Consider the following 230,686-nt stretch of genomic DNA (forward strand, 5'->3'; position numbering starts at 1 on the left):
GTACTCCCTCCCGTATGTGAAGGAACAGAACAGCAAAAAAATATAAACTTAGGCCAGTTACTTGCATAAGAAAGCTCATTGTGGAGAGAAATGAATAAATTTGGCGGATACTCAGTTGATGTATATATTTTATTATGCAGTTTAGTTCTTGGAGAGTTTCCTCCTACGTAATCCAGGCCATTCCCGGGGAAACTTGAAGTACACTCCTCCAAAGAAATTTCATTATCAACATCAAATCCTCTAAACAAAATTGCTCCATTGGTATGAGTCAATTTTATTATGACATCCATTTCTTCTTTAATAATTTCCTGAAGACTTCTTTTATCATCTTCTTTTTTACACCATATAAATGGCATATTCTCTTCTTTCTCTGACAACATTTAATATATTTATTTAGTTAAAAAACAACAATTTACTCCTGTCTCGATATACCTTTTTTCTTAATTCTTTTTCAAGAGCTCCTTAAGTATTATTCCTTCCTTAGATCTGTAATTTAAAAGAGAAAAAAAAGCATATTTTATTTTAAAGAAAAAACGTAAGAATTAACATTCTATAACTCAAATATAAAAGAATAATCTACATTAAAGAATAATCCTGCAAAATATTCACTCGTTACTTTCTTAAGCACACAGCTCTTCGGAGAACAAAAAAGCAATACAGTATTAATTATCAGTATTTTACAAAATAAAAAAAATCATCCTTAAAAACTAAAAAATAGCTCAAAGCACCATACATACATTCATTAAAACAATACCTCATCAAAACAATGTCCATTTTTAACCAAATACTATCTTCTACAATAATTTTAGATATCTTTGAATATTGAACGCCTTAGCAGACTCAAAACATATCAACCAAATTAATACGTTGAATAAGAGAACTTAGAGATACGAAACTTATCATAGCAAGAGAAATAAAACCAATTCTGCGATGAAACAAAACAATGATCGATGAAAAATAGCTTTTTAAAACTCCCTTACAAGCAATAAGCCCAATCATTTTCCGTTCGACAATCTAATGAAATCCTACTTTTCGCTACTTCTTACTTTTGTTCTCCCGTATTTTTGCATTGCGCAGATCGACACGACGTACATCAAGCCTTTTGAAAACAAAGCTTCCATAAGGACCTATTTGTCAATGAAATTCATTTCGTTACAACAGGAAACGGATGGAGACATTAAAAAATTCATGCCCAATACCCCCATGAGTTTGGGATTTGGTGTCTCTGTAAAAAACACCATAATCGATTTTAGTTACGGACAAGGTCTAAGCTTCCTGAAAGAAAAGGAAAAAGGAAAAACCAAAGCACTCGATTTTCAAATCCATAATTACGGACGAAAGTTCATTATTGATCTTTTCATTCAAAAATATCATGGTTTCTACACTGCCGACGATGCCGACAAAAACATACAATTATACCCTGATCTAAAAATCCAACAATATGGGGCCTTTGGACAGTATGTCTTTAATAACAAAAAATTCTCCTACAAAGCTGCTTTTGTACAAAACGAAAGGCAATTAAAATCTACAGGAAGCTTTCTGCTTGGCGGAGGCGTTTATTTTTCGAAAATAGGTTCCGACAGTTCTTTTGTATACAAATCTAGAAACTCATTGCGTAATTTTCAATTTGGTGTCAGCGGAGGTTATGCTTATACCTGGGCGATCAGCAAAAGATGGTTTACGAGCGGATCGGCAACAATAGGCGTCAATGTTGGTAGTGAAAGAATAAACGATTTTGGAAAACAAAAAATAGAAGTTTACCCAACATTTTTTCCCAGAGTTGCTTTTGGATACAACAAAGAGAAGTGGTCGCTTGGCTTATCCTATATCAACAATGCCATATTCTCTTCTTTCTCCGATAACAATAAAAGCAACATCGGCTTGTCTTCGGGGAATTTCCAGATTGGCGCAATCTGGCGGTTAAACACCAATCCTTTTTCAAGCAGGGAAAAATCAGAATAAAACAACCAGCGTTCTTCGTCTAAAGATGAAAAATGAACTCCAACCTGAAACTCCTACTTCTCCAAAAAGACCTTGCGTCTATTTACGATTTATCAAAAATTCTGCTACAGCCTCATAAGCCGGTAAAGAATATGGATCATTTGCAGCGTTACCCGCAACTGGATTTGATGCAAAACGTACAATAACCATATCGGCTTTCGGATCGATGTAAATGACTTGTCCATGTACACCACGCGCACAAAACGCTCCATGTGCATTATGAGTAATCCACCACATATTTCGATAACTCCATCCTTTTAAGAGAAAATATCCAGCTTTAGTAAACGCTTGTTTATTACCGCCTTTTTTAATGTCGTCGATCGCCGCTTTAGGAATAATCTGTTGCTTGCCTACTTTACCATTGTTTAAAATTAACTGACCAAAACGCGCCATGTCTCTCAAACCAAGATTAAAACCACCTCCGGCAAAAGGTGTCCCAATCGCATCGACAGAAAAATAACCATCTTGCTCCGCTCCTATTTTTCTCCATATTTTTTCAGAGAGCACCTCTGCCACTGTTTTTCCGGTAACTCTGGAAATTATCCATCCTAAAACATCCGAATTAACGGTTTTATACCCAAAGCCCTCTCCGTGAACTCCTTTTTTCTTAACTGTTGGCAAATATTCGTAATATGTTTTTGGCCCCATATAATCCTTAGGTTTTGGCAATGGGTTTCCGGCTGCCGAAAACCTCCATATTTCGGCATTAGGATCTGCATAGTCTTCGCTAAACTGTAGAGCAGTTGTCATGTCCATAATTTCTCTCACAGAAGCATCACCAAAGGCCGATTCTTTAAGTTCAGGAATGTAATAGGAAACCGTTTTTGTCGTGTCGATCAAACCTTCTTTTGCCAATATAATACCAAGTGTACCGGTAAACGATTTTGTAACAGACATCGCTGCATGCTGTCCGTCTACCGCTAAGGCTCCGAAGTACTTTTCGTATACAACTTTCCCATGATGCATCACAATCACACCATCGGCATAAACTTTTTGCAAAGATGCTTCCCAAGTCATCGCTTTTGTTTCCCCCAAAGGAAAAAACTTAATTTTATCAATATCTTTATTGCTGTTTTCTACTAATGGTATTGCTGCACCAAGTCCACGCGAAACATTTACTGTTGGCATAAACTGACGCATATGAGCCACGCTCCATCGAAGAGCCGGAAACTGAAAAAAGCTTCCATCCTCAAATCGCGGAATCTTATTATCCGGCGGCGGAGAACCTTTCATCCATCCCATCATTATTGGATCACTCTGTGCAGCATCCAAATACATTGTTTTTTCCTGGGCAGCGGTGGTGTTACTCCAAAAAAACATCAAACTAAATAAAAACGGAGGCAAAAAAAAGACTTGTTTCATATTATTCTACATTAATTAAGGAGCAGTAAAAAAATAGGATGTCATTACACTTTCCATTCAATTTAACGATAGAAAAAACATAACGACATATGCTAAGTTAAGAACTTAATTTCAAACACCTTATGAATCCTATCAAATTTCTACCCCTAACGAGTGTATAAAACCTCTAGATTTAGCCAAAAAAATAATGAATATTTCATAAACGAACTTCTCTTACAAAACAAAAACTTCACTAAATTCGTTTCCGAATTATTAACCTACTAACCTAATCCCAAATTGGTTTATGAAAAAATTTCTATTATTATCATTTCTTATGATCACTTGCTCTACCTGGGCACAATCCGCAACCGGCTATTTTGACAAAGCCATAAAAAAGGCCGAAGCCGGTAATACTAAAGGAGCAATTGCCGATTACACGAAAGCCATCAGTATGAATTCAAAATTTGTCGAAGCTTATCAAAATCGTGGTGTTGCAAAACTAAAGCTCAACGACCTCAAAGGAGCTCTGGCTGATTTTAGCAAAACCATCGATCTGGATAGTATGAATGCCGATGCTTTTACCGGAAGAGCCAACGTAAACTATAAATTAATGAATTTCAAAGAGGCTGTTGCAGACTGTACCTCATCTCTAGGGTTGAACCCAAAAGATTATATCGCTTACAATCTGAGAGCTTTGGCTTATAACAAGATGGGCGACCAAAAAAATGCCTGCAAAGATTTCACAAAAGCAATCGAATTAGGCAGCCAAAGCGCTATCAAAAACAAAGCAACTTTTTGTAAATAGAGAGTAATCTTAAAACAATAAACACCAAAGCAATCTGTAGAAATTATATTTACAGATTGCTTTTTCTTTACAGCCCATTTTCTGGTCTGAAAGATATTTTTACTTTTGTTACTTAAACCAAACAGCAATGGCACTTCTCAAAAAAATAAACCAAAAAGCACAAACCGACATCAATTCTGGTTTTGGGTCGAATGCAAACAGCTACGGAGGTCGTTTTGTAAACAAAAATGAAACTCCAAATGTCGAAAAAAGGGGGATGCACCTGCTTCGTCGTATTAGCTGGTACCATACCATGATCGACATGCCAAACTGGAAATTCATGTTTATTTTGTTTGCTTTTTACATTGGAATCAATTTTCTTTTTGCGATTGCCTATTATGCGATCGGAATTGAACATCTTGACGGAATCAAACAGTCTGAAAGTGTACTGACTCAGTTTGGACAAGCTTACTTTTTTAGCGCGCAGACTTTTACTACTGTGGGTTACGGACACATTAGCCCTACCGGATTTTTAACGAGTGCTCTTTCTTCCGCCGAAGCCCTGATTGGGTTACTGAGCTTCGCAATAGCAACGGGTTTATTCTTTGGAAGATTTAGTAAACCAACCGCTTTTTTAAAATTTGCCGACCATGCCTTAATTTCTCCTTATGGCGACAAAAAAGGTCTAATGATACGCCTTGTCCCTTTTAAAAACACCAATTTTACAGATGCAAAAGCCAAAATGACTCTAGGATTAAACCTGGAAGAAAACGGTATAAAAACCAACAAATTTTATAGCTTAGATCTGGAACTTGAACACATAAATGCACTTTCATTAAGCTGGACTCTAGTGCATCCCATAACCGAAAACAGTCCTTTATACAATTTTACTAAGGAAGATTTTGAAAAAACACATGGTGAAATATTGGTTTTCATTACCACTTTTGACGATATGTACAGTAATACTGTTGCCGCAAGAACTTCCTATACTTTTGATGAACTAATTTATGGGGCCAAATTTGAAACCATGTACAACAGAAGTAAAGATGGTTCCAGAACCATCCTTCATTTAGACAAATTAAACGATTACCAATCGGTAAACCTCTAGCAATCTATGATTTCACTCAAGTTATAAAGGTAATTTGAGATTTTATTCTATTTTTGTTCAATAAATAGCCAATAATGATAAACAACATTAAAACTGTTTTCAGCATAAAAGATCTTGAAAACTTATCCGGGATAAAAGCGCATACCATTCGTATCTGGGAAAAAAGATACAATATCTTAGAACCGATGCGTACTGACACCAATATCAGGCTTTATAATTTACAAAATCTGCAAAAACTCTTAAACATAACATTATTACACGAATACGGCTATAAAATATCCAAAATAGCGACCTATCCAGAAGAAAAAATCCCTCAACTGGTTCGCGAAATTATCTCGAAGAAAAACTCACAGAATTATGCCATTACTTCTTTTAAGATGGCAATGATGAATTTTGATCAGGAAATCTTCTTCAATACTTTTGACTGGCTTATTTCCGAAAAATCATTTCGGGAAGTTTTCAAAGATCACTTTCTTCCTCTACTAAAAGAATTGGGATTATTATGGCAATCCGAAACCATAACTCCGGCCAATGAGCATTTCATGAGTCACCTCATCAAGCAGAAAATCTTAATTTATACCGAGAGTCTTCAAATTCTAAAGCCAACTAAAACCAACAGGATTTTTGTACTCTCGCTGCCTCTAAATGAAATTCACAAAATAGGGTTGCTTTATCTGCAATACGAAATTTTACTAAATGGATACAAAACCATCTATTTGGGCGAAAGTATGCCTATCGAAAACCTGCAGGATTTAACCAAACATTTTGAAAACATCACGTTTGTCTCTTTTATGACTATTCAGCCCGATCGCAACGTAATCAATCAGTATGTAAAATCGATGGGACAAAAACTACTTCAAAAAAACAATGAAATCTGGCTTATGGGTAATATGGTCGAACATATCGATCAGAAAGTTTTATCCGAAAGAATACGAGTTTTCGATTCAATGGAAGAAACTATCAGCATGCTGTAATATTTTTGTTTAGAGTTTTTGTATATTTGTTAAACAAATGAAAAAAACAATAGCAATAATAGGATCAGGCTTCTCTTCTCTAGCTGCTTCGTGTTACCTCGCGCAACAAGGTAATACAGTAACTATTTATGAAAAAAATGAGACTATTGGAGGTAGAGCCAGACAATATAAAAAAGACGGCTTTACTTTCGACATGGGACCAAGCTGGTATTGGATGCCGGATGTTTTTGAACGTTTCTTTCTGGATTTCAATAAAAAAACGTCCGATTATTACGAGCTCATAAAACTCAATCCAGCTTACAGAGTCTATTTTGGTTTAAATGATTTCATTAGCATCTCTGATAATTTAGACGAAATAAAAAACACCTTCGAGCAAATCGAAACCGGAAGCGGTAAAAAACTAGAAAATTTCATTCGTAAGGCACAGAACAATTATGATATTGCCATTAAGAATTTAGTGTATCGTCCCGGAGTTTCAGCACTCGAATTAATTACACTCGAGACTACTTTAAAACTAAATCAGTTTTTAAGTACTGTTAGTGCCGACATCCGAAAGCAATTCAAGAATGAAAAACTAATACAAATTCTGGAATTTCCTGTTTTGTTTTTAGGTGCGAAGCCTACAAAAACACCTTCTTTTTACAATTTTATGAATTATGCCGATTTTGGTTTAGGAACTTGGCATCCAAAAACCGGAATGCACGATGTCGTACGCGGAATTGAAAAACTGGCCCTGGAATTAGGAGTCACCATTAAAACCAACGCCGCGATTGAAAAGATTGTCGTAAAAGACAAAACAGCAACGGCACTTTTAATTGATGGAAAAACGATAGAAGCGGATGTTATTTTAAGCGGTGCCGACTATCACCATACCGAAACTTTACTGGATACTGAACATCGCGCTTATTCGGAAAAATATTGGGAGAGTCGCACTTTTGCTCCCTCTTCGCTTTTATTTTTTGTGGGATTCAATAAAAAAATAGAAAACGTCACACATCACTCTTTATTTTTTGATGTTGACTTTAACCAACATGCCATTGATATCTACGACGAGCCTAAATGGCCTGACGAACCTCTATTTTATGCTAATTTCCCCTCTAAAACAGATCCATCTGTCGCGCCGCTAGGAATGGAAAGCGGTTTTTTCCTCATTCCGTTAGCACCTGGAATACAAGATAATGGAGCACTTCGTGAAAAGTATTTTGAAAAAATAATTTCCAGATTTGAACAATTGACCAATCAACAAATAAAAAATAGCATTATATTTAAGAGATCTTTTTGTAAGAATGATTTTGTTGAAGATTACAATGCCTATAAAGGAAATGCCTACGGAATGGCTAATACATTATTACAAACCGCTTTTCTAAGGCCAAAACTAAAAAGTAAAAAAGTTCGTAATTTATATTTCACCGGACAGCTAACTGTTCCCGGACCAGGTGTTCCGCCTGCTTTAATTTCAGGAAAACTAGTAGCTGACCTAATTCAAAAATCTTTTAGATCTTAACCATGAAATCACTATTCGACACTGTTTCTTTCAAATGCAGCAAACTGGTTACCCAAAGTTACAGCACCTCATTTTCACTGGCAGTCAAAATGTTGTCGCCGGGTATTCGCGATGCGATTTACAGCATTTATGGATTTGTACGTTTTGCTGATGAAATTGTCGATTCTTTTCATGGCTTTGAAAAAGAAAATCTCATCTCTGATTTCGAAAAAGAATATTACAAAGCGATGCAAACAGGGATCAGTCTTAACCCTATTCTCAACTCTTTTCAGCATACCGTAAAACAGTACAATATCACTGACGATCTAATTCAGGCATTTTTAAAAAGCATGAAACTAGATCTTATCAAATCAAGTTATCCTACTCAAACCGAATATGAAGAATATATTTATGGCTCGGCTGATGTGGTAGGCTTAATGTGCCTGAAAGTTTTTGTAAAAGGGAATGAACAAAAATACGAGCAACTCAAAAATGAAGCGACACGACTGGGATCAGCCTTTCAGAAAGTGAATTTCCTGCGAGATTTAAAAGATGATAATTTGATTTTAAACCGAAATTATTTTCCAGGTGTAGATTTAAATTCTTTTGATGAAGAAGCTAAAACCACCATCATCGCCGAAATTGAAGAAGATTTCAGAATCGCATATCAAGGTATCATAAAACTGCCTATCGAAGCCAAATTCGGTGTTTATACTGCCTATATTTACTATAGGAAACTGCTTCAAAAGCTCAAAAATACCCCTTATTATGAGATTGGAAATTCGAGAATCAGAGTATCTAACTATACGAAAGCCGGCCTTTTAGCACAATCGTTTGTAACGTATAAATTAAAATTAGTTTAAAAACAATTTCGAACACATAGAAACTATACAAAATGATTTCTTTTCTGATCTTTTTAGGTGTCTTTTTATTCATGGAATGTGTGACCTGGCTTACGCATAAATTCGTCATGCATGGATTTATGTGGTATTTTCACGCCGATCATCATCAGCCTAAATACGAACACCTCTTTGAACGCAATGATATCTTTTTTGTCATCTTTGCTATTCCGAGTATCGTCTTGTTTTATTTTGGTGTTCAGGGCGGATTCAACTATTTATTTTTCATTGCCTGCGGAGTAACACTCTATGGTGCCTGTTATTTTTTAATTCACGATGTTCTTATCCACCAGCGTTTTAAATGGTTTAAAAACACCAAAAACAAATACTTGATTGGCTTGCGAAAAGCACATAAAATACACCACAAGCACTTAGGCAAAGAGGACGGGGAATGTTTCGGAATGTTGTTTGTTCCTTTTAAATATTATAAAATTTAAATTGATTTTATGAAAGTATACAAAATAGAAACCGTACAGCATGTAAACGCTACTGTTGAAGAATGTTGGGATTTTTTTTCAAGTCCGAAAAATCTCCAAACGATAACACTGGATAATATGAGTTTCGAAATTCAGGATTTTGACAACAAACGCATGTATCCCGGGCAAATTATCACCTATACTTTAAAACCTCTTTTGGGCATTAAAATTAACTGGATGACAATCATCACTGTTTCAAAAGAAAACCAATATTTTGTCGACGAACAGCGATTTGGCCCTTACGCTTTATGGCATCACAAACACTTTTTCGAGCCCACAACAACCGGAACAAAAATGATTGATGTGGTGCATTACGCTTTACCATTAGGGTATCTGGGTAGGGTCATGAACAGTCTTATTGTTAAAAATAAACTCAAAACTATTTTTGATTATCGCTATAACAAAATCGAAGAGCTTTTTAATTCAAAAGCCTAAATCATCAATACTCTTTTATCGCAGACCAAAAGGATTTTAAAATGCTCTTAACTGTGACAAAAAATTCAAGTAGCAAACAACACAATGACAAAACAAAAAATTTCCTTTTTCTGGTTCCGACGCGATTTGCGTTTAGAAGACAATACGGGCTTATTTCATGCCCTGCAATCGGGATTTCCGGTAATTCCGTTGTTTATTTTTGACGATGAAATTCTGGAAAACCTTCCGAAAAAGGATGCGCGCGTTCATTTCATTTTTGATTCGCTTCAAAAAATAAACGAACAACTAAAAGCAATTGATTCTTCTGTTTTAATTAAAAAAGGAACTACGATCAATGTCTGGAATGCCCTTATAACCGAATTTGACATTCAGCATATTTTCTTCAATAAGGACTACGAACCTTTTGCTATCAAACGTGACAACTCTATTCAGCAATTATTAGCACAAAATAATGTCGCAGCTCACTCCTTTAAAGATCATGTGATTTTTGAAGAGAAAGAAATCACAAAGGCCGACGGACTTCCGTACACCATTTATACGCCTTATAAAAACAAGTGGCTTGAAAAATACCATCTTTTAGGACAAGCGCCTGAGTTTGACACAAAACCCTGGTACGGGAGCTTCAGCAAAAATCAGTTTACCTTTCCGGAACTAGCTGAAATTGGTTTTGAAAAAAGTGACATAAAAGTACTTCTTCCAGATTTAAGCCAAATTTCCAATTATAAAGAAACACGTGATTTCCCTGCTTTAGACAGTACTTCCTACCTTTCACCGCATTTGCGTTTTGGAACAGTTAGTACACGCAAACTCGTCAATTGGGCCAATCGAAAGAACCAAACCTTTTTGAGCGAGTTGATTTGGAGAGAATTTTTCATCCAAATTTTATTCAGTTTCCCGAATGTTGTGAACCACAACTTCAAGTCGGCTTATGATGGTATTCAGTGGCGTAATAACGAAGAAGATTTTAAACGCTGGTGCTCCGGGACTACAGGTTACCCAATGGTCGATGCCGGAATGCGTCAGCTAAATGAAACGGGTTATATGCACAACAGGGTGCGTATGGTGGTCGCCAGTTTTTTATGCAAACATTTACTCATTAACTGGCAATGGGGCGAAGCTTACTTTGCCGAAAAATTACTGGATTTTGAACTGGCTTCCAATGTCGGGAACTGGCAGTGGGCAGCGGGAACAGGCTGTGATGCCGCTCCTTATTTTAGAGTTTTCAATCCCGAAATTCAACAAAAAAAGTTTGACGAAAAAGGAATCTACATCCGTAAATGGATTCCGGAATTTGATTTAGGGTACAATGAACCTATGGTAGATCATGCTTTTGCCCGGGATCGGGCGATCGAAACTTATAAAAAGGGAATTTTGAGATAGTTTTTTTGTTTCAGGTTTCAAGTTTCTGGTTACAAAAAACTTGAAACTTGAAACCTGAAACATTTTTTTAATACTTCACATAATTCTCTACTACAATCTTTGCTTTCAAATCAAACATCAGATTGTACAAACCGAAGAAGGTTCTGTTCATATAAATAAAATGTTTGGATCCTCGGTTCCCGTTCATTTTTTTAAGATTGGTATCGTTGGTAAATCGCTCCCCTAATTTGGCAATATTTTCAAAGAAAGTCTCATCGGCAAAATCAAAAGTCTCGTCCTGAAAAGGTTTGGTAAAAAGGGATAATAGATCATGAAACATTTCTGTAAAATATTCGATCTCTGAAGCCGAATCATCTGGACGAAGGATTTCCAGTTCGAATAATTTTTGATTGAAAAGCGTTTCGTCGGTGATTACGTTTTTATTGATTAGTTCAAAGTAGGGCACATAAAAATCATCCGGAATTTGCTTCATACAGCCAAAATCAAGCGCAATCAGCTGATTATTTTCATCTACAAGAAAATTTCCCGGATGCGGATCGGCATGCACTTTTCTTAAAACATGAATTTGATACATATAAAAATCCCACAGTGCCTGACCTATTTTGTCTCCCACTTCCCGATCTGTATTTTTAGCGGTGAACTCCGAAAGATGAATTCCACTCATCCAATCCATCGTTATGATTTTCTCTGAAGAGAACTCAGGGTAATAATTAGGAAAAAGTATGTTTTCGATTTTACTGCAGGCTTGTACTACTTCCTGACTTTGTTGAAGTTCCAGTAAATAATTGGTTTCTTCAATCAGTTTGTCTTCAACTTCTTTAAAATATTTATCAGAATCTTTTCCCTTTAAATTAAACATTCTAATCGCGATAGGCTTTACCAAAGCCAAATCAGAAGAAATGCTATTGGCAACACCCGGATACTGAATTTTAACTGCGAGTTTTTTACCATCTTTAACCGCCAAATGCACCTGACCAATACTGGCAGCATTGACAGAATTGGCATTAAATTCATCAAAAATCTCGTAGGGTGTTTTCCCAAAATTGGTTTTAAACGTTTTCAAAACCAAAGGGGCTGATAACGGCGGAACAGAAAATTGCGATAACGAAAATTTCTCCACATAAGCCTGAGGCAAAAAGTTTTTATCCATGCTCAGCATTTGAGCGACTTTAAGCGCGCTTCCTTTCAGGCTTTTGAGCCCGTCATAAATATCTTCTGCATTATTTTCGTTCAATTTATCACGGGTCAAATCTGAGTTTACCATTTTCTCAGCATAATGCTTGATATAGTTTACTCCAATCTTTGCACCGGTTTGCACTAATTTACTGGCTCGTTCTATTTTTGAGGTAGGGATATAATCGATCGTTTTCATTACTTGCTGTATATTTTCTCTTTAAACAGAAATTTTCCAAAATCTATCAAATGATTCATTGGGGCGACATTCATCAGTTCGAAGGATGCATTGACCGATTTCTCGATAAAAATATCTGTTTTTTCAAATGCCGCAGACGAATCTTCTATCCAAAATTTTATTGTCATCATCAATTGCAACCAAGCTGATTCCTGAAGGGCTTTTTCCTGAAATTTTTGAAATTTTTCCTGTTCCAGTCGGTAATCATCAGTAAGTATTTCCGACACATATTCTTTAAACGCCTCACGAAGCGAAGTCAGTTGTACTAAATTTTTAAGCGGATTCCTGTCAATTTTCAGAGCTTGCAGCACATAGCTTCTGTTGGCCGTTAAAATCTCAAAAAAAGTAAAGTAAAAACTCAGCATTTTATTTTTCATGTCATACTCCTGATAATCTGCATTTTTATGCAACAAATCAATCGTATTCGCAAAAAACAATCTGAATATTTCTTTTTCTAAACCTTCCAATGTTCCAAAAAAAGCATAAAACTCAGCTTCAGTAAAATCATTTTCTTTTGCAAAATGATATACCGATTTTGGTTTTTGCCCCTTTTCTAAAACTTCATCCATATATTTTGAAACGATATCTTCTCTTGTAATAGTCTTATTTTTAGTCGCCATTTCATTAAAATTTAGAATTTGCCTTAAAGGTAAGGAATGTTTAAGTACCTTTACTTTGCCTTAAACAAAATGCACTGTTAAATATATTATAAACTATCATGGCAAAGAATGTTTTACTAACCGGAGGCACTGGATTTGTTGGAAAACAACTAACCGATCTACTCATTGACAGTGGTTTTACCGTATCGATTTTGAGTCGTACTGCCCGAGAAAACACCTCATTAATCACCTATTATAAATGGAATTTAAAAAGTGATTATATTAACGAAGAAGCTATTCTTCAGGCTGATTACATCATTCATTTAGCAGGTGAAGGAATCGTTGAAAAAAGATGGACCAAAAGACGTAAAAAAGTCATTTTAGAGAGTCGTGTACAACCCATCGATCTGATTTTTTCAATCTTAAAGAAAAACAATAAAGTACTGGATGCTTTTATCTCTGCTTCGGCGGTTGGAATTTACGGAGCCATTACTAGTTCTACTATTTGTACAGAGGATAGCCCTCCCGCAAATGATTTCTTAGGCCTAACCTGTGTTAAATGGGAACAGGCAGTAGATAAAATTAATGCTTTAGGTATCCGAACTGCTAAACTAAGAACCGGAATTGTTTTGGGAAGAAATGAAGGATTTCTAAAAAAACTTGGGCCTAATTTTAAAAATGGTTTTGGTGTAGTGCTGGGCACAGGAAAACAATACCTCCCCTGGATTCATATTGAAGACTTATGTCAGATTTACTTAAAAGCGCTTACAGACGAAAATATAAAAGGTCCGTATAATGCCTGCATCACAGACAATACTACGAACCTTAGTTTTTCAAAATCACTTGCCAATTTATACGGTTATAAAATCTGGCTCCCAAAAGTACCTGCCTTTATTCTTAAAATTATTTTAGGCGAAATGAGCGAAGCTGTCCTGAAAGGACAACGGGTTTCATCTGAAAAAATACAAAAGACAGGATTGGAATTTCAGTTTACCGATTTAGAAAGCGCGCTGGTTAGCTGCTCGAATTAGGCTTTACTTTAAAGTTAAATACATTGGATCTCCACCTCTGACCACTCCGATTAATTCGGTATTCACTGTTTTAGAAATCTTAGCCGCTATTCTGTTCGGGATTTCTATATTAAAATCTGAAATTAAAATAGGGAAATCTGAAACAATCTGGATTCCGTCTCCTACTTTTTTGATTAAGGCATTTACGATAATCATTTTCGATTTTCCCCGTAGTACCAGCTTGCCTTTGATTTGATATTCTTTTTCGATTTCGTCTATATCTTTTAAATCAAATTTTTCAATTTTCCCTTTAAAAACAGCTTTTGGGTAACGATGACTCTCCATATAGTTTTCGTTAAAATGTTCCTGCATCAGGTCTAATTTAAATCGAAAATCTTTAACAACAACGGTACAAATAAATGTACTTGTTCGAGGCTCCACAACAATTGTGACCTGTCTGTTTACCGCTTTTACATCTTCAAAAAAGGGCACCGAAGCTTCAAAATTTATGCTTGCGGTACTGGTAAAAAGTTTATCCTGGGCAATAACGGAATAAGCAATAAACAGTAAAACTAATAATGTAATTTTTTTCATAATCGTTAAGAATTAAACAATTATGTCATTCGATTTTTTCTTATTTTAAGAAGAGAAATAACTGGACTTAATATGAGCTTAAAAAAAATAGAATGGCAGTACTCCGTGAAAAAACAGTAACCCAATCATTTATACTTAAAGTTACGATTTTTTCAGCAGTACGGTTGCCGATTTTTGCTAAATATTTGTGAATGTTTCACTTACCAAAAAGAGCTCCTGAAAGGCTACAGTGTGGGCGCAAGTATAAAAAATTTCACGAATTGCTACTAATTTGTTTGCGAAATTAACTTCACAAACAAGGTTAACCGATTAGAATTTGTGCAAATTCGTGGAATTTGTGTTCAGTCTTTAGCCCTAAAGAGACCATACAAACTGCCATCAATAGAACTGAAGCTTCATAATGCTCTTACTGCACAGGAGTACAGATTTCGATTAAAAACCCATCCAAATCACGCACATAAGCGACGATTTGCCCCCATGGTTTCTGAGTAGGTTCCTTTACTAATAGCGCTCCTGAAGAAGTTGCTTTCGCTACCAAATCCTCTACATTATCGGTTATAAAACCCAATTCGATAGCAAAAGGTTTCTCCTCCAGTTTACTTTCAATAAAACCATCTTTTAGATTTTGCACAGCTAATTTTTTTGAAGCAAACGAAATGGTAGTCTCGCCTGTACTCAATTCGCCATAATCTCCCTCAGGAGTTACAAATTTTCTTGAAAATCCAAATGCATTTTCATAAAACAACATGGACTTTTCTACTTCTTCGACATATAAAATTGTATATCCAAACTTTACCATTTGTATTTGATTTGATTGTAAAATATCTTAATTGGGTGTGACGGACATAAAAAATCTTCTAACACATAGAAACATAGATTTTCTAACCGAAAAAGGCGTTTCACTTGTAATAAAACGCAGAATGTTATGCCAAAGGAAGGAATGTGTTTCTCTTGTAAATATTTTTCACATCTCACTTCCCACATTTCACATCTCACATTTCACATCCTAAAGCCTTATCCTAGTGAATCTCTAAAAGCACATTATACTGATCTAAGCTTGCGAGATCTTCGATAGAATTAACATCTGTCATTCGCGCATGTTCTTCGACTTCTTTCTTAGATTCAATTTGTTTGATGCATTTTCTAAAGCGTCTCACCTCTTCTAAATTTGATAATATAAGCCCAGGAACAGGTACACTCTTTCCTTCGTTGTCTTTAGCCACCATTGTAAAATAGGAAGAATTGCAATGTTTGATTGCTCCGGTCTGAATGTTTTCGGCTTCCACACGAATCCCTACAATCATAGAACTTCTTCCAACGTAGTTTACCGATGCTTTCATGGTCACCAATTCTCCAACCTCAATCGGTTTTAAGAAATTTACAGTATCAACAGAAGCGGTCACACAATAATTACCGCTAAACTTTGAGGCCGATGCAAAAGCAATCTGATCTAATAGCTGCAAAATATATCCTCCATGGATTTTTCCGCTAAAATTGGTATGCGATGGCAGCATTAATTCTGAAATACTTATTTTCGATGAAGAAACGGGTTTAAAATCTGCAGTCATATATTTTTATTTGTAGTTAAACGGAAAAGTTTTTTGTAGACAGTCCTGATGAAACCGTATCCAGTATCAAGACTTTTATATTTCTATTTTAGTTTAGAGATTGATTTTCATCTGAATTTGAAGCTCTTGTAATAATATTTTCAGGAAGTGACTTTTTGGCCTTCGCTCCCATTTTCTTTAATTTTTCGACACTTGAAATTAAATTTCCTCTTCCGTCTACGAGCTTGCTCATGGCATTTTCGTACTCCGTTTTAGTATCTTTTATTTTATTACCTATTCGTACCAGATCTGTTACAAAACCTTCAAATTTGTCGTACAGGGCTCCTGCCTGTCTGGCAATTTCAAAGGCGTTTTCCTGTTGCTTTTGGTTCGCCCACATACTGTCAATCGTTCGTAAAGTTGCCAGTAAGGTTGTAGGGGTAACAATAACAATGTTTCTGTCAAATGCTTTATTGTACAAAGTCGAATCTTCGTTTAAAGCAATCGCAAACGCTGGTTCAATCGGAATGAACAACAACACAAAATCCGGACTCTCAATTTGATACAAATCGTGGTAATTTTTACTCCCTAATTGCTCGACATGTCTTTTAATGGAATTTACATGTTCTTTGAGAAAATCCATTTTTAGGAGCTCTGATTCTTCATTGATCCATTTTTCGTAGGCTACCAGAGAAACTTTAGAATCAACAATCATCTTTTTACCATCGGGCAGATTGATTACAACATCGGGTAAAACCCTGTTCCCTTCGGCATTGGTAAAGCTTTGCTGCACTTCGTATTCTCTTCCTTTTTCTAAACCTGATTTTTCTAAAACACGTTCCAGAACCAATTCCCCCCAGTTTCCCTGCATTTTACTGTCGCCTTTCAAAGCTTTGGTTAAATTTAAGGTCTCTTTACTCATTTGGGCGTTCATTTCACTCAGTCCCAAAATCTGCTGACGCAAAGCCGCATGGTAATCAATACTCTCTTTGTGTGTTTGTTCTACCTTTTGTTCAAAACCCTGAATTTTATCCTGTAACGGCAATAGGATACTTTTCATGTTTTCACTGTTTTGTTCGGTAAATTTTGCTGATTTTTCTTCCAGAATTTTATTGGCCAAATTTTCAAACTCCTTGGTAAACTTCTCCTGTAGTTCGCTTACTTCGTTCTTTTGTTCTTTGTGGCGTTCCCACAAGTTTTCAAAATCTACTTCTTTTTTAGAAAGCTGAATAGCCAGACTGTCTTTTTCGGTTCGTATATTTTCTTTTTCTAAACTGTTGGAATGAAGCTGTTTCTCGAAACTTCTTCTTTCGTTTTCAAACTGCTCTTTCTGTACCTGTAATTGATTGACAATTGCCTTCAGCCTCTCTTCCAGACTTACTTTTTCGGATTGAAATCGTGCGGCAAACAACAATTTCCCTAAGTATAACCCTAAGCATAACGCTACTACAAAAGCCAACAAGTACGGAAGAAGTTCAGACATAATTTTGTTTTTATACGAAGTAAAAGTACGCAATTCTACGTAGTCCCTAATTCTAAATTAGAAATTTCACGATCTCATTTAAAATGAAAAAAAAATATTTTTCACGCAACCATTTCAAAAAAAAGGCATCTACTAATTATAAACTATTAAAATTTTATCATGAAAAAATTAATATTAAGCTTGTTTATAGCTTTTGGATTCAGTGCCTGCTCCCTAAATAATGAAGATATGAATGTAGCTTGTGGAGAAAGTGAAGACTTAGCTTTTACAGGAATTCCACTTTTATGCAACTATAGTGTTAAATCTTTACCTACCAATCCTGTCGCATTTTTAGCCGGTTCTGAAGAAAGACTGAATGCTTACTTCACCAAAAAAGAAAATACTTGTCCAAATGCCACTATTACACCTATCGATTTTACTAAGGATATGCTTGTTGGTATTTTCGCAGGAATTAAACCTACAAGCGGTTATCAGATTAAAATAACCTCTCTTGTACAAAACAAATGCGAAGTTTTAATCAACTACTACGAAAAAGCACCTGAAGTGGGCGAAGTTATTGCTCCGGGAGCGACATATCCATCAGATTTCATTTTGATTCCAAAAACAACCAAAACCATTCTGTTTAATAAAGTAGCAGAAAACCGTGATGGTATCATAATTGGTAGCTTTAGCGGCCAATGTACTGGTGCAGATTGCCAAAAATTTTATCAGATCAATGATTTTAATATTCAAAAATTCCTAAACGTTAAAGCCGGTGCTTATGATTTTAATCAATACCGATACACCGCGACAACTAAAAAAGGAGATTATACATTATTCTTAAAAACGGTACCTGCAGAAATTTTAGCCTTAAAAGGGCAAACAAAAACATATGGTTCTCCTGATTCTGCAGATCAGGGAGGTATTTATTTTGAACTTCGTCAGGGAATAAGTGTTACTAAAATTTTCATTGACAACAACGACACTGCTGATCAAAGTGCCGAAGTAAAAGCTTTCAAAAAGGCGATTAAAGACAAAATAACAAGTTTAAAATAATTAGATTTATGAAAAAATATTTCTTGCTTATTATTGTATGCTGTCTCTTTTCGTCGGCATATTCACTGGAAGCTACGAGTATCAATTCCGGTTCAATTGTGAATACTTGGATTTGGGAAAAATCAATTGGAGGAAGCGATAATCCTTATACGGCAACTCCAAAGACTATCGGGTTTAACAAAAAAATTGTTTTTACGCCTAACGGAAGAGTGATCACGTACAAAAATAATGTTGAAATAAGAAATAGCACTTATAAAATCGAAAAAGGAATTGGTTACTTTGATCAGGCCGAACATGACTTAATTACCTTTGAAGGGAAGACATACCTCATAGAAAACCTTGACAATCAAAACCTAACAATTGTTAGCAATAACACTGATGCATCTCGTACTATTTACAAAAGATAGTTTTATAAGCTTATAAAAACTATTTTTGCAAAACCAAATAAACCACTTTTTTGAAAGACGATTTAGAAAAATACATACGGCTGTGCATCAAAAATGACAGAGAGGGACAACTGAAAATCTATCAGTTGTTCTCTCCTGTTTTATATGGTATTTGCCTAAAGTATATGAAAAATGAAGACGATGCCAAAGATGTATTTCAGGAAGCTTTTGTCATAGTATTTCAAAAAATCGGCCAATATAAATTTGAAGGAAGTTTTGAAGGCTGGCTAAAACGTATTTTCATTAATAAGCTGATTGAAACCCTGAACAAGAAGAAAAAAGAAAGTTTCTTTTTGGATGTTTTTGATCCGGATACCGATTTTGTTGAAGAGGAGGAATTAGATATTGCTCCGGTCGAACAGGAAAAACTGCTGGAATACATTCGGGATTTACCCGATCAGTACCGTACCGTTTTCAACCTGTATGTTTTTGAAAAACTAAAGCATAAAGAAATAGCCGAACTTTTAAAAATCTCTGAAGGAACATCAAAATCAAATTTAAATCGGGCCAAGCACATTTTGCAAAAAAAAATAATGAGCATAAAAAATTTTAAAATAGCATGAAAAAGCAAAATATAGAAGATATTTTTTCATCGATGGAAAACTTTTCAAGTGTTCCGCCTCCTGAATTATGGAGTCAGATTGAAGAAAAATTAGACCAGCCAAAAAAGAAAAAGAAAGCGATTCTTTGGTGGTCAGCTGCTGCATGCTTATTATTAGGCTTGATGCTTCCTTCTGTTTTACATTTTAATTCTACTTCAGAAATCAAAACAGTAAAAAATGGTTCTGTCGAAAACAATGGTATTGTTCTAGATGAGAAAAAAAACAATACAAATCCAAATCCTACAATTCAAAATAAAGACAATGGAGCTGCCGTAAGTACTACGCAGCAAAAATCAAACGGTACTGTTGACAATCCTTCGTTAAAAAACAATACCGATCCAGCCGCTCTTTCTATAAAAAATCAAAATCAAAAAACGACAGTTGCTCATGCTGACGCATCAAACAAAACTAATTCGGAAAATGCTGTTCTAAATTCAATCGTTACAAAAAGAAAAGGAAATCAGATTACAGCCGAAAAAGCAATTGTTTCAGCAAAAACAAATACGTACCAATCCAATCAATCCAATGCATTTAATTCTGTTTCAAAAAATCATTTTTTTAACACGGAGAGAAAGGATACTCATCAAAATTTAGAGAAGAAGACGTATGTTTACGGCAAAGCCAAAGGGTTCAATCCAAATTCGAAAAATCAGCTTCTAAGTGCTGATAAAAAAGCGGCTAATCAAATTTTAGCCGAAAAAACTTTTAACGCCGGGAAAACAAATCCATTCAATTCAAATGTAAAAAATCAGGTATCCGGTTCTGTTTTTGAAGAGCAGCCGGGCTCTAAAAACAACTTTGGCATTGCTTTAAATGCCTCGGGCTCATTTTCAGATAATCATCCCAAAACTTCAAATGAAAATGCAATCACTGGCAGAGAACTAACGGGCAATCCGAAAAACAATTCAAAATTTACTGCTGTTTTAAGCAAGCAGGATTCCGTTCAGCTTGCAGAACTTCAAAATTTAGAGAAAGGCATTATTAGTCCGGAAAACAAAAAAGAAAAAGAAGAAAAAACGACTATTCCGAAAGGAGAAAAATGGGCTTTGGAAGTCTTTGCCGGAGTAGCCAGTTCAGAAAATTATAAAAACGACAAAACGCTGGGCAATGTAAACGATTCTAAACAAGGCAACACGTACGGAGTTAAAACGAAATATAAAATCAACAAAAAATGGGCTGTAGGTTCAGGTTTTAAAATTAACGAATTAGGACAAAGCGTTGCCGATGTATCCTATATCAGCAATGGGCCTCCTAATACTTTTATGACTTCTAATGACTATTTCAATCAAAATGCAACAGTAGTTGCGGCATCGCCTCAAATCAGCACCAATACAGGTTATATATTTGTTTCTAAGACGACTACAAATGCATTGAAGCAAAATAATATCGAAAGCAATACGATTGAAAGCGGAAACTTAGACCAAAGTTTACGATACATCGAAATGCCTTTGGAAGTTTCCTACTCTGTTTTTAGTAAAAACAAGACCACTATAAATCTAAATACAGGTGGTTTTGTAGGCAAGCTGATTTCAAACAATATGGCTTTAAACGGAAATTCAATTGGAAAAAACGTCAACGCCAACGATTATATCTACGGTTCTACTTTAAGCAGTACCCTACAATATCGTGTTTACAAAAAAACAAGCGTTTTTGTCGAACCTGCAATGAATTATTACATTAATCCGTTAAACAGTCAATCTTTTAATCAGTTTCAATGGGGATTGAATTTTGGATTAAATGTTTCTTTTTAAAGTTCTTTTTGTGGTAATTTCACCAAAAATTATTTAGAAAAAAAAACGATAAAATGACAATCAAGAACAATTGGACTGATCTGAAATTACTACCCGGAGATCTTATTATTGCCAAAGAAACACTTTATGACTCTTGTAATTTTGATGTAACGCAACCTCAACCGGAAGCCGAAAGCCAAGAGTATGATGCCTATCGTTTTCAATTCAACCAGAAGCAGATCTGCTACAGAACAGCCAAAATTACGCCTACGAAAACGGGGCAGTTTGTAACTTTATGGAAACGCAATACAACAGGCATTATTGAACCTTTTGATTTCTCAGACACTATTGACTTTGTGATTGTAAGTGTTAGAAAGGATGATTTGTTTGGACAATTTGTTTTTCCGAAATCTGTTTTATTAGAAAAAGGGATTTTTACGACTCTAACAAAAGAAGGCAAAAGAGCCACCAGAGTATATCCGCCGTGGGATGAAACGACAAGCAAGCAGGCTCAGAAAACACAGCAATGGCAACTGAATTATTTTTACACCATTACACCCAACACAAATCTGGCATTATTCAAAGCATTATTTTAATACAAAAAAGCAGCCCAAATTACTTTGGACTGCTTTTATTTTTTTCCTGAAAGCTATTAGCAAACTGTTTAAAAGAAGCCGAAAATCAATTTTCTATTTGCTTCTTACTTTTTACATTTCACTTCTTACTTTTTAACAATCTTCCCTTTGTAAACTACTTTATTGTTTTCGGTTAAAGTATAAAAGTAAATCCCCGATTGCAGGTAACTTATCGGAACAACCGTTGTACTTAAATCCTGTGTCGCATTTATTTCAACAGGATTTCCAAGCAAATGACCTGATACATCGTAGAATTTCAATTTCAATTTTTTATCATTAGTTGTTTTCACCACCACGTTAACGACATCAATCGTTGGATTAGGATAGGCCTGAACAAAATAACCGTTCTTCGTTTCAAAATCGATCACCGACAATGTTGGTTTCAATTCAAAACGGGCAATTACAGGACCGTGGTCTGAAGTTGTGTTGGTATAATTGGCAATATCGTTACGCGGATCATAAACAGCAGTTGAATTTTTAATGTACTCATCTTTTAATTCATTTGAAATCATGATATGATCTAAAAACCCATTTGAACTTAAATAACTGTAAGCTCCTGCTTTACTAATTTCTAAAGTAAGTGGTGTATAATTGGTCTCATCATCTACAAACATTTTATAAGATGAAGGATTTGGACTGATAACTGATTGATCTACATCATCGTTATAGTCTCCTAAAATAATCAAATTCGATTTGGCGTAGTAAGTATCTAAACTGTCTTTTAACACTTGCGCATCGTATTTACGCATGTTGTATTTGTTCATATCCGATCCGCTATTGGCACGTGCGTGAAGGTCTACTAAATTAAGCAGTTTTTTTACCCCACCAATATTGGTTTCGATTTGTACCATATAAGGCAAACGGCCTGAAGAGAAAAAATCTCCATCGTCACCATCAGGACTTGGGTAACTATTTAGTGTAACCGTTTTAGCACGGATCTGATCGTACAAATCTTTAAACATTACTCTGGTGTTTTTTACCGTTGCTGTTTGCGTGTTGTAAATCACCACTAATTTCTGAGGTGGGAAATTTGGGTCTAACGGTTTAAAAGAATACGACCATGAAGGCGAAATTACTTTATCGAACGTTTTACCGTTAACGCTTATTTTTTGTACCAAAGCATCTAAAGCCGGTTCATCCGAAACTTCCTGAACGACATAAACATCGGCATTTAACTTGTTCATTACTTTAGCTACATTTTCAATTTGTAACGCATCGTCTGTAGGACCAAATTCTTTATTCGTCTTGTCTTTTACATCGGTTCCAAAAAACTCCAGGTTATAAGTTACGATATCAAACGTATCTGCTTTTGGTATAGAAGAACCTGTAAATGATCCAATTTGTTTGTTTAAAGCAGTTCCGCTTACGGTTAACGCGCCTGAGATTGTTAGTGCTTTTACCGATGGTACAAACCTTGCATAAATCTTTTTAGATGCTGCGGCATCGGCTGCATTAACTACAACACTCGATTGAAATAAAGTATTATCTAAAGACAATTGATAATCTGCAGGAGCTGTAAGCGTAATATCTCCATGTCCTTCTGCTTTAACTGAAAAAGCCTGAGATACAGAAACTTGGCTTAAATTTACATCTCCAAAATCTAAAACAGGGTTTGCATCTATATAACCAGTCTCATTTGTAATAGCAAAATCATCAAATGACCATTCAGCGGCATTGTTTGCTCCTCCAGCGGTAGTTTCATAAACCCATGCCAAATAGGTATGGTCTGTTTTGTAACCTTCTAATTTTATGTATTGCGATTGAGCATAAGTTCCTGTTGTAGTAGGGAATTTACCATCAAGTACTGTCCAGGTCGCATTTTCCGGATTACTCTTTCCATCGTAATCGGTAGAAACCATTAATTTCAAATCGGTACCTGCATAAAATTTACGGGAATAATAAGAAAGCAGGATCGTTTTATCAAATTTGGCCGTATTGTCTAAACGTAATTTTGGAGAAATCAACCAATCTTTACTCGCTCCGTTATCGCTATAACCGTTCATGATTACTGCTCCTGTTCCCGAATTTATATTTCTGGCCACAGTAGTTGTAATCCACTTATTTGCAGTACCGGCAACATTATATTGTGTCCATCCGCTATTGCTTAAAACATTTGCATCGTTAAAACCTTGTGTGTACGGATCAATTCCTGTTCCGCTAAGCGCTACTATTTTAGTTGCTGCTCCAAGATTCTTATTTTCAATTTGTCCTGAAAAACTTCCAAGAGCATCTGGTGTAAATCTGGCATAAACGGTTGGTGTTGCTCCTGAAGCAAAGTCAGAGGCAGCATAAACAACTGAAGTTCCAAACGCAGTTCCATCTTTCGAAACGGTAAATTTTCCGGTAGCCGTTACATTAACATCCGTTGTGATGTTGGTTCCCTGAATCTGATAATTAAAATTATCTGAGTTAAAGCCTGTTTCTGAAAATCCAAAATCTAAAGCAGAAACTGTTGTTACCATAGAAGGAACAGGCGCACTTAAAATTGAAGCATCAACTTTAGCAGGAGTAGCCAATAAATTTCCAAAAATATCTTCGGTAACAGAGTAAACCGTATAATTGGTATCCAGTGTTAAGCCTGAAAAAGTTTTAGTGTATACCTGAGTAATATCTGTAACATCTAAAAATCCTGATTGCAAAGCGGCAGCACTATTAGCATCCTGACCTGCTTTTATTTGTGCGGCTGTTGGTGCTGCACTTCCTCCCGGTACTAAAACATAATACGTTTTTCCTACCTCATCTAATTTATCCGAAAAGTCAAAACTCTCTGATAAGATATTATCCGCTTTTGGATAGCCAACTGCGCTTACCGGTGCAACAATATCTTCTCTAATATCTAAATCATCAATCGCAAATGAAGGACGTGCTCCCCCACCAACATTCTGTTTAGCGATCCATCTAATCTGAACAATTGGTTGATTGTTACAGGTCGCAGGTAAATTAGTTTTAATTGTGGTACGATTAATTGGATCAGTCTTACTTACATCTAATGGAACCGTTTTGTCACTTAAATAAGCCGTTTTCGGTAAGGTGATAAAAGGCCCTGTAGTTCCTATTCTGTATTGCAGTGCCATTTCATAAATACAAACATTAGTCGTTCCGTTATAAGGATTACGAATAACCATAGCATCGTATTTCACCTGAATATTTTTACTATTGGTAGCTACAAACGCAAAACCTATTGCTGCATCTAAACTACCGGTATCCAAGAAGCCAATCTTCCCATTATAATTGTGAACACCTCCTGAATTTGTGTTTGCAGTACTATTGATTCGAAGATTTTGATCAGTCACAATTAAGGCTGTATTATAGTTTGTCCCCGGTGCACTAGCACTAGCTGTCCAACCCTGAAAACCTGGTGGATAAGTTGCTGATCCTGCCGCTAACGTACTAAAATCTTGTACAAATTCAGGCGTTATAGATTGGGGCGTAGGCATGGTTTGGGCAAAAAGATTCCCGAACCAACAAAAAAAACTTAAAAAAGCCATGAGATGGCGTACAGAGTAATTGTTTTTCATACAGTTTAAAAAAATAGAGTTTTTAGAAATCAAATTTATATTCTTTAAAGTTAACAGAATATTGTGAAAACATAAACTTATCGTATCGCGCTTTTGTGAAAATTTTTAATCAAAAATCAAATTTTACGTCAGTTCTTTCAATTATTCTTAGATCTGGCGGGGCTTCACAAAACATTTTATTTTTGTATGAATTAACACATTCTTATTTTTTATTCAACCATTTCTTACTTAAAAATTTGCCTCTAAAAAAAGGAAAATTGCCAGCTTCGAATAATTGCAGCAGAAGTTTATGTCCTTTATGAAACAACGTTATCTTTGCAGTCAAAAAATACAGCATGCACCAACACTTCCTTCTTTTTAAACCTTACGGCTATCTGAGTCAATTTATATACGAATTAAAAAGAAAAAAGAAACTTTTAGGTCAGCTATACGATTTTCCCGAAGGTACCATGGCAATCGGCAGACTTGATGAAGATTCCGAAGGGCTGCTTTTACTCACGACAGACGGAAGGGTAAGCGAACTGGTGAGAAGCAAAAAAGTGGATAAAGAATATTACGTTCAGGTCGATGGCCTTATTACTCCTGAAGCAATTGAGGCATTACAAAAAGGCGTTGAAATAGGTTTTGATGGCGGCAAATATAAAACCAAACCCTGCTCTGCTTTTATCGTTACCGAGATTCCTGATTTTGGTCCGAGAGCCAAAAAAATCAGGGACGAGCGGCATGGTCCAACCTCCTGGGCTTCAATCACAATAAATGAGGGCAAATTTCGTCAGGTTCGAAAAATGACGGCAGCCGTTGGATTTCCAACTTTAAGATTGGTTCGTGTTCGCATAGGAAATGTATATTTGCAAAACTTAAAGGCCGGAGATGTGCTGGAAGTAGCCGAATTTAATTTAGATAATTTGAAAATGTGACAATTTGTAAATGAAATAATTATTACATAATTTTAGTTCTAAAACACATATACCCATTTCACATCTAACATTTCACATCTCACATTTTACACCTCATAACCCATAACTCAAAAAAAATGCTAAACATAGTTCTTGTAGAACCTGAAATCCCTAATAATACCGGAAACATTGGACGTTTGTGCGTTGGTACAGAAAGTAGATTACATTTGATTCACCCCTTTGGATTTGTGATCAACGATAAAAACCTAAAACGTTCGGGATTGGATTATTGGGTACATCTTGAGGTTACAGAATACCAAAATATAGAAGAATGGATTCAGCAGATTCCGGATCAGTCGCGTGTTTTTTTGATGAGTTCTCATGCCGAAAAATCGTATCTGGAAACGGAATTTCAGGATGGAGACTGGCTGGTATTTGGGAAAGAAAGTGTTGGTCTGAGCAAAGAAGTCTTAGCACGTTTTGAGAATCACCTGACTATTCCAATGTCAAAATTAATCCGAAGTTTTAACATTGCCAATTCTGTCGCTTTTGTGGTTGGCGAAGCAAAAAGACAAATTGGATTAAAAAATATTTAATCGTTTATTTCTTTGGGTATTTTTCCTTTTTTGAAATTGGTAAAGAACTCCATCAAATTTTCTAAGTAATCACAAACTTTCCTTTTTCAGCATCAAAAACAATATGTTCATCCTTGAATAAAGTTGCAAAACTTCCTTTCGAAATTAAATTGCAGGGCGCGTCCTGTACCACTAATTCTGAAGTCATAATAATCATTTCATCACTTAACTGAATAGCCAAATCGATATCATGGGTCGAAAATAAAATACATTTTTGAGTTTCCTCTGTTAGTTTTTTAAGCAATTTAAACAACGAAACTTTGTGCAGTAAATCGAGATGTGTTGTAGGTTCGTCCAGAATAATCAGTGGCGTATCCTGTGCAAGTGCTCTTGCGATTAAAACCTTCTGCAATTGTCCGTCGCTAATTTCGAAATGTTTTTTCTGAGCCAGATGTTCTATTTGGGTTAACTCTAAAGCTTCCTGAACTTTCTCAATATCAGTTTGACTCAAAGTACCAATCCAATTGGTGTACGGCTGGCGTCCCAAAGCCACTAATTCGAAAACAGACAAATTACTTGGTGGTAATTTTTCTGTTAAAACTAAACTTAAATTTTGCGCTAACGCTAAAGGTTTATAGGTATTTATATTTTTATCATTCAAAAAAACCTGCCCTTTCAGTGGCTGTTGAATTCCGGTAATCGTCCGGAGTAATGTCGATTTTCCAATTCCGTTTGCTCCAATTAGCGAAATAAGTTTCCCCGAACTTAAACTCAGATTTAAATTTTCAGCAATGGTCACAACTTCTTTCTTCGACTTGTAGCCGATATCTAGGTTTGTGGTCTTCAAGATAGTAGTCATTGTTTATAAGGTACTAAGGTTCTAAGTTTTTTTTTAAAGTAATCTGCGAAAATCCGTTGAATCCGTTGAATCTGTGGCTAATTTATTTACTGAAAATTACTTTTTCGCATGAGTAACCAGACGACAATTGGTGCACCAATTATAGAAGTGATGGCATTAATTGGCAACGTAGTATCCAATCCCGGCAGTTGTGATGCCATATCGCAAAACAGCATGATTATTCCTCCATAAAAAAAGGTACTCCAATATAAAACAGCATGATTACTAGTCTGAAAAGTCAGCTTTGCAATGTGTGGCACCGCCAGACCTATAAAGGCAATTGGCCCTGCAAAAGCAGTAACGCTTCCGGCCAGGATACTTGTCGCAAAAATAATCACCAGCCGTGCCCTTTTGTAATTTAGTCCCATACTTTTTGCGTAATTTTCACCTAAAAGCAATGCATTTAACGGTTTGATACTTCCTGCACTCAAAAACAGTCCGAAAGCAACACAAACTGCCAAGATCGAAATCGAGGTCCAGGAAAGATTCCCAAGACTTCCCAGCGACCAAAAGGTAAATTTTTGCAATTGTTCCGCCGAACTAAAATAGGTCAAAACCCCAACGATAGCACTGGTAAAACTCCCAAACATTAATCCGACGATTAAAATTGCCATAGTATTGCGCAAGCGCTGTGCAACCAGCAGGACCAGCATCAAAACCAAAACACTTCCCGTTGTAGAAGCCAGTACGATTCCGAATGGCGATAATAAAACCGAATTTAAAAATGAAGGCAGAAAACCAGCACCCAAAATTACAACCGCAACAGCCAGAATTGCTCCCGAACTTAGTCCAAGAACATCAGGTCCTGCCAACGGATTTCGAAACAGCGTCTGCATCAGCAAACCGCTTACAGACAATCCCACTCCAACCAACACAGCTGTAATTGCTTTGGGCAGACGATAATTAACAATAATGTATTCCCAGGTCGATTTACTAGCGTGGTTTCCGGTCATACTATTATACACTTCCTTAAAAGGTATAGTAACTGACCCCAGACTAATGTCTAAGAAAAACATAAACAATAGCGCCAGACCGAGTACTGAAAACAGTATTATATTTCGTTTTTTATGAATCAATGAACTTAGTTTAATTTAGAGGCAAAAGTAAATTCATAACTAGGCAGCAACTCCGGATGAAAAATCTTGATATAATCTTTTAACACTAAATCGGGACGGCTTGGAGCCAGCTCATAATAAACTGTTCCTCCCGTTGCTCCGGATTTACCTTCAAACGTATAAACATTTTTAGATTTAAAAGCATCAAACTCCTTATAATGTGTATTGATTTTTCCGAACTCGTCCAGAGTCTTAAAGGAGCCTGCAGCGATCCAGAAATTAGATGTTTTTGCTTTCACCAATACTTTCTCAAAAGACAAGCCTTCGCTTCCTGTACCTTTTAAATCCGCCCATAAATAATTGGCCTGAGCATCTTTCATAAACTGCGCCACCCAACTGTTTCCTTTGGCTACATACCAAACATCTTCGTACATAGAACCGTATAGAACAGTTGAAGTCGCCGGTTTACCCGCCACTAATTTTTTAGCCTGCTCATAGCTCAGAACAATCTTGTCAAACAGTTCCTTTGCCTGTTCTTCTTTACCAAATAAGGCCCCGTAGAGTTTAATCCATTCTGCTTTTCCAAGAGGAGATTGCTCCATCCAGTCGGCCTGAATCAAAACATTTAAACCGCTTTTTTTCAAATTATCAAGCATCGGATTGTTATTGTCTACTCCAAAAGTTACTATTAAGTCCGGAGATAATTCTATTAATTGTTCGATATTCAGTTTCTCGTTCTGACCAACATTTTTAACAGTGCCTTTGTCTATTAAAGCTCTGGTTTTTTCAGAAGAAATATAATCGGTATGTGGAAAACCAACAAGTTTATTTTCAACTTCGAGCATTTCCAAAAACGGAATATTGGTCGTTGAAGTCACTACGATTGATTGTAAAGGAACTTTGATTGTAGTGTACTTTTGTAAACTGTCTGGTACTTTTGCTTCTTTTTCTTTCAAAACATAAGTAAACTTAGTATGTGCATCCGGCCATGGATCTGAAACGGTTACCACCGAATATCCTTCGTGCTTTACGATCGAAAGTCCGGAGGCATACTCGATACTATTTTTTGCAATTTCAGTTTTTACAATTTCCGGAGTTTCATTTTTTTTACATCCGACAAAAAGAAAAAAAGGTAAAATAAAAATCAATTTAGGCAGTAAATGTCTCATATATAGGTTCTATTATTTTTTCAAGGAAATCCGGCTTCATTCTTCTGCTTATATGGCATGTAATTTGAATCGTATTCCTTTTAAATTTTACAATTTCATTACTGACAAAGGTAACGCAATTTCTAATTTTTTTGTTTACCTTTATTCTTACAAAACCAAATAAACCTCATTTTCCCCCCATGAATCCCATAAAAACAAAAGTCTGCTCGAGCTGTGAATCTTCTTTCAGCTGCGGAGATACTTCAAATGAAAACAAGTGTTGGTGTAATGATTTCCCTCCTATTTTTAATCTTTCTTCCGGTGGAGACTGCCTTTGTCCTGTTTGCTTTAAAGAAGCTTGTGAAGATAAAATTGATGCCTACGTAGAAACTCTTACCCCTCAAAAAGCACTTAAAAATAAAGCAATATCTTTACCCAAACAAGAGAAATTAATTGAGGGTATTGATTATTATATCGAAAACGGAAATTATGTTTTTAAATCCTGGTTTCACTTAAAAAGAGGAAGCTGCTGTGGAAACGATTGCCGACATTGCCCTTATTAAATTGTTGATTGTTGATTATGAAAGAGAATATTATCAAAGACAAAAGTTTTGCTTTTGCGATTCAGGTAGTCAAATTGTATCAATACCTGTCTAGTGAGAAGAAAGAATTTATACTTTCCAAACAACTCTTACGATCCAGAACAAGTATCGGTGCAACGGTAAGGGAAGCAGAACATGCTGAAAGCAAGAATGATTTTATTCATAAATTTGCAATTGCCCAAAAAGAAGCCAATGAGACTGTTTATTGGTTAGAATTACTAAAAGCAACCAATTACTTAAATGAAAAAGAGTTTGTGACTATTAATAATGACGCCATTTCAATATTAAAATTAATAACGAGTATTATCAAAACAACCAAAAGTCAAATCCCCCCTAAACAGCCTCTTCTTTAAACTAACAATCAACATTTCACATTTTACAATTAACAATTAACAATCAACAATTAACAATCAACAATCAACAATTAAAATGATTTACCTAATAACCGGAGGCGAACGGTCAGGAAAAAGCAGTTACGCCCAAAATCTGGCCTTACAACTTTCAAACGCACCAATATATGTAGCGACAGCCAGAAAATGGGACGACGATTTTCAAAACAGAATCGACAGGCACCAACAGGAACGTGACGAACGCTGGACCAATATTGAAAAAGAGAAATACTTAAACGAAATTGACTTTTCTGGAAAAGTGGCTTTAATAGATTGTGTAACCCTTTGGCTGACGAATTTTTTTATCGACCACAAAAATGATGTATCCTTGAGTTTAGAGGAAGCCAAAAAAGAATTTCTGTCGATAGCTCAGCAAAAAAACGCTACACTAATTATTGTAACTAACGAAATTGGAATGGGCGTTCATGCCGAAACTCATATTGGTAGAAAATTTACCGAATTGCAAGGCTGGATGAATCAATTTCTGGCTTCAAATGCAGATGAAGTAGTCCTAATGGTTTCCGGAATTCCTGTTAAGATAAAAGGATAGCGATGAAAATAAATTCCAAATTTTTAAATTCCAAATTCCAACACTATACTTTATCTTTACTTAAACTTTAAAATTCTTATTTGAATTGATTTTTACAATCGATTTGGAAATTGGAATTTAAAAAATTGGAATTTAAAAATTATGAGCCATTTAGACGATATACTAAAATCACGTCGTGATACCCGCCACTTTACAAATGATGAGGTCCCTGACGAAGTGATTCAAAAAGCATTACAAGCTGGGCACTGGGCTCCATCTGTTGGATTAACCGATGCTACCCGCTATTATCTTATCAAATCGGTTGAAGTCAAAAGTGCGATTAAAGATCTTTTTTTAGAGTACAACAAAAAAGCCGAAGAGCTTACCGACAATCCCGAACAAAAGGAACACTATAAATCTTTAAAACTCGAAGCGATTGAAGAAGCACCAATCGGACTCATTATCGCTTACGACCGATCGGTATTAAACCAATTTACAATTGGAACAGTGGGCAGCAACGAAGCCGTAAAATTTAGTTCGGTTTGTGCGGCACAAAACATTTGGCTTTCCCTGACAGAACAGGGGTACGGAATGGGCTGGGTATCTATTTTGAACTATTATCAGTTTAAAAAAAATCTTGATTTACCAGAAAACATCGAGCCACTGGGCTACTTCTGTATCGGAAAACCAGCCACCAATTACGACAATCAACCTATGTTGCAGCAATTGCACTGGAAACAAAAATCAGAGGTTCCGGACTGTACAGAAATTAAAAACATCATTCAAAATCAGGTGTCGGATTTTCCTTTAAAATCTAAAGAAGAAAACAGTACAACTAGTAATTTCAGCACTCTGCTACAAGAGAAAATAGATTCTAAAACCAAACCTATTGGTGCTTTAGGGACGCTCGAGACTCTGGCTTTTCAGATGGCCACTGTTTTTGAAACTTTAAGCCCTAAAATTATAAATCCCGCTATTGTTGTTTTTGCTGCCGATCATGGTATTGCCAATCATGGGGTAAGCGCTTATCCACAAGATGTTACGAGACAGATGGTCAATAATTTTCTCGAAGGAGGTGCTGCCATTAATGTTTTCTGTAAGCAAAATGACATTCAGCTATCGATTGTAGATGCCGGTGTCAATTATGATTTCCCTACAAATGCCAATCTGATCAATGCCAAAATAGCCAAAGGGACCCAGTCCTTTTTACACCTTCCGGCAATGAGCGAAACAGAATTACAATTGTGTTTTGAAAAAGGAAAATCAATTATTGAAGCTATCGCAAAAAAAGGTTCAAACTGTGTTGGTTTTGGAGAAATGGGGATCGGAAACACCTCTACTGCCTCGGTATTAATGAGTCTTCTTACCGGATTTCCTATCGAAGAATGTGTGGGAAAAGGAACGGGTGTCGAAAATGAAAAATTACTTCAAAAACAAAACCTACTCCAAAAAACCATTGAAAACTACACTGGCCCTGCAGAATTAAACCAACAACTGGCCTATTTTGGCGGTTTTGAAATCATGCAGATTGCCAGCGGAATGTTAACCGCTTTTGAGAACAATATGCTCATTCTGGTCGATGGTTTTATTTGTAGTACAGCCTTTTTGGTTGCTTCAAAAATAAATCCCAACATTCATAAAAATGCTGTTTTCTGTCATTGCTCCGCCGAAAAAGCACATCAGAAATTATTGAATTATTTAGACGCGAAACCAATTTTAAATCTGGATTTGCGTTTAGGCGAAGGTACAGGCTGCGCGATTGCTTTTCCTATTATCAAATCGGCTGAAGTTTTTCTGAATGAAATGGCCAGTTTTGAAAGCGCAGGAGTCAGTAGAAAATAGTTTTCAGTCTCAGTTTTCAGTTTTATCCTTTAATTTTGTCCTAATCAATTCTCTTAAATGAAAAAAGAACTCCATATTTTCTTTACCTGTTTAATGTTTTACACCAGAATGCCCTGTCCTAAAAACATCAATCACGATCCGGATTATTTAAACAAGGCAACACGCTATTTTCCTTTTATAGGTTGGATTGTGGGAAGCATTTCCTTCTTGGCTTTCTACCTTTCTTCGCTTTTTTTATCTACGGAGACTGCTGTTCTTTTAGCAATTGTCGCGTCGATACTCACAACCGGAGCTTTCCATGAAGATGGTTTTGCTGATGTTTGTGATGGTTTCGGTGGTGGCTGGACCAAAGAAAAAATCCTGCTTATTATGAAAGACAGCGCAATAGGCGCCTACGGAGCAATTGGTTTGGTTCTGCTTTTTTTACTGAAATTCAAACTACTTTCTGAATCCGTTACTCTTTTCACTAATAACATTTTTCTAATTTTCCTTTTGTTTATTTCTGCTCATTCTTTAAGTCGTCTGGCAGCAATATCTATCATTTTTACTCATGAATATTCTCGTGATGATGCGACAAGTAAAAGCAAACCTATAGCCAAAAAACACAGTTGGAAAGAAATTACAGGTTCCTTTTTCTTCGGATTAATTCCTTTATTCCTGCTTTCTTATTTTCAGTATAAATTCCTTTTAGCTCTAGTTCCGGTATTTATTATGCGTTACTTCTTAGCCCGCTATTTCCAAAAATGGATTGATGGTTATACAGGTGACTGTCTGGGAGCCACGCAACAGGTTTGTGAAGTGATCTATTATTTAAGTATTCTTTGCATATGGAAGTTTATCTAGTTCGCCATACCGAAACCACTTGCGAAAAAGGAATCTGCTACGGCCAGTCTGATGTAGATCTGGCAGTTCCGTTTGAAACTATTTTTGAAGAAATTGTTTCGCAATTGCCCTCAGAAGCCTTACTTTATTCAAGTCCATTAAAACGTTGTGTCACGCTAGCCGAATACATTCAGCATAAGACAAACTCTATTTCCTTTATTAAAGACAAGCAGCTGATGGAAATGAATTTTGGCGATTGGGAATTGAAAAACTGGGACGCTATTCCTTCGGAGCAACTTAATCCATGGATGGGAGATTTTGTTACCACACAGGTACCAAATGGCGAGTCGTTTACAGAACTTCATAAAAGAGTCGGTACCTTTTTAAGAGAACACATTTTAAACCACAAAAACACTCCTGTAGTAATTGTCTCTCATGCTGGTGTAATCAGAAGTATTTTATGCCATCGGTCTGCATTGCCTCTGAAAGATGCCTTTAACAATAAAGTAGCCTTCGGACAGGTTATTAAAATAGAGTATTAAATTACGATTTGTTTAGAATTCCTTCTAAAAACTAAAACAAATTTGAAAATTCAATAATTTTAACTTTATCTTTGCACAAAATTAAGGTTGTGTTCATTCATACACATTAAAAGGGAATCAAGTAATAAATCTTGAGCTGTACCCGCAACTGTAAGCTTTGTTCTGAAAAGAATGCTTGTTGTTAACTACAAAACCACTGCTCGCTTTGGCGAATGGGAAGGTAAACAACAAGACGCAAGCCAGGAGACCTGCCTTTGTAACCAATATCGAGCTCTCGGGAAAAAGAGTGTAGAAATTATGGCTTTAAAAAAACTTTTTGTCTTTTACTTATTGTGCTTGTGTCAGATTATCTCGGCGCAAAGTGATTCTATTACCAAACTTAAAACTGTTGTCGTTTCCGACGCCAATCTTAAAAAATACTCCAGTTCGCAATCGGTTTTAAAACTAAACGATTCTGTTATTGGCAAGAATGAGGCTTTACTGACTGATTTATTAAACTTTAATTCGACTATTTATTTTAAAGAATACGGTCGTGGAATGCTTTCTACCGTGGCCTTTAGAGGTACTACATCATCGCAAACAGCAGTAATCTGGAACGGAATCAACATTAACTCTCAAATGAATGGAAGTACCGATTTTAATACCATTCCCAGCTCCGATTATAATTCTATCAGTGTAAAAGCAGGAGGAGGAAGTGTTATTTATGGGAGTGGAGCGGTTGGAGGAACGGTGCATTTAAATAACGATCTGGCCTTTTATAATCGATTTGAGAATACTTTAAAACTGGATTACGGAAGTTTTAATACGATTGGAATTAATTATAAAACCAATATTTCAAACGAAAAATGGAGCGCTCAAATTGGTTTTTCTAAAAACAGTTCAACAAACGATTACAAGTATCTGAATCAATACAACTGGAAAGGCGAACAGCGCTGGAATCAAAACGGCCAATACGATGTTATATCGCTAAATGCAAATGCAGGTTATAAAATTGATGCCAAAAACAGTTTAAAATTATATACCCAAACTTCAAATACAGACCGAAATACTTCACTGGTTTCTGAATCTGAAACGAAAAGCAAATATGTTAATGGTTTTAATCGAAACTTATTAGAGTATGATGGCGATTTTGGCAGATTCAAAACCAATTTTAAAACGGCCTATATTTTCGAAAACTATAAATATTATGCCGACAATTCGAGCAATATTTATACCTACGGAAAAACAGAAAGCTTAACTACAAAAGCGGATCTGGGATATCAATTGCTAAAATCCATACAACTAAATGGTATTCTGGACTACAACCGAACCAAAGGATACGGAAGTGGTTTTGGAGATAATGTGAGAGAAATAAGCTCTGCGGCTTTACTTGTAAAACAAGATGCTTCCCCTAATTGGAAAAACGAATTTGGGGTTCGCAAAGAATTTACAGACAATTATAAATCTCCTGTGCTATTTTCAGCAGGTTCTTCTTATCAGTTTGGAAAACTGTATAATTTGAAATTGAATGTGTCCCGAAATTTCAGAATCCCAACTTTTAATGATTTGTATTGGGAAGAAGGCGGAAATCGTGATTTAAAACCGGAGAGTTCTTATCAGGCAGAAATTGGAAATATTTTTACCGTTCAGAACTTTTCTTTGACTCAGACTTTTTATTACATCAAAATAAAAGATCTGTTGCAATGGGTTCCCGGAAATAATGGTATCTGGAGGCCGCAAAACACAGACAAAGTGAACAGTTATGGAGCAGAAACCTTATTGAGCTGGAAAAAGAGTTTTGGCAAAAACAACCTGACTGCTAATGCAACTTATGCGTATACAGTTTCAGAAAATGTCGAAACCAAAAAACAATTGTTTTTTGTCCCTTTTCATAAAGTTACTGCTGCCGTTGCCTACTCCAGAAACAACATTTCAGCCCATTATCAATTTCTCTATAATGGCTTTGTATACACACAGGCAGACAACGATCCCGAAAAAATCGTATCGGCTTATACGGTTTCAAACGTTGGCCTAGATTACGATTTTAAACTTTTATCTTCTTTCAGGGTAGGTATTCAGGTGCTGAATGTGTGGAATACATTTTATCAAAGTCTGGAACACCGACCAATGCCGGGAAGAAATTACAACCTGTACTTAAACCTTAAATTTTAATATAATGAAACTGACTAGATTATTTTTATTAGCATTAAGCGTATCGCTTTTTGTTTCTTGTTCTAATGACGACGACTCCGACAATCCTAAAGGAGTTTACGATAACGGAATTTTCATCTTAAATGAAGGAAATTCTACTGACGGTGGTTCTGTTTCTTTCATCTCTGACGATTTAAACACGTTCAATAAAGATGTTTACAAAACGGTAAACACTACTGATTTTGTTGGAAAATTTCTTCAAAACATCTTTTTTGACGGAGACAAGGCCTATATTATTGCCGGTGGTTCAAATGTGATTAATGTAGTAGACCGTTATAGCTTTAAACTATTAGCTAAAGTTGAAACGGGTTTAAATGCACCAAGATATGGTGTTGTAAAAGACGGTAAGGCTTATGTAACGAATGCTAATACGTATTGGTCTAAAACAAACCCGGCTGGTAACACTGATGATTTTATCGCTGTAATTAACTTAGCTACCAACAAAGTAGAAACGACAATACCATTAAATGCAACTGCAAACCATATCGAGCTTCACAACAACAAGCTTTATGTGACAGAACCTTACAATAATGACAAATTACTTGTGGTTAACCCGGCTACAAACAAATTGGAAACTTCATTAACTATAGGTTTTGGAGCAGATACTATGGAAGAAAAAGATGGTATTTTATACACCATCAGAAGTTCTTATGGAGAAAGAAGCGAAATTGTAAAAGTAAAATTGTCAGATAACTCTATCACTAAAATCACTTTCCCGGAATCACTTGACGGAGTTAAAAACTTAGACATTTACAACAACAAAATATATTACACCTTAAATACGGCAGTTTATACAATAGATTATACGGCAACTACAGCTTCAACTACTCCAATTTTCCAATACACTTCAACTTCTGATTACGGAAAAATGTATGGTTTTTCGGTAAAAGATGATAGAATTTTTATTGCTGACGGAGGTGATTTCAAATCAAACAGTAAAGCTTACATCTACAATTTAAGCGGAACATTACAAAAAGAATTAACAGTTGGTGTTGGACCAAACGGTTTCTATTTCAACGATTAATTTTTTAGAATTAGTTTTGGTTTATGACCAAAAAAAAGGCTTTCAGAAATGAAAGCCTTTTTTTTTATTTCAATGCTCGTAAAAGTCCCTCTGGAGCTTTTTCAAGATACATTTGATTTTTAATTCCGTCCATTGCTTTAGCATCTGTGAAGCCTTTCAGAGTCACCCCACTGTCCTCACCTGCTTTTTTCGCGGTTATTCCTGTAATTTGAGATACCGCAACACTTAACAACGGTTCTGTAGGATCTCCCAAGACACCTAAATTAGTAATACGTTCTAATTTTTCATACGTTGGTTTTAAACCGTCTGTGTATTCTCCAAAATCAGCAGCATTTACAATTTTTAAAACCAAAGGCTGCATCGCATACTTGTGATTTGGATTTCTGTTCGTTTTTCCAAAAGTTGGAGAATCATATAGCGTTACCGATCCTACGTTTTTACCAACAGTAGTCTCTCCTACCTGAATTACTGAAATATAAGGCACCAAGCCATTGATCACCAGTTCACTCGCAGAAGCTGTACCACTTGTTGTGATAATATAAATTTTGGTCAGGTTCAAACTATTAATCGCAGTTCCATCAATTTTATCTACAAATTTATTAAGCAATGACTCAGGGTCTTCGCTTTCATAAAACTCATTAATTTTGGCATTCCATCTTTCTTTCGAAAAAACCTTATTGGTAAACTGTCCTGTAATCATACTAGCCAGACGCGTTGCTGTTTGTATCGACCCCCCTCCATTGTATCTTAAATCTAAAACAAGATCTGTAATACCTTGTGCTTTTAGTTCTCCAAAAGCTGCATTAAGCTGTGCATCATAATTGGCATAAAAACCATTGTACATTAAATAACCTATTTTTCGGCTTCCGGATGTAATCACTTTATTTATAAAAACGGGGTTTTCATCTAAAGTTGTTTTTACTAATGCAACTGTTTTTCCGTTGCTATCAAAGCCCGTACCGTTAAAAGTAGCCATATTCAATGTATAACTATCAGCTGCCAAGAGCGACTGATAATTTGAAACCGTCAAAGACGTTCCATTAATTCCTGTAAAGAGATCTCCTCTTTTTATATCTTTTTTAGAAGCATCAGAATTAGGGATGATATAACGTACATAACCCACTAAATCGGTAGTACTTCCGGGTTTGTAACTAAGCCTGAAATCCACACCGGCATTTTTTGAAGTCCCCTGAAGTTCCTGTTCTAAAACAGTATAATCGTCTACAATCCAGCTAAAACGATCAATTGCCTGACCTTTTGGGAATTTGCTTATTGGTTTATTCAATAAATCCTGAAATAAATCCTGCGGTTTAGAATATCCTCTCAAAAATGCATTTAATGCTTCCTGATTACTAAAACGGTCATCTGCCAAATTAGGAACATCAGCTTGCCATAAGTAAAACTGATTCAGGCCTTTCCAAACAAAATCATTTACCTGCAACGAGGCAGGAGCCGCCACATCGTCCTGATCTTCACAAGATTGCAAAGAAAAAGCAAGTAAAAATAATATCAGTACACTTCTTAATATTGTCTTCATATAGTAAATATCTATCTAGTAGTAACGTAAAAATACTATCTTTAGTTTTAACTCTAAGAATTTTATTGCTTTTTTATTGTAAAAAAATTGAATACCCCGTGTAACAAAAATAATACTGTCTCGTCTTCACTATATAAGCTAACGAATAACCAATAGATTTTATGAATCAGAATGTGTTTATAGAATTAATAAATCCTTTTAAAGACAAAGTTTTTCGTCTGGCAAAAAGATTATTAACCAGTACCGAAGAAGCTGAAGATGCAACTCAGGAAGTTATGGTAAAGTTATGGAACAAAAAAGATACTCTGGACACTTACAATAGCGTTGAAGCTATTGCAATGACAATGACCAAAAATTATTGTCTGGATCAGTTAAAATCAAAAAGAGCCGGAAATCTTAAAATTGTCCACAATAACTATACCGACCGGGAACCACAATTGGATAAGAAATTGGAAGATTCGAATAGTTTAGAATGGGTTGAAAAAATTATAAGCCAATTACCCGAGCAATTACAAATATTAATTCAGTTACGGGATGTTGAACAATATGAATTTGACGAAATTGCGAAAATTGTCAATATGAACGAAACGGCTATCAGAGTAGCCCTTTCAAGAGCGAGAAAAAAAATAAGAGAATCAATGGTTAATACACACAGTTATGGGATACAATAAAATAGAAGATATATTAGAAAAATACTTTGAGGGAAAAACAACTATTGCCGAAGAAAATCAATTAAAAGAATATTTTTCTTCACCGGATGTTGCGCAGCATTTGGAACAATACAAACCTATGTTTGGTTATTTCTCTCAGGTAAAAGAACAGAAATCGACGCAGACAATACCACTAGAAACTAAAAAACGAAAAGTAGCGTGGTTATCGATTGCAGCTTCAGCTGTTGTTTTACTAGGAGTTGGAACCTATTTTTATGTGAGCGAAAAAGATGTAACTCCAGTTACAGCGCAAACAGAATTAGGAACCTACGATAATCCGGAAGAAGCACTTGCCGCAACGCAAAAAGCTTTGGCTTTATTATCAAACAATGTTAATGTAGGTATTGAAAGTGTACAGTACATTAAAGAATACGAACAATCAAAAAACAAAATTTTTAAACAGTAATTAAATCTCAATCAAAATGAAAAATTTCATCATAACACTAGTTTTAGCATTCGTTAGCCACACTTTTTATGCTCAGGGAGCATTTGACAAATTTGATGGTCAGGACGACGTAACCTCAGTAATCGTAAACAAAAAAATGTTCGATTTAATGAGCAAGGTAAAAGTTGACGCTTCAGATAAAGAAACCCAACAATACATTAACTTAATTAAAAAGTTAGATTACTTAAAGGTGTTTACAACCAAAAATCCAAAAATCGAAGCCGATATGAAAGCTTCTGCTGATAAATACATCAAAACAGCCGGATTAGAAGAACTTATGAAAGTAAACGACAGCGGAAAAAATGTACGTATAATGGTAAAATCAGGTGCAAGCGATACGCAAATTAAAGAATTACTGATGTTTGTTGACGGCGCAAAAAGCAATGAAAGCGTTTTACTTTCCCTGACAGGTAATTTTGACTTAAACGAAATCTCAGTACTTACAGACAAGATGCAGCTTCCAGGTGGCTCTGACTTAAAAAAAGCTTCTAAAGGCAAAAAATAAGATGAAAGCAAACGTTATTACCTCAGCCCTTTTAGTTTTATTAACTTTAGTAAGTTGTAATTCTACTCCTTCATTGCAGAAGTATTTTGTTGAAAACACAGACAATAAAGATTTTATCGCACTTGATATTTCGTCAACAATCTTAAATGTGGAAAAAACAAAATTATCTGCAGAACAAAATGAAGCTTTAAAATCATTCGACAAAATGAATATCCTGGCTTTTAAAGAAACACCTAAAAATCAGGCACAATTTGAAACAGAACGCAGCAAACTAAAAGAGATCCTGAAAAATCCAAAATACCAGGAATTAATGAAAGTTGGCTCAGGTAAAGACGGAGCCTCTATAAGCTATGTGGGACCTGACGACAATATCGAAGAGTTTGTAGTTTTTGCCAACAAAAAAGAAAGTGGTTTTGTAGTGGTGCGTGTACTAGGAAAAAATATGAATCCTAACAATATCATGACCTTGATGTCGGTTTTGAAAGAGTCTAAAATTGATATGGAACAATTAAAACCATTACAGCAGCTGATAAAACCATAACAACTTACTTATATTAAAATGAAAAAGCTCCAAAATTTGGAGCTTTTTTTATTTAACACTTTTAGAAGATTATACTGAATAATACTGCCCGCGTTTGTTTTGATATGACTCGATTTTATCTATATTTGTTCATCAACCAAAATAAAATTATTAAACTACTTATGGTACAAAAAACATCGAATGCCTTTATAGCGGCATCTTGGGTAGCTCTTGGAGCAGGAACAGTTGGATTTATAGTGGGTCTTGCAAGAGCCGAAATGCTTTTAAACGAAAAAGGATATTATTTCACCGTTTTAATGTTTGGTCTTTTCGCTGTAGTTTCATTACAAAAAAGTGTAAGAGACAGACTTGAAAATCTTCCGGTAACTGATATTTATTACGGAATCTGTTGGTTCGGGACTTTATTATCAATCGTCCTATTAGTAGTTGGCCTTTGGAATGCTACTATTTTACCAAGCGAAAAAGGTTTTTATGCTTTTGCTTTTCTGTTAGCTCTTTTCGGTGCTATTTCGGTACAAAAAAACACAAGAGACAATATGTCATTTAGCCAAAATAATTAAAATCTTCTAAAAACAGTGAGTTAACAATTAAAAAAAGCTTTTAACACAAAGCTTTTTTGTTGCTTATATTCTTGAAGGAAGAAAAGAAAAACAACAACAATCCTAACATTCTAATAGAAAAAATATTATCCCATACTTTCTTGCCAAAAGCATAACTTTTGCAATGAAAGTTTTTTTATTTAATTTAAATACCCTATATGAAAAAAATTTTACTCTTTACATTATTATCAACATTAAGCATCAACGCTCAAACCCCAACAGATTATGTAACTACAGGATTTAATACTCCAAGTGGAATTGCTTTTGATGCATCCGGAAACTTGTTTGTTGCCGATTATTACACTTACAAAGTAACTAAAGTTGCACCAAATTTAACACAAACCAATTTTGCTACCGTAAATGGTACTCCACAACAAATAGCTTTTGACGCAGCCGGCAATCTTTGGTTAGCAGGATCCGGTTTTATTCAGGAGATTGAAAAAATAACGCCTGCAGGAGTTATCACAACCTACTCTGCCTCAGGAAGTCCATACGGAATTGCAATAGATGCATCTGGAAATGTTTTTTATTCGGAATCTAATTCTGGTGACATAAAAAAAAGAACTCCTGAAGGAGTAACTACTACATTTGCTTCAAACTTCTTTCAACCTAACGGCCTGGCATTTGACAAATCGGGCAACTTACTTGTTGCAGACAAGTTAGGCGGGGCTGTTAAAAAAATAACTACTGATGGCGTTGTTAGCACATTGATTTCAGGAATGATGAATCCATCGGATTTAGTAGTTGCACCAAATGGTGATCTGTATATTTCTACAGGATCACAAAATAGAATTTTCCGTTTTCCTGCTGGTGGTGTAGATGGAGATCAGCAACAATTTATCAGATTCAACATAAACTACGACACTCCTGCACAAATGGCAATTTACAATGGCGCACTTTACGTAAGTACAGGTTCCCATACTAAAAAAATCATTAAAGTAACATCTCCTTCTTTAGGCTTAGGCGACACAAAAAAAACTATTAATAATAGTTTAACAATATACCCAAACCCTGCAACAGATTATTTACATATCGAAAGCAATAGTGATGTTACAATAGAAACTATTGACTTATATGATATGACCGGAAGAGCTGTTCAAAACTTCAAGCCAGCTGATGTTCAAGACAATACTATTAAAGTATCAAATGTAACTTCAGGAAATTACATTTTAAAAGTAAATAATACTTCTAAAAAGATTATTATTAAGTAACCGCTTCTTTTAACATACAAAAAAAGGGAAGTCTCATAGCTACGAGACTTCCCTTTTTTATTTATAGATTTGAGATTACTTACTCAAATACATCTTTCTTCTTGAATACAATTCGTAGAACTGATCATCTTTTAAATCATCAATAAACAAGATACTTTCTCCTGTTGATTTCATCTCAGGTCCTAATGCTTTATTTACATTATGGAACTTACTGAAGGAGAAGACCGGTTGTTTAATAGCATATCCTTTCAACTGTGGATTAAAGTCAAAATCTGTTACTTTATTGTGTCCTAACATTACTTTTGTAGCGTAGTTCACATAAGGTTCTCCGTATGCTTTCGCAATAAACGGTACTGTTCTTGAAGCTCTTGGATTTGCCTCGATGATATAAACTGTATCGTCTTTTATTGCAAACTGAATGTTGATCAAACCAACTGTTTTTAAAGCTCTAGCTATTTTTTTCGTATGATCTTTGATCTGCTGCATTACGAATTCTCCTAAATTAAAAGGAGGCAAAGTAGCATTACTATCTCCAGAGTGAACTCCACAAGGCTCGATATGCTCCATAATTCCGATAATATACACATTTCCGTCAGCATCACAAATCGCATCCGCTTCAGCCTCGATTGCTCCGGCCAAATAGTGATCTAAAAGCAATTTATTTCCTGGGATCGTCTTTAACAAGTTGATCACGTGCTCTTCCAGTTCTTTCTTGTTGATTACAATTTTCATTCCCTGACCGCCTAATACGTAGGAAGGACGAATTAATAACGGGAAGTCTAAAGTATCAGCAAGTGCCGAGGCTTCGTCAGCCGTTTCTGCAATTCCGAAATCCGGGAAAGGAATGTGTAATTCTCTCAATAAATCAGAGAATCTTCCTCTGTCTTCGGCTAAATCAAGTGCATCAAAGCTGGTTCCGATAATCTTCACTCCGTATTTAGATAATTTTTCAGCAAGTTTCAAAGCGGTCTGCCCACCTAACTGTACGATAACACCTTCCGGTTTTTCATGCTGAATGATGTCATAAATATGTTCCCAGAAAACCGGTTCGAAGTATAATTTATCAGCTGTGTCAAAATCAGTCGAAACCGTTTCAGGATTACAGTTAATCATGATTGTTTCGTATCCACATTCTTTAGCTGCCAAAACTCCGTGTACACAAGAATAATCAAACTCAATTCCCTGTCCAATTCTGTTTGGTCCGGAACCTAAGACGATGATTTTCTTTTTCTCGGTTACAATACTTTCGTTGTCTACGTAACGCTCACCATTTGCTTTTTCTATTTCTGCCTCAAAAGTCGAATAGTAATAAGGTGTTTTTGCCTTAAACTCAGCCGCACAAGTATCGACCAGTTTAAACACACGGTTGATATTTTTATCCATACGCAAAGTATGCACTTCGCTTTCCAGACAGTTCATCATGTGTGCAATTTGTCTATCGGCAAAACCTTTTTGTTTTGCTTCCAGTAAAAGTTCTTTCGGAAGAGTTGTTATCTTGTAATTTGAAATTTCTTTCTCTAAAGTATAAAGTTCTTCATATTGTTTCAGGAACCACATATCAATTTTTGTAATTTCATGAATACGGCTCAACGGAATTCCCATTGCGATGGCATCATAAATTACAAAAACACGATCCCAACTTGCAAAAGTTAGTTTCTCGATAATTTGCTCGTAGTTCTTATATCCTTTTCCGTCAGCACCTAAACCGTTTCTTTTTATTTCTAAAGATTGGGTAGCTTTGTGTAACGCTTCCTGGAACGAGCGTCCAATTCCCATTACCTCTCCAACGGATTTCATCTGAAGTCCTAAAGTTCTGTCGGCACCTTCAAATTTATCGAAGTTCCAACGCGGTATTTTTACAATTACATAATCTAAAGTTGGTTCAAAAAGAGCCGAAGTCGATTTTGTAATTTGATTTTGTAATTCATCCAGGTTGTACCCCAAAGCCAATTTAGAAGCGATTTTAGCGATTGGGTACCCAGTTGCTTTTGATGCTAAAGCTGACGAACGGGACACACGAGGATTAATCTCGATGGCTACGATATCTTCTTTTTCATCTGGCGAAACTGCGAATTGTACGTTACAACCACCTGCAAAATTTCCAATACTACGCATCATCAGGATTGCATAGTCACGTAATTTCTGGAATGTCGTATCTGATAATGTCATTGCCGGCGCCACTGTAATCGAATCTCCTGTATGAATTCCCATTGGGTCCATATTTTCGATCGAACAAATGATCACAACGTTATCATTTTTATCTCTTAAAAGTTCCAACTCATACTCTTTCCATCCCATTAAAGCTTTGTCAATCAAAACCTCATGTATTGGAGAAGCTTCAAGACCTCTTGTTAAAAGCTCATCAAAATCTTCCTTTTTGTAAACCACTGCAGCTCCTGTTCCCCCAAGAGTAAACGAAGGACGAATTACTAACGGAAAACCAAATTCCTGAGCAATTTCTTTTCCTTCTAAATAAGAAGTAGCCGTTTTTGCCGGTGCAGTTGGTACATTAATTTTTTGCAAAAGCTGTTTAAATTGCTCTCTGTCTTCCGTAATATTAATAGCATTTACATCAACCCCGATCAATCTTACTCCGAAATCCTGCCAAATTCCTTTTTCGTCTGCTTCCAAACATAAATTCAATGCAGTTTGTCCACCCATTGTAGGCAAAACAGCATCAATTTGTGGATGTTCTTTCAGAATTTCAATAATCGATTTTGTAGTTAAAGGTTTCAAGTAAATGTGATCGGCCATACTTGGGTCGGTCATAATTGTCGCTGGATTCGAGTTTATCAAGATAACTTCAATCCCTTCTTCACGAATAGAACGTGCAGATTGAGAACCTGCATAATCAAATTCGCAAGCTTGACCAATAACAATAGGTCCTGACCCTATTATTAAAACTGATTTTATTGATGTGTCTTTAGGCATTTTATTTGTATTGTGTAGTTATATAAAGTACTTTAAAAAACATTCGTAGTATATTCTAAACTAGAACGTTGCAGATTTTTTACCGACAAGGTATAAAAAAAGGCGATACTAAAAAAGTAACGCCTTATTTATGTTTATAGAAACATTATTTCTTGTGTCTAGGTTCACTAGAAACAGTCAATTTATGTCTTCCTTTAGCTCTTCTACGCGCCAGAACTTTTCTTCCATTCGCAGAAGCCATTCTGTCCATAAATCCGTGCTTATTTCTTCTTTTTCTTTTCGATGGTTGAAATGTTCTTTTGCTCATTGTTTTGTATCTTTAAAATGGTATCTAATATCTGTTTTTCTGTTTTGAATATCATTATTCCAAAACCGAGTGCAAATATACAAAGACTTTTTTTTCTGGCAAGTAGTTTTATAAAAATATTTTTAATTCCTTTTACTATCTTTGCAATCACAAATTTACAATAATTATGTTTCACAAAAATATTAAACTTATTTTGGCCGGACTTCTAGTAGTCGCAGGCGTTTGGCAATTTACAGAGAGTAATATCGGAAATGGAATTTTCCTTATATTATTAACTGCAATTCCTATTTTCCTTTACTTCAAAAACGAATTTATCCTTTTAGCTTTCCTTAAATTAAGAAAACAAGACTTCGAAGGAGCTAAAAAATGGCTTGCATATATTAAAAACCCTGAAGCTGCTCTAGTAAGAAAACAACAAGGATACTTTAATTACCTACACGGCATCATGTTGTCTCAAACCAATATCAATCAGGCAGAGAAACATTTCAAAAAAGCAATTGAACTTGGATTATCTATGGATATGGATCTTGCAGTAGCAAAATTAAACCTTGCCGGAGTTGCAATGTCACGCAGAAGAAAACTAGAAGCGACTAATTTATTAAATGAAGCTAAAAAATTAGACAAACAAGGAATGCTGAAAGAGCAAATTTCAATGATGAAAGAGCAAATGAAGAAAATCTAAATTCTTCAAATTCGACTAATATAAATTCCAATATTTTAAATCCCAAATTCCAAAAGAGTTTGGGATTTTTTATTTTAGATTGCAGAGTTTAGATTTTAAACATTTTTAAATTTAGAATTCAACAAAGATAAGGAGCTATTTCCTGCTATCCGCTTGTATCTTTTATGGTGAACCCCGCCACAAAAGGATACCACTGCTATCAGGGCTAAGGCACTCGTTTTCAAAAGAAGTTATTTTTACCTTATCGTTTGACTCAATATTAAGCTTGCCATCCCGAGGAACGAGGGATCTTCGCAAGAAACTAACACAAAGTTTATTTAGCATATCGAGATACTTGCGAAGATCCCTCGTTCCTCGGGATGACAAGATTGCGGATAAAAAATTTGCGTGCTGATTGCGTGCAGACCTTTGTCCAATTTTAAAACTTTGACAAAGATTTGTAATCGCAAAACATTGGAATTTTAATTTTCCAAGATGATCGAAGGCAAATTCTCATTCAGCCATTTGTATTTATTGAGAATCATGATATGTGTTCCTCCTTTTACCACAATACAGCTGTTGATATACTTTATAGGAAAAACATCGTCCTGATCTCCATGAATATGTACTACATTGGAATCAATTTCATTTCTATCCCATAAAATAACCGACTCAACTGCCCATTGTAAATAATTAAGATCACGCACTGCCAAGAACTTCTCATACAACTTAATGCGCTTATTTACTTTTTCTCCAAAAGAGTACTTCGCCAGATTTTCGATATTCAAAATTAATTTCATCGGAATAAGCTTATAGGCCTTTGTTGATTTTCCAATTTTCATTCTTCGTGGAAATTCCGCATTACTTCTAACACTCGAAATAATAATTACTTTTCGGGTCTGAATGTGTTTGGCGATTTCCTGAACCAAAATCCCTCCAAAAGAAACACCTATCAAAACCGGATTCTCATGTTTAATATTTTTAGAAATTCGAAGGGCGTAATCAGACAGAGATTCTTTTGGTTGCGGAAGCTCCCACTCCAACAAACACATCTCAAAAACAGACTCGTCTAAATTGATTCTTTCAAAAATAGCGGGACTCGCCGCAAGACCGGGCATAAAATATACAGGAATTTTACTCATTTGACAGAAAGAGAGTTAGGGTTATAGCTTTTAATTTCAAGCTAAAATTACTTTTTTTAGCAACATCCATTGCAAATCTTGCACCAAAAATCACCGTCTAAACCAAATAAAAGCAACAAAGACGCGCAATTCAAGATTAAAGCAGAGGTTAAAAAAATAATTCCATATTGAAAATCAAATGATTACCTTTGCAATCCTATTAACTAATATCGAAACATTTTTCCACAATGTTCTTTATAAAGTTACCCAATGTTCTTTTTATTATTTTTTTTAATTCAATCCCCAAAACATGACTAATATGGAACCTATTGAAACTATGGAAATCAAAGACAATACTTTTGCAAGACAATTTGAAACCATAGTCCCTGAAGGATTACTTTCTGTGGAATATTCTTTTCAGGAGAAGAAAATTTTCTTAACCAAAATCAACACCCCTGAAGGCTTTGACAATCAAGCTACAATTGATGCTTTACTTAAAAGCATCATGGAAATTGTTATTGAAAAGAAATTTAGAATAATGCCTATTTTCCCAAGAATTGTATTGTTTATTAAAAAAAATCCTGAATATAAAGAATTACTTCCTCCAGGAATCCGAATTTAAAAGTCACCAATTAATCGGAGCCATAACCCTCCTATTACCATATAGATAAAGAGCATAACCAAACCGGTTATCAAGCCTTTGACCCACCAGCTTTTCAGGTCGACATAACCACTTCCGAAGAAAACTGGTGCCGGTCCATGTCCGTAATGTGTTAAAGTTCCGTAGATAGAACCTACAAAACCCAACATAAAAGCCAACAGCAAGCCGGGAATTCCAAGCGAAATTCCGACACCCAATAATGCTGCATACATTGCCGCCACGTGAGCCGTTGCACTTGCAAAAAGATAATGACTAAAAAAGTACACCAATACAATAATAGGAAAAGCCATTTGCCAGCTTAAACCACCAATTTCAGCTTTTACCAAACTACTAAACCAGCCAATAAACCCAAGTTCATTGAGCGAACTTGCCATCATAACCAAAACCGAAAACCATACGATGGTATCCCAAGCCCCCTTCTCGGCTTTTACATCATCCCAGGTTAACACCGAAGTCAGCAGTAAAATCACCAACCCGATAAAGGCTGTAGTTGTAGCATCAATAGAGAACAAATCGCCTGTCATCCAAAGAAATAAAAGAATAAAAAAGGTTAACAGCATCATCCACTCATTGCGGGTAATTGCTCCCATTTCTTTCAGTTTTTGAGCAGCGATTTGTGGAGCATCTCCGGTTTTTTTTAATTCCGGCGGGTAAATTTTATATAACACAAAAGGAATTACAAAAAAAGAAACCAGTCCAGGAACTATTGCCGCTGTTACCCATGAAATCCAGCTAATTTTTATTCCCAGATTAAGTGCAAATTTCTGGCACATCGGATTACTTGCTGTTCCCGTTAAAAACATTGACGAAGCGATCAAATTTGCATTGTAACTGCTTAATGTAAGATACGATCCCAATTTTCGATGAGTTTCAGGCTGATCCGGCATCGAGCCAAAACTCATTGACATTGATTTCATGATAGGATAAATAATTCCACCACCTCTTGCTGTATTACTAGGTACCGCAGGCGCCAGCACCAGATCAGCAAGACCCAGACCATAAGCTAATCCTAACGAGCTTTTTCCGAATATCCTGATGAATAAAAAAGCAATTCTGTTTCCTAAACCTGTTTTTATAAATCCCCTTGCAATAAAAAACGAAATCCCAATTAGCCAAATTACCTTATCGCCAAATCCTTTCAGCGCCATAGTAATAGATTTTCCTGCATCTCCAGGAGCCAGAACTTGCGTAAAAGCAGTTAATGCAATTGCAATCATGCACATAGTCCCCATGGGGGCAGCTTTTAAGATGATTCCAAGAATTGTTGCTACAAAAATAGCAAACAAATGCCAGGCTTCATTAACGACACCAGCTGGTGCAGGAATAAACCAAATTGCAAGTCCAACTGCAAGTGTTATCAGGGTTTGGGGTATTTGCACTTCTTTCATAAAAAAGGGATTAAATTATATTATAAACGGAGTTGTAACTGAAGCAAGAATAGATCATCATTATAAAATGAGGTATCGGGAATATTTCTGTCGAAGCGATCAATTTCAAATCCTACTTCTATTCGTCCCGTATAAGCCTTACCAAATTCAAGACTTAACATTGGTGTATAAGTCTGACGAACATTTGAATTAATTTTATAATTGTTATCAAAAGACTCAAAACGGCAGGACAACTCAAGCGAAGTTAGTTTTTTATAATCAACCAAATATCTCAAATTAGGTAAAAAATAAACCCCTCTCATTTGATAATCATCAACATTTGAAGTTCTGGAATCGGCAGGCAATGAAAAATACAGGTTATGATTGGTTCCCTGTTTGTATTCAATTTGCAGATCAAAAGTAAATCGGTCGGTAAGCTTAAAATCACTGGTAATATCAGCTCCCAAAGCAAAAACTTTTTGATCAGATCTTTTTCCAATTCCACCATTTAAACCCAAATTAATTTTATGTTCTTTAGACAAACTGAAAACCCACCTTGTTGCATACAATTTTCCATTATCGTTATCCATTTCCTGATTTTTTCCGTTACCATTTAAAACAGAAATAGCATAATTTACAGGGATTTTTCCAAGATCGAATGCCCCGCTTGCCGAAGCACCAATTTGAAAACTAGTCCAGCCATTTTTACCAAACTCATAATATTGATTGGAAAAATCAAATGATTTTATAATATCTACCGGAACCAGTTCCTCAATACCGAATGCCGGACGAAACTGACCTCCTGTTAAAGCCAGATATTTACTAAAAGTATATTTTCCATAAGCATTTTCAAGAACCTTCGATTTCGGATCCGATTTAAAGTCAGCTAAATTTACCAGAATCACAACCTCAGTAGCTTCACTTAATTTAGTATTAAGCCCGACACGCATTCTTTTAATGTCAAACGAACTTTGTGTTACCTGACCTGTAGAATGATGAGCCCCTAAAACATCAACATTTTTACCGGAACTTTCCAAATAGCGCGCTTGAAAAAGCCCTTTGAACTGAAATTGCGGATATTTAACCTCCCTTTCAACATTAGCCGTCGGTTGGGTTGCGGCATTTTGGGCATTCATAAAAAATGGCATTATAAAGAAAAAAACAATTTTTAGCAGTAGATATTTATTCATAAATGCTGTAAATCAAAAATTAATCAAATACTCACAATCTAACCTTGTCTTCTATTAGGACTGGAACTTCTATTGGATGCCGGTCGGGTCGCAGGACGTGTTACTGGTTGTGTTGGCCGTGTTACCGGTCTGGTTGTTGGGTTCGTTGGCCGATTTACTGGTTGCGTTGGTCTCACAACTGGTCGTGTTGATGGGTTTGTTGGCGTTATCGGACGAGTTGTTGGCCTTGTTATTCCTGGCCTTGTTGACGGATTAGTCGGTCGGCTTTCCGGCCTGGTCGTCCCAGGTCGGGTTGATGGATTAGTCGGACGTGTCCCTGGCCGTGTTGTAGAAGGTCTGTTAGGCCTTGTATTAGTAACTGGAGCAGGTCTTCTATAGTCCCTTCCATTATAAGTTGTATTGTAGCGTCCACTAGCTCTGTAATTTCGAACTACTGCCGATGTATTTCTTCTTGATACATAATTATTATAATACCTCTGGTTTCTTACCCTGGCCGTTCTTCGATAATACGGATTTCTGTAATAATGCCCATGATATCCCCAATAATCGTGATAATAAACCGGGCGCCACGGACGCCAGTAAGGAGGATAATACCCCCAATACCAAGGAGATCGATACACTACATATACTGGAGAGAACAAGTACAATACTACCGGCCATATATTTACGTCTGCAGTTACATACCCGCTGGTAGTAGTCGTATTATAATTATTCGTTGTATTATTATTTACAATTACGTTAGCATCTCCCTTATACCCGGGATTTGGTGTTCCCCCCACGGTATCTGAAGGCTCTACTATATAGTTTTTCCCATATAAATCCTGATCTCCAATAATCTGAACATGCACATTATTCTTTTTATCTTTATCTACTTCGATAACAGCTACATCCTGTTTCTCTTTACTATTTATAGCTACCTGAAGCACAATCACATGTGTATTCCCTTTCTTTTGGCTTTCGATTTCTATATAATCAATCTCGCCATCATTATTTAAATCTAAATTATTAACCTTACTGTCCTGTTCATTCAGTACTCTTTCAAATTCCTCTAAAGTTTTAGATTTCTGAAAAACATCCAAAACGGCATATAAATTAAGATTATCTCCTGGCAAACCTAAAGCGACAGGTTCGTTATCAGTTTGAGAAAATAGGGACAAACTAAATAAATGAGTCGTGAAAACTGCTAAAACTAAAAAACTCTTTTTCATGTTAAAAATAAGTTAATTTGGAAATACATTTACTAAGGTATGAAAAAACAGACAAACTCCAATGCTGCCAGATAACTTTCTGTTAAACAAGTATAAAATACTAAAAAAGTTTTAAACGCTCCTTATCTTTTAAACACCTAGACAGTACTAATGTAAGACTTATATTCTTAACTTTGTAACAATCGGTCTTTAACCGCCTCCCAATTCTTTGTATCATCTTACAAAAACTATCTTACGATTTGTCAAATAACTGAAACAAAAATTGCAATGAAAAAACATTTATTTCCTTTTCTTTTTTTTCTTTCTTTCAACTTTATGCACAGTCAGATTGCTGTTTCCTCCACTTTGGAAGAAGCCATCCAGAGAGCTATTGAAAAAAGTGCTTCCTTAAAAAACAAAGATTTAGAGATTGAAAAATTAAATCTTCAGGAAAAAGGAGTCTGGAACAAATACATTCCAACAGTCGAAGCTAGTGCGCTTTACTCCTATTTTGATAATAAACTTACTGTCGATCTTCCTACCGCCACAATACCTATTGTAAACTATCCTTTGTTTGATGGAAAAACAGCTTTTAAAAACTACGGCAACATTTTTAACGGAAGTGTAATGGCAAAAACCGTTTTGTTTAGCGGAATGCAAATCCCAAACGGAGCAAAAGCAATTGAAGAAAAAACGAAGGGAACTGTATTTCTAAAAGAATCTGAAAAAGACGAAATTACAAAAGAGGTCATTAACACTTTCGATCAATTAGAATTGCTAAAAGAAATAGACAAACTAATCAAAGAAAGTGAAAACCGACTCGATACGGAAACCAAGCGTGTTACAAAGGCAATCGAACAGGGACTTGCCATTCCGTACGACAGAGATAAGATAAAATTAGCAGCACTCGAACTTGCCTCCAAAAAGATTGAACTGGATGGAAAACGAAAACTGATTTACAAAAAAATTCAATACTTAACTGGTTACTCAGTTGCCGATATAGACAATGTCCAATATTCTTTAACACCGTATTTAATCACTGATGAAAAGTTAAGCACGCAAAACAAACAGGAAATAAAAGCACTGGAATCTTTTAAATCAGCTTATGAATATTTACTAAAGAAAGAAAAAGGAACTTATTTACCCACTCTGGGAGCTTTTGGAGGAGTTTCCTATTCGAGTTTGTTCAATGCTAATGCCACGACCCCCATTATTACCGGAATCAATCAGGCTTTGTATTTAGGGCTCAATGAACTAACCATAAGTCAGAACTGGGTCGTTGGAGCTGCTATGAAATGGGAGGTTTTCTCAGGTTTTGAACGAAAACACAAAGTACACGAAGCCAAGATCAATATCGAACAGGTACAAAACCAAATTGACGATACGAAAGAAAAGCTTGAACTGCTTCTTGAAAAGAATTTGGTTGATTATACCGTTTTAACGCAAAAAATAGACATTACACAACAACAAGAAAAAGTAGCCGGCAATAATTTAAATCTTGCTATTAAACAGTATAAAGAAGGCCTCATCAATATATCGGAACGACTTGAAGCAGAGAACGACTCTTATAAAGCATCTGTAAACAAGACCACTACTTTAATAGAGCAAAGACTTGCCGCTATTGAAACCATAATTGCTACCGGCGATTTGTCCAAAAAACTATCCAAATAAAAGTTCTGTTTTATGAAAAAAGTAATCATTAGCATCACAATCATTTTCCTTTTTATAGCATGTCAAAAAGCAAAAAAAGGAGATTTAATTCAGGGAAAAATAGAAAAAGAACAAATTGCCGTTGTGAGTAAAATTCCGGGTAAGATCCTAAAAATATTTGTCAAGGAAGGGGATCAGGTCCAAAAAGGAGATACACTTGCCATACTGGATATTCCTGAAGTTGATGCAAAAAAAAGCCAGGCAGAGGGAGCCGTTGTATCTGCAAAAGCCCAGTACAAAATGGCCGTAAAGGGAGCTACAGAAAATCAGATAAAGCAATTGGAAGCTAAAAAAATGGGGTTAAAAGAACAATACGAATTTGCGCAGAAATCAATCAGACGACTAACCAATATGCTCAAGGACTCTCTCATATCACAACAAACTTACGATGAAACTTTTGCAAAATACCAGGGAGCACAAGCACAATACAACGCTGTGGTTGCCGAGTTAGACGATGCTAAAAAAGGTGCGCGAATCGAACAGCAAACAATGGCACTCGGACAACAGGACCGAGCGCTTGGAGCGTTGCAGGAAGTCGAAACCGCCGACAAGGAACGTTATATCATTGCTCCGCAAAACATGAGTATTGAAACCATTACTTTAAACCTTGGCGAATTAGCATTGCCCGGTTATACCTTATTTAATGGCTATATCTCCAACAGCACTTATTTTCGCTTTACAATTCCCGAAAAGCAATTAGGTGATTTTAAAAAAGGACAAGAAATCACTGTTCATGTTCCTTATAAGAAAGAAAACATCAAAGGAACCATCTCAACTATAAAACAATTAGGGGCCTACGGAAATATCGCGACCGCCTATCCTGATTATGAAATGCAGGAAAGCTTGTTTGAAGTAAAAATAACGCCTTCCAACATTGAGCAAACAAAAGATCTCATTACCAAAACAACCGTCACTTTATCTCTTTAACTATGCAAAATTTCTTTTCATTGCTTAAACGGGAATTTCAGTTATTCTGGAAAAACAAGGTCCTTAGAATACTTTTCATTGGTGCTCCAATCCTGTATGGTGTTTTATTAGGTTATGTTTATGGAAAAGGTAAGGTTACCGATTTACCCATTATTGTGATTGATCAGGACCGCTCTGAATTAAGTTCAAAAGCAATTCAGATGTTTGAAGACAACGAAGTGCTATCTATTGCTACTATTTTGTACGATCAAAACAATCTTTCTAAAATTGCCATTCAAAAAGAAGCTACTTGTGTGGTTATTATTCCGAAAGATTTCGAAAAAATGACACTCACCAAAAAATATCCTGAAATTACAACGATAGTAAACACCTCAAATGTTTTAACCGCTAATTACGCCTCAACAGCAATACAAATTTGTTTGGGAACTCTAAAAGCAGGGGTTCAGATTGAGACCTTAAGAAAACAAGGTGTACCGGAAAATTTACTTGCTTCACAATACGAACCCTTCAAAACTACTTTTATTAAAAAATACAACCGAAGCACCAACTATATGTATTTTCTTTGGCCGGGAGTTTTAGCAACTGTTCTTCAGCAGGTTTTACTCTTAGGGCTCGCACTATCTTTTGCATCAGAATTTGAAAATGGAACCTTTAAAGACCTTGTGAAAAAATGCCCATCAATCTTAAAAATGCTAGCTGTAAAAATTATTCCGTACCTGATAATGAGTTTCGGAATCTGGATTATCTACTGGCTTTTTACTTTATGGTTCCGATTACCATTTTATGAAAACTTAGCCCCATTGACTTTCATTGCCGGAATATTTGTACTCTCTGTTTCTTTTATCGGAATTCTAGTGAGCATCATAGTTCCGAATCAATTAAAAGCGACCGAGATTTTAATGGTAATTGCCACTCCAAGCTTTATCCTCAGTGGCTTCACCTGGCCCTTAAGTCAGATGCCTCAGGCAGTGCAGGCCATTGCCAATGTTATACCGCTCACCCACTTTCTGAAAGCGTTCAGAATATTAATTATAGAAAATGGCTTGTATTCGCAAACCACAACAGCAGTATGGAATATGATTCTTATTGGGTCTATCTGTTCTGTTCTTGCCTATATCGCCTTGTACTTTAAAAAGAGAACCGTTCTTAAAGAAGAAATTTAATTCCTTAATCAATAACCATAAAAAAAGCACAAGAATTGAATTTCTTGTGCTTTTTAAGGTATCATATATATTCTTTTCAGAGATGTAACTATTCTTTTCATGAATTACAACCCATCAATTATTTCATTAAAATATCTTATTTTTCTATTTCACGCATAGAATCCATTTTCTTGTGTGCCAGGAAGCCTGCAACATCTTCAAAATGTTCTTTTACACGTTTGTTACCAAATTCAAAAACTTTAGTCGCCAATCCGTCAAGAAAATCACGGTCGTGAGAAACCAAAATTAGAGTTCCGTCGAAATCTCTTAAAGCATCTTTAATAATATCTTTAGTTTTCATGTCCAGGTGATTCGAAGGCTCATCCAGAATCAATAAATTAACCGGTTCCAACAATAACTTAATCATTGCCAATCGTGTTTTTTCTCCACCCGAAAGTACTTTTACTTTTTTGGTAATATCATCACCCTGAAACATAAATGCTCCCAGAATATTTTTGATCTGAGTACGAATATCTCCCACAGCGATAGCATCGATTGTTTCAAAAATAGTAGCATTTTCATCCAACAAAGAAGCCTGGTTCTGCGCAAAATATCCAATTTGAGAATTATGGCCAATATCTACGCTTCCTTCATCAATTCCGATTTCTTTCATGATCGCTTTGATCATGGTAGATTTTCCTTCACCGTTTTTACCAACAAATGCTACTTTTTGTCCTCTTTCGATCACAATGTTTGCATCTTTGAAAACCACATGATCTCCGTAGGCTTTTGTCAAATCTTTAACCACGACCGGATATTGTCCAGAACGTGCTGCCGGTGGGAATTTCAATTTCAATGCCGAATTATCAACTTCATCAACCTGCACAATAACCAATTTCTCCAACATCTTAACACGGGACTGAACCGCATCTGTTTTAGAGAAAGTCCCTTTAAAACGATCAATAAACGCTCTATTGTCTGCGATCATTTTTTGCTGCTCATCGTATGCTTTTTGCTGATGAATACGACGGTCTTTTCTTAATTCTAAGTAATGAGAATATTTTGCTTTGTAATCGTAAATCCTTCCCATTGTTACCTCAATCGTACGATTGGTAATATTATCTACGAATGCTCTATCGTGCGAGATTACCACAACTGCTTTCGCAGAAGTCAATAAAAATTCCTCCAGCCACTGAATACTTTCGATATCCATGTGGTTAGTTGGCTCATCCAGTAAAATCAAATCCGGTTTTTGAAGAAGAATTTTAGCCAATTCAATACGCATTCTCCATCCACCTGAAAATTCAGAAGTCTGACGAATAAAATCTTCACGCTCAAAACCTAAACCTATTAAAATTTTCTCTACTTCGGCTTCGTAATTTACTTCTTCAATAGCATAATATTTCTCACTTAAATCTGAAACTCTTTCGATCAACTTCATGTAAGCATCACTTTCATAATCCGTACGAACCGTTAACTGCTCATTGATTTCATCGATCTCAGCTTTCATTTTAAAGATCTCCCCAAAAGCTTTAGAAGCTTCTTCCATTACAGTTGAACCATCTTTAGTCAATAAATGCTGCGGCAAATAAGCCACTACAGCATCTTTTGGAGTTGAGATACTTCCGGTAGAAGGTTTACTTTGACCGGCAATTATTTTTAAAAGTGTCGATTTTCCCGCACCATTTTTACCCATAAGGGCAATTTTATCATTTTCATTGATAGCAAAAGAAACATCGCTAAATAATGTAGTTCCACCAAACTGAACTGAAATATCGTTAACTGTAATCATTTAGGTTTTTAGATTTTTAGACTGCTTAAATTTTTAAAATTCTTTGCAAGTATTTTTTTGAAAGCGCAAAGATAGATTAATTAGAGTATTAGACAATATTATTTAGACGACTGTCGCTTCAGATTTAAAAATCACCTAAATATTCTTACACTTTATCAAATTTTAGTATTATCTTGGATAATAATTTAAAAATCAACAAAATATGAAACCAAAATTAAACTTGATGACTTGTCTAATTGCAGGATTATTATTTGGATTTTCTGCTTACGCACAAAAAACGGTGATTAAAAAAGAAGTTTTACCGGCAAACGCACAAACTTTCTTAAAAACTCACTTTGGCTCTAAAAAGCCCAGTTACATACTTCAGGACAAAGAATTACTCTCAACGGAATACAAAGTTCAATTTGACAATAAAATTGAAATCGAATTTGATAAAAAAGGAAACTGGAAAGAAGTTGATGGTAAAAACTCTAAAATCCCTGCTTCTATTATCCCAAAAAAAATCACTTCATATGTAAAAACAAATTTCCCTAAAGAGAAAATAACCAAAATAGAAATAGGTTCTTCCGGATACGAAGTAAAACTAACAAACGGTTTAGAATTAAAATTCAACCTGAAAGGAGATTTTACCAAGATAAACAAATAGCAAACTGTTTAAAAACAACAAACCCTACAGAATTAAAATATTCTGTAGGGTTTACTTAATTATCTAATTTAATCTTTTCTCCATTTTTTAGTTTCCTCAAAAATATGTTCTAAGATTCCCGATTCTGTCTCATCAAACTCGATGTTACGTCGTCCCATTACTAATTTTGCGGTTTCAAAAGCTTTTTTGGTTACATAAGTTGTAAAGCCAGCTGCTCCGCCCCATGAAAAGCTTGGAACAAAATTGCGCGGAAAACCACTTCCAAAAATATTAGCACTCACCCCTACTACTGTTCCGGTGTTGAACATCGTATTGATTCCGCATTTACTATGATCTCCCATCATTAAACCACAAAACTGAAGCCCTGTTTTAGCAAATCCTTCCGTTTCATAGCTCCATAATTTTACTTCTTCATAATTATTTTTCAGATTCGAATTATTACTGTCTGCTCCAATATTACACCATTCTCCCAAAACAGAATCTCCTAAGAAACCATCATGTCCTTTGTTTGAATTAGCAAAAAGCACCGAGTTCTTAACTTCTCCTCCAATTCTTGATCCCGGACCTACTGTTGTCGCTCCGTAAACTTTGGCATTTAGTTTCACCTGTGCATTTTCACATAAAGCAAAAGGACCTCGAATTACGGTTCCTTCCATAATTTCAGCATTCTTACCTATATATATAGGACCATTTGAAGCATTTAGCGTCACAAACTCTAATTTTGCTCCTTCTTCAAGAAATATGTTTTCGGGCGCAATAACATTTACACTCTTCGGGATTGGCTGCGATTTTCTGTCTTCAGTCAAATACTGGAAATCTTCACGAATCGCCGCATCATTTTTAGAAAAAATATCCCAGGTATGTTCTACTGTCAAACAATCCTCATTGTACTGAATGATTTCGTACGAATCGAAATCAACTTCTTCCTGATTTTCATTGGTAAAAAATGCGATTACATCATCACCTTTAAAAATAGCCTGATTTGTAGTCAGATTAGAAACCAATTCAGCAAGCGCCTCATTTGGCAAATACGCTGCATTGATCATTACATTTTCTTCCAACTCTACCATTGGAAATTTTTCTGATAAATAATCTTCAGTAATGGTAGTTATAGTTGAACCTAAACGCGCTTCCCATTTCTGGCGAATCGTCATAATTCCAATTAATATATCGGCAACAGGTCTTGTAAAAGTAAAAGGTAATAAAGCATTCCGGACGGGACCGTCAAAAAGAATGTAATTCATAAATAATTAAATTTGATACTTGTTAAAATCTTGATTTGGTTATCGGGTTCAAAGTTACAAATATTTATGTGTTTCATTAAATATGTTTTTTCTGATAACCACGAATTCACGTTTTTTTTTTCACCAATCATTCTTTAATAAAACTGAAATAATAATAAAATCAGAAATTCGAGGGTAATAAAAATAACCCCATAAAAAAAGCCTTCCGTTCGGAAGGCTTTTATATAAGTAAAAACAGTTATTAGTTTTTAACGTGTTTTGCATATTTAGTTTTGAATTTATCAATACGTCCTGCAGTATCGATAAGTTTAGATTTACCAGTATAAAATGGGTGAGATGTTCTAGAAATCTCCATTTTTACAACTGGATACTCAACTCCGTCAACTTCAATTGTTTCTTTTGTATCTGCAGTAGATTTAGTGATAAAAACTTCGTCATTTGACATGTCTTTAAACGCAACTAATCTGTAATTTTCTGGGTGAATTCCTTTTTTCATCTTTTTATTTTATTTATTGTTTAGAGCAATTTCATTTTGAAGCTTTTCCATGGTTAGAAAAAGGTGTAAACAACGCTACTCTTTTTTGTTTAAAACTTTTAATTATTTTTAAGTGTGCAAATTTACAATTTTTTTCGAATTAACAAATCTTTTAATCAATATTTTTAATGGCTCTGTGATTTGTATTAATTTTTTTAATATATATCTAGTGTGTATTGGGAATTACTATATTTGTGGATTAATTTTAAAACATATAAAAATATGATTAATGAAGTTATTAAAAAGAATGGAATTACTTATGGTGTAATGATTGGAGTTGCATCTGCATTATTTACTGCTACAATATATGCGATTGATTTAAATCTGTTCACTGCCTGGTGGATGGGTATTATTGGTATAGTAATCAGCCTGACAATCAGTATTATTTTACTTTCTAAAACCAAGAAAGAATTAAAGGGAGTTTTTTCTTTCAAAGATGCTTTTACAACTTACTTTATAGCTGCTGTAATTGGCGTTTTAATTTCTACATTATTTAATATTGTTTTATTTAACGTTATTGATCCAGGTGCAAAAGACACACTGAATGAAATCATGATCAAATACACTGCAAACATGATGCAGAAATTTGGAGCTCCTGCTTCGTCTATCAATGAAGCCATTAGCAAAATGAAAGAAAGCAGCCCTTACTCGACTTTCGAATTATTAAAGGGATCTGTTTTTGCAATAGTTATCAGTGCCATTTTCGGATTAATTTTCGCAGCATTTTTTAAAAGCAAAACTACACAAGAATAAAAAAATAAATGAATTTATCTATACTTATACCGCTTCTAAATGAGGAGGAATCACTGAAAGAACTCTATTCGTGGATTATTAAAGTGATGCAATCTAACAATTACTCTTATGAAATCATTTTTGTAGATGATGGAAGTACAGATGATTCTTGGAATATTATTGAAGGTTTTTCTAACGAAAATCCGAATGTAAAGGGAATTCGTTTCATGAAAAACTTTGGAAAATCGCAAGCTTTGCATGCTGGTTTCGCCAAAGCACAGGGCAATGTTATCATTACTATGGATGCTGATTTGCAAGATAGCCCGGACGAAATTCCAGGTTTATATGAAATGATTACAGCTCAAAAATTTGATTTAGTTTCAGGCTGGAAGAAAAAACGTTACGACTCGGTTGTAGCAAAGAATCTTCCTTCGAAATTATTTAACTGGGCTGCCAGAAAGACTTCAGGCGTTGAGCTGAACGATTTCAACTGCGGATTAAAAGCTTACAAAAATGCCGTTGTTAAAAACATTGAAGTTTCGGGCGAAATGCACCGTTACATTCCGGTTTTGGCAAAAAACGCAGGTTTTAATAAAATCGGCGAAAAAGTGGTTATTCACCAGGCCCGTAAATACGGAGAAACTAAATTTGGAATGGAACGTTTTATAAACGGCTTTCTTGATTTAATTACAATCTGGTTCTTATCACGATTCGGAAAAAGACCAATGCACTTATTTGGCGCCATTGGATCTTTGATGTTTATAATTGGTTTTTTATTAGCAGGTTACATTGGAATTTCAAAATTATACCATATGTATAATGGAATGAAATACAGTCTGATCACCAGCAACCCATGGTTTTTTATTGCTTTAACTACTATGATTCTGGGAACACAATTATTCCTTGCGGGTTTTCTGGGCGAAATTATCCTGAGAACCAAAAGCAACGAAGCGCGTTATAAAGTAGCCCGAGAGGTAAATTTCTAACACAAAACCACAGTTAGGATACTAGTTCTTCTTGCGGCTTCCAACCGCAAAAAAAACAGGCAAATTCCAAACAAAGCATAAAACAAACTTATAAAAATAAATAGTTCCCGAACTCTATTATTATTTAAATATAAAAAGACACGAATGATGAATATAGCACCTAATATTCTAAATGCAGTAAACGAATGGTTAACGCCAACCTTTGACAGCGAAACACAAGCTGCTGTTAAAGAATTAATGACAACTTCACCAAAGGAACTTGAGGAAAGTTTTTACAAAAACCTTGAATTTGGAACTGGCGGAATGCGCGGTGTGATGGGTGTTGGAAGCAACCGAATTAACAAATACACACTTGGAAAAAATACTCAGGGTTTATCTGATTATTTACATATCGCTTTCCCTAATCAGCCTTTAAAAGTTGTTATTGCGTATGATTGCCGTCATAACAGTAATACTTTAGCCAAAATTGTTGCTGATGTTTTCTCTGCAAATGGAATCCATGTTTATCTGTTCTCCGATTTACGACCAACTCCGGAATTATCGTTTGCACTTAAATATTTAGGTTGCCAATGCGGAATTGTACTAACAGCTTCTCACAATCCACCGGAATACAACGGTTATAAAGTGTACTGGGAAGATGGCGGACAAATTGTACCTCCACAGGATACTGCAATTATCAACACTATCGAAAGCTTAGGTTACGATAAAATTAAGTTTAAAGCCAACGAAAGTCTGATTGAATATATTGATACCGAAATTGATAAAGCTTTTATAAAATCGTCTATTGAAAATGCCAGTTTTAATACGCCAGCCAAAGCAAAAGACGACTTACATATTGCTTTTACTTCCTTGCACGGAACATCGATAAAATCTATTCCTGACACTTTATCGCAGGCAGGCTACAAAAATGTACATATCGTACCGGAACAAGCCATACCTGACGGAAATTTCCCAACTGTAAAATCTCCAAATCCTGAAGAACCTGAAGCTTTGACGATGGCCTTAGCTTTGGCCGATAAAACACATTCGGATATTGTAGTCGGAACTGATCCTGATTGTGATCGTCTTGGTGTTGCCGTTAGAAATAACGAAGGCAAAATGATTTTACTTAACGGAAATCAAACTATGGTTTTAATGACTGCTTTTTTGCTGAAACAATGGAAAAAAGCAGACAAGATTAACGGAAAACAATTCATTGGCTCTACAATTGTTTCTACTCCAATGATGATGGAATTAGCCACAAACTATGGCGTTGAATGCAAAGTAGGACTGACAGGATTTAAATGGATTGCCAAAATGATTAAAGACTTCCCTGAACTTCAATTTATCGGAGGTGGTGAAGAAAGCTTTGGTTTCATGGTTGGTGATGCTGTTAGAGACAAAGATGCTGTTGCCGCTACCTTATTAATTTGTGAAGTTGCCGCTCAAGCGAAAGCAGCCGGAAGCAGTGTTTACAACGAACTTTTACAGCTTTATGTTGAAAATGGTTTCTATAAAGAACACTTGATTTCTTTAACTAAAAAAGGAATAGAAGGCCTGGAAGAAATCAACCAGATGATGATTAATTTACGTAAAAACCCGTTAAAAGAAATCAGCGGTCAGCGTGTTATTATGATGGAAGACTACCAATCATCAATTGCCTTAAATTTATTGACTGGTGAAGAATCTGTTATGGATGTTCCGAAATCAAACGTATTGATTTATTATACTGAAGACGGGTCTAAAATTTGTGCAAGACCAAGCGGAACAGAGCCAAAAATTAAATTCTATATCAGTGTGAATGCAGAATTAGAATCAGTTCAGGAGTTTGATGCAGCAGAAAGCTATTTAGACGGAAAAATACAAAATATCATTGCAGGAATGCAATTGAAATAAAAAAATGAGTGACAAACCTGACACAAATAATAAACCTGAACTATTAGATTCAATAATTGGACTAATAGATCAGAGTCGTCATTTTGTTGCTAAAACGGTTAATCAGGAATTAACACTTCTGTATTGGAAAATTGGAAAAACGATCAATGAAGAGATTCTAAAAAATGATCGGGCTGATTATGGAAAGAAAATCATTCAAGGTTTAAGCTTAGAATTATCCAAACGATACGGTACAGGATTCAGTAAAAGAAACATACATAGTTTCATAAAACTAAACTCTGTTTTTCAAGACTATACAATTGTGCAGACAGTGTCTGCACAATTGAGCTGGTCACATTTATACTCAATATTAAGTACAGAAAGCGATATAAAACGTGAATTCTACATCCAAATGAGCATTCACGAAAGATGGAGCGTGCGAACCCTACAAGAACGTATGGACAGTATGCTTTTTGAAAGAACTGCTATCAGCAAAAAGCCAGAAGAGACAATCGTTAATGATCTGGCTTTACTAAAAAACGGGAAACAAATTAGCCCGGATTTAACTTTTCGTGATCCTTATTTTTTAGATTTTTTAGGACTGCATGACACCTATTCTGAAAAAGATTTAGAAAGTTCTATCTTAGCTCAATTACAAAAGTTCATTACTGAAATGGGGAGTGAATTTGCTTTTCTCGCCCGCCAAAAAAGAATAACAATTGATGATGAAGATTTTTACATCGATTTACTTTTTTACCATCGTGATCTACGCCGTTTGATTGCCATTGACTTAAAACTAGGAAAATTTAAAGCGGGTTACAAAGGCCAAATGGAGCTTTATTTACGTTGGCTAGAGAAAAATGAACAAAAAGAAGGCGAAAACAAACCAATTGGATTAATTTTGTGCAGTGAAAAATCTCCCGAGCAAATTAATTATTTAATGCTGGATAATGACGAACAAATTAAAGTTTCAGCTTATTTAACCCAATTACCAGAAAAAAAATTATTGCTAGAAAAACTCGAAAGAGCCATTGCTATAGCAGAAAATAACATCCATAAATAAATGAGTAATTTTAAAAAAATAGTTCCTTTTATATATCCGTATAAAAAATACGCATTCCTAAATATCTTTTTTAATATTTTGTATGCGCTTTTTAGCACACTTTCTTTCATGGCATTAATTCCTATGCTTCAGGTTTTGTTTGACAAAACAAAGAAGAATTATGTGATGCCAACTTATGACGGAATTACCCATGCAAAAGAATTTGCCGAAAACTATCTAAGCTATTACATTACAAAAAATACAGATCCTAATAATCCCGGTTTTATACTTTCTGTAATGGTCGCTCTTATCATTTCAATCTTCTTATTGAAAAATTTAGCCGATTATCTCGCTATGTTTTTTATTAATTTTTTGCGAAATGGCGTATTAAGAGACATGCGAAATGCGTTGTATAAAAAAACACTGGAATTACCATTGGCATTTTATTCTGAAAAAAGAAAAGGGGATGTTATTTCCCGAATTTCTGCTGATGTAAATGAAGTCCAAACTTCGTTTTTAGCCATCTTAGAACTTATCGTAAAAGAGCCATTAACTATTGTTTTTACGATATGTGCTATGTTAATCATCAGTGCCAAACTTACCTTATTTGTCTTTATTTTTATCCCTGTTTCGGGTTACATCATTTCCTTAATCGGAAAACAATTAAAAAAACAGTCCGGAAAAGCACAACAAGAACAAGGAAGTTTTTTATCCACTATTGAAGAAACAATTGGAGGATTAAAAGTCGTAAAAGGATACAATGCCGAGAATTACTTCAATACTATTTTTCAAAATTCAACAGAACGCTTTTTCAAACTATCCAACAGTATCGGGAATCGTCAGAACTTAGCATCACCTGCCAGCGAGTTTATGGGAATCACTGTAATTGCAATTTTACTTTGGTACGGAGGACAAATGGTTTTAATTGAAAAAACACTTGACGGCCCTTCTTTTATTGCTTATATGGGATTAGCCTATAATATTCTAACCCCTGCAAAAGCAATCTCTAAAGCTTCCTACGGAGTAAAAAGAGGTAATGCTGCTGCTGAACGCGTTCTTGAAATTTTAGAGCAGGAAAACACGATTACATCAAAAGATAAGGCGTTCGAAAAAACATCGTTCGACAATAACATCAGCGTTCAGAACATCAACTTCAAATATGAAGATGAAACAGTTTTAAAAGACTTCTCTCTTGACATCAAAAAAGGACAAACCGTTGCACTTGTCGGACAATCCGGAAGTGGGAAAAGTACGATTGCCAATTTGCTGACCCGTTTTTATGATGTAAACGACGGAACAATTTCAATTGACGGTATCAACATCAAGGATATCAATTTGCAGTCGCTTCGCAGCTTAATGGGATTAGTAACTCAAGACAGCATTTTATTCAATGATACCATCAAAGCTAATATTGCCTTAGGAAAACTCGACGCGACAGACGATGAGATTATCGAAGCACTGAAAATCGCTAATGCTTTTGAATTTGTAAAAGAACTTCCTTTAGGAATTTACACCAACATCGGCGACAGCGGAAACAAACTTTCAGGAGGGCAAAAACAACGATTGTCGATTGCCAGAGCGGTGTTAAAAAACCCTCCAATTATGATTTTGGATGAAGCAACATCAGCGTTGGACACCGAAAGTGAAAAATTTGTTCAGGTGGCTTTAGAAAACATGATGCAAAACAGAACTTCGATTGTAATTGCTCACCGACTTTCAACCATTCAGAAAGCAGATCTAATTGTTGTTATGCAAAAAGGAAAAATCGTAGAACAAGGAACACATGAAGAGCTGATTGCGCATAACGGGACCTACAACAAACTGGTTACCATGCAGTCTTTCGAGTCCTAAACATAAGTAGACAGGCTTAGCCACAAATTATACAGATTACCACAGATTATTTTTCTCTCAACGAATTAAAATCTTATATTTATCTGTATAATTTGTGGCTTTTTTATTTCGAATAATCTTAAATCCGTAAAAATGTACCTTAATAATTCAAACATAAAACTTCCGGATGACCCGGATACAATTGTCTGGAAGTACTTAGACTTGTCTAAATTCCTTGATTTATTAATGTCCAAAAAACTATTCATGTCCCGTTCTGACAAGTTTGAGGATCAGTACGAGGGCACTTTTAGCGAGCCAACCTTTGAAGAGATTAAAAAACTGGCCATAGACAATCCGGATTTCTTAAACTACTACAAAACCCATCGCGAACAAGTAGCCATAAGCAGCTGGCACATCAACGAATATGAATCCTTTGCTATGTGGCAGATTTTCACCAAAAACAATGAGGGTTTAGCCATTCAGTCTACCATAAGTAGATTACAGAATGCTGTAAAACCGGAAAACAATTTCGATCAATATATTGGTGAGGTAAACTATATCGACTACAAAAAAGAGTACATACCGTTTGATGATTTATTTTTCCCCTTTTTATTTAAGCGTAAAAGTTTTCAGTATGAGCGCGAAGTTCGAATTCTTACTGATACTTCAAAAAGCGACATTAAACTAAACGATGGCTTAAAAATCAATGTTGACCTAAAACAATTGATCGAAAAGATTTACATTCATCCAAAATCCGAAAACTGGTACAAAAAACTGGTAATCGATTTAACGGAACGCCTGGGATTTGATCTTGATATCGAGAAATCTGATCTGGAAAGTGATATTTTGATATAGTTTTTTTTAAAGGTGCTGAGATTCTGAGGTGCTAAACTGCTGAGTTTTTTTTTATCTTAAAAATTATTCTTGCTTGAGTTTAGCAAAATATTTTTCTCTGAGATAAAAGTTTTCGTCTTCGATAATTATTTGATTCTTTTTTTTCATATAATAAAAAACTGAATCAGATTTACTTCTCTTTACAACAGAATCTCCAATCTGAATTTTATCATATAAAAGACTACTAACCTTCCATCTAATCCCGGTATTCAAAAAGAGATAGTGAGGAAAACGATACCCTTCACCCCCTTCAATCTTTTTTTCATATACAACTCCTGAAAAACTATATTCATTAGCCTCTTTATATTGTCTTTCTATATACTCGTTCGAATTTTCTACAAAATAACCTCCAATTATTACGAAAAAAAATAACGGTAAAAAAACATACCCAAGCACATTACTAATTACTTTTTCTTGATCTTTCAATTCTTCTTCAGAGTACATTAAGAAATTAGTCTAGTAAATAATTAAATAGGCTTATAACTTTTAACTTCCCATTTTTTTGAAGCTAAATCAATATAATTGTAATGTAAAACATCGTTTTTATCAAACTGCCCATTTTGATTGGTGTCTTCAATCGTTCTGAAATACAAACGATTTCTTGATTCGATTAAACTCCAATCTACCAATTCCTGAAAGTCTTCTGAAATTTTAGTAAAACGCTCACCACTGATGTTACTTAAATACAAAGTCTTAATATCGCTGGTATCTATTTTACCATCTTTATTGGTGTCGGAATCTGCTAAAGTATAAACCATAATCTGGTTCTGCGTTTTATCCGCAACCGATTTTAAATAAGTAGCCGTCAAAATCAGGGCTGGTTTATCCGTCAAAGGACGTATAGAATCTGAATCGACTTTCTGGAATTTCAGGTTTTGCAGATAACCGGTTATTTCAAATTCACCTAAATTTGAAATTGTAAAACTTACATCATTCACACTCGAAGATCCGTAACGTGCTTTTGTTCCTTTTTCAAAAACGCGCAGATCTCCAACCGGATGAATTAAATAATTTGTCCCCTCCATTTGAATAGGCAAATCGGCTATTTCAATCTGCGTTGAATCTGTTTTTGTAACAACATTTGTTTTACTGGCAGTATCGTAAATTACTTTAGGTTTCTTCACTTCATCTTTACAACTTACCATTGTTCCGATGATTGCCAAGGCTATATAGGTTAAGGACTTTTTCATGTATGCTAATTATATTAGGATATCAAATATAGTATTTTTGATTGTATTATCTAGTTTTATTGAATTTTACTATAGTAGGCTTAAACAAGTTCTCAACGCAAATATTTATCTCCTTATTGCAAAGTAACAAATCAACATTTATAATCTCGCATTCAGCTTCACATTAAAAACCCTTGAAGTCATATAATTTGGAATTGCGTACTGATTTTTAGAATACACATCGCGAACCCAGGTATTGGTAATCGCATTCTGATTATTGAAAAGATTAAAAATTTCAACTCCTACAGACAATTCTTTAAAGTTTTTCAACCATTTTGCTTTGGCAACTTTAGTACTGCCATCTACAAAAACTTTAGCAAAACCAACATCAGCTCTACGATAATCATTCAGCCTGCTTTGATACAGGTACGGATCCGAATAGGCTGGAGCTCCTCCCGGTAAACCTGTATTGTAAACTAGGTTCAGGTATAATTTTACACTTGGAATGCTTGGCATATAATCCTGAAATAGCATAGCAAATTTCAAACGCTGATCTGTAGGCCTTGCGATATAACCTTTGTTTTCATAATTTTCTTCGGTTTTTAAATAACCAAAGCTAATCCACGATTCCGTTCCGGGTACAAATTCACCATTCAGCCTAAAATCAACTCCCTGTGCATACGCTTTCGCATTATTGTTGGCAACATATCGGATTCTCACGTTATCGATTGAATACACATTGACATCTGAAAGTGATTTGTAATAAAGTTCCGTTACCCATTTGAAAGGGCGGTTCCATATTTTAAAATTGTAATCATTCCCCAAAACAATATGAACCGATTCCTGCGCTTTCACGTTTGGATTTACAACACCCTTTAAATCCCGTAGTTCACGGTAAAAAGGCGGCTGATGGTAAAGTCCTCCCGAAAGTCGAAAAACCATATCCATATCCCAATCCGGTTTTAAAGCAAACTGGGCACGTGGACTAAAAACAGTTTGATTTTTACCCTCTACAGCAGCGCCGGAAACATTCCAACTCTGAAAACGAGCTCCCAGATGGTACCAAACCTGACTGGATCCAATCTCAGCTTTTTTATTATACTGCGCGTATCCCGAAAATCTGTTTATAGTATTAAAGTTTGTTGCCCGCACATCCTGATAAGGCAATAACGGCCCAGTGTAAGGTGTGTACGGTTGATTATTTTTAGGCAAAAAAGCAATTGGCGGATTAATCGAAAAACCTGCCGAATCGATCATCTCCCACTCTGTAATTCGATCCCGAATCGATTCCCGTGTATATTTCAAACCAAATTCTAACTGGCTGTCATTTTTCCATTCTTTAAAGCCTTTGATCTCTACATTTGCAATCAAAGCATCCAAATCATTTCGGGCATGACTCAATTGCGAACCAATTCCACGCGTAAAATCGACATTTGAGGTATCTTCATTTTCAATAGTTTCCAAGCGATATTGCGCCAAAATATCAAAATGCTCCTGCTCTACGGTATGAAAAAGAGAGCTTATCAATTTTAAAGTCAGAGTTGGAGAAACTTTATAAGTCGTTTTCAGAGCACCAAAGTAAGTATTGTAACGATCTCGCTCTTTACCTTCATAATACACCGCCAGTGCCATAGGTTGATCTATGGTTCCGAATTTTGTTTCGCGGGTTAAAGGCTGATATAAATATTTATTCTGGGAAATATTCCCTAAAAAACTAAGCTGCCATTTTGCAGAAATATCATAATTAATATTCGTTTGAATATCCGCAAAAGTTGGCGTATAATTGGTTTGTGTATCCTGACTATTGACCAATAAACTGTTATTTCGATAACGAACACCTGTTACAGCCGACCATTTTTTATTTTTGGAAACCGCATCAACCGACATGCTTCCGCCCAGCAAACTTGCTTCCAAAGAGGCTCCAAACTGAGTTGGTTTTCGGTACGTAATATCCAAAACAGAAGATAACTTATCACCAAACTTTGCCTGAAATCCTCCAGCCGAAAAGTCGACATTCTGAACTAAATCTGTATTAGTAAAACTTAGCCCTTCCTGTTGTCCCGACCGAATTAAAAACGGACGGTAGACTTCGACCTCATTGACGTACACCAGATTTTCATCGTAACTTCCACCACGAACGGCATATTGTGTACTTAATTCATTATTTGAATTTACACCGGGCAGTGTTTTTAAAATATTTTCGATTCCGGCATTGGCTCCGGGAATTTTTTTGATGGTGGCGACATCCACATTGGTGATTCCCTGAACCCTTTTTTTATTTTTCGAAGAAACAAAAACTTCTCCCATTTGCTCTTCAGAACTACTCATTAAGGGATTAAAAACAAAAAACTCATTCGATTTCAGATGCACTATAAGACTCATCATCTTTAATGAAACGTGCGTAAAAATCAAAGAAATCTTTTTACCTGATGGAACAATGATTTCATAAAAACCATTTGAATCAGATTGTGAAACATTCCCAGAGCAGCTAATATTCACCCCCGCAACAGGATGATTCTGACTGTCCAGAATTATACCTTTAACATGAGCTTTCTGAGCAAATGAAATACTGGTCAGACATAAAAAAAGAAAAACGGCTATTAACTTATTTTGATTCAAACGCTTTGGTTTTATTTTTGTTGGCTTCTAAAAAAATGAGTCTCAAAGATAGCAGAATTTCCTACATTATCAATCACTTCTATTTTTAAATCGTTTGCTCCTTCTGCAACAAGAGCATCATTAAAAGTATGCGTAATTTTTCTCGTTTTACTTTCATACTCAAACAAAACCCAATTTCCATTTAAAAAACCATTATACGATTTGATCCCCGAAGAAGCATCATTGATTGTAAATTCTATTTTTTTTACTCCGGTAATCCACTTACCCTCAATTGGCTTTACTATTCTAATGGTAGGTGCAATCGTATCCAGGACTAAACCGAACTTACCTAATATTTTCGATTTGGCTGTAAAAACATCCCCTTTCCTTACTGTTCCATTAAAACTGGCATTGTTTCCGCTAAATCTTCCAATAAAAAGTTTATCTCTTAAAGCCTCCGGAAACGAACTGTCTTTAATCGTTATGGCGAAATTGGAATGCACCGGAACAGTATCGTCGTGGATATAAATACGATTATTTTTCACATCAAAGTTTAAATTAAAATCATCATAAAAAGTTCCCGCCGGAAAAAACACAGACATATTATCTTTCTCGAAATTCGAATCTTTATCGACTTTAATAAAGTATTTTGAAGCTATCAGTTCCTCTTTCACTATTGGTGTTGCAGTGTCGTACTCAATTGGAACAATAACAGAACTTAAATTTCCGAAATAATCAGAAACTTCAACTCTATAAGTTGAAGCTAAATTTGGTTCAGCCGAAACAATCCCACGCAATGAATCGGTTTTAATAATACTCAAACCATAGGGCGTTTTCATGAAAAGTTTCTGAACGCGTTGACCTGATTTTTTATATTTACCATAATCGATAAATGCATTTATATAACGCATTTCATCAAAGGAATAGGTATTAAACTGATAATTGTAATTTTGATTCCCGTTCACAAAAGTAGAGACATTAAAAACTCCATTTTTATTAAACGAAACATCGTCATAATCTACGGCAGAAATCCCAAAACCAATTTTACCATTCGCTTTTACTTTACTTGCCAGATAGGTCCCGTCTTTTTGCAGGGCAACATTTAACAACAAAGGCTGTCTGGACTGATTTACAGTCGTATTCTCTAATGGATAAACATACACACTCGAAATACTCGGTTTTTTTGTGTCTTTTATATTTTTATCGAAACCAAAAAATATCGGATTAATAACAAACTCTGTTTTGGTATCGCGAATTTCAAAGTGCAAATGCGGCCCTTCTGATGAACCTGTATTCCCCGAAAGTCCGATCAACTGACCTTTTGTTACCGATAATTCATTGGGTTTTGGAAAAATTTCGATCTCATAAGCCTTTTCTTTATAGTGCGTTTTCATTACATAATCCAGAATTGGTCCAACAGGTGTTTGTAAATGTCCGTACACCGAAGTATAGCCATTTGGATGCGTTATGTAAATGCATTTACCGTTTCCGAAAGTAGAAATTTTAATTCTGGATACATATCCATCGGCTATGGCATGCACATTTAATCCTTCTCTTTGATTTGTTTTTAAGTCAAAACCCGCGTGAAAGTGATTCGGTCGCAACTCCCCGAAATTACCGGAAAGCTGCATCGGAATTTCAAGTGGCGGACCAAAATAATCCTTCGGATATTGCGTCTGAGCGAAAACAAACGGGCAAAAAAACAGACTAAGTAGTGAAAATCTCATAAGTAACATTTTTGCTAAGATAAAAAATTAAGAGGCGAAAACCGAGTATAAAGCCACAAAAATACAATCGATTGAATTTCATCTATTTGTTTATTTTTAATGTAAAAAAATCGATAAAAAATTGCATTAATAAAAAGGAATACTAACTTTGTAGGATTAAGTAATGAATAGGATTTATAATGAGTGTAATTGCCGAAATAATTGATACTCTTGAATATAAAGTCGAAAAGCTTTTTGAGAAATCAAAAGGCTTAGAGAATAATAATCAGGCTTTACAATTAGAATTAACCAAAGCTGCGCAAATTATCCAGAAACAATCTGAAGAAATTGAAGCTTTGAAAAAGCAATATGAAACACTTAAGATAGCCAATTCGTTGCTCGGCAGCGACAATAACAAGAGAGAGACAAAGCTTAAAATAAATTCATTAATTCGCGAAATTGATTACTGTATAGCACAGCTATCAGATTAAAATAACGACATGGACGGAAAGCTTAGAATTAAAATATCAATTGCAGACAGAGTTTACCCTTTAACGGTAGAACCAGCTCAGGAAGAAGGACTTAGAAGTGCTTCTAAAAAAATTGATGCTATGATCAAGCAATTCGAAGAAAGTTACGCGGTTCGCGATAAACAGGATGTTCTGGCGATGTGTGCCCTGCAATTTGCATCACAAGTCGAACAAAAACAAATTGATAACGCAATCGATGGTGAAGAAACTATCGAAAGAATTAAAAGATTAAATTCGCTATTAGATCAATATCTCGAAAATTAAACGTTCTTTTACAACAACTAAGATACTGCCTACATTAGTTCACAATTGGTAAACTCAACACTAACAATTTAGAATGAGCAAATCGTCGCTACTATAGTATGCCATGCTTCGGCTTGGAAACTTGAACAGTGAGTTAGCTCAAAACTTGTCTTTACGAGTTTATTCAAGCAATTAATGTAGGCTTTTTTTATATATAAATTTTAACAAACATGGACATAATAACGATCATTATTTCAGGTATTGTAGGAATTGCAGCAGGTTTTGCAATTGCTAAAATTATCGAAAAAAGCAATATTTCTAACCTCATTAAAAACGCAAAAAAAGAAGCAGCTTCCATTTTAAAAGATGCTAATTTAGAAGCTGAAAATATCAAAAAAGATAAAATCCTTCAGGCAAAAGAGCGTTTTATCGAACTAAAATCAGAGCACGAACAAGTTATTTTAGCAAGAGACAAAAAAGTAGCCGAGGTAGAAAAAAGAGTACGTGATAAAGAATCACAAGTTTCAAACGAACTTTCGAAGGCAAAAAAAGTAAACGACGATTTTGAATCTAAAACACAGGAATACAATAACAAAATTGAAGTTTTAGACAAAAAACAAACTGAAGTTGACAAATTACACAAAAGTCAATTGCAACAGCTTGAAGTAATTTCAGGACTTTCTGCTGAAGAAGCAAAAGAGCAATTAGTAGAAGGTTTAAAAGCTGAAGCTAAAAGCAAAGCAATGTCTCATATTCAGGACACGATCGAAGAAGCTAAACTTACTGCTCAGCAAGAAGCAAAGAAAATTATCATCAATACGATCCAGAGAGTTGGAACAGAGGAAGCAGTTGAAAATTGCGTTTCTGTTTTCAACATTGAATCTGATGACGTAAAAGGTAGAATTATTGGCCGTGAAGGTCGTAACATTAGAGCACTTGAAGCTGCAACTGGAGTTGAAATTATCGTTGACGATACACCGGAAGCAATCATCCTTTCCTGCTTTGATCCCGTTCGTAGAGAGATTGCCCGTTTATCATTACACAAATTAGTAACCGATGGACGTATTCACCCTGCAAGAATCGAAGAAGTAGTTGCTAAAACAGCCAAACAAATTGACGACGAAATTATCGAAGTTGGTAAACGTACCGTTATTGATTTAGGAATTCACGGTTTACACCCTGAACTTATCAAAGTAGTAGGTAGAATGAAATACCGTTCTTCTTACGGACAAAACTTATTACAACACTCGAGAGAAGTTTCGAAACTTTGTGGTATCATGGCAGCCGAATTAGGCTTAAACGTAAAACTAGCAAAAAGAGCTGGTTTACTTCACGATATTGGAAAAGTTCCGGATACAGAAAGTGACTTACCTCACGCTTTATTAGGAATGCAGTGGGCTGAAAAATATGGTGAAAAAGAAGAAGTTTGTAACGCCATTGGAGCTCACCACGACGAGATTGAAATGAAATCATTACTTTCTCCTATTGTTCAGGTTTGTGATGCTATTTCGGGTGCGAGACCAGGCGCAAGACGTCAGGTTTTAGACTCTTACATTCAACGTTTGAAAGATCTTGAAGAAGTAGCTTACGGATTCAGCGGTGTAAAAAATGCATACGCAATTCAGGCTGGTAGAGAACTTCGTGTGATTGTAGAAAGCGAAAAAGTTTCGGATGACAATGCTGCGAATTTATCTTTCGAGATTTCACAAAAAATACAAACCGAAATGACGTATCCAGGTCAAGTAAAAGTTACTGTAATTAGAGAAACCAGAGCGGTTAATATCGCGAAGTAATCTTCTCACTATTTATAAAAAAGAAAGGCTATCAAATGATAGCCTTTCTTTTTTATACCAACTTAATATTTTAAATATCGTTAAAGATAATTTTAAAACTCGTTCCTACCCCTACTTTACTTTCTACCGAAATACTTCCCTTCATCGCCTCTATCTGGTTTCTGGTAATATACAGGCCAATCCCACGTGCTTCCTGATGTTTATGAAAGGTTTTATACATCCCGAATAAAAGATCACCATAAACCGCCAAATCGATCCCTAAACCATTGTCAGTAATCTTTAATGACTTATAACCTTCGGGTTCAATCGAAAAATCGAAGATCACAACAGGGTCACGGTCCGGATGCGCATACTTGATCGCGTTTGTTGTAAAATTCAGCAAAACACTTTCCAGATAAGCCGGATTAAAATTAATTGTCAGATACTTTGGAACATTGTTTACAATAGTAACTTTTGTTTGTTTATCATAACCTTTAATAGTTGTAATCGTTTTCTCTATATATTCCGAAAGCCTCAAAGGCGCTACGGCAATATTGATATTACTTTGTGTTTTAACAATCTGGGTTAAATTTGCAATCGTATCGTTCAAATCGTTAGAAACAGTTCGCAAATGTTCTAACATTTCGTTTATCGTTTGCTTATCCACATCTGCATCAATAAAATCTAAAATAGACTTTATATTTCCGGCCTGAGTATTTAAATTATGCGAAACAATATGTGAAAAATTTACCAAGCGACTGTTTTGATCACTGTACAGTTTCATCGTTTTCAAGAGCTCCAATTCTTTCTCTTTTTGCAAAGAAACATCAGTATGTGTACCAATTACGCGCAATGGCCTTCCGTTCTCATCCCTTTCAATTACTTTTCCCCGATCTAAGATCCATTTATAATTACCACTTGAAGTCATTACCCGATGGTAATTTTCGTAATAGGGAATTTTATTGTCGAAATGTTCCTGAATATCTGAATAATACTTCGGAAGATCTTCTGGATGCACAATCTTATCCCAGCGTTCCGGATCATCAAAAATATCCGTCGATTCTAACTCCAGAATCTTTAAGGACAACGACGAATAGAAGACCGTATTAGTCACCATATCCCAATCCCAAATTCCAGCCGTAGAAGCCTCAAGAGCAAACTGAAAACGTTCTTCGGAAATACGCAGCTTTTCTTCTTTGTCCTTTAGTTCCGTAATATCCGAAACATGCCCGAAAAAACTAACTCGTCCGTCCGCAGACCGTTCAGTTTTGGCCGAAACCTTAAACCAACGCAATCCTTTTTTAGGCAAAAGGGCTCTAAATTCAACATTCCAAGGTTGCACTTCTTTACGCGATTTGATCAAAGATTGAAAAAAAAGATCACGATCCTGAAGAGAAATCCGATCGTAAATAACCAATTTTATATCATTGGTAAAATCTTCTACACTAAGCTCAAAAATATCATCAGCAGATTTGCTGACCAAAGGGAAAGAATACCTGTTATCGCTATCGATAACAAATTGAAACAGCAGATCCGGCATCTCGGCAAGCAATTTTTTATAAAAATTATTTACCTCTAAGCAATTCTCATTTCCATATAAATCAAAAACCATATATCACTTATTTATGTAGATTGAAATATTAAAACAATGATCTCAATAGCAAGAGCAAAAAGCTAAAATTGACACTTTTAGACTCTAACTAACACAAAACTTTACACAATATATTACTTTTTGATTTAAAAATGACTTTCCGCTTCAAAAATTATTTCCTTGGATGAAAAGAAAACATCACTTCTTTCAGAAAACTCCTATCCAAATGCACATAAATTTCGGTAGTAGTAATAGATTCGTGCCCTAACATTAACTGAATCGATCTTAAGTCGGCACCATTTTCGAGTAAATGAGTTGCAAAAGAATGCCGCAAAGTATGCGGACTAATACTCTTATGCAAGTTGATTTTTACCGCAAGATCCTTTATAATGGTAAAAATCATGGCACGTGTAAGCTGATTGCCTCTTCTGTTTAAAAACAAGGTATCCTCACAGCCTTTTTTTATTTTAAGATTCCCCCGAATCTCCTTCTGATAAATCTGTATGTATTTTTGAGTCACTTTTCCCACAGGAACAAAACGCTCTTTATTTCCTTTTCCGGTAATTTTCACAAAACCTTCATCAAAAAATAAATCTGAAATTTTTAACGTAACCAATTCCGAAACCCGAAGCCCACAGCCATATAAAGTTTCGAGCATAGCACGATTGCGTTCGCCTTCATTGGTACTCAGATCAATTGCCGCGATAAGAGCATCTATCTCCTCTACAGATAACGTATCGGGCAGTTTTCTTCCCGTTTTGGGAGTTTCAATCAATTCCATCGGACTGTCATTTCTATAATCTTCAAATACCAGATAATTAAAGAAACTTTTCAAACCTGAAATAATTCGCGCCTGCGAGCGTGGATTGACTTCTTTAGCAACTGTATAAATAAACTGCTGTACCGTTTCATCATCAATTTTAAGCGGAGAAATTTCTATGCTATTCGTTTCCAGGAAAAGACATAGGCGCTCGATATCAAAACCATAGTTTTCGATAGTGTTTTTAGACAAACCTCTCTCGATGCGCAAATACGACTGATAATCTTTTATATAGCGGTCCCAATTCATATTTACAAAGTAAAACATTTTTAAGCATAAAAAAACCTTCCCAATTAAGGAAGGTTTTCAAATATTTTTTTTTTGCAGAAACTAGAATTTGTAAGCCAAAGACAACGCAAGGTTACTATTTTTAGCACTGTCATAATAATCTCTTGAATTGTCGATATCTTTATCAGTAAGAGGAGATAAACCAATTGTGTAACGAAGACCAACTGAAAGATTATCTGTAAAACTGTACCCGGCTCCTAAATTAAAACCAAGATCTACTGATCTGGTAAAATCTTTAATGTCATTACCATCTAATTTAGCTGAAAGCAAGACCCCTAGCTGTGGACCAGCTTCAACGTTAAATTTTTTATCAATGATGTAATACTTAGCCAGTACCGGAATATTCAAATAATTCAATTTAATATCTGCATCAGTCCCTGAAGGTACGTCAACTTTAGTTCCCTGGGTCGAGAACAAAAGCTCCGGCTGAATAAAAAATCGCTGAACAACATGAATTTCTGCAAAACCTCCAACGTGAAAACCTATAAGAGATTTAGTATCTTCAACATCTCCTCCAACTACCGTTGAAATATTAAGACCACCTTTTACTCCAAATCTAGTTTTTTGCGCATTAGCAAAACCAAATACCATTACTGCTACAGCAGCCAAAATTATTCTTTTCATTACAATTTGTTTTTTTGGGTTATTCGACATCAAATATAAATATAACCTTATTAAAAACTCATTTTTATTATAGGAAATAAAACAGTACATACAATTTATCTCTCTTAGATTTGAAAATATATTATGATTTAAGGGACTTTTTCGCTCCGTTCAAGTGCAAAATTTAAGTTTGAACATCATAATTAACTTACTAAATAAAACAGTCTTCAATTTTAATTTGAAATAAAAATCCGACTAAATTAAAGTTTTACAAGCAAAAACATATTATCAATAAACTTCTTAAATAGAGTCAATTACAGACTAAAAACCAATAAACATGGGAAATTTAGTAATTATTTAAACCAAAATATAAAACAATAAATTCCTAATTCTGTAGTTTTGACTAATATATAACATTTAAAAACATCAATTTTAAAAACACTTTTATGAAAAAAATAATCTTAGCAGCTGTTTTGTTCATCGCAACTTCAGCTACAATTCAGGCTCAATTAATACAATTTGGAGTTAAAGCAGGGGTTAACTTTGCAAGTCAAACCGGAGACGCTGGTCTTAACGGAGTTGCATTTGACAAGGATGGTATTACAAGTTACCATGCTGGTGTAGTTGCTGAAATAAAACTACTTGACAAATTTGCCATTCAACCTGAGCTTTTATACTCGACACAAGGTGCAACTTACAAAAATGCAGTTAGTGAATTTAAAAACAAATTAGGCTACTTATCTATTCCAGTAATGGCTAAATTTTATCTGAATGATACTTTTAGTGTAGAAGTTGGACCTCAGGCTTCGTTTTTATTAAGCGAGAAAAACGAGTTCGACGTTAAAGATGCTGAAACTTTTGAATTTGGTCTTAATGCCGGATTAGGAGTAAAACTTACTAAAAGCATCTTTGTTCAGGGTCGTTATGGCTTAGGATTAACAGAAGCGTCTAAAAATGCAGATGTTAAAAATTCAACTTTCCAAATCTCAGCTGGATTCTTATTCTAAAAAATATATCACATACTTTTACAAAAACCGTTCTATTAATTGGAACGGTTTTTTTATTTTTACAACTATGCAATGGCTATGAAAATACCAATTGCATATCACAATTTACATTTCACATATTACACTAAGCCCATGAAAATCGCCATCATCAACGGACCCAATTTGAATCTTTTAGGAAAAAGAGAACCGGAAGTTTACGGAAGCCAAACTTTTGAAGATTATTTTGAAACGTTGCAGGTCAAATTTCCAAACGTTGAACTTTCGTATTACCAAAGCAATATTGAAGGCGAATTGATTGGAAAAATCCAGGAATTCGGTTTTACTTTTGACGGGATTATCTTGAATGCCGGAGCTTACACTCACACGTCTATAGGATTGGGCGATGCGATGAAAGCTGTTACCACTCCGGTGATCGAAGTTCATATTTCTAATACTTACGCCCGTGAAAGTTTCAGACATCAATCCTATTTATCCGGAAATGCCAAAGGTGTTATCCTTGGTTTTGGACTAAAAAGTTATGAACTGGCGATTCAATCTTTTCTGTAAGATGTTAGATGTAAACTGTAAAATGTGAAATGTGTGATCTGAAATATTTTATGATTTAAATTGTAAATCCAGGAGCATCACACATTCGATAACGTTTTATGAATCAGAAATCGTCAATCAAAATTATACTGGTAAAATTAACTTGTTGCTCACAATTTACATTTCACAATTTACATTTCACAATTTACATTTCACAGTTCGCATTTTACGTCTCACATCTCACATTTTACAGCCAACATTTCACAACTTTTAATTTAACAATTTTTTAATATCCTCATTTTTAACTTATTCTATTTTTGTGAGAGAAACCACTTTCATGAAAAACTATACTCTACTTGCCTTTTTATTTTTTTCAATTTCAAACTTCGCCCAAATTAAGGGAACCGTAACTGATGAAAAAGGTACACCTTTGCCTTTTGTTTCCATCTTTGAAGAAAACACCTATAGCGGAACAACTTCTAACGAACAAGGGAAATTTCAACTTGCCGTAAAAGAACCCGGCAAAAACAAAATCGTTTTCCAGTATCTGGGGTATAAGACTCAAAAAATAACAATTCCAACTGATGCCAAAACAACACTTCCGGATGTAAAAATGTCTGAAGAAAGTTTTGCCTTAAACGAAGTAGTAATCGACCCAAAAAACAATCCTGCCAACGCCATTCTTAAAAGTGCTATTGCCAGCAAAAAAGACAACTCCGACAAAGTTATCCGATATACAGCCGATTTTTACTCCAAAGGGATGTTTAAGGTCAAAGATTTACCGAAGAAGATTCTCGGACAAAAAGTAGATCTCGGTGATGATATGGCTTCCAATTTAGACTCGACAGGAACAGGGATTCTGTATTTATCTGAAACCATATCTAAAGTTACTTTTGAAAAACCCAATAAATTAAAAGAACGTATTGTCGCTTCTAAAATTTCAGGAAACAATAGAGGATACAGCTATAACACTGCTTCGCGATCGACTTATGATTTTTACGAAAATACTATAAACTTCGATACCAAACTCATTTCTCCTATTGCAGACAATGCTTTCGCTTATTACAAATACAAACTTGAAGGCACTTTTTTCGATGACAACAAACAGCAGATTTATAAAATCAAGGTAGTTCCAAAACGTGATAAAGAGCCTGTTTTTGAAGGTTACATTTACATAGTAGATGACAGCTTTGCCATTTATGCAATTGATCTGGACATTAAAGGCTATCGTATGAAAAACGAATTCACGGAGGTAATGAATCTAAAACAAAGTTTTAGCTACAATACGAAAAATAAAATCTGGATCAAAAATGCGCAAACCTTAGATTTCACAGCCGGTATTTTTGGTATTAAGTTTTCCGGAAAATTTGCCTATGTATATTCCAATTATGAATTTCCTGCTTCGTTTGAAAAGAAAACATTCGGAAATGAAATTGTCTCATTCGAACTCAATGCAAACAAAAAAGATGATGCCTTTTGGAACAACATTCGTCCAATTCCCCTAACGATCGAAGAAAGCACTGATTATACCAAAAAAGACAGCCTGTTGGTTATTCGAAAATCTCAAAAATACATAGACTCAATTGATGCCAAAAACAACAAGTTTAAAGTATTGGATGTGTTGATGGGGTACGATTACAAAAACACCTTCAAACGACATTCTTTTGATTATAAAGGATTATTGAATCTGACTTCTTTAAGTTTTAATACGGTTCAGGGTTTTAATTTAGATTCTGGTTTCTCTTTTAAAAAGTGGAGTGAAGATGAAAGCAAAACGACTTCTATCAGTACCACTTTTAATTATGGTTTTTCAGAAGATCGCTTTAGAGTTATTGGAGAATTTAGTCATAAATTCAACAATATAAATTATGCTTTTATCAGAGTTTCAGGAGGAACTAAAGTGGCCCAATTCAATAGTGCCGAACCAATCAGCAAGCTGATTAATTCTGTGAGCTCATTGTTTTTTAAAGACAATTACATGAAACTGTACAATCTGGAGTTTGCACAGATTAACTATTCACAAAATATTCTGAATGGTGTCAATCTGAATGCAAACGTAGCTTACGAACAACGCAAACCACTTTTTAACACTACAGATTATACTTTCTTTAAAAAAGAGGACTTCTACTCGTCAAATAATCCACTGGCACCAAACGATTTTACGACTCCGGCATTTAGCCAACACCATTTGTTTAAAACTTCTTTAGGCGCCCGAATTAACTTTGGAAACAAATACATTTCAAGACCGGACGGAAGATATAATTTTAAAGACGGCAAATTCCCAACCCTTTTCTTGTCTATTGAAAAAGCATTTGCCGCCAGTGAAAAGAAATATGAATTTGAAAAAATCGGAGCGGCTGTATTCTACGATTTATCTTTGGGTAATAAAGGAGTATTAGGCATGAGTTTTAAAGCCGCAAAATTCTTTAACGCCGATAACATTTCATTTATCGATTACAAACATTTTAACGGAAACCAGACTCATATTGGAACCAGTGACCGTTATCTGAATGTTTTCAACCTAATGCCTTATTATACGAACAGTACTAATGACAGTTATTTTGAAATGCATCTGGAGCACAACGACAAAGGTTTTATCATGAATAAAATCCCACTTTTGAATCTTTTAAAATCAACTATGAACATTGGTTTCCACTCTCTGGCCATACCGGACCGAAAACCTTACACGGAGTTTACTGCCGGTTTAGACAATTTAGGATTTGGCAAGTTTAAGATCTTCCGACTAGATTATGTACATTCCTATCAGGGAGGCATCCAACAAAATGGAATTATTTTTGGATTGAAAATCCTGAACGCTCTGGATTAAAAAAGGCGCTAAGGTTCTAAGGTACTGAGATCCTAAGACTAGGACGCTGAATAAAAAACTTAGAACCTTAGCTCCTTATTAGCTCAGAACCTCCTTTTTAACAATGATAATCATCCGGTTCAATATGAATCAGAACATTGCCTAATTGTGGAATTTTCTCTTTTAAGGTATCTTGCAGTTTGTGTGATAATTCGTGTCCTTCTCTCACCGAAATCTTAGCCGAAACAATAGCATGAAGATCTACATGATATCGCATTCCTGCCTTACGAATAAAACATTTTTCGGTACCAAGAATACCAGGAACAGTTAAAGCCTTTACGCGGATTTCTTCGACTAAATCATCATTCAGATTTTCGTCCATAATCTCACCCAGTGCAGGTCTGAAAATTTTGTAACTGTTGTATAAGATAAAAAAAGCAGCAAAAAGTGCCGCCCAGTCATCTGCTGATTCATACCCTTTCCCCATAATCAATGCGATCGAGATTCCACCAAATGCCGCAACAGAAGTAATTGCGTCACTGCGATGGTGCCAGGCATCTGCTGCCAATGAAGAGCTATTCGTTTGTTTACTTCGCTTCATCACCAAACGAAACGAGTATTCTTTCCATATAATAATAGCCCCCAGAACATAAAGAGTCCAGGACTTTGGCAAATCGTGGGGCGTCTGAATATTAGCGATACTTTCATATCCAATAATTGTGGCGGAAGTAATCAAAAAACCAACCACCAAAAACGTGATTAAAGGTTCTGCACGACCGTGTCCATAAGGATGGTTCTCATCTGCAGGTTTATTAGAATATTTGATTCCGAATAAAACCAAAAAAGACGAAAATATATCAGTCGTAGATTCAATTGCATCGGCAATTAAGGCATAAGAATTGCCAAAAAAACCTGCCAGCCCTTTTAAGATGGCTAAGCAGGTGTTTCCTATAATACTGAAATAAGTAGCTTTTACAGCTTTTTGTTCATCTGTCATCTAACGACATTTTTTTTGCAACGAATTAATTCGTTGCAAATATTTCTTTACGCTCTAACGATTTTTGCTCCAATTGCTCTTAATCGCTCATCGATACGCTCGTATCCACGATCAATTTGTTCGATATTTTGAATGGTACTCGTACCTTTTGCTGAAAGAGCCGCAATCAATAACGAAATCCCCGCACGAATATCAGGAGATGACATTGTTGTCGCTTTTAATTGAGATTCGAAATTATGCCCCATAACCACCGCTCTGTGCGGATCGCATAACATAATTTTCGCTCCCATATCAATTAATTTATCCACGAAAAACAAACGGCTTTCAAACATTTTTTGGTGAATTAAAACATCACCTTTTGCCTGTGTTGCCACAACCAAAACGATACTCAATAAATCAGGAGTAAATCCTGGCCAAGGTGCATCGGCAATTGTTAAAATAGAACCATCAATATCTGTTTTTACTTCGTACCCATCTTTATGAGCAGGAATGTAGATATCGTCATTGCGTTTTTCAATAGTAATACCAAGTTTTCTAAAGGTGTTTGGAATTAAACCTAAATTTTCCCAGCTTACATTTTTGATTGTAATTTCGCTTTTGGTCATAGCCGCAAGACCAATCCAGGAACCGATTTCAATCATATCCGGAAGAATTCTGTGCTCGCATCCACCAAGGCTTTCAACACCTTCGATAGTCAATAAATTCGACCCTACTCCGGTAATTTTAGCTCCCATAGAGTTCAGCATTTTACACAATTGCTGTAAGTAAGGCTCACAGGCAGCGTTGTAAACAGTAGTTTTTCCTTTAGCCAAAACAGCAGCCATAACAATGTTTGCCGTTCCGGTTACCGATGCTTCATCAAGTAACATGTCTGTTCCCGTAAGACCTTCTGCCGGAGACTCAACTCCATAAAAATGATCTTCTCTGTTGTATCTGAATTTTGCACCCAGATTAATAAAACCTTCAAAGTGAGTATCTAATCTGCGACGTCCAATTTTATCCCCTCCTGGTTTTGGAATATACCCTTTACCGAAACGAGCCAAAAGTGGTCCAACAATCATAATAGAACCACGAAGCGCTCCACCTTCTTTTTTGAAAGCTTCTGTTTCCAAATATCCAACGTTAACTTCATCTGCCTGAAACGTAATCGAACCCGGCTCATTTCGTTGAATTTTAACTCCTAAATTACCTAGTAAAGTGATTAATTTATTAATGTCGATAATATCGGGAATATTATTAATTCTGACCTTATCTCCCGTTAAAAGCACGGCACATAAAATTTGTAATGCTTCGTTTTTTGCACCTTGCGGAGTGATTTCTCCTTTTAAAGGAATTCCTCCCTCGATTTTAAAAATTCCCATATTTCTTTTTTAGGTTCTGAGTTACTGAGGTTCTAAGGTTCTAAGTTTTTCTTTAAAAAAGACTTAGCAACTTAGCTTCTTAGATACTTAGCAACTTTTTTTTACTTCTGATTATTGTTTTTCTGAAAAGGCTTAGTTTTCCCTGGACCTTTGTTGTTTTTATTGCTTTGGATTTTTGGCTGTCCAGCCGGTGTAATTTTATTTGACATACGTTTGTTGGTGCGCAATAAATCCGTTGTATTTAAAAGCTCTTCTGAACTTTGCAATAAATTGATTTTACCTCCGGACAACTCATACAGATGCTCAAAAATCACATCATCTTTCACGGTATCTTTGTTCCAGCTCAGGTAAGACTTTTTCATGTGATTGGCAATTACCAATACCAATGCATTTTTCATCTCGCCATCCTCCCATTTATTAGCAACATCTATCATATATTTGATATTATTACCATAAAATCTGTATTTTGGAAAATTCTGTGGATACTGTAAAACATCAGGTTTCAACTGTAGGACATCGCGAGATGGAATTGGGTATGGAGAATCAACATTCAATTTAAAATCAGACATAATAAAAAGCTGATCCCATAATTTGTGTTGAAAATCCGGTACATCACGCAAGTGCGGATTCAGACTCCCCATTACCTGAATAATGTATTTCGCCGCTTTATTACGCGTTTCAGCATCTTCAATTGCAGTAGCCTGATCGATCAGTTTTTGCAAATGACGACCGTATTCTGGAATGATTAATCGTTGTCTTTCAGAATTGTATTCTAAGTTAAAAACAACATCATTCGCGACTTCTTTTCTATATTTTTCGTTCATAAGTTATAATGAAACTATACCTTCAATGGTAGAAACTTCTTTGTATTTGCCAATCACTTCGTCAGCACTATGCATGGTAACATCAACTGAAACACTGGTAAACTTACCAGTTTTCGATTTTGTTGTTTTGATAACTGCACCCATATTGTTAAAAGCTTTTTCAACTCGCTCTACATTATCGTCTACTGAAGGTACAATGAATTTATATAAGTATTCTGCTGGCCAAGTATTTGAATTATCTAACTCGACTTTTAATCTCTCGTAAAATTCAGCGGTGTTTTTTTCTTTATCGTTCTCCATTCGTAATTAAAAATAAACGCAAATATACGGTTTTGATTTCAGACTTTTGATTTTAGATTTTAGATTTTTTTCAGACTTAAAACTTTGTTTTAAAGGAGCAAAGTTACAGCGGTTCAAAGGTGCAGAGAAAAAAACTTTACAACATTATCTCTTTGTCAAATTTCATCTTATATTTGGGAATTCATCGGAAAGAAATTTGCTCGCAAAGTCACGGAGTCGCAAAGTTTTTTTTTACATTTTCTATAATTTGACTTTGCGCCTTCCCGACTTTGCATGATTCAAAACACATTACCATGAAAACGCGCATTTTCCTTCTTCTGGTTACTTTTATATTTAATTCAATGAAAGCACAGGAAGTTAAAACCATGACTTATTTCCAAAATGACACGATCAAACTGGATTTAGACTTATACTTACCTCAAAAGAAAACAAACCAAAAAACACCTTTAATCCTTTTTGCTTTTGGCGGAGGATTTTCTGGCGGAGAACGAACAAGCGAAAAAGACTTCGGAATGTTTATGGCAAAAAACGGCTACGCAGTTGCCAGCATTTCATACAGTCTATACATGAAAGGAAAAGATTTTGGCTGCAAAGGAACTTTAACCGAAAAAATAAAAGCAATTCAAATTGGCGCTAGCGATATGTGGCAGGCCACTTCGTTTTTAATTCAGCATGCAAATCAGTACAATCTCGACACCTCCAAATTCTTTATTTCCGGAATCAGTGCAGGTGCCGAAATTGGTTTTCATGCCTCTTTTTGGGATTACAAACTCATGAATTTATACGCCAATAATTTACCCGAAAATTTTAAATACTCTGGTTTCATCGGAGGTTCAGGTGCCATTATGGATATCAATTTAATCACCAAAGAAAAAGCGATTCCAATGTTACTGGCGCACGGAAATAACGACACAACGGTTCCTTATAATGCAGGTTCACATCGCTCCTGCCCGACCAATGCTTCAGGCTGGCTAATTTTGTTTGGATCCTATGCGGTGTACAACCAAATGAACGACCTTCATAAAGATATTGAACTTATTACATTTTGTGGCGGCGGACATGAATATTCCGGCTACCTTTTTCACGAAGGAAAACAATACATTCTGGATTTTGTAAACGATGTTTTAAAAGGAAAGAAATTTGAATCGCATATTATCATTCCTTCAAAAAAGAAGGATGTAAATTCCGGAAAATATTTATTTTGCGAATAAATTAAAAACTCTATGAACCTAAAAATCATATTATCAATAGTTACTTTAGGATTATTCATTCAATGTAAAGAAGATAAATCTAAAAAAATCACTCAAAAAACTGAACAAATATCAGCTATAAACAAGTATAATTTCATAGGAAATTCAAGTTTAGAGTTTCAACTTTTCTCCGATAGCTCTTATGTTTTTACAATAATAGATAAAGATATGAATCATGATAAAATAGAAAAATTCAATGATTTCTGTTATTCAAAAAACGACACAATTTATTTTAACCAAACGAGATTTCGCTATAATGAAAGCGAAAAAGCAGTAATTAAAAATAATTTTATTGAATTTATTGGAGGCAACTTTCCGCTAAAAATTGAAATTCAAAAAAACTTGCTTCACACTAAAAACAGGTTAAATCTAGAGAAGTATAACAATTACGCCTTTTTCTCTTTCGAAGAAGAATTTCATAAGAGATATTTTAGATACAGACCAAATACTGTAAAACCATCAGATTTAAATCAAAAGGAATTAGTTGAACTTGATCAAATTTTGAAAAAATGCTTTTTCGATAATGCATCAAAACTCAAAAAATCTGACAAATATATAAATCAATGTATTGTCATAATAAACGAAAATCAAGAAAAAGAAGTTTTGATAAATAGCTACTGCAAAGATCCATACAATGGTAAAAACTTTAAATATTCTTTAATTCAAATGGATGATGGCGGAAATTGCAACATAAGCTTAAAAATAAATTTAACAAAGCACAATTATTCGGATTTAATTATTTCAGGTAGAGCATAAAATAAAATCATTAAAATATTTGGCCAAAGCTAAAAAATCCTAATACTCTAAACCCTTTGGTTAAAACCAAAGTCTATTCCTAAAACAGGTGTTTTCTGGCAAGATTTTCAAATCCTTGTTAATAATAAAACATCCTTTAAGCCAAACAAAAGTCCGATCCTGTATGTAATATTTATAAAACCTATAGCTTTCGCTTTATAAAGCACCGTATCACAGCGAGCAGCAGGATATTTATTTCTTAAAATTGCGAAATCGTCCGCTTAAGGCAAAATAATCTTTTTAAATACCAATAAGTTTAGGTAAATTTGCGCTTTATTTTTAGAAAGTGCAAAAACAAATTATAGTTCTCATTGGTGGCCCGGGAACGGGAAAATCTACTCTTATCAACGAATTGGTAGCTCGTGGCTACTGTTGTTACCCTGAAATTTCAAGACAAGTTACACTCGAAGCGCAACAAAGAGGCATCGACCAATTGTTTTTGGAACAGCCTTTATTGTTTAGCGAAATGCTATTGAAAGGCCGAATTAAACAATTCGAAGACTCGCTTGAAGAACCTCACAATGTAGTTTTTATCGACCGCGGAATTCCTGATGTTGTGGCCTATATGGATTATATCAATGACGATTACCCGGAGAGCTTTGCAAAAGCCTGTGAGGATTTTAAATATACTAAAACATTTATTTTACCACCTTGGGAAGAAATTTACGAGAGCGACACAGAGCGCTACGAAAATTTTGAACAGGCACAAAAAATTCAGAAACATCTTGTTGATACCTATAAAAAATACGGCTACGATTTAATCGAAGTACCTAAAGATACGGTTGAGAACAGAATTCTTTATATCTTAGATAAAATTTAGGCATGTGTTTAAAGTTGCAAAACTAGAAACTGATTTCTAAATTTTTTAACTTTAAAACAGGACCAATGCCAGAAGCGCAAGAAATTCTTTTAAAATACTGGAAACACGACAGTTTTAGACCGTTACAAAAGGAGATTATTGACTCCGTTTTGAATGGTCAGGACACTTTTGCATTACTCCCCACAGGCGGAGGGAAATCAATTTGTTTTCAGGTTCCGTCTATGATGAAGGAAGGCGTTTGTTTAGTCATTTCGCCTTTGGTTGCCCTGATGAAGGACCAGGTAGCCAACCTACAAAAACGCAACATCAAAGCGATCGCACTTACAGGAGGCATACATACCGAAGAAATTATTGACCTTCTCGATAATTGCCAATACGGAAATTACAAGTTTTTATACCTCTCTCCTGAAAGACTACAATCAGACTGGATATTGGAACGTATTAAAAACCTTCCTATTAATTTAATTGCAATCGACGAAGCCCACTGTGTTTCACAATGGGGACACGATTTTCGTCCAGCCTACCTCAAAATTTCAGAACTGAAGAAATATTTCCCAAAGATTCCTTTTCTAGCTCTGACTGCAACCGCAACCCCAAGAGTCATTGAAGATATCAAAACAGAGTTAGGACTCAAAGATCCCCTCCTTTTTCAGCAATCTTTTGAAAGAAAAAACATTGCTTATATGGTCTTCGAAGTCGAAGACAAACTGTACCGTACCGAACAAATCTTAAAGAAAAATCCGCAGCCTTCCATTATATATGTACGAAACCGAAAATCATGTCTAAACCTATCAACCCAACTCCAATCATTAGGATTTACCGCAACTTATTACCATGGAGGGCTTTCGTCTAAAGAAAAAGACAAAAACATGCAGTTGTGGATGTCCGAACAAACGCAGGTTATTGTAGCTACCAATGCGTTTGGAATGGGAATCGACAAAGACAATGTAAAAACGGTTATCCACACGCAGCTACCCGAAAACTTAGAAAACTATTATCAGGAATCCGGAAGAGCAGGACGAAATGGAGAAAAAGCATTCTCGGTATTGCTTTTCAACAACTCAGACGCTAACCAGACTGAACAGCAGTTTTTGAACATCTTACCTGATAAGAAGTTCCTGAAAACCATGTACATAAAACTCTGTACTTATTTTCAAATTGCTTACGGAGAAGGTTTAGACGATTCTTTTTCTTTTAAACTGAATCATTTTTGTCACAAATACGACTTCCCTACCTTAAAAACATACAATGCATTGCAGTTTTTAAACCAGCAAGGAATCATTACCATGTCACAGGAATTCTCAGAAAAAATCACCTTGCAATTCTTAATTGAATCAAAAGAAGTGATTCGTTACACAAGCCTGAACCCAAATGACGAAGAAATCATATTAGCAATCTTAAGAACTTATCCGGGAGTTTACGAAATGAAAACTCCTTTCAATCTTTCACTGATTGCAAAAAAATCACAGCATACAGAAGAACAGATTTCTGCCCTTTTAGAAAAACTAAAAGAAAAAGAAATCATCGAGTATAAAGCCAAAAATAACGACGCAACCATATTATTCAACGAAGTCCGTGAAGATGAGTTAACCATAAATCGCGTCTCAAAATACCTGGAAAAACAAAACGAACTCAAAAAAGAACAGCTTTCCTCTGTTCTATATTACATAAAAGAAAACAAAACCTGCAAAAACCGACTGATTCTGGATTACTTCGGAGAAGAAACAACTGAAAACTGTGGAGTTTGCTCCTATTGCATTACTCAAAAGGGAAAAATCACCGAAGCCGATTCGATTGCCGATAAAATTCTGCATTTACTAAAATCAACCGCTTTGACTTCCAGAGAAATTCAAACTCAGATAAAACTGGATGCCAATGATATTATTCTGGTGCTTCAGCAATTATTAGAAAACAATCATATCACCTTACTGGCGAATAATAAATACACTTTAAAATCATAATGGAAAAATTGAGAATTATTTTCATGGGAACTCCGGAATTTGCTGTTGGCATTCTGGACACCATTCTTAAAAACAATTACGACGTTGTTGGCGTGATTACTGCAGCAGACAAGCCTGCAGGACGTGGTCAAAAAATAAAATACTCCGCAGTAAAAGAATATGCACTGGCGAACAACCTCACCTTACTACAACCAACAAATCTAAAAGACGAGAGCTTCTTAACCGAGCTTAAAGCCCTTAATGCCAATTTGCAAATCGTAGTTGCTTTTAGAATGCTTCCAAAAGTAGTTTGGGAAATGCCAAGTTTAGGAACATTTAACCTTCACGCTTCTTTATTACCAAATTACCGTGGTGCGGCCCCTATTAACTGGGCGATTATTAATGGAGAAACCAAAACCGGAGTTACAACATTCTTTATAGATGACAAAATAGATACCGGAGCAATGATCCTAAATTCAGAAATTGCAATTGAACCGGAAGAAAATGCCGGACAACTACACGACCGACTTATGTTATTGGGAAGTGAAACCGTTATCGAAACTTTAAAGGTTATCAAAAACGGAAATGTTAGCACTACCATCCAAGAAGATACTGCCGAAATTAAAACCGCCTACAAACTAAACAAAGAAAACTGCAAAATCGACTGGACAAAATCCGGCGCCGAAATCAACAATTTGATTCGCGGCTTAAGTCCGTACCCAGCATCCTGGTGCTTTCTAAAAGACAAAGACGAAGAACAAAGCATCAAAATATATGAGGCGAAACTACTTTCTGAAACACATTCTCATGAGACAGGAAGCCTGATCTGCAGTAAAAAAGAAATAAAAGTTGCCGTTCAGGATGGATACCTTCAAATTTTGAGTTTACAATTACCCGGGAAGAAAAGAATGCAGGTAGCAGAATTATTAAACGGGATCACTTTTTCGAATACGACAAAAGTCTATTAAGCTCAATAAAACAGGGGTTTCTACCTGATTCTGACCTGCTAACGTCCTGCTTTATGAACAAAAAAAGCAAGTTATTAACAATTTTTGCTAAAATTAAAGAAAACACTTGCAAGGAACGGATTTCCTACTAAATTTGTGTATTAACAATTTTTTTTAACCAACAATTAATAACTAATATTATGAACAAATCAGAATTAATCGATGCTATCGCTGCTGATGCAGGAATAACAAAAGCTGCGGCAAAATTGGCTTTAGAATCATTTTTAGGAAACGTAGGAGCTACTTTAAAAAAAGGTGGTAGAGTTTCGTTAGTAGGTTTTGGATCATGGTCAGTATCTGCTAGAGCTGCTAGAGACGGTAGAAACCCACAAACTGGAAAAACTATTCAAATCGCTGCTAAAAATGTTGTAAAATTCAAAGCTGGAGCTGAATTAGAAGGTGCAGTGAACTAAGTAAGAAAGTTCTCTAAACTTATAATATAATCAAAACCCTCCATATGGAGGGTTTTTTTATGCGGTTTAACGATTTTATTTGGGATTTTAGAAATTTTATGATTAAATTTAATAAAAATTGTAGCCGTATGATTTCAGAAAAATTAAAAAAAGGACACCTGCTTATTGCCGAGCCTTCGATAATTGGAGATTTATCATTTAATAGATCGGTAATTTTATTAGCAGACCATAACAAGGAAGGATCAATAGGTTTTATCATTAATAAACCTTTAAAGTACACTATTAATGACTTAATACCTGAAATTGAAGCCACTTTCAAAATATATAACGGAGGTCCTGTTGAACAGGATAACCTTTATTTTATTCACAATATTCCTGAACTAATCCCAAACAGTGTTGAGATTTCTAACGGGATTTATTGGGGAGGTGATTTTGAATCAACCAAAGACTTAATAAACGACGGATCTATCAGTAAAAATAACATTCGTTTTTTCTTAGGGTATACTGGTTGGGACGAAAATCAGCTTGAGAATGAAATGCAGGGAAATTCCTGGATCATCACCGATAATAGTTATAAAAACAAAATTATCGGAAAATCGACCACCCATTTTTGGAAAGAGCAAATCATTGAGCTTGGAGGCGACTATGTTATTTGGTCAAATGCACCTGAAAATCCATATCTGAATTAATTTTCAGAAATGGATTCATTTAGTTTTTGCACTAATAAATGAGCCAAATTACTAGTAAACTCTTTTTTTCGATATTTGGTTATCGGCTGTACCCCCATGATTACATTAGTCAGAAATAATTCATCTGCTTTTTGAAGATCAAACGGAGAAATTATTTCCTCTACTACTTCTATGTCTTCTACTTTTTTAGCCAAAGCTAAAACCTGTTTGCGCATTATTCCATTTAGGCACCCTTCAGAAATTGGCGGAGTAATTAATTTTTTACCCACAACCATGAACAAATTTCCTTGTAATACCTCAACTACATTTTTAGTATCATTTAGTAAAACACAGTTGGCCAAACCATTTTCATGAGCAAAAATACTTCCGGTCACATTTATCATCTTATTTGTCGTTTTAATAGACGATAATAATTGTTTGGTCACATAGAAGTCCTTATACAAATCTACCTCGTAATCAACTGAATTTAAAACATATAGAACATCCTCAAGTGGAGTCGCATGAATCAAATAGGAAACCTCATTCGTTTTAGGCAAATAGAGTCCACCTTCTTTTCTAAAAACTGTAATTCTGGCTCTAGCAGACGTCTGAATACCTTTTTGCTGCGCTAGACTTAAAACCTGCTCTTCAAAATATTCCATGGTAAAATTCATTGGAATCTCCATTCGAACCACTCGCATAGAAGCCATTAATCGGAAATAATGATCTTCAAGGAACAAGATTTTATTATTCACAATTTTTACTGTTTCAAAAACACCATCTCCGTATAAAAATGCTCGATTTTGAGTTAGGATATTATCTTCTTCTGCTACTATAGTTCCGTTAAAATTGATCATAAAAAAACCCTGAATTTTGTTCAGGGCAAATATAAGGTATAAAATAGAATTTTACTAAACAGATCCTATAAGATGTTTCAGATCTGAGATCTGATTCTCCCACAATTGTTTAGCTTCTCCTATTTCCTCTTTTTCAGCAAAATCTACGACCATTAATGATACGTCCTTGGTTAGTTCATCGACCAGGATGTGCAGTTCAAAAAAATATTCGGTGTCTTTACTGCTTTCATCCACCCATTTGAATTTGACTTTTTCACCTGTTTTTTTGGAAGCCAAACGTGCTTTTTCCTGCGAGTCATTCCAGATAAAAGTAAAGAACTCACCTCTTGAGTTTACATTATCGGCGAACCATTCTGATAAACCTGAGGGTGTTGATATATATTGATACAATAATTGTGGCGAAGAATTGATCGGGAACTCTATTTCGTAACGTATTTTTGAATCCATGTGCTACTTTTAATTTTTTTGGAAATATAAGAATATATGTCCAAAAACAATGCATTTTTAAAAATATTTTTTTTTCTTCATTTTATGCTTGTATGCTTTAATATTATTTCTATCTTTGCACCCGCAATGAGGAACTCGGTTCTAGTTGCAGTCTTGGCGAGGTAGCTCAGTTGGTTAGAGCGCAGGATTCATAACCCTGAGGTCACGGGTTCAACTCCCGTCCTCGCTACAAAAAACAAACCCCTAATCATCAACTGATTAGGGGTTTTTATTTAAAACTAACCCCTTCATAAGTAAGGAATTGGAGCGAGTAATTTTAAAAAAAGCACCTACAATTCGAACAATATAAACAATACGGAAGCAGACTTCAGACTCTGTACAACTTTTTTTTCTTAAGAAAAAGCATACAGTCAAGTTAGAATAGTATTTTGCCAACTAAATCATTTATAAACCATATGGATATAGTTAAATTTAAAATCACGTCAAAAACGATAAAAGTAGAAGTACGCAATTCAAATAATTATGTTTTTAATTTTAATACTGCTTTAGAAATCGAAAAAGAGGACAAAGAGGTTTTGTTAAGACTTTATAATGCACTAGATCTTCTTTTCAAAAAAGAAACTCCTACTGAAGTAAAAAACTATATTTCACCCAATCAAACCAATATACTGGATCAGATTTCGGCTGCTGACAATCTGGAAGAAGAAGAACAATAAACCATCGTTGGTTTTCCTGAACAAGATTAAAATTTAAAAAAGAAGAGAAAATCTCAAAGTTTTGAGATTTTCTCTTCTTTTTTACTTCTCAGACTCCTACATCCTGACAAAAATCCATTATTTCACTCACCCTATCTTAAGAAATAACCTGTCGAAACCTTTCTCCGGAAATCTCTAATCCATTTGAAAACCCAAAAACGACGTTTCCCAACTCTCCTCTAAATCAAAATCAGGTATTTCTACTTAGTGTACTAATGCATTAAAAAACGATTTTTGTCCCGGAATACGTAAAACCGTAAGTTATTCTCTAAAAACTAATCTAATTTAGCCAAAGAATAAAGAATAAAATCACAAAAAGAAAATTATAACACATTTAACCAAAAAATTAAAACCAAAAAAAAAGAACCATGGAAAATCTTTGGTGTTGGCGTTGTAAAATGGAAGTTCCTATGTTACACACAGAAGAATACCTAATTGCAACCAAACTCTATCGTGATGGCTTTGAACAAGGAAAATGTAACATGACCAGGACAGAGCGATTCAGTGAACTTCTTGATTACTATAAGCAATTAACCGGATTTAAAGAAACCAATCCTAATGCTATTATGCACCACCGAATTGAGCTTTACGGTCCACCTTGCGAAAGTTGTACAAAACCTTATCGAACTCCACATGCAAAATTCTGTGCTGCCTGCGGACACAAAAGAGCGGCCGCTGTAATCAACTGCATCCAGCCTCCTCCATCTCCTTCGATAAAAGAAGAACAAAAATGGTGGCAAAAACTGCTGGTTCCAATTAAAGTAAATCACCCTGCACCTGCTCTCTATTCTTTAATTACAAAACTTCACTTAAATCTATAGAAGACAAAAGAATGAAACTCAATTGTAAAATCCATTTTTAGTTTACTAAAAGTGGATTTTTTATTTTCAGGTCTTTTCATTTGTTTTTTTAATGTCAAAAATGCGTTAAAATACCTTCCCGACAGTAATTTTTCGACAATTAAAAATACTTTTGTGAGAACAAGAACTAAGTGATTCTTTCATCACAAATCAGTAACCGGAAAACACAATGGTATGGATTACGAAAAATTCATCTTCTGCCTCGAAGGTGTTCCTGACGTAGAAAACAGCACTGTTACCCAGGTGGTAAAAAACCTGGAAGAAATAGCTATCGATCAAGGTATTGCCAGTATTTACAAGACCTGTGACACGATTGAAAGTTTAGAAGAAAGCCTTAACGTATTACTTTATGAAGACCATAATTTCAAGGATTACGAGATCATTTATTTAGTAATGCCCGGCGAACCCAACAATATCTGTCTTCACGATTACTATTACAGTCTGGAAGAAATTGCAGAGCTGTTTGAAGGAAAGATGAAAGGAAAAATTATTCATTTTGCCAATTTAAAAGTACTTGATTTAAACGACGAGGAAGCACAATACTTTTTAGACATAACCGGTGCACGTGCTATTTCGGGTTACGGCTCTACTTATAACAAGATAGCCAGTTGCAGTACAATCGACAAAGCTTTTTTTAGTCTGTATCAGGAAAACGATGACCTTATAGAAGTGGTAGAAGAACTGTACCAAAAACATTATGCCCTCTGCAAATTACTCGATTTTAGATTGTATTATTAAATTATGAAGAGCAAGACAGATGGAGAAATAAAAACATACGGCGCGAAAAGATTTCGGGAAAAATTTTTGGGACTGGAAAACCCAATGCAGCTGTTGTTCAGATCTGATCATGATCATTTTTTTTGTTTAAAAACAGAAGAAATGATGCAACTTCGCTATGCTGTCCCTCCTTCAAAACACAGTTGCCACACCATACTTTTTGTGACTTCAGGGGTACATTTTGTAAAAATTGGTTATGAAGAATATCAAACCCATCCAAATGAGATGATCGTTGTCCCGGCCGGACAAATTTTCTCGATTGAACACATTAACACCAAACACATTGGTTTTATTTGCCAGTTTCATCCGGATGTTTTAATCGGGAAGTATGGTAACGGCGAGATGCTAAATGATTTTGACTTTCTTAAAATTGGAGGAAACCCAAAAATTATAATCGCCGAAGACAACTTTCCTTTCATAGTCAATCTCTTTGATCGTTTACAAGCTGCTTATCGTGAACCTGAAAGCAACAATTCTGATATTGTCCAAGCCTATTTAATGGCTTTGTTTTTTGAAATGAATAAAAATGCTCCCAAAACATCCAAGAACAGTACTGCTGCAGCTGTTATTTCGGCAAAGTTTAAAAAACTCATTTACGAGAACATCAAAACACAACATCAGGTCAATTATTACGCCTCTTTGCTAAATGTTACGCCCAATCATCTAAACAAATCCGTCAAATTAGCAACAGGCAAGCCTGCGGCCAAATGGATTGACGAGACCATTTTGACCGAAGCAAAATACCTGCTATACCAAACCGCTCTTTCTATAAGTGAAATCGCAATGCAGGTAGGCCATGAGGATCATTCTTACTTTAGTCGTTTCTTTAAAAAACACGAAGGAATCACTCCTATTCAATATCGAAAATTGATTGATAAGTCCTAAATATTGCCTCTTACATCCTATAAAATTGGAAAGCTTTTTTTGAAATTTGTTCCGTAAAAAAAAGCAATTTTATGATCTACGTTTTCAAAACTTCAATTGATACAAAATCAAAGCTGGAATTCGCGAATGCATTACTTGATGAATTACTGCCAAATGCGATATGGAATTTTGACCTGGAGGACTGCGACAATATACTAAGAATCGATAGTGAAGCCGAAATAACCGAAAAAATTCTCAAAAACGAAATTTTCGACTGTATCGAATTAGAATAAAACTACATTTCCCCAATCATTACCCTTCACGCTCAATTTATTATTATGGAAGCCGCTTTACATCAAAACAAAACCTTTGACACTATTGATTATTCTGATCAGAAACTATCGGATAACGAATTTGTAAACTGCGATTTTATCAATTGTAACTTTTCCAAAAGCGATTTTACTTCAATTGATTTTTCAGATTGTACTTTTAAAAACTGTAACCTTTCACTCGCGGTCCTTAAAAATACAGGTCTTAAAAACATCAAATTTATTGGCTGTAAATTAATGGGTCTCGATTTCAGTGCCTGCAACAGTTTTTTATTCTCGATGTCTTTTCAGGACTGCCTTCTTGATTATTCTACTTTTATCTACAAAAAACTAAAGAAAACCAGTTTCGTCGACTGTTCTTTAAAAGATTCTGATTTTTCAAATACTGATTTATCGCATGCCATTTTTAAAAATTGTGATCTTGCAAATGCCACTTTCATGGAATGCATTCTGGAAAAAACTGATTTTAGAACGTCCAGAAATTATGCTTTTGACCCCTCAGAAAATAAAATCAAAAAAACTAGAGTGTCTCACAATGCTCTTGCCGGTTTGCTAGAAAAGTTTGATTTGGATATTGAATAATTTTCATCACTTAAAGAAAAAAGGGATGCAATTGATTTTGCATCCCTTTTTATAAACAACCTATGAACTAACTATGGCCTCCACTGTGGATCTCCAACTTTTTTATCAATTAGGACTTGATTTTTAACTGTAAAATTTCCTGTTGCACTATTTACAAACTGAGGGTCTAAAGTTCCGTAAGTTCCCGAAGCATCATACTTCACCGCAGCTACACCAGCCGTATATAATGCAGCCGAATTAAAATAATTATTATTTAAGAAAGTAGGTGCTGTTGTTAAGGCCTGATTAGTATACATAGCCAATGGCGTTTCAAAAAGCGTGTTACGAATTGTCGAAGCATTACTAGCAAAACGCACATACAAAATTCTATTAGCCACTGTCATCGCTTTATTCGAAATTGTACAGGCATCTACCAATACGGTTGTTGCCAACCCTGTTCCCGTAATATTAAGCGCGTTATCAATACGGATAAAATCACGGCCTGTAGCACAATTATTAAAAGTACTATTTCTAAGGGTAAGTGATGCTAGGTGTGATGTTCTAAAATCGATGCAATCTCCCAGTACAGTCAGAATATTTGTAACAACACAATTTTCGACGGTTACCGAAGCAATTTTAGTAATACCTGTAAGAGTTTGTGTTATAAATGATTTCACAAAATCATGAACATTACATCCACTAATTAAAAGCGCACCATAAGCTGTACCTACTTCATTGTACTTAACAGCATCGCTTTGAGTTTTATCTCCGTTAATATCCAAATCAATTAAACTTACCATTGTAGCTCCTGCATTCAGTGTAAATTTATTATGAAGCAAAGGTTTATTATCCGTTCTCAAACCTCTGATCGTAACTGGTTTGTTCAGGATAATCTCTCCTGTAAAGACATTGTATTCCCCAGGCATTAATACCAATATAGCTCCCGGATTTGCAGCTGCAATTTTCGCATTCAAATCGTCTGTAGGTTTCACCAAAATACCCGTTCCAATATCAATTCCTGTGGTAAAAGTAACCACTCCTCTTTTTTTAGCTCCGTTAAACAAAGTAGCGGTATAAGCTGTTTCTCCTGTTAGTCCGGTAACTATTGCAACACCGGCAGTTTTTTCAGCAGCCGTAATGGCGTGTGCAATTCCGCCAGGACCTGCAGTTATTTGCGTTACCGAGCTGTTAGGTGCCCATCTTAGTGTTACCTGCGTCGCCTCAATATCAGCAGACTGTACAGGAAAAAAGATTTGCTCGGATAATGTTGCTGCTGTTGTTACCGACCATTTCGAATCTGCAAGTCCGGCCGAACTGACTGCCTTTACCCGTATCGAATAAACGGTTTCTCCTTCTAACGCTACTTTTACCGGAAGTTCTTTAGCCGTAATATTAATCGTCTTGTAAATCGTTTTAAAGTCGGGATCATCCGCACTAAATTCTATTGTATAATGATCAACATTCTCTTTGGCAGTCCAGTTTAGTTCGACTGTGGTTTGATTTTTAACCGTTGCTTTAAGTTCGATTGGAGAAAATACTCTATTTGCCCCTATAGCTTGCAACACTGCTTCATTGTAACTTTCGCAACCGGCAACTACCAATAAAAATACAGCCAGCAACCCTTTAAATATATATTTTGCGTTCATAATTCTACAACTATAGTTTATTTGTTAATTGTTTTTAGTTCCCGAAAACCCAATCATTTACTAGCTGACCATTACTTCCGTCAATAAACGTTTGCCAGATAGGCCAAAATTGTCTTTTATCAGGATTCACTCCGGCTTTGTACAATGTGGTTATTTTATTGTCCTCTAGTTTATCCCAGCTTTTTGAAGTGTAATCAGCACCCTGCGCCTGTGTTTCACCACGGTTCAGCCCGTAAACATCCAATGTAATATTATCGGCTTTGTATTTGTAATATAGGGTTGATGGCACATTAGCGTATTCATCGCTGCGTGCTTTCAGACGTGCCATTTTAACTTTAGCTTCGTCTAATTTTGTTTTCAATAAATTCCAGCGAATCAGTGCAAATTTGCGTTCCATCTCCCCCGTAAATTCATATTTATTTTCCTCGATAATAGCATTCATCATGGCTTGTTTGCTTGTAAAGCTATCTACATACGCATCTACTTTTACAGCTTGGCTTCCGGAAGCAAAAGCTCTGCGGCGAATTTCTTTTAAATAAACAGCAGCTGATCCAGGTCCTTCTAATTCGTTTGCGGCTTCGGCAGCAATTAAAAGTACTTCAGCATAACGCATATAAATTTTATTCACACCATCATCATTTGGTGCCGTAACAACACGGTTCATCCACTCAAAACGATATTTACCAAAATACCAGGTTTGTAAATCTGTAAGCTCTTGTTTTGCCTTACCATTTACCGCAGCTCCCCATTTGTAAGGAACACAGGTAACATCTCTACGGCTATCGGCCTGATCATAATCATAAAAAACAAAAGGTAATGGTCCGTTCACTCCTCCTTTATTTGTTCCCATCTGCTGAAACTGATCGACAGCATCATGACGCACCGCAAAAGTAAATAAGACTCTGCCTCGTGTAGCTGCAAAAGGAATCTCCCAAAGAGATTCTCCTCCTGCTGCGATATTTTCCTGATTGTATTTTCTCCATAAACCTTCAAAGGTCGGTTCTAAATGTGCCGAACCACTCGCAATTACAGAACGACATTCGTCTAACGCCAGTTTATACATAGTGCCTACCGAAAGCGCAGGATCTGTGCTTCTTCTCACCCCATCTGAATATTGCTGAAAACCACTGGCCGTCATAGCCAAACGGGCTCTTAGACCTTTTACAAAAGCCTTATTAATACGCTCTGTACTTGTTGTTGCCGCAGTCTCATTAGGCCATGCCACCAAAGTTCCAGCTTCACCCAAATCAGCGATTAATTGCTTATAAATTTCATCACGGCTCGCTTTAGGCACGTAAATGGTCGAAGTAGAAACAGGCTCAAAACGAGCAGGAACATCTCCCCAGTTTCTTATCAGATCGGCATAATAAATGGCCCGTAAAGTCAACGCTTCTCCCAACAGCTGTCCCATCTCTGTATTCGGTAATGGATTACCATATTTACGCAGACCTCTGATACACAAATTCGCACGCTCAATTCCTTCATACATCATTGCCCACGCATTTTTTGGAGAGTTCATTTCTGTATTATCAGCCTTAGCATCGTAAACCACCAAATCAGATTTAGCATTGTCACTTGAAGATGCTAAAAGCCATTCCGTATCTGTATTTAATCCCTGATAAGTCAAAAGTCTTCCTCTGTAAGACTGCTCTTCACCAAATGATACTTTTATTCCGTCAACAGCTCCCTGTGCTAATCCTGCCGTAGAAAAAATAAGCTGTTCGTCTAATGTTGATTGTGCAGGAGTATCAAAAAATTCATCTCCTAAATCCTTACAAGAAGTCAACAAACCTGAGATTATCAATCCTGCTATTATTACTTTATATTTCATTTTGTGATAAGTTTTAAATTAGAAATTAAGGTTTAAACCAAAAACCAATTGTCTGCTGCGCGGATAAGCTGAATAATCAACTCCCGGTGTTAACGGAGTTTTTCTTCTTGTTGAAACTTCAGGATCCGGACCAGAATAATTTGTAATTACAAACACATTAGTTGCCGTAAAATAGAATCTTAATTTACTTACGCCCAACTTAGACGTTAAAGCTTGTGGCGTACTATATCCTAAAGTCAGCGTGTTCAGCCTGAAGAATGAACCATCTTCTACTGCCCAGTCTGTAAACATAAATTTCTGCATATAAGGAGACCACATTGTAGTGTTAGCATTCAGCGCTTCTAAAGCGGCAGGATCTGTTACCAATTGTCCTGAAGTTGGATCTAAATTTGTCCATCTTTTACCATCAGCCATTTCCGTACTTAAATTTTTGTACTGTCCGTTTCTGTTTGCGGTTGAAAACTCCGCTTTATTGGCATTGTAAATATCATTTCCAATACTCCAGTTGAAAGCAGCTGAAAGATCAAAACCATAAGCATTTGCATTAATTACCAAACCTCCTGTGTTTTTAGGATTCGAATTTCCAATCACTTTTTGATCGGATGCGGTAACTTTATTGTCGGCAGAACCGTCTGCATTTTTCAACTTCATCATTCCGGGCTGTAAAGCTCCTACAACACTGCTGGCATCAACAACACCTGCTTTTAAAGAATATTTTCCTCCCGCATAATCAAAGTCTGAAACTTCATATCGTCCGTCACTTTGATAACCGTACATTAATCCCATTGGAGAACCAACATTTACCACATAATCATTCCCAACATCTGTTGATGCCCAATTGGTATTTACTCCAAAATTATCCATTACACCAAGAGAGTTAATTTTATTTTTATTAACCCCAACATTCACAGAAAAACTTAAACCAAAATTTTTCTTTTCGATAGCTATAAAATTCAAGGTAGCTTCAAAACCGGTATTCTGTGTTTCTCCCATGTTCCTAAACTGCGTTTTATATCCTGTACCACCTACCGGAAATTCGATCAGTAAGTCCTTCGTTACATTTTTATACACATCAAATGTTCCGTTTAAACGATTTTTGAAAAATCCAAAATCAAGACCAATGTTTTGTGTTACGGTAGTTTCCCATTTCAAATCCGGATTTGCCAAAACACTTGATGGAGACCAATAGCTGTCAAACCCATTTATAAAAGAATTTGTACTGGACATATAACTCTGAACCGTTTGCCCAACTGGAATATTATTGTTTCCCGCCTCACCATAACTCAGTCTTAATTTAAGAAGGTTTAGCCAAGAAGCATTTTTCAGAAAATTCTCTTCAGAAATTTTCCATGCTGCTGCCGCTGCCGGGAAATACCCCCAACGGTTGTTTCCTAAAAACCTGCTGGAACCATCGGCACGAAAAGAAGCCGTTAAAAGGTAACGATCTTTGTAATCGTAATTTAAACGTCCGAAAAACGACAATAATTTATCATCAGGGCTGTAAAAATTATCAACTGAAAAAGGAGTTCCCTGAGTGGTTAATGTCTTAGCCTGATCCATATCAAAGAATTTAGGATAATTTAAAATAGTTGTTGTTACTGTGTTTGAAGTCGTAGTAATCATCTCTTCTCCTAAAAGTGCAGTCAAATGATGGTTTTCTCCAAGAATATTTTTGAAATCATAATTTAAGGTATTCGCATTTCTAAAACGCACATCTTTACGATCGCTCATCACCAAACCCGGTTTTCCTGCGCCAATTTTAGCTGTACTTGAAAAGTAAGTAGAAGAACCGTAAAAACGATAATCGGAATAATTGGAATTATCCAATCCTAAATCACTTTGAAATTTTAAATCTTTGGCCAGTTTCCATCCAAAGCTCCCTAATAAGTTGTAATTTTTTCTGGTCTGTTGACGGTCATTATCTGTTATCGCTAAAAAAGGATTTACCAGATAGCTGTTTACAGACTGATCATCGTTATCTGTCGTTAATCCCGGCATCGGAATTGGCGCATAACCCACACTATGACGCAAACGACTGTCCAGTGATGAAGCCTGATTTTGATCATTCGCCCCTCCACCATTTATATCCGTATCGGAGTAACGCACGGTAAAACCAAGGTCAATTTTATCACTTGCTTTATTTTTTAACGCCAATGACAGATTGTTTCTTTTAAAATTCGAACCTACCATAATAGCTTTCTCATCGTAGTAGGTGTAGTTAAAGTTGTAGCTTAGTTTTTCATTCCCTCCACGAATTCCCAAATCACGGCTGTTCACTTCACCACGACGACCGTAAATCTGCTTTTGCCAGTCGGTACCTTTTAGTCCGTTGTACAAATCGCGATCCTGCCAATTGCCAAAATACTTCGTATAAGAACTAGGATTGGTCATAATAGTCTTATCTGTTTGATCCAATAAAGCATATTCGTATTGCCATTTCACAAAATCATCCACCGGAAGAACATCAATTTCTTTAGCCATGGTCTTCATACCATAGAACATATTATAGCTCACCGCCATTTTTCCGTCTTTGCCTGTTTTTGTCGTAATAATAATAACCCCGTTTGCTCCTCTGGATCCATAGATTGCTGTAGAAGAAGCATCTTTCAATACGGTCATCGATTCCACATTAGAAGCAGCAATATCGCTCATACTGTTTACCGGAAAACCATCTACGATAATTAAAGGCGAAGCATCTTGTGTTAGAGATCCGCCACCACGAATTCTGATTTTAATATCCGCATCCGGCGAACCCTCACTCGAAGTAACCTGAACTCCGGCGATTCTACCTGTTAAAGCTTCGGCTATATTAGAAACCGGAACTTTCTTCAGATCATTTCCTGAAATGGAAGAAACTGCTCCTGTTAAATCTGATTTCTTAACTGTTCCATAACCCACCACAACAACTTCATTTAAAGCATTTGAATCTTCGGTTAGAACAATATCAACTTTCGTTTTTCCAGCGGCATTGATTTCTTTGGTTTTAAAGCCTATAAAAGAATAAATCACGATTGCTTTGGGATTACTAAGTTTTAATTTGTAACGTCCGTCAAAATCTGAAGAAGTTCCGTTTTTTGTTCCTTTCTCTAAAATATTAACACCTGGCAATGTGAGTCCTGCAGCATCTTTAACGGTCCCTTCAAGTGTAATACTCTGAGCATTCATTTGATTGCTGGTCAGTAAGCACAATAAGAAAACAACTGCAAAGCAACAATTTGCTCCTTTGTTAAATAAATCTTTAAAATTCATGGTTAATTGTTTAAGTTATTAATTGTTTATTCTAAGTGGTTATTTAGTTTTTATCACACCACACCTTTTTTTTACTGATTATAAAATCCTCTTTTCTTTGGCAAAAATCTCTTTTTTAAGCTGTTTTTGACCTTTCAAATAATGTATTTTTTAACATTTAAAAAAATTTGTAATCGATTACACAAACTTAAATATTTTTTTGAGATAAAAAATTAAAATTCATAAAAATTTCCTAAAATAAATAAAATATCAAAAATAAAACTCCTTTTTTATGTGACATGTGTAATTTAATCCAAGGATAAATATTAAATATATTTTTGTTTTTTTAATAATAGTTGCGATTTCATAAAAAAAACAATCGATTACAAGACAACTCGTTATCATATTACTAAGTTTCATTTTTTCGTTCATTAATTAGCTGCTTACGCAAAAAAATACCACAACAAACTGCTTCGATAAAACAGAATTTAATATTAAAGAACAAATATCCGGAGCACAATGACATCCTATTCCTGTTAATAACAAAAAGAGCTTACCGCAATCAAGCTTAGGATGGATTAAAAGCAAAAGAGGAGGCAAAAAAAAGAGTCTTTGAACCAGATCAGTTCAAAGACTCTTTTTTTAATACTACAATACCTTTTAGAAAACTCAGATAATAAATTACTCTAAAAAAGCATCAAAGAACAATTAAGCTTTTTGAAGCTGTAAATTTTCTTTATGTTTTTGCATTAGAGCAAAAGTAATAACCATTCCACTTAGTGCCATACCGAGACCAATTAAATTTGGAGAAGCATAACTGTATCCTGCGGACAAAGGCAAACCTCCCAGAAAGGCGCCCAACGCATTCCCTATATTAAAACTTCCTTGAAGTGCTGCCGAAGCAATCATCTCAGCATCCTTGGCCGTTTTGATCATCAACATCTGAATTGGAGCGATCACCGAAAAGGAAATGGCTCCTGTTAAAAAGGTCAGAAATAAGGACACATATTGATTGAAGGAGAAAAAATACACCAGAATTAAATCAATCGCCATTACAAAAAGCAAAGCCAACACAGTAGGTGCAGGAGAATATTTATCCGCCAATTTTCCTCCAGCAAAATTCCCCACTACCATTCCTAAACCTGCCAGAATCAAAATGTACGATACATCCTCAGCTTCAAACTTAGAAACATTTGTCAGCAAAGGTGCGATATAACTAATCCAGGCAAAGAGACCGCCAAATCCAATGGCAGTAATTCCAATAATCAGCCAGGCTTCCGTTTTCTTAAAAAATAGCAATTGGGTTTTCATATTTACATTCCCGCTTTTTTCCAGATTTGGCATCCACAAAGAGATAAACAAAAAAGTTAGCAAACCTACAATGGCAATTAAAACAAAAGTGTAACGCCAGATAAAATTATGTCCGATATAAGTTCCAATGGGCACACCTATTAAATTTGCCAATGTTAAACCCGAAAACATAATAGCAATCGCCTGGGCTTCTTTTCCCTTATCAGCCAAACGACTTGCTACCACTGCCCCCACTCCAAAAAAAGCACCATGCGGTAATCCGGAGAGAAATCTTGAAGCGAATAAAAAGTTATACGTAGGCGCAATAATCGAAAGCGCATTAAAAACGGTTAGCATCAGAGCTAATATTAAAAGCATTTTTTTTGGAGCTAAATTTCTTCCCAGAATTACCAATAGCGGAGCACCTATTACAACACCTAGTGCATAAGCAGAAATTAAATATCCGGCAACCGGAATTGAAACTTTCATGTCTGAAGCAATATCAGGCAGCAAACCCATCATAACAAATTCGGTAATACCAATTGTTAAACCTCCTAATGAGAGTGCGATAAGACTTTTTTTCATTTGTATTAAATAGAAAGGAATAGAGTTTCTATGCTGCAAATTTAACACCGTTAAGCACAAAATAAGTTGTACATTTGCGACATAAACTTGTAAATTTAAGTTATGCCGAAATTTAATCAGTTTGAAAAACTTGTCATTCATGAGTTCGAAGATGACAAATTCCCACATGTTCCGCATACCCACACTTATTATGAGATCATTTATATCAAAAAAGGAAACGGAATTCACCATCTGAACAACAACCTGCTGTCGTATAAATCAGGAGATCTGTTTGTGATTTCTCCCGAAGACGAACATTATTTTGATATAAAAAAAAGAACACGTTTTGTGTACATCAAGTTTACAGACAATTATTTCGATTCTAACAAAAATCTGTTTTGTGACGATTTACTCCTCAATACACCGGAGGATTTTATGCGGAATAAATTATTAAAGGAAACCGTTCTAAAATTAGACGATCCTTGCAAAACCATCTTAAAAAATACAATCGAAAACATTACGGCCTATAATTGCAAAACCGATGTTTCGAGCTCGCCTATAGTTTTTTATCAAATTCTTTCCATTTTTGGTCTGATTAAAGAAACCATCCGTTGCATGAATCTGCAATTGAAATCGACTCCTATCGATAACGAGCAAATTGCAACCTATATTCATCAAAACATTTACCATCCAAAACTGGTTCAGATTAAGGTGATAGCAGATCATTTTAATATTGCGCAAACATATTTCAGCGCCTATTTTAAAAGAACTTTTGCCATAAGCTACCGTGATTACATTCACAATCTGAGAACCACTTTAATCGAAAAACGAATTCACAACAATCAATTGCCCATCAAACAAATTGCGCACGAGTTTGGTTTTACCGACGAAAGCCACCTTTCCAATTACTTTAAGAAAAGGAAAAAAATGAAACCTACCGACTATAAAAAACTGTAGTCATTGAAATCTTAAAAAAAACTTCACGGTAAAAAAAAATACCTAAATTTGTATTTCTAAATTATTTTCGTTGATAAGAAAAGTTCACATAGTATTTCTATTCCTAACCTTTGGCTTCTTACTGTTGTCAAATGCCGGTTATGCTTGTGGAAAAACTACCGAAAAAACTTCTTGTGAAAAGAAAGCCACTTCGAAAAAAGAGACTGCAGATACTTGTAAAAAAGACTGCTGCAAAAAAGAAGACAGCTCCAAAAATGATTCTCACGGCTGTAGCCGAAAATGTGATCATTCCGGCTGTACAACTTCCGGACTTCAGTTTAGCATAATTGCAATGAATGAATTTGAATTCCAAAAAAACCTCTTCAATTTCGCTCTTGAGAAAACAACTCCTTATTACAAAAACATCAGTATTTCTGATGGTTTTACCTCTATTTGGTCGCCCCCAAAAATAAACTAATTGTATTTCTGACAGCCCTAATTCCGTTTTGTAACGAACGTTTTGGACTTATGGAAAAAGCTGTACATTGCGTCTCAACCCACTTTTGAGACCCTAATATGCAATAACAATCTTAAATTATTTAACTTAGAGGAAATTTAATCCTCTACTAAAATCGTACAAAATGAAAAAATCAATTTCAACAATAGTAGTAGTAATCTTAGTAGCTTTCTCTGCTAATATTATCCTGGCCACATCAATAAAAAAAGAAACAACGACAGTAGAAGTTACCGCTTCAAGTCAGTTACAAACCGTTTATGATGCTTATTTTACTGTAAAAGATGCCTTAATTAAAAGTGATGCCAAACTTACTTCGGCGAAAGCCAAAGATTTACTGACTGCCATTACAGCTGTGAAGATGGACCAGTTAAAAGGCGACGAGCATAACGCCTGGATGAAAATCTTGAAAAAAATAACCGCCGACGCTAAAAATATCTCGACTACATCCGATCTTAAAAAGCAGCGTGAATCTTTCAAGTCCCTTTCAAAAAACACTTACGAACTTATTAAAGTTTCAAAATCAGATCAGGCTGTATACAAACAATATTGTCCAATGGCTGATGCAGACTGGCTAAGCAAAGAAAAAGCAATCAAAAATCCTTATTATGGTTCGTCAATGCTAACCTGTGGAAATGTGGTAGAAACGATCAAGTAAATATGAAGCTCTACATCAAAAACATGGTGTGTGGACGTTGTAAAATGGTTGTGAAGTCTGAGTTTGAAAAACTCGGACTTCATTCTATTGCTGTTGAACTAGGCGAAGTCGAACTAGAAGATTCCATTTCTAAAAGTCAAAAAGAAGTACTGCTTAAAAATTTACTAGCTCTGGGCTTTGATTTTATTGATGACAAAAAAAGTAAAACTGTTGAGAAGGTCAAAAACCTCATCGTTGATCTGGTTCATCATAAAAACAACGACCTCAAAGTTACTATGTCTGATTATTTAGTTCAAAATCTCCATCAGGATTACAGCACGCTAAGCAATTTATTCTCGGAAATAGAAAACACGACTATTGAAAAGTACTTTATCAGCCAAAAAATAGAAAAAGTAAAGGAGCTCCTTGTTTACAATGAACTGTCGTTAAGTCAAATCGCAGACACGCTAAACTATAGCAATGTAGCACATTTGAGCAATCAGTTTAAGAAAATCACAGGCTTTACCCCTACCAGCTTTAAACAATTGAAGGATAAAAAACGCATTCAGATTGAGAATTTATAAGATTTTATTTCTCGCAAAGACGCAGAGACGCTAAGTTTTTCTTATTTCAGAGAACCAGAAGTTTTACTATTGGTCTAAAAAGAAAAACGCTGCGACTTAACTTCTTTGTGAGATTATGAAAGCCTTTACGATAAAAACCAGACTTCCCAAATCTTACAAATCATTCTCAAAATTGTACAACCCAAAGTAATTGTTACTTCGGAAATTTGCAGTGTAATAATTAAAGTACAGCAACAACGATACATCACTATGTTATTTCAGGAATGCTGTGCGGTTGCGAAATCTAAACCTTTAAAAAATGAGCATGAAACTACATACTATTATACTCGCCTTTCTAATTGCCTTTAGTGCAAAAGCGCAAAAAGTGGTTCGTTACGATTTACATGTGCGTGACACTATTGTGAATTTTTCCGGAAAAGAAAAACGAGCACTTACGGTTAACGGGCAAATTCCGATGCCAACGCTAACTTTTACAGAAGGTGATGTTGCGGAGATTTACGTCCACAACGACTTAAAAAAAGAAAATACGGCCCTGCACTGGCACGGATTATTTCTTCCGAATAAGGAAGACGGTGTTCCGTATTTAACGCAAATGCCTATAAAACCCGGAACAACGCATAAATACAGCTTCCCTATTATTCAAAACGGAACTTATTGGTACCACAGCCATTCGGGATTGCAGGAACAAATTGGTTTATACGGCCTTTTTATCATCAACAAAAAGAAAGACGATACAACCTTTAGAAAAGGAATCGACGATTTACCAACCGTTCCTGTGATTTTAAGCGAATGGACCGATTTGAAACCGGAAAATGTACAACGAATGCTGCACAATGCAAACGATTGGTTTGCCATCAAAAAAGGAACTACCCAGAGTTATGCGGAAGCTATTAAACAAGGACAGTTTTCGACGAAACTAACCAACGAATGGAAACGTATGAATGCCATGGACGTTAGTGACGTTTATTATGAGAAATTTCTAATTAACGGTAAAAACGAACAGCAGCTTTCGCAATTTAAGGCAGGCGATAAAGTCAGACTGAGAATTGCCAACGGAGGTGCTTCGAGTTATTTCTGGCTGACCTATGGGGGCGGAAAAATAACCGTTGTGGCCAGTGACGGAAACGACGTCGAACCCGTAGAAGTGGATCGGCTAATTATTGCGGTTTCTGAAACCTATGATGTTGTAGTTACTATTCCTGAGGATAAAAAATCCTTTGCTTTTCTGGCTACAGCCGAAGATCGCACCGGATCAGCTTCCTTATTTTTAGGTGAAGGAGCCAAACAGTCTGTCGCCCATCTTCCGAAATTAAAATATTTTGAAGGGATGAAAATGATGAATGACATGATGAAAATGAATGGTGAGATGAACGATATGGGCATGAAAATGTCTTTGAATAAGATGGATATGAATGCCGTTATGTATCCTGAAATTACCGGAGGTGGTGAAACTGAAAAGATGGAAGATCATTCCAAACACAATATGGAAGGCATGAACATGTCTGCCGATACAACGGAAGTTGCCGGAATTACGACACTTAATTACGGAATGCTGAAATCGCCAACGCCAACCACACTGCCCAAAGATGCTCCGGTAAAAGAGCTTCGTTTCGAGTTATCCGGAAATATGAACCGTTATGTCTGGAGTTTAGACAACAAAGTAGTTTCTGAAACCGATAAGATCTTAATTAAAAAAGGAGAAAATGTTCGAATTGTATTGTACAACGGATCGATGATGCGTCATCCCATGCATTTACACGGACACGATTTCAGAATTCTGAACGAACATGGTGAGTATTCTCCGTTAAAGAATGTGATTGACATTATGCCAATGGAGACAGACACTATTGAATTCCAGGCCAATGCCGACGGAGACTGGTTTTTTCATTGCCATATACTATATCACATGATGGCCGGAATGGGCCGGGTTTTTACTTATGAAAATTCAGCGCCAAATCCTTTAATACACGATCCGAAAATGGCTTATAAGATGTTAAAGATGGACGACCGCATGTTTCATTTTATGGCTGAAAATGATTTTGCCTCTAATGGAAACGACGGAGAAGCCATGTTTGGCAACACCCGTTGGAGCATTGGTACCGAATGGAGATTGGGTTACAACGACAAGCACGGTTATGAAACCGAGACACATATTGGTCGTTACATTGGCAAAATGCAATGGTTTATGCCTTTTATTGGTTTTGACTGGCGCTACAGAAGAATGGGAATGGACGAACAGGAACAAAATCTCTTTGGACAAAAAAACACCAAAGACAATCGTTCGGTTCTGAGTGCCGGTATCGAATATACCTTACCTATGCTGGTAAAAGCACAGGTCGAAGTCTATACCGATGGAAATGTGCGAATACAGTTTGAACGAAAAGACATCCCGCTTTCCAGGCGTCTGCGTATGAATTTGATGTGGAATACGGACAAGGAATATATGGCCGGCTTAAAATATATTGCAGGAAGAAACTTTGGAATCACTACGCATTATGACAGTGATATGGGCGTTGGTTTTGGGGTAAATTTGAATTATTAAACAAAATGACACCTTTCCTGTAATCGGAATTTACAGGTTTAAAAGACCGCAATACCTCCTTTAAATGTTATTCAGAAAATTAATTTATTACAAAAACATTAACTAAACTGTAAGAGTTAACACTGGAAACTCTTTTTATATTTGAACCACCATCTTCAATTAGAAAACAAAATTATAAAACCTTAAATTAAACAAAAATGAAAAAATTATTTACCGTTTTAGCCCTTGCTTTATTTACAATTGGTATTCAGGCGCAAGACACTAAGCCAGCTCCTAAAAAAGAAAAAGAGAAAAAAGAATCCTGCTGTAAAAAAACAGATACTGCGAAAAAAGACGATGCAAAAAAAGATAAAAAATCATGTTGCGTTAAAAAATAAACGAAACCTGTTTCAACAAAAAGACCTCAATTATTTGAGGTCTTTTTTTATTTCTTAGCACGACCCAACCAAAGGGAACGGACGAAGCAAACGACACAAACTAAATCAGATATTCAGCATTTGGCTTTAAATTTTTATACTAATTCGGGACAAGAATGCCTGTTTTCACAAGCCTTAACAAAGTTTAAAACTTTATTAAAGGTTATTAATGTAAACTCCAGATACCTGAGCATTTAGCAAAAAATAGTCCATGAAATCACTTCGCCCGTTCCCTTAGGCCGGATCTTGATGAAAAAACTATTTAATTCGAACACTCCACTCAAAATCCATTTCAGAAACCTGAGTACCGCTCTCATCCGTTCCAATCGATTTCATCCAGAAGGTTTGCCCCTCGCCTGTTTTGATTGTTTTTTGAATGGCATCGGCTATTAAATGTCCATCATTACAAACAAAAGTTATTCTTCCTGTTGCTTTTTTAGTAAAGTTTCCCTTATTGTTGGCTACGAGCATCGAAATCTTTTTTCCGCTTTGTTGAATCTGAGAGATCACCAATGCTCCGGTAGTTAGTTCCGCAGCCATCGCCTGAACGGCAAAATACATAGAGTTAAAAGGATTTTGGTTGATCCATCGGTGTTTGACACTTACCACACATCTGTCTTTGTCGATTGCCTTTACACGCACACCACAAATGTAGGCCGATGGTAGTTTGAATAATACAAATTTATTAAGTTTAGAAACGGATAATGCCATGGTATTTATTTTTTTTATGTAAAAATACAAAAAAACTATGCGTGCACAATAAATTTAAAATACTTTCCTGGATTACCAATAAAATCAAGTATTCCGAATGGTTTTCAGTCCATTATAGTGATCTTTAAAATTTTAATCTTGTTAATATTTTGTTAATATTTGGTACTATGCAAAACAAGATACTGTCTTTTAGATATATATTTGCATAAGAAATTACTATATACTTTTAATCATGGAAACAACAACACCACTCATCATGGAAACAACCTCAGAAAAGAACACTGCAACGTTCACACATTTAAGTACATTAAGTCAGTATATCATTCCGTTTGGGAATTATATTTTCCCAATATTGATCTGGACGAGTTACAAAGACAAATCAGAATATGTAAATCATCACGGAAAGCAAGCTTTAAATTTTCAATTGAGTCTTTTGCTTTATACGTTAATTCTGGCTCTGATTGCAGTTCCGATCCTCGTCACTGTTTTTTTACAAAACCTTCCGATGGAAGCTGTTTTTAACGACGAAGATTTTATCATCAGAAACTTTGACTTTAATGGAAACATTGCTCTTTTAAGTATCGGAGCAACAGCAGTTTTACTTTTTGGAGTATTAAAATTTGTTGAATTCTTTTTAGTGATTTACGCTTCAATAAAAGCGTCAAACGGAGAATTATACAAGTATCCGTTAACGATTCCTTTTATAAAGTAAGAGGCTAAAAATTAAAAGTTATAGTCGAAACCTTAATTGACCATCATCAGAAAAGTTTCGAAATCAATCATCAATCATCAATCACCCGAGCCAGAAGGGCAAACTGGCAACTCAATCATCAATCAATCATCATCAATCAAAAAACGAATTGTTCAATCTAAAAAAAACAAAATGAAATTATGAACATTGAAAACACAAAAGCACAGATGCGCAAAGGTGTTCTTGAGTTTTGCATCTTATCAGTACTAAAAGAAAAAGACGCATATACCTCAGAAATACTAGACACTTTAAAAAACGCAAAATTACTAGTTGTTGAGGGAACAGTTTATCCACTTTTGACTAGGCTGAAAAACGACGGTTTGCTTAATTATCGATGGGAAGAATCTACATCAGGACCACCAAGAAAATATTATGGATTAACCGAAATAGGACAAACATTTTTAAACGAACTTAGCGGTACCTGGACAGAATTGTCTGACGCCGTAAATCTAATCACCAATCAAAATCAATAAGTCATGAACAAAACAGTAAATATTAACTTAGGCGGTATGGTTTTTCACATCGATGAAGACGCATATTTAAAACTGACACGCTATTTTGACGCTATAAAACGATCACTTACCAACTCTTCCGGACAGGACGAAATTATTAAAGATATCGAAATGCGTATTTCTGAATTATTAATTGAGAAACAAAAAAGCGACAAACATGTTGTAGGACTGAAAGACGTTGATGAGGTGATTACCGTTATGGGACAACCTGAAGATTATATCCTTGAGGACGAAGAAAAAACAAGCCCGTCTTTTAGCGACTACGGAGCAAGAAAACACAAAAAATTGTACCGTGACAAAGAAAAAGGTATGATTGGTGGTGTAGCAACCGGTTTAGGACACTATTTTGGAATTGACGCGGTTTGGATTAAGATCATTTTCTTAATATTTGTTTTCGCAGGTTTTGGAACCGGAATCTTAGCTTACTTTGTTCTTTGGATTGTAACTCCGGAAGCGATTACCACTTCAGAAAAACTGGAAATGACAGGCGAACCGGTAACAATTTCGAACATTGAAAAAAAGGTTCGCGAAGAAATTGAAAACTTATCTGATAAATTCAAAAATGCAGATTATGACGCAATGGGAAACCAGGTAAAGTCGGGAGCTGAGAGAATAAGTAGTTCATTTGGAGACTTTGTCATGACGGTTTTTAAAATATTCGCTAAATTCTTAGGAGTGATTTTAATCATGTCAGGAATCAGCGTTTTGATCATGTTACTTATTGGTGTTTTCACTTTAGGAACCAACGTTTTTGTTGATTTTCCATGGCAAAACTTTGTAGATGCCGGAAACTTCACTGATTATCCGCTTTGGTCATTTGGTTTATTAATGTTCTTTGCCGTTGGAATTCCATTTTTCTTCCTGACACTTTTAGGTTTCAAATTGTTATCTCCAAACCTAAAGTCTATTGGAAATATTACCAAATATACTTTGTTAGCGATTTGGATTATTGCAGTTGCTATCGCAATCAGCATCGGAATCAAACAGGCAACTGAGCTTTCTTATGACAATAAAATGGTAGAGAAGAAAGCGATCAACATTACAGCAAAAGACACGCTTTACGTAAAATTCAGATACAATGATTATTATGCAAAAGACCTAAACCATCATAGTGATTTTGAATTTGTACAGGACTCAGCCAACAATCAGTTAATCTATTCCAACGATGTTCGTTTGCATGTTTTACATACAGATGAGGCTGCACCTTACATTCAAATTGAAAAAACAGCCAGAGGTAACTCGTTTATCAATGCCAAACAAAGAGCAGAAAAAATCAATTACAAATTTCAGATTAACGGAAATCGCTTAATTTTGGATAATTATTTTCTGACAGATGTAAAAAACAAATTCAGAGGACAGGAAGTGGATGTGTACCTGTACTTACCTGAAGGACAGCTATTCAAACCAGATGCATCTGTACAGGATTATGACGATTCTGAGAATGATTTTTTCAACTTACACTTTAGCGGTAACTACAGTTATAAAGTAGAAGGTTCTAAAATTAAATGCCTTGACTGCCCTGCTGAAGAAAACGAGTATGGGGATGAGTATGATGACACCAGCGAAGAGAGTGTTATGGAGAACGATACCGTAAATGGAGTTTCCATTGAAGTTAACGGAAAAGAAATTTTAAACGCAAAGAAAACCAAAGGAAAATTAACCACTGATAAAAACGGAGTTATAATCAAAATTAACTAGACCATGATAAAAATAATCATTCATATTACAAAATTCATTATTGCAGCAGTTACTGCATTATTGTTTGCCTCTTGTAACTTTAATGTGAATACTATTAAAGGAAGCGGAAATGTTACTACTGAAAAAAGAATTGTTCAGGGCAATTTTACGAAAGTAGCGGTTAGTAATGCAATCGATCTGATTATTATCCAATCTGATTCTACGGAAATTGTTGTTGAAGCAGATGATAACATTCAACAGGAAATCATAACAAAAGTAGAGAATGGAACTTTATATGTTAAATGTAAACAAGGCTCTTTCCGTGATATTACCAAGAAAAAAGTAACCGTAAGAATGCCTGTTATTGACAAATTAGAATCCTCAAGTGCTGCCACTATTATGAGCAAAGGCCTGATTCAGGGTCAGGATATTAATCTCGAAGCTTCAAGCGCTTCCACATTAGATGTAAATATCGAATCGGATAACATTACTTGTGATTCAGACAGCGGAAGCTCTATTGGACTAGAAGGGAAAGCATTAAAAATGCAGGTCTCAGCTTCAAGCGGCGGTAGCATCAATGCTCATAAATTATTCGCAAATGATATTCATGCTGAAGCCTCAAGCGGAGGAAGCATAAATGTTCATCCAATTGTAAACCTGAAAGCTTCAGCCAGCAGTGGCGGATCCATCAATTATAACATCACTCCAAAGACAATTGAAAAAACTTCAAGTTCAGGAGGAACAATTAGTCAGGGATAAACCTTATTTATCTGTTAAATATAAAAAAATCATTCATCGAAAGTGGATGATTTTTTTATATTTGTCAAAATCAAATCTTAGAATTAATGAAAAAAAATACAGCCTTACTCCTATTATTATTTGTTACTACTTTAACTTTTGCTCAACGAAGAGAAAAAATAAAAGGTTCTAAAATTGTAACTACCTCCGTAAAAGAAGTTGGTGCATTTGATGGCATTGAAGCTGATGACAATTTAGAAGTATACCTGGAACGAGGTGAGAAAAACGAAATTAGAATCGAAGCCGATGACAACCTGCACGAGATCATAGGAATGGATTTAAGAGAAAAAGTGCTTCGCCTGTACACCACCAAAGAGAGTACTATTTTCAAAAAACTGGTTGTTCACGTTATCTATACAAGTTCATTAAAAACAGCAATCGCTAAAAATGAGGCTGTAATTTATGCGATTCAGGAGCTTCAGTTAGACGACATCACTTTCCACAGCTTTGATTATGCTAAATTATTACTAAACGTAAACTCAAAAAAATTCAGTTTGTTTGCAGATGATAAATCCAAAACAGAACTGAACTTAAAAGCGGAAGATGCTGCCTTACAACTGAGCAAAAATTCTTCAATCAAAACATTAGTTTCTGCTATAAAATTCAAGTGTGACTTATATCAAAAAACAACTGCAACTATTGAAGGTATTACCGAAAAAGCAACTATTCGTTTAGACAATAACTCCATTTTTACAGGAATTAAGTTTACTTTAAAAGAAGCCAATATTACCACCGAAGGTTCTGCTGTTGCCACTATACTAGCTGAAAACAATCTGGCAATTTCAGCCGGAGACAAATCAGAAATCTCTTTATTTGGTAACCCAAAGATCGAACTTACCCGTTTTAGCGAGGAAGCCAAACTGATCAAGAAACCAAGTCCGGTAAAAGCTAAAGCAGCTACGCCATTGCAGGGGTAGATTTTAGATTTTAGATTTTAGATTTTAGATTTTAGATTTTAGATTTTAGATTTTAGATTTTAGATTTTAGATTTTAGATTTTAGATTTTAGATTTTAGATTTTAGATTTTAGATTTTCCCCATAAAAAAATCCATTCGCTACACGAATGGATTTTTTTATGGAGAACCTTTGTTCCTTTGTTCCTTTGCATCTAAAACTTAGAACCTAAGAACCTCAGCCCCTTAAAACCTTTACTCCTTAGCAGCAAGATATCTCTCCGCATCCAAAGCTGCCATACATCCGGTACCCGCAGCAGTAATTGCCTGACGGTATACATGATCTGCTGCATCTCCGGCTACGAAAACACCTTCTACATTTGTTTTAGAAGTTCCCGGAACATTTACAATATAACCAGTTTCATCAAGTGTGATGTAATCTGCAAAAATATCTGTATTTGGTTTATGACCAATAGCAACGAAAAATCCGGTTGCCGGAATGTCAAAAATTTCTCCGGTCGTTTTGTTTTTTGCTTTTATAGCATGTACAACACTATCGTCTCCTAAAACTTCAACAGTATCGTGATTCATTAAAATCTCGATGTTTTCGGTTTTACGAACGCGCTCTTCCATGATTTTTGAGGCTCTGAATTTTTCACTTCTTACCAACATCGTTACTTTTTTACAAAGCTTAGACAAATAATGTGCTTCCTCACAAGCCGAATCTCCAGCCCCAACAATAACAACTTCCTGATTACGGTAGAAAAACCCGTCACAAACAGCACAAGCAGAAACTCCACCACCCATTTGCAAATAATGCTGCTCTGACGGCAACCCTAAATATTTAGCCGAGGCTCCTGTAGAGATAATAACTGTTTCACAGTGCAACTCGATTGTATCGTTAATCCAAACTTTATGAATATCTCCTGAAAAATCAACTTTAGTAGCCCATCCATCACGAATATCAGAACCAAAACGTTTTGCTTGTTCTTGTAATTGAATCATCATTTCCGGTCCTGTAACACCATCAACATAACCTGGAAAATTTTCTACTTCATTCGTTGTAGTCAATTGGCCACCTGGTTGCATTCCCTGATATAAAACTGGATTCATATTTGCTCTGGCAGCATAAATAGCAGCAGTGTAACCCGCTGGGCCGGAACCAATAATTAGGCATTTAATTTTTTCGATTGTATCTGACATAATATGATTGTATTATTAATTAATGGTCACAAAAATAAGTTTTTATTGTCGGAAATAAGAAATCATTTAATTAGTTTTAACTATTCCCAAATAGAGAATTTAATCCTGTAAAGAATTAGAAAAAAAAGATTTTCTCTTTCTCTTTATAATTAATCCATAAACTTCCTTCGGAAAGTACTCACAGAAGGAAATTACTTTCTACTTAAAGCTTCTGTCATTTCGGCTCTTTTACCAGTTTGAAACTTCCCAGATTTACAACCAAAAGAACCAGCCACTTTTAAAATCTGAATTTAATTTTTAATTATATTTGACATAGCTATTGATCGATTGTTCTAAAACAAAACACTACATATCAATATGAAAACAAAGGGCTATTTTTTGTACTTCGTATGGTGTATGGTTCAGATCGTATCCGGGCAGTCCACACAATCACACGAAATTCGCTTTTTAGATTTCACTCCTGTCGTTGACGGAAAACTGGATCGTAAACTGATGCATTTTAAGCAAAAGGAATTTAATCACTTCTTTCCGTTCGACAATCCGGCTGCGAGCTGTGCAAAGATCACTTACCTAATAACCTATACTCCGACGCATCTCTATTTATATATTGAGACCCCAGCTGATAGTATTACCTATCGGGACCGAGGATTTATTAATGGTGACGGATTCAAATTACTGCTGGCAAAACCCCAAAAGGACTCCCTCACTGACGAATACTACGATATTGCATTTTCGCCTTCAAAAGACAAAAAATACTGGGCAAGAAAAAGAATTTGGGACTACAACAGAAATCAAAGCCATGGAAAAAAGCTAAGTACCGAAACCCATTTTGAGGAAATAGTTTATGATGGAAAGTGCGGATTTGAAGTCTTATTGGCCTGGAAAGATGTCGATCCCTATCATCCCTGGTTTTCTGAGCAATTGGGATATAATCTCTATTTTGCGAAAGCAATTACAAACGATGCTGCTACTGGCTATTCAGTTGTTAAAGATGAAGGAATCTGGGATGAGGAAATTCCGAAAAGAAACTTCATTCCACTCGTTTTTGAAAAACCAAAAAGGATCAATAAATCCGTTTTGATTGCTAAACTCACCAAAAGAAACATCCGTTTTCATGATTCTTTGCCCGTAGATTTAATGACGCTATCAAAAACGACTGAAATTCGGCCAGTTCAAATCACTATTCGAAACGATTCTTCAAAAATAGTTCTGGATACAAAAATTGACTGTAGCCTAAAAAATAAAATACAGCACAAATTGATGGCCCTTAAATCCCGTAATTTAAAGGCCGGTCTTTATTATTTTCTTAGCAGTTCAGGCAACGATACTATCGGACAATATGATTTCGTTGTTTTTCCCTAATTTGATTTTGACAGTATCCGTTCGCTAATTACACAGAATCAATATCGCTTAGAGTTCGGAACCCTAAATACCCTATTATTTAAAGCAAATGAAGTAGAAAAACGTCTGAATCAGTTAAAACCTTATGAAACTGGGAAGAAAATATTGAAGGAATACTCTCTTTTTGAGACGGAATTGCTCTCTTTTTTAAAAGGGAAAGATCCTTATAAAGGAATTACAAAACCATACAGAAGAGCTTTTAAATCAAAATATGACAACAGCTTTCAGCCTTATACCATAAAGCTGCCAAAAGATTATTCTCCAGCAAAAAAATACCCTCTTCTGGTATTTCTCCATGGCAGCGGACAAGATGAACAAGGAGTGCTGAATCAGGCAAGAAGCGGTGGTAATTTCATTGAAATTGCTCCGTTTGCCAGAGACATGTACAACTGTTACGATTCCGACAACTCACAAAAAGATATTATCGAAGCTATAGAAGATGTAATAGCTCATTTTCCAGTCGACAAAAGTAAAATGGTTATCGCAGGATTTTCTATGGGGGGTTACGGTGCCTTGCGAATCTACTATCAGCATCCTGAGCTTTACAAAGCCGTGGCTGTATTTGCAGGCCATCCGGATTTGGCAAATGAGTGGCTAGGTTCAGGACATCCCAATTTTTTAGAGGATCAAGTTCTTTCTTCTTTTTCAAAAATCCCTGTCTTTATTTATCACGGAAGAAAAGATGGTGCTTTACCGGTTGCCAAAGCAGAAGAATTAATACGTAAACTTAAATCGAATGGAATTATTGTAACCGAAAGAATAATGGATGACAAAACCCACGAATATCCTGATGACGAAACGAACAAAATTTATTTTGAGTGGTTGACCAAAATCACAAATTAAATTCTCTCATGACATATAAGAAACCTCAAATACCATTTCTGTATCAATATCAAAAGTTGTGACGAAATATTAAAAACTGCTTTCTCCTTTTACATTACGCAAGATCCTTTGACAAATCTGATTAAAAATTTCAATGGCTGAAACCTTGACCGATAATTTTAATACTCTACCCTAAATTATGCAATCGCAAAAATTAGAGTAGTAAAATACAACATTTTCAAAGCTTAATTTCTGAGAATCTCCAAAAATCTAAGTCCCATGTAGTTACTTTTGTCCCTAAAAACAAAAAAGTCTTTTCAAAAAATGAAAAGACTTTTGTCGGGGTGGCAGGATTCGAACCTGCGGCCTCCTGCTCCCAAAGCAGGCGCGATAACCGGGCTACGCTACACCCCGTAAGCGGGTGCAAAGATAGAACTATTTTTTACTTATCCAAAACAATTTCAAAAATTAAAAGCTTTTTTATTTTCGAAACAACTTCAAAACATAGCATATCAAACACTTCACTTTTAAATTGACACAAAAAAATATAATTGTGTTATCATATTAAATCATCACAACGACTCAACTCTTTACATCAAACTCATTTTAACACATAAAAACATTCGGTATTGCAACCATAAAAAAGACATTTCACTTTATTTAAATACACATATCCTCACTATGTATGAAAGAAATACATTTCACTTTGTATTCTGTTAGGAGGTGCAACCATTTTATTTTTCACAACTAGCCTTGTAAAAGATTTAAAAAAGAAAAATGGGCAGTAAACTTTTCTCGATTTTTAATTCTATTTTTCTGACTAAAGTAGAATTCTGTTCTTTTTTAACTAAAAGAAAGCAAAAAATAGAGCGAAATTTCGTTCCTGTTTTTTCATTATGCTCAAAATAAATTCCAGAAAACACGCACCATACAACGAATAGCCGAAGTTTCTTAAATGTTAACAAAATAGATTTTCAGAAACCATAAATAATTGTATTTTTACGGTTCAAAATTCAGAAAATAAATGGGCAAAATCATTGCGATTGCTAATCAAAAAGGAGGCGTTGGAAAGACTACTACATCTGTAAATCTTGCAGCCTCATTAGGTGTTTTAGAAAAAAAAGTATTATTGATCGATGCCGATCCACAAGCCAATGCTACATCTGGCCTTGGGATTGACGTAGAGTCAGTTGAAGCCGGAACTTATCAAATCCTGGAACACAGTATAACACCAAAAGAAGCCGTTTTAAAATGTACAGCTCCAAATGTTGATGTGATACCTGCACACATTGACCTTGTTGCCATCGAAATCGAATTGGTTGATAAAGAAAACAGAGAGTACATGCTTAAAAAAGCACTGGAAAGTGTGAGAGACGAATATGATTATATCATTATTGACTGCGCACCTTCTCTGGGTTTATTAACCCTGAATGCTTTAACAGCGGCTGACTCAGTAGTTATCCCAATTCAATGTGAATATTTTGCACTTGAAGGATTAGGAAAATTACTAAATACCATAAAGAGTATTCAAAAAATACACAACCCGGATCTTGACATCGAAGGATTATTACTAACCATGTACGATTCGAGATTGCGTTTGTCTAACCAGGTTGTAGAAGAGGTTCAAAAACACTTTAACGATATGGTTTTTGACACCGTTATTCAGCGAAATGTAAAATTAAGCGAAGCACCAAGTTTTGGAGAAAGCATCATTAATTATGACGCAACCAGCAAAGGAGCCGTTAATTACATCAATTTAGCTCAGGAGATTATAAAGAAAAACAGCAAATAGTTTTTATGACAAAAGCAATTAAAAAACAAGCCTTAGGAAGAGGATTATCAGCGTTATTAAAAGATCCGGAAAACGACATTACATCAGTAGAGGACAAAAACGCTGACAAGGTTGTTGGAAATATCATTGAGCTTGAAATAAGTGCTATCGAAATAAATCCGTTTCAGCCCAGAAGCAATTTTAACGAAGAGTCGTTACGTGAATTAGCCACTTCCATCAGAGAACTTGGTGTAATTCAACCTATTACTGTTCGTAAATTAGACTTTAACAAATACCAGCTAATTTCGGGAGAGCGTCGTTTGCGTGCTTCGACTTTAGTAGGACTAACACATGTTCCTGCCTATATTCGTATTGCCAATGACAACGAATCATTGGTTATGGCTTTGGTTGAAAACATTCAGCGTCATGACTTAGATCCAATTGAGATCGCACTTTCATACCAGCGTCTTATTGACGAAATTCAACTAACACAGGAGCAAATGAGTGAGCGTGTTGGAAAAAAACGTTCTACTATTGCCAATTATTTACGTCTTTTAAAACTGGATCCGATCATTCAAACCGGTATCCGTGATGGTTTTATCAGTATGGGACACGGTAGAGCCATCATTAATATTGAAGACTTAGATGTTCAAACGGATATCTACCAAAAAATAGTAAGTCAGAACTTATCCGTTCGTGAAACCGAAACTTTAGTAAAGAATTATCACGAAAGCCAAAAGCCAAGACCGGAAGGAAAACCTAAAGCTGACTCTTCTTTTGTAGTTAGAGAAACACAGAAAAACACCTTCAACGATTATTTTGGTTCGAAAGTTGATATAAAAGTTGCCGGTAACGGTAAAGGAAAAATCTCCATTCCTTTTGATTCGGAAGCCGACTTTAACAGAATAATAAAATTAATAAACGGATAGTGAATAAAATTGTCCCCATAAGTCTATTGTTCTTTCTCATAGGAACCGTTTCTCTTTTTGCCCAGGTAAAAAAAGACACGGTTTTGGTCGTTAAAGACACTAGCAAATTGCAGGAAATCGATCCGCTTACGCCTGCAAAAGCAGCATTCTACTCGGCGATTTTACCTGGTTTAGGTCAGGCTTACAATAAAAAATACTGGAAAATTCCTTTAGTTTACGGAGCGATCGGTACGAGTTTATACTTCTATCTCGACAATAATAAAAAATACAACAATTATCGCGATGCCTACAAACGAAGACTTGAAGGTTATAATGATGATAACTATAAATTTCTGGACGACAGCAGACTTATTGCCGGTCAGAAATTTTATCAGCGAAACAGAGATTTATCATTACTATTCGTAGTTGGTTTTTATGCCCTGAACATTATTGATGCCAATGTTGACGCCGCATTGATTCAGTTTAACGTAAACGAAAGATTATCATTACGTCCGGAAATTTATCCTGATACTGTAACTTTCAAACCAAACGTTGGACTAACTTTTAATTACCACTTTTAAATAGCTCCGGTTATTTAAATTTAAAAAAATACACGAAATGAAAATTGCGCTTTTAGGATACGGAAAAATGGGTAAAGTAATCGAGCGAATTGCTTTAGAAAGAGGTCATGAAATTGTTTTAAAGAAAGACGAATTCAGTACTTATGACGGACTTTCAACAGCCGATGTTGCTATCGATTTCAGCGTCCCAACTGCTGCCGTTGACAATATTTCAAATTGCTTCCATGCTAATGTTCCAGTAGTTTCAGGAACAACAGGCTGGCTAGAACATTATGATGAAATGATAACACTTTGCAACGAAAAGAAAGGTGGTTTCATCTCAAGTTCTAACTTCAGTTTAGGTGTTAATATTTTCTTTGAACTGAATGAATATCTGGCCAAAATTATGACTCAATTTGATTCGTATAAAGTTACGATGGAAGAAATTCATCATACTCATAAACTAGATGCACCAAGCGGTACAGCAATTTCTTTAGCCAAAGGCGTGATCGAAAACAGCAATTATACCAATTGGACTTTAGACGAGGCTAAAGACAACGAAATCTACATTGAAGCCAAAAGAATTGGAGAAGTTCCGGGAACTCATACCGTAGCTTACAATTCAGCTGTAGACAGTATCGAATTGAAACATACTGCACACAATCGTGAAGGTTTTGCCCTTGGAGCCGTGATTGCTGCAGAATGGCTTGCCGGAAAAACGGGTATCTATTCTATGAAAGACGTATTAAATTTAAAATAAACAGTTATAAAGGTTGAGGTAATTTTCAAATTAGACCCCTGCCCTGAAACTTTAAACAAAATATTATGACACTATATTATTGGTTTGTATTTTTCTTAGCCGTTCAGATTATTCATTTTTTGGGAACCTGGAAACTGTATCAGGCTGCCGGAAGAAAAAGTTGGGAAGCTGCAATTCCGGTTTACAATTCGATCGTTTTAATGAAAATAATTAGCCGCCCGACCTGGTGGACTTTATTACTTTTCATTCCAATTATCAACCTGATTATGTTTCCTGTTGTTTGGGTAGAAACGTTAAGGACGTTTGGTAAAAAAACAACTTTAGATACTCTTTTAGGAATCTTCACTTTAGGTTTCTATATCTATTATGTAAACTACACTCAAAAATTAGTACACAACGCCGACAGAAAATTAACTTCCGAAAATAAAGCAAGCGATACATTAAGTTCTTTACTTTTTGCAGTTATTGTAGCAACGCTTGTACATACTTATTTAGTGCAGCCTTATACAATTCCTACCTCGTCTTTAGAAAAATCATTATTAATTGGTGACTTTTTATTTGTTAGTAAAGTAAATTACGGCCCAAGAGTACCTATGACTACCGTTGCATTACCGATGGTTCATGACTCTATACCTTTTGTAAAACAAAAATCTTATTTGAAATGGCCACAATTGCCTTATTTCAGACTACCTGCCTTAGAAAAAATAAAACGATCTGATATAGTGGTTTTTAACTGGCCGGTTGATACGGTTCATTATTTCTATGAACCAAAAGGAAGACCGGGAGTGATCAAACCTATTGATAAAAAATCAAATTACGTAAAAAGATGTGTAGGTATTCCGGGAGACAGTTTATCTATTAAAGACGGATTTGTTTTCATTAACGGAAAAAAATTAGTTTTACCGGAAAGAGCAAAACCGCAATACTCTTATTCAGTAGCCATAGATCCAAAAATACCTATCGATTTTGAATCTCTGGTTAGAGAACTGGATATCACAGACGGAGCAGGATTTAAAAGCGAAAAAAGAGATACTCTTTACTTTAGAGCTTTAACTGAAGCCAGTGCAGAGCGCCTTAAAAACACTCCGGGAATTACGGCTGTAAAAAGAGAAATTGACAGAGGAAATGACAATGCTATTTTCCCTCATATCAACAAATGGAATCAGGATAATTTTGGTCCGATTTACATTCCGGAAGCAGGAAAAACAGTTGCTTTAACCAATGAGTCACTTCCTTTTTACAAGGACATCATTACCACTTACGAAGGAAACACTTTGCAGTTGGACGGCTCTAAATTCTTAATTAACGGTAAACCTGCCACTACGTATACCTTCAAACAAAATTACTATTGGATGATGGGAGACAACCGTCACAACTCCGAAGATAGTCGTTATTGGGGTTATGTTCCCGAAAACCATATCGTAGGAAAACCAGTTTTCATTTGGATGAGCTGGGACACTAACGGTAAAGGAATCAACAAAATTCGTTGGAGCAGAGTTTTCACAACTGTTGATGGTGAAGGACAACCTCAATCATACTTTAAGTATTTCTTATTTATTCTTGCAGCCTACTTTGTTGGAGAATATTTCTGGAGAAAAAGAAAAGAAAATAAAGCATAAAATAAAAAAAGTTATTTTTGTCTCAGGTTTCAAGTTTCAGGTGCATTCAAAACCTGAAACTTGAAACCTGAAACTTTTAAAGCAATTACAGATGAACTCTCTCTTACTTCCTACTTATTTTCCATCGATAAGCCACTTTGCAGTTATGGCTCAATCTGAAAATATTACTTTTGAAATGGAAGATAATTTTCAGAAACAAACCAATAGAAACCGTGCGTACATTTATAGTCCAAACGGGATTCAGCTATTAAACATACCGGTTAAACATTCAAAATCTGCGCATCAGAAAACGAAAGATGTTTTAATCGAGAATGAATTTGACTGGCAAAAACAGCATTTCAAATCATTGGAAGCCGCTTACAGAAGCTCTCCTTTTTTTGAGTTTTTTGAAGATGATATTCGTCCTGTTTTTGAAAAGCAGCACACTTTTTTAATGGATCTAAACCTGGAAGTACTAGACATCACCACTAAATGTCTACGCATGAAATTAGAGTTCAGCAAAACGACAGAGTATTTTCAAGAAATAGAGAACATCTCCGATTTCAGAGTTTTGGCTAATGGAAAAAAAGATGCCAACACATTTGAAAAATACATTCAGGTTTTTGACGACAAACATGGTTTTATCAATAATCTAAGTGTTTTGGATTTGCTTTTTAATGAAGGTAAATTTGCTATGGATTATTTAAAGACACAAAAAATACTGGTTTAAGATTTAACCGCAAAGAGCGCAAAGATATTCGCAAAGCTTTATTTATGATAGCTTTGCGAATTTTGCGTTTGTATAAAATCTTATCCTAAAAAATCCTTGTGTTCTTTGCGGTTAAGCCAAAGAGAGATTTTTATCAGGTCTTTTCTTTTTAATTTAGTTCCGCTTTATCGTCAGACGCTTTTAGATCCAGCCATCTTGACAATGTTTCCATAATTCGTTTTCGATCGTTCTCCGGAAAATCTTTCACCCTCGTAGTATGACTACCAGTCGGAAGAACCATTTTTAAAGCATCTAATTTCGAATCAGGTGTTGGGGCACACGAATACCAGGTATCATAACCGCCGTAGATATACAAAATTCTATTTCCTTTATTTTCTACATATTTACGCACTTCTTTGATGTATTTCGGATTGTATTTTATTGCGACTCCTTTGGGTGCAAACCGATCATTAGAAGTACTTTTTACTACCTGTAATAAATCAGCAACCGGAGAAAAATCAAAACCATAATAGCCTAATTCTTTCAAATGTTGATAATAAGACGGCAGGTAATGAAAGTACATTTTATCATTGTATGTTCTAACACCTGAAACCTCATCCAGATAATCAAACAGTTCTTTTGGAGTAGCTGTCACTACCGGAATAGCCTCGCATTTTCCTCCCCATTGCCAAAAAGAAAAAGGAAATTCTAAAACCGCATATTCCAATGCTTCTGCCAAAGGCACTTCAGTAAAAGTCATTTTCTTTGCTTCCGCATACTGTTTAAACTCTTTTAAAATAGCCTCCCTATTTTCTAAAACAGCTCTTTGAAAAGCCGTAATTTTAGCTCTGCATTCTGCTGTTCCTACCGTTTTTGTATGTTCTACCGTTCGGGGATCTTCCGTCGTATTAATTAACGGTGCCACATAAGGCATAGCCACATCAACATCATTTGGGTATTTTGACTTATAAATCAAGGCTGTTTCCCCTCCTTTACTTATTCCGGTTGAAATCCATTTTCCTGTGTAGATTTGCTTGAGTTTCGTTACAAGATCATGATAATCGGCAATAGCCTGATCGTTTGTCAAGTATTCCCACGGAAGTGGTTCCGGTCTTGACTTTCCGTAAAAGCGATATTCAACTGCAATCTGATTTGCGTTTAATAACTTACTTACCTCACTTTTAATATTGTTTGTATTGTAACCATGAGTTTCAATCACCATAGGACTATTAAAATTGAAATGCGATAAATAAACGTAATGTTTAAATGTTCCTTTTTGAGGATTTTTATGGTCTAATGGCTCGTCTAAAATGAGCTGATACGATTCTGAGTAACCTTCTAAATTTTCTATAACCGTAATTTCGGCTTTTGGAAACAAGGCTGTAAGTTTCCGATGTAAATCGGATGTACCTTGTGCTGAAGCAAAATGCGAACTCAGTACAACACACAATAGCAATAATAAACGCTGTATACTTTTCATTTTTTAAAGTTTAGTTGATTTTCTAAAAATACTGGCATTACCACCCAAAATCCAATAGTATATTATCCTTAAATTATTATATTTTACCTACTTTGAGTTAAAATAGCACTATCCGGAAATATTGACTTATTTTTAATCCGGAAAAACAAAAAACAACTAACCTTAAAAACAAAAGATATGACTATTGGAGTTGGCGGATCTAACGCAATTGCAGAATTAGAAAAAATACAGGATATGACACTGAATGTAAAAGCCATTCAGCCAGAAGAATACCAAACACGCATCGAGAAAGCAGTGTCGCTTATCAAAACAACAGGTTTTAAAGCTTTATTCCTCAATGCTGGAACCAATTTGTACTATTTTACAGGGACGAAATGGAACCCTTCTGAAAGAATGGTAGGAGCTCTATTGTTTGAAGATGGGAGTCTGGAATATATCGTTCCGAAATTTGAGGAAGGTACTTTTAGAAAATTCATGCAAATCGATGGTCACCTGAATTGCTGGGAAGAACATGAATCTCCCGCTGTTTTATTTGGAAAAATACTACATGACAAAGGCATCAATAACGGTAAGATTGCACTGGATGAATCAGCCGGTTATTTTTTAATTGATGCGATCGTGAAAGCTAATCCTGGTTATGATTTTGAAAACTCCCAGCCTATTACTACCGGCTGTCGCATTCAGAAATCAGCAAATGAAATTGCTATAATTCAACAGGTCAAAGAAATTACTATGGTGGTACAGCGTGCTGCTGCCCGTATTTTGCATCCGGGTATAAAAGCCGAAACGGTGGTCGATTTTATCAATAAGGCGCATATCAAAGCCGGAATTCCTTCGGGATCTTATTTCTGTATTGTATTGTTTGCCGATGATTCCCAATATCCGCATGGCGTAACCACTCCGCAGGACTTAAAAGACAATGATGTTGTACTTATTGACACTGGCTGTCGTCTGGAAGGTTATTTGTCTGACATCACCCGAACTTATGTGTACGGAACTCCAACCGAAGCCCACATAAAGATTTGGAATTTAGAAAAGGCCGCCCAAAAAGCAGCTTTTGATGCCGCACAGTTAGGAGCAACTTGTAGCTCTGTTGATGATGCTGCACGTAAAATAATCGCTGCAGGAGGCCTAAGTGCCGATTACGAACTTCCAGGACTTCCTCATCGCGTAGGTCATGGAACGGGATTAGACATCCATGAACCCCCATACCTTGTAAGAGGAAACACTACTGTTTTACAAGAAGGAATGGTGGTAAGCAACGAACCTATGCTTTGTATTCCTGGGCAATTTGGAATTCGTCATGAAGATCACTTTTATATGACTGCTGATGGGCCAAAATGGTTTACCACTCCTATGCACAGTATTGACAATCCGTTTGGGGTTGGTATTAATTAAGTTTTATTTTAAAGGTATAAAAAAGGGGAAACAATATCGTTTCCCCTTTTTCTTTTTACAACCAAATTATTATTTAACCAATAATTTTTTAGTATCTGTGAAGCTTCCATCTGTAGCTACCACAATATAAACTCCTTTTCTAAGGCGATTTACTTCATAAGAAGCTGCATTTCTTACTACATCCACTACGTTTCCTGCACTGTCGTAGATCGTAATTTTGATATCCGACAAGTTTAGGTTAGAGAAGTTAAAATTAACAACATCCGTAGCCGGGTTTGGATACAATGTAAATGATCTTGTAGCGTCAGTCTGAACTGCTCCGGCACTTCCGTTTTGCAAATCAATTGAAAGCGGGGCGCTCCAGTCACTGGTATCAGTGGCATTTTTAGCTCTAACTCTAAACTGATAAACCGTTTGCGTGCCTTGTTTCGGAATCCACAAATAATAAGTGGTAGAAGTTCCGAAAGTTGTCCATCCTGTGCTAGCATTATTCAGCTGCACTTCATAGCTTGTAGCATTAGTAACTGTGTTCCAGGATGCATAAAATCCAGATGTGTATACTCCTGAATTGCCAATATTTGTTGGTGTTGGCAATGTCACCGGATTTGGCGCTGTACCCGCAACGACCGTATAATCTTCTACTTCCCCATCACCGATGTTACCACAAGCTGACGGATTTGAATAATACTTCATTACAATACGCATTCTGGTCGTTCCCGTAAACGTAATCGGAGTAAAACTTCCCGTTGCAGTTCCAGTGGAAGAAATTCCATCAATTACTTTTTCGGAAGCGTCGAAAACATTGTTTTTGTTATAATCGATCCATACTCCCCAATATTCTAAGTAAGATCCTCCTGAGAAACCTGCTGCCAGACTCACATTTGTGACTGTTCCCGGAGTTACTGTTACCGTTTTAGAAGTAAAATTGGCATAACCACCTGCATCTTTACCAGATGTGTTTGTAAAACTTCCAATCGTTACTGAATTAATATATTCGTAATTACTATTAGCCTGAGCAGTACAATATGCCGAACCTGCAGTAAGAGTTGCCGTTACTTCATTTGAATAAGCTGAATAAACCGTATTTGCTTTTGCACGCACTCTGTATTTATAAGTACTTCCGGCTGTTAAACCTGTGTTGGTGTACGTAAGCGCTGAACTTGGTAATGTTGTTATTTCAGCAAAAACATTATCTGTTCCTGCTCTTTCTACTACGATATTCGTTGCATTTGTCGCATTGTTTACCCACGTCAACTGTACTTGTAAGCTGGTGTTGTTAACAGTAGCCGCAAGACTTGTAGGAACTAAAACTGTTGTAGTGGTCTGAGTTCCTGCCTGAATGGATTCATTTGGTTTAGTATTGTAGGCAAAGTCTAAAACAGAGTAACCAACTCCACCTGCTTCTACTTTTACATGCAGCCAGCCGTAGCATGTACGTCCTCTGCTTTTGTATTCAAAACCAATATAACCAGTTTGATTGTCCCAGGCTGTATACGTTGCCGTTCTTAAATCTAACTGATCCGGATATGCTGCTCCCGGAGTTACAAAATTGCTCGATGCTCCAATTGTAGTTCCCTGAGTAATCAAACTGATGTTTCGGGTACCTGTTGGTCCAACTAATCTTTTGCCATACGTTTCTACTTTTAAAGCTGCAGCAGCAAATTGCCACGCTCCGTATTCTGTATTGTCTCCGATTCCTAAGTCAAAATATTGCCATGGTTGTGCTGCCGAAGCAACATAATCGGAATTGTTTACATAAAACACACCATAAGGCGCATCAAATTTCAGATTGATTGTTTTTGATGCATTATCAAGTGTCGAAATCCCTCCTGTAATAGCAGCATCTTTGAATGTAATTGCTACCGCGGCATCATTTGCAGGAAGGTGCGCTGTTGCTTTACCGGTAAAGGAAACGACTACTTTGTTATTTCCCTGAAGTGTCAATACAGCTGTTAGTCCTGAAGGAACTCCTGTAATGGTATAATCAGTTCCTGCTGTTAACGTTCCTGCACTTTTGGTAAAAGTTCCATTATTCGTCGATAACGAAATAGTGCTGGTTGTGGCAACACCTCCATCATTAGCCTCCGCTTCATATAGTAAACTTTCAGATAAAACTACTGCCGTTTTATTGGTCATACCTGTATAAATAGGGGTATTAGGCTGCGTATTATAAGCATATTCCGAAACGGTGTAACCATCTCCGTTAGCCGCAACATCTACTTTGAACCATCCGTAGCAAGATAATCCGTCGATTTTATACTCGAAACCAACATATCCTGATTTTCCGTCCCAAGTTGTATAATTTGCCGTTCTTAAATCCAGCTGATCCGGATATGCTCCAGGAGCAGTCATATTACTTGCTGGTCCAACTGCCGCATTTTGTCCTAATAGCGTAATATTTCTGGTTCCGCTTTCACAGACTAATTTTTTACCATAGGTTTCAATTTTCAGCGCATTGGCCGCATAACGCCAGGCTCCAAACGAAGTATCATCTCCTTTTGCAATATCAAAAGGTTTCCAGATTAAAGCAGAAGAAATGTTAATATTAGGCATGTCTACAAAGAAGATTCCGTAAGGATCAGTAAATCTCAAATTGTAAAATAAAGAAGTACAAGACAAACCTGTGGTTCCTCCGGTAAATGCCGCAGGTAAAAAGGTGATTCCTGCTGTTGTGTTTTGTGCTGCTGCATGGTTTGTTGCTTTTCCTGAAAGCGTTACCGTCACTTGTCCGTTTGAGCTTACAGTAACAACCGGTGTGATCCCAGCCGGAAAGGTGTGAGTAAAATGAGTTCCTGCAGTCATTGTTCCTGAACTTAGCGCAAAAGTTTTTCCTCCACTTAAGGTAACCACTGATGCCGTATCAAAAGCTCCGTCATTAACAACTGCTTCCTTAAAACTAGTTCCAGCTGCCACTAAACTGCTCTCGGTAGAATTCACTCCCGTATCAATTAAGTTTTGTGGCTGCCAGAGTGTGATCCTGGCAGGGTGCTGTAAAGCTGCCAGCATTCTGTCGATCTGCCCCTGAGTATACATTTTATAACAGCCTTGTGCGCCATTGTACCCCATATAGTTTTCGATGTTTACTTTATCTCCTGTACAATTGGTTCCCGGTGTACAAGCCAGAGTGTGCTTAGCGTCTTCTGCAGGAGTGTCGGCAACTTCATCTGTGCCGGAGCAGCCTCCTTCGAAAGTGTGAATCAGGTTTAAGAAATGTCCAAACTCATGTGTCAGCGTTGCTGAAAATTCTTTGCTGTAGGAGTTGTCATAAAGGTAAGCTCCATTAAAGACTACACGCGCTGTATTGCTGGCAGTCATTTCTGAACTTGGATACCAGGCAACTCCCGAGTTGTTAAAAACTCCTTCGTTATACAAATCGTTCTGAATATAAACGTTCATGTATTTTTTATTGTCCCAGGCATCGGCGGCAATCTGGTCGTCATAACCTCCGCCATTTCCGTAACCGTTTTTAGCGGCATGAAAAACAACTCCGTTGGTACATCCTCCGTTCGGGTCTTTTTTTGCCAGTTTAAATTCGATGTTTAGAGTTCCTCTTCTGGCTTGAAAAAAGGGTTCAACGGTTTGATAATCTGCATTTCTTCCGTTAAAATCGTCATTTAATTGTGCCAGATGATTGACGATTTTTTCATAGGTAATGGTTTTTCCGCTTTGTACATCTCCATAAATATGAAAAACAACGGGAATAGTGTAGGTAGTTACTGCTGCACTTTTTGAAGTCTTGCTTTTACGCTGAAGTGCGAAATTGTTGGTAAAGGTTTCAAAATCTTTTTTTTCCTGAAGTGATTTGGGGCTACTCCGATACATTTTGGCGTTTTCTTCAGTAGTCCGGCAAGGAAGTCCCTGCGCGCTCATTTTTCCTATCGAAAAAACAAGCATTAATACTAGTAGTTTTGTTTTCATTTTTTTTGGGTTAATTTGTTGGCATCAAAATTAACAGCATAGGTTCTATTTTATTGATACTATGTTATTTAAAAACAATATATAATTAACAACTTTTTAACTTTAAAAAAACACACTATTGAAAAATATTCCATAATTAATGAGCTTTCACAAACAAACAAGCCGTTTTGTTAAACAAAAACCAAACACACAACAAAGATCACTTCAAGAATAAAGTCGCTAATTTTATTAAGCAGTAATTTGCTCACGAAGCGGTTTACATCTTACAGTTTACATTTCACACTAACCTTATACATCCCTATTTATTAAACAAAAAAAACCGGAACCCAATTAAGGGCCCCGGCTAAAAACAGGAAAACTAATTCAAATTAAAATTTATCCCAGAAAATTTTTGTAGTCATTAAATCTCCACCTATGGCAGAGGCGGCTGCTTCATAATTTTCTTTATTTAAAGTTTTATCGAAGATTGAATAGATAGTACGAACCGGTACTTTTCCCTTAGCTGCATCGACTGCAGTTGAAGGCGCCACTAAAACAGGAAAATCTAATCTTCTGTATTCCGTCCATGCTTCAAATCCTCTGTTGTAATAAGCGATCCAAAGCTGGTAGGCTACTTTTTCTTTAGCTGTTCCGGCAGCAGTTGCAAAATCAACATCTGCTCTGTTCAAATAGGTTTGAGCATCTGCATTAGAGACTCCCCAAAATTTCATGCTGGCCTGAATTCCTTTTTTATAATATTCTTCTACGGTACCTCCTACACTAAAACCTCTGTTAGCCGCATCAGCTAAAAGGAAACATGTTTCAGTATAGTCAAAAAGCACTCCCGGGTTTGTTTTTTCTTTTAATCTTAATCCCATATTAGAATAGTCCCCATAAGTTACCTGTTTCGCATAAGGTGCTCCTTTATAGTTGCCTAACTTTTTAGAGGCTGGATTAAAGAAGGTATCACGTCTTGGGTCATTTTTAGCATTCAATTCATCCACAAAAAAGGCTGTAGGTATGGTCTGACTTTCATTTACCAAGGTGTCATACAAAGGATTCATGTCTACCAGTGAAGAGAAATACTTAAACAATGCTGTTTCAGCTTCGCTTGTCATTACTCCTGAGCTATAAGCACTTTCTACTATGGCTTTTGCTTTTGCAGGCTCAACGTCAGCAAGGTGTAATCCTAGTTTTAGTTTTACACTGTTGGCTAATGTTTTCCATTTACCCACGTCTCCTTTATACACTAAGTCAGCTGAACCAAAACTCTCTTTACTGGCATCCATGCTAGCAATTGCAGCATCCAATCTCGTAGCAAGATCAAAATAAATGGTTTTGGCATCGTCGTACTTAGGATAAGGATATACATCAATATTCAATGCTTCACTGTAAGCCACATTCCCAAACAAATCAACAAGGGTTTGATAAGCCATTACAATCTGAATATCAAGTATTGCAATTTTGTTTTTCTTAATTGCAGTTTCAACAGCTCCTAATGCTTCTTTACTTGCAACTTGTTTTTGCGCATTTACTAAATCCTGCAATACATCGCGGTATAACAAAATGGCATGAGAGTTCCCTAAGTTTCTTCTTTCCATATTGTAGTTCACCTCATCTGTATACGTTGTGGTGCTCCAATATTGAGCATATCCTCTAAAATTATTGCTGTTTACCGAAGCATTGGTCAGGAAGAACGCATAGTTTACCTGTGCACTGGTCATAAGCGCGCCCGGTAAAACGGTAGTATACGCTTTTTTATCCTGATTTAAATCTTCTAAGTTATCACATGAAGCAACCGAAAGTAGAATGGCTCCTGCAAAAAATATCGTTTTTACTATTTTCATTTTGTTGTTATTTTTTAGAATTGAACTTTCATATTAAAGCTGTACTCTTTTGATGTTGGTAAAACTCCTGTTTGGAATCCCTGAAGATTTCCTGAAGAAAGTCCCGCTTCCGGATCAGCATAAGGCAAATTTTTATGGATGATCCACAGGTTACTTCCATTGACTGCAAAAATCATATTGCTGATAAAAGTTTTCGCCAGAAATTTTGAAGGTACTCTATAGCTCAATCCTAACTCACGTAATTTCACATAAGAAGCATCGTAAACATATTGCTGCTCTGGCATTGAGTTATAGAAAGAATATCCATCTGCGCCTTCTACACTTACCACCTTATCATTTGGAGTTCCGTCTGCCTTAACACCTGCTAACAAAATCCCTCCGCCATTGGCAAGCGGCTCTCTTTGTGGATTCCCTAAATGGTTGTTAGAAACTGTACTTTCGTAGATTCCTGTAGTATGTCCGAAACGTTGATCTAACGAATAAACGTCTCCTCCTTTTTTCACATCAATCAAAAAGTTTAACGAAAAGTTTTTGTATGTGATTACGTTATTCAAACCTCCAATCCAGTCCGGATTTACATCCCCAATTGTTGTACCGGCTGTTTGCTGGTATCTTCCATTTGAACGAATTACTTTTTCTCCGTTCAGATAGGTAAATCCTGAACCGATCATTTGTCCAAGCGGTTTCCCTACCTCAGCAACATATCCTACTCCCTGGAAAGATCCTAACGAAATTCTGTCAGCTCCTCCTAATGAGATTACTTCATTTTTGTTCGTAGACCAGTTTACTTTTGCTTCCCAAGAGAAATTTTGTGTTTTAACCGGGATTACAGATAAGGTTACCTCAAACCCTTTGTTCTTAACATCACCTGCATTTATCCAGGCTCTTGTATATCCGGTTTGTGTAGGAGTTTCAATAGAAAGAATCTGATTGGTTGTATTGGTTTTGTAGTAAGTAAAATCAAACCCTACTCTGTTTTTAAACAGTTTAAATTCAAGACCTGCCTCAAAACCTTCCGTCTGCTCACTTTTTAAGTTACCGTTGCTTTTGTTATTTTCTGTAGAAAAACGAATTCCTTCAGGTCCAAAATTATCATTCTTCGGATAAGTCGCAATAATTGTCCCAAATTGTGCATCGTTACCTGTATCTGCATAATTCAAGCGTAATTTTCCAAAAGAAAGCCAGTCGGTCTTAATGTGATTACTAAAAATATAAGTTCCTGTAATCGATGGATAAGTATAAGTACTATTTGCAGTCGGCAATGTCGAAGACTTATCTACACGGTATGTCCCTTCAATGAAATAAGTTTCACGGAAATTAAATCCAGCACTTGCATAAACACTATTTGTACCTATAGTTACCTGAGTCTCACTTGGGCTGTTTATTTTATCAACTGAGTTGTTCAAAGCATAAATACCAGGCACTACCAATCCCCCATTTGTTGCAGCAAAGATTGAATTACTAATAGAACGTCTTGAATTGCCACCAAGCATACCGTTAAACTTTATATCCTCAGTAATATTGGTTTTGAAGTTCATGATCAAATCAAAGTTGACCTCTCTGAATGTTTTGTCAAACCTGGTATACTGACCGCGTGCATTAGGCGTTCTTTTCGATCCCACAGCAATGCGCTCTTCCTGCAACTGGTGGTAAGAATCTACAGATCCTTTACCAATTACATCAAACCAATTGGTGATTTCTGTACTTAAAGCGAAATTTCCGAAGAAACGATCACGATTTAAAGTGTTGTAGTTGTTGTACCTTTGGAAATAAGGATTGTCGTGAAACTGAATCGCTAAATCCGTTGGTCCCGCCACACTCCAAGTAGTGTTTTGTCCTGTAAGATCGTAAGCATCTTTCAAATCCTGAAAGTCTACACTTGTAGAAAACCATTGTCTCACACTGCTCAGGTAGTTGTTTCCACCATCACCATAACCCGTCTCATTCATTCCTTTGGCATTTGCTTTTAAATAGTTGGCAGAAACCGAAAGTTTAGTTTTTGGCAGGATGTTATAACTTGCCGAGAAGTTAAAATTGTCTTTACGATTATTACTGTTTGGCAAAATCCCCTGATTCATGTTATAGTTGGTATAACCAAATCTAAAATCACCTTTTTCACCAGATCCTGTAAAAGCAATATTATTGATATATGTTAAACTCTTCTGATAGAAATCATTTGGATTTTTCTTAACCGCTGTCCACGGTGTTGCTTTTCCATAACCCGGTAATTCAGGATAAAAAGAACTCCAGTTGTAGACTAACAAATTAGGATCGAATCTAGGCCCCCACGAAGCATCATCGGTTGCAGCATAAGGATGGACCCCACTTCCTAAATCAACTGTACCATAAAAATCACCGTATCCCCCACCGTATTGATTTTGATATTCCGGTAAAGTTTTTTTATCGACTACCCCAACAGTCACTCCGGAATTAAAACTTACACCCAGACCTCCTTTAGATTTACTTCCTTTTTTTAACGTCACCAAAATCACTCCACTTGCAGCCCTTGAGCCATACAATGCAGAAGCCGCAGATCCTTTCAAAACGTTCATGGTTTCGATATCATCAGGATTGATGTCTGAAGCAGCATTTCCGTAATCGTATCCACCAGTGTTACCCCCGCTTTTTTGATCGGCACTATTGGTATTATCATTGTTCAAAGGAATACCGTCTACTACCCATAAAGCCTGGTTGTTTCCGGTTAATGAAGTTGTACCACGAATCACTACGTTTGTCGAACCTCCAATGTTGTTATTACGTCTGATTTGTACACCGGCAATTTTACCCGAAATAGAATTCGCTACGTTACCTGTATTTACTTTAGTTAGATCTTCTCCTTTGATTTCCTGAGTGGCATATCCCAGAGATTTCTTTTCTCTTTTAAGTCCCAAAGCGGTAACTACAACCTCCCCAAGCTGCTCTGATGCAGGAGATAAAGAAACATTGGCAGTGTTACCTGTAACGGTCACTTCCTGAGCTTTCATCCCAATATAATTAAAGATTAAAACAGCATTCTGACTTGTCTTAATAGAATATTTACCGTCAAAATCTGTTTGAGCTCCCGTTTTTGTTCCTTTGATCAATACACTCGCACCCGGCAAAGGCATTCCTGCATTATCTGAAACAATTCCCGATACAACCCGCTCCTGTGCGAGCGCAAATTGTGCTAGCAGTACAAAAAAAAGTACTACCGTTTTTCTTTGAAAAAACTTGAATTTCATAAAATGGTTTTATAATTAGTATTGGCAAATATTTTGCTTTTTTAATAATTTTTATGATAATATATTATCGCAAAAACCTATTATATTACCCTTTTATTACATATTTAATATTTTACATGTATTATCTTACCCTTTTAAATTTTAGCTAAATAGGTATTTATTTTCTTACTTTTTGTATTTTTTTGACTGATTTTAAACCACAAAAAAAGGGAGAAATCTCTTTTACAGAAATTCTCCCTTTTTTAGGCTTCTAAAACTACTCTATTTCGTTCCCCAAGGACATTTTTCTTCTACAAATTTTACAAAAGTATCTATCAAATGTTTTCGGGTTCCTTCGCCTTCTTGGATACTATGCGAACGATTGGGATAAATCATCAGATTAAAAACTTTGTCATATTTTATGAGTTCATCAATCAAAACTTCCGCATTTTTGTAATGCACATTATCATCACCAGTCCCATGAATGTATAGCAGATTCCCATTTAAATTCTTAGCGTGTGTTACCGGAGAAGCCTGAATGTAAGCTGCTTCATTTTCACCCGGCAAGCCCATATAACGTTCGGTATAAATATTATCGTAAAAATGCTGATCGGTGACCGCAGCAACCGCGACACCGGTTTTGTATATTTCAGGATACTGAAACATTAAATTTAAAGTGACTGCTCCGCCTCCGCTCCATCCGTGTACTGCAACTCTATTGATATCAATAAAATCCCATTTCAGAACTTCCTTTGCAGCCATCGCCTGATCTCGGGTATTGATAATTCCAATATTTTTGTAGATCGATTTTCTCCATTTTGTTCCTTTCAAAACCGGAGTTCCTCTGTTGTCCATTGCAATTCCGATGTATCCTTTCGGAATCAATAAACTTATCATCCCATTAAATAAAGGCATATCATTAGCTACCGAAGCCATTGGCTCTCCATACACGAAGAAAAACAACGGATATTTTTTTGCCGGATCAAAGTCAAGCGGTTTGGCCATGATTCCATCCATCTCAACACCATCAACCGTGGTTACTTTGAACTTCTCCAAAGAAAAGTCACGTTCCGGTTTTGTAAAAGCATCTGCTTCTTTTGGTAGTATTTTTTTATGGTCTGATAATGATACCAGACGCGCGCTGAAGTCACGGTTGATATTAGAATTGGTGTGTTTTGCATACGATCCGTCAGTAGAAAACTCATACTCATTAGTCCCGTCAAATACTTCCGGAGTTATTCTTTTTGTTTTGCGTGAATTCAGATTTGTTTCATACAAATAACGCTGCGTTGCATCTTTAGGACTTGCGATATAATAAATTGATTTTGTCTTATCATTATAGGCTTTAAAATAAGCATCAAAATTTCCGGTGGTAATTAGTTCTTTCTTTTTTCCGTCACGGCTGATTTTATAAACATGCATCCAGCCATCGGCATCTGAACTCCATAAAAAAGATTTACCGTTATCGACAAACTGACAAGGGAAACCATCGTAAACGCCTGAAGAAACATCAAAAACATCAATCCATTCCGCCGATTTTTCCTGATAGATTAAACTAGCTTTTCCTGATTGCGTATTACAATTGTAAAAAGAAACCTGATTTTGATTTCTATTCAGCTGTATTACCATCACCTCATCTTTAGCAACCCATTCCATGCGAACCAAATAATTATTATCAGGTTCTCCCGGAATATCAAGCCAGTTGGTTTTTACAGAAGCGATATCAACAATCCCAATTTTTACGGAAGAAGGTTTTTCTCCTGCCTTAGGGTATTCTACCGGAACTACAAATGGGTACAAAGCAGCTGTATTGTTAATCATTAAATGAAACTTTGTTTCTGAAGCATCTACACGCCAAAAAGTAATGCTTTTGCCATCGGGACTCCAACGAAATCCATCACGCGCCGCAAGTTCTTCTTCATAAACCCAGTCAAAAGTTCCGTTAATTACCTTGTCAGTTCCGTCGGTGGTTAAAGGCGTTATTTTGCCTGAAGCCAAATTTTCAAGGTAAATGTTATGCTTTGAAACATACGCTACATTTTCGTTATCGTTAGAAAACTTAGCAAACATTAAGGAAGACTCCTCTAAACTAACACCAAGTTTTCTTCCCTTTCCGGAGATTAAGTCAAAAAACCAATAGTCGCCTTTGGTATTGGCTCTCCATACTTTTTTTGAATTGGTGTACACCAGCACTTTGGTTTTGTTCTGATTCCATAACAGTTCCTCGACCTCTCCTTTAAATCCTGCATTTGTTAATTGCTGTTGGGTTAAAATAGTAGTACTTTTATTTAACTGATCGACATCATAAACCAAAATATTCTCTCCTGAATTCACCCAAAAAGAATGCGAATTAGGCAGCCATTTTAATTCATTAATATCAATGTCTTTTTGCGCCAACATGCTTGAGCAAACAAAAAGGAGCAATAAAAAGTGTTTTTTGATCATGGTTATTTGGTATTTAAGAGCTGTTCTATTTCTTCAATTTCAATGGGCATTTCTTCAGATAAATTGATGTTTCCGCCGTCTGTCAACAAATAATCATTTTCCAGTCGGCAGCCAATTCCTTCTTCGCGAATGTATATTCCGGGCTCACAGGTAAGCACCATTCCTTTTTCAAAAGGTTTGGAATACAATCCGACATCATGAACGTCCAATCCGAGAAAATGAGCTGTTCCGTGCATGAAGTACTTTTTGTAAACGGGATTTTCGGGATCCTGAGCCGCAATTTCTTCTAAAGTAATCAATCCCAGTTTCACCAGTTCGGTTTCAACAAGGCTTGCCATCTGTAATTCATACTCTTTCGACAAAATGCCCGGTTTTAAAAACTTTGATCCTTCTTTCAGACAGTGCAAAACTGATTGGTAAACTTCTTTCTGACGAGGAGAAAATTTTCCGTTTACAGGAAGACAGCGCGTAGTATCGGAATTGTAATTGCCATAACAAACCCCAAAATCGACCAAAAGCATATCACCGTCCTGACAAACCGAATCATTGGTATTGTAATGTAAGACACAGGCATTATTGCCCGAAGCGATAATGGGTTTAAAGGCATGACGATTTCCTCCGTTTTTGATGTAATGGTACGCCAGCTCAGCTTCCAGTTCGTATTCTTTTACATTAGGCTGTACCGCTTTTAACAATGCTTTAAATCCTTCAGTACTTATTGCCACCGCTTTTCGGATCAAAGCAATTTCTTCATCTGATTTTACGGGACGCAACTCTCTCGTTATTTTTGCCACACGCTCGTAGTCATGCAGCGGATATTTTTGTTTGCACCACTGAATCATTCTATCCTGGCGGGTATTCATTTCCGAAGTTATTCTTTTAATGTGCTCGTTGTGTCCCAGATAAATGGCATTGGCCTCAAAGGCAAACAACTGGAGGGCTTTTTCAAATTCGTGTAGCCATTTTACATTTTTAATTCCGGAAAGAGCCGTAACTTTTTCTTTGGTCAAGAAATCTCCATCCCAGATTAACGTATGTTCATTGACTTCTTTTACAAATAAAATAGCTCTGTTTTCTTCTTTAAAAGCATCGGGATAGAGCACCAAAATAGTTTCGTCCTGCTCAATTCCGGACAGATAAAACAAATCATTATTTTGTGCAAAACCCATGACATCATCTGTATTATTGGGCATCACATCGTTTGAAGTAAGAATAGCCAAACTGTTAGTCTGCATTTTTTCGACAAACCTTTTTCGGTTATTTTCGAATAAAGAAGCCGGAATTGAATCGTATCTCATAGTTTATAATTGAAACATTTTAGTATCAACAGAAAGTGTTTTGCCTGAAATAATCTCTGTAATTATTTTTCCTGTTGCCGGTGCAAGGCTTAACCCCATCATAGCATGTCCGGTGGCAAAAGTCAAATTTACAACTTTTTTTGCACGGGCAATAATGGGCATTCCCGAAGGTGTACAAGGTCTGAAACCAAACCAGGTATCTTTATTCTCGGGTATTTCAACCTGCATGTCGGGGTAAAACTCATTAATACTGTTTATGATTCCCTGCAGTCTGTTTTTATTAATTTTAGTATCTCCGGTATGAGTAATTTCCATAGTTCCTCCAAAACGAATATCGTTATTCATAGGTGTCACCGCAACTTTACCTTCACACAAAATAGATGGAATCGAAGGTTTGTGATTTTTATCCTTCAGTGTAAAACTATATCCTTTTCCAGGTAAAATAGAAACCGAAACTCCCAGTTTTTTAGCCAGTGAAGGGCTCCAGGAACCTGCGGCCAATACAACTTCATCGGTAGCAAATATACCTTTGTCTGTTACTATTTTTGTAATTTTATGATGATCGAAAACAAAATCCTGTACGGTGGTACCGGAATGGATTTCTACCTTTAATCGTTTTAATTCTTCTTTGATAAATTGCATGAATTTTTGCGGATACAAATGCGCATCGCCTCTGTAGTGTATCCCTCCCAAAACATCGGTTTTGGTCCCATTTTCTAATTTTGCAATCGCTGCTGCAGAAAGATAGTCTACTTCCAGTCCTAACTTTTCCGCCTCTCTTGCTTCATGAAACATTTCATGGGCTACTTTATCCGTTTTATACAACATTAAAAGTCCCTTTTCTTCATAGAAGAAAGAATTGTTTTCTTTGGCAAAATCCTGATACAGTTCTTTACTCAGCAACGATAAATCGCGAAGTGCAGGCATTGCTTTTTCTACATGTTTTTCATTCGCATGTTTGTAAAACTGAAGTCCCCATTTGATCAGATTTGCATCCAATCTCGGTTTTACATAAAACGGACTCTGACTGTCAAACATCCATTTCATTCCCTGAGCAATCATACCGGGTTGTGCGAGCGGAATTATATGCGACGGAACTATCATTCCGGCATTTCCATAAGAACAGCCATCATCCATAGGAGACTGATCAAAAATAGTTACCTCATATCCTTCTTTTGCCAGATAATAAGCTGTACACAAACCTATTATACCTCCTCCAATTATACTTACTCTTTTCATTTGTTCGAAATTAAAAAATTCATTGAAGAAGAATCTTATCCTCCTTCAATGAATCTGAATTTTTAATATTTTTTAAATTACCTGAAATCCATGAGCATACGGATCATTTGCTTCATCAATGATGATGGTATTATAACCGTATACTTTTGCCCAGCCCTGAATACTTGGTACAATTGCCGGAATGTCTCCAATTGAAGTTTCTTCTACAACTTTCCCAATAAACTTGCTGCCAATGTAACTTTCGTGAATAAAATCTTCTCCAACTTTAAGTTTCCCTTTAGCGTGTAACTGTGCAATTCGTGCCGATGTTCCGGTACCGCATGGAGAACGATCAATCGCCTTGTCTCCGTAGAAAACCGCATTTCGGCCCGAAGAGGTTGGATCTAAAGGCTCCCCCGTCCACAACATATGACTAACATCACGGATCGTATCATTTTCCGGATGAATAAAATAGTCCGGATATTTGGCATTTATTCTTTTACGAACTTCCTGGCTCAACTGAACAATTTTACCCGCCGAAAAATCCTGAATTCCTGAAAAGTTCTGTTGTGGGTCTACAATGGCATAATAGTTCCCGCCATACGCAACATCAAAAGTAATTTCGCCCAGTTCGGGACAATCAATTGTTAATCCCTCTGCTGCTAAGTATGATTTTACATTGGTCAGACGTACCCAGTCAACTTTGTTTCCGGTTTGCTGGTACTCGATATTCACGAGACCGGCTGGTGCTTCCATTCTTATTTTTCCAGGTATTTTTGGGGTAATCAAACCTTCTTCAATGGCAATGGTTATTGTACCAATTGTTCCGTGACCACACATTGGCAGACAGCCTGAGGTTTCAATAAACAAAATCCCAAAATCGTTGGCAGGATCACTTGGCGGATATAAAATACTTCCGCTCATCATATCATGCCCACGAGGTTCAAACATTAACCCTTTACGGATCCAGTCAAATTCTTTTAAAAAATGCTGGCGTTTTTCACTCATATTAGCGCCTGTCAAGTTTGGCCCTCCTCCTGCCACTACTCTTACAGGATTCCCGCAAGTGTGCGCATCTACACAAAAAAAAGTTTTCTTTACCATTTATTATATCTGGGATTTTGTTTGAATATTATTTAATGTTCTTAAAATCTGTAATGGATTTTCATTTTGCAATTCTGCAGGCAATAACTCATTTGGCCAATTCTGGTAACTAAATGGTCGCACCCAGCGATAGACAGCATGAATTCCAACTGCTGTAAATCTCGAATCAGAAGAGGCCGGATAAGGACCTCCGTGAATCATTGAAGGACAAACCTCAACTCCTGTAGGAACGCCGTTAAAAATCAATCGCCCTACTCTGTTCTGCATCGCTGCAATTAGTTCTTCCTGATTTTTTAATTCCTCAGACTCTCCTATAATTGTTCCTGTTAATTGTCCGTCTAACTGATTGACAATTTTTAACAGCTGTTGCTCATCATCACATTGTACAAGGACCGAAACAGGTCCGAAAACCTCATGACTTAAGGTTTTATTCTCTAAGAAAGCTTTTCCTTCTACAGTCAGTACTTTCTGCACCCCGTAATTTGGTGCGGCTTCACCTTTGTATTCTGCAATTTTGGTAACTCCATTTTGAGCTATCAGCGTTGCTGACCCTTCTTCAAAACCTTCTTTCATTGAAGGATGCAACATACAAAATGGTTCTATTTTCTCAATAGCCTGAGTTAATTCTTCCGAAAATTTATTTAATTCGGCTCCCTTAATTCCAAACAGCAATCCCGGATTGGTACAAAACTGACCTGCTCCAAGCGTAATGGATCCTGCATAGGCAGTCGCCCATTTTTGACTGTTTACAGCTACTGCTTCCGGCAAAAGCACTACCGGATTCACACTTCCCATTTCGGCAAAAACCGGAATAGGTTCTGGTCTTTGTGCTGCAAGATCAAACAAAGCTCTTCCGGCACGGATACTTCCTGTAAAACCAACTGCTTTCACCAATGGATGTTTCACCAATGCAGTTCCAAGTGTTGTCCCTCCACCAATAAGATTAGAGAAAACTCCCTCGGGCATATTTGTTTTTTGCGCTGCTTTGATAATCGCTGAGGCAACCATTTCACCGGTTCCTATATGCATGGAGTGACTTTTTACAATCACAGGACAACCTGCTGCTAAAGCCGAAGCCGTATCGCCACCAGCTGTTGAAAATGCAAACGGAAAATTACTGGATCCAAAAACCACAACAGGTCCAAGGGGTACCAAAATTTTGCGCAAATCTTCTTTTGGCGCAGGAACTCTGTCTATTACTGCCGTATCAATTGCAGCCTGAACCCAGCTCCCTTCAATGAGCATTTGGGCAAACGCGCGTAGCTGACCAACCATTCTTCCGCGTTCTCCCTCTGCTCTGCCCATTGGAAAGCCGGATTCACTGCAATACTGAACTAACAAATCATTTCCTAAAGCTACGATTTCATCTGCAATAGCATTTAAAAAACCTGCTTTTTCAAGACCTGAACATTTTTTATAGGTACCAAACGCCTGATGCGCCAAAGCAACTGCTTCTTCAATTTCTTCATGAGTTGCTTCTGTAAAAACCCAGGGATTTTCGATATTGAGCTGTGGATTAAACGTTTTAAATGTCTTATCTCCGGCAGCTTTAAGCGCACTTCCCACGTAATTTTTTCCTGTAATCATATTTCTTTTGTGTTGTTTGAATAAATACTTTACAATTCTTAGAGTTTGTTTAAAATTTATTTTTGAGATTTATTATCAAAGGATTTTCGAGCGAGAAGAGGCAAATTTTAATAGAATAGCAGCGCTATTGTATTAAAATTTAACGACTTTGCAGCCGAAAATCATCATAAGAAAGCCAACAAATAAAATTTAAACAGACTCTTAAAGAAGAAATTTGTAAAACCAATTGTTTCAGCGTACGGTTACAAGTTTTTATAATCAGGCAAAGTTGGTCTTGATTCTAAAGATCTGGAAATAATCCCCAAAACTTCTTCTCTATCCGCTCCCTGAAGAGGCAATCTAGGCGCACGAACATATTCTGTTCCAATACCTGTTGCTACTTCTGCCAACTTAATATTCTGCACTAGGAATGAATTGATATCCAACTCTAATAAAGGAAGAAACCATCTGTATATTTTTAAAGCTTCATCAATTCTGCCTGCTTTGGCTAATTTGTATATTGCAACAGTTTCTTTTGGAAAAGCACATACCAAGCCCGAAACCCATCCATCAGACCCCATTAGTAAACTTTCTAAAGCCAGTGTATCTACTCCTGATAAAATCTTTAATCGGTCACCAAAACGATTAATCATTCTGGTTACATTTGAAATATCTCTGGTTGATTCTTTTACAGCCTGAATGTTGTCATATTTTAAAATTTCTTCAAACATGTCCAGCGTAACTTCAATTTTATAATCTACTGGATTATTATAAACCATTATAGGAAGTGAAGTGTTTTTGGCTACTTCAGAAAAATACGTTATCGTTTCGAAATCCGAAGCTTTGTAACGCATTGGAGGCAACATCATCAAACCTTTTGCTCCATCTTTTTCTGCTTTATTGGCTGCTAAAATTGCAGCACGTGTAGTTTGTTCTGCAATATTCATGATTACAGGCACCTGGTTGTTTACCATGCTAACAGTACCTTTTACCAATTCACTTCTTTCATCTTCTAAAAGAGTGCTGGCTTCTCCTAATGTTCCGCCAAGAATTATTCCTTCAACACCTGCTTCTAATTGTGCTTGTAAGTTAACTTCAAACATTCTGAAGTCTAGTTTATCATCTGCAGTAAATTTAGTCGTTACCGCCGGCATTACGCCTTTCCATTGAATACTCATAATATCGATTTTAATTAAAACCAAAATTATTTATATTGAACAAAGCAGGAGGCTTAAAAATTACCTCAAAACAATATTATATTACCCTCTATAAACCGATTATACAAAAAACCAACTAATATATTGCTATTTTTTTGACAAAATCAAATATATTTGAATTAACTAACCTTGACCAACCATGAAAGTTTTTCCATTTAAAATCCCTAAATCGGGAGAAGATCCTCTTATATATCAAGAGGATAGAGAGATCGTTTTTTACGACAAACTCCATCAACACGAAGAAATTCAAATTAGCTTTATCGAAAAAGGACAGGGCGCCATTTTTGCCGGCGACACCATTTCGCACTATCGAGAGGGAGACATTTTAATGATTGGCAGCAATTTACCTCATGTTTTTAGAAGTGAGGTATATGAAAATGAATCTTCGATCATGCGTACCTTATTTTTTACGACAAACTCATTTGGAAAAGAATTCTTCACGCTTACTACTTTTAAAAACATCCACCCTTTTTTAGAAAGTAGTAAAAATGGATTTATTATTCACAATGCGCCTAAGAAAATTACCAAGTCGTTTAAAAAACTAAAAAAAGCAGATAATTACGAACGGTTTATTTTGTTCCTAGAGATCATAAAATGGCTCTCTAACAGCGACAGAGAACAACTCTCGAATCATCTGTACGACAAAAAAATTACCGATAATGAAGGCAAACGAATGCAGACCGTATTCGAACACGTTATGACCAACTACCAAAAAAACATTAACCTGGACGAAATCGCTTCGATTGCCAATATGACTAAAAATGCTTTCTGCCGGTATTTTAAAGTCCGGACCAACAAGTCGTTTTTCCAGTTTTTAATCGAAGTGAGAATTGAACATGCCTCGAAGCTATTGGCCAACAACAGTGAGCTTTCGGTTCTCGAAATTGCCGAATTATGTGGCTTTAACAACATTTCAAATTTCAACCGAAAGTTTAAGGAACTAAAGCAGTCCTCCCCGCTGCAATATCGAAAACTGAATCTATAAGTAGTTTACTGTGGCTTAACCGCAAGGGACGCTAGGATTCTTTTCTTATTAGATTTTATATAAACGCAACGTTCGCAAAGCATTACCTTATCGCTTTGCGAACTTTGCGTTTTACTTTTAGACTTCTATAAAAAAACTTTGTGCCCCTTGCGGTTAAAAAAACTATTCAATAGAAAGCCGTGTCATAATAGGATAATGATTTGAGTTTTCATTGTCTGTAAAATATAAACCGCAAGGAACGCAAGGATGGTTTTCTTGTTAGATTCTATATAAACGCAAAGTTCGCAAAGCTTTACTCTATAGCTTTACGAACTTTGCGTTTTACTTGTAACTTAAAATAAAAAAACTTTGCGCCCCTTGCGTAAACCTTAGCGTACCTTGCGGTTAAAAAAAACTATTCAATTGAAAGCCTCGTCATGATAGGATAATGATCCGAATTTTCGAAATCAGAAAAGCTTTCAAATTGTTTGACTTTCATTTTACTGTCTGTAAAAATATAATCAATTCGTGCCGGGTAATAACGGAACTTATAGGTTGCTCCAAACCCTTCTCCTGCTTCTTCAAAGGCATCTTTCAACTTTCCTTTGATACTTCGGTACACATACGAAAATGGACTATTGTTCATGTCTCCACAAATAATAATCGGGTTCTTGCACTGTTTTATATTTTCTTTAAAAATCTCAGCCTGCTCCTGCTGCTGTCTGAATCCTTTACTAATTCGGGTATAAATTAATTGTGATTTCTCCTGATTAACATGATCTATATTATCTGAAATATCACTCACATCCGGTGAAATTTTTATCGATTGCAGGTGCATATTGTAAACACGAATAACATCTTTACCTCTTTTGATATCAGCATAGATTACATTATTGTCTGAATTTGGAAAGATGATATTCCCCTCAAATATGATTGGGAATTTTGAAAAAATGGCCTGACCGGTTTTAATTTTATTTCCCTCAATAAAAATATAGCGGTGCGGGTAGACTTTTAAATCCAAATGAGCCGAATTGGAATATTCCTGAATGCAAAGAATATCCGGGTCTTTTTCGTCAATAAAAGCTTTAATATTGGAAGGAATGTCATCACGATCGAGCCATTTAAAAACATTAAAAAGACGCACATTATAACTCATCACCGAAAAGTCTCTTTCATCCTGAACATATTCTTTTGCCGAGAATTTATAAAATTTACTGATAAAGGTAATTCCGGTTAACAGTACCAAACCAGACAGGATAAGGCGTTTTTTAAACTGAATCGCCCAATAAACGAAGAACAAACCATTCAGAACGAAAAAAGCCGGCATAAAGAGCGTTAAAACCGATAGAAGCGGAAAACTCTTTGGTGCCAGAAAGGGTAAAATATAAATGCTAAACGTCAGTACAGTTAACACTATATTCAAAAAGAACATTATTTTATTAAACCATGAAAGGTTTTTCATATTGTGGCCCTAAAACGATTATTTTCCAGCTTTAAATAAAAACTCTTTTTCTTCTTTGGTCAGACAATCATAACCGGACTGGCTAATTTTATCTAAAATTTCATCAATTTGCTGTTGCGTCTTGTCTTTCGTAACAATTCTTGACGTCACTTTTTCAGTAGGTTTTTTGTAATTTTTATGAACTTTGGTGAAAGGGGTCGATGGGGATTTTTTAAAAAGATTGGTAAAGAAATCCAGGGTTCTGGAAACAATCTTACTTAGATCTGTACCATTCTGCAACAGCTTCATAAAAATAAATCCGAAGAAAGCTCCTGCCAGGTGCGAGATATGCCCGCCGGTATTGTCTAAACGAAACTGCATTAAATCTAAAACCAGAATAACAGCGGTAATGTGCCAAAGCTTAACATTTCCGATAAGAAGTAAACGTACATTCATCAGAGGCTGATAGGTTGTAACTCCCACCAAAATGGCCATAATTGCAGCCGATGCTCCTACAATAGGCGCCGAAATATTTAAAAAGTAAAAACTTAGTGCAAAGACAATACCTGAAAAAATGGCTCCTAAAATATACAATCCGAGATACTGTTTCTGAGTAAAAAAAGTCAGGAATAAATTACTCGCAAAATTTAAAACCATCATATTAAACAACAGGTGCAGAAAACCATAATGAAAGAAAGCATACGTTAGAAACGTCCAAGGTTTAAACATAAAAACCGAAGGATCTGACGACAATGCCAACCAGTTTGGAAATACAAACTGAGCATTAGAAAAATTATAAAAAAACACTAACGAAATCAGGAAACAACCAATGTTCCAATAAATAACACGCATGGCTATCCCACCTAATCTATATTGTAGTTTTAAATCGTCCAGAATATTCATAAAAGCTTTCTTTAGTTTCTATTTGCAATATTAAAGTTAAAAATTAATTCCAACGATTGTTATTAAACTGATTTTTTTTCCAGTACCACATCATAAAATACCCAATGACTGCTCCTCCAATATGTGCGAAATGAGCAATCCCTGTACCGCCTCCTCCAAATATAGAATCTCCTTTAAAACCTAAAAACAAATCAATTGCTAAAATCCCAGGTACAAAATATTTTGCTTTAATAGGAATTGGTATAAACATTAAAGCCAACTCTGCATTTGGAAACATAAAAGCAAAAGCTACTAAAAGCCCATAAATAGCACCAGAAGCTCCTACCATAGGTACTTGAGTAATTACAGAGGCATCAAATAATCCTTTAAATCCGGCTTCATCTAGATTCGTCTTTCCAACCTTCTCTAGTATTGGCTTAATTTGTTCTAAAAACAAATCTGACCTGAAGTTCACTCCATCACTAAAATTTACATTTAAGATCTGATGCAATGTCGCATCTGACAAACCTAAACTTCTTACAGGTTCTAAAGCCGATTGAAATTGTAAATAGTTTACTCCTATTTGTAATAAAGCAGCACCCAATCCGCAAGAAATATAAAAGAAGATAAATTTCTTACCTCCCCAAAAATGCTCTAAAGCAGAACCGAAAGAAACCATAGCAAACATATTGAAAGCAATATGCAAAATGCCACCATGCATAAACATGTGGGTTATAGGCTGCCAAAGCTTAAAAAAATCACTTTCCGGAAAAAAAAGAGCAAAAAACTGTTCGGAAACCGGCACTAGCTGGGCACCTATAAAAAATATGATATTAATTATAAGCAGTTGTTTTACTACAGGAGTCATATTATTCATCATAAGGCAAACTTTTTATCAATATCTTCCACACGCATGGTGATGAAAGTAGGTTTTTGAAAAGGTGATATGTTTGGATCTTTACAGGCAAATAATCCGTTTACCAGATTATCCTGTTCTTTTTCGGTTAAATACGATCCGGTTTTAACCGCTAAACTTTTTGCCATTGATTTCGCAATGGTATCATTCTGACTGTAACTGTTGGCCGGAATTCCGTCCTGCAAATCACTTAGTAATTGTTCAATAACAAGTGAAACTTCGCTTTCGGTAATATTTACCGGAATACCCGAAATCACAATATGATCGGTCTGTGCATTTTCAAAAACAAAACCGGTTGTTTCCAGAGAAGGTTTCAGTTCTTCGATCAGTTTCATTTCGGACGCGGAATAAAATAAATCCAACGGAAACAACAACTGTTGACTCGAAGCCTGATTTACGGTCATATTCAGCAAAAACTGCTCGTATAAAATACGCTGATGCGCTCTTTGCTGATCGACAATCACCATTCCGGATTTGATTGGCGAAACAATATATTTTTTATGAATCTGATACGTTCCCTGACTCGCCTGTTCAATTTCATTATCGTTAAACAGCGACGAGGTTACTTCTTCATTTTCGAATGTAAATGGAGAGCTCTCAATACTCTCAGTCTCTAAGCCTACATACAAACTTTCCCAACTTGCTGTAGGTTCTACTCTTTTAGAATAACCGGAATAAGAACCTCCTCCTGAACTAAAGCCCGATCCAGAACCAGAACCAGAGCCTGATCCGGATATAGAACTAAAGCCAGAGCCTGATCCCGATTTCGAATAATGCTGATTGGTCTTATCATCCGTAAACGGATTAAAAGTGCCATCTACCTGAATCGTTGGTGTTTCGGCTTCTAAATCTTTATAATGGTAAGGGGTATCTAAATTGGCATCGCGGTCAAAATCTAAAACCGGAGCCACATTAAACTGCCCTAAACTGTGTTTTATCGAGGCTCTTAAAATAGCATACAAGGCCTGCTCATCATCAAACTTAATTTCTGTTTTAGTTGGATGAATATTGATATCGATTGTATTTGGGGGAACTTGCAGATACAGGAAATAACTTGGCTGCGAACCGTCTTTCAAAAGTCCGTCATAGGCCGCCATCACAGCATGATGCAGATAACCACTTTTAATAAAACGATCGTTTACAAAGAAGAATTGTTCTCCTCTGTTTTTCTTCGCAAACTCAGGTTTACATACAAATCCCTGAACGTTGATTATTTCTGTATCCTCACTAACCGGAACTAATTTTTCATTTGTTTTACCGGACATGATTCCGACAATACGCTGACGATAACCTGCCGCAGGCAAATTATACATTTCACTTCCATTGTGATAAAAACTAAAATGAATATTGGGATGTGCCAAAGCCACACGCTGAAACTCATCCATCACATGACGAAATTCAACGGTATCCGATTTTAAGAAATTACGACGGGCAGGAATATTAAAAAATAAATTTTTAACCGCAAACGAGGTTCCTTTTGGCAGAACCGCCACTTCCTGCGACACAAATTTACTTCCTTCGATTACGATATGCGTTCCCAACTCATCCTGCTCCTGTTTGGTTTTCATTTCCATGTGTGCAATCGCAGCGATAGAAGCCAGTGCTTCTCCACGAAAACCTTTGGTTCCAAGTGAAAACAGATCTTCGGCCTGACGAATTTTTGAAGTAGCATGACGTGCAAAACACAAACGCGCGTCTGTAACTGTCATTCCAACTCCGTTATCAATAACCTGAACTAACGATTTTCCGGCATCTTTAATAATCAATTTAATGTCAGTTGCTTTCGCATCAACAGCATTTTCTAACAGCTCTTTTACAACCGAAGCAGGTCTTTGAACCACCTCTCCGGCAGCAATTTGATTCGCAACGTGATCAGGAAGTAATTGAATGATACTCGACATTAAAAAATTGGGGTTAAAGGTTGTCCCTTGATTTTTGTTGAAATTAATCCGTAAAATCTCGGGGTAATATTACTAATTGTCTCCTGGTTTTTTTAACCAAGGTGTACAAATTTAATGAATTTCTGTTGGGTTTTAGAATATCAGCTATCATAAAAAAAACAAAAAACCTATACTATTTTTACACAGTATAGGTTTTAGTATCTTTAAAACAATTGTGTTTTATTCTTTCTCAATTTTAATTGGTGTTTCTTCGATCTGAATTGCTCCCGAAGACAGCAAAGGCTGATGAAATGGATGTGACAGAGAAGCCTGCTGACGAATATACGCCATTTTGATTGCTGCAATGGCAGCCTCAGTTCCTTTGTTTCCATGAATTCCTCCACTTCTGTCAATTGACTGTTGCATGTTATTGTCTGTTAAAACACAAAAAATAACCGGAATATCAGTCTGAACGTTCAGGTCTTTTATTCCCTGAGTCACTCCTTCACAAACAAAATCAAAGTGTTTTGTTTCTCCCTGAATTACACATCCAATTACAATTACTGCATCTACATTTTGCGTTTGCAACATTTTTTTTGCACCATAAATCAACTCAAAACTCCCTGGAACATTCCAACGAATAATTTGCTGAGCCGGAACATCACAATCTGTTAAGGCATCAAAAGCGCCATTGTAAAGTCCTTCTGTAACTGTTTCATTCCATTCAGAAACAACAATCCCAAATCGAAAATCTTTCGCATTTGGGATTGTGTTTTTATCGTATTCTGATAAATTTTTATTTTGAGTAGCCATCTGTATATTTTAGATTTTAGAGTATAGATTTCAGATTGCTAAAATACGAATCTAAAATCTAAAATCGGAAATCTGCAATTAAATTTATTGTGCTAATCCGATCAATACATCAACAGCTGCAGCTTCCGGAGTTGCATCGTAGTTTTCTTTGATATCTGTTAAATATTTCAAAGCATCCTCTTTTTGACCTAAAGCCAAAGCTGTTTTACCTGCTTTTAGCAAGAAACGAGGTGTAGTAAAATCATTTTTATTTGATTCAGCCGCTTTTACATAATAGTCTAAAGCTTCTTTTTGTTGATTCTTTTGAGAATAAGCATCTCCAATAGCACCAATTGCCAAAGCACCTACAATAGCTTCTTTTGATTTAAACTCTCCTAAATACTTAATTGCATCATCATATTTCCCAATATTTAAAGAAGCAATACCTGCATAATAGTTCGCTAAATTTCCGGCATCCGTTCCTGAGTATTCGTCAGCAATTTTAATGAATCCGAATTTACCTTCAGAACCATTTAAAGCCAATTTGTATAAAGAATCGCTTGCTACGCCATTAGTTGCTTTTTCAAAATTTTGCTGAGCAACAAACATTTCGCTTGCAGCCTCATCCTGCTTAGGAGCTTCGATAAATTTTTGGTAAGCCAAATATCCAATAGTCGCGATTGCAATACCAGCAACTAAACCAATAATGATTTTTTGATTTTTAGCTACCCAATCCTCAGTTTTTGAAGCAGTTTCATCTAATTTAGAGAAAACGCCAGCGGTTGTGCTGTCTTTTTCGTCAATAATTACCTGTGTTTCCTCATTTACTTCTTTAACTTCTTTCTCTTTTGGTGCTTTATATCCTCTTTTATTGTAAGTTGCCATTTAAAATTAATTTAGTGAACGGCAAAAATAAAATTTTTATTGAAACCGACGTAAAAAAAATCAATTTTATCACTATTTTAAAAAAAATAATTTCATTAATACCAAGTCCCTCCTCCTCAACCGGAAAATAATTCATCCTCAAACGCATCAAAAGCCTTTTATATCGATAATTTTCGATAATTTGCACCCTCAAATTTTTGCTGTTCAAAACAGTGCTTTTCTTGACTGATATTAGATTTTTTACCACCGATTTCACCGATTTACACCAATTTAAGGAGTCTCAGTATAAAAATCCTTTTAATGTGTGGCAGAAGAAAAAGTTCAAAGAGTTACTTAAAAAGCATCAAATTTTATCTTAGAGTTTCCTGAAAAATGCATTTAAACAAAATTTCTTTATTCAATTATAAAAATTTCTCCGAAATCAATTTTGATTTTGACCTCAAGATCAATTGTTTTGTTGGCAAAAACGGAATTGGTAAAACCAATGTGCTCGATGCTATTTACCATCTGGCTTACGGGAAAAGTTACTTCAATCCTTTGGCCGTTCAAAACATCAAACACGGAGAGGAGTTTTTTGTGATTGATGCCGAACTAGAGAAAAACGACAGAACAGAACAAATCGTCTGCAGTTTAAAAAAAGGGCAAAAAAAGGTTTTAAAAAGAAACGGCAAAGCCTACGATAAATTTTCCGATCATATCGGGTTTATTCCGCTTGTAATTATTTCTCCGGCCGATCGTGATTTAATTGTGGAAGGAAGCGAAACGCGCCGTAAGTTTATGGACAGTGTGATTTCGCAATTGGATTCAACTTACTTGCATCAGCTCATCCAATATCAGAAAGTAATTGTACAGCGTAATGCACTGCTGAAATATTTTGCGTTGAATCACACTTTTGACAACGACACTTTATCCATATACAACGAACAGCTGAATAGTTTTGGACAATCGATTTTTGAAAAACGAAAAGACTTCCTCGAACAATTCATACCTATATTTAATGTACACCATCAGGCCATAACCGGATCAGAAGAAACGGTACAATTGGTCTACGAGAGTCATTTGTACGAAAAGGATCTTTTAACGTTATTACGCGAAAACATTAATAAAGATCGGGCATTACATTACACCAGTGTAGGCATCCACAAAGATGACCTGTCGTTTGAAATTGATTCGCATCCCATAAAAAAATTCGGATCACAAGGTCAGCAGAAATCTTTTCTGATTGCTCTGAAATTGGCTCAATTTGAATTTCTAAAAAAACAAAGCGGTGTAAAACCACTATTGTTATTTGATGATATTTTTGACAAATTAGACGAAAGCCGTGTTGCCAAAATCATCGAAATGGTAAACAGTGAAACTTTTGGACAGCTTTTTATCTCCGATACTCATCCGGAACGTACCGAAACTATTGTAAAATCAACACATCAGAGTTATAAAATCTTTAAATTAGATAATTATGTCAATTAGTTAATGAGAAAATTATATAATGATTTTGAATTATCTCATTAACTAATTGACTAATTAAAAATCATTATTTTAGCAATTCTATAATCTAAAACTCAATCTTTTGAAATTTCCTAAAATTCTATTCCTTATAGTTTCAGTTGTATTACTTTCCTGCAACGAAAAAAAATCCGGTACTATTGAAGAGATAACTCCAAAAGATTTTGCAGAAAAAATTAAAACAACCGAAAATCCTCAAATACTGGACGTTCGAACTCCCGAAGAATTTGAATCTAATCATATTGACAATGCTGTAAATGTAAACTGGAATGGTGATGATTTTGCCGCCAAAGTTGCAACTTACGACAAATCAAAACCTGTTTTTATCTATTGTTTAAGTGGAGGAAGAAGTAAAAAAGCAGCCGCAAAATTGAATGAATTGGGCTTTACCAACATTTATGAATTAGAAGGAGGTATCATGAAATGGAATGCGGAAGGTTTTTCTAAACCTTCAACAGCTCAGGTTGGAACGACTATGAGTGATTTTGACAACCTTTTAAAAACAGACAAAAAAGTACTGGTTGATTTTTATGCCGAATGGTGTGGTCCATGCAAACAAATGGAACCTTATCTTTTGAAAATGCAAAAAGAAATGGCCGACAAAATAGTTATTGTTCGCATTGACGTAGACAAAAACAAAACTTTGGCTACTCAAATGAAAATTGAACAGCTTCCTACTATGGTCTTATATGAAAACAAAGCTGTAAAATGGCAAAATATTGGCTTTATCAAAGAGGAAGACTTAAAAAAACAACTGCAATAAAACCACAGATATGCTAACGAAAGAATCATTGCAATTTTTAGAAGACTTAAGAAAAAACAACAACCGAGATTGGTTTTTAGATAACAAAAAACGATACGAGATTTTTAAGAAAAATTATCATCAATTGGTCAGTGATTTACTCGACGTAATGAAACCTATGGATCCTTCACTGGAACTATTGGAAGTCAAAAACTGTACATTCAGAATCAATCGTGATATTCGGTTTTCCAAAGACAAATCACCTTATAAATCCCATTTAGGAATCTGGATGTCTACCGGAATCAAAGGACTGAATCGTGCCGGATATTATGTACATATTGAACAAGGAGCCAGTTTTATTGCCGGAGGTTATTATTCACCTGAAGCCGAAGATCTGAAGAAAGTCCGCAAAGAAATTGCTTTTTTCTATGAAGATCTCGAAGCCATCCTTAATGACAAAAACTTTAAAAAAGAATTTGGCAGTCTGGATGTAAACGAAAGCAACTCGCTTAAAAATCCTCCAAGAGGTTACGAAAAAGAACATCCTGCAATTGAGTTTTTAAAATTGAAAAGTTTTACCGCAACCCAAAAATATGACATCAACGAGGTGACTCAAAAAGACTTCGTTTCGAAAATGAGCAAAAAACTCATCGCTTTAAAACCCTTAAATGAATTCATCAACCGTGCTTTAGACACTGAGGAATTCTAGAAAAGATACATTGCTACGAATTCACAAATTATTTAAATTAATTCGTGAATTCGTGGCTAAAAAATTAAGTTTGCCGAATGAAAAAAAGAAAAATACTTTTTCTTGGAGAATCTTATCGTGCTGACGCCATTACGTGGATGAACGGTTTGAAAGAATTTGGCGGTTTTGAAATTTGCACCTGGGAACTTCAAACACCCAACAATTCAAAGTTCAACCGATTCAAACGTATTGTAGAGTATCTTTTTTCTCCCCTTTCTATTCGAAAAAAAATCCGAAAGGAAAAACCCGATATGGTGATAGCCGAAAGAACGACCAGTTATGGTTTTCTGGCAGCAATTTCCGGAATGCATCCGATTGCAATTGCACAACAAGGCCGAACCGATTTGTGGCCCGAAGGTTCGATCCTACTTCCTTTAAAAAAAATCATTCAGAAACACGCTTTCAAAAAAGCCAATTTAATACACGCCTGGGGTCCGGTGATGACTGTTTCGATGAAAGCTATTGGCGTAGACATGAACAAAGTTTTAGTACTTCCAAAAGGAATTGATTTATCACTTTTCTCCCCTTCAATCAATAACTCCGCTAAAATCGAAGCTATTGTTACGCGTTCTTTACAGCCGGAATACCGCCATGATTCTATTTTAAAAGCTTTTGGTATTTTACACCAAAAAGCAATCGATTTTTCACTAACCATTGTTGGTAACGGAACCCGACTACAATCTTTAAAAGAGCTGGCCGCAGCACTTCAAATTGAAAGCAAAGTAATTTTCACCGGAAGAATTCCGAATACTGAACTTCCTAAATTATTACAGCAATCTAACATTTATATCAGCATGCCCATTACCGAAGGCGTATCGGCATCCTTATTTGAAGCGATGGCCTGTAATTGTTACCCTATAGTTTCCGACATTCCCGGAAATCAAAGTTGGATCAGACATCACGAAAACGGACAATTGATTGAAATTGACAATATCGAAATGCTTGCTGAAGAATTAATTTGGTCTTTTGAAAATCAGGAATCCCGCCATCAGGCAATTATTCGAAACAGAAAGTTTGTGGAAGAGAATGCCAATTATAATATTAACATGAAGATTATTTCTGACAGGTATCATGAGTTGCTGGATTTAAATCTTAAATAAAGAATGGAAAAAGTATTACTGATTGTTCCTTTATTTTTCGGCTTAGGATATCTATTCTTTTATATGTTAACAGGTGCAAATTCTAATCCAAAAACTTTCAGGTACAATCAACTTTTCGAAGCTGACAAATTAATAAAACATTTAATATTTGCTCTTATATTTTCTATAATCGGACTCGTGAGATATAATTCATCTCAATTAGAAGCTTTTTATTTTCTTCCAATACTATTCATTTTAGCTATTAAAAGCTCTAATCCTTTATTTCGGCTTTTATATAATCGCAACATAATTATTGCCCTTCGCTGGGACAACCCTCCAAAAGGAAAGAATGGAATTAAAATTTTAGATCGAATAATAGGAGTCGCAATTGTGGCATTTTCCTGTACAGGTCCAATTCTTTTAAAACTCTTAATAAAGATTATTTAATAAAATCCATAAGCTGGCTAATTTAAAATCAGCCTAATCTGCACAAAAAAACGTAACTTTCTTTTCTTGTTGACGACTTACATTTCATCACATTGTTTAATTTAATCTAATAGAGAAATGAGTAACAGAAGAATCTGGCTAAAACAAATAGGTTTAGGCACAATAGGATTAGGCTTTGGCCAGTTTGAAACCTTTGCCAATGGCACTAATGAATACATTTTACCCGACTTAGTAGACCATTCTCCCATCTTACTCCGCTCCAATGAAAACCCTTACGGCCCGTCTCCAAAAGCGCGATTGGCAATGGCAAAAAGTATCAACATCAGCAATCGGTACGGCTGGAATCTTTCACCGGAATTAATCACTCTCCTGGCAAAAAAGAATACAGTTTCAGACAACAACATTCTTTTGGGCGCAGGCTCCACTGAAATTTTAGATTTAATTCTTCAATATACTGCTCTAAAAAAAGGCAACTTTATATTGGCCGAAACCACATTCGATTACTGGACAGCTCCTGCCGAAAAACTAGGAATAAAAAAAATCACTGTTCCGCTAACCAAAGACAAAAAGCATGATTTACCGGCCATGTTAAATGCCATTGATGCCGACACTAAAATGGTGTATATCTGCAACCCAAACAATCCGACAGGAACACTGTGCCAAAGGGAAGAATTGATTGCTTTTATAAGAGAAGCCACCCAAAAAACAATTGTTTTTGTCGATGAAGCTTATATCGATTTTACCGACGAACCATCGTTAAGTGATTTGGTTGTTTCCAATAAAAACCTGATTATTACCAAAACTTTCTCAAAAATGTACGGACTGGCAGGCGCCCGCATTGGTTACGCTGTTGCACATTCTACGGTCATTGATGAACTTAGCATTTTAAAATCATCTCCCAATTTATCGGTAAGTGTGGTTTCGATAGCTGCCGCAATTGCCTCTTTAAATGATGCTGATTTCATTCGTCAGGTACGCACCTCCAATCAGGAAGCCAAAAAATATACCATAGCACAACTTACACTGCTCAATTTAACCTGCATTCCCTCTTATTCCAATTTTATTTATTTCTCTTTAGAAAATTACAAAAAAGACTATTTCAAACAATTGCAGGACCATAATATAACGGGAACCAAAATTTACGAAGAAAATGGCAAATGGACGAGAATTACAATAGGCACAATGAAAGAAATGCAGCGGTTTATTGAGGCTCTAAAATAAGACACCCTAAAAAACATTTACAACGAAGTTTTGTTTCTTTTATTGGTTGTTATTTTTTAGAAACCCAATGCAAATAAATTATAATCCTTACTTTTGGAGTCAGAATTAATTCTTCAAAAAAAGCCTTTTATTTATGGAAATCCAATCCAATTTTTCTTTAAAAAACTACAATACTTTTGGCATTGAAGCCAAAGCCAGACAATTTGTTGCCGTACATACTGTAGCCGAATTGAAAACTATTTTAGAAGAAAATAAAAACGAGCAAAAATTCATTTTAGGTGGAGGAAGCAATATGCTTTTAACGCAGGATATCGATGCTCTTGTTATTCATATTGATTTAAAAGGTAAAAAAATCATCAAAGAAGACGATGATTTTGTCTGGGTTGAAAGTCAGGCCGGTGAAACCTGGCATGATTTCGTTCTTTGGACGATCGACAATAATTTTGGCGGTTTAGAAAACATGTCGCTCATTCCCGGGAATGTGGGAACCACTCCCGTTCAAAATATTGGTGCTTACGGAACAGAAATCAAAGACACTTTTGTTTCGTGCGAAGCGATGAATATTGCCACTCAGGAAATAAAAACATTCACCAATGCCGAATGTAAGTTTGGATACAGAGAAAGTATCTTCAAAAACGAAGTAAAAGACCAATACATCATTACAGCGGTAATTTACAAACTAACGAAACGCAATCATAAGATCAATATTTCTTACGGGGATATTATGGCAGAACTAGCCAAAAACAACATTACTGTTCCAACGTTAAAAGACGTGAGCAATGCTGTAATTACTATCAGACAAAGCAAATTACCGGATCCCAAAGAATTAGGAAATAGCGGAAGCTTCTTTAAAAATCCGATTGTATTAAAAACCGATTTCGAAAAAATACATCAGAAATTCCCTGAAATGAAATATTACGAAGTTTCAGAAACCGAAGTAAAAGTTCCAGCTGGCTGGCTAATTGAACAGGCTGGTTTTAAAGGAAAACGTTTTGGTGACGCCGGAGTTCATAAAAACCAAGCCTTGGTTTTAGTAAATTACGGAAATGCAACCGGACAGGAAATTTTGGCCGTTTCCAAAGAGGTCCAAAAAACTGTTTTTGATACTTTTGGAATTCAGATTGAAGCAGAAGTGAATGTAATCTAGAAATTAAATCTGTAGACAATTAGATTATTCGATTGTTGAATAGTTGCCTTTGAACCTTTGTCCCTAAAAAAGAAAAAATGTACACACCAGACTTATACAAAAACGAAGATCCGGAATCGATCAGAACTTTTTTGAAAGAAAACAGTTTTGGCATCCTGATCAATCAAACACACGGAAAATTATGTGCAACACATATTCCGATTGAGCTGGAAGTGAATTCAGACGGAAAAGAGATTTTACAGGGTCATCTTTCCAAACTAAATCCGCAAGCAGAAGGTTTTGCTGAAAACGATCAGGTTCTGGCTGTATTTACAGGTCCGCACAGCTACATTTCATCGTCCTGGTACGATCACGAAAATGTTCCGACCTGGAATTATATTGCCGTACATGTCTATGGCCGAATCAAAATTGTCGACGAAGCTACATCAATCGAGCAGCTTAAAAAATTAGTCGACAAATACGAAGTCAATTCCGAAAATCCGGTTCGTGTTGAAAATTTATCAGCACGAACAATGCGTGAAGCCAGAGGTATTTTTGGCTTCGAAATTGAAATCGACGAAATTCAGGCTACCAAAAAACTCTCTCAAAACAGGGACGATCACAATTATAAAAACATAATTTCGGAATTAGAAAAAACCGAAAACCCTCAGGCTATTGCTGTTGCGAAGGAAATGTCAAAATGCCGAAAGTAAATTCATTTTAACCATTGAAAATTACGATTTCATGAGTACATTTGCACTCGCAAGATTCAGAAATTAAAAGACATTAAAATCAGATGCTTATAACTTTATTTTACTTCTTTATTGCTATTGTTTTCATTCAGATTTTCTACTATTTAGGAATTTTTGGAAAGTTTGCTTTCGGCAAACCACAAGAAATAACGCCGAAAAAAATTCCGGTATCCGTTATTGTCTGTGCAAAAAATGAAGAAGAAAATGTTAAGAAATTCATCCCCTTGCTTGCAGAACAAAACTATCCTGATTTTGAAATTGTTTTAATCGATGATGCCTCAAGTGATGAAACCCTCGAAGTATTTGAAGAATTCGAAAAGCAATACGACAATATCCGTTTGGTTAAAGTACAAAACAATGAAGCTTTCTGGGGAAACAAGAAATATGCTTTAACTTTAGGAATCAAAGCTTCAAAAAAAGAATATCTGTTATTTACCGATGCAGATTGCTATCCAACTTCAAAAGAATGGATTACAGCAATGACTTCACAATTCACTATGAACCGAACTATCGTTTTGGGTTATGGCGGTTATGAAAAAATTGAGCGCTCGTTATTAAATAAAATCATCCGTTTCGAAACCGTATTAACAGCGGTTCAGTATTTTTCATGGGCTAAACTAGGATTTCCTTACATGGGCGTAGGACGAAACTTAGCGTATAAAAAAGAAGAATTTTTTAATGTAAACGGCTTTATCGAACACATTCAGATTCGTTCGGGCGACGATGATTTGTTTATCAATCAAGCGGCAAACAAAAACAATACAACCATTGCTTATACGCCTGAAAGTTTTACCTACTCTAAACCGAAAGAAACTTACAAAGAGTGGTTCACCCAAAAAAGAAGACATATTTCTACAGCAGAACATTACAAATCTTTTGACAAAATGCAATTGGGATTGTTTTTTATCTCGCAATTGTTTTTCTTTTTGGCAGCAATCTTATTATTAGCGTTTCAGTTTCAATGGATCGCTGTGTTAGCTATTTTAGCAACACGTTACACTGTAGCATGGACTGTTATAGGATTTTCTGCAGGTAAACTAAAAGAAAACGACCTAAAAGTTTGGTTTCCTGTGGTTGAAATCATCCTTATATTCACACAAATTAATATCTTTATAACTAATATCTTTTCAAAACCGGTATATTGGAAATAAATTCTAAAATAGAAAAAGCGAAAAAAGGCGATCAGATCGCCTTTACTTTTTTATTAGATTATTTCTGGAATGAAGTCTACGGCTTTATGCTAAAACGTACCGAAAATGAAACCATTGCCGAGGATATTACGATCGAGACCTTTTCTAAAGCTTTTGACAAAATAGCCAGTTACAATCCTGAATTCCAATTCAACACCTGGCTAATTGCCATTGCAAAAAATGTTTATATTGATTTATTACGTAAAAAGAAGACTAGTCTTTTTATAGAAATCACAGACAATGAAGACCAACAGGCCTACAATATTGCCGACCCTACTCCCTCTGCCGAAGACGCTTTAATTAAAGAGCAAAACCTTTCGCGCTTACTTCAATGTATCAAAGAATTAAAACCTCACTACCAGGAGGTCATTCAGCTGCGTTACTTTCAAGAAATGACTTATCAGGAAATAGCCCTGAAAATCAACGAGCCATTAAGCAATGTAAAAGTAAAATTACTTCGCGCTAAAAAATTACTAGCAGAAATCATCGAACGCAACAGATAATTTATTATCTTTAGGTAAAGAATAAAATATCCATGTGTTTTTTCTTAAAAAACCTAATTATTCACATACTAAAACAACAACTCCTGCGTTGTTAGCTAAAACCAAAACCGTACTGCCTATGATTTAATGTTACTTAACCTTAAAATCCATAAATCATGACTAAATCAAACATCTACGAAACCAATTGGACCGATCTTGTTTTCGAAGACAAGAACAAAGAGTACGGCGCGTATCAATTACGCCAGGAGAGTTCAAAAACTACAATTACAGCGCTATTTATGGGATTGCTATTATTGGCAGGTCTGGGAAGTGCGTCGGTGTTGATTAATAAGTTTGGGTCGCATGGCCTTGTAGAAACAGAACCAACTGTTCTTACTGATCCCTTAACACCTGTAGATCTAACTCCGATTCAGGTAAGAACTGAACCACCAGCTCCAACTGTACCTCAACAAAGCGCAGCTGCGCCACCTGTTACCAGTACACAATTGGTAAATCCGGTTGTAACAGCTACGGCTCAGGCTACACCTGATGTTATTGCACCAAATACAGACAATCATCCTGTAGTTGACAATACGAATGCCGGAACAGGGCCCGTTACTGCAAATCCTATCCCGGGAAATAATGGCGGAGGAGAAATTGCGCCTTCAACAGGCACTACCAACACCCCGGTTAATCCCGTAAATTTAGACAAGCTACCAGAATTTCCGGGAGGAATGGCTAAGTTTTATTCCTACGTAGGAAACAATTTCAACAAACCGGAATTGGATGCGGAAAGAACATTAAGAGTATACGTATCGTTTGTAATCGAAAAAGACGGTTCCATTACCGACATTATGGTGAAAAACGACCCAGGATACGGAATTGGTAAAGAAGCCATCAGAGTATTGAAATCACTAAAAACAAAATGGAGTCCGGGTATTTTAAACGGAAATCCCGTTCGAACTGCCTATAATCTCCCTATCACAATAAAAACGGAAGCAGAATAATAAATACGAAAAAGCAGAACTTAGGTTCTGCTTTTTTATGCTCTTTTTCGAAACCGCTAAAAAAAATATTTTTTTTTATACTACAAAATAAATCTTGCAGAGCCGCAAAGGAACTAAAACTTTGCGGCTTTGTGACTTTGCGGGTAACCATCAACTATCTCTTTAAATTGAGTATTGAATTACACTTTTGTGTTTACAAAAACCATTTCCATCTTTTAATTTTTACTTACTTTTACCACTCCTAAAAAGGAAAGTCAAATCTATTAAAATTAAAAACTAAAAAATGGGAATATTTTCAGCTATTCTTGGCAATGCCGGTACTGTAAGTCAAGACGATTTACTTAAAAAATACGGACAACTTTTAACTGATAATGAGGAAATCGAAATGGGTTTTAAACTCATCCGTGATACTTTTATCTTCACAAACAAAAGATTAATTCTGGTTGACGTGCAAGGAATAACAGGCAGCAAAACAGAATACAAATCAATTGCCTACAAAAGCATTACACGTTTTAGTGTAGAAACGGCTGGAACGTTTGATCTGGATGCCGAACTAAAAATCTGGGTAGCAAGTGAATTACAACCAAGTATTGTAAAACAATTTAACAAATCTGTAAATGTGTACGATGTACAGAAAGTACTTGCATTTCACGTTTTAGGTTAAACCTTATACAGCAAGCCCGACAGATTTTAAAAATCTGTCGGGCTTAGTTATTAGATTAAAAAAGATTATTTTTTCTTTTTAGCAGGTACTTTCTTAACTGGAGTTCCTTTTTTAGCCGGAGCAGTATTTACAATTTTTTGTTGCACATACGCTTTATATAAACCATCTTTCTCCGCTCTTTTCTTAGCATCTTCAGCTCTTTGTTTTGAATCCGGGTGTGAACTCATCATCTTATCAATAAATGATGCTTCATTTCCTTCGCTCATCTTAGCCAGAATTCTAAAAGCAGATTCTTCTGCATTTACATTATAACCATTCTTTTTCAGAAAATCGTAAGCAAACAAATCGGCTTCTGCCTCTTGTTTACGACTAAATTTACTATCAATAATAGCACTTCCGATTTTACCCAACTGACTGTCGGTAACACTTGCAATGGTTGCCGATTGCGAAGCAGCTCCTTCCAACAAAGCTTCTTTTCTATAGGCTGCTTTAATCGCATCCTGAGAGTCATGATTGGCTACGTGTCCAATTTCGTGACCAATTACCGCAAGCAGTTCATTGTCATCCATGATATCCATTAATCCCGAATATACACGTACACTTCCGTCAGCAGTTGCAAAAGCATTGACTTCTTTTAATTTATAAACTTTATAGTTTAACGTATATCCGTCCCCTTTTGTATATTTTCCAAAAACCCTGTTCAGTCTTACAGTGTAAGGATCGGTCGCAGCTGCAACTTCGTGTTCAGCATCCATTTTATCAACAGCAGCTTTTGATAAAGCAGCAGCATCAGCATTACTAAAAGTAAAACCACTAACTCCTTTTTGAACAGCACTCATCGCTTTTTCACCAAAATTAATCTGCGCATTTACTTTAGTAAATCCAAAAGCGGCAAACAAAACTCCCAATACTATAAATTTCTTTTTCATGTTTTATATGATTACAATTTAACAACAAATGTAGTACAAACCCAATTCCATTTTGATTCGCTTACCACTAATTTTTTAACAAATAAAGATATAAATTTTAAATGAGTAAAAATGAGCAGTCAATCAAAATCATTGCTCTTATTCCATTTGACAAACAAAAATCAGGCATTTCAATAAGCATCAATACTTTAAAAACAATAATTTAACACCCTCTCAAGATTATCACCAAAAGTGCCTTATAAAAACTCTGTGCACATCAATACCAAATTAAATCTTAAACGAATCTCCAAATAAACTACATTGCTTATCTTTGTACTTTGAATTTTGATATATGGAAACAGTCATTGAAAATATACCAACGGGAAAACCTAAATGGTTAAAGGTTAAACTCCCTATTGGACAAAAATATACTGAACTACGTGGTTTGGTTGATAAATATAGTCTAAACACTATTTGTACCTCCGGAAGCTGCCCAAATATGGGAGAATGCTGGGGCGAAGGTACAGCCACTTTTATGATTCTGGGAAATGTATGTACCCGTTCCTGCGGATTTTGCGGTGTAAAAACCGGACGCCCTGAAACGGTTGATTGGGACGAGCCTGAAAAAGTAGCCCGTTCTATCAAAATTATGAACATTAAACATGCCGTAATTACCAGTGTCGACAGAGATGATTTAAAAGATGGCGGATCTATTATTTGGATTGAAACAGTTAAAGCAATCCGAAGAATGAATCCGAATACTACTCTTGAAACTTTAATTCCGGATTTTCAGGGAATCGAAAGAAACATCGACCGAATTGTTGAGGCCAATCCTGAAGTAGTTTCACACAATGTTGAAACGGTCCGCCGTTTGACCCGTGAAGTACGTATTCAGGCCAAATACGATCGTAGTCTCGAGGTTTTACGCTACCTGAAAGAAAAGGGAATCAACAGAACCAAATCTGGAATTATGCTGGGTCTTGGAGAAACTGAAGAAGAAGTTTTTCAGACGATGACTGATTTACGAAATGCAAATGTTGACGTTGTTACTATTGGTCAATACCTACAGCCAAGTAAAAAACATTTGCCTGTAAAAGAATTTATAACGCCTGATCAGTTTGCTAAATATGAAAAGTTTGGCCTTGAATTAGGTTTCCGTCATGTAGAAAGCGGCCCACTGGTTCGTTCTTCTTACAAAGCACAAAAACACATTTTATAAAAAAGTCTAACCGTTTATTTGTTAAATCGTTTAATCATAAGTACGGTTAAACCAATCGACGATTAAACGATTTAACAAACAATCGAAAGCTTGAAAACAAGAATTGCTATAAACGGTTTTGGAAGAATCGGCCGAAATTTATTTCGCTTACTTTTAAACCACCCTGAAATTGAAGTAGTTGCCATCAACGACATCGCCGATAACAAAACCATGTCGCATTTAATAAAATACGACAGTATTCACGGAGTCTTACCCTTTAAAGTCAGTCATGACGAAGAAGGAATTATTGTTGACGGAAAACACTTTTTCTTTTTTCACGAAAAAAGCATTTCTAATCTGGACTGGAAACGTCACGACATCGATCTTGTAATTGAATCAACAGGAAAGTACAAAACGCACGAGGAATTAAACGCCCATATTGAAGTCGGTGCCAAAAAAGTAATTCTTTCGGCGCCATCAGAAGTTGACACCATCAAAACGGTAGTTTTAGGCGTTAATGAAACGATTCTGGACGGAAGCGAAAACATTGTTTCGAATGCGAGCTGTACTACAAACAATGCAGCTCCTATGATAAAGATTATTGATGAATTGTGTGGAATTGAACAAGCCTATATCACAACCATACACTCTTACACCACAGATCAGAGTCTTCACGACCAGCCACATAAGGACTTACGTCGTGCGAGAGGTGCAAGTCAGTCGATTGTTCCAACAACAACAGGTGCAGCTAAGGCATTAACAAAAATTTTCCCTAACTTGCATCATAAAATCGGAGGATGTGGAATTCGCGTTCCCGTTCCTGACGGTTCTTTAACCGATATCACATTTAATGTAAAACGCGCTGTTACGATTGAAGAAATAAATAAAGCATTTGAAGAAGCCTCAAAAACAAATTTAAAAGGAATATTAGATTACACTGAAGATCCAATTGTTTCAGTTGATGTAATTGGCAATACGCATTCGTGTTTGTTTGATGCTCAATTAACTTCGGTTATTGACAAAATGGTAAAAGTTGTGGGCTGGTACGATAACGAAATTGGCTACTCATCAAGATTGATCGATTTGATTTTACTAATAAGAAAAACTTAAAGATTCATTGTAAAAGCATAGCCATACATGAAACACTATCTTTTTATTGTTGTTTGTCTATTAAATTCGTTTTTGTACTCTCAGGCTAAAAAGAGTACAGACAGTGTCTTCTATTACAACAAATTAACAGACGCCAGTCTTAGCAATAAAAATTACAGTAAAGCTATTTTTTACACCAAAAAGTCCATTGACTTTTGCGAAACAAACGATAAAGCCGAAAACCTCGCGAATCAGACTTTTAAGCTTGGAAAGATTTATTACAGCCAAAAAAATTATGAAGAAGCCCTGAAAAACTTTCATCGAAGTGTTTTTCTATTTCAAAATATAAAACCAACCTGTACCAAGGCTCTGGCTTTACATTATATTGGCTTGACAAATACTGTAAAAGGCAATTACCAGGCAGCGGAAATCTATTACAAGAAAACCGAAGAGCTTTTAAACCAATTAAAAATTACAGATCCGGCCGAAGTATTAAGCTATCAGAAAGCGATAGCCTTAAAAAACAACAAAAATCTGCCCTTAGCAGCCCAATCTTTTCGAAAAATAACACAGGAAACAGACCTTCCGGCAAACATAAAAGCCAAAATCAATTCCTATTATCAACTTGGTTTAATTGAAACACAACTCAAACGAAATGATTCGGCTATTGTTTATTTCAACAATGCTTTAAGCTATAATGCCAAAACTAACAACCTGGCTCAAAAATCAAAAATCATCTTAGCGATCAGCCAGTACTACAGACAAAATAAAAATTTTGACCTTGCCTACTCCTATCTGGAAGAACATTATCAATTAGAGAATTACATCTTAAAATTAAAAAACAACAAAACGGATCGGAATGAATTTGAAAAATTCAAAAAGAACGAATCCTTAAAAGACAGTATTAAAAAGGAAAGCGAAGAAAAAATCCAGTTAAAAACCTATCGCTATTCTAAACTGGTGAGTATATTAGCGATTGCCCTAATTTCGATTTTGTCCCTTTTGAGTCTGGCTTTATACAAAAACAACATTATAAGAAATCAAAACAATTTACTTCTGAGAGAAAAAAACAAAGAGCTCATACTGGCCAAAAATAAAGCGGAAAAAGCATCGAAAGCGAGATCCGAATTTTTATCAACGGTAAGTCATGAACTGCGGACGCCATTAAACGCTATTAATGGAATTACCCACTTGTTACTCGAAGACAATCCTAAAAAAACACAATTAAAATATTTAGAATCGTTGAAATTCTCAGGAAATTACCTGACCACTTTTATCAATGAAATCCTGGAAATTAATAAAATCGATTCCACAAAAGTTGAAATAGAAAACATTAGCTTCAATCTTAAAGAATTACTCTTCAATATTCAGAGCTCTTTAAAGGAATTAGCGACAGCCAACAAAAACTACTTTAACCTTGAAATAGATGAAAGCATTCCCGATAATTTAATTGGAGATCCAACAAAACTGTCTCAGATCATTCTAAACTTAATCAACAATGCTTTAAAATTTACTCAAAACGGACATGTGAGTGTTATTGCAAAATTATTCGAACTGGAAGGCGACAATGCAACCGTTTATTTTGAGATTGTTGACACCGGAATTGGCATCCCCGAAGACAAGCTTCAAACTGTTTTTGAAAGCTTTTCGCAAGGGTCCATAGAAGTAAACAGAAAATACGGCGGAACCGGCCTCGGACTTACAATTGTCAAAAAACTAATCGAACTTTTGGGCGGAGAAATCAAACTAAAAAGTGAAGTTGGCAAAGGTTCAACTTTTACATTCAAATTAAACTTTAAGATTAACAAAGAGCAATTGAAAACTATTGAAGAAATAAAACCATATAACGATACGCAATTAAAGAACAAATCGATTCTACTGATTGAGGACAACAAAATCAATCAGATGATTACTCGAAAAATGCTGGAGAACAAAGACATTACCTGCGAAATTATCGACAATGGTGAGGATGCAGTTGAGCTTTTAAAAGTAAAACGATTTGATATGATCCTAATGGATGTTCACTTACCGGGAATCAACGGAACTACAGCTACAAAATTAATCAGAGAGTTCGACAAAACAACTCCGATTATAGCACTTACTGCTATTTCGCTTGATGAAAACAGAGATATGCTACTATCTTATGGCATGAACGACGTTATTACAAAACCATTTGTTCCAGACGAATTTTACAGCATTATATCCCGATTCTTCTAACGTCAATATTTTCTTAAGACGGTAAATTTGTTTTTACATACTCAAGAACGGTGGTGTCAAAATTTTGCTGGTGCTTGATAAATGTACTTTTGATAGGAAGGTAATACAAACCCGAAACCAATTTTGAATCTTTTAGACGTACATAATCTTTCTCGGTCGTAATAACCCTTTTATTCTGTGCCTTATTCTGAATTGTTTCTAAATCAGCATCCGAGAAATGATGATGATCCGGAAAAGTCAGGCATTCATCTTTTTCATTTTTTAAATAATCGAAAAACGGACTTGGTTTTGCAATTCCGGCTAAAAGTAATTTTGATTCTGATTTAACATTACTTACAGCCCTTTTCTCATCTTTACCATAAACAAAATCGTCATAATCAATAAAAGTAAAATAGAGTTGCTGGGAACATTTGAGCTTTAACTTTAATCTGATTTCCTCCTGTTTTTGCTCCGATAGCTCTTTTGGACATTTTGTGATCACCACAATATCAGCTCTTTTGGCTCCACTTCTACTCTCGCGAAGATTTCCAGATGGCAGCATAAAATCATCAGCATACAAATCATCAAAAGAACTTAATAAAATATAAAACCCGGCTTTTACTTTTCGGTGTTGGTAAGCGTCATCTAACAAAATCACCTGCGGTTTTTCAGTTTGCGAAAGCAATTGCGTGATTCCGTTTCTTCTATTGGCATCAACAGCTACCTGAATATTTGGGAATTTCTGATAAAACTGAAAGGGCTCATCACCCAAAATTTCAGCATTAGAAGTTTCACTGGCCAATACGTAACCTTCTGATTTTCGTTTGTAACCACGGCTTAAAGTAGCCACTTTATAACGATCTGATAATAATCGGATAAGATATTCTATTTGGGGTGTTTTACCTGTTCCGCCAACACTAAGATTTCCAACTGCAATAACCGGAATATCAAATGAAGTAGATTTTAAAATTCCTTTATCAAAAAGAAAATTTCTTACACTAGTAATCAATCCGTACAAAATCGCGAACGGGAAAAGTATTTTTCTAAGTACATTCATTTTACGAAAGTATAATATTTTTCGTTAATTTGTTTCAAGTTTACACCATAACCTGGAACTTGAAATCCGAAACAAAACTAAAAAATGAAAATCAAAGATATAATAGTAGTCCTGGAAGAAATGGCTCCTTTGGCTTATGCCGAAGATTTTGACAATGTAGGACTCCTAGTTGGCAATACCGAAACTGAAAGTACAGGAGTTTTAGTTTGCCACGATGCATTAGAATCTGTTATTGAGGAAGCAATTGCCAAAAATTGTAATCTGGTGGTTTGCTTTCACCCTATTTTATTCTCCGGAATTAAAAAAATCACAGGTAAAAATTATGTAGAACGTGCCATTTTAAAAGCAATCAAAAACGACATCGCGATTTATGCCGTCCATACGGCGTTAGACAACCATTCTCAAGGGGTTAATAAAATATTCTGTGATGCATTGGGCTTAATCAACACAAAGGTTCTGATTCCGAAACAAAATTTCATTCAAAAATTAGTCACCTATACCACTCCCGAAAATTCCGAAAAAGTTAGAAATGCAATGTTTGAGGCAGGTGCCGGAACGATTGGAAATTATGACAATTGCAGTTTTAACACAGAAGGCTTTTTTACTTTTCAGGGAAATGAAAACAGCAATCCGGTCATTGGAGAAAAAGGAAAATTACACACCGGAACCGAAATAAAAATTGAGGTTATTTTTGAAAAACATTTACAATCAAAAATTCTGAAAGCACTTTTTGCCCATCATATCTATGAAGAAGTTGCTTATGAAATTTACAACATACAAAACGCACATCAAACTATTGGACTGGGAATGATTGGCGAATTTGAAACAGAAATAAATGAAAAAGACTTTCTGCTTTTTGTAAAAGATAAGATGATTGCTGACGGAATTCGTCATTCAGCCTTTTTAGGCAAAAAAATCAAGAAAGTAGCCGTTTTGGGGGGCTCTGGGAGTTTCGCCATAAAAAATGCCATTCAAAGCGGAGCCGATGCTTTTTTAACTGCCGATTTAAAATACCATCAGTTTTATGAAGCTGAAAATCGTCTACTTTTAGCCGATATTGGTCATTTTGAGAGCGAACGGTATACAAAAAACTATATTGTTGATTATCTTCGAAAAAAAATCCTTAATTTTGCAATCATTTTATCAGAAGAAAATACAAATCCAGTTAAGTACTTATAGAATATGGCGAATACGAAAGAATTAAGTGTTGAGGACAAGTTAAGAGCAATATACGATTTACAGCTTATTGACTCCCGAATTGACGAAATCAGAAACGTAAGAGGAGAACTTCCTTTAGAAGTAGAGGATTTAGAGGATGAAGTTGCAGGTTTAAGCACGCGTTCAGAGAAACTGAAAAGTGAACTTGAAGTGATTGAGGATCTTATCAAAGCAAAGAAAAACGCTATTGATGAGCACAAAGAGGTTATCAAAAAATACACAAAACAACAAGAATCAGTTCGTAATAACAGAGAATTTAATTCTTTGACTAAAGAGGTTGAATTTCAGGAATTAGAAATTCAATTGGCTGAAAAGCAAATCAAAGAAATGAAAGCTTCTATCGAACATAAAAAAGAAGTTATTTCTAATTTAAAAGAAAAACTTGACGCAAAAAGTTCTCATTTAAAACATAAAAAATCTGAACTAGATGCAATTATGTCTGAAACTCAAAAAGAAGAAATCTTCTTAACAGAGAAGTCTGCTGAGTATTCAGGTCAAATTGAAGAAAGATTATTAGCTGCTTATGTAAGAATCAGAAGTAGTGTTCGTAACGGTTTGGCAGTTGTATCTATCGAAAGAGGAGCTTCAGCAGGATCATTCTTTACAATTCCACCACAAACTCAGGTGGAAATTGCTTCAAGAAAGAAAATCATTACTGATGAGCACTCTGGAAGAATTTTAGTTGACAGCGCATTAGCTGAAGAAGAAAAAGAAAAAATGGAACAATTGTTCTCTAAATTCTAAATACAAGTCCCGATCCAATCGGGACTTTTTTTTGCCGCTAAACGGCATTTTTTCTCGCCACGAATTACACAAATTTCGCCAATTTCTCTTTTAACACATTAAAGAATAAAAATTCGTGGTAAATTTGTGTAATTCGTGGCGAAGCTTTTTTAGATCGATTCCCGAATATTATTTTTATCACTAAATTATTTGTTTTGGGAATTAAAAAAGGAATACGTTTTATCACATTAAAATCGGTCGGATCTTATATTAACTTTTTAAGTTACGTTCGCCCACAAAAAGCCGTTGAGCTTTCTTATGCACTTTTCAGTCAGCCCAGAATTGGGAGACTACAGAAGGACAGCCTGCCCAAAGTATTAAAAAACACAGAAACAGAAACATTTCACCATAACGAACATCATTTTCAAACCTATATCTGGAAAGGTAACGAAACCAAAATATTGCTTGTTCACGGCTGGGAAAGTAATGCTTCCCGCTGGAAAAAAACGTTACCACACCTACAAAAATCAGGAAGTACCATTATTGCGATTGATGCTCCTGCTCACGGACAAAGCAGCGGTAAAGAATTTAATGTTCCGCTTTATGCCGAATTTATCAATAAGGCTGTAGAAAAATACCAGCCCACCATTATTATCGGTCATTCTATTGGAGGTGCTGCCTGTATTTACCATCAATACTTGTTTCCCAACACCAGTATAAATAAAATGGTCATTCTTGGTGCTCCATCTGACCTAAAAACACTGATTGATAATTATATCTCAATGTTAAGTTTAAATACCAAAATGTTTACGCTTTTAGAAGGCAAATTCATGAATCGCTTCAATTTTAAACTCGAAGATTTCTCAGGACAACGCTTTGCCTCCCAATTTAATGTTTCGGGTTTAATCGCACACGACACTTCAGATAAGATCGTCGCTTTTGAAGAAGGAAAAAAAATTGCCAGCAATTGGAAAAACAGTCAGTTTATTGAAACTAAAGGCCTCGGCCACGGAATGCATGACGACGAATTGTATCAAAAGGTTATTGAGTTTTTGTTTTCTGCTGAATAAAGGTTCAGAGGCACAAAGGCTTATTTAAGATCCTAAGTCGCTAAAAATCTCAGATCAAAGCCAAACAATCTAAAAATCCAACCATCTAAAAATCTAAAAAAATGATCGCTGTAATTTTCGAAGTAATTCCGAATGAAGGAAAAAAAGAAGAATATCTGAATATTGCTGCAAGTCTGCGTCCCGAATTGGACCATATTGAAGGCTTTATTTCGATAGAAAGATTTCAGAGTTTTAGTGACCCCGGGAAAGTTTTGTCCTTGTCATTTTGGAAGAATGAAGAAAGCATTCAACAATGGAGAAATCTTGAAATGCATCGTCATGCGCAAGTAAAGGGACGAAATGAAGTTTTTAAAGATTATCACTTACGGATTGCCTCAGTAGTTCGCGATTACGGGATGTTTGACCGCAAAGAAACACCTTCAGATAGTTCGGATTTTCATGCTGGCTAGAAAGGTTCAGAGGCTCTAAGGTTAAACAGCAATCTAATAATCTAAGAAGTCCAAGAAGTCTAAATTTTGACTACTTTTGCAATATGGAAGAGAATTTAAAACGTCTGAATAAATTTATAGGAGAAACTGGGTACTGTTCTCGTCGTGAAGCCGATAAACTTATTGAAGAAGGACGTGTAACAATAAATGGTGTCGTACCGGAAATGGGAACAAAAGTTTCACCCGATGACGAAGTACGCATTGATGGAAAACTAATTGTAGAAAAGCACGAAAAAATGGTGTATTTAGCATTCAACAAACCTGTTGGAATTGAATGCACCACCAATCTCGAGGTTCGAAATAATATTGTAGATTACATTAATTACCCTAAACGTATTTTCCCAATTGGGCGTCTGGATAAAGCGAGTGAAGGATTGATTTTTATGACGAATGACGGTGATATTGTCAACAAAATTCTGCGCGCCAGAAACAACCACGAAAAAGAATATACTGTAACGGTTAACAAACCTATTACAGATCGTTTTATTCAGCGAATGGGAAATGGTGTTCCAATTTTAGACACTGTTACCCGAAAATGTAAAGTAGAACAAATCAGCAAATACACTTTCAAAATTATTCTGACACAAGGTCTAAACCGTCAGATTCGTAGAATGTGCGAGTATTTAGGATATGATGTAACGGCTTTAAAACGTATCCGAATTATCAATATTTCACTGGATATTCCGGTGGGGCGTTACCGCGATCTGACTGATGGCGAAATTAAAGAACTAAATCGTTTAATTGAACCTTCCAGTAAAACAGAGGAAGCGAGTTTGCCAAAAGAAGAAGCTCCGAGACGAAGAACAGAATTCATCTCTAAACACGATCCCCGATTTAAGAAAAAAGGAGATTATTAAACAGATAAAAAAAATCCCATTGTATATAAGTAATGGGATTTTTTTTATCTGTATTTTTTATATGTCAAAAAATGATGTTGCTATGTATTTTATAGCAAACACAGTATCAAAACCATCTTCTTCTTTTAAATAGAAATGCCCCGCAAGAAGACAAAATAACAGATATAAAAAGCAAAATCCAAAAACCGAACTTGCTTTCTTCCAAACCATTTGGTACGTTCATTCCGTACAAACTGGCTATCAAAGTAGGAATCATTAGAATAATAGAAATCGAAGTCATTTGCTTCATAATGTTATTCATGTTATTAGAAATCACCGAAGCATAGGCATCCATCATTCCCGTCAAAATATTACTGTAAATATTAGCGGTATCCTGTGCCTGACTTAATTCGATATCTACGTCTTCCAGCAAATCAGGATCAAAATGCTCTCTGTGCGCTTTTAGATTTTTAATTCTATGAAATAAAACATCGTTCCCTTTTAAAGAAGTAATAAAAAACACCAAACATTTTTCGATTTGCAAAAGTGCCTGCAACTCTTGATTTTTAATTGATTTCTCCAGATTATCCTCGGCCAGTTTTATCTTTTGATTGATTTGCTTCAGATATTTTAAATACCAAACACTGGATGACAATAACAATCTTAAAACCAAATCGAAGTTATCTTTTATAGGTATGTTTTTTCTTTTGGTGTATTGTACAAAATCAGAAATGATTTGTGTTTCATAAAAACTAATAGTGACACAAACATCTTCTTTAAAAATCAAACCCATCGGAATAGTCTGAAAAGGAAGTTTAACATCATTACTTTTTATAGGTACGCGCATGATAAACAAATTCCAACCATCTTCAGACTCCATACGAGGTCTTTCATCAATATCTTCGATATCATTATAAAAGGCTTCAGGAATTTGAAGTTCGTCCAGTAAATACTTTTTTTCAGTTTCTGTTGGAGATTCAATGCTGATCCAGCAGTTTGGAGTCCATTCCTGAGTCTCGATTAATCCGTTATTGTTTTTGTAAAAGGCTTTCATTTCAAAATTGCAGGGGTTATTGTAGCAATTTGAAAAAATTCAAAAGCTACTTTAATTAAATACTAACGAATCATAATCGTCCATTGGAGAAGTTTTTTTTTAAGTGCTGCAAAAGTATCCTTTATTTTTATAACCAAAAACAATTGGAGATTAAAAAACCGCCTTAATAACATAATTAAGACGGTTTTTGTCAACTATTTAGTATTCACAAATTCATAATAGAGCGCTTTCGACAGAAAAGGATCATTCTTGTGGTCTTCTACACGATTCTCTTCCAGATAACCCTGTCCTTCACCAACAATATTTATGGTTGAAAAGTAAGCATTACGGCTTTCATCATTAAAATGCAAACTCCTTAAAAACCTTGGTTCGACTCCTTTATTTACCGAAACATTATAGTTTGTAATTAGATTTCCCCAATTCACAAAACTGCACAACAGTATTGTTCCATAAAAGCACCAGACCATTTGATTGAAGAGATAGGCATTTGTTTTTTGTCGGGTGATTTTTAAAAATGTAAAAATCAAACCCATTACCGCCAGAATCAGAAAAGCATAAACTCCCAATCTTTTATAAGTCAACCCGAAGAATGAAACATACTCTGAATTTTTAATAATGGTGCTAACAATCAAAACACCGTTTAAGACAATCCATATTTTTGCCAATTTTTTGAGATGAGTTGCTCTTTTATCAAAATTAAATCCTCCTTTAAAATAGAACAGTATCACTCCAACAGCCATAATAATCGAAAAGATTACGGCATTTACTCTTTCATGAGTCGCTGAGCTGAGCTTAGAGGTCTCAACCGTTTCAAAAAATTGCTCGTAATTGTATGTAATTATAAAAACCAGAAGCATGAAATTTAACAAGACTAATGTAATCTCACCGCTCTTTCTTTCAAAATCTAAATCCAGAAACGAAAATGTCTGCTGGTTTTTGATTTCGCTGATGTTGTTAAATTCATTATCCAAAAGTTCATTTTTTTCATAACATACTTCAGGAACCCAATAATTCCAAAAACTAAATGAAATGTAAAACCCTAAAGTTCCGATCAGGATGAGTTCAAAAATATTAAGATCTAAAGTATAATCCGTCAGCAGGGACGAAAAATGCTCGCTCCCAAAAGAATAAGCAGTAAAAAATACGGCAAGGAAAATCAGGGGAATAACAACATAAGCCACAAGTTTCTTTGCAAAATTGTTGTGGATTTTTTGTTCCGGAAGCCATTGGCTGAACATAAAAACACGTCCTAAAGTGGCAAACGCATTTAAAAACACAAGCGGAAAAATCTGAATTATTTTAAGTTCCGGATCCTGTACTCTGAAATGCAAAAATAAAATGGACATTGAAAGTGCCAAAAATGATGCAAAATCTCCATACCAGGCAAAAGCCAGACAAGATAAGACCGACGTTACTACCAGAATCAAATGTGATCGTTCGGTAAACCTGTCCTGAAAAAAATAACAGATCAGTCCGATAAATAATAATCCAAAAATAGCGAGGTTAACGCCCATTGCTTCATTGTAAAAAAGCAGTATAAAAATTAAACTGCAGGCTGGGATAATTTGATGTTTTTTCATAAGTATTGCGTTAAATTAATAGTATTTCAATAGGTTATCATCCGTTCTTTATTGGTTTTGTTTTACTTTTTTTATGGTGATTTTATCATTTCAAATTAAAAAGTACTTTGCATTTCAAAGTATTTAGATAAAAAAAATAGAGTTGTTACGATTTCATCAATTTTTCAAGATAAGAAAGGTGCTCTTTGAAAGCCGCGCGTCCTCTGGGTGTTACCTGATAAGACGTCTTAGGTTTTTTACCAACAAATTCTTTTTTTACCTCGATATATTCTGCTTTCTCAAGCGCTGAGGAATGACTTGCTAAATTTCCATCTGTAATATTTAAAAGGTTCTTCATCTCAGTAAAATCCACCCACTCGTTTACCATCAGAATGGACATTATCCCCAATCTGACACGGCTTTCAAAATCTTTATTTAATTTGTCAATAATTCCCATGAAATGGATTATTTATATTTTTTGAACATTATTAATCCGTACAAGATATGCAAAATACCAAATCCAATGATCCAAAAAACCAAACCATATCCAATAAAAAAAAGAGAAATAAATCCTAGAACTAACTCACAAAAACCCAAATATTTAATATCTGAAAAAGTATACTTTTCAGCATTTATCAAGGCTAGTCCATAAAAAATTAAAGTAGCCGGTGCAATTAAGCCAAAAATCTGATGATAAATCAACGCCAGACAAAATATGCCACCCGCCAATAATGGAACTGCCAGATTAAAAAGCATGTTTTTAGTAGCTGAAGTCCAAATAGGTAAATCGTACTTCCTGCTTTTTCTAACCGTAAAAAACAGACCGAAGCTAAAAGCAAAAACTAGAATAATCAAACCTATAAAGACCAATTCTGAAACTAAGTCAACAGAATATTGCTGCTCATAGTCTCCACCAAAATACTCAAGTCCGTTTGCTTTAAATAATTGATAAACATATAATCCACCAATCAAAGCAGAAAGTCCTGCAAATACCCCCGAGAGTCCGCTTAATGATATAAATCTTGAAGAACGCTCCATCATGGAACGAATATGTGCTAAATCTTCTTGGTGCTTCTGATTCATAAATAAAGTACTTTGAAGCACAAAGTTATATTTTATTTTGAATTAACCATTCTAAAATGATCTTTTTTTACTTTTTTTTTGATCAAAATTGCAACTTTATAAAACATGTGTAGTCCCTACGGGACATTTTTCCGTATGAATCTTATTTATTTCTACAGATATGTGACTCCTAACGGAGTTTAATATCGTAGAGAATAAATAACGATAGCAACAACAGATAACATACCTTTTTTCCTCCCGATGTCTGACTCGTAGAGGAATTTAATATCGTAGAGACTAAAGAAAGAACCATAGCAACAACAGTCAACATACCTTTTTCTGCCGATATCTGACTTCTTACGGAGTTTATACCGCAGAGAGTAAATGATGATGACACAACAGCCAATACAACATTTTTTCTACATTAACATTATACTCCGGAAAAAGCTTATCCCGTAGGGATCAAATAAAGGTAACACAGTAACTAACCTGACTCGCCTTGTCCCGTAGGGACAACACCTTGGGATTCTAACAATAACTTCACCCTATCCCAAAAAAAAGCCCGTTCTCTCGAACAGGCTTTTATCTAAAATTTATTTCTACACTATTAATTTTTAGCGCTTCGCATCTTTCTTGCTAAAAGTGTATTTTTAAGTAGCATAGCGATTGTCATTGGTCCTACTCCACCAGGAACAGGTGTGATAAATGATGCTTTTTTACTTACACCATCAAAATCAACATCACCGGTAATAACATACCCTTTTGGACTTGAAGTATCCTCAACTCTTGTAATCCCAACATCAATCACCACTACTCCATCTTTTACCATGTCGGCTTTCAAGTAATTCGGAACTCCTAATGCAGTGATAATAATATCTGCGCTTCTCGTATATTCTTCAATGTTTTGAGTTCTGCTATGTGTTAGCGTAACCGTCGAATCTCCCGGATTTCCTTTGCGGCTCATTAAAAGACTCATTGGTCGACCAACGATATGACTTCTACCAATAACAACAGTGTGTTTTCCTGCAGTTTCAATGTTGTAACGCTCCAACAATTGCATAATTCCAAATGGTGTTGCAGGAATGAAGCTATCCATCTCTAAAGCCATTTTTCCAAAGTTAGCAGGATGAAAACCATCCACATCTTTATCCGGATCGATCGCCATCAAAATCTTTTGTTCACTGATGTGTTTTGGCAAAGGCAACTGTACGATAAAACCGTCCAGGTTATCATCTTCATTCAGTTCTTTAATTTTATCCAGTAGCTCTGTTTCAGTAATTGTTTCGGGTAAACTCACCAAAGTCGAATCAAAGCCTATTTGCTGGCAAGATCTCACTTTACTTCCTACGTAAGTTAAACTTGCTCCATCAGTTCCAACGATTACTGCTGCCAAGTGAGGAACTTTCCCTCCGGCATCTTTTATCGATTGAACTTCGGCTGCAATTTCGTTTTTAATGTCTTCAGCTGTTTTTTTACCGTCTAGTAGTTGCATTGTTTATTTTAGTTTCAGATTTAAAGTTTCCGGTTTCGCATTAAAAGCGAAACACATATTTATATTAATCAAAAAAGTTTCAAGTTTTAGTTTCACAACCTGAAACTTTAAACTTGAAACTCTTTTATTTTATCTCGGCATTCCTCCCGGCATTCCTTTCATTCCGCCCATCATCTTCATCAGATTTTTTCCGCCCGGACCCTGCATCATCTTCATCATCTTACTCATTTGGTCGAACTGCTTCATTAACTGATTCACCTGCTCGACTTTGGTTCCGGAACCTTTAGCGATTCTGGCTTTTCTTTTTACGTCGATAATCGAAGGTTTGCTTCTTTCTATCGGGGTCATCGAGTGAATGATTGCCTCAATATGTTTAAACGCATCATCTTCTATCTCTACATCTTTCATGGCTTTTGAAGCACCCGGTATCATTCCAACCAGATCTTTCATATTACCCATTTTCTTCACCTGCTGAATTTGAGTAAGGAAATCATCAAAACCAAATTCGTTCTTAGCGATTTTCTTTTGAAGTTTTCTGGCTTCTTCTTCATCAAATTGTTCCTGTGCTCTTTCTACAAGCGACACAACGTCACCCATACCTAAGATACGCTCGGCCATACGATCCGGATAGAAAACATCAATTGCTTCCATCTTCTCACCTGTACCTACAAATTTGATTGGCTTGTTTACAACCGATTTAATCGAAATTGCAGCTCCACCACGTGTATCACCGTCTAATTTTGTTAAAATAACTCCATCAAAATTCAGGATATCATTGAAGGCTTTTGCTGTATTTACAGCATCTTGTCCTGTCATGGCATCCACCACAAACAAAGTTTCCTGAGGCTGAATCGCTTTATGAACACGAGCAATTTCATCCATCATTTCCTGATCTACCGCCAAACGACCTGCCGTATCGACAATCACGACATTAAAACCGTTTGCTTTTGCATGTTTAATTGCGTTTTGAGCAATTTCAACAGGATTTTTATTTTCCGGCTCTGAGTAAACCTCAACACCAATTTGATCTCCCACAACATGTAACTGATTGATCGCCGCAGGACGGTAGATATCACACGCTACTAAAAGTGGATTTTTATTTTTCTTTGTCTTTAAGAAATTAGCCAGTTTCCCTGAAAAAGTTGTTTTTCCTGAACCCTGGAGTCCTGACATTAAAATAACTGAAGGATTTCCGGAAAGATTAACACCAGCAACATCACCACCCATTAATTCGGTAAGTTCATCTTTAACCAACTTTACCAACAATTGTCCTGGCTGAAGCGTGGTTAATACATCCTGACCAATTGCTTTTTCTTTTACTTTGGTAGTAAAATCTTTAGCAATTTTAAAGTTAACATCGGCGTCAAGTAAGGCACGACGAACTTCTTTTAAAGTATCGGCAACGTTTACTTCTGTAATTTTACCGTGTCCTTTTAATATATGGAAGGCTTTATCTAACTTATCACTTAAATTATCAAACATACTTTTTTCTTTATTTGAAGTGCAAAGATAATCTAATTAGACATTTCAGGCAATTTTTATTTAAGGACAAAGAGCGTTTTGATTTTACCGCAAAGTGCGTGAAGTTTTTTTACTCGCAAAGACGCAAAGTCGCAAAGTTTAGATCTATAAGTAAGAAAAAAACTTTGCGACTTTGCGTCTTTGCGAGATTAATTAATCCTTCTTTAAAATTGGAAATAAATAAACGGTTGTGAACCTGCAACTGCTGTTGCGTAAACAATCCAATATACAAATCCTAATACAATTGCTTTTCCAATCAGTGGTGTATTATCAAAGACCAATTTCATTTTAGAAGTAATCACTTCCGGTAAGAAGTGCCACACGTATCCGAAAAGCATCAATAAAAATACATTTTTATATCCTAACACGATTGCTTGCCAATTCTCCGGCTCGAATGTTAACTGACCAATATTATTGATTACCTGCAACGCTGTTTCAAAATCTCTGGCACGGAAAAATATCCAACAGAATACAACAAAATGGAACGTAACGATTATTGAAAAGAATTTCCATAAAAATCCGGGACCTTTACCTTCTTTTTTGGACGGAAAAAATTCCATAAAAATTTTATGAACCGCTAATGCCAAACCATGTAATGCTCCCCAAACGATAAATTGCGCTCCGGCTCCATGCCACAATCCACCTAAAAGCATGGTGGTAAACAAATTAAAATTGGTAACCAGAGTTTGGTTTTTCTTCTTCGAAAGTAAAAATGTCAGACAAAAAAGGACTATTGCACCAATCGCTATCCCTAACGGAATAAAACTCTCGTTTATGTTTGAAATCCCCCAAAGAAGTAATCCAAAGAAGAATAAACTCGGGAATAAAAATCCAGCAAATGTTCCTTCACGGTTTCCACCAATAGAAATGTATAAGAAGTCTTTCAGCCAGGTCGATAATGAAATATGCCATCTTCTCCAGAAATCTGTAATAGAAGTTGACTTATAAGGTGTTCTAAAGTTGGCTGGCAATTTAAATCCTAACAGCAAAGCGATTCCGATTGCCATGTCTGAATATCCTGAAAAGTCACAATAAATCTGAATGGCGTATCCATAAGAAGCCATTAAATTTTCGAACGAGGTATAATTCATCGGCGTATCAAAAACACGATCGACAAAGTTTATAGAGATGTAATTTGAAATTACGGTTTTCTTAATCAATCCGCCAATAATCAAGAACAAAGCGTTGTTTACATCTTCCTTGGTCAGATTTAATTTTTGATAAATCTGAGGCAGGAAGTCTTTTGCCCTAACGATTGGTCCAGCTACCAGCTGCGGGAAAAACGAAACGAAAAACAGGTATTCGATGTAGTTTTTGGTTGGCTTAATTTCTTCACGATAAATCTCAATAATATAACTCATCGACTGGAAGGTGTAAAATGAGATTCCAACCGGAAGAAAGATATCATGAAGTTCGTAATTCCCATGAAACATATCATTGAAAGTAACAATCATGAAGTTCATGTATTTGAAATACCCTAACAATCCTAAATTCAGGATTACACTTATAACCAGATAAATTTTCTTTGTACTGTCTTTTGCTTCCTTATAAATAATCTGACTGAGACCATAATCAACAACAGACGAAAGTAGTAATAGTAAAAAGTAAATACCGCTTGACTTGTAATAAAAGAAAAGCGAAAAGAGAATGACGTATGTTAATCTCAAATAAAATGTTTTGCGTAAAAAAGCATACACAAAATAAAAAACGAGAAATAACCCCAGGAACAAACCAGTGTTAAACAGTAATTTTTCTTCGGGATTGTATATAAACCAACTTTTGGCCTGCTCTAAAGTAACTTCGCCAAAATTCTGAATAAACCAATTATTTATGCTATCAATTGTAATCAACTTAATTCTTTAATTTAAAATTATCGTATGCTTTTAAAAATGCTTCTGTAAACAAGTTTCCTTGTTTTTCGTACCCTTTTTTAGAATAATGAACCCAATCCGGCCCAATTAACCCCGCGGATTTTAAACTCCGAATTCCATCCATTCCCCCAAGTTCATCGTATAAATCCCAAACCGCAAAACCATCTGTCTTTGCAATTTCAATAATACTTTTTGCATAATCGCGGACATAAACATTAGGCCTTCTCGCTTTAAGTAAAGACGGAGGCGGAGTCATTACAATGATAGCAACCTTACTATTTTGTTCTTTTACATTTTTTATAAAATCACGCAGTTCCTTTATATAAGCCGAAGCTTCCATGTGATCGTAACTTTCGTTTGTTCCTAACGACAAAATCATAAGATCGGCATGCAGTGCTTTTAGTTGTTCAAAAAATAATGGGTATTTATTATAATCTGAAAACTTCGCTCCGTTGACCCCGATACTACTATAGATTAAACCCGGAGCATCTTTTTCTAAAACTATCCCGTTCAGTTCATACTTTGATGCCTCTTTATTTGGAAGCAGAAAAATACGATTCAGTGTCTTTTCAGAATTGTAATAATGAGTAAACGAATCTGACTCCAGATTTAGCGGAACAAATTCGGAACTCGTAATATTTCTGGGTTTGGTTTCGTTGGTTCTTATTTTCAGTGTTCGTCCCGCACGAATATTATTAGACTTTAAATGATTATCTCTTCTGATATCGGCCACCAAAACATTGTACTTATCGGCAATGGTCGAAATAGCCTCTCCTTTTTTAATTTTATGTGTGATTACTTTACGCTCTGTAGACTGAATCGTTCTGGTTTGAGAAGAGGTTGCCAAATCAAACATGTTCTGATTATGAGGCGTAATTATCTTAATGGTATTAAAATTATAAGTCGGATCTTTAACATTCAGTTCAACGGTAAAACCGCCATTGTCTCTCCAAAGTGCAATTCCGCTTAATCCAACCGGAACATTTTTGAAAGGGTGAATGTTTCGATAACTTTCCCATCCTCTGTTCGAACGGAACCGCTCGTTATAAGAACCGTTTGTTTTGGCCAGCTGATGTGGAAAAACAAGTCCGCGACCGGCATTACCAAATTTTTGTTGCAGGTTTTTCCTAATCTCGTTTGTCATTAAATCACTCTGAATATGAGAATCTCCAACGTGAACAATATTGATTTTTTGACTATTTTGAGTTTCGTTCGACTTTAATTTCAAAAAAAACGGCACCAAAACTTCTACATTATAGATTCTGTCTCCCGAAAAAGAATCAACAGCTGCTGTATCGACTTTATGAATCATATTTTGTGGAATTGGAATTGGATCTGTCTTTGGTGTTTTATCGTTTGTTGAGAAAAAAAGACAACAAAAGAAAATAATTAGTCTATTCATCTACGCTATCTGTTTTTACAGCTACGGAATCTGCATTAGTTTTCCTGACTGCTTTCCGCTTAGTCGCATCAGTTTCTCTATTTACTCGTAATACTTTATATTGCTCGTATCCTTTATTCAATTGATCGTATAATAATTTACCAATAGCTTTTGCTCCACGTTGGTTAAAGTGGGTGTAATCTTTATTGGCTTTTGCCGGAGATTCATCTACCCATTTCACCATAGAACCGTCACCTCCCATTAGTGTGTATAGATTCACAAATCCTGATTCCGTTTCAAGTGCGTATCTTTTTTGCGCTCGCATTAAAGGAACAACAGCCGAATCAGTTTTCATTTCCAAATCGTATTTGGTCGATTTATCTGCGGTCGAGATAATCAAAATAGAAACTCCCGGAAAAGATTCCTTAATTTTATTAACGGCTTTGGTCATTCCTCTTTTGTACCAATTGTAATTCTTGGTTCCGTAATTTAAAACGTTGGTTCCGTAATGCAAAATAACCAAATCATACTTCAAACTGTTATTGAATCCCTGCATTACATTGGCATTAAACATAGAAATGGGCAAGCCTGAGTTCCCTCTTTGCGAGAAGTTGTCTACATGGATTCCACTTCCGTTATCAAAATTAAATCCGTAAATTGGAATCGAATCGGCATGAATAAAATTAGCTTTAAATGCTTTTATACTTCCAGAAGTTACTTTTAGGGTGTTGATCAGATTGTTTGGAACAAGGCTTTTTCTCAATGTATCTTTTCCTACTATGAAATTTACATTTCCTTTTTTAGATCCTCTTCCATAATACAATGTTGGATTGTCTAAAGTCGTCGCATATTTATTCAAACCAGCTTCGTATTGAACCCAGGTTGTATTTGATTTATCATTTGCAAAGAACACATGCCCGTTTACTCCAAATGGACTCGTTGGATGTTTTACGTTTAGATACGATTGCATTTTCCAATTCTTGGAAGCCGAAGACTTCACTGAACCTCTTGACGCAGCAGATTCTGAATTAATAGAAACAAAACCAACTCCGCTTCCACCAAAACGCTCCTGGTAATTGGCACGAACATCCTGCACAATTAAATCACCATCAGTCATGGAATCTCCGTAGTAGGCAATTCTGACTTTGGCTTGCGGATTTTTTTCAAGCTGGTATAATTTTTCGTAAAAAGAAATCAAGTATTGATATCCTCTATAGTTATCGAAAGTTTCCGATGGAAATTCAATTCCTTCTGAAGCGTCAAAAACAATCTTCTCCCTCATTTCATTTTTCTCCTCTTCGGTCAGACTGTCTCCATCCTGCTCCAGAGAATCATTTGCGACTGACTCCAAAAGCAGACTATCGATAAGTACGTTTTTAGAATTTACTTTACTATCCGAAAAAATTTTATCGGGCAAGATTTGCTTAAATCCAATGAAAGCGATGAATGCCAATGCCACAATTGCAAAAGACTGAAAGAAATAAGATTTTGTATTCACTCGTAATTATAAATTTGAAGAAAGGATTTGTTAAAATTTCTATTCAAAATTCCTACTAATTCCTTATAAAAAAGTATGGGCAAAGATAGAATTAAACATTAATTTATAGATTCTTTTTAACATTAAAATAAAACAAAAAAAAGAGGCCAGATGAATCCAACCTCTTTATCAAAAAAAAAAATAAAAAAACAAAGTCAATGATTAACTAAATTTTAAAGTGAATGGAGCCTAATTGGCTCAATGTATTCTTATTGAACTATAATTTTACCTGTTTTAATTTCTTCATTCCCTGAACGGATTTTATAGAAATAAATTCCTTTTGAAAAAACATGAATTCAGATAATTACAGATTAAAAAAAACCTCGAACAAACTAATTATTCGAGGTTTATTGGGTTTAATTATTTCAACAATGCATATTGAAATTTAGGATATCCTCTTTCACCAGCTTCGTTTACAGCACCGGTAAATTTCAATTTGTATACATTTCCTGCAGGATCTTTAATTACAAAAAAGCGATCCGTTCTTGTTACGAATAAAGAAACTGGGTTACCATTTGCATCAACTCCTCCAGTTGTAGTTCTCCAGTTAGAACCAATGTTTCTCTGATCAGTAGTAAACTTACTACTATCAACATTAGCCAATGTAAAAGCCTCATATGCAAAAGCAGTTGTAAGTACCTGGTAAGATTTTGCTTCTCCTTTTACGTTACTTAAAACAAAATCAGGATAAGAATATGGCGAAGGTGTAGCACCAGGGAAAATATTAGTAAAAACTGTAAAACTAATATCCCATTGATTTTTTTGCGGTTCAACATTCACAACTTTCTTATCCAATAAACTTAAAAAGGTAAAGTTGTAAGCACTATTCTTAGAAATGATAATTTCCTGGTGAGTAGTAGCTGCAATATCTGCATACTGAACCTTGTAATCATTTCCGCTTCTTAAGATTCTAACTTTTTTCCACCCTCTGGAAGTTCCTCCGGCAGACCCTTCAGAACCAGTAGCTGGTTTAATTGTAGCGGGATTACTCCCCATATTGATTAAATATACTTTATTATCTGTATCTGTAGCGGAAACTGCAGCAATAGTTGTTTTAGTAATATCTCCGGTAGGATCATCAATTTGAGTTAAACTTCCCTGACCTTGATTAATAATCATCGTTGGATCTTCAGCCTGAACTTCATCAATATTTGTACTAGTTGTTTGCTTAGCCGACATTTTTACAGTGCTGTTTAATACAACTCTAAAATCTGATCCTGAATAAAACCCCAGATCCCAAGATGTTCTAACAATATTTGTCAATTTTCCATTGCTCAAATCAACAAAAACCTGGTTAGGCTGTGTTGGACCACCAACTTCTGGTGCCAAAGCAGTTCCTAACGAAGCAGTTTCATTAAAATTCAACTGAATGGTTTTATTCCCTACTATATTAACATTAATAGAAGAACCATCAATTGTAAAAATTACATTCTTAACCTCCGCACCTACTGCATTTTTAATTTTATTAAAGATAAATTCAGCAGACGTCGCATTTTGAGCAAAAGATACTACTATTTTATTTGCAACTGCTGCGGGAGCGGTAGTAAAATCTGTAGTATAAGCTGCAGCCGTAACAGTGTACGAAACTGTAATTGTTCCAGCGGAAGGTGCCGGTGAAGCAAATTTAATCTGAACAGGAGTTGCAGCACTTGTTAAATTATAAGAAGACTCCGCAAATGCGACAGCTACAGATTCACCGCCATTATCGTCGCTATTACAAGCAGTAAAAGCCAGCAATACAAAAGTAAATATTAAAATAAAGTTTTTTTTCATGATATATATTAATTAAAATTTAGATTATACGTAAGTTTAATAAAGTAAGAGCGTCCATATCCCAATAATAAATCTGAACTACCTGAGCCATGAGCTCCTCCTGTTGATCCTCCACCACTTTGAATGTTTTGTACATTTGTGATATCAAATAAATTTCGAGCTCCGACAGTTACTTCAAATTGGTTTTTAAAAAATGTTTTACGAACAGAAGCATCCATCCAACTGAAAGGATTAATCTTATTTAAGAAGAATTTTGCACTTCCATCTGTATCTGTTCCTGCAATAAATTGCTGCTGTTTTCCATTGTACTTGTAAAACAGAGCGATTAAAGTATTCCACTTAGGAATTTTGTATGAGATATTGGAGTTTAAACGTAGAGAATACAAGAATTTATCATCAGAACTCACATTCAAAGCCGCAAGATCTAATCTTTGCGAAATACCAACTAATGCAGCTCCAACTTGCACATTCCAATTTTTGTACGTGTATTGCTCTGTAGTTGAAATATTCCACATTTTGTATTTATTGATATTGACATATCTGAAATTTTGAGTTGGAAGTATCTGAGTCAAAACCAAATCAATTCTGTCGTCCACATCCATATAAGTTAAAGCCAAATTGTTAGCAATTTGTGCTCCAGAATCAAACATACAAGATCTTTTGAAACTTAACTCGTAGGAAGTACTTTGCTCCGGAACCAGATCAGGATTACCCTGAAGATTATGATTGGAATCTACGAAATAGGTATAAAGCTCATCAAAATTAGGAGTCCTATATGCTTTTCCAACAGAAGCTCTTACCTCTAAACCTTTCTTGAAAAGGTATCTAAGCCCTAAAGAACTTGCATATTGATTGTCAAAATAAGATTGAAAAGAATAACGAATTCCGGGACGAATAGAGAATTTATCGGTCAGATTAATCTCGGCAGCTGAGAAAATATCGTAGTTTTCTATTCGCTTTCTAATATCTTTAAGTTGCTGATTATCGTCTTTAAAAGTTCCAGCTGTTGAATCGTAAAATCCATTTTCATTTGTAATTTCGTAACCTAACTGAAGATCAACCTTTTTACTATTAAAAAAATTACTTAAAGTTCCTGTAGAATAAAATACTTCTTTTGACTGATAGGTATCTCTTTTTTTATCAAATTCATTACCGTTTTCGATTTGATAATTGAATTTTTCTACATCGCGTTCTTGTTTTTGTTCAGAAACAGAAATATTATAATTTAATTTAGAAAAAAGTTTTCCGTTAGAATTTAAATGATGATAGTAACGATTAGTAATATAACGTCTGTCTTTAGCAAAATAAGTTTCAGGAAAAGGATAATTATCCTGTGGGTTTAAAGTTGGATTGTAGTAATCAACGTTTTCTCCATAATAATCGAATTTGTAAAAAATTCTGAAATTATTTTTTTGATAACCTAACATTGAATTACCTACAAGCTGCTCTTTTGGAAGTTGAGTATATCCTCTAAAACCATCATTTTTATCATAATCCGCACCTTTTCTATTATCAAAATATCCTGCAAAGTCATTACGATTACCTCCAACGTTTACGAACCAGTTTTCATTAAAATTATGAGCTATTTTAAGGGCTTGAATATGACGTCCTTTATCAAAAAGAGCATATTCTTTTCCTACTGTCTCTTCCTGAATTGTTGCGCCAATTTGCCATTTATAACCTCCACCTTTTTTAGTAATAATGTTTAAAACTCCACTTACCGCATTTGCTCCATGAGTTACTCCCATCGATCCTTCGATAATTTCGATATGATCAACATCATCAAGATTAACCTGCGTCAAATCTACATTTGTCCCCATTCCTGTATCACTTACTAATGGTATGTTATCAACTAAAATCTTAAAATATTGTGAATCCAGTCCAAACATAGACACCGTTGAGCGTCCGTCTTCTCCACTAGTCTTTATAGTAATATTTAGGTACTGGTTTAAAACATCTGAAAGATTATTTGCTGCCAATTGTTTTATTGTTTCTTGAGAAATAACCCGAACATTAAACACCGATTTTTTAATAGATTGCGGCGATAACTGCCCGGTAACCACCACTTCAGAAAGTTTATTTACAGCCGTGGTATCTTTCTTTTGTGCAAAAGTTATTTGACAAAAAAGAAAAGCTGTAAAAAAGATAAATTTGATTTTCATTATTTTTATTCATTCTTAATAATGGCGCAAATATATAAACTATTTTTATTTGTTCTAAATAAAATACATATATTTGCGAAAATTTAAAAACAAAATAATACGTTATGATTTCAAAAAGCCTCTATTTTTCAGCTGTTATGGCTTTGACTTGTAGCCTTGGTTTCAGTCAGGATAAAAAACAACAAGACATCAAATCCATCAAATCTATGTGTGGTTGCTACGAAGTGAAGTTTAATTTCGCAGAAACTTTTCAATACGCTAAAGATTCAGCAACTTATAAACCATCAGAAACGAAACACGAATCTGCTTTGGAATGGGTTGAGTTATTAGAAGACACTCCTAACAAAATTGTAATGCAACACTTATTAATAGTAAGTGACGATATGATCATCAAACACTGGAGACAAGACTGGTTGTATGAAAACACTGACTTGTACTCTTTTGACAAAGGAACTTCATGGAAGTATAAAAAACTGGACAAAAAAGCTGTTAAAGGACAATGGACTCAAAAAGTATATCAGGTAGATGATAGTCCACGTTACGAAGGATCTTCAACTTGGGTACACGTAGACGGACAAAACTACTGGGCAAACATTGCTGATGCACCGCTACCAAGAAGAGAGCAAACAAAACGTAATGATTATAATGTTTTAAAAAGAAGAAACATTCACGAAATTACTGCTACAGGTTGGAATCATGAGCAAGATAATGACAAATTAGTTCGTGATGACAGCGGAAAAGATGTTTTGTTAGCACAAGAAAAAGGGATGGATGTTTATACTAAAGTAGCAGACATTAAATGTATCGCAGGTCAAAAATGGTGGAAGGAAAACAATGCTCTTTGGAAAAATGTTCGTGACAAATGGCAAACACTTTTTGACAGACACCAGGATTTAAACTTAGAAGCTAAAGTCGACAGAAAAGCACTTTATTCTCTTTTATTTGATTTAAAACCAACCGCTACAAAAGCAGAAACAGATGCGATCATCAACAAGTTCGTAAAATAAAAATAGTTGTGTTAGTTACAAAAAGCCGATAGTTATTGAAACTATCGGCTTTTTTATGCATAAAAAAACCGTCTGAAAAAGAATTCAAACGGTCTATTACCTTCTATGTTTAATTAAGAGCTATTAGCTTACTAATTCAAAACAGCATAAAATTAAAATTAATAAAAGGTGAGTATCTTTAATCTTTTGTAATAAGTATCTTGATTATTTGCTTTGGATATACCAAAAAAACTCTTGAGGTGGTGTTTAGAGTCTGTAAATAAAGGTATTAAGATTGCATTATATTTTTTCATTTAAAGTAGGAAAATTAATATATTATTTATTGGTACACAAATAAATCTTAGCCTTTTTTTTATATTTTTCTAGAAGACTAAAATCCAGCATTTTGACTTCTAGATATGGGAGAAACTAAATAAGAATCGACAAAAGAGCTAAAACAAAAAGAGCCGATAGTTTTACAACTATCGGCTCTTTATTTCTTTCAGAATCAAAAACTAGATTTCTATCAAAAATATTAGTTAGCTTCTGCACATTCAGAATACAAAACAATGTGTTTTGTTAAATCTGTCCATTTAGGCTCAGGATTTGCAGCAATTACTTTCTCACAACTTCCCCATAATGGTACGAATTCTTTTTTATAATCTTTTTTCTTTAATAAAAATGCCGGTGAATCTTTTTTAGCTACATAGTAAGATTTTGCATCTCCACCAATAAATTTCACTCCGCCAACTCCTAGAGAAGTAGTTTCTTTTGCATAAGGATCACAGTACACTTTAAACTCTTTACTGAATGAAGGATTAAGCAACTGCATTAACAATTTGCTGTTTTTCTTCTTGATTTTTACATCCGCAGTTTCAAAGTAAGCATATCCATCATTTAAAAAATCCTGATTTAACTTAGTATCATTCCATTTTTTGAAATCCTCAAGAAAATTAAGTTTCTTTCCTAAGTTATCCAATCCACTTGGAGGCAAATACATGAATTTAATATCTTCTGGTTTTAGTTTGTGTTTTTTTCCCGCTCCGTCTTGTAATTTGATGTACTCGATCAAACCTTTGTCTCTATCAATGTCTTTAATAGTACCATTAATTTCAGTACCATCAGCCAAAGTAATGTAAGCTGTTTTACTGTGGGAAAATCCATAAGAAGGCGAAATCAAATCTTGCGCATTTACCGTGCAACACGCTACCAGAAGCACTAGTAGTAAAAAGGAATTTTTAATCATTTGTTTTTTGGTTAAATTTTTTGCCTACTCTTGCGATTTTCGGCTTACTCGATTATTTTTTTTAACAGAAATCTCTACGTGAAGCCCTGTATTTACAGGCTTTACAAATCATTTTTACAAATCATTTTCTTACTGTAAACATAACCATAAAAACGAGATTTACAAATGTTAAACTGCATTTTTTACACGAAAATTCCGCTCAAAAATATTCATTATTTTCATCTTAATTGCTTTACATTTTTTGAGCAAAACAATAATCTAACATATAGAAACATAAATTTTAAAACGTGTAAAAAAACACAAAAAAAAGAGTCGATAATTGAAATTATCGACTCTTTGCATTTTATCTATTGGACAAAAAAATTACATTCGCTCCGGAACTTCAATTCCTAATAAAGTAAACGCTGCTTTAATTACCTCAGCAACTTTTTGCGAAAGCTGCACTCTGAATACCTTTTTAGTTAAATCCGTCTCTCCTAATATATGTACCGACTGATAAAACGAATTATACTCTTTTACCAAATCATACGTATAATTAGCAATCAAAGCCGGGCTGTGATTCTGTGCTGCATTTTGAATTACTTCCGGGAAAAGCTCGATTTGTTTTACCAGCTCTTTTTCTTTTTCGTGTAATTCTTCGGTATTGGTTTTAGCCGAAAAATCAAAATCAGCTTTACGAATTATCGACTGGATTCTCGCGTAAGTATACTGAATAAACGGCCCTGTATTTCCAGCAAAATCAACAGATTCTTCCGGATTAAACAAAATACGTTTTTTAGGATCTACTTTTAAAATATAATATTTCAACGCTCCCAGACCAATGGTTTGGTATAATTTAGCTTTTTCTTCGTCTGAATAACTATCCAATTTTCCTAAATCTTCTGAAATTTGTTTGGCTGTATCCGTCATATCCTGCATCAAATCATCAGCATCTACAACGGTTCCTTCACGGCTTTTCATTTTCCCCGAAGGCAAATCAACCATTCCGTATGACAAATGATATAAGCTTGAAGCCCAGTCAAAGCCTAATTTTTTCAAAATCAGAAACAATACTTTAAAGTGGTAATCCTGTTCGTTACCAACTGTGTAAACCATTCCGCCCACATCCGGCATATCTTTTACACGCTGAATTGCGGTTCCAATATCCTGAGTCATGTAGACTGCAGTTCCGTCTGAACGCAAAACAATTTTACGATCAAGACCTTCATCTGTTAAATCGATCCAAACTGAACCATCAGGGTCTTTCTCAAAAACTCCTTTATCCAAACCTACCTGAACTACGTCTTTTCCTAACAAATAAGTATTGCTTTCGTAATAGTATTTATCGAAATTAACGCCCAGATTTTTATAAGTGATAGCAAAACCATCGTAAACCCATTGGTTCATCATTTTCCAAAGCGAAATTACCGCTTCGTCTCCGGACTCCCATTTTTTAAGCATCTCTTGTGCTTCAATAATAATTGGAGATTGTTTTTTGGCTTCCTCTTCAGTTTTACCGATTTCCATTAGTTGAGAAATTTCAGCTTTGTAAGCTTTATCAAACTCTACATAATATTTACCTACTAATTTATCTCCTTTCAAATTTGAACTTTCCGGAGTTTCACCATTCCCAAACTTCTGCCAGGCCAGCATCGATTTACAAATATGGATTCCACGGTCGTTAATAATCTGTGTTTTATATACTTTTTTTCCTGATGCTTTGATAATTTCAGCTACAGAATATCCCAACAAGTTGTTACGCACGTGACCCAAATGCAAAGGTTTATTTGTATTTGGCGAAGAATATTCAACCATAATTGCTTTGTCCTCCGAATTTGGTGTTACATACCCAAACTTTGTATTGTCTTTTATTTCATTAAAGAAATTTAAATAATAACTATCGGAAATGACGATGTTCAAAAATCCCGAAACCACATTAAATCGAGCTACTTCTGAAACGTTTTCAACTAAATAATTTCCGATTTTACTGCCTAGTTCGGCAGGATTGCTTTTGATCACTTTCAACAAAGGAAAAATCACCATTGTGATATCGCCTTCAAATTCTTTTCGGGTAGTTTGAAATTCGATTTTTTCAACAGTAACATCAAATAATGCTTGTATTGCTTTTTGTATAGAAGGAGTAAGAATTTGTGATAATGACATGTAAACTTATTTTAAAGTGAGCAAATATACTGCTTATTCATCAATTACAGAAAATCAAAAACATATTAAATCGTATAAAACAATTCTAATTTCTTAAAAAGTCTTCGTCTTTAAGTGTTAAAATTATCCAAAAATCAAAATGCTAACCTGTTATAAAACAGACGATCTTACAAAAATATCTTTTTTTTTCACTTTTTCTTGTAACATATTGTTGGCAAACGAGTCTTAATAGGGTCTTCAAATTGGTTTGAGGTCAAAAAACAAAAACAAAAAAACAATCATCATCAATCCATCAAAAAATCATTATTACATTATGAAACTAAAATTCTTTCTGTTTGTATTACTGGGGGTAATAACAACAGCAAATGCACAGAATTCAGGAACTGTTTCCGGGAAAATTACTGAAAAGTCAAACAATGCACCTATTTCTTACGCCACTGTTTCCATCAAAGACAATGGAAAAGTAGTTACAGGAGTTAACTCTGATGATCATGGAGATTTTTCTATCAAAAATCTGGCTTTAAAAAGTTATACGATCGAAATTCAATATATTGGATTTAGAAAATATGTAGGTTCTTTAATTTTAAGCGATAACAAAAAAACAGCTACAATTAATGTATCTCTTGAAGAAGAGGCAACGCAGCTTAAAGGAGTAAATATCGTAAGCGAGCGTTCGACAATCGAACAAAAAATTGACCGAAAAGTAATTACTGTCGGAAAAGATTTGACTACTGCCGGAGCTTCGGCATCTGATATTATGAACAACATTCCATCTGTGAATGTAGATCAGGACGGAAAACTTTCGCTTCGCGGAAACGATAATGTTCGTGTATTGATTGACGGAAGACCTTCAAACATCGACCCTGCTCAATTGTTGAAACAAATTCCATCGACATCTATCAAAAAAATTGAGTTGATTACCAACCCAAGTGCCAAGTACAATCCGGAAGGAATGTCTGGTATCATCAATATCATCTTACACAAAAACAGCAATACCGGTTTCAACGGAAGCTACAGTGGCGGTATCACTTTTGGAGAAGTAGCCAAATACAATCAGTCATTAGATTTGAACTACAAGACAGGAAAAGTAAATTTCTTTGGAAACGTAGGACAAAATTTTGGAACTTACTATAATGATGGTTTCATCAACAGATACGATCAGGACATTCGTCAGAAAATTGATGTTGTGAACGAGAATGATTCTTACCTGTATAAAATTGGTATGGATTATTTCATCAATGACCACAATACGATCTCTTTTTATACCAATCAGAATAAATCAAACGGTAAGTTTTTTGTAGACACGAATATTGATTACAGCAATGTAAGCAGTTCTGACATTAAGAATATGCTACAGAAATCAAAATATACAGGTCCGGATAACGTAGGAACTTACAATTTGGCTTACAAACATATCTTTAAAAAAGAAGGTCACACTTTAGATTTTGAAGCCAACTACAGCAACAATAAAGAAACGCAAAATGCTGGTTTTGATACACAAATAAGAAAAAAAGACAATACTACAGACAACCAGTCTTATATCGATTATATTGCTGGTACTCGTAAATTAAGTACTTTAAATGTTGATTACGTAAATCCATTAAACGAAAAAACAACTCTTGAAGCAGGTGCCGAAGCCAGAATTACAAAAACGGATAACGATTATATCACTGGTAATCCGCTTGCAGCACTTCCAGTTTCTAATTACACATACGATACTGATATTTACTCTGCTTATGTAACATTTGGTCAGAAATTTAAAAAATTCAGTTATCAGGTAGGAGCTCGTTTCGAAAGTTATAAAGTTGTAGCCAACTTAAATCATGGTCTGGATAAATTTAATGATGATTATATCACCTTATACCCATCGGCTTATTTGACTTATAACCTGAATGAGAAAAATACTTTCCAATTAAGCTACAGCCGTCGTGTAGACCGTCCGAGTTTAGAGCAGACAAAACCTATTCGTGAGTTTTCTACGCCTTTAATTACAGCATTAGGAAATCCTGAATTAAGACCTCAGTTCACGAATTCGGTTGAAGTAAATTATACTAAAACTTTCGAAAAAGGAAGTTTTACTGCAGGTGTTTTTGTGAGAAGCATCAACGACCAAATCAGCAGAGTTTTACTTCCGGATGATACAGATCCAAGTGGTAACAAACAAATCCTGACATATTCGAACTTTGATAACAATACTTCTTATGGTTTTGAAGCTTCGTTCACTTATAAAATTGCAAAATGGTGGGATATTTCACCATCTATTGACTTCTCAAGCATTAACCAACAAGGTATAGTGTTTGTATACGATCCGGTAACTCAAAAAAGTAGCCCTCTGGATAGAAAAATTACTGTTGGTGCTTTTAATGGTCGTATGAATTCAAACTTTAAAGTAAACAAACGTTTAAGTTTCTTATTATTCGGATTTTACAGAGGTGAAGTTGAAGGTCTTCAAAATAACAGTCATGCAATGTATAAAATGGACATGAGTTCCCGTTATACTTTGTTAAACAATAAAATGAACATTAGTTTACGTTTCAACGACGTGTTCAATACAATGAAATACGCCTTTGATTCTCAGTATCCTTATTCACATTCAGGGCAATTTACATGGGAGAGTCAAACGGTTTACCTAGGGTTAACTTATAACTTTGGAGGTGCAAAAATCAAAAACCTACAACGTAAACAAAGAGAAGATAACACCAATAAAGGCGGTGGCGGATTATTTTAATCCAACATTACCAATCGATTTTAATAGTTTCGCATAAAATGAAAAAGCCCGGAGTTTGCCAACTCTGGGCTTTTTTTATTGAGCTCTATTTTCTATTGACAGCACTTTGACCTACTATTCGAATGGTCTAATAATAAGCAAATTGGGCATAGCCGTCACAATTACCCTCTCACCAAATTCAAAACCAAGCTTCTGCAACCAATTTCCGCAGAGTTTGATTTCAGGAACTTCTTTCTGACTGTATCGATTAAATCTTGTTTTGGGTTGAATTTTCAGACTGCGCACATCCGGGCGTCTGATTGTTTGTCTCTTGTTGGTTCGCATAACATTGAGTTTTTAAAAAAGAGGCCTGATGATGCTGCGAACCAACAAGAGAACTTGTATAGTACGGGACTTGCACCCGCTCTCCACCAGGCTTTATCTTTGATTTTTAAAATTGATAAATTAATCATGAAATTTCTCTTATATTGATTCGCGTTTCAAATATAAGATATTTCTTTCAAAAAAGTGCTATTTAAAAAATCATTTTAATCTTTCTAATCTGTGGCTTTAAAAAACATAACATTTGTCCGAACGTAACCCTGCCTTTAAAACTTGGAATTTATGTTAAAGATTCCGTTTACAGGAAATTTTTTAATTCTTTTACTTCCTCGGGATTTGCTGTTTCTGTTTGATCTGTAATAGCAGACGAGTGATAAAAAGTAGGCTGCAATTTTTCCTGAAGTAATTTAATGTTTGAAGAGCGCAAACCTCCTCCTGGCATAATTTCAATTCGGTCAACCGCTAGTTTTTGAATCACTGCTAAATCAAAAATTCCTTCTTCAACATTCTTGCCCCTTCCAGAAGTTAATATCGTTTGAAAACCGCATTCAATTACATCTTCCAATCCTTGTTCGATAGAATTTACAACATCAAAAGCACGGTGAAAAGTACACGAAAACGGACTAGCTAATTGTACCAATTCCAGATTCTGCTCTTTATTAACACTACCGTCCTGATTTAAAATTCCAAAAACAAAACCATCAACTCCCAGTGCTTTCAATTGTTTAATATCTTGTTTCATTTCCAGAAACTCTTCTTCTGTATAAACAAAATCACCACCACGAGGTCTGATGATAACATGCATTTTAATGGTTAGTTTCTCCCGAACTCTTTCTACTGTTATCAAATTTGGCGTCGTCCCGCCAAGCTGCATATCATCGCACAACTCGATTCTGTCCGCACCATTGTCTTGCGCAATTATTGCTGATTCGTAATTAAAACAGGCTATTTCCAGTTGATTTTTTTTCATTTGATTGATTTAAAAAATTGCATCGGCTTGATGATGCTGAACAAAAGTATAAATTAAAAACGGAACGGTCAAAGCGAGAGAAGTCAAAGGTTAGGGGAAGTAAGAACGATAGCTTCGACTCCGCTCAGCCTGACACAAAAAAACCTGCTCTAAAAAAGAGCAGGTTTTGAAATATAATGCAAGATGAATTAATTACCATTTAATAATTGCGCTTGCCCAGGTAAAACCACTACCAAAAGCAGCCAAAACCACTGTATCTCCTGATTTAATTTTTCCTTGTTCCCACGCTTCTGTTAGAGCAATCGGAATAGAGGCAGCAGTAGTATTTCCGTACTTTTGAATATTATTGTGCACCTGATCGTCACTCAATTTGAATTTATTCTGAATGAATTGCGAAATTCTTAAATTCGCCTGATGTGGAATCAACATATCTATATCTGAAACCTGCAAACCGTTTGCTTCTAATCCTTCATTGATTACTTCCGCAAAACGAACTACAGCATTTTTAAATACAAATTGTCCATTCATGTATGGATAATAACTTTCGTCATTTGGATCATTATCCGCAATAATATCAGTCACCCAACGTGCTCCCATTCCCGGTGCCTGCAAAGCCAATTCTTCGGCATGCTGTCCTTCTGAATGCAAATGCGTAGATAAAATTCCTTTTGTCAAATCTTCTTCACGGCTTAAAACCGCTGCTCCTGCTCCATCTCCAAAAATTACCGACACGCCACGACCACGAGTTGTCATATCCAGTCCTGTCGAATGTACTTCTGAACCAATCACTAGAATATTTTTGTACATTCCGGTTTTGATATATTGATCAGCTACCGACAATGCGTACACAAAACCTGAACATTGATTTCTAACATCCAGCGCTCCTACCGTACGCAATCCTAAATCACGTTGTACCAAAACTCCCGGCCCTGGAAAATAATAATCGGGACTTAAGGTCGCAAAAACTACAAAATCAATATCTTCTTTGGCTACGCCAGAACGTTCTATAGCAATTTTAGCTGCTTTTACTCCCATTGTAGTTGTGGTGTCTTCTCCACGAATAATATGTCTACGCTCCTGAATTCCAGTTCTCTCCTGAATCCATTCATCATTGGTATCAATTATCTTAGACAAATCATCGTTGGTCACAACATTTGAAGGGACATAATATCCTAAGCCCGCTATTTTTGAATGATACATATTGTTTTATTATTTGTTAAAAAATTGTAATGCAAATTTAAGTATACTTTAAAACATTAGCGTCCAAATTAGTGTTTTTTTCGTAATTGGCAATTTAATATACTTTAATTATACACCGAATTCTGACAGATTAAATTCCGAAAAAACAGTTTTAACCTCAAATACATGAAAAGTATCAAAAATAACGTATAAAATGTAACAAGTTTAAAGTACTTTAGTCAAACATATACGAATACCTATTTTAAATCCCTAAAATTCAAATTATGAAATTAAAGGTCACATTACTCTTATTTCTTAACGTTGGCTTTTTTGCCTTTGCACAGGAAAATCTCACCTACCAAAAACCATCGAAATCTATTTTAGATTTAGCCGATTACGAAAAAGCTCCTACGGTATCTATGGATACTAAAAAAGAAAATATGTTACTGTTGTACAGGAGCACATACAAAACACTTGATGATTTAAATCAGGACGAACTTCGTTTGGGAGGTTTAAGAATTAATCCGGTAACAAACATTTCCAGCTCGGTAACGTATACCACCAATCTTAAATTAAAAAAAATTAACGGTAAAGAAGGAGAAGTTCAGGTTGCAGGATTACCGGAAAACCCAAAAATAAGCAATATCCTTTGGTCTCCAAATGACAAGAAAATATTATTTTCACACACCACAAGTACTGGTGTCGAACTTTGGTTTGTGGATGTTGCAACTGCAAAAGCAACAAAACTTACCGAGGCAACGGTTAACGCCAATTTAGGAAATCCGTTTAGCTGGTTTTTAGACAATGAAACTATTTTGGTAAAAATGCTTCCGAAAAATAGAAAACCATTGTTGGATGCTAAAAAAGATCTTCCAACAGGTCCGATTGTCTCTAACACTGCGGGAACAAAATCTCAAAACAGAACGTACCCTGATATGTTGAAAAATCAAAATGACGAAATTAATTTTGAAAATATCATTACTTCTGAACTATATAAAGTTAATCTTAACGGAACTGCCTCTTTATTTAAAGAAGCAGCAATGTATTCCGGTGAAAGAATTTCGCCAGACGGTAACTTCATTATGTTAACAACGATTCAAAAACCGTTTTCATATGTGGTCCCTTTATACAGATTCCCATCCCGAACTATTGTTTATGATGCAAGAGGAAAAGAGATTAAATTAGTTAACGACGTTCCGTTAAACGAAATAATCCCAAAAGGTTTTATGGCTGTTCGAAAAGGAAAAAGAGAAATGGCCTGGAGAAATGACAAACCGGCAACCTTATCTTATGTAGTGGCTTTAGACGAAGGAGATCCTGCAAACAAAGTTGATTTTAGAGATGAAGTTTTTCTTTGGGATGCTCCTTTTACAAATGAAGGAACTTCTTTAGTAAAAGTACCACAACGTTATGCCGATATTACATGGGGGAACGACAACATTGCTTTTTTAACGGACCAATGGTACGACACCCGTAATACAAAAATCTATTTGATCAATCCATCAAATCCTGCCCAACAGCCAAAAGTGATTACGGACAGAAACCAACAAGATGTTTATTCCGATCCTGGAGTTTTTGAAACCAGAAAGAACGAATACAACAAATATGTTCTGGCAATTGAAAAAGACAACGCTTACCGTATCGGAGAAGGATACACAAAAGAAGGACAATTTCCTTTTATAGATGAATTCAATCTAAAAACATTACAATCAAAACGCATCTATACTTCAGCTTACAAAGACAAAAAAGAAGATTTAATCGAAATTGAAGATTTTAAATCCGGAAAAGTTTTAGTACAAATTCAGTCTAAGAGTGAATATCCGAATTATTACTTTAGAAATATTAAAAAGCAAAACAGCTTAACACCGATTACTTCTTTCAAGAATCCGTTTGAAAGCATTAAAAATGTGAGCAAAGAAGTGATCAAATACAAGCGTAAAGATGGTGTTGAACTTTCAGGAACTTTATACTTACCAGCTGGTTATGATAAAGTAAAAAAAGAGAAATTACCTTTATTAATCTGGGCTTACCCTGCTGAATACAAGGACAAAAACAGCGCGGGACAATCGACTCAAAATTCAAACGAATTCACAACTCCTTATTACGGATCATTTGTGTATTGGGTAACTAAAGGATATGTAGTTTTAGACGATGCTGCTTTCCCAATCATTGGTGAAGGTACTACGGAACCAAATGATAATTTCATTTCTCAGTTGGTAGACAACGCTGCTGCGGCAATTGATGCCGTTGATGCTTTAGGATACATCAACCGTAAAAAAGTAGCTGTTGGAGGACATTCTTATGGTGCTTTTATGACTGCAAACTTACTGACGCACTCGAACCTTTTTGCTTGTGGAATTGCCCGAAGCGGTGCTTACAACAGAACGCTGACCCCATTTGGATTCCAGACTGAACAACGTAATTACTGGGAAGTTCCAGAAGTTTACACGGCAATGTCTCCTTTTATGAATGCAGACAAAATGAAAACACCTCTTTTGTTAGTACATGGTGAAGCCGACAATAATCCAGGAACTTTTACTTTACAGACAGAGCGTTATTATCAGGCTTTGAAAGGCTTGGGAGCTACCGCAAGAATGGTTATCCTGCCTAAAGAAGCACATAGTTATGTTGCCAAAGAAAACATCCTACACCTACTTTGGGAACAAGATCAGTTTTTAGAAAAGTACTTAAAAAACTAAAGTCATCTACAAATAACAAATCCGACAGACTTTTGAAACCTGTCGGATTTAACAAAATAGCCCTAAACTTAATTCGTAAGTTTAGGGCTATTATTTTATAGATAATTTAAACCTAAAAATATTTCCTGTTCCAGAGGCAAATCGATTTCACTTTCAAAAAACACCAGCTGTCTTTTATAAACCGTTTCAATGAGATAGTGATTTCCTCTAAAATAAGTTCTCCTGATTTTTACCGGCAGATTCGATTCTGTAACCATTTTAAACTGATGTGGATATACCAGGGTTTTATGCGTTTCATCTTCATAAGGAACCAACAGATAAGTAGGAACTTCGTTAACCTCTCCAAAAAGAGATGCTACGTACTTCGTTTCAGGATCTTCATAAATTTTAGTTGGATTATCCTTAACTAGAACCTCTCCGTTTCGCATCACAATTGCTTCATCGGCAAATGACAAAGCATCTGTACTATCGTGTGTTGCAATGATACAAGTAATTCCTTTTTGCTTTAAATAACGAAATAAATTTCGGCGTAATGCATTTTTTCTGAAAGCATCAATTTGACTGAAAGGTTCATCCAATAAAATCACTTCGGGTTCCAAAGCCAGAACTCGCACCAAAGCAACTCTTTGCTGCTGTCCACCGCTCAAAAATTTAGCTTTTACGTTCGAGAACTGCTCCATTTCTACCATTTCCAACAACTCCTGAACGCGCAATTTTTTCATATTTGCAAAACCATTCGACAGAAACTTGCCTACATTTTCGGCCACTGTTTCAAAAGGAGACAAATCAAAATCCTGCGCCAGATATTTCATAAAAGGCATTCCGGGAATCAGATTGTATTTTGGACCTAAAATAGGTTTTTCATTATAAAAAATCTTGCCTTCGTCTAAGTTGTACAAACCGTACATCAACTTTAGGAGTGTACTTTTTCCGCAGCCGCTCTCACCAATAATGGCAATATTCTCACCTTTATTTATAGTAAAAGAAACGTTTTTTATAACAGGGTTTTCGGTGTACGAAAAAGAAATATTTTGAATGTCAAGCATGGGTTGTATTTGAAAGGCCAAATTTACAATGTTTAATTTCTAAAGTCAAAAAAAAGCTGCTTCAATTATGAAACAGCTTTTAAGAAATTTTATTGCGTTTGAAAACTATTTTCCAGCCTGAGCTTTAGCGTCATTTACCATTTTGTCATTTGCAGTGATCGAAAACTCTACACGACGGTTTTGTGCTCTTCCTTCCGGAGTATCGTTTGGTGCAATTGGATCAACAATACCTAAACCTGAAGTTTTGAAACGGCTTGATTTTAATCCTTTTGAAACCAAATAAGCCTGCACAGAAGCAGCTCTTTGTCCTGAAAGTGTCAAGTTGTATTCTGGTCTTCCGGTATTATCAGTGTATCCGAAAATTTGAATATCAGTATCTCCGTATTCACTAAATACTGGTACCAATTTATCTAGATTAGCTTTAGCCTGAGGTGTTAAAGAAGATTTATTCGTGTCAAAACGAACTGCATTTTCATTTAAGGTTAAGTGAATTCCTTCTCCTACTCTTTCTACATCAGCACCTGGTAAAGCCTGATCAATTTCACGGGCTTGTTTGTCCATTTTATTTCCAATTAGAGCACCAGTTCCTCCACCTACAGCAGCTCCAATTGCAGCTCCTAAGGCAGCGTTTCCGCCTTTTCCTAGGTTATTTCCTAAAACAGCACCTATGATACCACCCGCAACTACTCCAATTCCGGCTCCTTTTTGAGTATTATTTGCATTTTTTACCGAATCACAACTTGTAAAAAAACTTGCCAATACAAGTAAACTACTCAAACCTAAAACTGTTATTTTTCTCATCTTTCTCTATTTTTAATATTAATTGGCTCTTTGAAACTGGTAAACTACATCTTTCGTTTGTCCACCCACATTAATGTTATCGATCAACTGAAATGAACTTTCAGTTAAACCTGCAACTTTTAGTAAGTAACCATCTCTCACTTTTTTTGCTTTGATACCAGCATCCAGAATCTTAAGCACAAACAGTCCCTGATTGTTAATACTCCAAACAATCGGAGAACTAAATCCGGTACAGCTTGCTGCTGTTAAAGCCATCGTTCCCTTATTATTATTGGAGATAAAACTCCACGTACTTCCAATAAAACATTTAGAATCTGCAAGATCAAAAGAATTTACCTTGATATATTCAGAACCTGGATAAGACACATTGGTTAACACCCAATTTCCTTTAAGAGCTACTTGAGAAGGTCTGTCAAGTTTAGTCGATAACGTAGTTGCTCCGGATGAAGCTGTTGTAGACGAAGCTGATTTACACGCGAAAAACATCGTGGCGATCATGCAAATGAAAATAATTTTCTTCATTTTGTACATTTTTTTTAGAGTTAATACTGACACGTTTAACAATTATTATACCACAAAGATACAATTCATAGGGATACCTTCGGTTTCAGAATCTAATTATTTTCTTTCAAAATTAACACTTGCGCCATTTTGTCACCCAAAAAAACAATGGTATCCTATTTGAAGAAATGAAAATCATCACATTAAACTAAAAAATTAAAAAAATATGACAACAGGCAAAATTAATGTTTCGGTAGAAAACATCTTTCCCTTAATCAAAAAATTCTTATACAGCGATCACGAAATTTTCTTGCGTGAGCTGGTTTCAAACGGAACTGATGCTACTTTAAAGCTAAAACACCTTATTAGTATTGGTGAAGCCAAAGTAGAGTACGGAAATCCGATTATTGAAATTAAAGTAGACAAAGAAGGTAAAAAAATCCACATTATCGATCAAGGTCTTGGAATGACAGCTGACGAGGTTGAAAAATACATCAACCAGGTTGCCTTTTCAGGAGCTGAAGAATTCCTGGACAAATACAAAGATTCTGCTAAAGATTCTGGAATTATTGGTCACTTTGGTCTTGGTTTCTATTCTGCGTTTATGGTTGCAGAGAAAGTAGAGATCATCACAAAATCATACAAAGACGAACCGGCTGCACACTGGACTTGCGACGGAAGCCCGGAGTTTACTTTAGAGCCAGCTGACAAGACTTCACGTGGTACTGAAATCATTTTGCATATTGCTGAAGATTCTCTTGAATTTTTAGAAGATTCAAAAATCAGCGGATTATTAAATAAATACAATAAGTTTATGCCAGTTCCAATTAAATTTGGAACCAGAACAGAAACACTTCCAAAACCGGAAGATGCTCCTGAGGATTACGTAAATGAAACTGTTGAAATCGACAACATCATCAACAATCCAAATCCGGCATGGACTAAACAACCAAGCGAATTATCTGACGAAGACTATAAAAACTTCTACAGAGAATTGTATCCAATGCAGTTCGAAGATCCGTTGTTCAATATTCATTTAAATGTAGACTATCCTTTTAACTTAACCGGAATTTTGTACTTCCCTAAGTTAGGTTCAGACATGCAGATTCAGAAAGATAAAATTCAATTGTATCAAAACCAGGTTTACGTTACAGATAACGTAGAAGGAATTGTGCCTGAATTTTTAACGATGTTGAAAGGTGTTATTGACTCTCCGGACATCCCATTGAACGTTTCTCGTTCAGGCTTACAGGCTGATGGTGCAGTTAAGAAAATTTCCAACTACATTACTCGTAAAGTAGCCGATAAACTAAAAGCTTTGTTCAATGAAAATCGTGCTGATTTTGAGCAAAAATGGAACGACATTAAAATTGTTTTAGAGTACGGAATGCTTTCTGAAGACAAATTCTACGAAAAAGCTGGTGCGTTTGTATTATACCCAACAGTTGACGGTACTTATTTTACTCTTGAAGAATTAAAAGAAAAGCTAAAAGAAAACCAAACCGACAAAGACGGAAAACTGGTAGTTCTTTACGCTGGAAACAAAGATGCACAGCACTCTTATATTGAAACAGCAAAAGAAAAAGGATACGAAGTATTGCTTTTAGATTCGCCAATTATCTCACACTTAATTCAAAAAATTGAAGGTGACAACAACGATTTAACTTTTGTACGTGTAGATTCTGATCACATTGATAATTTGATCAAAAAAGATGAAAACACGATTTCTAAATTGTCTGATGAAGAAAAAGAAGCTTTAAAAACATCTTTAGAAACATACATCCCTAAAGCATACTCCGTACAACTGGAAGCAATGGACAGTCAGGCAGCTCCTTTTATCATCACGCAACCTGAATTCATGCGTAGAATGAAAGAAATGAGCCAGTCAGGTGGAGGCGGAATGTTCGGAATGGGCAATATGCCGGAAATGTACAATTTAATTGTAAACACAAATTCTGATTTAGCAACAAACATCATGAACACAGAAGACAAAACACATCAGGAACACTTGGTAAAACAAGCTTTAGACTTAGCTAAATTGTCACAAAACCTATTAAAAGGAGAAGCTTTAACTGCTTTCGTAAAAAGAAGTTTTGAAATGATTAAATAAAACTTTTAGTAATACAAGTTTTCAAGACTAGAATTTAGGCCCTGTAAGTAAACTTGCAGGGCTTTTTACTTTACCCCCCCACAAGCCCCTTTGAATCCAATTGATTTTTTTATTGCATTTCATTTTTTTCATTACATTTGAACGCCTTATAATCTAATCAAAAAACAAAAACTACTATGAAAAAGACAGCTTTTTTATTCCTAACCATTTGTGCAACAGCATTAACACAAGTTTCCTGTTCAAGCAATGACGACACAAAAAAACAATCTGAATCTGATGTCACATCAGTTGGAGCTTCACTTACCATCGATGCCATTAACGATATGGACATCAAAACCGGGTTAATCGTTACAACAAAAAAACCCTCCTCAGCAAAATCAGACGAAACAACACCCGGAATCTGCGGCACAATTACAATCACACAACAAAGCCCAACCTCTTATCCTAAAGTTTTCACAGTAGATTACGGAACCGGATGCACCGACAATCTGATCAACAGAAAAGGAAAATTAAAAATCACGCTTTCAGGACCAATAATTACTACCGGAAGCAAAATAACCATCGAAAGAATCGACTATTCTTTTAATAGCATAAAATTGGAAGGAACAATAGAATACACCAACACAACAACTGTGACAACTGTACCACAATGGAGCCGAAAAGTGACCAACGGAAAGTTTACTGATTTAGAAGGCAGAGTTTATCTAAACTCAGGAAGCTGGACTGTAAAACAAACTGCGGGTGTCGACACTCCTTATGTTCTGGAAGACAATACATATGAAATGACTGAAGGAAACCACACTATCACCAGCTCAAACGGAGCTGTATTAACCTTAACCGTTCAGGAATCATTGATTAAAAAATATTCTTGCGATTTTATTTCCAAAGGAAAACTGAAAGTTCAGGGTAATCTACTAAACGGAGTGGTTGATTATGGCAACAATGATTGCGACAAAAAATTCACTTACACAAACGAAAACGGAACTACATTTAATCTCTCCATGTAACACTCTTTATTCCCAAAAATATCAAATCCCAATCTAGAAATAGATTGGGATTTATTTTTTTGCAAAATTTAAATGCTACCACAGTACATTCAAACTATTTTCTTTATTTTGCAGCAAAATCTAAAAAACCAATGAAAAAATCAATTATTGCTTTTGTTACACTTGCCCTATTAGCATCTTGCAGCAAAAAAGAATCAACTGACGGCTTGCACCTTACAGGAAATATAAAAGGATTAAAAAACGGAACTTTATACATTCAAAGAATCGTTGACACCACACTTGTTGCTATTGACAGTATCAAAATAGACGGAAATTCTTCGTTTGAAAGCAATGTAAAACTAGAATCCCCTGAAATGCTTTATTTATTCCTGGATCGTGGAGTAACCAATTCGCTGGACAACAATGTTATGTTTTTTGCAGAACCCGGAAACATCAACATTGACACGAACTTAGATAACTTCATTTATGGCGCAAAAATCACAGGATCTAAAAACCAGGAATTATACGAAGAATATAAAAAAATAAATTCCCGTTTTAATGACGAAAGCCTTGCCATGGTAGAATCTAAATTTAAAGCTGTAAAAAGACAAGATCAAAAAGCCATTGACAGCATTAACATCAAACAGGAGTCTAACATCAAAAGAAAGTACTTATACGCTACCAACTTTGCCCTTAATAATAAAGATCACGAAATAGCCCCTTATATTGCTTTAGCTGAGATCTACGACATCAATATTAAGTTTTTGGATACTATTCAAAAATCAATGACGCCAAAAGTAGCAAGTTCACTATACGGCAAAAAACTAACAAAATACGTTGCTGACATTAAAAAAGAACAGCAAAAATAAATTTTAATAAAAAATGTCCTGACTATTCAGGACATTTTTTTTATTGCAAATTATCATTAAATCGATTGACCTAAATCTTAATAATCCGAAATTTACAAAATAGTATCTTACTCTATTTCTATCTTCCAAGCAAAGCACCCAGAATTCCAAACACAAATAAAAGTCCGTATAATGCTAAAATAGCCAGCATTAAAATACCTATAAACTTATAATGCGATTTAAGATAACCCAAAGAATTCGTCAACAACACCGAATCGTTATCTCTAAAAGCTCTCTTCGTAGTTACGGCAAACTTGTACAGATAATAAACCGGGAAGAAATAAACCGCTGCAATAAAAACATAGAAAAATCCCATTAATACTCCAAACGAGCCTCCAAAACCTCCCATTCCAGCAATACTATTTCCCATTACCGAAAAAATAGTTCCTGCAAAAACAGCAATCACAATCATTAATCCAATTCCTATGAATCCTAAAATTGACAAAAAATAAGCCCATTTAGCGGTTTCCTTTAAAAAGTCTTTCGCAGTTTGGTCAAGCTGCAACTCAAATTTTTCAAAAACTGACGTTTCTTCCATTTTTAATTTGTTTTTTTGGTTAAGCAACAAACATAAGAAAAATAGTATTACGATATATTTAAAAGAAATCCGAATACTTAAATCAATAAGATATCTATCGTTTCAAATACAGATTCCAGACTCTTCCGGCCCATCTTCTTCATTTACTTCATTTAGGCATAAAAAAAAAACCATCACTAAGAAGTGATGGTTTTACGTTGAGCCGGCGGAGGGACTCGAACCCACGACCTGCTGATTACAAATCAGCTGCTCTAGCCAACTGAGCTACGCTGGCGACTCATTACGGGTGCAAATATAAAATGGATATTTGAATTTTCCAAAATTAATTTACTGCTTATTTTCATAAAAAACCACCACTAAAAGTGATGGTTTTATTGAGCCGGCGGAGGGACTCGAACCCACGACCTGCTGATTACAAATCAGCTGCTCTAGCCAACTGAGCTACGCTGGCGACTCATTACGGGTGCAAATATAAAGCGGTTTTTCGTTTTACCAAAATAAATTTGCACTTTTTTATACTTTTTTTCGCTTACAATTCGTTGATTTTAGCAATCAATTGATTAGCAGTTTCTTCCAATTCAACATTGATTTGTTTGAAGTGTGCTTTTTTGTTTTCAACGTTCTTAGCATTTACTTTTGTGATCAAAGTATCAAATGCAGCAATAGCCTGATCGATCAAAGCATTCGTTTCTGGAGTAGGATTTCCTGTTGTTGACATTTCAAACAAGTAAATTGCCTCAATAATATCTCCTAATACAAAATTGATGTCTTTCTTTAAGTTTTTAACGTTTGCCATTTTTATTTTTATTTTAATTTGCGACTGCAAAAGTACACATTATCTTTTTATTACACGCTATGAAATGTAAATTTCTAAAATTGAAGCATTTCCAACTAAAATAAATGTATTTATCTCAGCCGGAACCAAAACGGTATCTCCTTTTCTGTAGAATCCTTCAAAACCTTCATATTCGATTTTAAAATCTCCATCAATGCACATATACACCGTAAAAGTTTCCCCAGATTTAGAAATTTCAACCTTACTTTCTAACGGAATAAGATTAGTCGTAAAATAAGGACAATCTACCACAACATTAGAAGTGTTTACTTTTGTCTCATATTCCTTTTGTGTTTCTATTTTATTGTAATTTATAGCATCTAACACTAAATCTACATGGAGTTCTCTTTTATTTCCCTGAGCATCTGTACGGTCAAAATCATATAAACGATAAGTTACATCAGATGTTTGTTGAATTTCAGCAACTACCAATCCAGCACCAATTGCGTGAACAGTTCCCGTTTCTAAAAAGAAAACATCACCCGCATTTGCTTTCACTTCATCTAAGATTGAAACCAACGTTTTATCATTTAAATGTTTCAGATATTCTTCTTTATTAGAATCTTCCTTAAATCCCACAATAATTCTGGCATCGGCATCAGCCTGCATCACATACCACATTTCCGTTTTACCAAAAGAGTTGTGTCGCTTTTTGGCTAATTCATCATTTGGATGTACCTGAATAGAAAGATCTTCATGAGCATCCAGATATTTAAAAAGTAACGGAAATTGTTTTCCAAACTGACCGTAAACTTTTGTTCCTAAAATTTCATTTGGCATTTCGGTAATAAGCCCCATCAGGGATCGTCCTTTCAAAACTCCGTTTGAAACAACACTTACATCACCTTCAACAGTAGATAATTCCCAACTCTCCCCTGTATTCTTTGACGTGATCGGTTTATTGAGAATCGTTTTTAATTTCTCCCCACCCCAAATCCTATCTTTTAAAATAGGAACAAACTGTAAAGGATATAATTTTATATTCATGTATTATTCAGGGCTAAAATCTTAATTATTATATCAGCGACCAGATACTATTTCATACTTCTACAATACTAATTCTTTGATTGTTTCCATTGCTTTCTGAATATGCTTTGCAGCATTCATACTATCAAAAATCAAAATAACTACTCCATTTTTATCAATAATGTAAGTAACTCTGCCTGGCACAAGACCAAACAACGTATTGCGCACTCCGAAAAGATGTCGCAACTTTTTATCCTGATCAGATAGTAGTATAAAAGGCAATTGATGCTTGTTGGCAAATTTATGATGTGATTTTACACTATCGCTGCTTATACCAATAACCTCAGCACCCAAATCTTTAAAATCTTCGTATTGATCTCTAAAACTACAGGCTTCAGTAGTACATCCAGGTGTATTATCTTTGGGGTAAAAATAAATCACGAGCGGCTTTCGACCCAAAACACTTTGGCTTTCAAAAACTTCTCCATGACTATCTTTTGCAGTAAAATTCGGAACTATATCTCCTATTTTTAATGACATTTATTCTTCTCCTTTATAAGTTACAAAATTGCGGTCCGTTTCATTCAAAACAATTTCTAAATCAAAATCAGGTTGAATTCTTTTTTTAATTTTATTCCATATCACAACAGCAATATTTTCAGCTGTTGGATTCAAATCCTGAAATTCCGGAACATCCAGATTCAGGTTTTTGTGATCAAACGGAATCTCCACTTCTTCTCGTATGATATCCGCTAATACTTTCACATCTAAAACAAAACCGGTTTCCGGGTCAATTTTTCCTGTAACACTTACTGTTAAACCATAATTATGACCATGAAAATTGGGATTATTACATTTTCCAAAAACAGCATCGTTTTTTTCAAATGTCCAATCTTTCCTGTGCAATCGATGTGCAGCATTAAAATGTGCTTTTCTTGATATGGTTACTTTCATTTGGGTTGGTGGTTAGTTTGGTTTAAAGTTTATGATCTTCTAAATAATGATAAAACTCATCAAAAATTATTTTGAACCATACAGTATAAATTTCAGGCTGTCTCTCAATATCTATCTTTACATCTTCTATTTTCATCCATTTCCAATCTTCAACTTCGTCACGATTGATAGCCGGATCATTATTAAAATATCCAATCATAACGTGATCGAGCTCATGTTCCGTCAAACCATTATCAAAAGGCGCTTTATAAATAAAATGAAAGAGCTCTTTCAAATCTGTCTGAAACCCCATTTCTTCAAACAGTCTCCTGCTTCCGGCTTCAACATTTGTTTCTCCTTCACGTTGATGACTGCAACATGTATTGGTCCAGAGTAAAGGTGAGTGATATTTTTGATGAGCACGTTGTTGTAACATTATTTCATTTTTATCATTTAAGACAAAAACTGAAAAGGCACGGTGCAAAAGAGCCTTTTCATGCGCTTCTAATTTTGGCATTAGGCCAATTTGCTCATCTTGTTGGTTTACGAGTATTACGTTTTCTTCTATCATAGGGCTTATTGATCAAACAAAAATACGAAAAAAGAAATGGCTTGAAAATCTCAGAGGAGATTGTGAAAAGTTTAACGAGCCTGGATTTTCGCAAAAAACTGACTGTCAGAAAAATACAAACCGATTAATCTTCAAACCTCTTTAAAAATAAGCCTTAAAAACTGAATCTCTTTATTTTGCGTACATAATAAAAGTTAAAACATACTTAAAAAAATCTGAATTGTAAAGTACGCGACATTTCCGGGCGAAATCTAAACGTATCTTTGAAATACAGAATTAAAGCACTCAAAAAAATGAAAACAAAAACACAATTTCTCAGTCTTTGCTTTTTAATTCCGCTCTTTATTTTACAGGCATGCGGACAAAACGCAAAAAAACAAAATACAAAAACGGCAGTCATGGAAAACAAAATCAGCAAACCCGGAAATCCTTATTATTCAAATACCGACACTACTAAACTCAATGTTAGTAATACCGAATGGAAAAAAGTATTACCCGAAGATGTATATGCTGTAATGCGTGAAGCCGATACCGAAAGGCCTTTTACAGGGAAATACTGGAAATCAGACGAAAAAGGAACCTATTATTGTGCCTCTTGCGGCAATAAACTTTTTCGATCCGGTGCTAAATTTGCCAGCAGCTGTGGATGGCCAAGTTTCTTTGAACAAGAAAATAAAAACAGCGTAGTTTACAAAAATGATAATTCTCTGGGAATGGAAAGAATCGAAGCGTTATGCGGGCGCTGTGGCGGGCATTTAGGTCATTTATTTGACGACGGACCTCCACCAACCGGAAAACGTTACTGCATGAATTCAATTGCCCTTGACTTTATTCCTGACACTAAATAAAATTAAAGATGAAAAATATATTTCTGATTAGCATTTTTGCCTTATCTATAAACGGATTTGCACAAAATAGCAAAACAAAAAGCACTTCAAATCTTGAAACAATTACACTTGGAGGTGGTTGCTACTGGTGCGTAGAAGCCGTTTACGAAAATTTAGGCGGTGTAAAATCTGTAGTCTCCGGTTTTTCGGGAGGAAAAGTTGCCAACCCAACATACGAAGAAGTCTGCACAGGAACAACAGGGCATGCCGAAGTAGTTCAGATTACTTATGATAAAAATATAACAGACCTTAATGAAATCTTCAAAGTTTTCTTTACCGTTCATGACCCAACTACATTAAACAGACAAGGTGCTGATGTTGGCACACAATATCGATCTGTTATTTTTTACAAAAATGACGAACAAAAAAAGGCCGCAGAAAGTATTATTGCCGAACTGAACAAAGCAAAAGTTTATAGTAGCCCAATCGTTACAAAAGTCGAACCTTTTAGAGCTTTTTACAAAGCCGAAGATTATCACCAAAATTACTATGCCAACAACAAAAACCAACCGTATTGTAAAATGGTGATTCAACCTAAAATTGAAAAATTTGAAAAAGTTTTTAAAGACAAACTCAAAAAGAAATAATACTTGTTTATAAAGGTTAATACAAGTTGCCGTTCACTCTCGTGGACGGTTTTTTTATTATCTTTTCTCCTCAAAACACATCTTTAAGAACTCTTTTAAAAACTGCAAATTAATTTTACCGTAATTTGTATTCTCAAAATAATGTAAAAATGAAAGCACTTACCTTTTCTTCTTTCGGAAATTCTGATGTTTTGGAATATATTGAAATTCCGAATCCGCAACTAAAAAACGATGAGATCTTAGTCGAAATGAAAGCGATTGGATTAAATTTTGCAGACGTTTACAGACGAAAAGGAAACTATCATTTAAAAGGAAACCCTCCTTTTATTGCGGGTTACGAAGGTGCCGGAATTATAGTCGATGCCAACAATCATCCCGAATATAAAGTTGGGGATCACGTAGCTTTCGCCGATGCCCCTTTTGCAAATGCCGAATTAGTCGCAGTAAACACAAACCATGTTTTACCTTTGCCTGATACAATTTCGTTTGAAACCGCTGCCTCAGTTTTACTGCAAGGTTTAACAGCACATTACTTAGCGACTGACAGCCATAAAACCGTAAAAGGCGAAACAGTATTAATTCATGCTGTAGCTGGTGGAGTTGGACAGATTCTAACTCAAATCAGCAAGCTTTTAGGAGCGAAAGTAATTGGTTTAACCTCATCTTCAGAAAAAGCAAAAGTAGCATTTGACCAAGGGGCAGATCAGGTTTTTCTTTATAGTGAAGACTGGAAATCACAGGTTTTTAAAACAATTCAAAATGGTGTAGATGTTGTTTACGACAGTATCGGAAGTACTTTAAGTGAGAGTTTTGAAGTTACAAAAGAATGCGGACAAGTAGTTTTCTTTGGAATGGCAGGCGGTGATCCGGAACCGGTAGATCCGAGAATGCTGATGGACGGCTCTAAAACGCTCACCGGAGGAGATTTATGGAGTTACTTAAATTCCAAAGAAGAAAGGATCAAAAGAGCAACGCAATTATTCCACTGGATTTCTGACGGAAAAATCAAACTTTCCGAACCAACTTCTTTTAAATTATCAGAAGGAAAACTAGCACACGACTATCTGGAAAGTAGAAAAAGTACAGGAAAGATCATCCTGATTCCTTGATTTTTTTGCCACGAATTCACGAATTATTTAAGATAAAATTCGTGAATTCGTGGCGGTCTTTTTAATGCAAAACCCAAGAAATATCGCTTAAATCAACCTGTCAATTCCCATTCCGGTTATTTCAGACAATTCTAATATTCTAGTTACATCCTTTTTATTTGCCACAAAAAACAGATAACTATCTCCCTGAGTATCATAACTCATTAATTCCAGGTCTTGCTTTACCAGTTCTTTCTGAATATATGGAAACAAATCATGACTATAAGTCTCTTCAGGATATTCAAAGTTAAAAGGCTCCCCAATCATTTCTGAGATAAAATATTCAGCATCTTCGGGATCAAATTTCCAGTCACTGTGCCAGGAGTTTATTCCTTCAAAAAAGTCAAATTCGTAATCATATTCTTCATCCCCTTCCTCTAATCCAAAATTATCAAAAAGTACCTGAGATTGGCCTTCCAGCAACTCTTCTTCTATCTCTCCTCTCGAAATTAATTGTAAAAACTCTTTAAAATGATCTATTGAAACTTCATCCGTCATTAGACTTTCAGCAGAAGGTCGAATAATTGTCGACGGCAATTCAATTTCCATATACTGACAAATTCCCTGTAGCACTGTTTTGAAATCTTTAAAACCTATTTTTTCAATTTCATTATTAGGCGCTTCAATATCTACTGGCTCAACCTCCAGAAGTCCTTTTGTATAATCAAAGAAATAACTGTTAGAGTATAACATTTTAAAATCATTTGACTCTAAGCTATTGGTACAACAAAAGATGATAATAAAGTTTTGTAAAATATGCTTCAGGTGCTTTTTCATCTCTGATGAAGGCTCTGAATAAAATTCAATATGAAGATAATTGTACACGGGCTCCCCGAGCATTTCTTCATCAGAAAGCGGAGCAATATTTACCTTTTTATACAATTCGTTTAGAACTTCATACGCGTTTTTGAATCCGCTCTTTTCGATTTCAATTCTGCTATCTTCATGATCAAATGAATCCGGAAAAGAATACATCGTCGCAGAAACCGCATCATGAATTCCTTTCATTTTAAAATCCACACGACCTGACCCATTTTGCAGATAAGTATAAATTGAATTCAGCACATCAAAAGAAACGATTGATTCCGGATCGTTATTTCTTCCGAAGAAGTTAGAGAAGAAGTTTTTCATTTTAGATACAATAAGTTTTTCGAATCTAAATTAAGTATTTTTTATTCATTTGAATATTTAAAAGTAACATCCATTTTATCGAACCAAATATTTTCAACTAGCAACTTTTGCAATTCAAGATCTGTCAGGAATCCTCTTGCATCTTCTTTACTTTTTTCGACAAAAATCTGGTAATCAACAATGTCACGTTTTAATAGTTTTTGCAGAACTTCTTTTCGTTCCTCAGTTAGATATTTTTCATGAGATTTAAATACCTGTTCAATATTACTCTTAAACTCCTCTTCACTTTCCTCATTATAAATATCTTGCTGAGACATATCAGTTAATAAGGTTCTAAAAACAAAGTCTTCCAGATTCTTTGCCAGATAATTCACCTCATTATTATCATGCCATACAAAAACTATTGGCACATTTCCATCTTCTTCTCCATTCAGAAAAAAACAAAAATGATCACCTGCACCACTTTTAGCAAAAGGGATGAATCTAAACTCTTTTTTGATCTGGCGGTAATCATCAGGATTAGTAAGCCGTTCAATTTCTCTACTAACTCCTTTTAAACTGAGCAATTCAAAATCATACGAATGCAGAAGTAATGGCGGATTTTCTTTTAATTTCGGATAAACATCGGAATACCAATTAGGCCCATATTCACCTATATCAAGCATTCCATCTTCGTATAACTGCTTATACAAAGATGGATACTCAAACTCGTATCTTTTCTCAACATCTTGTAGCATCATCTAATAACATTTAAATTGCACCACAAATATAGCACTTTTACAAAAAGCAATCTTTTTACTACAAAATTTTTATTTTAAAGTTTCAGCAATCATTAAAGCGCATTTTTCTCCATCAATGGCTGCGGAGATAATACCACCCGCATATCCGGCACCTTCTCCACACGGATACAGTCCTTTGATTTGCAAATGCTCATAAGTCATAGGATCTCTAGGGATTCGAACAGGAGATGACGTACGACTTTCCGGAGCATGCAAAATAGCCTCATTGGTTAAATAACCGCGCATTGATTTCCCAAATTCCTTAAAACCTTCACGTAAAATTTGCGACAAAAATCCCGGAAAAACCTGCCCCATTTCAACCGAAGTTGTTCCGGGAACATAAGACGTTTTTGGAATATCAGCCGAAACTTTATTCTGTGTAAAGTCCACCATTCGTTGTGCAGGAACCTTCTGAGTTTCTCCAGCCAAATGCCAGGCCTTTTGTTCAATACTTTTCTGAAATTCCATTCCAGCCAAAGCTCCAAATTTTGCAAAAGGTTTAAAATCTTCCAGTTTTAATTCAATTACAATCCCTGAGTTTGCTGTAACCTGATCTCGTTTTGATGGAGACCATCCATTCGTGACAACTTCACCTGGACTCGTTGCACAAGGCGCAATTACACCACCCGGACACATACAAAACGAATACATCCCACGACCGTTAACTTGTTTCACAATAGAATATGGTGCAGGAGGCAAATGTTCACCGCGATAATCACAACTATACTGAATACTGTCAATTAATTGCTGAGAATGTTCTGCACGAACTCCTAAAGCAAAAGGTTTTGCTTCTATAAAAATTTTCTTTTTATCTAGTAATTCAAAAATATCACGTGCTGAATGCCCTGTTGCGAGGATTAATTTATTTGCCAGAATCTTATCTCCGTTTTGAGTAACAATTCCTTCAACTTCATTATTTTTTACCAAAATATCAATAACGCGCGTATCAAATAAAACCTGACCACCAAACTCGATGATTTTATTTCGAATATCTTCAATAATTTTTGGCAACTTATTGGTTCCAATGTGCGGATGCGCTTCTACCAGAATATCCTCTGAAGCTCCAAATGCAACAAGAAGCTCCAAAATTCGAGTCACATCTCCACGTTTTTTAGAGCGCGTATACAATTTCCCATCCGAATAGGTTCCTGCTCCACCTTCACCAAAACAGTAATTAGAATCTTCGTTTACCAAATGATCAACATTTATCGCCTTTAAATCGCGACGACGACCACGAACATCTTTTCCGCGTTCAATTACAATCGGCTTTAAACCTAATTCTATTAATTGCAGTGCTGCAAAAAGTCCGGCCGGGCCCGCTCCCACAACAATCACTTCCTGCGCCGAAGAAACGTCCTTATATACAGGTAGTTCAATTTTTGTTTCCTGAAAAGGTTCTCCTTTTAAATAGATAATAACTTTTAGATTGATTTTGATTGCTTTTTGACGTGCATCAATAGATCTTTTCAGAATCGAAACATGTTGAATTTCTTTAGGAGAAACCTTTATTTGTTTAGACAAATGGTCTTTCAGCAACAATTCGTTTGCTGCTATTTCCGGCGTTACCTGAAGTAAAAGTTCTCTTGGCATTGTATTTTTATTTATTCAAATTAGCTTTTCTATTTATGAAAAGAACATGCAAAAATAACATTTTGAAATGAAAATACATCAATTGAAAATTTTATCTGCCTATGACGATAACGTCCTGTCACATTGAGCGAAGTCGAAATGCAGCAAAGGTTCTCGACTCCGCTCGAACTGATAATAGAATAACTACAAAGAACAAGTTTCAAAAAAGACTTTGTACCTTTGCCTCTTTGAACCTTTGTACCTTTAAAAAAAATGTCTAGAAAAATAAAACTAATTTGGGATTTCCGTGGTCCAGCTGCTGAAAAAACAGCCGAACATCATGAAATTCATTTGAAAGAATATGTTGCTATCGAAAAGCTTCCATTAAACATTACTGGATTTAAAATTATAAACGATATGCATGCGATCGCTTTTATGGTAGTTACAGATGAAAATATGATTGCTGTACGTGATGCATTGAAACCACATAGAGGGGAAGTATTTGAAGGGTAAAATTCTAATTTTTGGGTGAAATTCCAATAAAAAAAAACCAAATTCCATTGCTTAAGCAGCTTGGAATTTGGAATTTATATTTTTATTTATTTTGTAATTTAATTTTAATTAGCGACTTCACTGATAAATTTAATTCGCATTAAGCGCAATTCATCGATATCATAATCGCCATCAAATTCTTTAAGCGCATCCTCGATTTTATCGGATTCAGATTCCATGAAATAATCATGAATTTCTTCCTGTTGGTCGTCATCCAACATATCATCAACCCAGTATTTGATATTCAGTTTTGTTCCCGAATAAACAATTTGCTCCATTTCTTTAATCAAAGCATCCATGGAAAGTCCTTTTGCGGAAGCAATATCACTCAACGGTAATTTTCTATCTATATTCTGAATGATGTATAACTTATTTGCCGAATTGACTCCGGTAGATTTTACCACCAAATCATCCGGACGAATGATATCATTGTCTTCAACATATCTACTGATTAAAGACACAAACTCGCCTCCATACTTTTTAGCCTTTCCTTCACCAACACCATGAATATTAAACAATTCGGTTAAAGTAATTGGATATTTCAAAGCCATATCCTCAAGAGATGGATCCTGAAAAACAACAAACGGAGGTACTCCCAATTTCTTGGCTACTTTTTTACGCAATTCACGCAACATACCCATTAAAACTTCATCGGCAGTTCCTGATGATTTTGCTGCAGTTACGATAGCTTCATCTTCAGACTCATTGTATTCATGATCTTCAGACATCAAAAATGAAACTGGCTTTTTAATGAAATTCAAACCTTCTTTAGTGATTTTCACTACACCATAAGTTTCAATATCTTTAGACAGATATCCTGCTACTAAAACTTGTCGAAGCAGGGCCATCCAATATTTTTCATCGTGATCTGAACCTGATCCAAAAAACGATTGTGTATCTGTTTTGTGCGCTTTAATTACAGCATTTACGCGACCAATTAAAGTAAACACAATTTCTTTTGATTTATAAATGTGCTTGGTATCCCGAACAATCTCCAACAATTTAACCACCTGATCTTTGGCTTCAACTCTTGTTTTGGGATTACGAACGTTATCATCCATATCGGCACCTTCACCGGTTTCACTGTCAAATTCTTCACCAAAGTAATGCAACAGAAATTTTCGACGGGACATCGAAGTTTCGGCATACGCAACCACTTCCTGCAAAAGAGCAAATCCAATTTCCTGTTCTGCCACTGGTTTTCCAGACATAAATTTCTCCAGTTTCTCTACATCTTTATAGGAGTAATAAGCCAAACAATGTCCTTCTCCTCCATCACGGCCGGCACGACCCGTTTCCTGGTAATAACTTTCAAGTGATTTTGGAATATCGTGATGAATTACAAAACGAACGTCCGGTTTATCAATCCCCATTCCAAAAGCAATAGTTGCTACTACCACATCTACATCTTCCATCAGAAACATATCCTGATGTTTTGCACGGGTTTTAGCATCTAAACCAGCATGATATGGAACAGCACTAATGCCATTAACCTGTAAAACTTCGGCAATCGATTCTACTTTTTTGCGGCTTAAGCAGTAAATAATCCCGGATTTGCCTTTATGTTGTTTGATAAATCGAATGATATCCGACTCTATATTTTTTGTTTTCGTACGAACTTCGTAGTACAAGTTAGGTCTATTGAATGACGCTTTAAAAGTATTAGCATCAGACATTTCAAGATTTTTTAGTATATCTTCCTGAACTTTTGGGGTTGCAGTTGCAGTAAGCCCAATAATAGGTACTTTACCTAATTGTTTGATTATATTTTTCAGATTACGATATTCCGGTCTAAAATCATGGCCCCATTCTGAAATACAATGCGCTTCGTCAATAGCTACAAATGAAATGGGCACACTTTGCAAAAAGGCTACATATTCTTCTTTTGTCAATGATTCTGGTGCGACATACAAAAGTTTGGTCAAACCTGAAGTGATGTCTTTTTTAACCTGGGCAATTTCTGTTTTGGTGAGAGAGGAATTTAGCACATGGGCAATTCCGTTTTCTGAAGAAAGGCTTCGAATAGCATCAACCTGATTTTTCATCAAAGCTATCAAAGGAGAAACAACTATAGCTGTTCCGTCCTGAATTAAAGCGGGTAATTGATAACAAAGAGACTTTCCACCGCCAGTTGGCATAATTACAAAAGTATTCTTCTTATCTAAAATACTCGTAATGACTTGCTCCTGCAAGCCCTTAAATTGGCTAAAGCCGAAATACTTCTTTAATTCCTTGTGTATTTCAATTTCGTTTGAATTCATTCTTTATATTAATGGATATTTTGTATAAATTTGCAACACATAAAGATACAACTTTCTTTTATACATACAAATTTTAAATATTCTGTTTTGATCACAAAAGAAAATATATTGGCGATCGCCAAAAAAACCATACTCTCTGAAAGTGAGGCAATTACAAAGTTAATTGATTTTCTGGACGAAAATTTCTACGAAGCTGTCCAACGCATTTATGAAACTAAGGGCCGATTGGTCGTTACAGGCATCGGAAAAAGCGCAATTATTGCTCAAAAAATGGTAGCCACTTTTAACTCAACTGGCACTCCATCTATGTTCCTTCACGCCTCAGAAGCCATCCATGGCGATTTGGGAATGATACAAAATGACGACATCGTAATCTGCATTTCAAAAAGCGGAAACAGCCCTGAGATAAAAGTACTAGTTCCCCTGTTGAAACGTTTTGGAAACATTTTGATTGGAATAACCGGAAATGTAACTTCCTTTTTAGCCAAAGGTTCTGATTATGTCCTTAATACCACTGTCGAAATGGAAGCCTGCCCGATAAATCTGGCTCCAACAAACAGCACCACTGCTCAACTTGTTATGGGCGACGCTTTAGCAGTCTGTTTGATGGAAATGCGTGATTTTAAACCCGAAGATTTTGCAGTTTATCATCCTGGCGGCGCTTTAGGAAAGAAATTACTCCTTCGCGTTAAAGACATGATTGAACATTCGTTAAAACCAATGGTAGGTCCGGATACCTCAATCAAAAAAGCTATTTTTGAGATCTCTGAAAAAAGACTAGGTGTAACTGCGGTAATCGAAAACGATAAAATTATCGGAATTATTACTGACGGAGACATCCGAAGAATGCTAAATGACGTAGATACTATTGCTGATTTAACTGCAAAAGATATTATGTCTAAAAATCCTAAATTCGTATCTTCAGAAACAATGGCGGTTGACGCTTTGAATATTTTAGAAGATTTTTCGATAACACAGCTTATTGTTGCTGATGATGGAGAGTACAAAGGAGTATTACATTTACATGACATTTTAAAAGAAGGAATCGTATAATGGCAAAAAAAAACCTTGGCGAGATGTCATTTCTGGATCATCTTGAAGAATTAAGATGGCTACTGGTTAGAAGTACAATTGCAATTATGATAATGGCATTTGTAACGTATTTTGTAAGTGATTATTTGTTTGATGAAATTATTCTGGGGCCAACGAGGCCAACTTTTTTCACTTATATCTGGTTTTGTGATTTATCACACCAATTGGGTTTCGCTGATAGTATTTGCATCACGCAACTAAATTTTATTATCCAAAATACAGAAATGGAAGGCCAGGTAAATATTTTTGTCTGGATGTGTCTTTTAGCCGGTTTTATTTTGAGCTTTCCTTATATTTTATGGGAGATTTGGAAATTTATCAGTCCCGCTTTGTATGAGAAAGAGCGAAAAAATGCTAAAGTATTCATTTTCACATCCTCTTTACTTTTCTTCTTAGGAGTGTTGTTCGGGTATTTTGTGGTTATTCCGATGTCAGTAAATTTCGTAGCTACTTTCTCTGTGAGTGATGTTGTAAAGAATCAATTCACGCTAGACTCTTATATGGGGATGGTAAAAACAAGTATATTAGGTAGTGCTATCTTTTTTGAATTGCCAATCGCTATTTACTTCTTAACCAAATTGGGATTAGTAACTCCTGACTTCTTGAGAAAATATTGGAAATACGCCGTAATAATCATTTTGATTATTGCAGCAATCGTAACTCCTCCTGATGTAGTGAGTCAAACTATCGTAGCCATACCAATGTTGCTTATTTACGAAGTGAGTATTCTGATTTCGAGGATTGTTTATAAAAATAAATTGAAAGAAAATGTCTGATATTATACAAGAATTTAATGATTACCGTTCTAAAATGAACGAAAAATTATTGGCTGACAACAATAAAATTGTTAAAAGAATTTTTAACCTTGACACTAATGCTTACGCCCCTGGAGCTCTTGATGTAAAAACAAAAGAGCTTTTAGGATTAGTAGCTTCGGCCGTTTTACGTTGTGATGACTGTGTAAAATACCACCTCGAAACGAGCCATAAAGAAGGGGTTACCAAAGAAGAAATGATGGAAGCAATGGGAATAGCAACTTTAGTTGGCGGGACCATCGTAATTCCGCATTTGAGAAGAGCTTATGAGTTCTGGGAAGCTCTAGAAGAGCAAGGGAATTAGAAAATGAGATAATTAGTCAATTAGATAATTTTCTTGACAATATGTTAATTCATTTATTCTATTGATTTATTTTCTTTTATTTCGTTCATTGGAGATGTAATTATCTCATTATCAAATTGACACATTATCTAATTAAAAAAAATGAAGTTAAGAGCCGATAATTTAATAAAAACCTATAAAGGGCGTAGTGTTGTAAAAGGGATTTCTGTTGAAGTTAATCAAGGTGAAATCGTAGGGCTTTTGGGACCTAATGGTGCAGGAAAAACGACTTCGTTTTATATGATTGTAGGATTGGTAAAACCAAACTCAGGAAATATTTACCTAGACGATTTAAACATTACCGATTATCCTATGTACAAGCGTGCACAACAAGGAATTGGTTACTTAGCGCAGGAAGCTTCAGTTTTTAGAAAATTAAGTATCGAAGACAATATCCTAAGCGTTTTGCAATTGACTAAACTATCGAAAGAAGAGCAAATTGCAAAAATGGAAAGTTTAATCGAAGAATTCAGCTTAGAACATATTCGCACGAACAGAGGAGATTTACTGTCGGGAGGAGAACGTCGTCGTACTGAAATTGCCCGTGCTCTGGCAACTGACCCAAAATTCATCCTATTAGATGAGCCCTTCGCAGGAGTTGACCCGGTTGCAGTTGAAGATATTCAGAGAATTGTAGCACAGTTAAAAAATAAAAATATCGGAATTTTAATTACCGATCATAACGTTCAGGAAACTTTGGCTATTACTGATAAAACATACCTAATGTTTGAAGGGGGAATTTTGAAAGCCGGAATTCCCGAAGAACTAGTCGAAGACGAAATGGTTCGTCGTGTTTATCTGGGGCAAAACTTTGAGCTTCGTAAAAAGAAACTTGAATTTTAAGAAGTTATATATGAATGGTAAAAAGTGAAATATAAATTACTTTTTACCATTTTTTTTACATCTTATATTTTACAATTAGCATGAAATCAGAAGAGCAAAAACCAACTCAGGAAGATTACAACAATTGGCATAAAGACCCAAACAATTGGTATTTAGGCTGTTTTTACTACAATCCAAAAGACAAACGATTACTCCCTCCGAAAAGGATTCAATGGATGGGCTATACGATAAATTTCGCCAATCCTTACTCCGTTTTACTTTTATTACCGCTCCTAATAATGATCGTTTTGGTTTTATTGAAATAAATCCCCCGAGACCAGACTCTTACTCCACTGTTATAAACTGTAATTGCTCTAAATCTCCATTATAGATATTAACATCTACAGTGTTCTTGATTCCCGGCAAAGAAGCTTTTTCTGTAAATTGCCAGAACAGCCAGTCGTCTTCAATTTTCTCTCTGTAGAAATTATAGTTGGCAATCCAGAATAAATACTCTCCAAATTCTTCTTTCAGGAAATCGCCATAGTAACGTTCTCCTGTATAAATAATTGGACGTACCTGATAATGTGCTTCAACCTTGTTCAACCAGCGTTTCAAGCCTTTTTTCAAACTGTCCAACGACTGATTCTTAGGCAATCGTTCAATATCTAAAACTGGTGGTAAATCCCCTTTTTGCAGTTTTACGGTTTTTATAAAAAGATCGGCCTGTTCTATCGAATTTTCGTTAGGACGATAATAATGATAGGCTCCGCGTATAATCTTGTGTTTTTTTGCCCCTAACCAATTGTGCATAAACTGTCTGTCTACTTTATTATTCCCTGCCGTAGCACGAATAAAAACAAACTGAACTGGGTATTTTTCTTCCAAAACCTCAACTTCACTCCAATGCACGGTTCCCTGAAATTCAGAAACATCAATACCGATCACTTTTCCTTTATGATTTTCCAGAACCTGAACATTTCTAACATCTGAAAGACGTTTTTCCACAGCATCTTCTTCTAAAACTTTATTTGATTTAAAGCCAAGATAATAAGCCAGTCCATCACGATAATGATAAACCGTTGCAAAAAAAAGCAATACTAAAAAAGAATAAATGATAAAGCGAAGTCCACTTGCCAGAATCGATCTCTGAGGTTTTGATTTTCTGGAGTAAGAAGTTCTTCGGGTAGTCGTTTTTCTTGCCATTCCAATAAAACTACTTTTTCAAAAACATATTATTTACCACCGAAAGTAGTACATAAATAATAATAATCAACGGAATCGCGATATAATGAAGCAACAGAAGCAAAACTACAGCAATTAGCAAAAACACGATTTGCAACCCGTTATCTTTTAAAGTAAATTTTTTAACTTTTAATGCAAACAACGGAATTTCGGCATTCAAAATATAAGCACTGCACAAAGTAATCCCCAATAAAACCCAAGGATTGGTTAATATTTCAAACACCAATAGAGAATCTGAAAACTTTAAGACCATAGGCAAACTCAGAATAAAAAGAGCATTTGCCGGTGTTGGCAAACCAATAAAAGAATCGGTCTGACGGGTATCAATATTAAAATTTGCCAGTCTGT

At 35.6% G+C, this 230,686-nt stretch carries 209 protein-coding genes, 4 tRNA genes and 1 riboswitch (2 of these 214 only partly in view); of the genes, 119 read left to right on the forward strand and 94 right to left on the reverse strand.

The annotated features are described in order from the left end of the window. Positions 1 to 380 carry the 5' end (the start) of a TauD/TfdA family dioxygenase gene (locus AC3IS6_RS00300; RefSeq protein WP_489162708.1) on the reverse strand. The gene continues 565 nt to the left of window position 1, outside the view, so 380 of the gene's 945 nt are visible here — the first part of the coding sequence; its start codon is at positions 378 to 380; its stop codon lies off the left edge, out of view. 637 nt (positions 381 to 1,017) lie between these two features. Here AC3IS6_RS00300 and AC3IS6_RS00305 point away from each other — a divergent pair. After that, positions 1,018 to 1,962, forward strand: a complete 945-nt coding sequence (locus AC3IS6_RS00305) for a DUF4421 family protein (protein ID WP_489162710.1) — start codon at positions 1,018 to 1,020, stop codon at positions 1,960 to 1,962. Positions 1,963 to 2,040: 78 nt separating this feature from the next. Here the strand turns inward: AC3IS6_RS00305 and AC3IS6_RS00310 are convergent, their stop codons facing one another. After that, positions 2,041 to 3,363, reverse strand: a complete 1,323-nt coding sequence (locus AC3IS6_RS00310) for a serine hydrolase domain-containing protein (protein WP_489162712.1) — start codon at positions 3,361 to 3,363, stop codon at positions 2,041 to 2,043. Positions 3,364 to 3,646: 283 nt separating this feature from the next. Between AC3IS6_RS00310 and AC3IS6_RS00315 the strand changes: the two genes are divergently transcribed. From AC3IS6_RS00315 to AC3IS6_RS00350, 8 genes are all read left to right on the forward strand, one after another. Beyond that, positions 3,647 to 4,147: a tetratricopeptide repeat protein gene (locus AC3IS6_RS00315; protein ID WP_246253266.1), complete on the forward strand. Its 501-nt coding sequence runs from the start codon at positions 3,647 to 3,649 to the stop codon at positions 4,145 to 4,147. 127 nt (positions 4,148 to 4,274) lie between these two features. Then, positions 4,275 to 5,234, forward strand: coding sequence for an ion channel (locus AC3IS6_RS00320; protein ID WP_489162713.1), 960 nt, complete (start codon positions 4,275 to 4,277; stop codon positions 5,232 to 5,234). A 74-nt stretch (positions 5,235 to 5,308) separates the two neighbouring features. Continuing rightward, positions 5,309 to 6,208 carry a MerR family transcriptional regulator gene (locus tag AC3IS6_RS00325; RefSeq protein WP_173967592.1) on the forward strand — a complete coding sequence of 300 codons (900 nt, stop codon included), beginning with the start codon at positions 5,309 to 5,311 and terminating at the stop codon, positions 6,206 to 6,208. 37 nt (positions 6,209 to 6,245) lie between these two features. Then, positions 6,246 to 7,712 carry a phytoene desaturase family protein gene (locus tag AC3IS6_RS00330; RefSeq protein WP_489162716.1) on the forward strand — a complete coding sequence of 489 codons (1,467 nt, stop codon included), beginning with the start codon at positions 6,246 to 6,248 and terminating at the stop codon, positions 7,710 to 7,712. Between the two features lie 2 nt (positions 7,713 to 7,714). After that, positions 7,715 to 8,554, forward strand: a complete 840-nt coding sequence (locus AC3IS6_RS00335; protein WP_489162718.1) for a phytoene/squalene synthase family protein — start codon at positions 7,715 to 7,717, stop codon at positions 8,552 to 8,554. A gap of 32 nt (positions 8,555 to 8,586) precedes the next feature. Next, the gene (locus AC3IS6_RS00340; RefSeq protein ID WP_489162720.1) at positions 8,587 to 9,027 is read left to right on the forward strand and encodes a sterol desaturase family protein; all 441 of its coding nucleotides are present in this window, start codon (positions 8,587 to 8,589) and stop codon (positions 9,025 to 9,027) included. A gap of 9 nt (positions 9,028 to 9,036) precedes the next feature. Next, on the forward strand, positions 9,037 to 9,501 hold the full coding sequence (locus AC3IS6_RS00345) for an SRPBCC family protein (RefSeq protein WP_489162722.1): 465 nt from the start codon (positions 9,037 to 9,039) through the stop codon (positions 9,499 to 9,501). Positions 9,502 to 9,585: 84 nt separating this feature from the next. After that, positions 9,586 to 10,881, forward strand: a complete 1,296-nt coding sequence (locus AC3IS6_RS00350) for a cryptochrome/photolyase family protein (protein ID WP_489162724.1) — start codon at positions 9,586 to 9,588, stop codon at positions 10,879 to 10,881. A 67-nt stretch (positions 10,882 to 10,948) separates the two neighbouring features. On the opposite strand, the gene AC3IS6_RS00355 is transcribed toward AC3IS6_RS00350, so the two are convergent. Together AC3IS6_RS00355 and AC3IS6_RS00360 are read right to left on the reverse strand one after the other, a co-directional pair. Next, the gene (locus AC3IS6_RS00355) at positions 10,949 to 12,253 is read right to left on the reverse strand and encodes an ABC1 kinase family protein (protein ID WP_489162725.1); all 1,305 of its coding nucleotides are present in this window, start codon (positions 12,251 to 12,253) and stop codon (positions 10,949 to 10,951) included. Then, complete coding sequence (locus tag AC3IS6_RS00360; protein WP_489162727.1) at positions 12,253 to 12,912, reverse strand: TetR family transcriptional regulator C-terminal domain-containing protein; 660 nt, start codon at positions 12,910 to 12,912, stop codon at positions 12,253 to 12,255. Before AC3IS6_RS00360 ends, AC3IS6_RS00355 begins: the two co-directional genes overlap by 1 nt. A gap of 98 nt (positions 12,913 to 13,010) precedes the next feature. Between AC3IS6_RS00360 and AC3IS6_RS00365 the strand changes: the two genes are divergently transcribed. After that, positions 13,011 to 13,922, forward strand: coding sequence for a TIGR01777 family oxidoreductase (locus AC3IS6_RS00365; protein WP_489162729.1), 912 nt, complete (start codon positions 13,011 to 13,013; stop codon positions 13,920 to 13,922). Positions 13,923 to 13,925: 3 nt separating this feature from the next. Here AC3IS6_RS00365 and AC3IS6_RS00370 read toward each other — a convergent pair whose 3' ends face one another. The 4 genes from AC3IS6_RS00370 to AC3IS6_RS00385 all read right to left on the reverse strand — a co-directional run bounded on the left by AC3IS6_RS00370 (position 13,926) and on the right by AC3IS6_RS00385 (position 17,525). Next, a complete protein-coding gene (locus tag AC3IS6_RS00370) occupies positions 13,926 to 14,495 on the reverse strand; it encodes a YceI family protein (RefSeq protein ID WP_489162730.1) in 570 nt (189 codons plus the stop codon). A 406-nt stretch (positions 14,496 to 14,901) separates the two neighbouring features. Next, the gene (locus AC3IS6_RS00375) at positions 14,902 to 15,294 is read right to left on the reverse strand and encodes a VOC family protein (protein ID WP_489162732.1); all 393 of its coding nucleotides are present in this window, start codon (positions 15,292 to 15,294) and stop codon (positions 14,902 to 14,904) included. A 220-nt stretch (positions 15,295 to 15,514) separates the two neighbouring features. Beyond that, positions 15,515 to 16,063: an acyl-CoA thioesterase gene (locus AC3IS6_RS00380; protein ID WP_489162734.1), complete on the reverse strand. Its 549-nt coding sequence runs from the start codon at positions 16,061 to 16,063 to the stop codon at positions 15,515 to 15,517. Between the two features lie 88 nt (positions 16,064 to 16,151). Next, the gene (locus tag AC3IS6_RS00385; RefSeq protein ID WP_489162736.1) at positions 16,152 to 17,525 is read right to left on the reverse strand and encodes a DNA recombination protein RmuC; all 1,374 of its coding nucleotides are present in this window, start codon (positions 17,523 to 17,525) and stop codon (positions 16,152 to 16,154) included. Positions 17,526 to 17,684: 159 nt separating this feature from the next. Between AC3IS6_RS00385 and AC3IS6_RS00390 the strand changes: the two genes are divergently transcribed. From AC3IS6_RS00390 to AC3IS6_RS00410, 5 genes are read left to right on the forward strand one after another with little or no spacing between them, the layout of a single operon-like run. Next, the gene (locus tag AC3IS6_RS00390) at positions 17,685 to 18,560 is read left to right on the forward strand and encodes a protease complex subunit PrcB family protein (RefSeq protein WP_489162738.1); all 876 of its coding nucleotides are present in this window, start codon (positions 17,685 to 17,687) and stop codon (positions 18,558 to 18,560) included. A gap of 8 nt (positions 18,561 to 18,568) precedes the next feature. Continuing rightward, positions 18,569 to 18,967, forward strand: coding sequence for a hypothetical protein (locus AC3IS6_RS00395; protein ID WP_173967579.1), 399 nt, complete (start codon positions 18,569 to 18,571; stop codon positions 18,965 to 18,967). Positions 18,968 to 19,017: 50 nt separating this feature from the next. Then, a complete protein-coding gene (locus AC3IS6_RS00400) occupies positions 19,018 to 19,569 on the forward strand; it encodes an RNA polymerase sigma factor (RefSeq protein WP_173967578.1) in 552 nt (183 codons plus the stop codon). Continuing rightward, positions 19,566 to 21,359: a hypothetical protein gene (locus tag AC3IS6_RS00405; protein WP_489162741.1), complete on the forward strand. Its 1,794-nt coding sequence runs from the start codon at positions 19,566 to 19,568 to the stop codon at positions 21,357 to 21,359. Before AC3IS6_RS00400 ends, AC3IS6_RS00405 begins: the two co-directional genes overlap by 4 nt. A gap of 53 nt (positions 21,360 to 21,412) precedes the next feature. Then, a complete protein-coding gene (locus AC3IS6_RS00410; protein WP_489162743.1) occupies positions 21,413 to 21,934 on the forward strand; it encodes a MepB family protein in 522 nt (173 codons plus the stop codon). A 125-nt stretch (positions 21,935 to 22,059) separates the two neighbouring features. Here AC3IS6_RS00410 and AC3IS6_RS00415 read toward each other — a convergent pair whose 3' ends face one another. Further along, positions 22,060 to 25,491, reverse strand: coding sequence for a choice-of-anchor J domain-containing protein (locus AC3IS6_RS00415; protein WP_489162745.1), 3,432 nt, complete (start codon positions 25,489 to 25,491; stop codon positions 22,060 to 22,062). 335 nt (positions 25,492 to 25,826) lie between these two features. Between AC3IS6_RS00415 and AC3IS6_RS00420 the strand changes: the two genes are divergently transcribed. Then, positions 25,827 to 26,408 (forward strand): pseudouridine synthase, encoded by a 582-nt coding sequence (locus AC3IS6_RS00420; protein ID WP_489162747.1) that lies wholly within the window; start codon positions 25,827 to 25,829, stop codon positions 26,406 to 26,408. A gap of 116 nt (positions 26,409 to 26,524) precedes the next feature. Next, positions 26,525 to 26,983: a tRNA (cytidine(34)-2'-O)-methyltransferase gene (locus AC3IS6_RS00425; RefSeq protein ID WP_489162750.1), complete on the forward strand. Its 459-nt coding sequence runs from the start codon at positions 26,525 to 26,527 to the stop codon at positions 26,981 to 26,983. A 61-nt stretch (positions 26,984 to 27,044) separates the two neighbouring features. On the opposite strand, the gene AC3IS6_RS00430 is transcribed toward AC3IS6_RS00425, so the two are convergent. The 3 genes from AC3IS6_RS00430 to AC3IS6_RS00440 form a co-directional block, all read right to left on the reverse strand. Then, on the reverse strand, positions 27,045 to 27,821 hold the full coding sequence (locus AC3IS6_RS00430) for an ABC transporter ATP-binding protein (protein WP_489162751.1): 777 nt from the start codon (positions 27,819 to 27,821) through the stop codon (positions 27,045 to 27,047). Positions 27,822 to 27,907: 86 nt separating this feature from the next. Next, a complete protein-coding gene (locus tag AC3IS6_RS00435) occupies positions 27,908 to 28,936 on the reverse strand; it encodes an iron chelate uptake ABC transporter family permease subunit (RefSeq protein ID WP_489162753.1) in 1,029 nt (342 codons plus the stop codon). Positions 28,937 to 28,941: 5 nt separating this feature from the next. Beyond that, positions 28,942 to 30,084, reverse strand: coding sequence for an ABC transporter substrate-binding protein (locus AC3IS6_RS00440; protein WP_489162754.1), 1,143 nt, complete (start codon positions 30,082 to 30,084; stop codon positions 28,942 to 28,944). Positions 30,085 to 30,263: 179 nt separating this feature from the next. On the opposite strand from AC3IS6_RS00440, the gene AC3IS6_RS00445 reads away from it, so the two are divergent. The 8 genes from AC3IS6_RS00445 to AC3IS6_RS00480 all read left to right on the forward strand — a co-directional run bounded on the left by AC3IS6_RS00445 (position 30,264) and on the right by AC3IS6_RS00480 (position 38,003). After that, positions 30,264 to 30,626 (forward strand): C1orf53 family protein, encoded by a 363-nt coding sequence (locus tag AC3IS6_RS00445; RefSeq protein WP_264525126.1) that lies wholly within the window; start codon positions 30,264 to 30,266, stop codon positions 30,624 to 30,626. A gap of 17 nt (positions 30,627 to 30,643) precedes the next feature. Further along, positions 30,644 to 31,018 carry a four helix bundle protein gene (locus tag AC3IS6_RS00450; RefSeq protein WP_489162756.1) on the forward strand — a complete coding sequence of 125 codons (375 nt, stop codon included), beginning with the start codon at positions 30,644 to 30,646 and terminating at the stop codon, positions 31,016 to 31,018. Positions 31,019 to 31,094: 76 nt separating this feature from the next. Continuing rightward, positions 31,095 to 31,604: a bifunctional adenosylcobinamide kinase/adenosylcobinamide-phosphate guanylyltransferase gene (cobU, locus tag AC3IS6_RS00455; protein WP_489162758.1), complete on the forward strand. Its 510-nt coding sequence runs from the start codon at positions 31,095 to 31,097 to the stop codon at positions 31,602 to 31,604. Positions 31,605 to 31,745: 141 nt separating this feature from the next. Then, positions 31,746 to 33,425, forward strand: a complete 1,680-nt coding sequence (gene cobT / locus AC3IS6_RS00460) for a nicotinate-nucleotide--dimethylbenzimidazole phosphoribosyltransferase (protein ID WP_489162760.1) — start codon at positions 31,746 to 31,748, stop codon at positions 33,423 to 33,425. A 57-nt stretch (positions 33,426 to 33,482) separates the two neighbouring features. After that, a complete protein-coding gene (locus tag AC3IS6_RS00465) occupies positions 33,483 to 34,268 on the forward strand; it encodes an adenosylcobinamide-GDP ribazoletransferase (RefSeq protein WP_489162762.1) in 786 nt (261 codons plus the stop codon). Continuing rightward, positions 34,253 to 34,789, forward strand: coding sequence for an alpha-ribazole phosphatase (cobC, locus tag AC3IS6_RS00470; RefSeq protein WP_489162764.1), 537 nt, complete (start codon positions 34,253 to 34,255; stop codon positions 34,787 to 34,789). Before AC3IS6_RS00465 ends, cobC begins: the two co-directional genes overlap by 16 nt. A gap of 67 nt (positions 34,790 to 34,856) precedes the next feature. Beyond that, positions 34,857 to 35,059, forward strand: a riboswitch (cobalamin riboswitch). A 27-nt stretch (positions 35,060 to 35,086) separates the two neighbouring features. Then, positions 35,087 to 36,940 carry a TonB-dependent receptor plug domain-containing protein gene (locus tag AC3IS6_RS00475; RefSeq protein ID WP_489162766.1) on the forward strand — a complete coding sequence of 618 codons (1,854 nt, stop codon included), beginning with the start codon at positions 35,087 to 35,089 and terminating at the stop codon, positions 36,938 to 36,940. A gap of 4 nt (positions 36,941 to 36,944) precedes the next feature. Beyond that, on the forward strand, positions 36,945 to 38,003 hold the full coding sequence (locus tag AC3IS6_RS00480) for a YncE family protein (RefSeq protein ID WP_489162768.1): 1,059 nt from the start codon (positions 36,945 to 36,947) through the stop codon (positions 38,001 to 38,003). A gap of 64 nt (positions 38,004 to 38,067) precedes the next feature. Here the strand turns inward: AC3IS6_RS00480 and AC3IS6_RS00485 are convergent, their stop codons facing one another. Continuing rightward, positions 38,068 to 39,540: a S41 family peptidase gene (locus tag AC3IS6_RS00485; protein ID WP_489162770.1), complete on the reverse strand. Its 1,473-nt coding sequence runs from the start codon at positions 39,538 to 39,540 to the stop codon at positions 38,068 to 38,070. Between the two features lie 161 nt (positions 39,541 to 39,701). Here AC3IS6_RS00485 and AC3IS6_RS00490 point away from each other — a divergent pair, with 161 nt between their 5' ends. From AC3IS6_RS00490 to AC3IS6_RS00515, 6 genes are all read left to right on the forward strand, one after another. Further along, positions 39,702 to 40,211 (forward strand): RNA polymerase sigma factor, encoded by a 510-nt coding sequence (locus tag AC3IS6_RS00490; RefSeq protein ID WP_173967560.1) that lies wholly within the window; start codon positions 39,702 to 39,704, stop codon positions 40,209 to 40,211. Continuing rightward, positions 40,198 to 40,656 carry a hypothetical protein gene (locus AC3IS6_RS00495; RefSeq protein WP_489162772.1) on the forward strand — a complete coding sequence of 153 codons (459 nt, stop codon included), beginning with the start codon at positions 40,198 to 40,200 and terminating at the stop codon, positions 40,654 to 40,656. Before AC3IS6_RS00490 ends, AC3IS6_RS00495 begins: the two co-directional genes overlap by 14 nt. A gap of 16 nt (positions 40,657 to 40,672) precedes the next feature. Beyond that, the gene (locus AC3IS6_RS00500) at positions 40,673 to 41,200 is read left to right on the forward strand and encodes a DUF4252 domain-containing protein (protein ID WP_281922496.1); all 528 of its coding nucleotides are present in this window, start codon (positions 40,673 to 40,675) and stop codon (positions 41,198 to 41,200) included. 1 nt (position 41,201) lies between these two features. Continuing rightward, on the forward strand, positions 41,202 to 41,741 hold the full coding sequence (locus AC3IS6_RS00505) for a DUF4252 domain-containing protein (protein ID WP_489162774.1): 540 nt from the start codon (positions 41,202 to 41,204) through the stop codon (positions 41,739 to 41,741). Between the two features lie 161 nt (positions 41,742 to 41,902). Beyond that, positions 41,903 to 42,301: an inner membrane protein YiaA gene (gene yiaA, locus AC3IS6_RS00510; RefSeq protein ID WP_489162776.1), complete on the forward strand. Its 399-nt coding sequence runs from the start codon at positions 41,903 to 41,905 to the stop codon at positions 42,299 to 42,301. Between the two features lie 197 nt (positions 42,302 to 42,498). After that, entirely contained in the window at positions 42,499 to 43,551 is a 1,053-nt protein-coding gene (locus tag AC3IS6_RS00515; protein ID WP_489162777.1) for a virginiamycin B lyase family protein, read from the forward strand. Between the two features lie 75 nt (positions 43,552 to 43,626). Here AC3IS6_RS00515 and carB read toward each other — a convergent pair whose 3' ends face one another. Together carB and rpmH are read right to left on the reverse strand one after the other, a co-directional pair. Continuing rightward, complete coding sequence (gene carB / locus AC3IS6_RS00520; protein ID WP_173965282.1) at positions 43,627 to 46,482, reverse strand: carbamoyl-phosphate synthase large subunit; 2,856 nt, start codon at positions 46,480 to 46,482, stop codon at positions 43,627 to 43,629. A gap of 145 nt (positions 46,483 to 46,627) precedes the next feature. Then, positions 46,628 to 46,789: a 50S ribosomal protein L34 gene (gene rpmH, locus AC3IS6_RS00525; protein WP_008464848.1), complete on the reverse strand. Its 162-nt coding sequence runs from the start codon at positions 46,787 to 46,789 to the stop codon at positions 46,628 to 46,630. A 166-nt stretch (positions 46,790 to 46,955) separates the two neighbouring features. On the opposite strand from rpmH, the gene AC3IS6_RS00530 reads away from it, so the two are divergent. Further along, positions 46,956 to 47,471, forward strand: a complete 516-nt coding sequence (locus tag AC3IS6_RS00530) for a DUF2892 domain-containing protein (protein WP_173965281.1) — start codon at positions 46,956 to 46,958, stop codon at positions 47,469 to 47,471. A gap of 461 nt (positions 47,472 to 47,932) precedes the next feature. Here AC3IS6_RS00530 and AC3IS6_RS00535 read toward each other — a convergent pair whose 3' ends face one another. Next, entirely contained in the window at positions 47,933 to 48,592 is a 660-nt protein-coding gene (locus AC3IS6_RS00535; RefSeq protein WP_173965280.1) for an alpha/beta hydrolase, read from the reverse strand. Between the two features lie 289 nt (positions 48,593 to 48,881). On the opposite strand from AC3IS6_RS00535, the gene AC3IS6_RS00540 reads away from it, so the two are divergent. Beyond that, complete coding sequence (locus AC3IS6_RS00540) at positions 48,882 to 49,193, forward strand: GNAT family N-acetyltransferase (protein WP_246253185.1); 312 nt, start codon at positions 48,882 to 48,884, stop codon at positions 49,191 to 49,193. On the opposite strand, the gene AC3IS6_RS00545 is transcribed toward AC3IS6_RS00540, so the two are convergent. The 3 genes from AC3IS6_RS00545 to AC3IS6_RS00555 all read right to left on the reverse strand — a co-directional run bounded on the left by AC3IS6_RS00545 (position 49,190) and on the right by AC3IS6_RS00555 (position 52,997). Then, positions 49,190 to 50,620, reverse strand: a complete 1,431-nt coding sequence (locus AC3IS6_RS00545) for an anion permease (RefSeq protein WP_489162781.1) — start codon at positions 50,618 to 50,620, stop codon at positions 49,190 to 49,192. The genes AC3IS6_RS00540 and AC3IS6_RS00545 overlap by 4 nt on opposite strands. 20 nt (positions 50,621 to 50,640) lie before the next feature. Next, positions 50,641 to 51,735 (reverse strand): porin, encoded by a 1,095-nt coding sequence (locus AC3IS6_RS00550; protein ID WP_489162783.1) that lies wholly within the window; start codon positions 51,733 to 51,735, stop codon positions 50,641 to 50,643. A 92-nt stretch (positions 51,736 to 51,827) separates the two neighbouring features. Continuing rightward, the gene (locus tag AC3IS6_RS00555) at positions 51,828 to 52,997 is read right to left on the reverse strand and encodes a hypothetical protein (RefSeq protein WP_489162785.1); all 1,170 of its coding nucleotides are present in this window, start codon (positions 52,995 to 52,997) and stop codon (positions 51,828 to 51,830) included. A gap of 267 nt (positions 52,998 to 53,264) precedes the next feature. Between AC3IS6_RS00555 and AC3IS6_RS00560 the strand changes: the two genes are divergently transcribed. Genes AC3IS6_RS00560 through AC3IS6_RS00570 form a run of 3 tightly spaced genes read left to right on the forward strand, consistent with a single transcriptional unit; the run spans position 53,265 to position 56,776 of the window. Further along, entirely contained in the window at positions 53,265 to 54,647 is a 1,383-nt protein-coding gene (locus tag AC3IS6_RS00560) for a TolC family protein (protein WP_489162787.1), read from the forward strand. A 12-nt stretch (positions 54,648 to 54,659) separates the two neighbouring features. After that, complete coding sequence (locus AC3IS6_RS00565; protein ID WP_489162789.1) at positions 54,660 to 55,613, forward strand: HlyD family secretion protein; 954 nt, start codon at positions 54,660 to 54,662, stop codon at positions 55,611 to 55,613. Between the two features lie 2 nt (positions 55,614 to 55,615). Next, entirely contained in the window at positions 55,616 to 56,776 is a 1,161-nt protein-coding gene (locus AC3IS6_RS00570; protein WP_489162791.1) for an ABC transporter permease, read from the forward strand. A gap of 136 nt (positions 56,777 to 56,912) precedes the next feature. Here the strand turns inward: AC3IS6_RS00570 and AC3IS6_RS00575 are convergent, their stop codons facing one another. Next, the gene (locus tag AC3IS6_RS00575) at positions 56,913 to 58,547 is read right to left on the reverse strand and encodes an ABC-F family ATP-binding cassette domain-containing protein (RefSeq protein ID WP_489162793.1); all 1,635 of its coding nucleotides are present in this window, start codon (positions 58,545 to 58,547) and stop codon (positions 56,913 to 56,915) included. A gap of 202 nt (positions 58,548 to 58,749) precedes the next feature. Here AC3IS6_RS00575 and AC3IS6_RS00580 point away from each other — a divergent pair, with 202 nt between their 5' ends. Further along, positions 58,750 to 59,193, forward strand: coding sequence for a PepSY-like domain-containing protein (locus tag AC3IS6_RS00580; RefSeq protein ID WP_173965272.1), 444 nt, complete (start codon positions 58,750 to 58,752; stop codon positions 59,191 to 59,193). A 68-nt stretch (positions 59,194 to 59,261) separates the two neighbouring features. On the opposite strand, the gene AC3IS6_RS00585 is transcribed toward AC3IS6_RS00580, so the two are convergent. Both AC3IS6_RS00585 and AC3IS6_RS00590 read right to left on the reverse strand, forming a co-directional pair. Next, positions 59,262 to 60,437 (reverse strand): GlmU family protein, encoded by a 1,176-nt coding sequence (locus tag AC3IS6_RS00585; protein ID WP_489162795.1) that lies wholly within the window; start codon positions 60,435 to 60,437, stop codon positions 59,262 to 59,264. 241 nt (positions 60,438 to 60,678) lie between these two features. Further along, positions 60,679 to 60,933: a type B 50S ribosomal protein L31 gene (locus AC3IS6_RS00590; protein ID WP_029272307.1), complete on the reverse strand. Its 255-nt coding sequence runs from the start codon at positions 60,931 to 60,933 to the stop codon at positions 60,679 to 60,681. A gap of 261 nt (positions 60,934 to 61,194) precedes the next feature. Between AC3IS6_RS00590 and AC3IS6_RS00595 the strand changes: the two genes are divergently transcribed. The 6 genes from AC3IS6_RS00595 (at position 61,195) to AC3IS6_RS00620 (ending at position 68,271) form a co-directional block, all read left to right on the forward strand. Beyond that, complete coding sequence (locus tag AC3IS6_RS00595) at positions 61,195 to 61,725, forward strand: DUF4199 domain-containing protein (RefSeq protein ID WP_489162797.1); 531 nt, start codon at positions 61,195 to 61,197, stop codon at positions 61,723 to 61,725. Between the two features lie 8 nt (positions 61,726 to 61,733). Then, positions 61,734 to 62,690, forward strand: a complete 957-nt coding sequence (locus tag AC3IS6_RS00600; protein ID WP_489162799.1) for a glycosyltransferase family 2 protein — start codon at positions 61,734 to 61,736, stop codon at positions 62,688 to 62,690. Between the two features lie 147 nt (positions 62,691 to 62,837). Then, positions 62,838 to 64,565, forward strand: coding sequence for a phospho-sugar mutase (locus AC3IS6_RS00605; RefSeq protein WP_489164901.1), 1,728 nt, complete (start codon positions 62,838 to 62,840; stop codon positions 64,563 to 64,565). 4 nt (positions 64,566 to 64,569) lie between these two features. Next, entirely contained in the window at positions 64,570 to 65,607 is a 1,038-nt protein-coding gene (locus tag AC3IS6_RS00610; RefSeq protein ID WP_489162800.1) for a PDDEXK nuclease domain-containing protein, read from the forward strand. Beyond that, positions 65,608 to 67,437 (forward strand): ABC transporter ATP-binding protein, encoded by a 1,830-nt coding sequence (locus tag AC3IS6_RS00615; protein WP_489162802.1) that lies wholly within the window; start codon positions 65,608 to 65,610, stop codon positions 67,435 to 67,437. Positions 67,438 to 67,569: 132 nt separating this feature from the next. Next, positions 67,570 to 68,271 (forward strand): DUF2971 domain-containing protein, encoded by a 702-nt coding sequence (locus tag AC3IS6_RS00620; protein ID WP_489162803.1) that lies wholly within the window; start codon positions 67,570 to 67,572, stop codon positions 68,269 to 68,271. Between the two features lie 63 nt (positions 68,272 to 68,334). Here the strand turns inward: AC3IS6_RS00620 and AC3IS6_RS00625 are convergent, their stop codons facing one another. From AC3IS6_RS00625 to AC3IS6_RS00640, 4 genes are all read right to left on the reverse strand, one after another. Beyond that, positions 68,335 to 68,754, reverse strand: coding sequence for a hypothetical protein (locus AC3IS6_RS00625; protein WP_173965259.1), 420 nt, complete (start codon positions 68,752 to 68,754; stop codon positions 68,335 to 68,337). A 23-nt stretch (positions 68,755 to 68,777) separates the two neighbouring features. Beyond that, a complete protein-coding gene (locus AC3IS6_RS00630; protein WP_489162805.1) occupies positions 68,778 to 69,500 on the reverse strand; it encodes a hypothetical protein in 723 nt (240 codons plus the stop codon). Between the two features lie 138 nt (positions 69,501 to 69,638). Further along, positions 69,639 to 72,098, reverse strand: coding sequence for a TonB-dependent receptor (locus tag AC3IS6_RS00635; protein WP_489162806.1), 2,460 nt, complete (start codon positions 72,096 to 72,098; stop codon positions 69,639 to 69,641). Positions 72,099 to 72,109: 11 nt separating this feature from the next. After that, positions 72,110 to 73,804 carry a M23 family metallopeptidase gene (locus AC3IS6_RS00640; protein WP_489162808.1) on the reverse strand — a complete coding sequence of 565 codons (1,695 nt, stop codon included), beginning with the start codon at positions 73,802 to 73,804 and terminating at the stop codon, positions 72,110 to 72,112. Positions 73,805 to 73,983: 179 nt separating this feature from the next. Between AC3IS6_RS00640 and AC3IS6_RS00645 the strand changes: the two genes are divergently transcribed. The 3 genes from AC3IS6_RS00645 (at position 73,984) to rny (ending at position 76,349) form a co-directional block, all read left to right on the forward strand. Then, the gene (locus AC3IS6_RS00645; RefSeq protein WP_173965255.1) at positions 73,984 to 74,274 is read left to right on the forward strand and encodes a hypothetical protein; all 291 of its coding nucleotides are present in this window, start codon (positions 73,984 to 73,986) and stop codon (positions 74,272 to 74,274) included. 9 nt (positions 74,275 to 74,283) lie between these two features. Next, positions 74,284 to 74,577 (forward strand): cell division protein ZapA, encoded by a 294-nt coding sequence (locus AC3IS6_RS00650; protein WP_012022231.1) that lies wholly within the window; start codon positions 74,284 to 74,286, stop codon positions 74,575 to 74,577. Between the two features lie 209 nt (positions 74,578 to 74,786). Beyond that, a complete protein-coding gene (gene rny / locus AC3IS6_RS00655) occupies positions 74,787 to 76,349 on the forward strand; it encodes a ribonuclease Y (RefSeq protein WP_041516859.1) in 1,563 nt (520 codons plus the stop codon). 70 nt (positions 76,350 to 76,419) lie between these two features. Here rny and AC3IS6_RS00660 read toward each other — a convergent pair whose 3' ends face one another. The 3 genes from AC3IS6_RS00660 to AC3IS6_RS00670 all read right to left on the reverse strand — a co-directional run bounded on the left by AC3IS6_RS00660 (position 76,420) and on the right by AC3IS6_RS00670 (position 79,651). Continuing rightward, the gene (locus AC3IS6_RS00660; RefSeq protein WP_489162811.1) at positions 76,420 to 77,940 is read right to left on the reverse strand and encodes a sensor histidine kinase; all 1,521 of its coding nucleotides are present in this window, start codon (positions 77,938 to 77,940) and stop codon (positions 76,420 to 76,422) included. Positions 77,941 to 78,091: 151 nt separating this feature from the next. Next, positions 78,092 to 78,988, reverse strand: a complete 897-nt coding sequence (gene xerD, locus AC3IS6_RS00665) for a site-specific tyrosine recombinase XerD (RefSeq protein ID WP_489164902.1) — start codon at positions 78,986 to 78,988, stop codon at positions 78,092 to 78,094. Between the two features lie 81 nt (positions 78,989 to 79,069). Continuing rightward, positions 79,070 to 79,651: a porin family protein gene (locus tag AC3IS6_RS00670; RefSeq protein ID WP_489162813.1), complete on the reverse strand. Its 582-nt coding sequence runs from the start codon at positions 79,649 to 79,651 to the stop codon at positions 79,070 to 79,072. 425 nt (positions 79,652 to 80,076) lie between these two features. Here AC3IS6_RS00670 and AC3IS6_RS00675 point away from each other — a divergent pair, with 425 nt between their 5' ends. The 3 genes from AC3IS6_RS00675 to AC3IS6_RS00685 all read left to right on the forward strand — a co-directional run bounded on the left by AC3IS6_RS00675 (position 80,077) and on the right by AC3IS6_RS00685 (position 83,989). After that, positions 80,077 to 80,637 (forward strand): porin family protein, encoded by a 561-nt coding sequence (locus AC3IS6_RS00675; protein ID WP_489162815.1) that lies wholly within the window; start codon positions 80,077 to 80,079, stop codon positions 80,635 to 80,637. A gap of 132 nt (positions 80,638 to 80,769) precedes the next feature. Continuing rightward, a complete protein-coding gene (gene aroQ / locus AC3IS6_RS00680; RefSeq protein WP_489162817.1) occupies positions 80,770 to 81,183 on the forward strand; it encodes a type II 3-dehydroquinate dehydratase in 414 nt (137 codons plus the stop codon). Positions 81,184 to 81,499: 316 nt separating this feature from the next. Continuing rightward, positions 81,500 to 83,989, forward strand: a complete 2,490-nt coding sequence (locus tag AC3IS6_RS00685; protein WP_489162819.1) for a DUF5686 and carboxypeptidase regulatory-like domain-containing protein — start codon at positions 81,500 to 81,502, stop codon at positions 83,987 to 83,989. A 97-nt stretch (positions 83,990 to 84,086) separates the two neighbouring features. On the opposite strand, the gene AC3IS6_RS00690 is transcribed toward AC3IS6_RS00685, so the two are convergent. The 4 genes from AC3IS6_RS00690 to AC3IS6_RS00705 form a co-directional block, all read right to left on the reverse strand. Beyond that, complete coding sequence (locus AC3IS6_RS00690) at positions 84,087 to 84,965, reverse strand: cation diffusion facilitator family transporter (protein ID WP_173965248.1); 879 nt, start codon at positions 84,963 to 84,965, stop codon at positions 84,087 to 84,089. A 47-nt stretch (positions 84,966 to 85,012) separates the two neighbouring features. Next, positions 85,013 to 86,326, reverse strand: coding sequence for a UDP-N-acetylglucosamine 1-carboxyvinyltransferase (gene murA / locus AC3IS6_RS00695; RefSeq protein WP_173965247.1), 1,314 nt, complete (start codon positions 86,324 to 86,326; stop codon positions 85,013 to 85,015). 101 nt (positions 86,327 to 86,427) lie between these two features. Then, positions 86,428 to 87,150: a DUF4290 domain-containing protein gene (locus tag AC3IS6_RS00700; RefSeq protein WP_489162822.1), complete on the reverse strand. Its 723-nt coding sequence runs from the start codon at positions 87,148 to 87,150 to the stop codon at positions 86,428 to 86,430. Between the two features lie 3 nt (positions 87,151 to 87,153). Continuing rightward, positions 87,154 to 87,450: a DUF493 family protein gene (locus tag AC3IS6_RS00705; protein ID WP_264525168.1), complete on the reverse strand. Its 297-nt coding sequence runs from the start codon at positions 87,448 to 87,450 to the stop codon at positions 87,154 to 87,156. Positions 87,451 to 87,743: 293 nt separating this feature from the next. Between AC3IS6_RS00705 and AC3IS6_RS00710 the strand changes: the two genes are divergently transcribed. The 7 genes from AC3IS6_RS00710 to AC3IS6_RS00740 all read left to right on the forward strand — a co-directional run bounded on the left by AC3IS6_RS00710 (position 87,744) and on the right by AC3IS6_RS00740 (position 94,364). Continuing rightward, entirely contained in the window at positions 87,744 to 88,661 is a 918-nt protein-coding gene (locus tag AC3IS6_RS00710; protein ID WP_489162824.1) for an alpha/beta hydrolase, read from the forward strand. Between the two features lie 12 nt (positions 88,662 to 88,673). Then, complete coding sequence (locus AC3IS6_RS00715; RefSeq protein ID WP_489162826.1) at positions 88,674 to 89,456, forward strand: hypothetical protein; 783 nt, start codon at positions 88,674 to 88,676, stop codon at positions 89,454 to 89,456. Between the two features lie 325 nt (positions 89,457 to 89,781). Further along, positions 89,782 to 90,315, forward strand: coding sequence for an AAA family ATPase (locus AC3IS6_RS00720; protein WP_489162828.1), 534 nt, complete (start codon positions 89,782 to 89,784; stop codon positions 90,313 to 90,315). 65 nt (positions 90,316 to 90,380) lie between these two features. Continuing rightward, positions 90,381 to 92,276, forward strand: a complete 1,896-nt coding sequence (locus AC3IS6_RS00725) for a RecQ family ATP-dependent DNA helicase (protein ID WP_489162830.1) — start codon at positions 90,381 to 90,383, stop codon at positions 92,274 to 92,276. After that, entirely contained in the window at positions 92,276 to 93,223 is a 948-nt protein-coding gene (fmt, locus tag AC3IS6_RS00730) for a methionyl-tRNA formyltransferase (protein WP_489162832.1), read from the forward strand. The genes AC3IS6_RS00725 and fmt overlap by 1 nt, the downstream gene beginning before the upstream one ends. Before the next feature lie 179 nt (positions 93,224 to 93,402). Beyond that, positions 93,403 to 93,675: an HU family DNA-binding protein gene (locus AC3IS6_RS00735; RefSeq protein WP_017498096.1), complete on the forward strand. Its 273-nt coding sequence runs from the start codon at positions 93,403 to 93,405 to the stop codon at positions 93,673 to 93,675. Positions 93,676 to 93,803: 128 nt separating this feature from the next. Beyond that, entirely contained in the window at positions 93,804 to 94,364 is a 561-nt protein-coding gene (locus AC3IS6_RS00740) for a YqgE/AlgH family protein (RefSeq protein ID WP_489162834.1), read from the forward strand. Here the strand turns inward: AC3IS6_RS00740 and AC3IS6_RS00745 are convergent. Then, positions 94,361 to 95,200, reverse strand: a complete 840-nt coding sequence (locus AC3IS6_RS00745) for an aminotransferase class IV (protein ID WP_489162836.1) — start codon at positions 95,198 to 95,200, stop codon at positions 94,361 to 94,363. The two genes, AC3IS6_RS00740 and AC3IS6_RS00745, sit on opposite strands and share 4 nt — an antisense overlap. 54 nt (positions 95,201 to 95,254) lie before the next feature. Further along, positions 95,255 to 95,647, reverse strand: coding sequence for an START-like domain-containing protein (locus AC3IS6_RS00750; protein WP_134142468.1), 393 nt, complete (start codon positions 95,645 to 95,647; stop codon positions 95,255 to 95,257). Between the two features lie 155 nt (positions 95,648 to 95,802). Here AC3IS6_RS00750 and AC3IS6_RS00755 point away from each other — a divergent pair. The 7 genes from AC3IS6_RS00755 to AC3IS6_RS00785 all read left to right on the forward strand — a co-directional run bounded on the left by AC3IS6_RS00755 (position 95,803) and on the right by AC3IS6_RS00785 (position 99,814). Further along, positions 95,803 to 95,876, forward strand: a tRNA-Met gene (locus AC3IS6_RS00755). A gap of 226 nt (positions 95,877 to 96,102) precedes the next feature. Then, positions 96,103 to 96,363: a hypothetical protein gene (locus AC3IS6_RS00760; RefSeq protein ID WP_489162838.1), complete on the forward strand. Its 261-nt coding sequence runs from the start codon at positions 96,103 to 96,105 to the stop codon at positions 96,361 to 96,363. 449 nt (positions 96,364 to 96,812) lie between these two features. Beyond that, positions 96,813 to 97,223: a hypothetical protein gene (locus tag AC3IS6_RS00765; RefSeq protein WP_489162840.1), complete on the forward strand. Its 411-nt coding sequence runs from the start codon at positions 96,813 to 96,815 to the stop codon at positions 97,221 to 97,223. Between the two features lie 213 nt (positions 97,224 to 97,436). Further along, positions 97,437 to 98,000: a DUF6642 family protein gene (locus tag AC3IS6_RS00770; RefSeq protein ID WP_489162841.1), complete on the forward strand. Its 564-nt coding sequence runs from the start codon at positions 97,437 to 97,439 to the stop codon at positions 97,998 to 98,000. A 3-nt stretch (positions 98,001 to 98,003) separates the two neighbouring features. After that, positions 98,004 to 98,924 carry a helix-turn-helix domain-containing protein gene (locus AC3IS6_RS00775; protein WP_489162843.1) on the forward strand — a complete coding sequence of 307 codons (921 nt, stop codon included), beginning with the start codon at positions 98,004 to 98,006 and terminating at the stop codon, positions 98,922 to 98,924. A gap of 71 nt (positions 98,925 to 98,995) precedes the next feature. Continuing rightward, complete coding sequence (locus AC3IS6_RS00780) at positions 98,996 to 99,196, forward strand: hypothetical protein (protein WP_173965235.1); 201 nt, start codon at positions 98,996 to 98,998, stop codon at positions 99,194 to 99,196. A 45-nt stretch (positions 99,197 to 99,241) separates the two neighbouring features. Continuing rightward, the gene (locus AC3IS6_RS00785) at positions 99,242 to 99,814 is read left to right on the forward strand and encodes a pentapeptide repeat-containing protein (protein ID WP_489162845.1); all 573 of its coding nucleotides are present in this window, start codon (positions 99,242 to 99,244) and stop codon (positions 99,812 to 99,814) included. A gap of 71 nt (positions 99,815 to 99,885) precedes the next feature. On the opposite strand, the gene AC3IS6_RS00790 is transcribed toward AC3IS6_RS00785, so the two are convergent. From AC3IS6_RS00790 to AC3IS6_RS00805, 4 genes are all read right to left on the reverse strand, one after another. Continuing rightward, on the reverse strand, positions 99,886 to 101,439 hold the full coding sequence (locus AC3IS6_RS00790; RefSeq protein ID WP_489162847.1) for a DUF5123 domain-containing protein: 1,554 nt from the start codon (positions 101,437 to 101,439) through the stop codon (positions 99,886 to 99,888). A 34-nt stretch (positions 101,440 to 101,473) separates the two neighbouring features. Continuing rightward, entirely contained in the window at positions 101,474 to 103,270 is a 1,797-nt protein-coding gene (locus AC3IS6_RS00795; RefSeq protein ID WP_489162848.1) for a RagB/SusD family nutrient uptake outer membrane protein, read from the reverse strand. Between the two features lie 18 nt (positions 103,271 to 103,288). Next, positions 103,289 to 106,519 carry a SusC/RagA family TonB-linked outer membrane protein gene (locus AC3IS6_RS00800; RefSeq protein WP_489162850.1) on the reverse strand — a complete coding sequence of 1,077 codons (3,231 nt, stop codon included), beginning with the start codon at positions 106,517 to 106,519 and terminating at the stop codon, positions 103,289 to 103,291. Positions 106,520 to 107,206: 687 nt separating this feature from the next. Further along, the gene (locus AC3IS6_RS00805; RefSeq protein ID WP_489162852.1) at positions 107,207 to 108,373 is read right to left on the reverse strand and encodes an MFS transporter; all 1,167 of its coding nucleotides are present in this window, start codon (positions 108,371 to 108,373) and stop codon (positions 107,207 to 107,209) included. 102 nt (positions 108,374 to 108,475) lie between these two features. Between AC3IS6_RS00805 and AC3IS6_RS00810 the strand changes: the two genes are divergently transcribed. The 6 genes from AC3IS6_RS00810 (at position 108,476) to AC3IS6_RS00835 (ending at position 113,942) form a co-directional block, all read left to right on the forward strand. After that, complete coding sequence (locus tag AC3IS6_RS00810; RefSeq protein WP_489162854.1) at positions 108,476 to 109,309, forward strand: AraC family transcriptional regulator; 834 nt, start codon at positions 108,476 to 108,478, stop codon at positions 109,307 to 109,309. 70 nt (positions 109,310 to 109,379) lie between these two features. Then, on the forward strand, positions 109,380 to 109,766 hold the full coding sequence (locus AC3IS6_RS00815) for a hypothetical protein (protein WP_489162856.1): 387 nt from the start codon (positions 109,380 to 109,382) through the stop codon (positions 109,764 to 109,766). A gap of 163 nt (positions 109,767 to 109,929) precedes the next feature. Continuing rightward, the gene (locus AC3IS6_RS00820; protein ID WP_489162858.1) at positions 109,930 to 110,460 is read left to right on the forward strand and encodes a DUF3347 domain-containing protein; all 531 of its coding nucleotides are present in this window, start codon (positions 109,930 to 109,932) and stop codon (positions 110,458 to 110,460) included. A 2-nt stretch (positions 110,461 to 110,462) separates the two neighbouring features. Continuing rightward, positions 110,463 to 111,023, forward strand: a complete 561-nt coding sequence (locus tag AC3IS6_RS00825; protein WP_489162860.1) for a helix-turn-helix domain-containing protein — start codon at positions 110,463 to 110,465, stop codon at positions 111,021 to 111,023. Between the two features lie 304 nt (positions 111,024 to 111,327). Next, on the forward strand, positions 111,328 to 113,565 hold the full coding sequence (locus AC3IS6_RS00830) for a multicopper oxidase family protein (protein ID WP_489164903.1): 2,238 nt from the start codon (positions 111,328 to 111,330) through the stop codon (positions 113,563 to 113,565). 197 nt (positions 113,566 to 113,762) lie between these two features. Next, positions 113,763 to 113,942 (forward strand): hypothetical protein, encoded by a 180-nt coding sequence (locus AC3IS6_RS00835; protein WP_263361872.1) that lies wholly within the window; start codon positions 113,763 to 113,765, stop codon positions 113,940 to 113,942. A 297-nt stretch (positions 113,943 to 114,239) separates the two neighbouring features. Here the strand turns inward: AC3IS6_RS00835 and AC3IS6_RS00840 are convergent, their stop codons facing one another. Further along, entirely contained in the window at positions 114,240 to 114,692 is a 453-nt protein-coding gene (locus AC3IS6_RS00840) for a DUF4442 domain-containing protein (RefSeq protein ID WP_489162862.1), read from the reverse strand. Between the two features lie 232 nt (positions 114,693 to 114,924). Here AC3IS6_RS00840 and AC3IS6_RS00845 point away from each other — a divergent pair, with 232 nt between their 5' ends. The 5 genes from AC3IS6_RS00845 to AC3IS6_RS00865 all read left to right on the forward strand — a co-directional run bounded on the left by AC3IS6_RS00845 (position 114,925) and on the right by AC3IS6_RS00865 (position 119,347). Then, positions 114,925 to 115,404 (forward strand): DUF4870 domain-containing protein, encoded by a 480-nt coding sequence (locus tag AC3IS6_RS00845; RefSeq protein ID WP_489162864.1) that lies wholly within the window; start codon positions 114,925 to 114,927, stop codon positions 115,402 to 115,404. Positions 115,405 to 115,583: 179 nt separating this feature from the next. Beyond that, a complete protein-coding gene (locus AC3IS6_RS00850) occupies positions 115,584 to 115,916 on the forward strand; it encodes a PadR family transcriptional regulator (RefSeq protein WP_008464689.1) in 333 nt (110 codons plus the stop codon). A 3-nt stretch (positions 115,917 to 115,919) separates the two neighbouring features. Beyond that, complete coding sequence (locus AC3IS6_RS00855) at positions 115,920 to 117,653, forward strand: PspC domain-containing protein (RefSeq protein ID WP_489162866.1); 1,734 nt, start codon at positions 115,920 to 115,922, stop codon at positions 117,651 to 117,653. A gap of 3 nt (positions 117,654 to 117,656) precedes the next feature. Continuing rightward, positions 117,657 to 118,391 carry a head GIN domain-containing protein gene (locus AC3IS6_RS00860; RefSeq protein ID WP_489162867.1) on the forward strand — a complete coding sequence of 245 codons (735 nt, stop codon included), beginning with the start codon at positions 117,657 to 117,659 and terminating at the stop codon, positions 118,389 to 118,391. 86 nt (positions 118,392 to 118,477) lie between these two features. After that, positions 118,478 to 119,347, forward strand: a complete 870-nt coding sequence (locus tag AC3IS6_RS00865; RefSeq protein WP_489162869.1) for a GIN domain-containing protein — start codon at positions 118,478 to 118,480, stop codon at positions 119,345 to 119,347. Between the two features lie 231 nt (positions 119,348 to 119,578). Here the strand turns inward: AC3IS6_RS00865 and trxB are convergent, their stop codons facing one another. Then, entirely contained in the window at positions 119,579 to 120,526 is a 948-nt protein-coding gene (trxB, locus tag AC3IS6_RS00870) for a thioredoxin-disulfide reductase (RefSeq protein ID WP_173964361.1), read from the reverse strand. A 357-nt stretch (positions 120,527 to 120,883) separates the two neighbouring features. Here trxB and AC3IS6_RS00875 point away from each other — a divergent pair, with 357 nt between their 5' ends. Both AC3IS6_RS00875 and AC3IS6_RS00880 read left to right on the forward strand, forming a co-directional pair. Then, complete coding sequence (locus AC3IS6_RS00875; RefSeq protein ID WP_489162871.1) at positions 120,884 to 121,888, forward strand: hypothetical protein; 1,005 nt, start codon at positions 120,884 to 120,886, stop codon at positions 121,886 to 121,888. Positions 121,889 to 122,032: 144 nt separating this feature from the next. Continuing rightward, entirely contained in the window at positions 122,033 to 122,770 is a 738-nt protein-coding gene (locus AC3IS6_RS00880; RefSeq protein WP_489162872.1) for a carboxylesterase family protein, read from the forward strand. Positions 122,771 to 123,088: 318 nt separating this feature from the next. Here the strand turns inward: AC3IS6_RS00880 and AC3IS6_RS00885 are convergent. Further along, a tRNA-Pro gene (locus AC3IS6_RS00885) sits at positions 123,089 to 123,163 on the reverse strand. A gap of 610 nt (positions 123,164 to 123,773) precedes the next feature. Between AC3IS6_RS00885 and AC3IS6_RS00890 the strand changes: the two genes are divergently transcribed. The 6 genes from AC3IS6_RS00890 (at position 123,774) to AC3IS6_RS00915 (ending at position 129,076) form a co-directional block, all read left to right on the forward strand. Next, the gene (locus AC3IS6_RS00890; RefSeq protein WP_173964366.1) at positions 123,774 to 124,541 is read left to right on the forward strand and encodes a ParA family protein; all 768 of its coding nucleotides are present in this window, start codon (positions 123,774 to 123,776) and stop codon (positions 124,539 to 124,541) included. Between the two features lie 5 nt (positions 124,542 to 124,546). Continuing rightward, positions 124,547 to 125,449 carry a ParB/RepB/Spo0J family partition protein gene (locus AC3IS6_RS00895; protein WP_489162873.1) on the forward strand — a complete coding sequence of 301 codons (903 nt, stop codon included), beginning with the start codon at positions 124,547 to 124,549 and terminating at the stop codon, positions 125,447 to 125,449. Beyond that, positions 125,449 to 126,009: a DUF5683 domain-containing protein gene (locus tag AC3IS6_RS00900; protein ID WP_173964368.1), complete on the forward strand. Its 561-nt coding sequence runs from the start codon at positions 125,449 to 125,451 to the stop codon at positions 126,007 to 126,009. Before AC3IS6_RS00895 ends, AC3IS6_RS00900 begins: the two co-directional genes overlap by 1 nt. 37 nt (positions 126,010 to 126,046) lie before the next feature. Then, complete coding sequence (gene dapB / locus AC3IS6_RS00905) at positions 126,047 to 126,748, forward strand: 4-hydroxy-tetrahydrodipicolinate reductase (RefSeq protein ID WP_489162876.1); 702 nt, start codon at positions 126,047 to 126,049, stop codon at positions 126,746 to 126,748. A gap of 65 nt (positions 126,749 to 126,813) precedes the next feature. Further along, on the forward strand, positions 126,814 to 128,367 hold the full coding sequence (gene lepB, locus AC3IS6_RS00910; RefSeq protein WP_489162878.1) for a signal peptidase I: 1,554 nt from the start codon (positions 126,814 to 126,816) through the stop codon (positions 128,365 to 128,367). Between the two features lie 91 nt (positions 128,368 to 128,458). Next, positions 128,459 to 129,076 (forward strand): WbqC family protein, encoded by a 618-nt coding sequence (locus AC3IS6_RS00915; protein ID WP_489162880.1) that lies wholly within the window; start codon positions 128,459 to 128,461, stop codon positions 129,074 to 129,076. 148 nt (positions 129,077 to 129,224) lie between these two features. Here the strand turns inward: AC3IS6_RS00915 and AC3IS6_RS00920 are convergent, their stop codons facing one another. Then, positions 129,225 to 130,535 (reverse strand): S28 family serine protease, encoded by a 1,311-nt coding sequence (locus AC3IS6_RS00920; protein ID WP_489162882.1) that lies wholly within the window; start codon positions 130,533 to 130,535, stop codon positions 129,225 to 129,227. A gap of 177 nt (positions 130,536 to 130,712) precedes the next feature. On the opposite strand from AC3IS6_RS00920, the gene AC3IS6_RS00925 reads away from it, so the two are divergent. Beyond that, positions 130,713 to 131,933, forward strand: coding sequence for a M24 family metallopeptidase (locus AC3IS6_RS00925; protein WP_489162884.1), 1,221 nt, complete (start codon positions 130,713 to 130,715; stop codon positions 131,931 to 131,933). A 69-nt stretch (positions 131,934 to 132,002) separates the two neighbouring features. Here AC3IS6_RS00925 and AC3IS6_RS00930 read toward each other — a convergent pair whose 3' ends face one another. The 9 genes from AC3IS6_RS00930 to AC3IS6_RS00970 all read right to left on the reverse strand — a co-directional run bounded on the left by AC3IS6_RS00930 (position 132,003) and on the right by AC3IS6_RS00970 (position 149,686). After that, positions 132,003 to 135,851, reverse strand: a complete 3,849-nt coding sequence (locus AC3IS6_RS00930) for a M43 family zinc metalloprotease (RefSeq protein WP_489162886.1) — start codon at positions 135,849 to 135,851, stop codon at positions 132,003 to 132,005. A gap of 368 nt (positions 135,852 to 136,219) precedes the next feature. Beyond that, positions 136,220 to 137,677 (reverse strand): SusD/RagB family nutrient-binding outer membrane lipoprotein, encoded by a 1,458-nt coding sequence (locus AC3IS6_RS00935; RefSeq protein WP_489162888.1) that lies wholly within the window; start codon positions 137,675 to 137,677, stop codon positions 136,220 to 136,222. A gap of 14 nt (positions 137,678 to 137,691) precedes the next feature. Continuing rightward, complete coding sequence (locus tag AC3IS6_RS00940; protein ID WP_489162889.1) at positions 137,692 to 140,898, reverse strand: SusC/RagA family TonB-linked outer membrane protein; 3,207 nt, start codon at positions 140,896 to 140,898, stop codon at positions 137,692 to 137,694. A 261-nt stretch (positions 140,899 to 141,159) separates the two neighbouring features. After that, on the reverse strand, positions 141,160 to 143,322 hold the full coding sequence (locus AC3IS6_RS00945; RefSeq protein WP_489162891.1) for a S9 family peptidase: 2,163 nt from the start codon (positions 143,320 to 143,322) through the stop codon (positions 141,160 to 141,162). 2 nt (positions 143,323 to 143,324) lie between these two features. Continuing rightward, positions 143,325 to 144,620 (reverse strand): aminopeptidase P family protein, encoded by a 1,296-nt coding sequence (locus AC3IS6_RS00950; RefSeq protein ID WP_489162893.1) that lies wholly within the window; start codon positions 144,618 to 144,620, stop codon positions 143,325 to 143,327. 3 nt (positions 144,621 to 144,623) lie between these two features. Beyond that, a complete protein-coding gene (locus tag AC3IS6_RS00955) occupies positions 144,624 to 145,859 on the reverse strand; it encodes an NAD(P)/FAD-dependent oxidoreductase (protein WP_489162894.1) in 1,236 nt (411 codons plus the stop codon). A gap of 72 nt (positions 145,860 to 145,931) precedes the next feature. After that, on the reverse strand, positions 145,932 to 146,942 hold the full coding sequence (locus tag AC3IS6_RS00960) for a 4-hydroxyproline epimerase (RefSeq protein WP_173964380.1): 1,011 nt from the start codon (positions 146,940 to 146,942) through the stop codon (positions 145,932 to 145,934). Positions 146,943 to 146,945: 3 nt separating this feature from the next. Next, on the reverse strand, positions 146,946 to 148,529 hold the full coding sequence (locus AC3IS6_RS00965; RefSeq protein ID WP_489162896.1) for an aldehyde dehydrogenase (NADP(+)): 1,584 nt from the start codon (positions 148,527 to 148,529) through the stop codon (positions 146,946 to 146,948). A 242-nt stretch (positions 148,530 to 148,771) separates the two neighbouring features. Next, positions 148,772 to 149,686: a dihydrodipicolinate synthase family protein gene (locus AC3IS6_RS00970; protein WP_489162898.1), complete on the reverse strand. Its 915-nt coding sequence runs from the start codon at positions 149,684 to 149,686 to the stop codon at positions 148,772 to 148,774. A 178-nt stretch (positions 149,687 to 149,864) separates the two neighbouring features. On the opposite strand from AC3IS6_RS00970, the gene AC3IS6_RS00975 reads away from it, so the two are divergent. Then, positions 149,865 to 150,710 carry an AraC family transcriptional regulator gene (locus tag AC3IS6_RS00975; protein ID WP_173964383.1) on the forward strand — a complete coding sequence of 282 codons (846 nt, stop codon included), beginning with the start codon at positions 149,865 to 149,867 and terminating at the stop codon, positions 150,708 to 150,710. A 394-nt stretch (positions 150,711 to 151,104) separates the two neighbouring features. Here AC3IS6_RS00975 and AC3IS6_RS00980 read toward each other — a convergent pair whose 3' ends face one another. From AC3IS6_RS00980 to AC3IS6_RS01005, 6 genes are all read right to left on the reverse strand, one after another. Further along, positions 151,105 to 152,151, reverse strand: a complete 1,047-nt coding sequence (locus AC3IS6_RS00980) for an endonuclease/exonuclease/phosphatase family protein (protein WP_489162901.1) — start codon at positions 152,149 to 152,151, stop codon at positions 151,105 to 151,107. Positions 152,152 to 152,169: 18 nt separating this feature from the next. Further along, the gene (locus AC3IS6_RS00985; protein ID WP_489162903.1) at positions 152,170 to 153,033 is read right to left on the reverse strand and encodes a rhomboid family intramembrane serine protease; all 864 of its coding nucleotides are present in this window, start codon (positions 153,031 to 153,033) and stop codon (positions 152,170 to 152,172) included. 43 nt (positions 153,034 to 153,076) lie between these two features. Continuing rightward, positions 153,077 to 153,889: a rhomboid family intramembrane serine protease gene (locus tag AC3IS6_RS00990; RefSeq protein ID WP_489164904.1), complete on the reverse strand. Its 813-nt coding sequence runs from the start codon at positions 153,887 to 153,889 to the stop codon at positions 153,077 to 153,079. Further along, positions 153,889 to 155,829, reverse strand: a complete 1,941-nt coding sequence (mutL, locus tag AC3IS6_RS00995; protein ID WP_489162905.1) for a DNA mismatch repair endonuclease MutL — start codon at positions 155,827 to 155,829, stop codon at positions 153,889 to 153,891. The genes AC3IS6_RS00990 and mutL overlap by 1 nt, the downstream gene beginning before the upstream one ends. 219 nt (positions 155,830 to 156,048) lie before the next feature. After that, the gene (ribH, locus tag AC3IS6_RS01000; RefSeq protein WP_264525216.1) at positions 156,049 to 156,621 is read right to left on the reverse strand and encodes a 6,7-dimethyl-8-ribityllumazine synthase; all 573 of its coding nucleotides are present in this window, start codon (positions 156,619 to 156,621) and stop codon (positions 156,049 to 156,051) included. Between the two features lie 84 nt (positions 156,622 to 156,705). Beyond that, positions 156,706 to 157,485 carry a tetratricopeptide repeat protein gene (locus AC3IS6_RS01005; RefSeq protein ID WP_173964389.1) on the reverse strand — a complete coding sequence of 260 codons (780 nt, stop codon included), beginning with the start codon at positions 157,483 to 157,485 and terminating at the stop codon, positions 156,706 to 156,708. Between the two features lie 372 nt (positions 157,486 to 157,857). Between AC3IS6_RS01005 and recF the strand changes: the two genes are divergently transcribed. The 12 genes from recF (at position 157,858) to AC3IS6_RS01065 (ending at position 168,446) form a co-directional block, all read left to right on the forward strand. Continuing rightward, positions 157,858 to 158,952 (forward strand): DNA replication/repair protein RecF, encoded by a 1,095-nt coding sequence (gene recF, locus AC3IS6_RS01010; protein WP_489162907.1) that lies wholly within the window; start codon positions 157,858 to 157,860, stop codon positions 158,950 to 158,952. A 100-nt stretch (positions 158,953 to 159,052) separates the two neighbouring features. Beyond that, entirely contained in the window at positions 159,053 to 159,751 is a 699-nt protein-coding gene (locus AC3IS6_RS01015; RefSeq protein ID WP_489162908.1) for a thioredoxin domain-containing protein, read from the forward strand. 10 nt (positions 159,752 to 159,761) lie between these two features. Further along, positions 159,762 to 160,439: a DUF2461 domain-containing protein gene (locus AC3IS6_RS01020; protein ID WP_489162910.1), complete on the forward strand. Its 678-nt coding sequence runs from the start codon at positions 159,762 to 159,764 to the stop codon at positions 160,437 to 160,439. A gap of 77 nt (positions 160,440 to 160,516) precedes the next feature. Continuing rightward, positions 160,517 to 161,578: a glycosyltransferase gene (locus AC3IS6_RS01025; RefSeq protein ID WP_489162911.1), complete on the forward strand. Its 1,062-nt coding sequence runs from the start codon at positions 160,517 to 160,519 to the stop codon at positions 161,576 to 161,578. 3 nt (positions 161,579 to 161,581) lie between these two features. Beyond that, positions 161,582 to 162,004, forward strand: coding sequence for a hypothetical protein (locus AC3IS6_RS01030; RefSeq protein ID WP_489162913.1), 423 nt, complete (start codon positions 161,582 to 161,584; stop codon positions 162,002 to 162,004). Between the two features lie 117 nt (positions 162,005 to 162,121). Then, complete coding sequence (gene hisC / locus AC3IS6_RS01035; RefSeq protein ID WP_489162914.1) at positions 162,122 to 163,225, forward strand: histidinol-phosphate transaminase; 1,104 nt, start codon at positions 162,122 to 162,124, stop codon at positions 163,223 to 163,225. 133 nt (positions 163,226 to 163,358) lie between these two features. Continuing rightward, positions 163,359 to 164,372 carry a UDP-N-acetylmuramate dehydrogenase gene (gene murB, locus AC3IS6_RS01040; RefSeq protein ID WP_489162916.1) on the forward strand — a complete coding sequence of 338 codons (1,014 nt, stop codon included), beginning with the start codon at positions 163,359 to 163,361 and terminating at the stop codon, positions 164,370 to 164,372. A gap of 77 nt (positions 164,373 to 164,449) precedes the next feature. Then, on the forward strand, positions 164,450 to 165,064 hold the full coding sequence (locus AC3IS6_RS01045) for an FMN-binding negative transcriptional regulator (RefSeq protein ID WP_173964397.1): 615 nt from the start codon (positions 164,450 to 164,452) through the stop codon (positions 165,062 to 165,064). Positions 165,065 to 165,147: 83 nt separating this feature from the next. Further along, entirely contained in the window at positions 165,148 to 166,254 is a 1,107-nt protein-coding gene (locus AC3IS6_RS01050; RefSeq protein ID WP_489162918.1) for a glycosyltransferase, read from the forward strand. Next, positions 166,245 to 166,796, forward strand: coding sequence for an RNA polymerase sigma factor (locus AC3IS6_RS01055; protein ID WP_173964399.1), 552 nt, complete (start codon positions 166,245 to 166,247; stop codon positions 166,794 to 166,796). The genes AC3IS6_RS01050 and AC3IS6_RS01055 overlap by 10 nt, the downstream gene beginning before the upstream one ends. A 155-nt stretch (positions 166,797 to 166,951) precedes the next feature. Beyond that, a complete protein-coding gene (locus AC3IS6_RS01060) occupies positions 166,952 to 167,782 on the forward strand; it encodes an energy transducer TonB (protein WP_489162920.1) in 831 nt (276 codons plus the stop codon). A 283-nt stretch (positions 167,783 to 168,065) separates the two neighbouring features. Then, positions 168,066 to 168,446 (forward strand): PH domain-containing protein, encoded by a 381-nt coding sequence (locus AC3IS6_RS01065; RefSeq protein ID WP_489162922.1) that lies wholly within the window; start codon positions 168,066 to 168,068, stop codon positions 168,444 to 168,446. A gap of 65 nt (positions 168,447 to 168,511) precedes the next feature. Here the strand turns inward: AC3IS6_RS01065 and AC3IS6_RS01070 are convergent, their stop codons facing one another. Next, positions 168,512 to 169,375: a M48 family metalloprotease gene (locus AC3IS6_RS01070; RefSeq protein ID WP_489162924.1), complete on the reverse strand. Its 864-nt coding sequence runs from the start codon at positions 169,373 to 169,375 to the stop codon at positions 168,512 to 168,514. Between the two features lie 331 nt (positions 169,376 to 169,706). Here AC3IS6_RS01070 and lipA point away from each other — a divergent pair, with 331 nt between their 5' ends. From lipA to AC3IS6_RS01085, 3 genes are all read left to right on the forward strand, one after another. Beyond that, positions 169,707 to 170,573, forward strand: a complete 867-nt coding sequence (gene lipA, locus AC3IS6_RS01075; RefSeq protein WP_047774095.1) for a lipoyl synthase — start codon at positions 169,707 to 169,709, stop codon at positions 170,571 to 170,573. Positions 170,574 to 170,663: 90 nt separating this feature from the next. Next, a complete protein-coding gene (gene gap / locus AC3IS6_RS01080) occupies positions 170,664 to 171,662 on the forward strand; it encodes a type I glyceraldehyde-3-phosphate dehydrogenase (protein WP_489162926.1) in 999 nt (332 codons plus the stop codon). A gap of 27 nt (positions 171,663 to 171,689) precedes the next feature. Beyond that, complete coding sequence (locus AC3IS6_RS01085; RefSeq protein WP_489162928.1) at positions 171,690 to 173,858, forward strand: tetratricopeptide repeat-containing hybrid sensor histidine kinase/response regulator; 2,169 nt, start codon at positions 171,690 to 171,692, stop codon at positions 173,856 to 173,858. A gap of 13 nt (positions 173,859 to 173,871) precedes the next feature. On the opposite strand, the gene lpxK is transcribed toward AC3IS6_RS01085, so the two are convergent. Beyond that, positions 173,872 to 174,894, reverse strand: a complete 1,023-nt coding sequence (lpxK, locus tag AC3IS6_RS01090) for a tetraacyldisaccharide 4'-kinase (RefSeq protein WP_489162930.1) — start codon at positions 174,892 to 174,894, stop codon at positions 173,872 to 173,874. Positions 174,895 to 174,978: 84 nt separating this feature from the next. Between lpxK and AC3IS6_RS01095 the strand changes: the two genes are divergently transcribed. The 5 genes from AC3IS6_RS01095 (at position 174,979) to rluF (ending at position 179,250) form a co-directional block, all read left to right on the forward strand. After that, positions 174,979 to 176,073 (forward strand): Nif3-like dinuclear metal center hexameric protein, encoded by a 1,095-nt coding sequence (locus AC3IS6_RS01095; RefSeq protein ID WP_489162932.1) that lies wholly within the window; start codon positions 174,979 to 174,981, stop codon positions 176,071 to 176,073. Positions 176,074 to 176,076: 3 nt separating this feature from the next. Next, positions 176,077 to 176,856: a zinc ribbon domain-containing protein gene (locus AC3IS6_RS01100; RefSeq protein ID WP_173964407.1), complete on the forward strand. Its 780-nt coding sequence runs from the start codon at positions 176,077 to 176,079 to the stop codon at positions 176,854 to 176,856. A 194-nt stretch (positions 176,857 to 177,050) separates the two neighbouring features. Further along, complete coding sequence (locus AC3IS6_RS01105) at positions 177,051 to 177,905, forward strand: alpha/beta fold hydrolase (RefSeq protein WP_489162934.1); 855 nt, start codon at positions 177,051 to 177,053, stop codon at positions 177,903 to 177,905. Between the two features lie 101 nt (positions 177,906 to 178,006). Next, entirely contained in the window at positions 178,007 to 178,354 is a 348-nt protein-coding gene (locus AC3IS6_RS01110; protein ID WP_489162936.1) for an antibiotic biosynthesis monooxygenase family protein, read from the forward strand. Positions 178,355 to 178,437: 83 nt separating this feature from the next. Beyond that, positions 178,438 to 179,250, forward strand: coding sequence for a 23S rRNA pseudouridine(2604) synthase RluF (rluF, locus tag AC3IS6_RS01115; protein WP_173964410.1), 813 nt, complete (start codon positions 178,438 to 178,440; stop codon positions 179,248 to 179,250). Between the two features lie 106 nt (positions 179,251 to 179,356). Here rluF and AC3IS6_RS01120 read toward each other — a convergent pair whose 3' ends face one another. The 12 genes from AC3IS6_RS01120 to AC3IS6_RS01175 form a co-directional block, all read right to left on the reverse strand. Next, complete coding sequence (locus AC3IS6_RS01120) at positions 179,357 to 180,283, reverse strand: magnesium transporter CorA family protein (protein ID WP_489162939.1); 927 nt, start codon at positions 180,281 to 180,283, stop codon at positions 179,357 to 179,359. A gap of 194 nt (positions 180,284 to 180,477) precedes the next feature. After that, positions 180,478 to 181,863 (reverse strand): DUF4153 domain-containing protein, encoded by a 1,386-nt coding sequence (locus tag AC3IS6_RS01125; RefSeq protein ID WP_489162941.1) that lies wholly within the window; start codon positions 181,861 to 181,863, stop codon positions 180,478 to 180,480. A 145-nt stretch (positions 181,864 to 182,008) separates the two neighbouring features. After that, the gene (locus AC3IS6_RS01130; RefSeq protein ID WP_041519901.1) at positions 182,009 to 182,299 is read right to left on the reverse strand and encodes a winged helix-turn-helix domain-containing protein; all 291 of its coding nucleotides are present in this window, start codon (positions 182,297 to 182,299) and stop codon (positions 182,009 to 182,011) included. An 8-nt stretch (positions 182,300 to 182,307) separates the two neighbouring features. Next, a complete protein-coding gene (locus AC3IS6_RS01135; RefSeq protein ID WP_489162943.1) occupies positions 182,308 to 182,925 on the reverse strand; it encodes a hypothetical protein in 618 nt (205 codons plus the stop codon). A 586-nt stretch (positions 182,926 to 183,511) separates the two neighbouring features. Further along, entirely contained in the window at positions 183,512 to 184,396 is an 885-nt protein-coding gene (locus AC3IS6_RS01140) for a bifunctional 5,10-methylenetetrahydrofolate dehydrogenase/5,10-methenyltetrahydrofolate cyclohydrolase (protein ID WP_489162945.1), read from the reverse strand. A gap of 129 nt (positions 184,397 to 184,525) precedes the next feature. After that, complete coding sequence (ffh, locus tag AC3IS6_RS01145; protein WP_173968312.1) at positions 184,526 to 185,878, reverse strand: signal recognition particle protein; 1,353 nt, start codon at positions 185,876 to 185,878, stop codon at positions 184,526 to 184,528. A gap of 203 nt (positions 185,879 to 186,081) precedes the next feature. After that, a complete protein-coding gene (locus AC3IS6_RS01150; RefSeq protein WP_489162947.1) occupies positions 186,082 to 187,767 on the reverse strand; it encodes an MBOAT family O-acyltransferase in 1,686 nt (561 codons plus the stop codon). A gap of 1 nt (position 187,768) precedes the next feature. Continuing rightward, the gene (locus tag AC3IS6_RS01155; RefSeq protein ID WP_489162949.1) at positions 187,769 to 189,190 is read right to left on the reverse strand and encodes a GDSL-type esterase/lipase family protein; all 1,422 of its coding nucleotides are present in this window, start codon (positions 189,188 to 189,190) and stop codon (positions 187,769 to 187,771) included. Then, positions 189,183 to 190,667: an SGNH/GDSL hydrolase family protein gene (locus AC3IS6_RS01160; protein WP_489162951.1), complete on the reverse strand. Its 1,485-nt coding sequence runs from the start codon at positions 190,665 to 190,667 to the stop codon at positions 189,183 to 189,185. The genes AC3IS6_RS01155 and AC3IS6_RS01160 overlap by 8 nt, the downstream gene beginning before the upstream one ends. A gap of 248 nt (positions 190,668 to 190,915) precedes the next feature. Then, entirely contained in the window at positions 190,916 to 191,002 is an 87-nt protein-coding gene (locus AC3IS6_RS01165; RefSeq protein ID WP_489164905.1) for a T9SS type A sorting domain-containing protein, read from the reverse strand. Positions 191,003 to 191,066: 64 nt separating this feature from the next. Then, positions 191,067 to 192,479 (reverse strand): HmuY family protein, encoded by a 1,413-nt coding sequence (locus AC3IS6_RS01170; protein ID WP_489162953.1) that lies wholly within the window; start codon positions 192,477 to 192,479, stop codon positions 191,067 to 191,069. Between the two features lie 8 nt (positions 192,480 to 192,487). After that, positions 192,488 to 194,641: a TonB-dependent receptor plug domain-containing protein gene (locus AC3IS6_RS01175; RefSeq protein ID WP_489162955.1), complete on the reverse strand. Its 2,154-nt coding sequence runs from the start codon at positions 194,639 to 194,641 to the stop codon at positions 192,488 to 192,490. 104 nt (positions 194,642 to 194,745) lie between these two features. Here AC3IS6_RS01175 and AC3IS6_RS01180 point away from each other — a divergent pair, with 104 nt between their 5' ends. Next, complete coding sequence (locus tag AC3IS6_RS01180; protein ID WP_173968305.1) at positions 194,746 to 195,648, forward strand: DUF6607 family protein; 903 nt, start codon at positions 194,746 to 194,748, stop codon at positions 195,646 to 195,648. A gap of 514 nt (positions 195,649 to 196,162) precedes the next feature. Here AC3IS6_RS01180 and AC3IS6_RS01185 read toward each other — a convergent pair. Further along, positions 196,163 to 196,873 carry a hypothetical protein gene (locus tag AC3IS6_RS01185; protein ID WP_489162957.1) on the reverse strand — a complete coding sequence of 237 codons (711 nt, stop codon included), beginning with the start codon at positions 196,871 to 196,873 and terminating at the stop codon, positions 196,163 to 196,165. A 363-nt stretch (positions 196,874 to 197,236) separates the two neighbouring features. Then, positions 197,237 to 199,015: an arginine--tRNA ligase gene (gene argS, locus AC3IS6_RS01190; protein ID WP_489162959.1), complete on the reverse strand. Its 1,779-nt coding sequence runs from the start codon at positions 199,013 to 199,015 to the stop codon at positions 197,237 to 197,239. A gap of 313 nt (positions 199,016 to 199,328) precedes the next feature. Between argS and AC3IS6_RS01195 the strand changes: the two genes are divergently transcribed. Then, positions 199,329 to 201,743, forward strand: a complete 2,415-nt coding sequence (locus AC3IS6_RS01195; RefSeq protein ID WP_489162961.1) for a TonB-dependent receptor — start codon at positions 199,329 to 199,331, stop codon at positions 201,741 to 201,743. Positions 201,744 to 201,857: 114 nt separating this feature from the next. Here the strand turns inward: AC3IS6_RS01195 and AC3IS6_RS01200 are convergent, their stop codons facing one another. The 3 genes from AC3IS6_RS01200 to AC3IS6_RS01210 form a co-directional block, all read right to left on the reverse strand. Continuing rightward, positions 201,858 to 202,067, reverse strand: a complete 210-nt coding sequence (locus AC3IS6_RS01200) for a SymE family type I addiction module toxin (protein ID WP_489162963.1) — start codon at positions 202,065 to 202,067, stop codon at positions 201,858 to 201,860. Positions 202,068 to 202,362: 295 nt separating this feature from the next. After that, positions 202,363 to 203,034 (reverse strand): copper homeostasis protein CutC, encoded by a 672-nt coding sequence (locus AC3IS6_RS01205; RefSeq protein WP_489162965.1) that lies wholly within the window; start codon positions 203,032 to 203,034, stop codon positions 202,363 to 202,365. 192 nt (positions 203,035 to 203,226) lie between these two features. Beyond that, complete coding sequence (locus AC3IS6_RS01210; RefSeq protein ID WP_173968299.1) at positions 203,227 to 204,234, reverse strand: 3-oxoacyl-ACP synthase III family protein; 1,008 nt, start codon at positions 204,232 to 204,234, stop codon at positions 203,227 to 203,229. A gap of 263 nt (positions 204,235 to 204,497) precedes the next feature. Here AC3IS6_RS01210 and AC3IS6_RS01215 point away from each other — a divergent pair, with 263 nt between their 5' ends. After that, positions 204,498 to 206,912: an alpha/beta hydrolase family protein gene (locus AC3IS6_RS01215; RefSeq protein ID WP_489162968.1), complete on the forward strand. Its 2,415-nt coding sequence runs from the start codon at positions 204,498 to 204,500 to the stop codon at positions 206,910 to 206,912. A 95-nt stretch (positions 206,913 to 207,007) separates the two neighbouring features. On the opposite strand, the gene AC3IS6_RS01220 is transcribed toward AC3IS6_RS01215, so the two are convergent. The 3 genes from AC3IS6_RS01220 to AC3IS6_RS01230 all read right to left on the reverse strand — a co-directional run bounded on the left by AC3IS6_RS01220 (position 207,008) and on the right by AC3IS6_RS01230 (position 209,281). Next, a complete protein-coding gene (locus AC3IS6_RS01220) occupies positions 207,008 to 207,958 on the reverse strand; it encodes an ABC transporter ATP-binding protein (RefSeq protein ID WP_489162970.1) in 951 nt (316 codons plus the stop codon). A 105-nt stretch (positions 207,959 to 208,063) separates the two neighbouring features. Continuing rightward, the gene (locus AC3IS6_RS01225; RefSeq protein WP_173968296.1) at positions 208,064 to 208,759 is read right to left on the reverse strand and encodes a YiaD family glycine zipper/OmpA-like lipoprotein; all 696 of its coding nucleotides are present in this window, start codon (positions 208,757 to 208,759) and stop codon (positions 208,064 to 208,066) included. An 18-nt stretch (positions 208,760 to 208,777) separates the two neighbouring features. After that, positions 208,778 to 209,281 (reverse strand): lipocalin family protein, encoded by a 504-nt coding sequence (locus AC3IS6_RS01230; RefSeq protein ID WP_173968295.1) that lies wholly within the window; start codon positions 209,279 to 209,281, stop codon positions 208,778 to 208,780. A 205-nt stretch (positions 209,282 to 209,486) separates the two neighbouring features. Here AC3IS6_RS01230 and htpG point away from each other — a divergent pair, with 205 nt between their 5' ends. The 3 genes from htpG to AC3IS6_RS01245 all read left to right on the forward strand — a co-directional run bounded on the left by htpG (position 209,487) and on the right by AC3IS6_RS01245 (position 213,225). Beyond that, positions 209,487 to 211,370 carry a molecular chaperone HtpG gene (htpG, locus tag AC3IS6_RS01235; RefSeq protein ID WP_489162972.1) on the forward strand — a complete coding sequence of 628 codons (1,884 nt, stop codon included), beginning with the start codon at positions 209,487 to 209,489 and terminating at the stop codon, positions 211,368 to 211,370. 176 nt (positions 211,371 to 211,546) lie between these two features. Beyond that, on the forward strand, positions 211,547 to 212,377 hold the full coding sequence (locus AC3IS6_RS01240; protein ID WP_489162974.1) for a hypothetical protein: 831 nt from the start codon (positions 211,547 to 211,549) through the stop codon (positions 212,375 to 212,377). Positions 212,378 to 212,508: 131 nt separating this feature from the next. Beyond that, on the forward strand, positions 212,509 to 213,225 hold the full coding sequence (locus AC3IS6_RS01245) for a DUF4369 domain-containing protein (protein WP_173968292.1): 717 nt from the start codon (positions 212,509 to 212,511) through the stop codon (positions 213,223 to 213,225). Positions 213,226 to 213,343: 118 nt separating this feature from the next. Here the strand turns inward: AC3IS6_RS01245 and AC3IS6_RS01250 are convergent, their stop codons facing one another. The 8 genes from AC3IS6_RS01250 to idi form a co-directional block, all read right to left on the reverse strand. Beyond that, the gene (locus tag AC3IS6_RS01250; RefSeq protein ID WP_489162977.1) at positions 213,344 to 213,802 is read right to left on the reverse strand and encodes a hypothetical protein; all 459 of its coding nucleotides are present in this window, start codon (positions 213,800 to 213,802) and stop codon (positions 213,344 to 213,346) included. A gap of 200 nt (positions 213,803 to 214,002) precedes the next feature. Further along, positions 214,003 to 214,076: transfer RNA gene (locus tag AC3IS6_RS01255), tRNA-Thr, on the reverse strand. 103 nt (positions 214,077 to 214,179) lie between these two features. Continuing rightward, positions 214,180 to 214,253, reverse strand: a tRNA-Thr gene (locus AC3IS6_RS01260). Between the two features lie 78 nt (positions 214,254 to 214,331). Further along, positions 214,332 to 214,598, reverse strand: coding sequence for a hypothetical protein (locus AC3IS6_RS01265; RefSeq protein ID WP_026982865.1), 267 nt, complete (start codon positions 214,596 to 214,598; stop codon positions 214,332 to 214,334). 57 nt (positions 214,599 to 214,655) lie between these two features. Next, positions 214,656 to 215,624, reverse strand: a complete 969-nt coding sequence (locus AC3IS6_RS01270; protein ID WP_489162979.1) for a type I phosphomannose isomerase catalytic subunit — start codon at positions 215,622 to 215,624, stop codon at positions 214,656 to 214,658. Between the two features lie 60 nt (positions 215,625 to 215,684). Then, positions 215,685 to 216,143 (reverse strand): peroxiredoxin, encoded by a 459-nt coding sequence (locus AC3IS6_RS01275; protein WP_489162981.1) that lies wholly within the window; start codon positions 216,141 to 216,143, stop codon positions 215,685 to 215,687. Continuing rightward, positions 216,144 to 216,557 carry a 6-carboxytetrahydropterin synthase gene (locus AC3IS6_RS01280; RefSeq protein ID WP_173968288.1) on the reverse strand — a complete coding sequence of 138 codons (414 nt, stop codon included), beginning with the start codon at positions 216,555 to 216,557 and terminating at the stop codon, positions 216,144 to 216,146. A gap of 22 nt (positions 216,558 to 216,579) precedes the next feature. Further along, complete coding sequence (gene idi / locus AC3IS6_RS01285) at positions 216,580 to 217,107, reverse strand: isopentenyl-diphosphate Delta-isomerase (RefSeq protein WP_489162982.1); 528 nt, start codon at positions 217,105 to 217,107, stop codon at positions 216,580 to 216,582. Between the two features lie 293 nt (positions 217,108 to 217,400). On the opposite strand from idi, the gene msrB reads away from it, so the two are divergent. The 3 genes from msrB (at position 217,401) to AC3IS6_RS01300 (ending at position 219,690) form a co-directional block, all read left to right on the forward strand. Continuing rightward, on the forward strand, positions 217,401 to 217,955 hold the full coding sequence (msrB, locus tag AC3IS6_RS01290) for a peptide-methionine (R)-S-oxide reductase MsrB (protein ID WP_489162984.1): 555 nt from the start codon (positions 217,401 to 217,403) through the stop codon (positions 217,953 to 217,955). An 8-nt stretch (positions 217,956 to 217,963) separates the two neighbouring features. Next, positions 217,964 to 218,581, forward strand: coding sequence for a peptide-methionine (S)-S-oxide reductase MsrA (gene msrA / locus AC3IS6_RS01295; protein ID WP_489162986.1), 618 nt, complete (start codon positions 217,964 to 217,966; stop codon positions 218,579 to 218,581). A gap of 149 nt (positions 218,582 to 218,730) precedes the next feature. Beyond that, complete coding sequence (locus AC3IS6_RS01300) at positions 218,731 to 219,690, forward strand: quinone oxidoreductase family protein (protein ID WP_489162988.1); 960 nt, start codon at positions 218,731 to 218,733, stop codon at positions 219,688 to 219,690. A gap of 87 nt (positions 219,691 to 219,777) precedes the next feature. Here AC3IS6_RS01300 and AC3IS6_RS01305 read toward each other — a convergent pair whose 3' ends face one another. The 3 genes from AC3IS6_RS01305 to AC3IS6_RS01315 form a co-directional block, all read right to left on the reverse strand. Then, positions 219,778 to 220,860, reverse strand: coding sequence for a DUF6630 family protein (locus AC3IS6_RS01305; protein WP_489162990.1), 1,083 nt, complete (start codon positions 220,858 to 220,860; stop codon positions 219,778 to 219,780). Between the two features lie 41 nt (positions 220,861 to 220,901). Further along, on the reverse strand, positions 220,902 to 221,600 hold the full coding sequence (locus AC3IS6_RS01310; protein WP_489162992.1) for an SMI1/KNR4 family protein: 699 nt from the start codon (positions 221,598 to 221,600) through the stop codon (positions 220,902 to 220,904). A 69-nt stretch (positions 221,601 to 221,669) separates the two neighbouring features. Next, a complete protein-coding gene (locus AC3IS6_RS01315) occupies positions 221,670 to 223,229 on the reverse strand; it encodes an NAD(P)/FAD-dependent oxidoreductase (protein ID WP_489162994.1) in 1,560 nt (519 codons plus the stop codon). 252 nt (positions 223,230 to 223,481) lie between these two features. Between AC3IS6_RS01315 and AC3IS6_RS01320 the strand changes: the two genes are divergently transcribed. Next, positions 223,482 to 223,721, forward strand: a complete 240-nt coding sequence (locus AC3IS6_RS01320; RefSeq protein WP_489162996.1) for a hypothetical protein — start codon at positions 223,482 to 223,484, stop codon at positions 223,719 to 223,721. 104 nt (positions 223,722 to 223,825) lie between these two features. Here AC3IS6_RS01320 and recQ read toward each other — a convergent pair whose 3' ends face one another. Next, positions 223,826 to 226,021, reverse strand: a complete 2,196-nt coding sequence (recQ, locus tag AC3IS6_RS01325; RefSeq protein ID WP_173968277.1) for a DNA helicase RecQ — start codon at positions 226,019 to 226,021, stop codon at positions 223,826 to 223,828. A gap of 87 nt (positions 226,022 to 226,108) precedes the next feature. Between recQ and AC3IS6_RS01330 the strand changes: the two genes are divergently transcribed. The 5 genes from AC3IS6_RS01330 (at position 226,109) to AC3IS6_RS01350 (ending at position 229,419) form a co-directional block, all read left to right on the forward strand. Further along, positions 226,109 to 227,074: a KpsF/GutQ family sugar-phosphate isomerase gene (locus AC3IS6_RS01330; protein ID WP_489162998.1), complete on the forward strand. Its 966-nt coding sequence runs from the start codon at positions 226,109 to 226,111 to the stop codon at positions 227,072 to 227,074. Further along, on the forward strand, positions 227,074 to 227,889 hold the full coding sequence (gene tatC, locus AC3IS6_RS01335) for a twin-arginine translocase subunit TatC (RefSeq protein WP_489163000.1): 816 nt from the start codon (positions 227,074 to 227,076) through the stop codon (positions 227,887 to 227,889). The genes AC3IS6_RS01330 and tatC overlap by 1 nt, the downstream gene beginning before the upstream one ends. Next, complete coding sequence (locus AC3IS6_RS01340; RefSeq protein WP_257682795.1) at positions 227,882 to 228,232, forward strand: carboxymuconolactone decarboxylase family protein; 351 nt, start codon at positions 227,882 to 227,884, stop codon at positions 228,230 to 228,232. The genes tatC and AC3IS6_RS01340 overlap by 8 nt, the downstream gene beginning before the upstream one ends. Positions 228,233 to 228,373: 141 nt before the next feature. Next, positions 228,374 to 229,114 (forward strand): LPS export ABC transporter ATP-binding protein, encoded by a 741-nt coding sequence (gene lptB / locus AC3IS6_RS01345; RefSeq protein ID WP_007803831.1) that lies wholly within the window; start codon positions 228,374 to 228,376, stop codon positions 229,112 to 229,114. Between the two features lie 80 nt (positions 229,115 to 229,194). After that, on the forward strand, positions 229,195 to 229,419 hold the full coding sequence (locus AC3IS6_RS01350; RefSeq protein WP_173968273.1) for a DUF5808 domain-containing protein: 225 nt from the start codon (positions 229,195 to 229,197) through the stop codon (positions 229,417 to 229,419). Between the two features lie 19 nt (positions 229,420 to 229,438). Here the strand turns inward: AC3IS6_RS01350 and AC3IS6_RS01355 are convergent, their stop codons facing one another. Both AC3IS6_RS01355 and AC3IS6_RS01360 read right to left on the reverse strand, forming a co-directional pair. Then, complete coding sequence (locus AC3IS6_RS01355; protein WP_489163002.1) at positions 229,439 to 230,299, reverse strand: glycoside hydrolase family 25 protein; 861 nt, start codon at positions 230,297 to 230,299, stop codon at positions 229,439 to 229,441. 10 nt (positions 230,300 to 230,309) lie between these two features. Further along, positions 230,310 to 230,686 carry the 3' portion of a CDP-alcohol phosphatidyltransferase family protein gene (locus AC3IS6_RS01360; RefSeq protein ID WP_489163004.1) on the reverse strand. The gene runs 340 nt beyond the window's last position, so the window shows 377 of its 717 coding nt (coding positions 341–717); the start codon falls outside the window, past its right edge; its stop codon occupies positions 230,310 to 230,312.

Source organism: Flavobacterium sp. KH_035 (assembly GCF_057839565.1).

What these genes read in the sequence shown, in the direction of transcription:
- AC3IS6_RS00570 (WP_489162791.1), top strand. Translation starts at nt 55,616, where the DNA reads ATGCAAAATTTCTTTTCATTGCTTAAACGGGAATTTCAGTTATTCTGG.
- AC3IS6_RS01100 (WP_173964407.1), top strand. Translation starts at nt 176,077, where the DNA reads ATGGCGAATACGAAAGAATTAAGTGTTGAGGACAAGTTAAGAGCAATA.
- AC3IS6_RS00425 (WP_489162750.1), top strand. Translation starts at nt 26,525, where the DNA reads ATGCTAAACATAGTTCTTGTAGAACCTGAAATCCCTAATAATACCGGA.
- AC3IS6_RS00935 (WP_489162888.1), bottom strand. Translation starts at nt 137,677, where the DNA reads ATGAAAATAGTAAAAACGATATTTTTTGCAGGAGCCATTCTACTTTCG.
- AC3IS6_RS00550 (WP_489162783.1), bottom strand. Translation starts at nt 51,735, where the DNA reads ATGAATGCCCAAAATGCCGCAACCCAACCGACGGCTAATGTTGAAAGG.
- AC3IS6_RS00960 (WP_173964380.1), bottom strand. Translation starts at nt 146,942, where the DNA reads ATGGTAAAGAAAACTTTTTTTTGTGTAGATGCGCACACTTGCGGGAAT.
- dapB (WP_489162876.1), top strand. Translation starts at nt 126,047, where the DNA reads ATGAAAATTGCGCTTTTAGGATACGGAAAAATGGGTAAAGTAATCGAG.
- AC3IS6_RS01185 (WP_489162957.1), bottom strand. Translation starts at nt 196,873, where the DNA reads ATGATTAAAAATTCCTTTTTACTACTAGTGCTTCTGGTAGCGTGTTGC.
- AC3IS6_RS00320 (WP_489162713.1), top strand. Translation starts at nt 4,275, where the DNA reads ATGGCACTTCTCAAAAAAATAAACCAAAAAGCACAAACCGACATCAAT.
- AC3IS6_RS00505 (WP_489162774.1), top strand. Translation starts at nt 41,202, where the DNA reads ATGAAAGCAAACGTTATTACCTCAGCCCTTTTAGTTTTATTAACTTTA.
- AC3IS6_RS01270 (WP_489162979.1), bottom strand. Translation starts at nt 215,624, where the DNA reads ATGAATATAAAATTATATCCTTTACAGTTTGTTCCTATTTTAAAAGAT.
- AC3IS6_RS01195 (WP_489162961.1), top strand. Translation starts at nt 199,329, where the DNA reads ATGAAACTAAAATTCTTTCTGTTTGTATTACTGGGGGTAATAACAACA.
- AC3IS6_RS00365 (WP_489162729.1), top strand. Translation starts at nt 13,011, where the DNA reads ATGGCAAAGAATGTTTTACTAACCGGAGGCACTGGATTTGTTGGAAAA.
- AC3IS6_RS00360 (WP_489162727.1), bottom strand. Translation starts at nt 12,912, where the DNA reads ATGGCGACTAAAAATAAGACTATTACAAGAGAAGATATCGTTTCAAAA.
- AC3IS6_RS01250 (WP_489162977.1), bottom strand. Translation starts at nt 213,802, where the DNA reads ATGGAAGAAACGTCAGTTTTTGAAAAATTTGAGTTGCAGCTTGACCAA.
- AC3IS6_RS01060 (WP_489162920.1), top strand. Translation starts at nt 166,952, where the DNA reads ATGACTAAATCAAACATCTACGAAACCAATTGGACCGATCTTGTTTTC.
- cobC (WP_489162764.1), top strand. Translation starts at nt 34,253, where the DNA reads ATGGAAGTTTATCTAGTTCGCCATACCGAAACCACTTGCGAAAAAGGA.
- AC3IS6_RS01120 (WP_489162939.1), bottom strand. Translation starts at nt 180,283, where the DNA reads ATGAAAGCCTTTTACAAAAACAATAACGGATTAATCGAGACTCAGGAA.
- AC3IS6_RS00645 (WP_173965255.1), top strand. Translation starts at nt 73,984, where the DNA reads ATGAGTGTAATTGCCGAAATAATTGATACTCTTGAATATAAAGTCGAA.
- AC3IS6_RS00450 (WP_489162756.1), top strand. Translation starts at nt 30,644, where the DNA reads ATGAAAGAGAATATTATCAAAGACAAAAGTTTTGCTTTTGCGATTCAG.
- xerD (WP_489164902.1), bottom strand. Translation starts at nt 78,988, where the DNA reads ATGAATTGGGACCGCTATATAAAAGATTATCAGTCGTATTTGCGCATC.
- AC3IS6_RS01095 (WP_489162932.1), top strand. Translation starts at nt 174,979, where the DNA reads ATGAAAATCAAAGATATAATAGTAGTCCTGGAAGAAATGGCTCCTTTG.
- AC3IS6_RS00890 (WP_173964366.1), top strand. Translation starts at nt 123,774, where the DNA reads ATGGGCAAAATCATTGCGATTGCTAATCAAAAAGGAGGCGTTGGAAAG.
- carB (WP_173965282.1), bottom strand. Translation starts at nt 46,482, where the DNA reads ATGCCTAAAGACACATCAATAAAATCAGTTTTAATAATAGGGTCAGGA.
- recF (WP_489162907.1), top strand. Translation starts at nt 157,858, where the DNA reads ATGCATTTAAACAAAATTTCTTTATTCAATTATAAAAATTTCTCCGAA.
- AC3IS6_RS00480 (WP_489162768.1), top strand. Translation starts at nt 36,945, where the DNA reads ATGAAACTGACTAGATTATTTTTATTAGCATTAAGCGTATCGCTTTTT.
- AC3IS6_RS00595 (WP_489162797.1), top strand. Translation starts at nt 61,195, where the DNA reads ATGATTAATGAAGTTATTAAAAAGAATGGAATTACTTATGGTGTAATG.
- aroQ (WP_489162817.1), top strand. Translation starts at nt 80,770, where the DNA reads ATGAAAATCGCCATCATCAACGGACCCAATTTGAATCTTTTAGGAAAA.
- lipA (WP_047774095.1), top strand. Translation starts at nt 169,707, where the DNA reads ATGGAAACAGTCATTGAAAATATACCAACGGGAAAACCTAAATGGTTA.
- AC3IS6_RS00685 (WP_489162819.1), top strand. Translation starts at nt 81,500, where the DNA reads ATGAAAAACTATACTCTACTTGCCTTTTTATTTTTTTCAATTTCAAAC.
- AC3IS6_RS01210 (WP_173968299.1), bottom strand. Translation starts at nt 204,234, where the DNA reads ATGTATCATTCAAAAATAGCGGGCTTAGGATATTATGTCCCTTCAAAT.
- AC3IS6_RS00710 (WP_489162824.1), top strand. Translation starts at nt 87,744, where the DNA reads ATGAAAACGCGCATTTTCCTTCTTCTGGTTACTTTTATATTTAATTCA.
- AC3IS6_RS01215 (WP_489162968.1), top strand. Translation starts at nt 204,498, where the DNA reads ATGAAATTAAAGGTCACATTACTCTTATTTCTTAACGTTGGCTTTTTT.
- argS (WP_489162959.1), bottom strand. Translation starts at nt 199,015, where the DNA reads ATGTCATTATCACAAATTCTTACTCCTTCTATACAAAAAGCAATACAA.
- AC3IS6_RS00330 (WP_489162716.1), top strand. Translation starts at nt 6,246, where the DNA reads ATGAAAAAAACAATAGCAATAATAGGATCAGGCTTCTCTTCTCTAGCT.
- rpmH (WP_008464848.1), bottom strand. Translation starts at nt 46,789, where the DNA reads ATGAGCAAAAGAACATTTCAACCATCGAAAAGAAAAAGAAGAAATAAG.
- AC3IS6_RS00860 (WP_489162867.1), top strand. Translation starts at nt 117,657, where the DNA reads ATGATAAAAATAATCATTCATATTACAAAATTCATTATTGCAGCAGTT.
- AC3IS6_RS00850 (WP_008464689.1), top strand. Translation starts at nt 115,584, where the DNA reads ATGAACATTGAAAACACAAAAGCACAGATGCGCAAAGGTGTTCTTGAG.
- AC3IS6_RS00370 (WP_489162730.1), bottom strand. Translation starts at nt 14,495, where the DNA reads ATGAAAAAAATTACATTATTAGTTTTACTGTTTATTGCTTATTCCGTT.
- AC3IS6_RS00545 (WP_489162781.1), bottom strand. Translation starts at nt 50,620, where the DNA reads ATGAAAGAAGTGCAAATACCCCAAACCCTGATAACACTTGCAGTTGGA.
- AC3IS6_RS00605 (WP_489164901.1), top strand. Translation starts at nt 62,838, where the DNA reads ATGAATATAGCACCTAATATTCTAAATGCAGTAAACGAATGGTTAACG.
- AC3IS6_RS01050 (WP_489162918.1), top strand. Translation starts at nt 165,148, where the DNA reads ATGCTTATAACTTTATTTTACTTCTTTATTGCTATTGTTTTCATTCAG.
- AC3IS6_RS01020 (WP_489162910.1), top strand. Translation starts at nt 159,762, where the DNA reads ATGCTAACGAAAGAATCATTGCAATTTTTAGAAGACTTAAGAAAAAAC.
- AC3IS6_RS00830 (WP_489164903.1), top strand. Translation starts at nt 111,328, where the DNA reads ATGAAACTACATACTATTATACTCGCCTTTCTAATTGCCTTTAGTGCA.
- AC3IS6_RS00515 (WP_489162777.1), top strand. Translation starts at nt 42,499, where the DNA reads ATGAAAAAAATTTTACTCTTTACATTATTATCAACATTAAGCATCAAC.
- AC3IS6_RS00865 (WP_489162869.1), top strand. Translation starts at nt 118,478, where the DNA reads ATGAAAAAAAATACAGCCTTACTCCTATTATTATTTGTTACTACTTTA.
- AC3IS6_RS00415 (WP_489162745.1), bottom strand. Translation starts at nt 25,491, where the DNA reads ATGAAAAACAATTACTCTGTACGCCATCTCATGGCTTTTTTAAGTTTT.
- AC3IS6_RS01305 (WP_489162990.1), bottom strand. Translation starts at nt 220,860, where the DNA reads ATGAAAAACTTCTTCTCTAACTTCTTCGGAAGAAATAACGATCCGGAA.
- AC3IS6_RS01245 (WP_173968292.1), top strand. Translation starts at nt 212,509, where the DNA reads ATGAAAAAATCAATTATTGCTTTTGTTACACTTGCCCTATTAGCATCT.
- AC3IS6_RS01265 (WP_026982865.1), bottom strand. Translation starts at nt 214,598, where the DNA reads ATGGCAAACGTTAAAAACTTAAAGAAAGACATCAATTTTGTATTAGGA.
- AC3IS6_RS00555 (WP_489162785.1), bottom strand. Translation starts at nt 52,997, where the DNA reads ATGAAAAAGAGTTTTTTAGTTTTAGCAGTTTTCACGACTCATTTATTT.
- AC3IS6_RS01085 (WP_489162928.1), top strand. Translation starts at nt 171,690, where the DNA reads ATGAAACACTATCTTTTTATTGTTGTTTGTCTATTAAATTCGTTTTTG.
- AC3IS6_RS01045 (WP_173964397.1), top strand. Translation starts at nt 164,450, where the DNA reads ATGTACACACCAGACTTATACAAAAACGAAGATCCGGAATCGATCAGA.
- AC3IS6_RS00675 (WP_489162815.1), top strand. Translation starts at nt 80,077, where the DNA reads ATGAAAAAAATAATCTTAGCAGCTGTTTTGTTCATCGCAACTTCAGCT.
- AC3IS6_RS00440 (WP_489162754.1), bottom strand. Translation starts at nt 30,084, where the DNA reads ATGAGACATTTACTGCCTAAATTGATTTTTATTTTACCTTTTTTTCTT.
- ffh (WP_173968312.1), bottom strand. Translation starts at nt 185,878, where the DNA reads ATGTTTGATAATTTAAGTGATAAGTTAGATAAAGCCTTCCATATATTA.
- AC3IS6_RS01025 (WP_489162911.1), top strand. Translation starts at nt 160,517, where the DNA reads ATGAAAAAAAGAAAAATACTTTTTCTTGGAGAATCTTATCGTGCTGAC.
- AC3IS6_RS00795 (WP_489162848.1), bottom strand. Translation starts at nt 103,270, where the DNA reads ATGAAATATAAAGTAATAATAGCAGGATTGATAATCTCAGGTTTGTTG.
- AC3IS6_RS00990 (WP_489164904.1), bottom strand. Translation starts at nt 153,889, where the DNA reads ATGAATAATATGACTCCTGTAGTAAAACAACTGCTTATAATTAATATC.
- AC3IS6_RS00915 (WP_489162880.1), top strand. Translation starts at nt 128,459, where the DNA reads ATGAACTCTCTCTTACTTCCTACTTATTTTCCATCGATAAGCCACTTT.
- AC3IS6_RS00630 (WP_489162805.1), bottom strand. Translation starts at nt 69,500, where the DNA reads ATGAAAAAGTCCTTAACCTATATAGCCTTGGCAATCATCGGAACAATG.
- AC3IS6_RS00395 (WP_173967579.1), top strand. Translation starts at nt 18,569, where the DNA reads ATGAAAAAATATTTCTTGCTTATTATTGTATGCTGTCTCTTTTCGTCG.
- AC3IS6_RS00590 (WP_029272307.1), bottom strand. Translation starts at nt 60,933, where the DNA reads ATGAAAAAAGGAATTCACCCAGAAAATTACAGATTAGTTGCGTTTAAA.
- AC3IS6_RS00825 (WP_489162860.1), top strand. Translation starts at nt 110,463, where the DNA reads ATGAAGCTCTACATCAAAAACATGGTGTGTGGACGTTGTAAAATGGTT.
- AC3IS6_RS00390 (WP_489162738.1), top strand. Translation starts at nt 17,685, where the DNA reads ATGAAAAAATTAATATTAAGCTTGTTTATAGCTTTTGGATTCAGTGCC.
- AC3IS6_RS01065 (WP_489162922.1), top strand. Translation starts at nt 168,066, where the DNA reads ATGGGAATATTTTCAGCTATTCTTGGCAATGCCGGTACTGTAAGTCAA.
- AC3IS6_RS00405 (WP_489162741.1), top strand. Translation starts at nt 19,566, where the DNA reads ATGAAAAAGCAAAATATAGAAGATATTTTTTCATCGATGGAAAACTTT.
- lepB (WP_489162878.1), top strand. Translation starts at nt 126,814, where the DNA reads ATGACACTATATTATTGGTTTGTATTTTTCTTAGCCGTTCAGATTATT.
- AC3IS6_RS00640 (WP_489162808.1), bottom strand. Translation starts at nt 73,804, where the DNA reads ATGAGATTTTCACTACTTAGTCTGTTTTTTTGCCCGTTTGTTTTCGCT.
- AC3IS6_RS00840 (WP_489162862.1), bottom strand. Translation starts at nt 114,692, where the DNA reads ATGGCATTATCCGTTTCTAAACTTAATAAATTTGTATTATTCAAACTA.
- AC3IS6_RS00765 (WP_489162840.1), top strand. Translation starts at nt 96,813, where the DNA reads ATGTTACACACAGAAGAATACCTAATTGCAACCAAACTCTATCGTGAT.
- msrB (WP_489162984.1), top strand. Translation starts at nt 217,401, where the DNA reads ATGAAAACAAAAACACAATTTCTCAGTCTTTGCTTTTTAATTCCGCTC.
- AC3IS6_RS00955 (WP_489162894.1), bottom strand. Translation starts at nt 145,859, where the DNA reads ATGAAAAGAGTAAGTATAATTGGAGGAGGTATAATAGGTTTGTGTACA.
- recQ (WP_173968277.1), bottom strand. Translation starts at nt 226,021, where the DNA reads ATGAATTCAAACGAAATTGAAATACACAAGGAATTAAAGAAGTATTTC.
- AC3IS6_RS00490 (WP_173967560.1), top strand. Translation starts at nt 39,702, where the DNA reads ATGAATCAGAATGTGTTTATAGAATTAATAAATCCTTTTAAAGACAAA.
- AC3IS6_RS00790 (WP_489162847.1), bottom strand. Translation starts at nt 101,439, where the DNA reads ATGAACGCAAAATATATATTTAAAGGGTTGCTGGCTGTATTTTTATTG.
- AC3IS6_RS00575 (WP_489162793.1), bottom strand. Translation starts at nt 58,547, where the DNA reads ATGATTACAGTTAACGATATTTCAGTTCAGTTTGGTGGAACTACATTA.
- AC3IS6_RS00540 (WP_246253185.1), top strand. Translation starts at nt 48,882, where the DNA reads ATGACTAATATGGAACCTATTGAAACTATGGAAATCAAAGACAATACT.
- AC3IS6_RS00985 (WP_489162903.1), bottom strand. Translation starts at nt 153,033, where the DNA reads ATGAATATTCTGGACGATTTAAAACTACAATATAGATTAGGTGGGATA.
- rny (WP_041516859.1), top strand. Translation starts at nt 74,787, where the DNA reads ATGGACATAATAACGATCATTATTTCAGGTATTGTAGGAATTGCAGCA.
- AC3IS6_RS01315 (WP_489162994.1), bottom strand. Translation starts at nt 223,229, where the DNA reads ATGCCAAGAGAACTTTTACTTCAGGTAACGCCGGAAATAGCAGCAAAC.
- AC3IS6_RS00725 (WP_489162830.1), top strand. Translation starts at nt 90,381, where the DNA reads ATGCCAGAAGCGCAAGAAATTCTTTTAAAATACTGGAAACACGACAGT.
- AC3IS6_RS00355 (WP_489162725.1), bottom strand. Translation starts at nt 12,253, where the DNA reads ATGAAAACGATCGATTATATCCCTACCTCAAAAATAGAACGAGCCAGT.
- hisC (WP_489162914.1), top strand. Translation starts at nt 162,122, where the DNA reads ATGAGTAACAGAAGAATCTGGCTAAAACAAATAGGTTTAGGCACAATA.
- cobT (WP_489162760.1), top strand. Translation starts at nt 31,746, where the DNA reads ATGAGCCATTTAGACGATATACTAAAATCACGTCGTGATACCCGCCAC.
- AC3IS6_RS00780 (WP_173965235.1), top strand. Translation starts at nt 98,996, where the DNA reads ATGATCTACGTTTTCAAAACTTCAATTGATACAAAATCAAAGCTGGAA.
- AC3IS6_RS01125 (WP_489162941.1), bottom strand. Translation starts at nt 181,863, where the DNA reads ATGAAAAAACATCAAATTATCCCAGCCTGCAGTTTAATTTTTATACTG.
- AC3IS6_RS00810 (WP_489162854.1), top strand. Translation starts at nt 108,476, where the DNA reads ATGCCGAAATTTAATCAGTTTGAAAAACTTGTCATTCATGAGTTCGAA.
- AC3IS6_RS00345 (WP_489162722.1), top strand. Translation starts at nt 9,037, where the DNA reads ATGAAAGTATACAAAATAGAAACCGTACAGCATGTAAACGCTACTGTT.
- htpG (WP_489162972.1), top strand. Translation starts at nt 209,487, where the DNA reads ATGACAACAGGCAAAATTAATGTTTCGGTAGAAAACATCTTTCCCTTA.
- AC3IS6_RS00895 (WP_489162873.1), top strand. Translation starts at nt 124,547, where the DNA reads ATGACAAAAGCAATTAAAAAACAAGCCTTAGGAAGAGGATTATCAGCG.
- AC3IS6_RS00805 (WP_489162852.1), bottom strand. Translation starts at nt 108,373, where the DNA reads ATGAAAAAAAGTCTTATCGCACTCTCATTAGGAGGTTTAACAATTGGT.
- AC3IS6_RS00715 (WP_489162826.1), top strand. Translation starts at nt 88,674, where the DNA reads ATGAACCTAAAAATCATATTATCAATAGTTACTTTAGGATTATTCATT.
- AC3IS6_RS00920 (WP_489162882.1), bottom strand. Translation starts at nt 130,535, where the DNA reads ATGAAAAGTATACAGCGTTTATTATTGCTATTGTGTGTTGTACTGAGT.
- AC3IS6_RS00375 (WP_489162732.1), bottom strand. Translation starts at nt 15,294, where the DNA reads ATGGTAAAGTTTGGATATACAATTTTATATGTCGAAGAAGTAGAAAAG.
- AC3IS6_RS00820 (WP_489162858.1), top strand. Translation starts at nt 109,930, where the DNA reads ATGAAAAAATCAATTTCAACAATAGTAGTAGTAATCTTAGTAGCTTTC.
- AC3IS6_RS01230 (WP_173968295.1), bottom strand. Translation starts at nt 209,281, where the DNA reads ATGAAGAAAATTATTTTCATTTGCATGATCGCCACGATGTTTTTCGCG.
- AC3IS6_RS00700 (WP_489162822.1), bottom strand. Translation starts at nt 87,150, where the DNA reads ATGAACGAAAAATATAGAAAAGAAGTCGCGAATGATGTTGTTTTTAAC.
- AC3IS6_RS00875 (WP_489162871.1), top strand. Translation starts at nt 120,884, where the DNA reads ATGAAAACAAAGGGCTATTTTTTGTACTTCGTATGGTGTATGGTTCAG.
- AC3IS6_RS00930 (WP_489162886.1), bottom strand. Translation starts at nt 135,851, where the DNA reads ATGAAAACAAAACTACTAGTATTAATGCTTGTTTTTTCGATAGGAAAA.
- AC3IS6_RS00600 (WP_489162799.1), top strand. Translation starts at nt 61,734, where the DNA reads ATGAATTTATCTATACTTATACCGCTTCTAAATGAGGAGGAATCACTG.
- murA (WP_173965247.1), bottom strand. Translation starts at nt 86,326, where the DNA reads ATGGGAATTTTTAAAATCGAGGGAGGAATTCCTTTAAAAGGAGAAATC.
- AC3IS6_RS00770 (WP_489162841.1), top strand. Translation starts at nt 97,437, where the DNA reads ATGGATTACGAAAAATTCATCTTCTGCCTCGAAGGTGTTCCTGACGTA.
- AC3IS6_RS01155 (WP_489162949.1), bottom strand. Translation starts at nt 189,190, where the DNA reads ATGAATAGACTAATTATTTTCTTTTGTTGTCTTTTTTTCTCAACAAAC.
- AC3IS6_RS00340 (WP_489162720.1), top strand. Translation starts at nt 8,587, where the DNA reads ATGATTTCTTTTCTGATCTTTTTAGGTGTCTTTTTATTCATGGAATGT.
- AC3IS6_RS00350 (WP_489162724.1), top strand. Translation starts at nt 9,586, where the DNA reads ATGACAAAACAAAAAATTTCCTTTTTCTGGTTCCGACGCGATTTGCGT.
- AC3IS6_RS00625 (WP_173965259.1), bottom strand. Translation starts at nt 68,754, where the DNA reads ATGTACTCTGAAGAAGAATTGAAAGATCAAGAAAAAGTAATTAGTAAT.
- AC3IS6_RS00335 (WP_489162718.1), top strand. Translation starts at nt 7,715, where the DNA reads ATGAAATCACTATTCGACACTGTTTCTTTCAAATGCAGCAAACTGGTT.
- AC3IS6_RS01200 (WP_489162963.1), bottom strand. Translation starts at nt 202,067, where the DNA reads ATGCGAACCAACAAGAGACAAACAATCAGACGCCCGGATGTGCGCAGT.
- AC3IS6_RS01310 (WP_489162992.1), bottom strand. Translation starts at nt 221,600, where the DNA reads ATGATGCTACAAGATGTTGAGAAAAGATACGAGTTTGAGTATCCATCT.
- AC3IS6_RS00750 (WP_134142468.1), bottom strand. Translation starts at nt 95,647, where the DNA reads ATGGATTCAAAAATACGTTACGAAATAGAGTTCCCGATCAATTCTTCG.
- AC3IS6_RS00380 (WP_489162734.1), bottom strand. Translation starts at nt 16,063, where the DNA reads ATGACTGCAGATTTTAAACCCGTTTCTTCATCGAAAATAAGTATTTCA.
- AC3IS6_RS01300 (WP_489162988.1), top strand. Translation starts at nt 218,731, where the DNA reads ATGAAAGCACTTACCTTTTCTTCTTTCGGAAATTCTGATGTTTTGGAA.
- AC3IS6_RS00855 (WP_489162866.1), top strand. Translation starts at nt 115,920, where the DNA reads ATGAACAAAACAGTAAATATTAACTTAGGCGGTATGGTTTTTCACATC.
- AC3IS6_RS00485 (WP_489162770.1), bottom strand. Translation starts at nt 39,540, where the DNA reads ATGAAGACAATATTAAGAAGTGTACTGATATTATTTTTACTTGCTTTT.
- AC3IS6_RS00410 (WP_489162743.1), top strand. Translation starts at nt 21,413, where the DNA reads ATGACAATCAAGAACAATTGGACTGATCTGAAATTACTACCCGGAGAT.
- mutL (WP_489162905.1), bottom strand. Translation starts at nt 155,829, where the DNA reads ATGTCGAGTATCATTCAATTACTTCCTGATCACGTTGCGAATCAAATT.
- lpxK (WP_489162930.1), bottom strand. Translation starts at nt 174,894, where the DNA reads ATGAATGTACTTAGAAAAATACTTTTCCCGTTCGCGATTTTGTACGGA.
- AC3IS6_RS00620 (WP_489162803.1), top strand. Translation starts at nt 67,570, where the DNA reads ATGTACCTTAATAATTCAAACATAAAACTTCCGGATGACCCGGATACA.
- AC3IS6_RS00965 (WP_489162896.1), bottom strand. Translation starts at nt 148,529, where the DNA reads ATGATTACAGGAAAAAATTACGTGGGAAGTGCGCTTAAAGCTGCCGGA.
- AC3IS6_RS00315 (WP_246253266.1), top strand. Translation starts at nt 3,647, where the DNA reads ATGAAAAAATTTCTATTATTATCATTTCTTATGATCACTTGCTCTACC.
- AC3IS6_RS00580 (WP_173965272.1), top strand. Translation starts at nt 58,750, where the DNA reads ATGAAACCAAAATTAAACTTGATGACTTGTCTAATTGCAGGATTATTA.
- AC3IS6_RS00325 (WP_173967592.1), top strand. Translation starts at nt 5,309, where the DNA reads ATGATAAACAACATTAAAACTGTTTTCAGCATAAAAGATCTTGAAAAC.
- rluF (WP_173964410.1), top strand. Translation starts at nt 178,438, where the DNA reads ATGGAAGAGAATTTAAAACGTCTGAATAAATTTATAGGAGAAACTGGG.
- AC3IS6_RS01140 (WP_489162945.1), bottom strand. Translation starts at nt 184,396, where the DNA reads ATGCAACTACTAGACGGTAAAAAAACAGCTGAAGACATTAAAAACGAA.
- AC3IS6_RS00310 (WP_489162712.1), bottom strand. Translation starts at nt 3,363, where the DNA reads ATGAAACAAGTCTTTTTTTTGCCTCCGTTTTTATTTAGTTTGATGTTT.
- AC3IS6_RS00445 (WP_264525126.1), top strand. Translation starts at nt 30,264, where the DNA reads ATGAATCCCATAAAAACAAAAGTCTGCTCGAGCTGTGAATCTTCTTTC.
- AC3IS6_RS01170 (WP_489162953.1), bottom strand. Translation starts at nt 192,479, where the DNA reads ATGAAAAAAAACTTTATTTTAATATTTACTTTTGTATTGCTGGCTTTT.
- AC3IS6_RS01240 (WP_489162974.1), top strand. Translation starts at nt 211,547, where the DNA reads ATGAAAAAGACAGCTTTTTTATTCCTAACCATTTGTGCAACAGCATTA.
- AC3IS6_RS00385 (WP_489162736.1), bottom strand. Translation starts at nt 17,525, where the DNA reads ATGTCTGAACTTCTTCCGTACTTGTTGGCTTTTGTAGTAGCGTTATGC.
- AC3IS6_RS00845 (WP_489162864.1), top strand. Translation starts at nt 114,925, where the DNA reads ATGGAAACAACAACACCACTCATCATGGAAACAACCTCAGAAAAGAAC.
- AC3IS6_RS00475 (WP_489162766.1), top strand. Translation starts at nt 35,087, where the DNA reads ATGGCTTTAAAAAAACTTTTTGTCTTTTACTTATTGTGCTTGTGTCAG.
- AC3IS6_RS00940 (WP_489162889.1), bottom strand. Translation starts at nt 140,898, where the DNA reads ATGAAATTCAAGTTTTTTCAAAGAAAAACGGTAGTACTTTTTTTTGTA.
- AC3IS6_RS01130 (WP_041519901.1), bottom strand. Translation starts at nt 182,299, where the DNA reads ATGGGAATTATTGACAAATTAAATAAAGATTTTGAAAGCCGTGTCAGA.
- AC3IS6_RS00800 (WP_489162850.1), bottom strand. Translation starts at nt 106,519, where the DNA reads ATGAATTTTAAAGATTTATTTAACAAAGGAGCAAATTGTTGCTTTGCA.
- AC3IS6_RS00835 (WP_263361872.1), top strand. Translation starts at nt 113,763, where the DNA reads ATGAAAAAATTATTTACCGTTTTAGCCCTTGCTTTATTTACAATTGGT.
- AC3IS6_RS00530 (WP_173965281.1), top strand. Translation starts at nt 46,956, where the DNA reads ATGTTTCACAAAAATATTAAACTTATTTTGGCCGGACTTCTAGTAGTC.
- AC3IS6_RS01030 (WP_489162913.1), top strand. Translation starts at nt 161,582, where the DNA reads ATGGAAAAAGTATTACTGATTGTTCCTTTATTTTTCGGCTTAGGATAT.
- AC3IS6_RS00925 (WP_489162884.1), top strand. Translation starts at nt 130,713, where the DNA reads ATGACTATTGGAGTTGGCGGATCTAACGCAATTGCAGAATTAGAAAAA.
- ribH (WP_264525216.1), bottom strand. Translation starts at nt 156,621, where the DNA reads ATGGCTACTCAAAATAAAAATTTATCAGAATACGATAAAAACACAATC.
- AC3IS6_RS01350 (WP_173968273.1), top strand. Translation starts at nt 229,195, where the DNA reads ATGAAATCAGAAGAGCAAAAACCAACTCAGGAAGATTACAACAATTGG.
- msrA (WP_489162986.1), top strand. Translation starts at nt 217,964, where the DNA reads ATGAAAAATATATTTCTGATTAGCATTTTTGCCTTATCTATAAACGGA.
- AC3IS6_RS00560 (WP_489162787.1), top strand. Translation starts at nt 53,265, where the DNA reads ATGAAAAAACATTTATTTCCTTTTCTTTTTTTTCTTTCTTTCAACTTT.
- AC3IS6_RS01175 (WP_489162955.1), bottom strand. Translation starts at nt 194,641, where the DNA reads ATGAAAATCAAATTTATCTTTTTTACAGCTTTTCTTTTTTGTCAAATA.
- AC3IS6_RS00970 (WP_489162898.1), bottom strand. Translation starts at nt 149,686, where the DNA reads ATGAGTATTCAATGGAAAGGCGTAATGCCGGCGGTAACGACTAAATTT.
- AC3IS6_RS01320 (WP_489162996.1), top strand. Translation starts at nt 223,482, where the DNA reads ATGTCTAGAAAAATAAAACTAATTTGGGATTTCCGTGGTCCAGCTGCT.
- yiaA (WP_489162776.1), top strand. Translation starts at nt 41,903, where the DNA reads ATGGTACAAAAAACATCGAATGCCTTTATAGCGGCATCTTGGGTAGCT.
- AC3IS6_RS00305 (WP_489162710.1), top strand. Translation starts at nt 1,018, where the DNA reads ATGAAATCCTACTTTTCGCTACTTCTTACTTTTGTTCTCCCGTATTTT.
- AC3IS6_RS01355 (WP_489163002.1), bottom strand. Translation starts at nt 230,299, where the DNA reads ATGGCAAGAAAAACGACTACCCGAAGAACTTCTTACTCCAGAAAATCA.
- AC3IS6_RS00785 (WP_489162845.1), top strand. Translation starts at nt 99,242, where the DNA reads ATGGAAGCCGCTTTACATCAAAACAAAACCTTTGACACTATTGATTAT.
- AC3IS6_RS01220 (WP_489162970.1), bottom strand. Translation starts at nt 207,958, where the DNA reads ATGCTTGACATTCAAAATATTTCTTTTTCGTACACCGAAAACCCTGTT.
- AC3IS6_RS00950 (WP_489162893.1), bottom strand. Translation starts at nt 144,620, where the DNA reads ATGAGATACGATTCAATTCCGGCTTCTTTATTCGAAAATAACCGAAAA.
- AC3IS6_RS00975 (WP_173964383.1), top strand. Translation starts at nt 149,865, where the DNA reads ATGAAAGTTTTTCCATTTAAAATCCCTAAATCGGGAGAAGATCCTCTT.
- AC3IS6_RS01340 (WP_257682795.1), top strand. Translation starts at nt 227,882, where the DNA reads ATGTCTGATATTATACAAGAATTTAATGATTACCGTTCTAAAATGAAC.
- AC3IS6_RS00745 (WP_489162836.1), bottom strand. Translation starts at nt 95,200, where the DNA reads ATGATCAATTTTAACGGAACTATAGTAGCAGAAGAAGATAATATCCTA.
- AC3IS6_RS00740 (WP_489162834.1), top strand. Translation starts at nt 93,804, where the DNA reads ATGATTTCAGAAAAATTAAAAAAAGGACACCTGCTTATTGCCGAGCCT.
- AC3IS6_RS01135 (WP_489162943.1), bottom strand. Translation starts at nt 182,925, where the DNA reads ATGAATCAGAAGCACCAAGAAGATTTAGCACATATTCGTTCCATGATG.
- AC3IS6_RS00565 (WP_489162789.1), top strand. Translation starts at nt 54,660, where the DNA reads ATGAAAAAAGTAATCATTAGCATCACAATCATTTTCCTTTTTATAGCA.
- AC3IS6_RS00980 (WP_489162901.1), bottom strand. Translation starts at nt 152,151, where the DNA reads ATGAAAAACCTTTCATGGTTTAATAAAATAATGTTCTTTTTGAATATA.
- AC3IS6_RS00690 (WP_173965248.1), bottom strand. Translation starts at nt 84,965, where the DNA reads ATGACAGATGAACAAAAAGCTGTAAAAGCTACTTATTTCAGTATTATA.
- idi (WP_489162982.1), bottom strand. Translation starts at nt 217,107, where the DNA reads ATGATAGAAGAAAACGTAATACTCGTAAACCAACAAGATGAGCAAATT.
- cobU (WP_489162758.1), top strand. Translation starts at nt 31,095, where the DNA reads ATGATTTACCTAATAACCGGAGGCGAACGGTCAGGAAAAAGCAGTTAC.
- AC3IS6_RS00670 (WP_489162813.1), bottom strand. Translation starts at nt 79,651, where the DNA reads ATGAAAAGAATAATTTTGGCTGCTGTAGCAGTAATGGTATTTGGTTTT.
- AC3IS6_RS01275 (WP_489162981.1), bottom strand. Translation starts at nt 216,143, where the DNA reads ATGTCATTAAAAATAGGAGATATAGTTCCGAATTTTACTGCAAAAGAT.
- AC3IS6_RS00650 (WP_012022231.1), top strand. Translation starts at nt 74,284, where the DNA reads ATGGACGGAAAGCTTAGAATTAAAATATCAATTGCAGACAGAGTTTAC.
- AC3IS6_RS00420 (WP_489162747.1), top strand. Translation starts at nt 25,827, where the DNA reads ATGCACCAACACTTCCTTCTTTTTAAACCTTACGGCTATCTGAGTCAA.
- murB (WP_489162916.1), top strand. Translation starts at nt 163,359, where the DNA reads ATGGAAATCCAATCCAATTTTTCTTTAAAAAACTACAATACTTTTGGC.
- AC3IS6_RS00760 (WP_489162838.1), top strand. Translation starts at nt 96,103, where the DNA reads ATGGATATAGTTAAATTTAAAATCACGTCAAAAACGATAAAAGTAGAA.
- AC3IS6_RS00610 (WP_489162800.1), top strand. Translation starts at nt 64,570, where the DNA reads ATGAGTGACAAACCTGACACAAATAATAAACCTGAACTATTAGATTCA.
- tatC (WP_489163000.1), top strand. Translation starts at nt 227,074, where the DNA reads ATGGCAAAAAAAAACCTTGGCGAGATGTCATTTCTGGATCATCTTGAA.
- AC3IS6_RS00735 (WP_017498096.1), top strand. Translation starts at nt 93,403, where the DNA reads ATGAACAAATCAGAATTAATCGATGCTATCGCTGCTGATGCAGGAATA.
- AC3IS6_RS00585 (WP_489162795.1), bottom strand. Translation starts at nt 60,437, where the DNA reads ATGAATTACATTCTTTTTGACGGTCCCGTCCGGAATGCTTTATTACCT.
- AC3IS6_RS00495 (WP_489162772.1), top strand. Translation starts at nt 40,198, where the DNA reads ATGGGATACAATAAAATAGAAGATATATTAGAAAAATACTTTGAGGGA.
- AC3IS6_RS00535 (WP_173965280.1), bottom strand. Translation starts at nt 48,592, where the DNA reads ATGAGTAAAATTCCTGTATATTTTATGCCCGGTCTTGCGGCGAGTCCC.
- AC3IS6_RS01205 (WP_489162965.1), bottom strand. Translation starts at nt 203,034, where the DNA reads ATGAAAAAAAATCAACTGGAAATAGCCTGTTTTAATTACGAATCAGCA.
- lptB (WP_007803831.1), top strand. Translation starts at nt 228,374, where the DNA reads ATGAAGTTAAGAGCCGATAATTTAATAAAAACCTATAAAGGGCGTAGT.
- AC3IS6_RS01225 (WP_173968296.1), bottom strand. Translation starts at nt 208,759, where the DNA reads ATGAGAAAAATAACAGTTTTAGGTTTGAGTAGTTTACTTGTATTGGCA.
- trxB (WP_173964361.1), bottom strand. Translation starts at nt 120,526, where the DNA reads ATGTCAGATACAATCGAAAAAATTAAATGCCTAATTATTGGTTCCGGC.
- AC3IS6_RS00465 (WP_489162762.1), top strand. Translation starts at nt 33,483, where the DNA reads ATGAAAAAAGAACTCCATATTTTCTTTACCTGTTTAATGTTTTACACC.
- AC3IS6_RS00705 (WP_264525168.1), bottom strand. Translation starts at nt 87,450, where the DNA reads ATGGAGAACGATAAAGAAAAAAACACCGCTGAATTTTACGAGAGATTA.
- AC3IS6_RS00775 (WP_489162843.1), top strand. Translation starts at nt 98,004, where the DNA reads ATGAAGAGCAAGACAGATGGAGAAATAAAAACATACGGCGCGAAAAGA.
- AC3IS6_RS01110 (WP_489162936.1), top strand. Translation starts at nt 178,007, where the DNA reads ATGATCGCTGTAATTTTCGAAGTAATTCCGAATGAAGGAAAAAAAGAA.
- AC3IS6_RS00500 (WP_281922496.1), top strand. Translation starts at nt 40,673, where the DNA reads ATGAAAAATTTCATCATAACACTAGTTTTAGCATTCGTTAGCCACACT.
- AC3IS6_RS00660 (WP_489162811.1), bottom strand. Translation starts at nt 77,940, where the DNA reads ATGGTTTTTGATTTATATGGAAATGAGAATTGCTTAGAGGTAAATAAT.
- AC3IS6_RS00430 (WP_489162751.1), bottom strand. Translation starts at nt 27,821, where the DNA reads ATGACTACTATCTTGAAGACCACAAACCTAGATATCGGCTACAAGTCG.
- AC3IS6_RS00945 (WP_489162891.1), bottom strand. Translation starts at nt 143,322, where the DNA reads ATGATCAAAAAACACTTTTTATTGCTCCTTTTTGTTTGCTCAAGCATG.
- AC3IS6_RS00615 (WP_489162802.1), top strand. Translation starts at nt 65,608, where the DNA reads ATGAGTAATTTTAAAAAAATAGTTCCTTTTATATATCCGTATAAAAAA.
- AC3IS6_RS01005 (WP_173964389.1), bottom strand. Translation starts at nt 157,485, where the DNA reads ATGGCAACTTACAATAAAAGAGGATATAAAGCACCAAAAGAGAAAGAA.
- AC3IS6_RS01180 (WP_173968305.1), top strand. Translation starts at nt 194,746, where the DNA reads ATGATTTCAAAAAGCCTCTATTTTTCAGCTGTTATGGCTTTGACTTGT.
- fmt (WP_489162832.1), top strand. Translation starts at nt 92,276, where the DNA reads ATGGAAAAATTGAGAATTATTTTCATGGGAACTCCGGAATTTGCTGTT.
- AC3IS6_RS01070 (WP_489162924.1), bottom strand. Translation starts at nt 169,375, where the DNA reads ATGAAAAAGAAATTTATAGTATTGGGAGTTTTGTTTGCCGCTTTTGGA.
- AC3IS6_RS01280 (WP_173968288.1), bottom strand. Translation starts at nt 216,557, where the DNA reads ATGAAAGTAACCATATCAAGAAAAGCACATTTTAATGCTGCACATCGA.